Source organism: Gordonia hankookensis, from assembly GCF_014673215.1.
Classification (GTDB): Bacteria; Actinomycetota; Actinomycetes; order Mycobacteriales; family Mycobacteriaceae; genus Gordonia; species Gordonia hankookensis.
Window position 1 is genome coordinate 57,672 of record NZ_JACWMS010000005.1, and the last position, 230,686, is coordinate 288,357.

Consider the following 230,686-nt stretch of genomic DNA (forward strand, 5'->3'; position numbering starts at 1 on the left):
GAGGAAGCGGGTGCTAGATGGGCGAAATGCGAGTCGTGGGCATTCGGGTCGAGCCGCCACAGAGCCAGCCGGTACTGCTGCTGCGCGAGGTCGAAGGCGAACGCTACCTACCGATCTGGATCGGGCAGAGTGAAGCGGCGTCGATTGCCTTGCAGCAGAAGGGCATCGAACCGCCGAGGCCGCTCACGCACGATCTGATCGTCAACCTGATCACCGAATTCGGGCGAACCCTGAAAGAGGTTCGGATCGTCGACATGCAGGAGGGCACGTTCTACGCGGAGATGGTCTTCGCGGACGACCTGAGGGTGTCGGCGCGTCCGTCGGATTCCATCGCCGTGGCGATGCGGGCCGGAGTGCCGATCGTCGCCGAGGAGGATGTGCTGACCGAGGCCGGGTTGCTGATTCCGGACGAGGACGGCACCGAGGGCGAACCGGGCGATGGGAAAGAGGACGAGGTCGAGAAATTCAAGGAATTCCTCGACAACGTCTCACCGGATGATTTCAAGGCGAGCGGCGGCGCCTGAGTCCCATTTGGTCACGGAACGGACACCGTGGGGTCACCGTTTGCTCGATCTCAAGTTGAGGTTGAGGTTGCACCGCGCGTCGCGTTGATTTGCGACTCCCGCCCGACCTACCGTTCACACGTCGCCCGTTTTCGGCGGGGACGGAGGATGATCGTCCGTCAGGCGCGTACTGTTGAAGCAGTCCTCGAGGCCGCTCTTCGAGGTTCGGAGCCTGTCGAGTCGGTCCAGACGTTGCGAGGGAGTCTGCAGTGGGCGATAAGCCGTTCGACGACGGAGTGACGTCACCGACGGATGCGGCACCTGACGGTGCCGCCGAGAACGCCCGTACCCGATCCGCGACGCAGGGCAGTCTGGAAGACATCGCTCCGGGCCTCTTCCCGAACGACACGGTGCCCGACGAATTGGTCGGATACCGGGTGCCGAGTGCGTGCCAGATCGCCGGCATCACCTATCGGCAACTCGACTACTGGGCCCGCACCTCGCTGGTTGTTCCGTCGATCCGGGGGGCCGCCGGTTCGGGTAGTCAGCGTCTGTACTCGTTCAAGGACATCCTGGTCCTGAAGATCGTCAAGCGTCTCCTCGACACCGGGATCTCACTGCAGAACATCCGTGTCGCCGTCGATCATCTCCGCAAGCGTGGCGTCGAGGATCTCGCCCGGATCACCCTCTTCTCCGACGGGACGACCGTCTACGAGTGCACCTCTGCCGAGGAGGTCGTCGATCTGCTTCAGGGCGGTCAGGGTGTCTTCGGGATCGCGGTGAGCGGAGCGATGCGCGAATTGACCGGCACCATCGCCGATTTCCCGGGTGAACGGGCCGACGGCGGTGTGACCGAGACCGCCCCGGAGGACGAATTGGCGGCGCGTCGTAAGAACCGGACCCGCCGCACCGGCTGACCTGCCGACAGCCCCGGCAGCCCCATTGCGGGGTTGAACTGCAGAGCAGCCGCCGGGGTTGAGCTGCAGAGCATTCGCCCACCCGTATACTGGGTGGGCGTCGCTACGTCACGGGAGAGCGCCACCGATCGGGTTGGGGTGGCCGCCGAAGGAGCAACACCTCCTCGTCAAACTCTCAGGCACCCAGGACCGTGGTGTTGACGGCGTCTCTGGAAAGTGACCCGGGGAGACCCGGGCCCGCCCACGGTGAAAGGCCGCTCCGGTGTCCCGGAACGACCGAATCTCTCAGGCGTCTGGCATCCGTGCTGCGGATCCCCGGATATGACAGAGGGGGAGGGCCGCAGACCGCCGAGAGGTTGACCTGTCATGCCCGCCACTTCCGCGTCCGATCCGGTGACCTTCATCGACCGCCATGTCGGTCCCGATCCCGCCGAGACCGACCGCATCCTCGCCGAGATCGGGGTCTCCTCACTCGACGAACTCGCCGAGCGGGTCGTCCCGTCCGTGATCGCCGACGACCCGGGTGCCAACGGTCTGCACGCACTGCCGCCCGCCATCGGTGAACACGATGTGCACGACCGCCTCGCCGAACTCGCGTCGCGCAACGTGGTCGCCCGATCGATGATCGGGCTCGGCTACCACGACACCTTCACCCCGCCGGTCATCCTGCGGAACGTGCTGGAGAACCCGGCCTGGTACACCGCCTACACGCCGTATCAGCCGGAGATCAGCCAGGGACGACTCGAGGCCCTGCTGAACTTCCAGACCATGGTCGCCGACCTCACCGCGATGGAGGTCGCCAACGCGTCGATGCTCGACGAGGCGACCGCCGCCGCCGAGGCGATGACCCTGATGCGTCGTTCGGGCAAGTCCCGCTCACCGCGCCTCGTGGTCGACGCCGATCTGTTCCCGCAGACGCGCGCTCTGCTCGACACACGGGCCGAGCCGCTCGGGATCGAACTGATCGAGGCGTCGTTGCATCCGTCATTGCCCGGATGCGGCCTGCCCGACGGCGACTTCTTCGGCGTTGTGCTCCAGGTTCCGGGCGCATCCGGCCGGATCCTCGACGTCGCGCCGATCATCGCGGCCGCGCACGATCGCGGCGCGTTGGTCTCGGTCGGGGCCGATCTGCTGGCGCTGACGCTGATCACGCCTCCGGGCGAACAGGGGGCCGACGTGTGCTTCGGCACCACTCAGCGCTTCGGCGTGCCGATGGGATTCGGTGGTCCGCACGCCGGCTACCTGGCGGTGCACTCCGCCCACGCGCGACAGTTGCCGGGACGGCTCGTCGGCGTCTCCAAGGACGCCGACGGCAACCTCGCCTATCGGCTGTCACTGCAGACGCGTGAACAGCACATCCGACGGGAGAAGGCCACCAGCAACATCTGCACAGCTCAGGTGCTGCTCGCCGTGATGGCCGCCATGTACGCCTCCTACCACGGCGCGGACGGTCTGCGCGCGATCGCCCGGCGGGTACACGACGGCGCGGTTTTCCTGGCCGACAGCCTGACGGTCGCCGGCTTCTCGATCGCGCACTCCTCGTTCTTCGACACCATCGTGGTGCGCGCACCCGGCCAGGCCGACGCGATCGTCGCGAACGCCAAACGCGACGGCGACATCAACCTGCGGCGGATCGACGCGGACTCGGTGGGCATCGCCTGCGACGAGACGACCACCGACGCCGACCTGGCCGCTGTGCTGCGTGCGTTCAGTGCCGAAGGGGTTCGGCGCCATTCGTTCGCGCAGCCGATCGAGACACGGCAGAGCGACTTCCTCACGCACCCGGCGTTCAACCGCTACCGCACCGAGACGTCGATGTTGAGGTACCTGCGTGCGCTGTCCGACAAGGACATCGCGCTCGACCGGAGCATGATCCCGCTCGGGTCGTGCACGATGAAGCTCAATGCGACCGCGGAGATGGAACCGGTCACCTGGCCCGGGTTCGCACGCCTACATCCGTTTGCGCCGGCCTCCGACACCACCGGGATCCGTGAACTCATCACGACGCTGGAGGACTGGCTGGTCACGATCACCGGCTACGACCGGGTCAGCCTGCAGCCGAACGCCGGCTCCCAGGGCGAGTACGCAGGCCTCCTGGCGATTCGTCGGTACCACCGCAGCCGGGACGAGGCGGACCGCGACGTCTGCCTGATCCCGTCGAGCGCCCACGGCACCAACGCCGCATCTGCGGTGATGGCGGGGATGCGAGTGGTGGTCGTCGGATGCCGCGAGAACGGCGACGTCGACGTCGACGACCTGCGCGTCAAGATCGAGAAGCATCGGGACGCGCTGGCGGCCATCATGATCACGTATCCGTCCACCCATGGTGTTTTCGAGCACGACATCGAGGAGATCTGCGCGGCTGTGCATGACGCAGGTGGCCAGGTCTATGTCGACGGCGCCAACCTCAACGCGCTTGTCGGAGTGGCCCGGCCGGGCCGGTTCGGCGGTGACGTCAGCCACCTGAACCTGCACAAGACGTTCTGCATCCCGCACGGGGGAGGAGGACCAGGGGTCGGGCCGGTTGCCGTGCGCGCGCATCTCGCGCCGTTCCTGCCAGGTCATCCCCTTGCCGACGAACTGCCGTCGGAGGGCACGATCTCGGCCGCCCCCTACGGTTCTGCGTCGATCCTGCCGATCACCTACGCCTACATCGCCATGATGGGGGCGGACGGTCTGCGCCGCGCCACCCTGACGGCGATCGCGTCGGCCAACTACATCGCGCGCCGGCTGCGCGGCCACTTTCCGGTGCTCTACACGGGCCGCGGCAGCGAATCAGCGCGAACCGACGGCGAGGGGTTCGTCGCGCACGAGTGCATCCTGGATCTGCGCCAGCTGACCAAGGCGACCGGAGTGACCGTCGACGACGTGGCAAAACGCCTGGCCGACTACGGCTTCCACGCTCCGACGATGAGTTTCCCGGTCGCCGGGACACTGATGGTCGAGCCGACTGAGAGTGAGAATCTCGACGAACTCGATGCGTTCTGTGAGGCGATGATCGCCATTCGCACCGAGATCGACCGGGTCGGCTCGGGCGAATGGTCCGTCGACGACAACCCGTTGCGGGGAGCTCCGCACACCGCCGAGGCGCTGGTCGGGGACTGGGATCATCCGTATTCGCGAGAACTCGCGGTGTATCCGCTGGTACTTCCGTCGGCAGGCGGACGGGCCAAGGTGTGGCCTGCGGTGCGACGGATCGACAACGCCTTCGGTGACCGGAATCTGGTGTGCAGTTGCCCACCGATCGAGGCGTTCAGCAGCTGAGAGGCGCCCCCGGCGGCCTGAGAACTGCGGGTCAGCTACCGCCGGGCTTGGGGCCGCTGTCGGGCCCATAGACGAGGCGATTGATGGTGACCGTCGCGGCGTCCTCGGGGTTCGGCATCGGGTTGTCGGTGATCGGGAACGTCACCGTTGCGTTCGGCTCGGGCATCGGGGCGTCGCCGCGGAATCCGAGTGCGGTGAGTTTGCCGAGCTGGTCCGGCTTGCTGACGAAGTCGAAGAACTCGGACACCGCATCGGTCTGCTCGGGTGAGACCTGTGAACCCGCCATCCGGACGATCGGATAGTCGGCGATCGGGGTCGGTCCGTCCGGCACCACTTCGGAGAGCCGTGCCGAGGTGTCCGAGCGGGTCAGCTGGAACAGCGACTGTTCCGTGATCGGCACCGCGTGGATCGGAGAGGTCGCCGGGTCGTCGGCGTCGGCGATCGAGCGCGCGGCACCGGCCGCCGACCCGTCCGGCGACTGCGGGGCACCCGTCAGCATCGCGTCGACACTCGAGGCCACGCGAGGTGAGCTCGCGTCCTGCTCGGTGAGCGCACCCGTGGTCCGGGTCACCTGCATCGCGACCGCCTGGGCCGACAGCGCGGTGGCGTCGGACTGCGCACCGGTGGGCATCGCGAGACGGATCGACCCCCAGCTGCCCAGGCCGTAGTCGCCGAGGCTGCTGCTGCGTTTCTGCAGGGTGGGCAATTGCTGCCAGTCGAGTTTGCCGTCGAGGGCCTTGGCCAGCTGGGGTGCGGTGGCGAGCACGACCGGAGACGACACCAACGACGTGGGTTTGCCGTCGATCGCATCGGGCTTGGCCGTGGACAGGTCCGCCGTCCAGATCGATGACTGCGGAACCCAGGCAGCCGGATAGGCGCCGAGCGCCGCGGAATCCCACGTGCCTGCCAGTCCGTCGAGGGTGACCTTGGCATCGGCCGGTCGGACCTCGATGGTCACGCAGTGATCTCGCACCACCGGTCGGGTCTTGGCGTAGTCCTGCGCGAGTGTCTTCAGCGGGCCGGCGATGTCGGGATCGGCGATCACCGGGACCTTGGTCGTACCCTCGACGCAGTTCGCCGCGGCCTGATCACCTTGGCGGTCTATCCGGTCGCCGAGTTGCGCCCAGAGCAGCACCAGGGCGGCGACCAGGATGATCGACAACAGGGAACCGACGAGGCCACGACTGACACCGCGACCGCGTACCCCCGCGCGACCGTCAGTACTTCGATGGTGTGCCAAGCCCCCCTGCCTTCCGCTCATCGGGCCGACGTCCACCCCGGTCCCGTTTGACCGGGGTGACAACGGACGACGATAGCGGAGATCGCGGTGCCGGCACCATGGCGGGGGCTGTGCGAATGCTCGGGAGCCCGCCCGTCAGGCGTTGGCGGCCTTGAACTCGCGCCGCTTGCGATGCAGGATCGGCTCGGTGTAGCCGCTCGGTTGCTTCGCACCTTCGAGGATAAGCTCCTTGGCCGCCTGGAAGGCGATGTTGGAGTCGAAATCGGGTGCCATCGGGCGATATGTGGCGTCGCCTGCGTTCTGTCGGTCGACCACCGGGGCCATCCGTTCGAGCGATGCCACGATGTCGGATTCGGTCACGATGCCGTGATGGAGCCAGTTGGCCAGCAGCTGGCTGGAGATCCGCAGGGTGGCACGGTCTTCCATCAGCGCGATGTCGTGGATGTCAGGCACCTTGGAGCAGCCGACGCCCTGGTCGACCCAGCGGACCACATAGCCGAGGATGGACTGGCAGTTGTTGTCGAGCTCTTCCTTCTTCTCCTCGGCCGACCAGTCGGTCTTCGGCGCGAGCGGGATCGTGAGGATGTCGTCGACCGATGCCGGATCACGCTTGGCGATCTCGTCCTGGCGCTCGAAGACGTCGACGAGGTGGTAGTGCAGCGCATGCAGGGTCGCAGCGGTGGGCGACGGCACCCATGCGGTGGTGGCGCCTGCCTTCGGGTGACCGATCTTCTGCTCGAGCATGTCGTGCATCAGGTCCGGCATCGCCCACATGCCCTTGCCGATCTGCGCCTTGTGCTGCAGCCCGGCGTGCAGTCCGGTGTCGACGTTGAAGTCCTCATACGCCTTGATCCACTTCTGCTGCTTCATGTCGCCCTTGCGGATCATCGCGCCGGCTTCCATGGAGGTGTGGATCTCGTCGCCGGTGCGGTCGAGGAAGCCGGTGTTGATGAACACCACGCGATCCTCGGCGGCCTTGATGCACGCCTTGAGATTGACGGTGGTGCGTCGCTCCTCGTCCATGATGCCGACCTTGAGGGTGTTCTCCGGCAGGCCGAGAACCTTCTCCACCCGATCGAAGAGTTCGACGGTGAACGCGACCTCGTCGGGTCCGTGCATCTTGGGCTTCACGATGTAGATCGACCCGGTCCGGGAGTTCTGCTGTCCCTGCGGGGACATGCCGTGGATGCCGATCAACGACGTGAAGAGTCCGTCGAGGATCCCCTCGGGGACCTCGTTGCCGTCGGCGTCGAGAATCGCACTGTTGGTCATCAGGTGCCCGACGTTGCGCACGAACAGCAGGGAACGTCCATGCAGGTCGAAACCGGAACCGTCGGGTGCGGTGTACTCGCGGTTACCGTTGAGGACGCGGGTGAAGGTCTTGCCGCCCTTGGCGACCTCCTCGCTGAGGTCACCCTTGTTGAGACCCAGCCAGTTCCGGTAGCCGAGCACCTTGTCGTCGGCGTCGACCGCGGCGACCGAATCCTCGAAGTCCATGATGGTGGTGATCGCCGACTCCACGACGACGTCCTTCACCCCGGCCGGATCCGTCGAGCCGATCGGCGACGACGGATCGATCTCGATGTCGAGGTAGAGGCCGTTGTTGCGCAACAGGATCGACGTCGGGGCGGCGGCCTCGCCGCGGTAGCCCGTGAACGCCGACGGATCGGCGAGGGTGGAGGTCGTGCCGTCGGCAAGCGTGACCTGGACGGCGGAGTCGACCACCGCGAACGCGGTCACGTCGGTGTAGCTGCACTGCTCGAGCGGGACGGCCTTGTCCAGGAAGTCCTTCGCGTACGCGATGACCTTGTCGCCGCGCACCTTGTTGTAGGAGGAGCCCTTCTCGGCGCCGCCGGTCTCGGGGATGGCGTCGGTGCCGTACAGGGCGTCGTAGAGCGAGCCCCATCGGGCGTTGGAGGCGTTGAGTGCGAAGCGCGCGTTGAGGATCGGGACCACCAGCTGCGGTCCCGCCGTCTCGGCGATCTCACGGTCGACGTTCTCGGTCCCGATCTGGAAGTCGGCGGGCGGATCGACCAGGTAGCCGATCTCGGTGAGGAACGCCTTGTAGGTGTCGAAGTCCAGATCGCCGGCGGTCGCGGGATGGTCGCGATGCCACTGGTCGATCTTCGCCTGCAGATCGTCGCGCACGGACAGCAGTTCACGGTTGCGGGGCGCCAGGTCGGTGATCACCGAGGCCGCACCCGTCCAGAAGGTGTCGGGGTCTACACCGGTGCCGGGCAACGCCTCGTTGTTGATGAAGTCGTACAGGACGGAAGCGACCTGCAGCCCGTTGACGTTGATCCGGTCAGACATGACAGCCTTTCTCCAGCGGTGAATCGACACGTTCATGCTACTCGTCGGTAATCTGCCCCGACACCGGGTATCCGGGCAGGTCCGAGACGGGCGAGAAGGTCAGTTGACGGAGCTCACAGTCGGTTCGAAAGTGCGAGTAGATCGCTCAGGCGTTGTGACAGTGCCGCCCGCAACTCCCTGCCGTCCTCGGCGATGGCGGACTGTTCGCGCACATACTGCGCGCGTCCTGCCGCGGTCTCGACGGGCACCGGCTCGTAACCCAGCGCCCTGAGGTCGTAGGGGCTAGCCCGCATGTCGAGCTCCCGTGCGCGCAGGGCGGATCGGAAGCAGGCGAGGGTGAGGTCGGAGTCGATCAGCGGCGCGAGTGTGAAGCACGCCCGATAGAGGTCCATCGTCGTGTGCAGACATCCGGGCTGCTCGTCGTGCACCTGCCGGTCCCGGGTCAGCTCGGCCTCGTTTCGCGGCCGTGCCTCCGGCGTGAAGAACCGGAACGCATCGAAATGCGTACAGCGCAGTGGCATCTCCTCGACGACGGCATCGGTCCCGGCCCGTCCGAGACGCAGCGGGACGTCGTGGCGCTTCTCGGCGCTCCGGTAGACCATCGCCCACTCGTGCAGGCCGAAGCACCCGAGGCGCGCGGGGCGTGACGCGGTCGCGTGCAGGAGTGCGGCCGTGGCACCGACGGCACCTACGCGGTCGCGGAGGTATCCGGGATCCACCGTCACCGCGTCGCCGACGCGATGGTAGCCGCGCAGACCGAGGAGTTCGTCGCCGTCCTCGAGGTGGACGCCGAAGCCCGGATGCCATCTCCTCACGTGTGCGGGACGAGACGAGTAGAAGGTGAACAGGAAGTCGATGACGGGATGCTTCGCGCCGTTCTTGCGGGCTCGCAGGTACGGCCCGATCAGGTCGTCGACGCGGGCACGGTGATCGTCGCGCCGAGCGCGCCATTGTGTCGAGGTCAGATGTCGGCTCGTGGCGCGACGCATCTCCGTCGATGTCATCGGTTCACACCCGGTGGGTCTCGTCACGGACATTGCCGACGAACTCCTCGACGAGGTCGGCGAGCGCGACGATGCCGACCGTCCGTCCGGAGTCGTCGACCACCGCACCGATGTGGGCGCTCGTGCGCCGCAATGCCGCGGTCGCCTCGTCGAGCGGGGTGGTCGATGCGATCACCGGTAGCGGACGGATCTTGTCGATGCCGATGATGGTGTCCGGACCGATCCGCTCGTCGAGGATCTCGTCCAGCACGTCTTTGAGGTGGAGATATCCGGTGAACGTCCCGTCGGGACCGCGCACCGGAAAGCGCGAGAACCCGGTGTCGCTGACCGCGTGCTCGACCGCCCCGAGTGTCGGCCCGGTGCCGCCGGTCTCGGAATCGACCTCCACGCCGACGCTGTGCATCTGTTCCAGGGAGATCATCACCTCGCTCACGGTGCGGCCCACCGACTGCAGTGCGCGGGTCAGTCGCTCGTGTTCTTCGGCGTCGATGAGACCTTCCTGCTTCGACTCACCGAGCATCTGCGCGAGTTCGCCGGCGGAGACCGCCGAGTCGAGCTCGTCCTTGGGTTGTACACGCATCAGGCGCAGCGACGAGTTCGCCAGCCAGTTGTAGAAGGCGATCAGGGGGCGCGCCATGCGGATGAACGCGAGATGTGCGGGCACCAGGAGCATGGCGGAGCGCTCGGGGCCGGCCAGCGCGATGTTCTTGGGCACCATCTCGCCGATGAGGATGTGCAGGACCACCACGAGCGACAGGGCGACGGCGAACGAGATCGGGTGCAGCAGGGCTTCCGGCACATGTGCCAGATGCAAGGGTTTCTCGATCAGATGCGCGACCGCGGGCTCGCCGACGCGACCGAGCAGGATCGAGCAGATGGTGATGCCCAGCTGTGCACCGGCCAGCATCAGTGACAGACGTTCGCCTGCCCTGATCACCGTCCGGGCACGCTTCTTGCCACTTTCCTCGAGCGCTTCGAGGCGGTCGCGGCGCGCGGAGATGAGCGAGAACTCGGCACCGACGAAGAATGCGTTGCCGCCGAGCAGCACGATCGTGAGGAGGACGGCCCAGACGTCGTTCACTCCGTGCCCCGATCTATTCCGCTGCGACCGAGGGGCGTGTCGTCGGAGGGGGTGCTGTCGGGTGGGATGTCGTCGAGTCGCACGTCGTCGTGTTGGATGTCGTGCTGGATGTCGCCGTGCCGGATGTCGTCGCGGACGGGGCGTAACGAGACCACATCGATTCGGCGACCGTCCATCTGCGTCACGGTCGCACGCCAGGTGATCTCGGTACCCGGCAGGGGCTCGTCCTCGTCGTCCTCGTCGTCGTCTCCGCCGATCGATCGGGTCGGCAGCTCGACGGCGTCGCCGACCTCGGGTATCCGTCCGAGGCAGAACATCACCAGGCCGCCGAGTGTGTCGTAGGACCCCTCCGGAGCCCGATAGCCGGTGGCGTCGGTCAGTTCGTCGATGCGGAGCAATCCGGAGCACAGGAATCCGTCGCCGTCGACCGCGACATCGGCGCGTTCGTGGTCGTGCTCGTCGGTCACATCGCCGAGGATCTCCTCGATCAGGTCCTCGGTGGTGACGATGCCCGCGGTCCCGCCGTACTCATCGATCACCACGCACAGCTCCATGCCGTCGGCGCGGATTCGTTCCATCAGGGCGTCGCCGTCGAGGCTGGTCGGGACGCGGGGGACCGGCCGCGCGATGGATGCGACCGTCGTGTCGCCGGCGTGTTCGGGCGCGACGGTGAAGGCCTGCTTGATGTGGACGACGCCCACGAGGTCGTCGAGATCGCCGTCGATCACGACCGGGAACCGGGAGTGACCCGTGCGCGACGACGCCATCACCAGATCGCGGATGTTGTCGTCGCGGTCGAGACAGTCGACCGTCACCCGCGGGGTCATCAGGTCCTCGGCGCTGAGCTCACCGAACTTGAGTGAGCGGTCGACGAGCGCCGCGGTGTCCTCGTCGATGGACCCCTGGCGGGCCGAGTTGCGTACCAGCGACACGAGTTCCTGGGGCGACCGGGCAGACCGCAACTCCTCGGCGGGTTCGATGCCCAGTCGGCGGACGATCCAGTTCGCCGAGCCGTTCAGGCCGTTGATCGCCCAGCGGAAGGTCGCCGAGAACACGGTCATCGGACCAGACGTCGCGCGGGCGACGGCGAGCGACTTGGCGATGGCCAGATTCTTCGGGATCAGCTCGCCGAGCACCATCGACAGCGAGGTGGCGATGATCAGTGCGAGCGCCAGCGAGATCCCGGACGCCAGTGAGTCGCTCACGCCCGCCGAGGTCAGTGCCGGGGTGAAGATGCGTGCCAACACCGGCTCGGCGATGTAACCGGTGATCAGCGTGGTGATGGTGATGCCGAGCTGCGCACCGGACAGTTGGAACGACAAGGTCGCGTGCGCCCGCTGGACCAGGCGAGATCGGCGGTCGCCGTTGGTGGCGACGTCGTCGGAGATGGTGGATCGTTCGAGCGCGGTCAGTGAGAACTCCGCGGCGACGAACAGTGCGGTGCCGAGCGTCAGCGCGACGAAGCCGACGAGACCGGCGATGAGGAGGGCTGTCTCCACCCCTCACCACCCGCCGGGAAGCGGACGCCCCTCGGCGAATCCGGCGGCGGACTGGATCCCGAGCACCACCTTCTCGTGTAGCTCGGCGAGCGTCCGGGCACCGGTGTAGGTCGCGGTGCTCCGCACTCCCGAGCAGATGTTGTCGATGAGATCCTCGACACTTGGTCGCTCGGGATCGAGCCGGATCCGGGAGCTCGAGATGCCCTCCTCGAACAGGGACTTGCGCGCCCGGTCGTAGGCGCCGTCCTTGGCCGACCGGGCCGCGACGGCCCGTTTCGAGGCCATCCCGAAACTGACCTTGTACGGCCCGACGGCATCCTCTTGCAGATCGCCCGGCGACTCGTAGGTTCCGGCGAACCATGACCCGATCATCACGTTGGACGCTCCGGCGGCCAGCGCCAGCGCGACGTCACGCGGGTGGCGGACCCCACCGTCGGCCCAGACGTGGGCACCGTGGCGGGTGGCGACCTCGGCACACTCGGCGACTGCCGAGAACTGGGGTCTGCCCACGCCCGTCATCATCCTGGTGGTACACATCGCGCCTGGTCCGACACCGACCTTGATGATCGATGCGCCTGCGTCGATCAGGTCCGTGGCGCCTTGGGCCGACACGACATTGCCTGCGGCGATCGGAACTCCGGGGTCCGCCGTGGCGACCGCCTCGAGTGCGGTGAGCATCTTCTCCTGATGCCCGTGGGCGGTGTCGATCACGAGCAGGTCGGCACCGGCCGCCGCCAGCGCCTTGGCCTTGCCGACCACGTCGCCGTTGATACCGACCGCCGCCGCGATCCGGAGGCGGCCGTTGGCATCGACATTCGGCTGATACACGCCGTGTCGCAGCGCCCCGACCCGGGACAGCACACCCGCGAGCCGCCCCTCGTCGTCGACGAGCACAGCGAGGCCGAGATGCTGGTCGTCGAGCCGGTCGAAGACATCACGGGACGCGGTGTCCACCGGCAGTGTGACGATGTCGGGATCGAGCACCTCGCGCACGCGTGCGAAGCGATCGACGTCGCGGCAGCGCTTCTCGGTGACGACGCCGATGGGTCGGCCGTCCTCGATGACGACCGCCGCTCCGTGCGCCCGCTTGGGGATGAGGGCCAGCGCGTCGGACACCGAGTCGTCGGCCGTCAGCGTCACGGGTGTGTCGGCGACGAGGTGCCGGGATTTGACGTAGGCGATGGACTCGGCGACCACCGGGATCGGCAGATCCTGGGGCAACACCACCAGTCCGCCCCGTCGGGCCACGGTCTCGGCCATCCGCTTGCCGGCGACCGCGGTCATGTTGGCGACCACGATCGGGATCGTCGTACCACTGCCGTCGACGGTCGAGATGTCGACGTCGAATCGCGAAGCGACGTCGGACCGATTCGGGACGATGAACAGGTCGTCGTAGGTCAGGTCGTGTGTGGGCCGATGGCCCTCGACAAATCGCACGGTTGGTTGCGGACTCCTCTCGCCCCCGGCCGATTCTATTCGGTCACTTCGGACCGGTCACCGCTCCACAGTGTGTGGAAGGTGCCCGGCTTGTCGATGCGCTGGTAGGTGTGTGCGCCGAAGAAGTCGCGCAGACCCTGTGTCAGGGCCGCAGGCAGCCGCTCGGCACGCAGCGCGTCGTAGTACGACAGCGAGGACGCGAACGCGGGCACCGGGATGCCCATCAGGGTGGCCGTCGAGACGACCCGTCGCCAGCTGTCCACCGCGTTCTCGACCGCGTTCCGGAAGTACGGTGCGAGGAGCAGGCTCGGCAGGTCCGGGTTCTCGGCGTACGCGTCGCGGATCCGGTTCAGGAACTTGGCGCGGATGATGCAACCGCCGCGCCAGATGGTCGCCAGATCACCCGGGTGGACATTCCAGCCGTATTCGGCACTGCCCGCGGCGATCTGGTCGAAGCCCTGCGCGTATGCGACGACCTTGGAGGCATAGAGCGCCTTGTTGATGTCGTCGATGAAGGTCTTCGTGTCGGTCGGCGCCGCGGCCAGTGTGCCCGGCTCGAGGCCTTGGGCCTGCTTGCGTTGGTCGGTCGCGCTCGAGAGTGCACGCGCGAACACGGCCTCGGCGATACCCGTGGTCGGGATGCCCAGGTCGAGAGCGGATTTGACGGTCCAGCGGCCGGTGCCCTTCTGGCCGGCGGCGTCGACGATGACGTCGACGAGCGGCTTGCCGGTCTCCGCGTCGGTCTGCGAGAGCACCTCCGCGGTGATCTCCACCAGATAGCTGTCGAGGTCTCCGGAGTTCCACTCGCGGAACACGTCGGCGATGTCGGAGACAGGCATGTCGAGCGCCTTTCGCATGAGGTCGTAGGCCTCACCGATGAGCTGCATGTCCGCGTATTCGATGCCGTTGTGGACCATCTTGACGAAGTGGCCGCTGCCGTCCGGGCCGATGTGGGTGCAGCACGGCTCGCCGTCGACCTGCGCGGAGATCGACTCGAGCATCGGGCCGAGCGACTTGTAGGACTCCACCGGACCACCCGGCATGATCGACGGGCCGTTGAGTGCCCCCTCCTCGCCACCGGAGATCCCGGCGCCGACGAAGTTGAGTCCACGCTCGGACATCGCCGACTCGCGGCGGATGGTGTCGGTGTAGAGCGAGTTGCCACCGTCGATGATGATGTCGCCGGGTTCCATGAGGCCGGCGAGCTCCTCGATGACGGCATCGGTGGGGTCACCGGCCTTCACCATGATCAGCACCCGGCGCGGGCGCTCGAGCGCCGCGACGAACTCTTCCATCGTCTCGGTCCGGACGAACGATCCCTCGGAACCGTGTTCGGAGATCAGGGCGTCGGTCTTCGCGATGCTGCGGTTGTGCAGGGCGACCGTGTAGCCGTGGTTGGCGAAGTTGCGGGCGATGTTGGAACCCATGACGGCAAGACCGGTGACACCGATCTGGGCCTTGCCCGAGTCGGTGGAATCGGAGCTGGCGGGCCGATTGGATTCAGCGGCAGTTGTCATGGCCTCAAGCCTATTGCCTTCGCGATCGCACCACGAGCGGGAGGGTGGTGTGACTCACGCGGCCGAGATCAGTCGGCTGAGTTCGGTCAGCCACGGGATCGCCACCGCGAGAGTCGGGACCACCAGGATCGCCGCCGCGGCGGAGTAGGCCGACAGTGCGAGCAGTCGGGTCGGCCGTTCATCGCGGAGCCGGCGGATTCTGGCCAGCGTGGTGGGGCCGCCGACCGCCATCGCGCCGCGCGGGGCCACCGCATCCGCGCAGGCGACGAGTGCGCGGCCGAGGGTGGTGGGAGCGGTGGCCCGGACGGCCTGGTCGTCGGCGAGTGCCTCGACCAGCAGTTCGACCGCACCGAGTGCCGAACTGCTCCGGACGACGCGGGGGAAGGCCTCGTGCACGGCGATGAACGCTTCGAGCACGAGGTCGTGGCGGGCGCGCAGATGGGCGCGCTCATGGGTGAGGACGGCGGTCAGTTCGTCGCGGGAGAGCCGCGCGACGACCCCTTCGCTGACCACGACGCGCTGTCGGAGACCGGGTAGGCAGTAGGCGAGGGGCTGCTCGACATCGATCATGCGGACGTCGCTGGCGAACAGCGGATGCGACGCGTCGCTGCGATCACACCGGTCCAGGATGTCGATCAACTGGCGATGGGCGTAGCGACGGGCGCGGGTGCGCACACCGACCCGGATCACGGTGTACATCAGTCGCGCGCCGACCATCAGGGTCAGGGCGAAGACACCGACGAGCGTCAGCCACAAGGGCAGTCCGAGCCGGTCGATCTCGTCGAACGGGTTCGTGGTCGGGGCGCCGTCGGGTCCCGGGGTCAGCAGATTCGCGGCGATCGCCAGGCCGCAACTGAACGCGGACAGCACACCGGCCAGAGCAATGGCCTGCCACAGCGTCATCGCTGCCCGAGGTGCCTTGACCGGCCAGGATGCGCGGGACAGAGCCTCCGCTGCCGGACCGACGAGCACCAGGGTCAGGATGCCGAAGAAGAGCGCAGTCATCGGAACTGTCCTTGCGTGGGCTGTGTGAAGTCGCTGCTGGCGTCTGGGCCGAATCTATCCTGTTTCCCCGGCTCCCCGGACGGCTTCGAGTTCATCGAGCGCGTGTCGTAGGGCGGCGGCCTCGTCGGCACCGACCCGGCCGACGAAGGAGACCAGAGCGGCATGACGCGATCCGGGCGCCTCGGCCTCCGACAACGCGTCGACCATGAGGCTCGCCACCAGATCCTCCCGAGGGTGGGTGGGCTGGTACTTGTGCGCACGGTCGTCGCGGATCTGCGTGACCAGATTCTTCTTGGCCAACCGCTGGAGCACCGTCATCACCGTGGTGTACGCCAGCGAGCGGTCGCGGGAGAGCGACTCGTGCACCTGCCGCACCGTCTGGGGGGTCGGGCTGGCCCACAGGGTGTCCATGACGGCGCGCTCGAGGTCGCCCAGTCCGTTCATTCTTTTCATTTTACTTCCGCTTCTCCTGTCCGCCCACATGGGACGTCACCCGTGTTTCCATCCCTGGTCACCCTCGTTTTGCACAACCCCTTGACAATATTGGTAAGGCTATCCTACATTTATCCCACGCGGACCGAGTGAGTGTCCTGAGGGCTGCAGAGACCCCCGGTCCACGCCGCGATAGGCCCCACGCTGTAACGCAGCGTGGGGCCTATCGGTTCCTCCGGGTCGGTTTGGTGCACTGTTCGAGGAGTCCTACGACGGGTTCGCGTCCGGGACCTTCCCGAGCCCGCACCGGCGTCTCGTGCCAATCTCTTGGGTATGAGCGTTGAGAACGAACAGTTGATCAAGGACACCTTCGGCCGCGGGTTCGACACCTCGCTGGGCCTTCGGCTCCAGGAGGTCGGGCGGGATCGCGTCGTCGCGGTTCTCGAGCTCGACGACAAGCATCACCAACCGTTCGGGATCGTGCACGGTGGCGTCTACTGCGCAGTGGCCGAGAGCGTCGCGAGCGTCAGCGCCTTCACCTGGCTGCAGGCCACCGGCATCGGTGGCACCGCCGTGGGAGTGAACAACAACACCGACTTCATCAAGTCGGTCAGTGCCGGGACGATCAGCGTCGAATCGTCGCCGATCCACCGTGGACGTCGCCAGCAGCTGTGGCGGGTCACCATGACCGACGATCAGGGTCGGCTCGTCGCGGCCTCGCAGGTACGGCTGCAGAACATCGAACTCCCGGAGGGGGTCGAGGTCCCGGCCATCCCGGCCGGCGCATGACCGATCGAGGGCTGCCGGCAGAGGTGCGGGCGCGTCTCGAGGAGATCCTGCGCCCGGTCGACGACGATCTCGCCGCGCGATATCCCGGTGATCGTCCGACGGCACAACCGGCGCACACCGTCTACGTGAGCGCGGCCGACGCCGACCTCGACACCCCGGCGTCGTGGGGTGAGCGGGCAGGCGAGATCGCCGAGGCTGCGCGCGACGTCGTGATCGAGTTGGCCTCGGGTGACGTGGTGGTCGCCGACCTCGCACGAAAACGTCTGCAGGACAACCCCGTCGAGGACCTCCGGATCGATCTCGAGGACGGCTACGGGTGGCGCGACGACGCGGTCGAGGACGCCGATGCACGACGCGCCGGCGAGATCCTCGCCCGATGGACGCAGATGAGACCGCATGCACCGCGCAGTGCGGGTATCCGCGCGAAGGGGCTCGGTGATCGTGAACGCGGCCGCGGGCTGCGCACATTGGAACTCGTGCTGGACAGTGCGGGGGGCGTCCCGGACGGCTTCGTCTTCACGGTCCCCAAGCTGCGTGACGTTCGGCAGGTCGACGCGGTCACCGTGCTGTGCGAGGCGTTCGAGCGTGCTCACGGTCTCGCCGACGGGACGCTGAGATTCGAGCTGCAGATCGAGATCCCCCAGGCGGTGCTCGGACCAGACGGTCGGGCAACCCTGGCCCAGGCGATTCACCGGGGGATGCCCCGGCTCACCGGACTCCACTACGGGACCTACGACTACAGCGCCGCGTGCGGCATCGTCTCGGCCCAGCAATCGCTGGCACATCCGGTCGCCGACCATGCCAAGGCGGTGATGCAGGCCGCCGCGGCCCAGACCGGCGTGTGGATCAGCGACGGTTCGACCCAGGTGATCCCGGTGGGCACCCCCGATCAGATCCAATCGGCGCTGCGGCGCCATCATGCTCTGGTGCTGCGGTCGGTGGAACGCGGGTTCTATCAGGGGTGGGACATGCATCCAGGGCACCTCGTCACCCGTTGGCTGGCCGTGATCGGCTTCTTCCGGTCTGCGATGCCCACCGCCGCCCGGCGTCTGGACTCGTATTTCGACCGTCGGTCCGGCGACGTTGTGGACGAACCCGCGACGGCTCTGTCGTTGGCGTCGGTCCTGTACCGCGGCGCGGCGGCCGGGGCGTTCACGGCCGACGAGGTCACCGAGATCGCGCCGTCGTGCACGGCGCAACGGTTGTCCGCCCTGCGCGCGGGTGGCGGCGCGCTGCCGTCCTGACGAGGTGATCGTCTGTCGGCGCGCCGTGCGATCCGCGGCGTGGCAGGATGTCATCTACCCCGGCGCCGGCGCACGAACTGTGTGCTGTCCCGGCCGTATTCGTCTCGCCAGGAGAGGGTCCGTTGCGTCTGTCGCCCCATGAGCAGGAGCGGTTGCTCATCTCATACGCCGCCGAGCTGGCACGTCGACGGCAGGGCCGTGGATTGAAGCTCAATCATCCCGAAGCGGTGGCAATCATCACCGACCACGTCCTCGAGGGGGCCCGCGACGGACGCTCGGTCGCCGAACTGATGTCGTCGGGACGGGAGGTGCTCGGACGTGCCGACGTGATGGACGGCATCCCCGAGATGCTCCACGACGTGCAGGTCGAGGCCACCTTTCCCGACGGGACCAAGTTGGTCACCGTGCACGACCCCATCGATTAGCGGCGCGAGAGGACCACGATGTCGCAGACGCAGTCATCCGTTGTGCCAGGCGAGGTGATCACCGCGAACGGCACCATCGAGATGAACGAAGGTGCCGACGTCACGACACTCACCGTCGTCAACTCCGGCGACCGGCCCGTACAGGTCGGAAGTCACGTGCACTTTCCACAGGCCAACCCGGCGCTCGACTTCGACCGCGTCGCCGCCCGGGGGTGCCGCCTCGACATTCCGGCCGGCACCGCCGTGCGGTTCGAACCGGGGATCGAGATGACCGTCTCACTGGTGCCACTGGGCGGTTCCCGCGAGGTCTACGGCATCTCGCTGGACGCACCCGGACCGCTGGGGCCGCAGGAGACGGCCGACGAACGTCACGAGGGGGACGACTGATGGCGACGCTCGGCCGAGACCGCTACGCACAACTCTTCGGGCCCACCGCAGGCGACCGAATCCGATTGGCGGACACCGACCTGATCATCGAGATCACCGAGGATCGGTCCGGTGGGCCGGGACGGGCAGGCGACGAGGCCGTCTTCGGTGGCGGCAAGGTGATCCGCGAGTCGATGGGCCAGAGCCGGGCCACCCGCGCGCAGGGCGCACCGGACACCGTGATCACCGGCGTCGTGATCGTCGACCATTGGGGGATCATCAAGGCCGACCTGGGTATTCGCGATGGTCGGATCACCGCGATGGGAAAGGCCGGCAATCCCGACACGATGGACGGAGTCCACCCGGACCTCGTGATCGGGCCGTCCACCGAGATCATCGCGGGTAACGGAAAGATCCTGACAGCGGGCGGTATCGACTGCCACGTCCACTTCATCTGTCCGCAGATCATGGAGGAGGCGCTGGGCAACGGCATCACGACCCTGATCGGCGGCGGTACCGGCCCGGCCGAGGGCAGCAAGGCCACCACGGTGACACCGGGTGCGTGGCACCTGAAGTCGATTCTCGCGGCCACCGACCACTGGCCGATGAACATCGCCCTGCTGGGCAAGGGCAACACCGTCAGTGCCGATGCCATGCACGAGCAGATCCGTGCGGGTGCCTCCGGTTTCAAGCTCCACGAGGACTGGGGGAGCACCCCCGCCGCGATCGACGCCTGTCTGCGGGTGGCCGACGAGACAGGCGTGCAGGTGGCGCTGCATTCGGACACGCTCAACGAGGCGGGATTCGTCGAACAGACGATCGGTGCGATCGCCGGGCGCAGCATCCACGCCTACCACACCGAGGGTGCGGGCGGCGGTCACGCACCCGACATCATCACGGTCGCAGCGTATCCGAACGTGTTGCCGAGCTCTACCAATCCGACCCGGCCCCACACCGTCAACACCCTCGACGAACATCTCGACATGTTGATGGTCTGCCATCACCTCAATCCGACCGTCCCCGAGGATCTCGCGTTCGCCGAGAGCCGGATCCGGCCGTCGACGATCGCCGCCGAGGACCTGCTCCACGACCTCGGGGCGATCTCGATGATCGGGTCGGATTCGCAGGCGATGGGCCGTATCGGCGAAGTGGTGCTCCGCACCTGGCAGACCGCCCACGTGCTCAGGTCGAAACGCGGATCGCTGCCGGGAGACGGTGCGGCGGACAACAATCGGGTCCGGCGGTACATAGCGAAGTACACGATCTGCCCGGCGATCGCGCACGGTTTCGACGATGAGCTCGGATCGGTGGAGACCGGGAAGCTGGCCGACCTCGTCCTCTGGAATCCGGCATTCTTCGGCGTGAGCCCCGATCTCGTGATCAAGGGCGGCGCCATCGCGTGGGCGGCGATGGGTGACGCCAACGCGAGCATCCCGACCCCGCAGCCGGTGCTGCCGCGACCGATGTTCGGGGCGGCGCCCAAGACCGCCGCGGCCACCTCGGTCAGTTTCGTCGCGCAAGGCGGGCTCGACGCCGGGATCGAGGAGTCCCTCGGCCTCGACCGCAGGCTCGTCGCGGTCCGCGACACCCGCCGAATCGGGAAGGCCGACATGCCGAACAACTCGGCGATGCCGGAGATCTCGGTGGAACCGGACACGTTCACCGTGCGGGTCGACGGCGAGGTGTGGGATTCCGAACCGGTCACCGAATTGCCCATGGCACAGCGATATTTCCTGTTCTGAACGGCGACGACGAAATGATTCCCGGGTCACCCGCATCCCGTTCCCAGCTCGCGATGATGCTGACGCTGGCCGATTCCCGGTTGCCCGTCGGCGGCCACGTGCATTCCGGCGGAGTCGAGCAGGCCGTTGCCGACCGGGTCGTCGTCGATGCGGAGAGCCTCGCGCGGTTCCTCCGCCTGCGCGTCACGACCAGTGGACTGGTGGCTGCCTCGATTGCTGCCGCGGTGACCGATGGCACGCTCGATGTGGTTGCGGCGGAGCAGGAAACGGATGCCCGGACGCCGTCGGCTGCCGCGCGGCGCGCCTCGTTGGCGCAGGGCAGGGGAATGCTGCGGCTGGCACGTCGTATGTGGCCGGAGGAGGACTGGGCCGCCCACGTGCCGCAGACCCATCTCCCGGTGATCTGCGGCGCCATCGGTCGCGTGTCTCGTCTGTCCGGTTTCCACACCGCGCTGATCCTCGCGTACACGACGATGAGCGGCTCGGCGACCGCCGGACAGCGACTCCTGGCGCTCGACCCGGCCGATGTGGCGGTGATCATCGCCGATCTCGGCGCCGAATGCGAGCGGGTCGCGGCGGCCGCGGCCGTCGAACTCGCCGACCTCTCCGACCCGATGCTGGACGTCTTCGCCGAACGTCACGAGCGACGCGAGATGCCGCTGTTCATGTCGTGAGGGTCATGTCGTGAGGGCCGCGCCCGGACTTCGCGACGTCCGTACCGATCACCAGACCCGGACCAGACCCGTACACCGAGACCGACCACCACCGGGACCGACCACCACCGGGACCGACCACCACCGAGAGGAAGTCATGCCACCCCATCTGATCGACGGAGAACCACACGGACACGACCACGCCCGCCCGCGTCGTCATCGCGAACCCGGCGAGGCACTGCGCATCGGAGTGGGCGGACCGGTCGGCTCGGGTAAGACAGCACTCGTCGCCGCGTTGTGCCGGCAACTGCGCGACGAGTTGTCGGTCGCCGTACTGACGAATGACATCTACACCACCGAGGACGCGGACTTCTTGCGGCGCAACGCGGTCCTGCCCGACGAACGGATCACCGCGGTGCAGACCGGCGGATGTCCGCACACCGCGATCCGCGACGACATCACCGCCAACCTCGACGCGATCGACGATCTCATCGAGGCAAACCCGCCGTTGGACCTGATCCTGGTCGAGTCGGGGGGCGACAACCTGACGGCCACGTTCTCCACCGGACTGATCGACGTACAGATCTTCGTGATCGACGTCGCCGGCGGCGACAAGGTACCCCGCAAGGGCGGCCCGGGCGTCACCTTCTCCGATCTGCTGGTGATCAACAAGACAGACTTGGCCGAGCAGGTCCGTTCGGATCTCGAGGTCATGCGGACCGATGCCGAGCGGGTTCGCGAGGGCCGCCCGACCGCGATGATCTCGCTCACCGAAGACCCGGCCGCGACCGACGTCCTGGCGTGGGTCCGCAGGCAGCTCGCCGAGATCGTCGTGGCGGGCTGACCCCGGGTGCACACCGAGATCGAGATCGTGGCCCGACGCGGTCGCTCACCCCGGGTGGCGGCGAGTGGTGGTCTGGCGCTGCGTCGGACCGGACCCGAGTCGGCGCACCTCATCAGCACAGCGGCCACACCTCTCGGTGGGGACACGATCGCAGTCCGCGTGAGCGTCGAGGCCGGTGCGGTCTTGCACCTGCGAACGGTCGCGGCGACCATCGCGCTGCCGTCGGTCGACCGTGTCGATTCGAGTTCGGCATGGACCATCGAGGTCGCCGACGGGGGGCGCCTCTACCTCGATCCGGAACCGATCGTCGTCGCAGGCGGCGCACATCACCGGACGACGACCCGCGTCGTCGCGCAACCGGACGCCACCGTGATCATCGCAGAGCACGCGCAACTCGGCCGTCTCGCCGAACTGCCCGAGCACGTCGTCCGGGCGCGCTGGGAGGGATCGCTGTCTGTGGACATCGGGGGCGGGCCGGTCCTGCGACATCGGCTGGCGCTCGGTGGGACCGGTCATCGAGCGGCGAGCAGCGTCTTCCGCTACCCGGACTCGCGCCCGTCCGAGGTGTCGTCGGATGCCTATGCGGCACGGCTCGAATTGGCGCGACCGCCAGGGGTGAACGGCGCGACACTCACCACCTCACTGGCGCCGACGACCACGCGGGCGCGCACCTTGTGCGACGACCTCGACCTCGCTCCGATGGCCCGCTGAGGAGACCATCGGAAGCGTCGGTGTCAGCTGGCCTCGGCGGTGGGATCGGTGGCGGATTCGCTGTCCTTGGCCGCGGCCACATCCGCGGACTCGGCTTCGACCTCGGGTATCGACTTCTTCTCCAGCTCGGACAACGCACCGAGCGCCGTACGCGCGTAGACCTGTTGTTCGGTCACCGCGAGCTGCGCCCGGCCCCGTGTGCTGAATGCGAAGAACCAGTTGATGAGGGTGTTCAGCCGGTTACGGAAGCCCACCAGGTAGACGAGGTGCAGCGCGAGCCACCCGAGCCAGGCGAAGTAGCCCTCGGTCTCGAACATCTTCTTGGTACCGGGGATGGGCACCTGCATGACCGCGCTGAAGCGAGACACCGTCGCCATCGAGCCCTTGTCGTAATAGCCGAACGGTTTGCGTTGTTCCTGCGTCTGCCCACGCAGGCCCGCCGTGATGGCGTCGGCCGCGTATCGTCCGCCCTGGATGGCGCCCTGTGCTACGCCGGGCACGCCATCGACGGCCATCATGTCGCCGACGACGAACACGTACGGAAATCCGGGGATGGAGAGGTCCGGCAGCACCTTCACCCGGCCCGCGCGGTCGAGTTCGACCCCGGACTGTTCGGCGAGCTGCTTGCCGAGCGGACTCGCCTGCACGCCGGCCGACCACACCTTGCACTGGGATTCGATCCGGCGCGTGGTGCCGTCCTTGTCCTTGACGACCAGACCGTCGTAGTCGACATCGACGACCATCGCGTTGAGCTGGATCTCGACGCCCATCCCCTCCAGCCTGCGGGCCGCCTTCTTGCCGAGCTTCTCGCCGAACGGCGGCAGCACGGCAGGCGCCGCGTCGAGGAGGATCACCCGTGCCTCGGTGGGATCGATGTTGCGGAAGGTGCCCTTCAGGGTCTTGTCACTCATCTCGGAGATCTGACCGGCCAATTCCACACCGGTGGGACCGGCACCGACGACGACGAAGGTGAGCAGGCGAGCCCGTTCTTCGGGATCGTCGGACAGTTCGGCCTGCTCGAATGCGCCCAGGATGCGACCGCGCAACTCGAGCGCGTGATCGATCGTCTTCATACCCGGCGCGTACTCGGCGAAATGATCGTTGCCGAAGTATGACTGGTCGGCGCCTGCCGCGATGATGATGCTGTCGAACGGGGTCACCGTGATCCGCTCCAACAGCCGGGAGGTCACCGTCTTCGCCTCGAGGTTGATGTCGAAGACATCGCCGAGCAGCACCTTGCTGTTCTTCTGCTTACGCAGGATCACACGTGTCGCCGGCGCGATCTCGCCCTCGGACACGATCCCGGTCGCCACCTGGTAGAGCATCGGCTGGAACAGGTGATGGGTGGTCCGGGCGATCAGGGTGACGTCGACATCGGACTTCGCCAGACGTTGGGCCGCGAAGAGTCCGCCGAAGCCGGAGCCGACGATCACCACATGGGGTCGCGCCGAGGTCGGAGTGGGGCTGCTCATCAGAGAACATCTCCTGTCGCTGGGAGGTCGGCTGCTGCCGCGCACCTACAACGGTAGTCAATCTTCGGAGTCCGGTCGCGACGAGGACCCCGGGGCGCGTCGCGCCGTCGCGCAGTCGTCAGGCCGTGAGGTCGGAGACCCCGTCGTGGATGTGAGTCCACCCCGCGGGCACCGCCGGTGACCACGAGCGGTGGGTGGGCTCTGACCAGCGCATCGTCAGCGTTTCCCAGTGACTGCGCAGGAGTTCGTACTCGACCTCGCCGCCACTCGTCGGGAACAGCACCCCGTCCTCGGACATCCGGATGGCGGAGAGCCGCATGCCCACCTTCTCCATGACACGCCGCGACGCGGTGTTCATCGCCATCGTGCTGGCGAAGACCCGCTCGGCGGCGATCTCCTGGAACGACATCGTGACCAGTGCGTGTGCGGCCTCGGTCGCCAGTCCTCGCCCCCAGGAGTCGCGACGCAGGCGGTAGCTCAGTTCGACCTCGGATCGGTTGCTGTGGCGTGGCGTGCGGAGTGCGAACCAGCCCTGAAAGGCCGACGATGTCCGGTCGACCGCGGTCCAGATCCCGGTTCGGTGAGCGCGGTGCTCGGCCTGGGCGCGGGGCAGGACCCAGTCCTCGATCACCTCACGCGGTGTGGGCATACCTCCGCTGACGAAGCGCATCACCGCCGGATCGCTGTCCAGCTCGACCAGCGCATCGACATCGTGCATCGCGACCGGACGTAGCCGTAACCGAACGGTCTCCAGGATCACGATCTCCCCCTTGCCTGCGTTGCCCATCGGTGAGTGTACGGTCCTGCCGCGCCGCGATGGGCGCAGAGCACGGGTGTGTTCGCGGCGTGGATCCTCTGTCCGTCGGCCACACCGTCGGGGGCACCCGTTAGGGTTTGCGATCGTGGCCGACGAATACCTCGAAGTACCCATCCAGCTGCGCTTCGGCGACATGGACATCAACAATCACATCAACAATGTGCAGTTCGCCCGGATCTTCGAGGAGAGCCGGGTGCGGTCGTTCGCGACCTGGCTGCCGGAGCGGCCGAAGGACTTCTCGGTACTGGTCGCACGACAGGAGATCGTGTTCACCGCGGTGCTCGAGTACTCCCACGACCCGGTGACCGTCCGGTCGTGTGTGAGCCGCATCGGGACGACGTCGTTCACGCTGTCACTGACTCTGGTCGACCCGGCCGGGACCACCTGCGGTGTCGCGGAGACCACGATGGTGTCGGTCGACCCCGCGACCGGGCGGCCCACCCCGGTCCCCGACGCGGTGCGGTCGATCCTCGAATCGCAGCTCGTCGTCGGAGCCGGGCTGCCCGTCCGCTCCTGACCGAGACCCGTCCGGAGGCTGGAGGGCGACCCGATGTTCCACCTGCACCGCGCCGAACGCACCGACGCGCTCGCCGACGCGCTCGCCGATCTGTTGCGGACTCCGCTGACGGATCCGATGGCCGCCGAGATCGTGTCGGTACCTGCGCAGGGCGTGGAACGCTGGCTCCAGCAGCACCTCGCCACGCGACTGGGGACCTCGGGAACCGGCAGCGACGGTGTGGCGGCCAACATCGATTTCTCGTCGCCGGCGATGTTGACCGACCGGGCCGTCGGCGACGCGCTGGCGACGGTCGGCACGACGACCGCGGGGGATCGCAGGCGTGGGCGGTCGACCGCAGGCGACCGATGGCGTCCGGCAGCCCTGACCTGGCCGGTACTACGGGTGCTCGACGAGATGATCGACGATCCGCGTCTCGCGGTGCTCGCGCGGCATGTCGGCGCGGACGGCCGCGCCGAGGCCGACGAGCATCGTCGCGGGCGGCGATTCGCGACGGCCCGACAGATCGCCCAGCTGTTCGACGCCTACGGGCGGCAGCGTCCGGCGATGCTGGGTGCCTGGGCCACGGGTGACGACACCGACGGCGTGGGAGCGGAGATACCGGCCGACCTCGCCTGGCAGCCCGATTTCTGGCGGGCGGTGCGGGCAGAAGTCGGCGAGGCTCATCCGTCGGAGGCGCTGGCCGAGGTCTGTGCCGTGTTGCGCGAGCGCGCCGATGCGACCGACCTCCCGGAACGGGTATCGGTGTTCGGACCGACACGGGTGACCGAATCCCTCCTGCAGGTGCTCGGCGCCCTCGGCGTCCATCGCGACGTCCATCTGTTCGTGCCGCACCCCGGCCCGGCGCTGTGGTCGGCGGTCGAGGAGGTGGCCACGCCCTCGACGGGACCTCGACGCGCCGACCATCGGCCGCCGGTACTCGCGCACCCGTTGCTCGCCAGCCTGTCGCGAGACATCCAGGAGCTACAGCGCCGCGTGGCCCCGGTGGCCGATCGTGTCACGCACCATCCGCCGGTCGGTGCCGTCGGTGCCGACACCGTCCTGACCGCACTCCAGGCCGGTATCCGCGACGACCGCCTCGACCACGCGATCGTGCCAGCCGACAGCTCGGTCGAGATCCATTCCTGTCACGGACCGGAACGCCAGGTCGAGGTCATGCGGGACCGGTTGCTCCACCTCTTCGCCGACGATGCCACGCTGCAGCCCCGCGACGTCCTGATCATGTGCCCGGACGTCGATGCCTTCGCGCCGATCATCCGCGGTGCCTTCGGCCAGCCGGGCCTGGGGCACCCCGCCTTCGAGCTGCGGGTGCGGCTCGCCGACCGCGGGCTACGGCACACGAATCCCGTCCTCGATGTGGTGGCGGCGGTGGTCGAGCTCGCGGCCGGGCGCGTCTCGGCGGGCGCCGTGCTGGATCTGCTCGGCCGGCCACCTGTCCGGCAGCGGTTCGCACTCTCCGACGACGATCTCGAGATCATCCGGGAGTGGCTCGTGGGCAGCAATGTCCGCTGGGCGATCGACGACACCCAGCGGTCGCGATTCGGTCTGTCTGGCTTCGGTCAAGGGACCTTCGAGGCCGGGCTGGACCGCATCCTGCTCGGTGCGGTCGCCGAGGAGGCCGACGGCGAGTGGCTCGACACCGCCCTTCCGCTCGCCGGGGTGGAGAGCACCGAGATCGATCTCGCCGGACGGTTCGCGGAGTTCATCACCCGCCTGTCGACGAGCCTGGGCGATCTGACCGGCACCCATCTTCCGGAGCGGTGGACCGAGATCCTGATCGGTATCGCCGACAACCTCGTCGCGACCGCATTCGACGAGGAATGGCAACGTGCACAGGCGATCCGATCGATCACGGCAGCCTTCGACGACCCGAGCGACGATCTGCGGCCGACAACGACGCCGCTGCGCCTCGGTGACGTCCGCGATCTGATGTCCGGTCTGGTGGCCGCCACGCCGACGCGCACCAATTTCCGTACCGGGGAGCTCACCGTCTGCTCGATGGTGCCGATGCGGTCGGTCCCGCACCGGGTGATCGTGTTGCTCGGTGTCGATACCGATGCATTCCCGCGAACCCGACGCACCGACGGCGACGACATCCTGGGCCGGTCGCCCCTGGTGGGGGAGCGGAATCCGCGTGACGAGGACCGCCAGCTGTTCCTGGACGCCATCTGTGCTGCGCAGGAGAATCTCTTGCTCTTCTACACCGGTGCGGATCCCGTTTCCGGACAACGTGTTCCGCCGGCCGTCGTGGTCAGCGAGCTCATCGACTCGGTCCGTGCACTCACCATCACCGCAGACGGAGAACGACCGGCCTGTACCCGCCTGCACACGTTGCACGGATTCGACGAACGCAATTTCGTGCCGGGTGCGATTGCCGGTGTGGAGGGGCCGTTCTCCTACGACCGGGCGCTCCTCGGCGGTGCGCGTGCGCTGGGCGCGGAGCCGGTGCGCCCCCCGCTGATCTCGGAGGTCGCTGTGCCGCCGGAGGAGCCCGAGGACGTCGCTCTCGACGCACTGGTGTCCTTCCTGACCAATCCGGTCGAAGGCTTTGTCCGCCAGCGTCTCGGCGCGCGGGTTCCCGACGAGGAACGTCCGCACGCCGACCAACTCGATGTCGAGCTCGGGGCGCTGGACCGATGGGGGATCGGAGACCGGTTCCTGTCCCGGATGCTCGCCGGGAGCGATCTCGCAGAATGCCAGGCCGCGGAGCTCCGGCGGGGTACGCTGCCGCCGTTCGCATTCGGGACGCGGGAGCTGCAGGTCATCTCCGCGGATGTCGAAGCCGTGTTCGCGGCGGCGTCGGCGGCGAGATCAGGCGCGTCGCAGACAACCGATGTGGTGGTGCCCCTGCCCGACGGTCGTCGCCTGCACGGCACCGTCGGCGACATCTTCGCCGGCACCACCGTCACCGCGACCTATTCGAAACTCCGCGCCAAGCAACGACTCGGCGCCTGGGTGCGGCTCCTCGCCCTCGCTGCCGCGGCGCAGGGAGACGAGTCCGTCTCGCCGATACGTGCGGCGGTGGTGGTGGCACGTCGGACCGGCCGCTCCGGTGGTGTGGCCCGGTCGTTGTTCGCCGTCCCCGACGATCCGCTCGCCATCCTCATCGATCTGATCGCGCTGCGTGACGCGGGACTCCGTCGCGTACTGCCGTTGCCGCTGGATCCGGGCGCTGACTTCGTCGACCATCACCGTCGCACCGGACGCGTCGACCGCGCATTGCCGGCCGCCCGCAAGGCGTTCGAGGGCGATTTCGGTGCCGGACGTGACCGCTATCTGCGGCTGGCATATACAGGCGACGTCACCGGTGCCGTCGGCTTCGACGTGCTGACCGAGGAGGCCATCACCGACGATCGGCGGTTCTGCGGTCTCGAGCTTCCGGGTGAGGCGGGAGATCCGGTGTTCGCCGGACTAGCCCGACTGGTGTGGGAGCCCCTCATGGACCACGAGACGATGACATGACCGACGCACCGACAGCATTCGACGTGACCGGGGAGTTGCCGACCGGTACCACGGTCCTGGAAGCGAGCGCCGGGACCGGGAAGACCTACGCGATCGTCGGACTCGGTGCGCGATTCATCGCGGAGGGAGTCCCGATCGACAAGTTGCTGCTCGTCACCTTCAGCCGGGCGGCAACCGCGGAGCTGCGTGAGCGCATGCGTGACCGGGTGTCCGAACTCGTACTGGCGCTGGGTGATCCGGACCGGTGCCGCACCGATGGCGATCCACTTGTCCGGCACCTGGGGAGTGGCGCCGACGACGAGGTGGCGACACGTCGCGAGCGTCTTGTCCGGGCGCTGTCGGACTTCGACGCCTCCACCATCGCGACCACCCACACCTTCTGCAACCGCATGCTCGACGCCCTGGGTTTCCTCGGCGAGCGCGAACTCGTCCATGAGATCGTCGAGGACGTCGACGATCTCGTGGACGAAGCCGCCCTCGACACCTATATCCGCGGATATGCGGGGGCCGACCGCCCGGAGATCTCGCTGGCCGATGCGACATCGATCGCACGGGATGCGGTTCGCCAGCCGGCGGCGACGCTCGCCCCGACGGCCGATCACCTCGGCGCCACGACCGGAGACGACGCGACGGTCGCGGCCCGGCGCGTGCGGTTCGCGGCCCGGGTCCGGCAGATCATCGAAGATCGCAAGCGGCTGTCACGTCTACGGACCTACGACGACCTCCAGATGATCCTGTTCCGGATCGTCACGGATCCGGTGGTGGGACCGGCCGCCTGCGAACGGATTCGAGCGGTCTTCGACGCCGTGCTGGTCGACGAGTTCCAGGACACGGACCCGCAACAGTGGGAGATCGTCCGACGTTGCTTCCATGGTCATCGGACGTTGGTGCTGGTGGGCGACCCGAAGCAGTCGATCTACGGATTCCGGGGCGCCGAGATCCTGAGTTATCTGCAGGCGGTCCGATCGGCAGGCGCGCTACGCGCACTCGACGTGAACCGCCGCTCCGACGGTGACCTCGTCGACGCACTCGGCACCCTGTATGGCGGAGCCGAACTCGGACACCACGAGATCGTGGTGCGCCCGGTCAGCGCCGACCGTACCGGCAGCCGGATCGACGGAGTGCCGCCGGTCCGTATACGGGCCTTTCCGCGCAAGGCGTTCCCGGTCACCGGTCGTAGCGGGTTCGCGGCGGTCGGGGTGGTGCGAGACCGGGTGATCGCCGACGTCGCCGCGGACATCGCCGGGCTGCTGGCGTCGGGCACGACCATCGAGGTCAACGGTGTCGTGCGCCCGGTCGAACCCGGCGACATCGCGGTGCTGGTCACGCTGAACAAGACGGTCCAGCCCCTGCAGCGACATCTGCAAGGCCATGGGGTCGCCGCGGTGATCGGATCGGGGACCAGTGTCTTCCACACCGCGGCTGCGCGACACTGGCTCGCGGTGATCCGTGCGATCGAGCAACCGGCCCGGGCCGACCTCGTCCGCCTCGCCGCACTGAGCCCGCTGATCGGTCGAGCGCCTGCGAACCTCGCCGCCGACGACGGCCCCGGCACCGCAGCATTGGCCGAGACCCTGCATGCCTTCGGGCGGGTCTTCGACGAGGGCGGATTCGCCGCGATGTCGCAACGACTGATGAGTCGTATGGCGGTCGCCGAACGGGTCCTAGCCGCCCCGGACGGCGAACGTGCGCTGACCGACCTCGTCCAGGTGGCCTCCCTGTGCAACACCGAGGTGATGGAGACCGACTGCGGATTGAGTGCGCTGATCGAATGGCTCGCGGATCGGATCGCGGACACCACCCGGTGGCAACGACACGAGGACCAGACCCGACGGCTCGACCGCGACACCGAGGCGGTGCAGATCATGACGGTGCATCGCAGCAAGGGATTGCAGTTCCCGATCGTGTACGTGCCGTTCGCGTGGGACGGCACGCGGAACTCGAACCGCGCGACCTTCACCTACCACGACGATTCCGGCGACCGCATCCTCGACGTGGGTGGCAAGGAGGCGCCCGGATATCAGGCGCGGTGGCGGCGACACGAGAGCGAGGCCGCAGGCGAAGAATTGCGCCTGCTGTACGTGGCGCTCACCCGTGCACAGTCTCAGGTGGTGATCTGGTGGGCACCTGCGTACTTCACCAAGAACTCGGCACTGCATCGGCTCCTGTTCGGCCGGAAGCCGGGAACCGCACTCGTACCGGAGAGCTTCGACGTCCCCGACGACGACACGTGTGGTCGGGTGCTCACCGGGTACGGGAGCGCCGACGGGCCGATCCGTGTGGAGGTCGCCGGGCGCGACGGTGCCGACTCGGCCACGCCGCGGCCACCCGCCCGCGCGCGGGCCGGATTGTCTGTCGCACAGTTCGACCGTGTCATCGACCAGAATTGGCGCCGCACATCGTATTCGGCGATCGTCGCGGCGGCGGGTCACCATGTCCACCAGCCGCTGCTCGCAACGGGGAGTGAGGCTGTGGACGGACTGATCGTCGACGAGCCCGTCGAGGAGGTGGCCGACACCGCCGGCCCGACGACGGCGGCGATCGGCGGTACGCCGTCGCTGATGAACGGCATGCCCTTCGGCGCGGCCTTCGGCACCCTCGTGCACGAGGTGCTCGAATACGTGGACACCGATTCCACCGACATCACCGAGCACGTGCGGGAGCTCTGCGCCACCGCGATCGACGGTCGGATGGTGGACGTCGACGCCGACCGCCTGTCGACGGCGTTGGTGGGGGTGCTGACCACCCCGTTGGGGTTCGGTGATCTGTGGCAGGTGCGCCCGGGGAACCGACTCGCCGAGCTGGACTTCGAGTTCCCGCTCGCCACGGGATCGCAGTCGACGACCGGGACAGACCCCGCTGCGGTCACGATGGCCTCGATCGCCGATCTCATGGATCGTCACCTTCCTGACGACGATCCGCTCATCGGCTTCGGTACGCGCCTGCGTGAGCTGCCACCTCAACGCATTCGCGGCTACCTCACCGGGAGCATCGACTCGGTGCTGCGGACCCCGGACGGCCGATTCGTGGTGGTCGACTACAAGACCAACCGACTGCGGCCGGGGGATCTGACCGCCGAGGATTTCGACCGCGAGTCGATGGCCGCGGAGATGATCAGCGCCAACTATCCCCTGCAAGCCTTGCTGTATTCGGTTGCGCTACATCGATATCTGCGGTGGCGACTGCCAGGGTACGACGCCACCGAACATCTCGGGCCCGTGCAGTACCACTTCGTCCGGGGGATGGTCGGTCCCGATACCCCGCCCGGCTGCGGCGTCTTCGAATGGCAGGTCCCGTCCGGGCTGGTCGAGGAGCTCTCGGATCTGCTCGGGAAGGGGACATCATGACCACGAACCGCCACGACGGATCCGGCGGGCCGGAAGCGGACGGTTCGCGGACGGCCCGCACCGAATTCGATCCGCGTGCGGTCGTCGCCCACGACGGTGTCCTGGGATTGCTGAACACATCGGGACTGCTCGACGCCGCGGATGTCCACGTGACCCGGCGCCTCGTGCATCTCAGTGGGGGACAGGTGAGCGAGACCGCACAGATCGGGGCTGCGCTGGCCGTGCGGGCGGTGCGACAGGGCTCGACCTGCCTGGCCATCGCGCGAATCCCGGAACTCGTCGCCGACGACGAGGCGGTCTCCGCGGTGATGCCGTCCTCCGCCGAGCTGGAACGGGCGCTTGCGGACAGCGTCCTGGTCCGCGGTGGTGCCACGGGACCGTTGCGGCCGCTGGTTCTCGCCACCTCCGACGACGGACCGTTGCTGTACCTGCGCAAGTATTTTCGTCAGGAAGAGCTGATCCGATCGGTGTTGGGTGAGAGGCGCTCGTCGCGGCCCGATGTGGACGTCACCGACGTCGCGTCGGCAGTCGACGCCGTGTTCGGCCCGGCCGGGCCGGGAGACGCGGATCTGCAGCGCATCGCCGCGCAGATGGCGGCGGTGAGTTGGACATTGGTCGTCGCAGGCGGACCGGGAACGGGCAAGACGTACACGGTGGCCCGGATCCTGGCGGTCCTCGATCGCCTCGCCGGAGGCGGTGCCCGCATCGGGCTGTGCGCTCCGACGGGTCGTGCGGCGGCGCAGTTGCAGGCGGCGGTGTCGGCCGACGACGCCGCACCGCGGTCGGTGCGCGCGGTCACGGTGCATTCGCTGCTGGGTTGGCGGCCCGGTGCAGCACCTCGGTTCGGACAAGGGAACAAGCTCCCGCACGACGTCGTCGTGGTGGACGAGACCTCGATGCTCTCCATGACGGCGATGAGCAAACTCCTCGACGCGGTACGGCCAGATGCCCGGGTGATCCTGGTCGGTGACCCGCATCAACTCGCGTCGGTCGAGGCGGGCGCGGTCCTCGCCGACCTCGTCGACGGCGAGGATGCGACGCCGCCCGCCCCGATCCCGTCCGGACTTCTCGACGACGGCGTCATGTCGACCGTCGCCGACCGCGATGGTGTCGAACGCGGTGTCGTCACGCTTCGCCGGGGGCACCGCTTCGGGGGCGGCATCGCCCGGGTGGCCGCGGCCATCAACCGCGGGGATGCCGATTCCGTCCTCGACCTGGTCGGCGATCCGACGGTGACCGATGTGACGTTGGTGTCGGCCGATGACCTCGACGATGTGCGTTCCGATGTCGCGACCTGGGGATCAGCGCTGCGCGCGGCAGCGGTGGCGGGCGATGCCTCCGCGGCGCTCGACGCGCTCGACGGTCAGCGCGTTCTCTGCGCCCACCGGGAGGGCGTCTGGGGCGTCCAGGGATGGTCGCGCCGCGTCGTCGACTGGCTGGCGGAACTCCCGGATCACCCCCCGAACCTGTCCGTCGACTCGACGTCGCGTCATGCCGGTCAGCCGCTCCTCGTCACCGCAAACGATCGGCAGACCGGGACGTTCAACGGTGACTGCGGTGTCGTCGTCCGCACGGGCCTCGCATCGGACACCCTCGATCCGGAGGGGGATGGATTACGGGTCGTGTTCCGGCGCGGCGAACACCTCTTCGAACTCCATCCCACGCAACTCGCCGACGCGGTCCCGATGTATGCGATGACGATCCACCGGAGTCAGGGCAGCCAGTTCGACGGCGTGACCGTGATCCTGCCGCCGGAGGGCTCGGAACTGCTCACCCGTGAATTGCTCTACACAGCCGTCACCCGCGCCCGGCAGCGGGTCCGCATCGTCGGCTCGCCGGAGGTGCTGGCCGCCGCTGTGGCACGTCGTGTCCAGCGTGCCAGCGGGTTGCGGTCGCCGATCCGCGTCGCGGAGCCGACCTGATCGCTTCGGCAACCATCAGAACCATCAGCCGAGGTCGACGCCGCCGGGCACGAGATCGCGACGGAGGAAGCACTCGGTCCCGAGCAGGCGACTGCGCCGCGCCGCCGGCAAACCCATCAGTGCCTTCATGGTCCGGCTGCGATCGAGTTCGGTTCGGTGACAGACGATCGCATCGGCCTTGCGGTCGCGCCATTCCGCGACGTCGAGCACCAGGTCGACATCGTCCTCGGGGGTCCCCGGCAGATAGTGCGGCGGGAGGTCTGCGAACAGGTCGTGTTGCACGTCGTCGACCATCCACTGGGCGATCGTCACGAAGTACATCGACCGGACCTGCCAGGGTTCGCCGGTCGATCGGTACAAACCGCCGGACGCGGCGGCGTCGGCCGAGACGGTGGCCAGTCGATGTGCATGGACGTGGTCGGGGTGACCGTAGATGCCGACCGCGTCGTAGGTGACGATCGCGTCCGGGCGCAGGCGCCTGATGTGCGCCACCAGCGTGCGTACCGGGTCGTCGAGGGGCGCCGAGCAGAAGCGCATCGCCTCCGGTGCCGACTCGGGTACACGATCGTCGGCATACCCGAGCATGATCGGGGGCCTCGGCAGTCCGAGTGCGCCGGCCGCCTCCACCAGTTCCGCGTGTCTTTCGGTGCCCTCTGCCCAGGTGCACACGACCAGATCGGCCTCGCCGCCACGGGCGACGTGGCGGGCGATGGCGCCGCCGGTCCACAGCGATTCGTCGTCGGGGTGCGCGTGCACGAACAACAGACGAGGAGGAGACATGCACCTGTCTTCCTGTGGCGGAACTTCCGGCGGTGTGCGGACGGCGGGTGAACCGGCCGACCCACTTCAGAGTAGCCAATCGGCGGATCGGTAATATGCGGCTCCGGCAATGACTCTGACGCGGAGGTTATCGTGAGTGGTCAAACAGAGGTTCGCGAGTTCCAGGCCGAGACCCGGCAGTTGCTGGATCTCATGGTTCATTCGGTCTACTCGAACAAGGACAGCTTCCTGCGTGAGCTGATCTCCAACGCATCCGATGCCCTGGACAAGGTGCGGCTCGAATCGCTTCAGGACAAGAGCCTCGAGGTGGATACCTCGGACCTGCACATCCAACTGGACGCCGATCGGGATGCGCGCACCCTGACCGTTCGCGACAACGGCATCGGCATGTCCCGCGACGACGTCGTCGGTCTGATCGGCACGCTCGCGCGGTCCGGAACCGCAGAACTCCGCCGTAAACTCGCGGAGGTCAAGGACGCAGCCGCGTCCGAGGAGCTCATCGGACAGTTCGGTATCGGCTTCTACTCGACCTTCATGGTCGCCGATCGGGTCACCCTCGTCACCCGCCATGCCGCCGACGAGGCGGGCACCCGATGGGAATCGACGGGTGACGGCACCTACACGCTCGACGAGGTGAGCGACGCACCGCAGGGGACGTCCGTGACGCTCGCCCTCAAGCCGGTCGACACCGACGACCACCTGTACGACTACACCGACCCCGCCAAGCTGCGTCAGCTGGTGAAGCGCTACTCGGACTTCATCGCGTGGCCCATCCGGATGGACGTCGAGAAGACGGTCCCGGCACCCGAGACCGACGACACCGATACCGACGACGGCACCGGGGCCGAGCCGACGACCGAGATCGTCAGCGAGACGATCAACTCGCAGAAGGCGTTGTGGGCCAAGTCCTCCGACGAGGTGACCGAGGACGAGTACCACGAGTTCTACCGCCACGTCAGTCACGCGTGGGACGAGCCGCTCGAGGTGATCACACTCAAGGCCGAGGGCACCTTCGAATACCAAGCGCTGCTGTTCATCCCGACGCAGGCGCCGTTCGATCTGTTCATGCGCGAACGCACCTCCGGCGTCCAGCTCTACGTCAAGCGCGTCTTCATCATGGACGACTGCGAAGAGCTCATCCCGGAGTACCTGCGTTTCGTGAAGGGAGTCGTCGATGCAGCCGATCTGTCGCTGAACGTCTCGCGCGAGATCCTGCAACAGGATCGCCAGATCCGGGCCATCCGACGTCGCCTCACCAAACGTGTCATCTCGACGGTCGGGGACATGCGAGCCTCGCGGCCGGACGACTACCGCACGTTCTGGCAGAACTTCGGCCGGGTCTGGAAAGAAGGCCTGGTCAACGACATCGACAATCGCGATGCCCTGCTCAAGGCCTCGTCGTTCGAGTCGACCGACTCCGCCGACGACCTCACCACCCTGGCCGACTACGTCGGACGGATGCGGAGCGGCCAGGACACCGTCTACTACATGACCGGCGAGACCCGTCAGCAGATAGAGAACTCACCCCACATCGAGGCATTCCGTGCGAAGGGCATCGAGGTCCTGCTGCTGACCGATCCGGTGGACGAGATGTGGGTGAGCAGCGGACTGGAGTTCGAGGGCAAGTCCTTCACCTCGATCGCCAAGGGAGCCGTCGACCTCGACGGTGTCGACTCGGAGTCGGCCGACGACGAGACCGACACGGAAAAGGCCAAGGCGGACAAGGAGAAGCGGACCGAGGAGTTCACCGGCCTGCTTGATTGGCTGGCGGAGACCCTCACCGACGACGTCAACGAGGCGCGCCTGTCGTCACGGCTCACCGAGTCGGCGGCGTGCCTGGTCGGCGACACGTTCTCGATGTCACCGCAGCTGGAGAAGCTCTACCGGGCGTCGGGACAGGAGCTACCCAAGACCAAGCGTGCGCTGGAGATCAACGCGGACCACCCGCTGATCGCCGGTCTGAACGACGCCTTCCGGGTTTCCGACGATCACACGTCCCTCGTGGCGACGGCGAAGTTGATCTACGGCATGGCGGTGATCGCAGAGGGCGGCGAACTCGGCGATCCGGCCGAGTTCGCCAAGTTGCTGGCCGGCACGCTCACCGATTCCCTCGCCACCGAGTCCTGAGCGTGCGGATCGGCCGGCACGACCCGCACCCTCACGCGCGGTGAACCTGGTCGGCCAGCGGGTGTTCGGACGGTAGATCGGGCAACAGCCCGACGCCGTCGAGTGGCTCACCGCGGGGGCCCTCGACGATGGCGCCGGGCATCGTGGTGCCGAGCACACCGACGAATCGTTCCCGGATCCGCTCGTTGTGGGTGAGCACCTCGCCCATCCAGCTGACCCGGGCGGTGTCGTCGGGCCGGTGTCCGCTGCGTCGCAGGGCGGCGGCCACCGACGCGGCGAGTTCGGTGGCTGCCCGGTGGTTGATCTCGCTCGCGACGCGATCGCCCGCACGCGCCGCATCGTCGACCTCTCTCGCGAATCCGGCGATGCGACGCACGCGGTCGGGAGCACCCTGCAACACCATGTAGAGCTCGGGCAACGGTCCGAACCGGTCGCGCGCCGCCGACTCGAGTCCGGTGCCGGGACCTCGGCCGTCGAACGACCGCAGGGCGGCCTCGAGGCCTGCCCGCCCGATCCAATAGGCGCTGCCTGCGTCGCCGACCAGATGCCCCCATCCGTCCACCCGCGCAGTGCCCGCGGTGCCGACCCCCAGCGTGACGACCCCCGTACCGACCGCCGCGACGGCACCGAACGCGAGGCGATTGGCCGCGAGATACGCCGACACCGAGTCGTGGGTCAGCGCGACCGAACGGATACCCAGATGGGCAACGGCTTCCCGAAGCTCCGCCGGGCGGGTCGCATCCGGGGTGAGACCCGAGACGCCTGCCGCGAGTTCATCGACCGTGCTGCCCGCTTCGGCGAGGACTTCGCTTGCGGCGCGGGCGATCTGCGGGACCACCGGACGATCGGTGCGGATGGGTCCGGCTTGGTGGTCGCTGCTCGACGACGGACCGACGATACGTACCCGCGTCCCGGTCTGGCCGCCGTCGAGCAGGATGCGTTGCGCCATGACCGTCTGATCTCCCGTCGCCTGCCGCCGGCACGTTGTCGCCGGCGCTCATGGGCCAAGCTACCTGGGCACCCACCCCATTCCAACGGTGTGCAACCGCGTCAGGCGGCCGCGTCGCTGGGAAGCGTGAGTGCGATCAGCTCCACATCGTTCGCGCGGTGGATCGGATGCAGGATCACGCCGTGGCGGCGGGCGTCCGTGGTCAGGATCCGAGCCCAACCGATGTCGTCGTCGGTCACACCGTCGTAGCCGGGTCGCGTCAGCAGCAGGGCGACGGACAGATCGGGGAGCTGTGCGACGGCCTCGCCGAGACGGCTCATCAGGACGTCCGAGATGGATCGATCAGGGCGTGCGGGAATCGGAAGTTGGTTGAGCGCCGGGGTCTGCAGGTGGTCGGCATCGATGAAGGTGAACCACAGGAGGATCTCGGAGAACCCGAGTGGCTCCATCAGCAGGCGCCATCGGCGGTGCAGGTCGGCGGCCGAGTGGATGGGGTCGTGGGCGGTACCGATATCCGGTCTCGGAGAGTTGTCGTATGTCATGCCGCGATGATTCCCTCGATCGCGTGGATGTGAGTTCTGCCATCCACAGGATTCGCGGCCTGTGGATACGGCGGTCGGCGTGCACGCCGAAGTGAAGCCGACGCCACGGGATGTCACACTTGGGTCATGGGCGCCCTCACTCCGCTGGCGATCAAGATCGGTTCGATCAGCTGGATGCCACGATTGCTGCCACAGATCGTCGTCGTCGACAGTGCGGTACAGCGGGTCACCGGTCAGAAGTACGGGCTGCTGGATATCGGTGGGTTGCCGAACATCACCCTGCGAGTTGCCGGACGACGCAGTGGGGTCGTGCGATCGACCCGTCTTCTCGCGGTACCGACGGAGAAGGGCTGGCTGATCGCGGGATCGTACTTCGGCGGCCCGCGCATGCCGCAGTGGGTTTTCAATCTCCGTGCCGCCGACACCGCAGAGGTCGGTCACCACGGGCAGTACGAGACGGTCACGTGGCGTGAGCTCGACGGCGAGGAACGCGGTGAGGCGTGGGCCAGGATGGTCGACGTGTGGCCGAACTTCGACCTGTATGTCTCCCGCACCGAACGTCAGATCCCGGTGTTCCTGCTCGAGCCGATCGCCCTGATCTGAGATCGCCCGATCTGATACCGCCCCGATCCGATACCGCCCCGATCTGAGAACGGCCGCGGAATGGCCCGCGCGGGTGGCGAGACCCGCGCGGACGACCGTTCGGATCAGGCCCCGCGGAACTCCGGCGCACGCTTCTCGAACACGGCGCTGATGGCCTCGGTGAGGTCATCACTCGGCAGGAAAGCGGAGTTCCACGCAGCGACGTAGCGCAGACTGTCGTCGACGTCCGGACGGCGACTGTGGTCGAGCACCGACTTGACACCCTGCACCACCAGCGGCGGGTTCGCGGCGATCTCGGCGGCCGTGGCGCGGGCGGCGGCCAGCACGCCGTCACGGTCCGGCAGGACGTCGTTGACCAGACCTATCCGCAGGGCGTGTTCGGCGTCGATGTCCTTGCCGGTCAGCGCGAGTTCGCGCAGATGGCCGTCGCCGATGATCCGGGGCAGGCGGGCAAGGCTGCCGACGTCGGCGACCATCGCCACCTTGACCTCGCGCACGCTGAATTTGGCGTCGGCGGCGGCAAAACGGATGTCGGCGGCGCTGATCAGGTCGACGCCGCCACCGATGCACCAACCGGACACCGCCGCGACAATCGGTTTGCGACAGTCGGCCACCGCCGAGATGGCACCCTGCATACGACGCACCATGTCGTGGAATTCGGTACGCGGACGCGCCTTCGCGCCTTCGGCCAGGACCGTCCCGAGGTCGCCCGCCATCGCCGGCAGGTCGAGCCCGTAGGAGAAATGAGATCCCGAGCCGGTCAACACGATCGCGCGCACATCGTCGTCGCGGTCGAGCTGTGCGCAGATCTCGGGGAGTTCACGCCAGAAGTCGGGTCCCATCGCGTTGCCCTTGCCCGGGCCGGTGAGGGTCACCTCGGCGACGAAATCGGAGATCGAGACCTCGAACGCATTCCACTGTTGATCGCTCATGGTGGTGAGGCTACCGGGCGGGTCGCCCGGGCAGCCCGGCGGTTCAGATCGACAGGCGGCAGGCCTGACCCACGTCGAGGACGCGAAGGGCACGGCCCTGACCCAGCCACAACGCGCACGACACCGCCAGGTCGACGACGAGTTCGTCGGACAGGGCGGCGCGACACCTCTCCCAGTACTCGTCGTCCTCACGCAAGCCGATGTGATCGGTGGCGAATCGATGGGCGAACTCCGCGGCGACGCGTTCACCGTCGGAATAGCCGGGCCAGGTGGCCCAGTCGTCGACGTGGAGGTAGAACTCTTCGTCGAGGCCGCTCGCCTGCGCCCGCGTGTTACGGCAGACGGCACATTCGTTGTGACCTGCGATCACCATCCGGGCCAGCTCGCGGGTGCGCGGGTCGAGGCGGCTCTTGGTGTATACGGCGTCGGCGTAGTTGCCGAGAGCGCCGCCGAGCGTCGGTGAGAGGCCGAGCCACCCGACGATGTCGTCATCCGCGAAGCCGCCGATTCGTGCCATGGGGCAAGCCTAGCAAGAACGAGAACGTGTTCTCGTTTGTTCGCGATGTTCGTCGCCGAACCGGTGACCTGATTCTCCGGTGGGATAGCGTGGTCGTTCGGGCGTTTCGACAGTGTGAGGTGAGCTATGAGCGGGTACATCACCGAGGAGATCCCGGCCGAGGAGCTGACGCGGCAGATCGAGCAGGCGAGGGAGCTCGGCGACAGCGTGCGTCGCCTGGTCACGGCCACGGTGGTGACCGACGTGGGCGAGGAGGAGCTGGCCGAGGCTCGAGCGCACATCGACGCGGCCGCCGAGATCCTCGAGCGCAGCCGGATCGACTCGTCGTTCGGTCTGCGTTTCAATTCCGATGGGCGGCTGCGGAACTGGGGAAATGCGGTCGAGGGAATCCGCAATCCCCTCGCCCCTCCGGTCGAGTTCCACGCCGAGGCCGATCATGTCTGGGCCGAGTTCGACCTCGGGCCGCAATACGAGGGTCCGCCCGGGCTGGTGCACGGTGGCGTCATCGGGCTCATCCTCGATCAGGTCCTGGGAAACGCGGCGGTCAATGCCGGGTCGCCCGGTATGACCGGGACGTTGACGATCAGATATCGGCAGGGGACGGCTCTGGGGCCGATCCGCGTCGAGGGCCGACTCGACCGCACCGAAGGTCACAAGTCATTTGCCAGCGGGACGATCTCGACCGCCGACGGTCTGTGTGCCGAGGCGGAGGGCATCTTCATCATGCCGCGCTGGGCTCGCGGTCTCGACGCCAGCCGACAGTTGGGCGTCGGCGACGCGTGACGACACGCAGAGTAGTCCCGAGTTGCCCTGTCCCGCTGGTCGAGTAGTCCCGAGCCGCCCTGCCCCGCTGGTCGAGTAGTCCCGGGTTACCCTGTCCCGCTGGTCGAGTAGTCCCGAGCCGTCCCGCCCGCTGGTCGAGTAGTCCCGGGTTGCCCTGCCCCGCTGGTTGAGTGGTCCCGAGTGCCCTGCCCCGCTGGTCGAGTAGTCCCGAGTGCCTGCCCGCTGGTCGAGTAGTCCCGAGCCGCCAGGCGAGGGACGTATCGAGACCACCGCACCCACCCGCAGAACCGGTCATCACCGAGCCGGCTCACGCGGTCCCACCACGCGGTAACGCGCACACACGAACGCTCGATTGCGTTCCACCGTCTGCAGTTCCAGGTCGAACCGGCGCGGGAACAGCGGCCGCCCGGCGCCGAGGGTCACCGGGGCGATGGACACCAAGACCTCGTCGAGCAGCCCCGCTTCGGCGAACTGCGCCGCCAGATCACCGCCCCCGACAATCCAGATGTCCTTTCCGGCCGCGGCATCGACGAGCGTCGAATGATGTTCTCCCGGTGTGCCGGAGACGATTCGGATCGATTCGGCGACGGGAGTGGGATCGCGGTGGGTGAACACGAAGCACGGCATGTCGTAAGGCCAGGGCTTCCCGTCGACGACCTCGTGATCGAGTAGCCATCGGTAGGTGGTCGCTCCCATCACCACGCACCCGACCTCTGAGATGAACGCTCCGTAGTTCATTGCGCCGTCGTCGTCGATCGGCTGTGTGAGAAGCCAATCGAGGGAGTCGTTCTCGTCTGCGAGATAGCCGTCGAGGGTGGTCGCGGTGTAGTAGCGGAATCTGGGACTGGTGTTCATGTGAATCCTCCGGATCGCTGTCGATGCCACATGATGGGGTCGGGGTCGATCGACCGCACATCGATCCCTGCGTCGGTGAGCATCCACCGGACGAGTTGGCGGCGATGCGCGGAGAAGGTCAGCACGTGCGACCAGATTTGTGACAGCAGAAAGGATTCCGGTGGATCGCAGATCGCGTCGACGATGCGGTCGGGCCACGCGCCACGTCTGTCGATGTCGCGCGTCAACGCGAGCCAGCGTGGTGCGATCTCCTCGTGCATCTCGATCAGTGCCCGCACGTCGTGTGGGCCGTCGAGATCGGGTTCGTCGGTGCCGTCGATGCTGGCCATCCACGGGGCCTTGTCGACAACGAGGTGGGTGAGGACGTCGGCGATGGTCTCGTCGGGACCGGCCCAGGGCAGCACGCGGTGTCCCGGCAGGCGAACCCTCGCACCGGACTCGTCGTCGATGTCCTTGGCTGCGGTCAGCAAAGCGGCGATGTCGTCGAGGTCGTGTCGCACCATCAGTGCCACCACGTCGCCCGCGGACTCCTCGGACGTGCCGCCGCTGTCGATGTAGAGAACAGTCGGGGAGTGGAAGTGGATGCCGTTGGGTGACGGCAGCCAATGTCCGTGCTCGGTGCGCGAACCCGAACGACTCGGTGGGTGGCCGAACGCACGTGTGAAGGCGCGTGCGAAGCCCTCGACCGATTCGTACCCCGATGCGAACGCAGTGTCGGTGACGGATTCGCCGCGCTGGAGGTGCCACGCCGCACGTTCGAGCATCACGCGACGTCTCAGGGCCACCGGTGATTCGCCGGTGTGGCGCGCGAGCTGGCGACTGAAGTGAAACGCCGACGCGTGCGCGCCCGTCGCCATGTCGTCGAGGGTGTGGTGATCGTCGGCGAGTACGGCATCGAGCAGTTCGCGGATCCGGTCGCGGCCGGTGTCGGTCATGTCTCCAGTATCCGTCGCCTGCCGGTCGTCGCGCCCGACCGTTCTTGCTCAGCCTGCCGCCGGCGATCGACGACGACGGGAGTTGGTCGGGTGTACAGAATTGAGAATTTGTCTACTCAATCGTTGACATCGATTCCGGACCCTGTCTCTAATGGTCGAGTGACTTACGACACAATCATCCGCAACGGCCTCTGGTTCGACGGCACCGGCGCGCCCGCGGCGATCCGCACGCTCGGCATCCGGGACGGCCAGGTGGCCGTCGTCTCCGAGGAGCCCATCGACGACTCCGGGTGTCCCGAGGTGATCGATGCCGACGGGATGTGGGTGATGCCGGGCATGGTGGACATCCACACCCATTACGACGTGGAGGTGCTCGCCGAGCCGTCGCTCTCGGAGTCGTTGCGCCACGGGGTCACGACCGTGCTGCTCGGGTCCTGTTCGTTGTCGACCATCCACGTCGACGGGACCGATGCAGGCGATCTGTTCGGGCGAGTGGAGGCGATCCCCCGTGAGCACGTGATCGGCACGGTCGACCGGCACAAGACCTGGTCGGGCCCGAAGGAATACATCGACGCCCTCGAGTTCCGGGCGCTCGGCCCGAATGTCGCGGCATTCATCGGCCACTCGGACATGCGGTCGGCGGTCATGGGACTCGACCGGGCAACCCAGAAATCGACGCGGCCGACCGGCTCTGAGCAGGCCCAGATGGAGCGATGGCTCGCCGATGCGCTCGAGGTGGGGTTCGTCGGGATGTCCTCGCAGCAGCTCCTCTTCGACAAGCTCGACGGTGAGACCTGCCGTTCGCGCACGTTGCCGTCGACCTATGCCAAGCCGCGCGAACTCCGCAGGCTCAAGGCTCTGTTGCGGAGATCTCGCCGCGTGCTGCAGGCCGGACCCGACATAGCGAACCCCGTGAATGTCGCGTCGCAGGCGCTCACGTCGCTCGGCATCGGTCGTCCGCATCTCAAGACCAGCCTCCTGTCGGCGGCCGACATCAAGGCCAATCCGTATGCGATCAAGATCATGGGTCCGCTTGCCGCGCTGGTCAACCGGCTCGGCGGTGACTTCCGGTGGCAGCATCTGCCCGTGCCGTTCGAGGTCTATGCCGACGGGATCGATCTGGTGATCTTCGAGGAGTTCGGTTCCGGGGCCGCCGCATTGCACCTCAAAGAAGCGTTGGCACGTGACGAGTTGCTGCGCGACGAGGAGTATCGGCGACGGTTCCGTAAGGACTACGAATCCAAATATGGTGTGCGTGTGTGGCATCGGGACTTCTTTGATGCCCAGATCGTCGGTTGTCCGGATGATTCGGTGGTCGGGAAGTCGTTCGGACAGGTCGGATTGGACCGGGGCGGTCTGCATCCGGTGGACGCGTTCCTGGATCTCGTCCTCGAGCACGGAACCGAACTACGTTGGCGGACAACGATATCCAACCATCGCCCGGAGGTGCTCAAGCAGATGGCCCGGGAACCGGGCATCCAGCTGGGGTTCTCGGATGCCGGCGCCCACCTGCGGAACATGGCGTTCTACAACTTCGGCCTGCGGCTGCTGAGGCATGTCCGCTCCGCGGAGCTGGCCGGTGAGCCCTTCCTCGACACCGCCGCCGCGGTGCACCGGATGACCGGCGAACTCGCGGACTGGTACGGGATCGACGCGGGCCACCTGCGCGAGGGCGACCGTGCGGATCTGATGATCGTGGATCCAGAGCATCTCGACGAGTCGCTCGAGGAGTACGCGGAGGCGCCGGTGGAGGCCTATGGTGGGCTCTCGCGCATGGTGAACCGCAACGACGACACCGTCGTCGCGGTTTTCGTCAGTGGTCGAAAGGTCGTCGACCACGGGGTTCCTACGGACATCGTCGGCGTCTCGCGGACCGGACAGTTCCTCCGACACGGACTCCGCGCGCCTGCGGTGCCTGATCAGACGGTGCCCGCAACCGATTCGAGGCTCGCCGATGTCCAGTGAGACCGTCACCGAGCGCGACTCGGCAGCCATCGTCCGGGGGCTGTGGTCTGCTCTCGCACAACGAGATTGGGATGCGGCGATGAACTTCCTCGCGGATGAGTGCATCTACGTCGACATGCCGTATGGTCCCACCTTGGCGGCCCGTGGTCCGCATGACATCGTCAAGCGGATCAAGGTCGGTTTCGAGCCGTTGGCGGCGTACACCAACCATGACGGAGTGCTGGTGGCGCACGGCGACGACGTGATCTACGAGCATTCCGAGCGGTGGGAATGGGCGAGTGGCGAGGTCGCGGTCCTCCCGTTCGTCACCGTGCACCGGGTCGTCGACGGCAAGGTGACGTTGTGGAAGGACTATTGGGACGCCGCCACCCTGATCAACTCGGCCCCGGCCACGTGGATGGACGACCTGGCGAAGGCGGACACGAGTTGGGTGTTCGATGCCACGGGACTGTTCTGACAGTCCGATCGGCCGTCGACAGGGCCCGCGGTCAGTCGCGGTTCAGGCGCGGCAGCAAGGCCTCGGTCTTGACGTCGGTCCATCCCGGCGGATCCAGCATCGCCGCCCAGGCGTAGGGGATCGCCGACATGTAGTCGTGACCGTGCCCGTCGGGGACGTTGACCGCCACGGCCATGTCCGCCGACACCTGAAGGAAGGTCACGAACGGAATCCACCGCGTCGACGACAGGACGTCGCGGCCCCGGGGCTCGGCGAGCCAGTCCGGTTCGTTGAGGATCAGGTTGGGATTCCACCAGGTGATCGGATCACTGGCGTGCTGCAGGTAGACGATGCGCGACGGTTTCCATGGCGCGTCGGGATGACCCAGATCCTGTTGGTCGGCAATGAAGCGGACCTGGGAACCGTTGTCGTAGACAGGCTGCCACTGCGGCGACCCGGCATCGCGGTCGGCGGTGGTGTCTTTCCACAGGGTGTTGTTGAAGGTCGGACCGCTGAACAGCGCACCATCCGTGCGCGCCGCGAGAGCGGGGATGGTGCCGAACGCGGCTTCACCGGCGAATGAGCCGAGACTCTCGCCGAAGACCACCAGCTTGGGCCGGTCGGCTTCCGGGATGGCGCTGACACGTTCGGAGACCGCCTCGAACAGTGCCCGACCGGCCTGCCGGGCCCGTTCCTTGTCGACGAGGAACGACAGCCAGCTGGGTAGATACGAGTACTGCATGCTCACGGTCGCGATGTCGCCGTTGTACATGTACTCGAGTGAGTCCACGGTCGCCTTGTTCACCCATCCGCTGCCGGTCGTCGACGCGACCGCGATGATCTTGCGCTGCAACCCTCCGGTGCGCACCAGTTCGTCGGCCGCCAATTCGGCGTTCTCCCGGATACTGTCGCCGGACTCCAGGCCCGCGTACACCCGGATGGGTTCGGTTGCCGGAGACCCGTTGAACTGCGACAACGCGCCCACATCCGGTCCCCGGGAGACGAACACACGACCCTCGCGGCCCAACGAATCCCAGGTCACCAAGGATCCCGGGCCACCGGAGCGCAGCGCGGAGGTCGGCGGGGAGTTGTCGGCCTTCGTCTCCTCGTTCGCTGCGGCGAAACTCGCGTTGAGCCACTGCATCGAGTACTTGGCGACCACGCCGTTGAGGACGAAGACCGTCAGGACGACCACCAGCCCCGCCCCGATCACCGCCGAGATTCGTGGGGGAGCGATGCGATTGAGCTGTCGAACCGACCATCCGACGGCAAAGGCGAAGGCCTGTCCGAGGGACATCAGCACGACGAAGACGATCACGGCGAGGACCGCGATCGTCGGGAACGCCGTCCAGGCGAGCTGCCCGACCCCCATCAGGTCGCGGATGTCGGACTGCCACTGGGAGAACCAGATGAGCATCGCCACCGTCCCGACGATCGCCACGCCGGCCAGGATGAGCCACGACCGGCGGCTCGCGCTCCGCCACGGCTCGTCGCGCGAGATCATGAAGCGCACCAGCCATGCGAGGAACACCCCGATGCAGTAACCCACTGCCGCCGACGCGCCGCTCACCAGCCCCTGGAACAGGGCGCCTCGCGGCAGCAGCGAGGGCGTCATCGACAACCAGACGAAGACGAGTGCCACGGCCATCCCGGTGAACGCGTAGCGTTCACGGTGCCTGCGCCACCACCCCCGGGCCGGGGCGGGGTCGGGGATGGTCTCGGCGGGCTGGTCCTGTCCGGAGTCCGCGTCCGTCGCCGTCTCGTGCTCGAGTGTCACCGGATGTGCTCCTGCAGGTCGTCGGAGCAGTAACAGTATCAGCGCGGACCGCGCCCGGGACCCACCTCAGCTCAGGCGATTCCCCGTTTCCGGATCGAAGAGGTGCACGGCGTGATCGGACTGGTACAGGCGCACCGCATCGCCGAGCTTCGCCGGAGCCCGGTGCGGTGATCGCGCGACGAGGGTGACCGGGTCGCCCTCGAGCGTGGCGATCGACGGATCGTCGACCTTGGCATAGAGGTAACTCTCGCTCCCGAGTTCTTCGAGGAGTGCCACGTCCGCGGTGATGCCGCGATCGCCGCCGATCGCGAGATGCTCGGGACGGATTCCGACGATGACCTTCGACAGTCCGGACTTGCGCAGCAGACCCTGCGCTTCGTTGTCGAGGTCGACGGTTGCGCCGGAGATCGTGATGGAGCCGTCGGTGACGGGCGCCGTGAACAGATTCATCGCCGGGGAACCGATGAAGCCGGCGACGAATGCATTGACCGGACGGTCGTAGAGGTCGGCCGGGGTGGCGAACTGCTGCAGGACACCGTTGCGCAGGACGGCGACCCGGTCCCCCATGGTCATGGCCTCCACCTGGTCGTGGGTGACGTAGACGGTGGTGGTACCGAGACGCCGTTGCAGCGCAGCGATCTGCGTGCGGGTCTGTACCCGGAGTTTGGCATCGAGATTGGACAGCGGTTCGTCCATGCAGAAGACCTGCGGTTCACGGACGATGGCACGGCCCATCGCGACGCGTTGGCGTTGCCCGCCGGACAGTTTGGCCGGTTTGCGGTCCAGGTAGTCGGTGAGGTCGAGGAGTTTCGCGGCTTCGGCGACCTTCTTCTTGCGTTCGTCGGTGGGGATGCCGCGCATCTTGAGCGCGAATCCCATGTTCTCCCCGACGGTCTTGTTGGGGTAGAGCGCATAGTTCTGGAAGACCATGGCGATGTCGCGGTCTTTGGGTGCCACGCCGACCATGTTCTGTCCACCGATGCGGATGGCGCCGGAGTCGATCTCCTCGAGACCGGCGAGCATGCGCAGTGCGGTCGATTTGCCGGAGCCGGACGGGCCGACGAGGACGACGAACTCGCCGTCGGCGATGTCGAGGTTGAGGCGGTCGACGGCGAGTTTGTCGGCGCCGGGGTAGACGCAGCACGCGTCGTCGTAGCTGATGGAAGCCATGGTGGGTCTCCTGGTTTCTGGGAGTGGGTGGGACGGTCTACTTGATGGCGCCGAACGAGAGTCCGCGGACGAGTTTGTTCTGGGCGATCCAGCCGCAGATCACCACCGGGAGCGCGGCGAGGACCGATGCGGCCGACAGTTGCGCCCAGTAGAGGCCTTGCCCGGACATGAACCCGGTGAGGAACACCGGCATCGTCTGCGCGTTGACCGCGGTCATGTTGACGGCGAAGAAGAATTCGTTCCACGAGAAGATCACGCAGATCAACGCGGTCGCTGCGATGCCGGGTGAGATGAGCGGGAGGATCACCTCGCGCACCGACGTCCACAGGCTCGCGCCGTCGATGCTGGCGGCTTCGAGGAGTTCGCCGGGGACCTCGAGGAAGAACGAACGCATCATCCAGACGGCGATCGGCAGGTTCATCGCGGTGTACAGGATGATCAGCGTCCAGATGTTGTCGAGCATGCCGATGCGGCCGACGATCACATACAGCGGGATGATCGCCGCCACGATGGGCAGCATCTTGGTGCTGATGAAGAAGAACAGTGCGTCCTGGGTCTTGCGCACCGGTCGAAGCGACAGGGCGAAGGCGGCCGGAACACCCAGTGCCAGAACCAGAATGGTCGAGATGATGGTGGCGAACAAGGAGTTCATCAGAGGGGTGCCGATGCCGGCGTCGAACACCTCTTTGAACTGTTCGAGCGTCGGGGTGAAGATGAAGGTCGGCGGGTTGGTGGCCGCGTCGCTCTCTTTCTTGAACGCCGTCAACACCATCCAGAGCACCGGGAAGAAGAACCCCAGCGCCAGGATCCAGGTGAAGACCGTGAGCAGGACCCCACGTGGATTCCGCCTGCGGGCGATCTCCACGCCGTCGATGGTCGTCGACGACGCGCGAGACTCGGTTGCGGTACTCATCAGGCTGCCTCCTCGTTCCCGGTGAAGCTCTTGAAGATCAGTCGTAGCGCCAGTGAAGCGACGACGATCGTGCCGATCACGGTGACCACGCCCATCGCTGCGGCCTGCCCGATGTCGAAGCCGAGGAAGGCGCGCTGATAGATGTAGAACGGCAGGTTGGCGCTCGAGACCCCGGGGCCGCCGGAGGTCATCATGTACACGGCATCGAACGTGTTCACCAGGTAGATGGCACCCAGTACCGCGCCGAGTTCGATGAACCGACGAAGGTGGGGAAGCGTCAACTCGCGGAACAGCCGGAAGCTCGTCGCGCCGTCGACCTTGGCCGCTTCGGTGATGTCGTTCGGCATCGACTGCAGGCCGGCGAGGATCAGCAGCATCATGAACGGTGTCCACTGCCAGACCAATTCGGCGATCACGCTCATGAGGGGGTACTGGCTGAGCCAGTCCGTGTGGACACCGAACGGGCTCAACGCCCAATTGACCAGACCGTTGGTGGGGGAGAGCAGGCTGGTCTTCCACAGCAATGCCGCGGCGACCGGCGTGACCAGGAACGGGGTGATCAGCAGGGTGCGAACGATGCCCCGGCCCAGGAATTTCCGGTCGAGCAGCAGCGCGAAGATCAGACCCAGGATCACCGACGCGATCACCGTGCCCACGATCAGCAGGATCGTGTTGAGGGTGACCCGCCAGAACTGCGCGTCGGTGAACACCTCCACGTAGTTGTCGAGCCCGACGAAACTCCGTGAGCCCGGACGCACCAGGTTCCAGGACTGCGTGGAGTAGAAGAGGGTGAAGACGAAGGGGATCTGCGTCACCACGAGCATGAAGATCAGGGCAGGCAGCAACGGCCCCCGTCGACGCCATCCCTCGGCGCGTGAGATGTGATCTCGCCGTGAGCTGATCGGCAGATCGGACCGTGGTTGCGGATCAGCCCCGGGTTGGGCGAGTGTGGTGGTCACGTCTCACCTCTCCTTCTGATAGGTCTTGCCGACCGTCTCGGCATACTTCTGGCTCTGTTCCAGTGCCTGGTCGACACTGATCTGTCCGGCGATCGCCGCCGAGATCTGTTGGCTGACGCGGGTGCCGAGATCCTGGAACTCGGGGATCGAGAGGAACTGGATGCCGGTGTACGGGACCGGCTTCAGCGTCGGCTTGAGTTGATCGGCCGTGGTCATCGCCGACAACGTCGCGTCCGCGAACGGCTTGGAGATGGCCTGATAGGCGGGGAGCTGGTAGGTCGACATCCGGCTCCCGGGCGGGATGTGACTGGCGCCAAGGGTGTCGGCGACGTGCTGGATGTAGGCGCGGTTGGTCATCCAGTCGATGAACTTCCATGCGTCGTCGCGCTTCTTGCTGCTGGTCGGGATGCCCAGCGACCAGGTGTAGAGCCACCCGTTGTCGGACTTGGCCATCGACGGCGCCGGGAGGTATCCGACGTTCCCGGCGATCGTCGACGTGTCCGGGCTCTCGAGGACCGAGACCGCCGAGGTGGCGTCGTACCACATCGCCGTCTGGCCCTGGGACAGCAGGTTGCCGCACTCCTGGAAGCCCGACGACGCGGCACCGGGCTCGCCGGACTTCCGGACCGTGTCGACGTAGAACTTCACTGCCGCTTCGACTTCCGGGCTGGTCAGCTGAGCATTCCAGTTCTCGTCGTACCAGCGACCGCCGAATGCGTTGATGACCGTGTTCAACGGAGCCAGCAGCTCGCCCCAGCCGGGCTTGCCGCGCAGGCAGATCCCGGACACATCACCCTTGGTGAGCTTGGCCGCGGCGTCGGCGACCTGTGGCCAGGTGGGCTTCGCCGGCAGGGACACCCCCGCGTCGGCGAACATCTTCTTGTTGTACATGAGGAACGACGACTCCCCGTAGAACGGCGCCGAATACATCGAACCCTTGTATGAGAGTGCCGTCTTGAGCGTCGGGACGAAGTCGTCCGCGGCATACGACGGGTCGGCGTCCATGTACGGGGTGAGGTTCACCAGCCACCCGTTCTCCGCCCACATCGGTGTCTCGTAGTTGCTGATCATCACCACGTCGAACTCGCCGCCACCGGTGGACACCGATGCGGTGATCTTGGCGCGAGCCTCGTTCTCCGACAGCGTGACGAACTTCAGCTTGGTGCCCGGGTTCTGCTGTTCGAACTGGCTGGACAGCTTGACGGCATCCTGCATCTGCGAGTTCGAGACCATGGCGATGGTGAGGGCGTCGCTGCCGCCGTCGGTCAGCGAACCGGCGCCGGAGCACGCCGTCGTCACCATGGCGAGCGCGGCAGCGATACACACCGCGTATGTCCGGGCACGGTGCGTGACGCGGCCGATGCGCCGGGGTGGCATCGGTTCTTCGGCCATCAGTGATCACCTTTCTTCTGTGCGACAAGCCATTCGGCGGTCGAGAGGTCGGTCACGAGAATCGTCGCGTAGCCACCGCGGAGTGCGCCGAGGATGGAGTCGCGTCGATGCTCGCCACCGGAGACGAGGATGGAGGTGGGGCAGGCGCGCACGGAGTCGAGGGGGACGGAGACGGTCCGGTCGACGAGAGTCGAGGCCACGGCAACGCCGTACGCGTCGTAGAACCGACCGCCGATCTCACCGACTGCACCGAGTTCCTCGAGTTCGTCGAGGACGATCGCATCGATGAACGCGCCCTCGAACAGGGTCGTCGAGGTGGAGACCGAGCCAACTCCGAAAAGCATCACGTTCGCCGATCTCGCCGCCGACAACGACTGCGAGAGAATGGAATCCCGTTGAAGCGCAGAGACCGTGTCGGAGTCGGCGTAGAGCGGCGCGACGAGCCGCATCGGCTGTGCGTGCAGGCGGTCGGACAGGCGCGCGAGGGCATGGTCGACGCCGGTGTGGTACTCGACGGAGGTCATCGATCCGTCCATCTGCACCACCTGTCGGCACGACGAACTGGCCTGCATCGCGTCGGCGACCGCGACCTGCTCGGGTCCCCACGTGAAACCGAGGACATCGGTCGCCTGGACGCGTCTGGCCAACACCGAGGCACCGGCACGGCCGAGGGCCGCGTTGCCCGACGTGGTCCCGTCGGCTCGTTCGTCGATGACGAGGACCTCGTCGAGTCCGAACGCCTCCTCGACGGTGCGTTCGGTTTCGGTGTGGATCGAAGCACTGAGATGTGCGGGGGCGGCCACCGTGACCTGGACCAGACCCTGGGCCCGCGCTCGGGCGACCAGGCGGCCGGCGGTCGGGCGAGAGACGCCCAGCCGGGTGGCGATCTCCGCCTGGGTGAGGCCCTCCAGGTGGTACATGGTTGCCGCACGCACCAGAAGACGCAGGTCGTGCCCTGCGTCGGGGGTCGTCCTCGCGGGAGTTGTCATCAACAATGCCTCACGGTCGCTGGTGAGCATCTGCTCACTAGCCGGAAATATGCTCAATACGCTAACATCGCTCGTGTGATGTACGCAACAACCGGCGCCGAGAGTGATCCGGCGATCAGCGCTATGCGCGCGAGTGTCCTGTACCCGGGTGGCGAGATGGCCGTCGAGGAGCGCCCCGTCCCCGATCCCGGGCCCGGCGACGTGCTGATCCGGGTCAGCGCCGTGGGAGTCTGCGGGTCCGACGCCCACTACGTGCGCCACGGACGCATCGGGAACCACGTCGTCGACGCGCCGTTGATCCTCGGGCACGAGGCGGCCGGGACGATCGTCGCGGTGGGACCGGGGATCGCGCAGTCCCGGATCGGCAGGCGGGTCTCGATCGAGCCGCAGACGCCCGATCCGACGAGCTCGGAGTCGCGGCGGGGTCTCTACAACCTCTGTCCGCACATGCGATTCTTCGCGACTCCACCGATCGATGGAGCGCTCTGTGAATACGTCACCATAGGCGCCTCCTTCGCGCACGATGTGCCCGACACGGTCAGTGACGATGCGGCTGCGCTGTGTGAGCCACTGTCGGTGGGGATCGCGGCCATTCGTAAAGCCGCTGTCGGTATGGGGGATTCGGTGCTGATCGCCGGAGCGGGCCCGATAGGTCTGATGTGTGCGCAGGTCGCCCGTGCGGCGGGGGTGACGAGGATCGTCATCAGCGAGCCCGACCCTGCCCGGCGCGCGGCGGCCGGCCAGTTCGGGGCCACCGAGATCATCGAACCCGGCGCTCCCGTGTCGTCGGTCGACGCGTTCGTCGACGCCAGCGGTGTCGAGGCCGCCGTGGTGGCGGGGATCTCGGCGCTGCGACCGGCAGGCCGGGCGGTACTGGTCGGGATGGGGGCGGACGCGATGACCTTGCCCGTGACGGTCATCCAGAACCGCGAGATCGTGCTCACCGGAGTCTTCCGCTACGCGAACACCTGGCCGACCGCGATCTCGCTGATCACCTCGGGACGTGTGGATCTCGACGCAATGGTCACCGGGAGGTTCGGTCTCGACGACGCGCGGGCCGCCCTCGACGCGGACCGCACTCCCGGCAGCATCAAGGCGGTCATCTACCCGGGCCTGTCCCGGTCCGTATCGTCGTCGGCGGACCGGCCGGCATCCGACACAGAGAAGGGACGTGACACGTGAGCGGGTCTCGTGAGTTGAGTCAATCGCAGCTGCCGGGCATCGAAGGGACGCCGACGCCGCACTACGACCGGACGCGATTGCGAACGGGTGTGGTGCATTTCGGTGTGGGTGGATTCCATCGGGCGCATCAGGCCATGTACCTCGACCGTCTGCTCGCCACCGGTGGCGACGACGCGCTCGCCTGGGGGATCTGCGGTGTCGGTGTCCGGCCGTCCGACGCGGCGATGCGTGATGCGCTCGTCCCGCAGGACGGCCTGTACAGCCTGACACTCAAACACCCGGACGGCAACGTCGAGACGTCCGTGATCGGGTCGCTCTGCGACTATCTCTTCGCACCCGACGACCCCGAACGCGTCATCGAGCGGCTTGCCTCGCCCGACACCGAGATCGTCTCGCTGACGGTGACCGAAGGTGGCTACAATTTCTCGCCGTCGACCGGCGAGTTCGACACAGAGAACCCGGAGATCGTCGCAGACCTCGTCGAGAATTCCATTCCGCGAACTGTTTTCGGGTTGGTGACCGAGGCCCTGCGGCGCAGGCGTGCGCGCGGTATCCCGTCGTTCACCGTCATGTCGTGTGACAACATCCAGGGCAACGGTGATGTGGCGAAGTCGACCTTCCTCGCCTTCGCGCGTCTCAAGGATCCGGAGCTCGCGGGCTGGATGGCCGAACACACCTGTTTCCCGAACTCCATGGTCGACCGGATCACGCCCGCGACGCCGCCGGACCTGCGTGCCGAGGTGCTGTCCCGGACCGGTGTCGACGACCGCTGGCCGGTGGTCGCCGAACCGTTCACGCAGTGGGTACTCGAGGACGACTTCTCCATGGGGCGGCCGCGATTGGAAGATGTCGGCGTGCAGGTGGTTCATGACGTCACTCCGTACGAGCTGATGAAGCTCCGCCTGCTCAATGCCGGCCACCAGACCCTCTGCTACTTCGGCTACCTCCTCGACTACCGATACGTCCACGACGCCACGTCAGACCCGCTGATCGCAACGTTGTTGCGCCGCTACATGTCCGAGGAGGGCCGGCCGACCTTGCGGGCGGTACCCGGTGTCGATCTCGACGACTACACCGAGACCCTGATCACGCGGTTCTCCAATCCGGCGATCGCCGACACGATCTCGCGGCTCTGCCAGGACTCGTCCGATCGGATCCCCAAGTGGTTGGTACCGGTCATCCGTGAGCGACTTGCCGCGGGCGGCGACGTCACGCTCGCCGCCGCCGTGGTGGCCGGCTGGACACGGTATGCGGAGGGCATCGACGAACACGGAGAGGTGATCGAGGTGGCCGATCCGCTGGCCGACCGACTGGTACCGCTTGCGCGCGAATCGCGCACCGAGCCGCTGGCGTTTGTCGCCGACACAGAACTGTTCGGCGATCTCGCGCTCGACGAGCGATTCACGAAACCATATCTGGCGGCGCTGGAGTCGCTGCGATCCCGCGGCGCACGGGCCACGCTGGAAGGGTTGCTCGCATGACCCTGGTGGCCGGGGTCGATTCGTCGACCCAGTCGTGCAAGGTCGTGGTGTGCGACGCCGACACCGGAATGATCGTGCGCGAGGGCAAGGCGGCACATCCCGCGGGTACCGAGGTGAACCCGGAGCACTGGTGGACTGCACTCGAGGATGCCGTCCGAGCAGCGGGTGGGCTCGACGATGTCGACGCGATGTCGGTTTCGGGGCAGCAGCACGGCCTGATCTGTCTCGACCGGAACGGTCAGGTGATCCGGGACGCGCTGCTGTGGAACGACACCCGATCGGCCGCGAGTGCCGCGGCCCTGGTCGACGAACTCGGCGCCGACGAGTGGGCGTCGCGGGTCGGTGTGGTCCCGGTCGCCTCCATCACCGCGGCCAAGCTGCGGTGGGTGGCCGACAACGAGCCCGATGTCGCCGACGCGACCGCCGCTGTCTGTCTTCCGCACGACTGGCTGACCTGGCGTCTACGCGGTGCTGATGGAATCGACACGCTGACGACCGACCGCAGCGACGCCTCCGGTACCGGATACTTCGCGGCGGCCGACGGGTCGTATCAGCGCGATCTCCTCGAGTTGGCCTTCCGTGGCCGCCTGCCCGTGCTGCCTCGTGTGCTGGAGCCGGATGCGTCGGCGGGGCGCACCGGCAGTGGCCGCCTGCTCGGCGTCGGCGCCGGAGACAACGCTTCCGCGGCGCTGGGGTTGGCCGCCGGTCTCGGTGATTGCGTTGTGTCCCTGGGTACTTCGGGTGTGGTGAGTGCAGTCACCGACACACCCCCGCGTGACGGGTCAGGGCTCGTCGCCGGATTCGCAGATGCCACCGGCAGGCAATTGCCGCTCGTGTGCACACTCAACGGGGCGCCCGTACTGGCGTCGACGGCGGGGATGCTCGGGGTCGATCTGGACGGGTTCGGCCGGCTGGCGCTCACCGCGGAGCCCGGCGCGGGAGGCCTGGTCATGGTGCCGTACCTGTCCGGAGAGCGCTCTCCCAACATCCCGGACGCCACCGGGTCGATCCTCGGGATCACCGTCGACAACTGGACTCCCGCCAATGTCGCACGGGCATCGGTGGAAGGTCTCCTGTGTTCCCTCGCCTACTGCCTCGATCTGATCGGCGAGCAGGGGATCGGGATCGACCGGATCGTGATGGTCGGCGGAGGCGCCCGGTCGGCCGCGGTACTCGCGATCGCGCCCGGACTCTTCGGCCGCGCGGTGACCGTCCCCGCGCCAGGCGAATACGTGGCGCGCGGTGCGGCGCGACAGGCCGCCTGGGCGCTCACGGGGGAACTGCCCGCCTGGGATGTCGCTGCCGAGCACCACGACAGCACACCCACCGATGCCGGTGTCGGAGCCGACGTCTACCGCCGCTACCTGTCCGCGACCGGATTGGTCCTCGAGCGCTGAGGTGAATCCGGCCGCGCACAGGTGGACCGGTCAGGGCGCGACGGTTCCCGCCGCGGTCACCAACGGCAGGTCGAGCGTGGTCCGGATTCCCGGCGGGCCGTCGATGACATTGGGGATGGAGTTGACGATCCGTCCCGCCGCGGCGACGATCGCCGCGTGGTTGTGGTCGCCGTGTTCGCTTGTCGGACAGATGTCGACCCGATACGACGGCTCGCCGACGATCTCGACCCGGTAGCAGCCGCCAGGTTGCGCCGGGCGTGCCCAGGCGTCGCCCACGTCGTCCCGGAGCCTGGTGACGTGTTCGATGACGATGAAGGGTTCGCCACCGACCATCCCGATGATCTCGAAGCGGACCGCGGCGCGTGTCCCCATCGCGATGTGTCCTGATGCGATGTCGAAATCGTCGGGGGCGGGCAGGTCTTCGTATCGCTCGACGATGTCGTCGACCTCCACGCCCAAACCGGAGGCGAGCTGGCGAATCGTCGTGCCCCAGGCGAGCCCGAGAACGCCGGGGAGAAACAGCATCGGCGTCTCGTCCATCGGTTTGCCGAATCCCATGACGTCGAACATCACCGTCGCGCCGTCGTACGTCGCGTAGTCGGCGATCTCCATGCATCGGACCTGCTCGATGTGCTGGCACGTCCCGGCGAAGGCCAGTGGGATCAGGTCGTTCGCGAATCCCGGGTCGACGCCGGTGATGAAGATGCTCGATCTGTTCGCCTCGGCGGCCGACTCGACCTTGGCGATGGCCTTCGAAGGCATCGCGCCCCAGGGGAATTGCAGGGTCCCCGGTGCGGACCCGACCACATCGATGCCTGCCGACAGCAGTCGCACGCAGTCGTCGAGTGACTCGACCGGGCGGGTGTCGCCCATTGCGCAGTAGACCGCGCAGTCGGGCGCAGCCGCGATGATCGCGTCCAGATCGTCGGTGGCGACCACGCCCGTCGGCGCGTGGTCCAGCCCGGCCAGCTCGGCGGCATCCTTGCCCACCTTCTCCGGCGACGACACGGCCAGCCCCACGAGTTCGAATCGAGGGTCGTCGATCAGTTGGCGAAGGGCCAGTCGGCCGACATTTCCGGTTCCTACGTGAGCCACGCGGATCGGCATGGAATGCTCCTTGTCCTGGTCAGGTGAACAATTGTCCGGACTACTGTCCATATCAGTAGATCACGTCGGAAGACGAGTCGGTAGAACCTGTTCTCATTTGGTGCTTGGCCAGGTAACCTGGCTCGCCATGGGACGTGTAGATGACAAGGTCGCGCTGATCAGCGGTGGTTCACGAGGAATGGGGGCGTCGCATGCGCGCATGCTCGTCGACGAGGGCGCCAAGGTGGTCATCGGAGACATCCTCGACGATGAGGGCAAGGCGCTCGCCGACGAGCTCGGCGACGCCGCGCGGTATGTACACCTGGACGTGACGTCGCCGGACGACTGGGCGGCGGCGGTCGCGACGGCCGTCGACGACTTCGGCAAACTGAACGTGCTCGTGAACAATGCGGGCATCGTGAACGGGAGTTCTCTGGAGAAGTTCCGTCTCGACAAGTGGAAGCAGATCATCGACGTCAACCTGACCGGGACCTTCCTCGGCATGCAGGTGGCGGTCGAGCCGATGATCGCCGCGGGTGGCGGGTCCATCATCAATGTGTCGTCGGTCGAGGGGCTGCGCGGCAGCCCGTGGGCGCACGGTTACGTCGCGTCCAAGTGGGGCGTCCGTGGACTCGCGAAGTCCGCCGCACTCGAACTCGCCCCACACAACATTCGTGTCAACTCGATCCATCCCGGTCTGATCCGTACGCCGATGACCGAAGGGCTGCCGGACGACATCATCAAGACCCCGTTGGGCCGGCCGGCCGAATCCAGCGAGGTGTCGACCTTCATCATCTTCCTGGCGAGCGACGAGTCGTCGTACGCGACCGGCACCGAGTTCGTGATGGACGGCGGACTGACCGCCGACGTCCCGCACAACTGACGTCGACCATCACCGAGTGGTCCTCGGAATGATCGCGACGAGCGCGACCATTCCGAGGACCTCGACGAGTGTCTGGGTGACCACCGCCGAGGCGGCGAGCTCGAGGCTCGGCGGCAGCGACAGGGCGAGTGGCAGCACGACGAGCGAGTTGCGGGTGGCCCCGGAGAACGCGATCGCCCGTCGACCCGCCAGATCGATCCGCGCGAGCCGGGCGATCAGCAGCCCCAAGATGGCCATCACCGCCAAGAACATCGCATACACGGGTATCAGTCGGGCGACCTCGCGCCCGTGGTCGTCGAGAGTGTGGATCTGTGACGCAACCACGACCGCGAGGACAACGGTCATCAGGGGCACCATCGCGACGTCGATCCCGCCTCGGAACCGTTGCGCCGGTGCTGATCGCACCGCGAGCATCTGGGTGCCCCAGGCCAGCGCCAACGGGACGACGATCAGCACGACGAACGATGTGACGAACGGCGAGATGTCCACCAGATCGGCCACTTCGGCGCCCATGAATGCCGTGAGAAACACTGGTAGCAGCGCCATCTGAAGGATCAGCAACACCGGTGTCGCGGCGAGTAGCCGACGATTGTCCCCGCCTGCCAGCCCGCTGAAGACGATCACGTAGTCGACGCACGGACACAGCAGGACGAGCAGGACGCCGGCACGGATGGCCCGATCCCCCGGCAACAGAGGGTAGAGCACGGCGACGACCGCCGGGACCACCAGGAAATTCACCCCGAACAGCACCGCCATGAACCGCGTGTCCCGGAGTGCGGTGCCCACATTCGCGACGGGGACCTGGAGAAACGTCACGTACAGCAGTGCGGCGATTGTCAGGTTGATCGTGTGTTCCAGGACCGCCGCGGCAGTGGGTGTGGCGAGTCCGACCAGTGCTCCGACGCCCATTCCACCGACATAGACCGGCACCTGGCGCCGCTCCAGCATCTGTGTGACGGTGCCGTGGTCGGACATCCGACCATTGTCTGTCATCGGGTGGACACGATCGCGACCTGGCCGGGAAACAATTCATCGCTTGTTGACCTGGCGCGCGCGGCGTGCTTATCATTCGACATGCGCGCCATGATTCTCAAAGAATTTCGCGAACTCCGGCGGGACCCCCGCACACTGGCCATGTTGATCGTCCTGCCGCTGCTGTTGCTGGTGATCTTCGGCTATGCAGCCAACTTCTACGTCTCGTCGGTGCAGACCGCCGTCGTCGGCCCGACCACTCAGCAGATCAGCCAGGCGCTGCCGTCGTACTTCGACGTCACCGAGTCCCATCCCGGCGACACCGCGACCCAGGCCCAGGACATGGTGCGGGAGAACAAGGTCGATGTGGCCATCGTGGCCGGCCCACCCGGGCAGAAACCGATCGCCTACGTGGACGGGTCGAACCTGTTCGCCGCACAGTCGGCGGTCGGCATCCTGAACAAGATGGGCGGACAGATCGAGACCGACGTGCTGTTCAACCCCGACTTGAAGACGTCGTGGGTGATGGTGCCTGCGATCATCGGCCTGATCCTCACCTTCATCGGCACGATCATCACGAGTATCGGGTTGGTCCGTGAACGAGAAGCCGGAACCCTGGAACAACTCGCTGTCATGCCGATCCGGCCGAGTCAGGTGATCCTGGGAAAGATCGTGCCGTACTTCCTGCTCGCTGCTGTGGACATGATCATCGTGACGGTCCTCGGGATGCTCCTGTTCGGCGTGCCGTTCAACGGGAACGTGCTGATCTTCGCGCTCGGGGCGGCCATCTTCCTGTTCGTCGTCCTCGGACTCGGGGTGCTGATCTCGACGATCTCCCAGACGACCGGCCAGGCGATCCAGACCGCGTTCATGTTCTTGCTCCCGCAGATCCTGTTGTCCGGCATGATCTTCCCGCTGGACGCGATGGCAGCGGGGGTCCGATGGATCGGCTACCTGCTCCCACTGACGTACTTCACCATGATCTCGCAGGGCGTGATGCTGCGCGGCGCGCCGATCTCGTCGCTATGGCTGCCGTTGCTGATCCTGACGGTGATGGCCGTGGTCGTGTTCACCGGCGCGACACTCCGATTCCGTCGCGACCTCGCACCCGACGTGTCGAAGCAGAAGACGCAGGCCCCGGCGACGGATTCGACCCGCGCGGACGTCGGATGATCGCGCGAGCGCGCTCGGTCACGGTGCGGTTCGGTGCACGAACCGCACTGGACGACGTGAGCGTCGACGTACCGGCCGGACAGGTGGTCGCGCTGGTCGGCGGCGACGGCGCAGGCAAATCCACTCTCCTGCGGACATTCGTGGGTGCGGTGATCCCGGACAGCGGCACGGTCGCCGCGCCCGGCAAACACGAGATCGGGTTCCTGTCGGCGGGTCCGGGGAGCTGGGCCGCGTTGACCGTGCGGCAGAACCTCGACTTCGTGGGCGGGATCTACGGTCTCGCGGGTGCCGAACTGGAGGACCGACGCGAGCGGCTCATCGACGGATCCGGATTACGCGTCGCCGCCGATCGACTGGCCTCGGCGCTGTCGGGCGGGATGCGCCGCAAGCTCGGCGCAGCCATGGCGATGATCCACCGTCCGTCCCTGCTGATCCTCGACGAGCCCAGTACCGGCGTGGACCCGGTCAGCCGCATCGATCTGTGGCGGATGATCTCGGAGGCGGCCGCGGACGGCGCCGCGGTGCTCATGTCGACGACCTATCTGGACGAGGCCGAGCGCGCCGCCGATCTCGTGGTCCTCGACGGCGGCCGGATCCTGACCCAGGGCTCCTATGACGACGTGCGGGCGGGATTCACCGGCGTCATCACCGCTGCCGCGTCGCCGACACGGCCACAGTGGTCGTGGCGACGTGGTCGGCAACGACACGAGTACTGGCCCGACGGTCGCCCCGACGTGGATGCACCCACCGTCACCCCGGACCTCGAGGACATCGTGATCGCGCTGAGCATGACACGCAGGCAGGAGGCCACGGCATGACCTCCGACGTGGTACTCGGTGCGCGTGACGTCACCCGCCGCTTCGGCGACTTCACCGCCGTCGACTCGGTGTCGATGACAGTCGGGCCGGGTGAGGTGGTCGGTCTGCTCGGCGCCAACGGCGCCGGAAAGACCACGTTGATCCGCATGTTGCTCGGACTGCTCGCCGCGACGGAGGGGGTGGTCGAACTCCTCGGCGGACCACCCGACCAGACCCGCAGGGCCCGAATGGGTTACGTGCCGCAGAACCTCGGACTGTACCGAGATCTGACCGTGGCCGAGAACCTGTCGTTCAGCGCCGGGGCCTACGGCGTACCCGTGCCCGACATCCCGGCGGACCTCCATGGTGTGCGCACCACACTCGTCGGTGACCTCGCCCTCGGAGCCCAGCGTCAGGTGGCGTTCCTCGTCGCCCTCGCCCACGCACCCGAGGTGCTGGTCCTCGACGAGCCGACCTCCGGTGTGGATGCCTTGTCGCGCGCCGAACTCTGGGACACGATCCGCCACCAGGCCGACAACGGGGTCGGTGTGCTGGTCACCACCCATTACATGGAGGAGGCGCAGCAGTGTGATCGACTGCTGCTCATGGCAAGTGGACAACTGGTCGGCTCGGGCAGCGAGGACGACATCATCGGCGACACCCGCGCGGTCGCGGTCCGGACATCGGACTGGTCACAGGCGTTCGCCGCATTGAACGACGCAGGCGTCCCGGTCATCCTGGCGGGCCGGGCGATCCGGGTGCCGGACACCGATCCCGCGGACATCGACGCCGTTCTCGGCGCCGCCGGCATCACGGCGGACATCACACCGGTCCGGGCCACCATCGAGGAACGCATGTTGGTCCTGGCTCGGGAACACGCGGCGCAGTCGTAGGGAACGTCGAGGTGACGCCGCAGCAACGGAGCGGTCGGGGACGAGGGCGCCCGAGGACGGCGGAGACCGGGTCCGACAATCGGGAGTCGATCCTCGGCGCGGCTCGGGAGTTGTTCTCGGACCGTGGTTTCGAGCGATCCACGATGCGAGAGATCGGCAGGCGGGCGGGCGTCGATCCGGCCCTGATCCATCACTACTTCGGCACCAAGGACGCATTGCTGGTCGCAGCACTGCGGCCGGAGATCGATGTCGTCGAGATGTTCGCGGGGATCACCGCCGACACCGAGAGTCCGGGAACCGAGTTCCTCCGGCGCATCCTCGGCTTCTGGGAGTCGAATCCCCAGCAGCGGACTCGTGCCATCGCCCTTCTTCGTGTGGCCGTCACCCACGCCGAGGTGGCCGGCGGGCTGCGCGAGTTCTTCCTCGGGGTCGCCCGTACCGCGCTCGCCGACGTCATGGCCGCCGATCATCGTGAGGAGCGGATCGGGCTGATGATCAGTCAGATCGCCGGACTCGTGATGGCGCGATATGTGCTCGATGTCCCTGCGGTCGCGGGGGCGACCCCGGAGGAGCTCGCTCAGCGCGTGGGGCCGAACATCGACCGCTATCTGACCGGTGACATGACCGTCGACTCCTGGCACAGCTGACTCGCTCTCGCCGAGCGTGCTCACGATCCCGGCGACCGTGCCCAGAGATTCTCGAGTGGGTGCAGCGTCGGGCGGCGTGGCAGTCGTCACTCGCCGCCGAAGGGTGATGTGCCCGGATCGCCGACGATTCCGGGTACGTTCATGCAGAACGGTGAACCCGACACGAGGATGCGCGATGGCCCGATTGCGGTGGATCTCCGCCGGCGCGCATTCCGATGCCGCGGTACGGCGGGCGCGTTCGGTGTGGATGCTGGTCGCGGTTGTCGGATTCCTGGTGGCCGCCAACCTCGTCGCGCATTTCACCGGGCGGTGGACCGGGATGCTCGCGGTGCCGGTGGCAGCCGTGCTGCTCGTCACCGGCACCCGATTGGCGGGCCTCCAGTGGCGTGAGATGGGTCTGAGTCGTTCGGAACTGCGGTCCGGGGTCCCGTACGCGGTGGCCGCAGTGGTGGTCGTGTTCGCCGTCGTGTCGGTGGCCGTGGCGATCCCGGCGACTCGGCAGTTCTTCTTGTCCGATCGCTACGACAGCGCATCAGAGGCGGCACTGGCCGCACTCGTGGTGATTCCGCTGCAGACGGTGTTACCCGAGGAGTTGCTGTTCCGCGGTGTCCTACAGGGATCACTGAGCCGCCTGTTCGGGGTGCGCGCCACGCTGGGCCTGGGTGCCGTCGCCTTCGGGTTCTGGCACATCAGTTCGTCGCTCGGGTTGACGTCGGGGAATGCCGGTCTCAGCGGAGTTCTCGGCTCGGGCACGCTCGGTCAGATCGCGGGCATTCTCGGTGCGGTCGTGGCGACGGGGCTGGCCGGACTCGTGCTGGGCTGGTTACGGTATCGCGCCAACAGCCTGCTGGCCCCGATCGCGCTGCACTGGGCGCTCAATGCGATCGGCGCGGTGGGTGCGGCCGTTGCCTGGCATCTGCCGTCCTGAGTCACGAAAGGTTGCCGGTGGAAGCGGTTGGCGCGTCCATCGGCAACCGGGCGGGCATCGTCATGTCGTACCGAAGATCCGGTCGCCTGCATCGCCGATGCCCGGCACGATGTATCCGTGGTCGTCGAGTCCTCGGTCGACGGCGGCGGTGAAGATGGGGACGTCGGGATGGGCGGAGTGCAGCGCGGCGATGCCCTCCGGACAGGTCAGCAGACAGACGAATTTGATCGATCGCGGTGAGTACTCCTTGATCCGATCCACGGCGGCGACCGCCGAGTGTCCCGTGGCCAGCATGGGATCGGCGATCACCACGTCGCGTTCGGTGAGTTCGCCGGGCATCTTGAAGTAGTACTCGACGGCAACCCGCGTCTTCGGGTCCCGGTAGAGGCCGATGTGGCCGACGCGTGCGCCGGGCACCACGGTCAGCATCCCGTCGACGATCCCGGTGCCCGCGCGCAGGATCGAGGCGAACACCACTTTCTTGCCGTCGATGACATTCGCGGTCATCGTTTCCAGAGGTGTCTCGATCGTGATCGGCTGCATCGGCATGTCGTGCAGGATCTCGTATGCCATGAGGGTGGAGATCTCGTTGAGCAACCGTCGGAAATCGTTGGTGGAGGTGTCCTTGCGGCGCATCAGGGTCAATTTGTGTTGCACCAGTGGGTGTTCGATGAGAACGATGTCGTCCATCTGAGTCCTTCGTGCTAGAAGACGGTGCCGTCGCTTGCGACGGTCAGTGGCGGCAGGCCGTTGCGGAGCCGACCGGCCAGTACGCGTCCGGCGGCCCAGGTCCCTCCCTCGAGGACACACGCGAGCGGCAGTTTCTCCCGGTCGCCCCCGAGGGCGTCGCGGACCAGCGGTGCGAGTTCGTCGATCAGACCGACCGTGAGCGCGCGCCATTCCACGATGAGTTCGTCGCCGGGTGACCAGATCTCGTGTGCGAGGTCCTGGTCGCGTAGTTCGATGACGCCGGTGTCGAGCAGCAGTCCGCCGTTGCGGTATTCGGGGAGCGGAGTCAGTTCGTCGATACCGGTGACGTCGACGCCTGCCCACGCCAGTGGCTCGAGCAACGAGAAGGTCAACCATTGCGAGAGCTTGTGGAACGGCATCCACCCGTCGGTCGCACCAGGTCCGGTCACCGCATCGTGGCGCCAGCAGTCGCCGAGAGGGTGGCCGTCGATGCTGTTGCCGGACAGCCAGATACCAGACAACGACCGGAGCAACGCGGCGAGGATGTCGGTCGCGGCCACCGATCGTCGGGGCGACGAGGTGGCGAAGTCGAGGAGGTGCCCGGGCCTGCCGGGTGTGCCGAACACGTGCGGCCGCGTCGTCAGGGCGGCGCCGAGTCGACGGAGCAACTCGACGCGCCCGTCCACTCCGACCAGAGGGTTGGTCGCGCTCGCCTGGAAGGCCGCGCCGAGTGACTCGGGGGTCAGCTGCTGCAGGGCGGTCGCGTCGACCTGCAGCGGTCGTCGCGGATCGCTGGAGAACAGGCCGGCCACGAATGCATGCCAACTTGCGACCGCGAGACCTTCCGATCGCGCGATCCGGAGTCCGGTGACCGTTTCGTGGAAGGTCCAGTCGGGGCCAGCTCCGGCGTCGAGCAGCACGCTGATCACCGCGAGGTCGGTCAGTGAACGAACGCGCTCGGCCGGGTCGCTGGGAAGTCGGTCGTCGATCGCTGCCAGGCGGTCGACGCCGCCGGTTTCGAAATGCCGCCACCGACTGTGAAACGGGATGTCCAGATCCGGGTAGCGCTGCCGGGTGACCGAGGCGACCTCGTCTGCGGCGGCCGCGCGTGCGTCGTCGTCCACCGTGAACCACCTCGACCCGCCGCCTCTGGCCCGCTCCACGAGCGCAGCGGCGCGTTCCCGGATGGCCGTGGTCGTTCGGAGCAGTGCCACACCGTCATCGACGTCGCCGGTGTCGTGCCGTGGGGCACTCCCGGCGGTGTCGGCGATCATCCGTCCAGCCCCCGACCCTTGGCCTTACCGAGTTCGGCGGCATCCGGAACCGGGCCCGGCGTGAAGTAGCCGGCTGCCATCTTGGCGTCGATCTCCACCTGTGCGTCCTCGGGAACCAGGTACTCGGGAATGTTGACCCGCTCGCCCACCTCGATCCCGGATCCGGTGATGGCGTCGTACTTCATGTTGCTCATCGAGACGAGCCGGTGGATCTTGCGTACGCCGAGCCAGTGCAGGACGTCGGGCATGAGCTCCTGGAATCGCATGTCCTGCACGCCGGCAACACATTCGGTTCTCGCGAAGTACTGGTCCGCGGTGTCGCCGCCGACTTGGCGCTTGCGTGCGTTGTACACGAGGAACTTCGTCACCTCTCCGAGCGCACGTCCCTCCTTGCGCGAGTACGCGACCAGACCGACACCCCCGCGTTGCGCGCCCCGGATGCACTCCTCGATGGCGTGTGTCAGGTAGGGGCGGCAGGTGCAGATGTCGGACCCGAAGACGTCGGAGCCGTTGCACTCATCGTGGACGCGGGCTGTGAGTTCGACCTCGGGATCGGCGAGATCGCCTGCGCTGCCGAAGATGTAGACGGTCTGACCACCGATGGGCGGCAGGAACACCTCGAGATCGGAGCGGGTGACCAGTTCCGGATACATGCCGCCGGTCTCCTCGAACAGCACGCGTCGGAGCTCGGCCTCAGTGCACCCGAAACGCTGTGCGACGCTGGGCAGATGCCACACCGGTTCGATCGCGGCCTTGGTGACCGACGCAGCACCCGACGGCAGGAGATACCGGCCGTCCGGGTGCAGTCGGCCGTTGGCGATGGCGTCGGCGATCTCGGGCACCACCACGTGTGCTTTGGTGATCGCGATGGTGGGACGGATGTCGTGGCCTGCGGCCAGTTCGGTGCCGAACGCCTCGGCCGTCATCGCACCCCACGGATCCAGGCTGACGATCGCTCCCGGCTCCGACCACTGTGGATAGGGGCCGACCACGTCGGTGGGGGCGGTGTCGGTGAGATCGGCGCGATGCTCGCGAGAGAGAGCTCCGGCTGCCACGGCGAGTGCCCGATAGACACTGTAGGACCCACTGTGGGTGCCGATGACGTTGCGATGCGCACGTCGTGACGTGGTGCCGACGACGGGGCCGCGTTCGGCGGCGGTCGGTGCTCCCCACCTGATGGGTAGGGCATCCGAGCCGCCGCTGTGTGACGTCAGCCGGATGTGACCGACGGCCCCGGGTGTGGCCGGTGGCACGGAGTTCGCGTTCAGATCTGCGGTCATCGTCGCTCCTGTCGATCACCGGCGAGCGGGTGGTCGCCCTGGCCGTTCGAGGAAACCGCCAGCATAACGATCACCTCCAGCCTATGCCGGGTGACGAGATCCGGCGAGAACCCCGATCGGCGCCTGATCTCAGCCCGTGCGCCGGTGTGCCGACACCGCGTAGTCACCGCCGTCGAACGGCAGGCGATCCCAGGTGGCCCATCGGCCGAACTGTGCGAGCCCCGCCGACGACGCGCACCGGTCGTACTCCTCGAGTGAGATCCGATCCGGTCGGAGGGCGAACCCGGCGACGAGCAGCCCGCCGGGCCGTAGTCGTCGCGCCAGCTGAGCGATCACCGATTCCTCGGTGCCGGGATGAACGAAGATCATCACGTTTCCGGCCATTGCCACGACATCGAAGACGTCGTCGAACAGGTGTGATCCGAGATCGGCGAGATCGGCGTGTATCCACTCGTTGTCGGGGTCGTTGCGTCGGGCCGTGTCCAGCATCGTCGTGTCGGCGTCGACGCCGACCGTCTCGAAGCCACGGCGACGGAGTTCGATCGCCACCCGGCCCGTCCCACATCCGGCATCGAGCACACGAGTTCCGCCGATCTGTTCGAGTAGCGAACCCACGAGATCGGCCTCGCCGTGGATGTCCTGCCCGGCGGCAGCCATCTGCGACCACCTGGCATCGTAGGCATCGCCCTTCGGTGCGTCGGCCTGTTCCCATCGAGTGCCCATGGTTCATCCTGGCACGCGATCGGATGGGCTCGGCGCGGCGGAGTTCGCGAATGGTTGGGTAAGTGAACGGCACGATGGGGGAAGCTCGATGAACGTCTACGAGGCGATCGGTGCTCGACGAGACGTCCGGAACGAATTCAGCGGCGACGTGGTCGACGACGCTCGATTGTCGCGGGTTCTCGAGGCGGCCCACGCCGCTCCGAGTGTCGGCAACACCCAGCCGTGGGATTTCGTCGTGGTCCAGGATCCCGACACGCTGACCAGATTCGCCGAGCACGTGGCCGGCTGCCGCGCCGATTTCGCGCGGTCGCTGCCGGCCGATCGAGCGGCGACCTTCGGGCCGATCGTGGTCGAGGGAATCGAGCAATCAGGAACCGGAATCGTGGTCACCTACGACCCCGGCCGAGGCGGCAGACACATCCTCGGCCGACACACGATCGACTCGACCGGTCGGCTCTCGGTGGGGCTGGCGATCGAGAACCTGTGGCTCGCGGCAACCGCCGAAGGACTCGGCGTCGGCTGGGTCTCGTTCTATCAGGACCCGTTTCTGCGCGAGCTCGTCGGGGTACCCACATCGGTGGAGGTGATCGCCTGGCTGTGTGTCGGGCCGGTCACGCAGCTGCAGACCGTGCCCGATCTCGAGCGTTTCGGATGGCGCGCGCGACGGTCGTTGGCGGATGCGGTGCACCGGGAGACCTTCGGGTCGCCTCGTCCGACCGGTGTGCGGACGCAGACCCGATGAGTGACCGACGTCGCCCTCGGTGACCACCGTCATGCTCCCGGAACACGGGTGGTTTGCCGGAATGGCGCAACGGGAACGGCGCCCCTCCCGCGGTGAGCAGGAGAGGCGCCGTCGCCCTGCGGCCCGGATGGGCCGTCGTGCTGTGTCAGGACAGATCGAACCGGTCGAGATTCATGACCTTGTCCCACGCGGCGACGAAGTCCTTGACGAACTTCTCCTTCGCGTCATCCTCGCCGTAGACCTCGGCGAGCGCGCGGAGTTGCGAGTTCGATCCGAAGACGAGGTCGGCTCGACTGCTCGTCCACTTCTGGGCGCCGGAGTCGCGGTCCTTGCCGACGTAGGTGCCGTCGTCGGCCGGTGACGGCGTCCACTCGGTGCCCATGTCGAGCAGATTGACGAAGAAGTCGTTCGTCAACTGTCCTGGCTTGTCGGTCAGGACGCCGAGGGCGGAATCCTTGTGATTCGCACCGAGGACCCGCAGCCCGCCGACGAGGACGGTCATCTCCGGGGCCGACAGGGTGAGCAGGTTGGCCTTGTCGAGAAGCCGGTATTCGGCAGGCAACTCACTGCTCTTGCCCTCGTAGTTGCGGAAGCCGTCCGCCTTGGGCTCCAGGTACGCGAAGGACTCGACATCGGTCGATTCCTGCGTCGCGTCGGTCCGGCCCGCGGTGAAGGGCACGGTGATGTCGAAACCGGCGTCCTTGGCGGCCTTCTCCACTGCGGCGACACCACCGAGCACGACGAGATCGGCGAACGACACCTTCGCTCCGGACCCACCGTTGAACGATTCCTGGATCTGCTCCAGCTTGCTGATGACCTGGGCGAGTTCGTCGGGTTCGTTGACCTCCCAGCCGGCCTGCGGCTGGAGCCGGATGCGGCCGCCGTTGGCGCCGCCACGCTTGTCGCTGCCGCGGAAGGACGACGCTGCCGCCCATGCAGTGGAAACAAGTTGTCCGACAGTCAATCCCGACTCGAGGAGCTGCGACTTGAGTGAATCGACGTCCGCATCGGAGACGACCGGCCCTTCCTGCGGGGGCACATTGTCCTGCCACAGATAGGTCTCGGACGGTGCCAGCGGACCGCGATAGCGGATCGCCGGACCCATGTCACGGTGCAGCAGCTTGAACCAGGCCTTGGCGAACTCGTCGGCGAGTTCTTCCGGATGGTCGAGCCAGCGGCGGGTGATCTCGCCGTAGACCGGGTCCATCCGCATCGACAGATCGGTGGTCAGCATCGACGGGTGCGTCTTGCCGGACCCGTGCGCCTCGGGCACCGAGCTCGCCCAGCCGCCGTCCTTCGGCTGCCACTGATTCGCGCCTGCGGGGCTCTTCGTCAGCTCCCACTCGTTGCCGTACAGGATCTCCAGGAAGCTGTTGTCCCACTTGGTGGGTGTGTGCGTCCAGATGACCTCGAGTCCACTGGTGATCGCGTCCGCTCCCACACCGGTGCCCTGCGGATTGAGCCAGCCCAGCCCCTGCTGCTCGATGGGTGAGGCCTCGGGCTCGGGCCCGACGAGCTCGGCGTCGCCGTTGCCATGGGTCTTGCCGAACGTGTGTCCGCCCACGATGAGTGCGGCGGTCTCCACGTCGTTCATCGCCATCCGTCCGAACGTCTCCCGGATGTCGGTGGCCGCCGCGATCGGGTCCGGATTGCCGTTCGGGCCTTCCGGATTCACGTAGATCAGGCCCATTTGAACGGCTGCGAGCGGGTTGGTGAGGTCGCGCTCCCCGCTGTAGCGGTTGTCGCCGAGCCATTCGGCCTCGGGGCCCCAGTAGACCTCTTCCGGCTCCCATTCGTCGACGCGGCCGAACGCGAAGCCCGCGGTCTTGAAGCCCATCGATTCGAGGGCGACGTTGCCGGCCAGGACCAGCAGGTCGGCCCAGGAGAGTGCCTTGCCGTACTTCTTCTTGACCGGCCACAGCAGACGACGCGCCTTGTCGAGGCTTGCGTTGTCGGGCCAGCTGTTCAACGGTGCGAAGCGCTGCATTCCGGAACCCGCTCCGCCACGGCCGTCTTCGACGCGGTAGGTGCCTGCGGCGTGCCATGACATCCGGATGAAGAGAGGTCCGTAGTGCCCGAAGTCGGCAGGCCACCACGCCTGGCTGTTCGTCATCACGTCGGTGAGATCGGACTTCAGGGCGTCGACATCAAGACCCTCGAGGGCGGCGTCGTAGTCGAAGTCGGCGTCAACCGGATTGGCGACATCCGGATTGTGTGCCAGCAGTTTGAGATTCAGCTGGTTGGGCCACCAGTCGCGGTTACCGCCGCCCTCCACGGGCGGCTTGATCCGCATGGGGCAGGCCTTGTCGTCCGCATCGGTGTTGGCCTCCGCTATCGGCGGGTGCTCCGTTGCGTTGGCCGGGTTTTCCTCAGTCACGACAATCCTTTCGGGAGTGGGTGATTCGGGCTGTGATCACGGGCGTGATCCCGAAGTGGGAGAGGCTGCGCACTCTGCGCACAGGCCCCAATAGATGACTTCGGCCTCGTCCAGGACGAAGCCTTGGTGGTCCGACGGGACGAGGCAGGGTGCCTCCCCGACGGCGCAGTCGACATCGGCGATGATCCCGCAGGAGCGGCATACGACGTGGTGGTGATTGTCGCCGACCCTGGACTCGTAACGAGCGACGTGGCCGGACGGCTGAATGCGCCGTACCAGGCCCGAGGCGGTCAGGGCACGGAGAATGTCGTAGACCGCCTGACGCGAGACGTCGGGCAGGGCTCTACGAACCGCGCCGACGATGGTGTCGGTGTCGGCATGGGGACTTGCGCACACAGCTTCGAGTACGGCCACCCGGGGCCGGGTGACTCGTAGATCGGCGTCACGCAACTGGCTCGCGTACTCCGAGTGTGACTGCACGCACACAAATATGGCGCCTTTTCTGGACTGAGTCAAGTCTTCGGCGAAAAGTGCATGCCGCCCGGTGTGTTCAGTCGAGCGAGTCGTTCGCCTCGATGCGGAAACCGACCTTCACGGTGACCTGGGTGTGGGCTATCGCTCCGTCGACGAGGTGACCACGGGTCCCGACGACCTCGAACCATTCGAGATTGCGGGTGGTCTCCGAGACGCGGGCGATCGCGTTGGCGATCGCGGCGTCGATACCGTTCGGCGAGGAGCCGACGACTTCGATGACTCGATAGGTGTGCTCGCTCATGCAGCCGATACTCCCATGGGCGTGCGGAGGGCGGGTCGCTTTGATCAGAACGATGTCGACCACCGCGACGGACCAGGCCGTGCCGGCCCACTGCGCGTCCACCTCCGGATGAATTCACCGCCGTCGGTCGTGATGACCTGATCATGTGCGACGAGACGATCCAGGTGGAGTTGCGCGGTACGGCGTTCGACCGCGTCGACGAACGGCAGCTCGACGTGTGGCCGATAGACGAGGCGGTGCGCGACGATGTCGGGAATCGCGCGTGGCCGATCGAGGAACTCGAGGAGTCGTTCCTCTCGACGAAGGATCACCGCGGTGTAGTCGTCGAGCCGGCGTCGGAACTCCGCCGCTCCGTCGATGACCCCTTTCTGATGGAACGTGCCGTACCAGCGGGCGTCGATGGTGCGCACTCTCTCGATCGACGTCAGGAAATCGTCGACGCTGCTGCCGACGTCGCCGTACATCGGGCCGAACGAGGTGAGGTCGATGTCGGCGACGTACAGGAAGCCCGCCGGTTCGATCAGGACCCCGCAGTGTCCGGCGGTGTGGCCGGGCAGGTGGATCACGGTCGCGCTCGCGTCGCCGAGGTCGAACACATGACCGTCACCGACGCCGATGGCTTCCGGAAAGCCGTCGGGGAGCGCGAACTGTTCGCTGATCTGCGCGTCGACGGCGTCGAGCTCCTCGGAGGTCAGCCCGTATCCGTCGAGGAGGACCTGCAGGGAGCGGACACCGTCCACATCGCGATGGTGGGCGTACTTGTCGCAGGCGAAGTGCTTGAGCCCGGCGATGTGGTCCTCGTGTGCGTGACTGATCATCACCGCATCGGCACCGACCGGATCGTGGTCGACTTCGAGCGACGGATCGATCACCAACCGCGCTTGTGAACCGTTCACCACCACGGTGTTGCCGTACGGGAACGCACCCCCGTGGCCCGACATCAACACGGTCACGCCGTCGAAGCGGGTTTCACGAATATTCGACGACGTGCCCATTCCGTCTGGGTACTCGGAGGACCGCATCGTGTCAATCGTCGGACGGTCGGCGGCTCCGCGACCGGTCGACCTCCCGACGCTCGGGATCAGGCCGTCGCGAGCAGCACGCCGACGCCGACGAACAGCAGACCGAATGTGCGGTTGAGGTTCCGCTGTCCGCGTTCGCTGGTCGTCACCCGACGGAAGCTTCGCGCGATGAGCGCGAAGAACAGCCACATCACCACGATGTCGACGGCGACGATCGTGGCCGCGATGACCGCATACTGTCCGGCCAGGGACTGATCCGTGTGCACGAACCCGGGGATGAAGGCCAGCAGGAAGACGATCGCCTTGGGGTTGAGCAGGTTGACCCACAGACCGCGCAGAAACATCGACCACCCTGATTCCTGCACAGATGTCGGGGCCGGCGCGGGCGCCGAGTCGGGGCGTCGGAGGAACTGGCGAATGCCGAGGTAGACGAGATAGGCGGCGCCGGCGTAGCGGATCACCGCAAAGGTTGCCGGTGATCGGGAGACGACCACGCCCAGTCCGGCTGCGACCACGAGGAGCTGGATGACGAGCGCCGCCTGTTGGCCGAGCACGCCCCAGATCGCCCGGCGGAATCCGACGTTGAGCGAATTGCTCATCGTGTTGATCGCACCGGCACCCGGTGTGAAGCTGATGAGCAGGCACGCCGTCAGGAGTGCGAGCCAGGTCGAGATCTGCACCGCCCGAGGGTAGTGGGGCGGCCGCGGGAGAACTCGCCGCGGGGTCTCCGACACCGGCGTCGATGGGAAGATGACTGCGACTGTCTCGGCGACCGCCGCGGCCAGTGAGGAGACCGGACATGGCCAGACCGAGCTACTCGGCGACCGCTTCTCTCGTCGGTTCCATCGCAGGACCGGGCGGCGGCCACTGATGGACCTCGACGAGATCGTCGACGAACTCTATGGACTCCCGCCTGCCGAGTTCGTGGCACGCCGGAACGCGCTGGCGAAGGAGGCCAAGGGCGCAGGCCGCACGACGCTTGCTGCCGAGGTCGCCGCCCTTCGGCGCCCGACCAGGGTCGCGTGGGCGGTGAACCAGTGGGCGAGACACGACCCCGACGGGGTCGGCGCCATCCTCGATCTCGCCGCGGAGCTCGCAGCCGCTCAGCGACGAGCGGCGGCGGATCGTTTGCGGGACCTCTCCACCCGGCGTCAGCAACTGATCGCCGAAACGGTTGTGGCGGTGGCCGAGCGAGCGCGGGAACTGGATGGGGCACTCTCCGCCAACGCGATCCGCGAGGTCGGACAGTCTCTACGAGCCGCCCTCGCCGATCCCGAGGTGGGTGCAGAGCTGCAGCGCGGTCGGCTCGTCGCTGCAGCAGAGTACAGCGGTTTCGGGCCGACCGGGGTGTTCGCGGTGCCGGAGCCGGTGGCCGACGAGAGCGACCAGGATCCCGATGATCATGGGGCTGCCGATCGGGCTGCCAAGGCCCACACGCCTGACGATCTCGACGAGCGGATCGCGGCGGCCAGGGCGACGCTCACAGCCTCGGAGGGCGACGAACATCGTGCGCGCGCGGACCTCGCGCAGCATGCGGATCAGCGCGCGGAGGCGGCGCGCCGCGTGGATGAACTGACCGAGCAGGCCGAACGGTTGCGCGCGGAACTCGCCCATTGCGACGCCGAACTACGCTTCGCTCGACGGCAGCTGACGGTTGCCGACGATGAGAGTGAGAGCGCTGCAGAGGCTTTGAGCGAGATTCAGAATCGGGTCGTCGAGGTTCGACGGATGCTGGCCGGGCTCGAGGGACGGTGACAGGCGCAACCTGTCCGCTCGTCTGACGTCATCAGTGAGCGGACAGGACCTTGATCGCGAACACCAGCGTGTCGCCCTTCTGGATTCCCGCGTCGGGCATGCCGTCTGGGTATCCGTCGGCGGGCGCCATGGCAACTGCCACCGTCGAACCGACCTTCTGGCCGGCGATCGCCTTTTTGAAACCGGGCACGACTCCGTCGAGTGGGAAGTCGGCGGGTGTGCCGCGCTCGTAGCTGCTGTCGAAGACCTTTCCGTCTCGACCATCGACGCCCATGTAGCAGACGGACACCGATGCCGTGTCGGGAACAACCGGGCCGTCACCGGCGGTCAATGTGTGGACCTGGGTCTGGGTGACGGCGAAGGGGGTCTGGACGTCGATCCGCGGGGCGGCCGTGTCGGTGGACCCGACCACCTCGACGCTGCCGGTGGATCCCTGGAGGGTCCATTGGGGGGCGACCGAGCCCTGGGGTGCGGTGGAGGGGCACGTCGCGGCAGCTGCTGCGCCGGCCGGCGCGCTGTCGGTGGTGTCTGTGGTGGGCTCGGTGCCCGAGGAGCACGCGGTCAGCGTCAATGCGAGAGCTGTGACCGACAAGAGGGCGCCGCGACGGATCTTCATGCGGGTAACGCTACCGAAAGGGATTCGATCCGAGGTAACGGACCGAACCTGTCCGCATCACCTGGCACTGTGACGGTATCGGCACTCGTGATCGAGAGGAGACAGTGATGGCGCGCGACTTCCAGGTGACCTTCGACTGTGGCGACCCGGCAGCACTCGCCGGGTTCTGGGCGGAGGTTCTCGGCTATCGGATACAGGATCCGCCACCAGGTTTCGACAGTTGGGAGGCCGCTCTCGAAGCGATGGGCATCCCACCGGAGAATCGAAACGACGCGTCGGCGTTGATCGACCCGGACGGGGTGGGCCCGCGAGTGTTCTTTCAACGGGTGCCGGAGGGCAAGTCCGCAAAGAATCGGGTGCATCTCGACGTCCGGTCGGCTCCGGGGCTCACCGGCGATGAGCGGATGGTGGCTCTCGAAGTGGAATGCACCAGGACGGTCGGACTCGGCGCGAATCGCGTGGCACGCCATGAACCTGCGCCGCCACTCGAGGGCGGGCACATCGTGATGACGGATCCCGAAGGAAACGAGTTCTGCCTGGACTGAGTCGACCTGGACTGAGTCGACAGGGCGGTGCGCTGATGGCCCGGCCTACCGCACCGGCAAGGAGTCGTCGCGCGACAGGACGAAGAAGTACGGCTGACCCGAACCTTTCATGTCCATCGCTCCGAGGACCGATCGGTCGGACAACCGACGGAACACATCGTTGATCGGTAGCTGGTCATACAGCATCGTGGCCGTGTCGGTGCCTCGGTATCGGGTCGTTCGCAGGCGTGCTTTGGCGCTGTGGGCCCGTACGACCGGACTGAGCGCCGCGATCGGTGTCGCGAACGACCGCTGCTTCACCATCGGGAACCTGGCCAGCCCGACGCCGCGAAAGGCGTGGACCGGATTCATCGGCCAGAGTGATGATCCGTCACGTGCGGGGAAGAGCAAGGGGTGCACCGTCTCGGTGTCGACGAACTGTTTTCCCCACCAGCCACTTGCGGCGAGTAAGCCGTCCATCGGGTGGCCGGTGGGCAGTTCGGCGCCGCGCCAGGTGCCGAGCATTGCCTGGGGCTCAACCGGTTCGGAGGCGTCGAACAGTTCCAGTGCCGCCGCGGTCGTGGTCGGCACAATCGTCATCAGGTCCTCGAGGCGCATGCGGCGATGATAGCCGCCGGGGTTGTCAGCCGGCCCGGATCGGGCCGTGGGTGGACAGGCATCGGACGATCGTCGCGCGGGTGTCGGCGGGATCTATCACCGAATCGATCTCGAACACGCTTGCCACATTGAGTGCCTTGCCGTGTTCGTAATGCATCGCGACGAGTTCGTCGTAGCGAGCCTGCCGTGCGGCGGAGTCCTCGATGGCCTCCAGTTGGTCGCGGTACCCGAGGCGAACGGCACCTTCGAGTCCCATGCCGCCGAATTCGCCGGTCGGCCATGAGAGTGTCGCCACCGGAGCGTGGAGGTCGCCGCCGGCCATTGCCATGGCACCGAGGCCGTAGGCCTTGCGGAGGACCACCATGACGAGCGGAACCGTCAGTCGCGCCCCGGCTCGGAACATATCGCTGAAGCGCCGGACCGTGGCGGTCCGTTCGGCCTCCGGACCGACCATGAATCCCGGTGTGTCGCAGAGGGACACGATCGGCAGCCGGTGGGTATCGCAGAGTTCGAAGAAGCGTACGGCCTTGTCGGCGGCGTCGCCGTCCAGTGCACCCCCGAGATGCTGTGAATTGTTGGCGATGATGCCGATGGCGACCCCGTCGAGACGCGCGAGTGCCGTCACGATGCCGTGGCCGAACCCGGCGCGGAGTTCGAACACCGAGCCGGTGTCACACAGCGCGTCGAGGACCGGTCGGATCGGATATGCGCGTAGTCGGTTCTCGGGCACGAGGTGGCGCAGCCGTCGCTGGTCCCCGGCGGCCGGGCGATCGGACTCCGCAGCCGGACCCACCGACGACGGCCGGAAATAGGAGAGATACCGCCGGACGTCGGCAAGCGCCGCGGAGTCGTCGGGGACCAGGCGGTCGACCACGCCGTTGGTCCATTGCACATCCATCGGACCGACCTCGCCCGGCGCGACCCGACCGAGCCCGCCGCCCTCGATCATTGCCGGTCCGCCCATCCCAAGACTCGATCCCTCGGTGGCGACGATGATGTCGCAACTGCCGGCCAGCGCCGCATTCCCGGCGAAGCAATACCCCGCGACCACGGCGACGGTCGGAACCTTGCCGTTGAGCTGGGCCATCAGCCGGAAGGTGGTGACGTCGAGTTGGGCCACCGCGGACGAGTCGGTGTCGCCTGGCCGCCCGCCGCCTCCTTCGGCGAACAACACGAGCGGAAGATCACGGCGGTGGGCAAGCTCCAGCAGACGGTCGGTCTTCTGATGGTTGTGCAGCCCCTGTGTGCCTGCGAGCACGGTGTAGTCGTAGGACATGACGGCGACGGGCATGCCGTCGACACGGCCCGTCCCGGTGATCAGTCCGTCGGCCGGGGTTCGGTCGATGAGTTCGTCGACGCTGCGTCGGCGACGTTGCGCGGCGATGGTCAGCGCGCCGTACTCGACGAAGCTGCCGTCATCGAGGAGGGCTTCGAGCCCTTCGCGGGCGGTCATCCGCTGCTTCGCGTGACGCTTGCGGACTGCCTCGGCGCGACCCTCGTCGTGGGTCTTGTGATGACGTGCGAGCACTTCGGCGAGATCGGGTCGAATGTGCTCGAGGTCGATCTCGGTGGTGGCGTCGTCGGCCGCGCCGTCGCTGTCGCCGGTCAGGACGAACGCAACTGCGTCGTCCAGGTCGACGGCGTCACCGACGCGGACGTTGAGTGCGGAGATCTGCCCGGCAACCGGGCTGTGGACGACGTGCTCCATCTTCATCGATTCGAGCACGACGATCTCGGTTCGGGTGGTGACGACATCGCCTACCGCGGCGGGAAGCGCCACCACGACCCCACGGAACGGGCTCGGGACCGCACACGCTCCCGCGGGGGGCGGTGACACTGTGCGCGGTGGACTGGCCCCCTCCGTCTCGACTTCGGCGGCGGCCCTGTCTCCCGGTGCGATCGAATGCCCCGGGGCGGTGACGAGTTCGGCGATCTCACGGTCGACGAAGGTGGTGTCGATGCGCCCGTCCGCGAGCTCCGGTCGCGCCAGGATGGCTTGCAGCAGAGAGGTGTTGACCGGAACTCCGGAGATGTCGAAGGCAGCCAGGGCCCGGTTGCAGTCGCGCGCGGCGGATTCGGTGTCGACGCCGCGCACGATCACCTTGGCGAGTAGGGAATCGTAGCGAGGACCGACCTCGTAACCCGCGTATCCATGGGTGTCCACCCGGATGTTGCGTCCGCTGGGCGGTTGATATCGGCGTAGCCGCCCCGTACCCGAGGCCACGTCGCCGTCGACGCCGACGGTCTCGGTGTTGACCCGTGCCTCGATGGCGACCCCCCGCGGTGGTGGACAGGCGGTGAGGCCCAGTTCGGCGAGGGTCACGCCGGTCGCGACGCGCAGTGCCAACTCGACGAGGTCGAGGCCGGTGGTCTCCTCGGTCACGGTGTGCTCCACCTGGATGCGAGGGTTGACCTCGAGAAACGCGAACGTCTCTCGGCCTACGAGGAATTCGACCGTGGCGAGTCCGCGGTACCCCGACATGAGCTTCTCCGCGGCGCGGTGAAGCTCCTCCCGTACCTCGGCATCGAGCGTAGGTGCCGGTGCGATCTCCACGAGCTTCTGACGCCGCCGCTGGGCCGAACAATCGCGATCGCCGAGGACGACGACATCTGAACCGTCACCGAGTACCTGCACTTCGACGTGACGCGCGTCGACGAGCACTTCTTCGACGTAGACCGACGGGTCGCCGAACGCCGCGAGGGCCTCGGACGCGCAGCGCTCGAGCGCTGAACCGAGGTCATCACGGTCGGATACGTGGCGCATCCCGCGTCCGCCGCCACCCGCCACGGCTTTCACCATCACCGTGGCCCCGACGCCGAGCCGGTCCCAGAGTGATTGCGCCGCAGTCAGATCGGCGGGGGAGTTGGTGGCTGCGATCGTCGGCACCCCACACCGGGCCGCATGGTCACGCGCAGCCGTCTTGTTCCCGAACTTCTCCAGATGTTCGGGTGTCGGCCCGACGAACGTGATCGCGGCATCGGCGCAGGCGCGGGCCAGGGCAGGGCTCTCCGCGAGGAATCCGTAACCGGGATGGAGCAACGTGGCGCCCGTGTCGCGAGCAGCATCGACGATCGCGGCGATGTCGAGATAACCGGTGACTCCGGCGCCCGCCAGTGTGACCGCTTCGTCGGCTCGGTTGACGTGGGCGCAGGTGACGTCGTCCTCGGGGTGGATCGCCACCGTTGGGATCCCCATGGAAGCCGCGGTCGCCAGAATCCGGACGGCGATCTCACCACGATTGGCGACCAGCAATTTCATCGGTGCGCCCCTGCGTGAGGTCCTATCTGCACACCGCTCCCTCGGAAGCCGAGGTGACGAGTTTCGAGTACTTCGCGAGGACGCCGCGCGTGTAGCGCGGCGGCAGGGGAGCGAATCCCTGTGCGCGCTTGTCGAGCTCGTTCTCGTCGACGAGCAGGTCGAGAGTTCCGGTTCCGACGTCGAGGCGTATCCGGTCGCCGTCCTCGACGAGCGCGATGGGGCCGCCGTCCACGGCCTCCGGCGCGACGTGCCCCACACACAGTCCGGTGGTCCCGCCGGAGAACCGGCCGTCGGTCATCAGGAGTACGTCCTTGCCCAGTCCGGCACCCTTGATGGCACCGGTGATCGCCAACATCTCACGCATACCCGGGCCGCCCTTCGGGCCCTCGTAGCGGATCACCACGACGTCCCCGGCGGTGATGGTGCCGTCTTCGAGCGCGTCCATCGCCGCCCGCTCGCGATCGAAGACCCGCGCAACGCCCTCGAAGACGTCGGAATCGAAGCCGGCCGACTTCACGACGGCCCCCGCAGGCGCGAGTGAGCCCTTCAGGATGGTGATCCCGCCGGTCGGGTGGATCGGCCTCGTGGTGGCTCTCAGGACGAGACCGTCGGGATCGGGCGGCGCGATGTCGGACAGGTTCTCGGCCACCGTCTTCCCGGTGACCGTGAGGCAATCACCGTGCATCAGCCCGGCGTCGAGGAGAGCCTTCATGACGACCGGGACACCGCCGATCCGGTCGACGTCGGTCATCACGTGCTTGCCGAACGGCTTGACGTCGGCGAGATGCGGTACCCGCGAACCGATCCGGGCGAAGTCGTCGAGCGACAACTCGACCTCCGCCTCGTTCGCGATCGCGAGGAGATGCAGGACCGCGTTGGTGGAGCCGCCGAAGGCCATCACGACGGCGATCGCGTTCTCGAATGCCTCCCGGGTCATGATGTCGCGCGCGGTGATGCCGCGTCGCAGGAGTTCGACCACCGCCTCGCCGCTCTCCCGGGCGTACCGGTCGCGTCGCCGGTCGGGTGCCGGTGGCGCCGCACTGCCCGGCAACGACATGCCGATCGCCTCGGCGGCGCTGGCCATGGTGTTGGCGGTGTACATGCCACCGCACGCTCCTTCGCCGGGGCAGATCGCGCGCTCGATGGTGTCGACGTCCTCACGACTCATCAATCCGCGTGAGCAGGCACCGACCGCCTCGAAGGCATCGATGATCGTCACCTGCCGTTCCGAACCGTCCGAGAGAGTCGCGTACCCCGGCAGGGTGGAGCCGGCATAGAGGAAGACATTGGCGAGGTCGAGGCGGGCGGCTGCCATCAGCATTCCGGGCAGCGACTTGTCGCAACCGGCGAGAAGCACTGAGCCGTCAAGGCGTTCGGCGCTCATCACGGTCTCGACGCTGTCGGCGATCACCTCGCGCGAGACCAGCGAGAAATGCATGCCCTCGTGTCCCATCGAGATGCCGTCGGACACCGAGATGGTGCCGAACTCCAGGGGATATCCCCCTGCGGAGTGGATCCCCTCCTTGACGGCTTTCGCGAGGCGGTCCAACGACAGGTTGCAGGGGGTGATCTCGTTCCACGACGAGCCGACGCCGATTTGTGGTTTCACCCAGTCGTCGTCGCCCATGCCGACAGCGCGCAGCATGCCGCGTGCTGCCGTCTTCTCGAGACCATCGGTGACGTCTCGACTTCTCGGCTTGATGTCGACGTCGGTGGCTGGAGAGTCCGGTGTTCGATTGGCCATATCCGTCACGATAGATGTGTCGGCGGCTTCGTGATGACAGTTGCGGCTCCGAACGCCCCGATTCGCACGAGACCGACAAGGTGGCCCATGGCCTTTTCTCGAGTCCGTAGCATCGGGTCATGAGTGCTTATGTGACGACCAACCCGACGACCGGTAGGACTGAGCACGAATACCCAGGCCTGCGGGACGACCAGATCGACGACATCGCCGAAAGATCTGCGAACGGATACGAGACCTGGCGGTATGCATCGGTGGCCGAACGTGCCGAGGCGCTGGCCGCAACGGCGGATCTGTACGAGAAACGCTCGACGGAACTGGCGCAGGCCATCACCACGGAGATGGGCAAGCCGACCAAGCAGGCCGCAGGTGAGGTGCAACTGGCCGCGGACATCTACCGCTGGTACGCCGAACACGGTCCCGAACTCCTGGTCACCGAGACCCTCGATCCCCAGGGCGCTGCGGAATCACTCGTCCAGACCCTGCCGATCGGACCGCTGGTCGGAGTGATGCCGTGGAACTATCCCTACTATCAGGTGGCTCGATTCGTAGCGCCGAACCTGTTGGTGGGCAACACGATCATCCTCAAGCATGCATCCATCTGCGCTGCGTCGTCCGCACTGATGGCTGATGCGTTGCACGACGCGTCGGTGCCTGAGGATGTGTACATCAACGCATACGCGAGCGCCGGTCAGGTCGCCGAACTGCTCCGGCATCCGGCCGTTCGCGGGGTGTCTCTCACCGGCAGTGAGGCTGCGGGTGCGGCGGTGGCCGAGGAGGCGGCGAAGAATCTCAAGAAATCCGTCCTCGAACTCGGGGGCTCGGATCCGTTCGTGCTGCTCGACACCGACGATATGGCGCGGACGGCGCGGATCGCCGCGCGCGCCCGCATCTCCAACGCCGGTCAGGCGTGCAACTCCCCGAAACGCTTCATCGTGGTGGACGATCTCTTCGATGACTTCGTCGAAGGACTGGTCGGCGAGTTCGACCGGGCCGTGGTGGGCGATCCGACCGACCCGGACACCGATGTCGGACCGTTGTCGTCGGTGTCCGCGCGCGACACGGTCGTCGAGCAGGTCGCGACGGCAGTGAACCAGGGAGCGACGCTGCACACGGGTGGCGCACCGGTGGACGGCGACGGCGCCTTCATGAGACCCGCCGTCCTCACCGGGATCACCCCGGACATGGACGCTTATGCCGAGGAGATCTTCGGTCCGGTCGCGATGGTCTACCGGGTGCAGTCCGCCGATGATGCGGTGGCCCTGGCGAATGACGTCGCCTTCGGCCTGAGCGGATCGGTGTGGAGTACCGACATCGCTCGTGCCGCAGAGGTGGCCGACCGCCTCGATGTCGGGATGGCCTACATCAACGAGCACGGAACGACTTTGCCCGGCTTGCCATTCGGCGGTGTGAAACGCTCCGGCTACGGACGCGAACTGGGCCGATGGGGAATGGGTGAGTTCGTGAACACCAAACTCCGTCGTACCGCGACGCGCTGAGTTGTTCGAGGCGCATCACGCCGAGAGCGAGCTGATCCAGCTGTCGGTGTCGGTGACCGTCGCCTGGCGCGGGAACACCGCGTCCATCAAAACGCGGTGCACGGTGTCGTCGGTGTCCGCGCACGCGTCTTCGAGAACGAAGATGCGGTAATCGAGATCGGCGGCCTGTCGCAGCGTCGACAGGACGACTCCGCTGGTGGAGATCCCGCTCAGGATCAACGTGTCGACGCCCGCGCCGCGGAGGAGGACGTCGAGGTCGCTGCCGGTGAATGCACTGATCCGGCGTTTGGTGATGATCGGCTCGCCTGCCTGCGGTGTGAGCGAGTCGTGGATCTGCGTGCCATGCCCGGTTTCGACCATCGTGTCGCCTGCGTGCTGCTTGGCAGCGGCGAACCCTTGATTGGTGTCGGCAACCTCCGGATATCCGGCCCGGAATGCCACCCGGACGAAGAAGACGGGGACGTCGGCGGTGCGGGCCGCCGCGACGGCACGGCCAGCGGGTGCGAGAACATCCGGCGAGCTGAGGCGATCGACGATGCCGTTCTGGAAATCCATCGCGAGTAGGACTGATCGTGAGTGGGTCATGCGGCACACAGTAGACAGTCCAGACTGTTGATTACAAACTGTTCAGTCTAGACTGTCGATTATGTCCGAAAACAGCTCCGAAGCGATCTCGCCGCCCGCTCCGTCGGCGCTCCAGGTTGCACTCGACACCAGAGTGGCGATCGGTCGGCTGATCCGTCGTCTCCGTGAGGTCTCCGACGGCCAGGAATTGTCTGCAGCACAGGCGTCGGTGCTGGCGAGGGTCGGCAAAGGGGAGGCCTCGTCGGCGTCGGCACTCGCCGCATTGGAGGGCGTCCGGCCGCAGTCGATGGCCGTGACGATCTCGGCGCTCGAAGACCTCGGTCTCGTCAGCCGGACGCAGGATCCCACCGACCGTCGCCGCCAGCTCGTCGTCCTGACCGATGCGGGCCGGGATGCCGAGATGGGAAACCGCGATGCCCGCCACGAATGGCTCGCGCGCACGATCGAGGAGGCTCTCACCGAACAGGAACTCGACGTCCTGCATCGCGCTGCCGAGATCATCGAGAACCTGGCGCGCCGATGACCGCGCCCACCACCGTCCCGAACGTCCGGTCCGAGCGGTTCGATCGACGCCTCCTGGCGCCGATGATGCTCGGATCGATCCTCAACCCGATCAATTCCTCGATCATCGCGGTTGCGCTCGTACCCATCGCGGTGGCGTTCGGTGCGCCGGCGTCCGAGACCGCCTGGCTGGTTGCCGCGTTGTATCTCGCGACGTCGATCGGCCAGCCGCTGTTCGGCCGACTGGTCGACATCTTCGGCCCCAGACCGCTGTATCTGATCGGTGCGGTGCTCACTGGGATCGCGGGCTTGTTGGGTACGTTCGCGCCCGGACTCTGGATGCTCATCGTCGCCCGTGTCGTGCTCGGATTCGGCACGTGCGCAGCGTATCCGGCCTCGATGTACCTGATCCGCAGCGAGGAGAAACGGACCGGCGTATCCAGTCCGGCGGGCGTGCTGACCGCGCTGTCGGTGACCACCCAGACCATCGCTGTGGTCGGCCCGACGCTCGGTGGGCTCCTCATCGGAATCGGCGGCTGGCGAGCGGTATTCGCCATCAACATCCCGCTGTCGGTGGCGTGCCTGATCCTCGGACTGCTCGTCCTCCCGCGCCGGGCGCGCGCGGCGCGGACCGATACCGACGCCAGGTTCGATGTGGTGGGAGTGATCCTGTTCTCCGGCATGATGATCTCCGTTCTCGTCCTGCTGATGGACTTCCGCATCGATCGACTGTGGCTGGTCGCGGTGGCCGTCGTCGCCGCGGGCGCCTTCGCGATCCGTGAACTACGTGCCCGCGATCCGTTCATCGACGTGCGTGTCCTCGGTGGCAATGTGCCGTTGGTCGTCACCTATCTGCGTTCGGTCCTCGGGGCGACGGTGACGTACGCGTTCCTGTACGGATTCACGCAATGGCTCGAAGGTGGGCGTGGGCTGTCGGCTTCGCAGGCCGGACTCGTCCTCATGCCCGCATTCGCAACCGGCATCGTGGTGGCGGTGGTGACCGGCCGACGTCCGCAGATCCGCGGGAAGTTGCTCGTCGGTGCGTCGACCATGGTGGTGGCCTGCGTGCTGATGCTGTTCGTGCACGAGACCTCGGCGGTGTGGTTCCTGGTCGTGATCGCTGTGATCGTCGGTGTTCCACAGGGATTGATCAATCTCGCGATTCAGAACACCCTCTATCACCAGGCAGATCCGGAGCGGATGGGTGCGTCGTCCGGTCTCCTCCGCACCTTCATGTACCTCGGCGCGATGCTCGCGTCGAGCGCGAGCGGCGCCTTCTTCGGCGCGCAGGCGACGGATGGCGGTCTGCACGAGCTGGCCGCCTTCATGTTGATCGCTGCCGTGTTGTTGGTGCTGATAACGGTGCTCGACAGGTCGCTGATCAAGGTCGACCGAGCGGCGGGCGAGGGGCAGCGGGCGAAGGTGTCGTCGGACCGGTAGCGGTCGTCAGGTCGATTCGGTTGGTGCCTGCGCCGGCCGCGACAGGATCGGGGTGGCGCGCAGTTCGGCGCGGTTGACCACGACCAGCCATGCCGCGAGCGTCGCGAAGAGCATCGGTATGAGCAGATCCAACTGCGGCACCACCGCCAATGCCAGGAACAGGCTCATCCATCCGTTGCGTGTGGCGGCCACCACGATTCCGGCAGTGGCAGCGGCCACGGTCACCGTCACCGGCAAGTCAGGCCACAAGGCGTGGACGGCGAAACCCAATGCGGCGCCGACGAAGACGGCCGGAAAGATTCGCCCGCCCCGGAAACCCGCCGCGCTGGCGATCAGCAGTGCGACCAGCTTGATGCCGGCCATCGCAAGAAAACCGAGTGCGGTGGTCGTCGCCATCCGGTCGGGCAGTTCCTTCATCTGATCGAGGCCTTTGAAGAGGGTGATCGTGCCACCTGCCACGCCGAGCAGACCGAGGGCCAGACCTGCCGCGGTGAGCAGGAGGATCGGGTTCCCGATCCGGTGGAGGAGCTTGTGCAAGGGGTTGAACACACGTGCGGCGACGACTCCGACCGCCGCGGCGACCATCGCGACCCCGATGGCGACGAAGACCTCCGCGACTCCGCCGAAGTCGTCGGCGGGCAGACCGAGCGACATGTCGAGGTCGGTGAAGTGTGTGATGACAAACGAGCCCGTCGCCGCGGCGACCAGCGGTATGTAGAGGCGGTTCCAGAGCGGCACGCGCTGGTCACCCTCGTTCACCTCGGACAGCATGAGGGCGGCCGCGACGGGCGTCCCGAACAGTGCACCGATCGTGGCCGATGTCGACAGCCCCACCCAGTCGTGTGTGGTCACCTTCGGGACGAATCGGGCTCCGATGGCCACCACCAGCGCCGCATTGATCGCCATGATCGGATTCTCGGGTCCCAGGCTGATGCCGCCGGCGAGGCCGAGGATCGCGGCCACCGCGAGACCGGGAACCACACTGGGCGCGAGTGGCTTGGCGACCAGTTCTGTGGTGGCCGGATCGTCCCCGGCATGCCCCGGCACATACCGGACCACGAGTCCCACGAGCAGGCCGGTCACGGTCAGGACGAGCACCATCCACCACCAGGTGTCCGAAGAGATCCCCAGTGCGTCGGTGAGATCATCCCAGATCAGATGCTCGATCAGCCCGGCCAGAGCCGAAATGCCCCAGAGGAGCAGGGCGCAGACCACGCCTACCACCATTCCGACGGGAGTCATGGCGATCAGTCGGCCCACCGGGACGCGGAACTCCTCCGCCGGTTGGGGATTGCTGTCTTCGGGGCTCATCGTGGCGGCTCCTCACCTCCCTCGACGCATCGGACGGCCCATTGTCTCATCAGCCGGTCACCTGACCCGCAGATTCAGATCAGCCGATCGCGTGTCGGAAACCGGGTGGATGCGGCGCTTTCCGGATCGCCGGTGCCGTCGGGGCCCTATCGCCGGTCGGCATGGTCCGCGAGCTGGGCGGTGAGTTCGCGCGCGTAGTCGAGCTGGCGGGCCAGTTGTGCGCAGGCCTGCTCGGCCCGCTCGTGGAACTCCGCGAGAGTCGCCGCCGCCGCGATCGCCTGCGCCCGACCGTCCGATCCGGAGAGCGCGTCCTGGGCGGCGAGCAGTTGCCGCATGTCGTCGAGGGTGAAACCGAGGGGCTTCATGCGCCGGATCACCAGGAGTCGGTCGATGTCGCCGCGGGTGTAGAGCCTGAATCCGCCGGCCGACCGGGCCGACGGGACCACGAGACCGACGTCGTCGTAATGGCGAATGGTCTTGATCGACAACTCGGTTTCGGCCGCGACCTCGCCGATCTGTCTATGCCTGTGGTCGCTGTCGTCGGGGGTGTTCACGTGACGTGTCCTTCCGAGCATCGGGTCAGTGGTCGGCGACGAGGTGCCCGCTCAGGCGTTCGTGGCGGGCGGCGCTGCTGTCGTCGAGGCCGACGATCGTCGCCGTCTTGCCCTTGGCCGCGTATTTGGTGGTGATCGCGTCGAGTGCAGCCACGGTCGAGGCATCCCAGATGTGCGACTCGCTCATGTCGATGACCACGTGTTGCGGGTCGTTGACGTAGTCGAATTGGTAGACGAGGTCGTTGCTGGAGGCGAAGAACAGTTCGCCTCGCACCGCGTACACGCGCGTGTCGTCGTCGGGGTGGGCGACCTCGACGACCTCGGTCATGTGGGCCACGCGGCGGGCGAAGAGGATCATCGCGGCGACCACGCCGACGATGACGCCGTAGGCGAGGTTGTGGGTGGCGACCGTGACGGCGACCGTCGCCAGCATGACGGTGGTCTCGCTCTTGGGCATGCGCCGCAACGTCTTCGGATTGATGCTGTGCCAGTCCATCGTGCCGACCGAGACCATGATCATCACGGCGACCAGCGCTGCCATCGGGATCAGTGCCACCACGTCGCCGAGACCGACCACCAGGATCAGCAGGAACACCCCGGCGAGGAAGGTGGAGATGCGGGTGCGGGCCCCCGACACCCTGACGTTGATCATCGTCTGGCCGATCATGGCGCACCCGCCCATGCCGCCGAAGAATCCGGTGACGATATTGGCGACGCCCTGGCCGACGGATTCCCGGGACTTGTTGGAGTGCGTGTCTGTCAGGTCGTCCACGAACTTCGCCGTCATCAAGGATTCCAGCAGCCCGACCAGTGCCATGGTCACGGCGTAGGGAGCGATCACGGTGAGGGTGTGCCACGTGAAGGGGACGTCGGGGATCAGGAACGATGGCAGGCTGTCCGGCAGCTCACCCTCGTCACCCACATCGGGAACGGAGAGTCCGCACACGATGGTGGCGGCGGTCAGCACGACGATCGCGACCAGGGGTGCGGGAACGATCGTGGTCAGTCTCGGCAGCCCGACGATGATCAGGATGCCGATCGCGACCATCGGATAGACCAGCCACGGGACACCGATCAGATGCGGGAGTTGTGCGGTGAAGATGAGAATGGCAAGTGCATTGACGAAGCCGGTCATCACGCTGCGCGGCACGAACCGCATCAGCTTCGCGAGTCCGATGCCGCCCAGGATCATCTGGAACACTCCGGCGAGGATCACGGCGGCGATCAGATAGTTCAGACCATGGCTCTTGACCAGCGGCGCGACCACCAGCGCGACCGCGCCGGTGGCGGCGGAGATCATCGCGGGGCGTCCACCGACGATGGCGATGGTCACGGCCATGGTGAACGAGGCGAACAGTCCGACCCGGGGATCGACACCGGCGATGATCGAGAACGAGATCGCCTCCGGGATCAGGGCCAGCGCGACGACGACGCCGGCGAGAACCTCGGTGCGCAGCCGTCGGGGCGAGCGCAACGCGGCGAGCACCGATTGTTCGCGTTCGGGGGAGACCACTGTGGCGGTCGAGGACATGCGAATACTCCTTCAGCCCAGACGCGACGAGCAGGTGACGGGGTCACGGGCCAGGGTGGCGTGTGGGCGTCAGGCGCGAGCGGTGACTCTACCCTCACGGGAGGGTAGAAACCCAATGCGGAATGCTGACCCGGTCCACCGGGTTGGCATGAGAATGAGCGACGAACAGTTCGATCCACGAGCCCTGATCGCCGACAGCAAGCTCGGCATCCTCGCCACCATCAAGTCGAACGGTCTCCCGCAGCTGTCCCCGGTGACATCGGTCTATGACCGCGACACCGACACCATTTACGTGTCCATGACCGAGGGGCGGGCCAAGACGGCAAACCTTCGGCGGGATCCGCGCGCGGCGATCGAATACACCAGCGCCGACGGTTACACATGGGCGACCGCCGAGGGTGACGTGACGCTGATCGGACCGGGAACCGATCCGAACGGACCGGAGGTCGATGCCCTCGTGGACTACTACCGGCAAGGCGCCGGCGAGCACCCTGACTGGGCAGAGTATCGAGGCGTGATGGTTGCCGACCGTCGTGTGCTGATGGTGCTTCATGTCGGTCGCGCCTACGGGGCCAAGCTGCGCTGATCATGCGCGTTCGCTCGAGAGGATAGGTGACCGATGGTTGAAGGCGACGGCTCGGTGTACGCACTGAACCTGTTCGACCTGGCCGACAACGATGACTATCGCGCGTATTCGCGGCGGTCGGTGGCGGAGGTGCAGTCACACGGTGGGCGCGTCATCTCGTTGGGTGCGTTCCGGCGTGCCGAGGTCGGTGACGTCGCTCCTCGGCAGGTCATGGTGCTGGTCGAGTGGGATTCGATCGAGGCGTTCGAGAGCTATCGAGATGATCCGGCACTCGCCGATCTCCACCCGCTCCGTGAGAACGGAACGACCGGCTACGTCTGGCATCTGTTCGACAAGCTCGACGACTTGCGGCCGATTCTGCGGCGCTCCTGACGGGTCGCGTCCCGCGCGCCGTTCAATCGGTGAACTCGCGGGCGGCCGACTCGACGACGTCACGTCCGGTTCCCTTCTGCAAGAACCACTCTCGCCGCCTGGTGGCACCATTGCCCGCAATCCGGAGGCGAGCGAGGGCGGCGTCCACCAATTCGGTCTCTCCGAGGGCGTCGAGTGCGGCGCGGATGTCGGTCACGACCGACTCCATCTGTGTGATGGCCGAAACCGATTGTTGCGTCACCACATCGATGCCATCTCCGTCGATGCCATCGTGGGCGGCCTTCCACATGGCTGCGGCCAGCACAGCGGAATCGACGATCGGCGGTGCGACGCCGGACGCGATGTCGTCCAGCGCGGTGATCACCAGGGCGCGGACGAGCGTTGCGACGACGACGGTCTCGTCGGCTCGAGACTGGACGTCGCCGACCCGGATCTCGACGGTGGGCAGGTGATCGGATGGGCGGATGTCCCAATAGACCATGTGGTCGTCGAGGATCGCGCCACTGGCCACGAACATCGACACCAATCGCTCGAAGTGTTCCCGGGAGCGCAGATACGGCGGCGGTCCCGACGCCGGCCACCGGGACCAGAGCACCGAGCGCCAGCTGGCGTGCCCCGTGTCGGCACCGCGGTAGATCGGCGAATTGGCACACAGCGCAAGCAAGATCGGCAAACGATGTCGTAGGTGATTGCTGACCGCCACCGCGGTGTCCCGATCGGGAACACCGACGTGGATATGACATCCGGAGATACCCTGCTCGTGCGCCAGCATGCCGAAACTCTGCCCGATGTGCCGGTATCGGTCGGTGTCGGTGATGGGGAAGTGGTCGGGCACCGTGGGAGGTACCCCGGCGGCGATCACGGCGACGCCCACGTCGTCGGCGGCCTCGGCGACCACGGTGCGAAGCCTGCGGAGCTCGGCGAGGACCTCATGCCCGCTTGCGCAGGCCGACGTGGCGATCTCCACCTGGCAGGACGTCAGCTCCAGGTCCAGATCGACGCCGCGCCGTGCCGCCGCCGCAGCGACGTCCCGGTTTCGGCCGACCGGATGCCCGGTCAGCTGGTCGACCAGGATGAATTCTTCCTCGACGCCGACCGTGGGTAGCTGCACGGCAGGGTTGCCCGTGATCGACGAGTCGCCGTACGTCACCTTCTCATCGTACGGTCGGCAGGGTCATGGGGCGCCCACTCTGCCGACGGCTGGACTCAGTGGCACCTCGAGCGCGTCGTACAGGCCGGGTTCGGCGGCGACCAGCCACGGGATGGCATTGACCAGGCGACCGACGGCCGTTGCATTGCCTCCGGCCGCGCGGTTGCCGTCGTCATCGGTGGCCTCGACGGTTATCTCGATGCGCGGGCTGCCCTCGATGATGACGCGATGTGATCCGTCGCCACCGTCGGGAGGCGACGGCCACTCGGGAGCGCAGTCGGCGTGAATCCGGGTGATGTGTTCGATCACGATCGGGATCGACTCACCCGCGATGCCCTGAACCTCGAACCGGACAGCTCCCTGCGTGCCTGACCCGAAGACACCCATCGCCGGTGTGCTGACATCCGCGTCGAGAGACCTGCGCTCGAGAACCTCCCGGATCTCATCGATCTCGATGCCGAGACCCCTTGCGATCAAACGGATCTGACCGCCCCACACCATCGAAGGCACGCCTCCGGTCAGCATCGGCGGCTCGTAGTCCATCGGCTGTCCCATGCCGACCAGGTAGCGCACCGAGTCGGGCTGGTCGTAGGTGGTGTAGTCGAAGATCTCCTGGCACCGGATGGCGTCGATCCGCGAACCGAGGCCGCTCGCGAGCAGCGGGAGGATGTCGTTGCCCCATCCGGGATCGATGCCGGAGACGAAGAGCGAACCCTTGCCGCTCGCGATAGCGTCGACGACCGGATCCCTGATCTCGGCCGGCGCCGACCGTGGGTCGTAGAGCGCATACAGCGACGGTGTGACGACAACGGCACCCGCCGCGACTGCCCGCACGATGTCGGCCAGGGCGTCGTCGGGGCGGATGTCGCCGGACGCCGCATAGACGACGGCGTCCGTGTCGGCCTTCAGGTCGTCGAAGCTGCCGGTGGCGACGATTCCGGCCTCGACGTCCATGCCGGCCAGGGCTCCGGCGTCACGGCCGACCTTGTCCGGAGAATGCACGATCACCCCGCTCAAGACGAGATCCGGGTGGGCGAGAACGGAGCGGATGGCGGCCTGGCCGACATTGCCCGTGCCCCAGACGATTGTGCGGTGCTTCTCGGCCATGCCGGTGAGCATAGGGATTCGGCTCCGGGGGCGGACACGAAACGGACATCTGGGTCCGCACGCCGCCCGTCATGTCAGATCGGGGAATCCCGTCGAAAGACCCCCGCGACGATTCCGCGGATCAGATCGGCCTCCTGCTCGGCGTCGGACGGTGGCCAGATGAGAATCGTCAAGATCGTGCGCACCGCGAACGCTGCGACCGCGTTGTCGTCCCGATCGATCCCGATCAGTTCCGAGGCCAGATCGGTGACGGTTGCCGAGGCGATCACAGTGCCGGCCGCGCCGATCAGATGACGCGATCGAAGGAACTGTCGGGCCACCGGGTCCGCGCGGATCGCTTCGAGGGCGACCGTGATGGCGGTGATCGCGCGGTGCTCTCCGGACAGGTCGATGATCGCCGCCCGTACTTCGGTGATGATGTCGGTCGACGTGGAGGCGAGCACCGCCTCGACGATCTCGCCCTTGCCGCCGGCGTGCCGGTAGACAGTCGCGCGTGAGCAGTGCGCGCGCCCGGCGAGTTCGTTGATGTCGAACGCATCGACCCCACGCTGCGCGATGAGGTCGGTGGCGACGGCATACAGACGGTCCCGGGCCGAGTCGGAGCGGCTTCCCCCGATCAGCCAGTCGTTCGTCATATCTCAGTGTGAGACGAACTGATGATCTATCTCAAGTCGCGCCGCAGGTCGCAGCGTTCGGATGAGACGACCGGGCCAGGTGCGGTGGTGTCAGCCGTGTCGACTTGCGGCGGCCCGGTTGTGTCGCGGACCCGACCTCGTCGAGGCTGGTCACATGCATGATCTCGGCAACCCGTATCCCTATTTCGAATCGCTTCGCCTGCAGGGGGCGGTGACGCGGCTCGCCGGCTCGTCGTTCTACCTGGTCGGCTCGTGGGATCTGGTGGCCGAGGCGGTGGGGCGTCCCGAGGACTTCTCGTCGAATCTCACGGCGACGATGGTGTGGAACGACGACGGGACGGTGTCGGAGTTCCCGATCGCAGAGCTGGGCTCGCCGCTGCACGTGTTGGCGACCGCCGATGAACCGCTGCACCGTATACACCGCACCATGGTGATGCCGTCGATGGTCGCCAAGCGAGTGCGTGGACTCGAACCGTTCATCGCGCAGCAACTGCTGCGCTTGTGGGACGACGGTCTAGACGGTTCTGACATCGACTGGGTCCACGTGATCGCCCAGCGATTGCCGATGGCCGTCGTCGCGGAACTGGTCGGGTTCCCGACATACGATATCGACGACCTGGTGCGCTGGGCCTTCTCGAGCACCGTTCTCCTCGACGGGGTGGTCACCGCAGAACAGCTCGCCGACGCGACACAGGCCGTGGGGGAGCTCACCGCATATCTCGCGGAGGCTTTCGAACATGCGGTTGCCGCCCCCGGCGAGAACGTGATGGGTGACCTCGCGCGCCTTGTCGCCGCGGACCGGCTCGATCACGACAGTGCGGTGATGATCCTGATCCAACTCGTCGCGGCGGGGTCGGAATCGACCGTCAGCCTGCTGGGCAGCGCTGTTTGGTTGCTCGGCATGCACCCCGGGATCGAGGCAGACCTGCGCTCCCACCCCGACTTGGTGCCGCTGTTCATCGAGGAGGCATTACGATTGGAATCGCCGTTCCGTGGCCACTATCGCCACGTCGTCGCGGACACCGCCCTCGGTGACACCGATCTACCCGCGGGATCACACCTGTATCTGCTGTGGAGTTCGGCCAACCGCGATCCGGCCGCTGTCGACAATCCAGCACAGATCTGCCTGGACCCGGGAAAGCGTCGCCCGCACATGGCATTCGGCAAAGGTCTGCACATGTGCGTCGGCGCTCCGCTCGCCCGGCTCGAGGCCAGGCTCGCGATCGAGTTCCTCCTCGACTCCACCACGGCGTTCGACGTCGAGACTGCCGATCCGCAGTGGGAGCGCAGCCTGATGGTGCGGCGCCTGCGTACCCTGCCGGTTACGGTTCAGTCATGACCGACCACGCCGACCACGACGCGATCTGCACGCTGCTCTATCGATACGCCGAACTGCTGGACGGCGGTGACTTCGCGGCGGTCGGTGAGTTGTTCGCAGATGCCGACATCGCACTGCGCGGCGAGGTCACCGGACGCGGTGCCGCGCATGTCCGTGCGATGTTCGAGGCCATGGTGATCGTTCATCCGGACGGCACGCCGCGCACCCGACACCTGATCACGAACCCGATCATCGAGTTCGACGGGCCCGATCACGCGCATGTCCGATCCTGCTACACGGTGCTCCAGCAGCGCGACGGTCGCATCGAGATCGTCGCATCGGGCCGGCATCTCGACACCGTGACCCGACGCGCCGAAGGCTGGATCTTCAGTTCACGTGACTACGGGTACCTGGACTTCGTCGGTGACACCTCGGATCACCTGCGCGCATCCGGATAGTGTCGGCGCGGGAGAGCCGGGTCAGACCGAGGCTCGGACCCGTCCGAAATAGGACCGCAGACCGAATGCGGCTGCCGTCGCACTGACGCCGAAGACTCCCCAGAACTCTGCGCTGCGCAGGCGGGTGCGCTGTGTGTACACCATCGCACCGGCCACGCCGGCGTTCATCGACGCCCAGACGATGTTCTGGGCCGGTGACGAGTCGCCGACCCCGGGTGGATCGGAGAACGGCGTGGGAAAGGGCCTACCTGCGAGTCCATGCGCGAGGTGTGGGACCACGTTGGTCGCGACAGCGCCTGCGCTCGCGGTGACAAGATGGTGTGGCCAAGCGGGTTTCATGACATCCCCCAGTCAGTGTTGTGCATTTCGTCGTCACAGACACGGTATCTGCCCCGTGGAACCGGGCGCTTCCGATGAGATACGCACGCCGGTGGGGTCTACATCGGTGATCGGTTCGCAGGATCCCACACCGGAACGGCAGGCAAGCATGCTCATCGTCGCAGGACACATCACGGTCGATCCCGACCAGCGCGAGACCTACCTGGCGGGCTGCGTCCGCGTCGTCGAACAAGCGCGTCGCACGTCCGGCTGCCACGACTTCACCATAGATCCCGATCTGCTCGACGCCGGGCGCATCAACATCTTCGAGCGCTGGGAGTCACAGGCGGACGTCGAAGCGTTCCGTGGCGGGGGCCCGAGTGACGATCAGGGTGCCGCGATACGGTCGGCCTCGGTCACCGAGTACGAGATCGGTGAGGTGCGGTCCTTGTCGGGATAGGGCGAATACTGCATTGTCCAGTGGCTCATCGTGGTTGCGAAGCGAGTGACGACGCAGCACGAACTCCCTCATGGACACGCTTGGATCCGGAGTTCGTGGCGATCCGCGACCCTCCTCAGACGAGATAGATCACGAACACCGCGATGAACAACACGGCCAGCCATGAGTCGGTCGCCATCCTGAGCCAGCGAGGTGCGGTGCGCACTTCCATGAAATACCCGATGATCAAACGCGATTTGATGAACGTGATCACCAGGACGGCCGTCGTGATGACGACACTCGGCTGCAATCCCGCTGCGTGATGGGCGGGCGCGAGCCACCAGGAGCCGATGGTGATCGCGACCAGAATCAACCATACCCACGTCACTGTGCGTCCGGACGTCGAGCGGATGGTGGAGTCCGTCGGGTTCGTCATCGGGTCACCTCACAACGTAGAGCAGGCCGAAGATGATCACCCACAGGAGATCGACCATGTGCCAATAGATTGCGCCGGACTCGACCATCGAGGCGCGTCGGCGGGTCGGGTTCCGCAGTTCCCGGACAACCACACTCAACACGATGAGTCCGATCAGGACGTGGACCAGATGCACGCCGGTGAGCACGTAGTAGAACGAGAAGAACATCTCGCTGTTCGTGTGGCCGGTGCTGATCTCGGTGTACCACTCGTATCCTTTGAGGAGCATGAACAGCAGACCGCCTGCGCCGGCGGCATACGTCAGGCGTATCGCCTGTTCGTGGCGTTCGGAGCGGGTTGCGAGGACAGCGCGGGCGATGAACCATGAACTGGTCAGCAGGATCACGGTGTTGATGGCGCCGATGGTGATGTCCAGGTGTTGCTGCTCCTGAAGGAATCCCTCCGGGTCCATGGTCCGGTAGATCATGAAGACGACGAAGTACCCACCGAAGATGATCAGGTCGCCGATCACCATCACCCACATGTGGCCATCGCCGGGGAGGTGGCGATCATGTTGGCGGGCAGATGCTTTGGAGTCCGGTGGTTGCGCTCCGGGTGACGACAGTGGCGGTCGCGGTTGCGCTTGTGACATCAATGGTTCCTTGCGTCGGTTCAGTCCGGTGGCGGAGAGTCTGCGGGTTCGTGTGTCGCGGCTTGTCGGAGCAGGACAATCAGCGCTCCGAGCCAGACAGAGAAGATCACCACCGCCCACCAGAGGGCGATCGACCCGTTCCACGCGAACGGTCCCGAATGGAACAGAAACATCTGGGAGGCGATGACTTCGGTGATGATCTGCCAGATGGTCACGTAGGCAAACCATTTGGGGAAAATCTCGTTCTTGTCATACAGGATGGCGATCGCCAGCACCAGGTAGGCCGCCGTGAAGCAGCCCAGCGAACCGTTGTAGGAGAGCATGCCGACGTCATAGAGCAGACCGATGAGTGAGGGGTCGCGATCGGGCCGGAACGTCGCGGTCAGGAAGCAGACGGCGACCAGCAGGAAACCGGGCAGCGCACCGACTCCCATGCCGGCGATGTACCCGTAGGCGAACGTCGACCCGACTGACATCCGCTTCATGTGGTATAAGATCAGCCCATTGGTCACGGCTGCACCGCCGAGCAGGACCATCAGCAGACTGAATCCGATCTGGATCGTCAGCCCGTGCTCGGTGAAGAACGCGACCTTGCCGGCATCGGTGACGTCCGGCCGTGGTGGTGGCGTGACCCGGGTCAGCACGCAGATGATCACGCCGAAGAGTCCGTACCAGATCGGGAAGAACCAGGTGACGAGCCGGACATCGGGTTTACCTGGGGGATGCTCGGTCATGTCCGCGGCCCGGCTGCGCGTCAGCATGCTCACGAGACCACCACTTCGTCGGAGACGGCCTGACCGATGACGGCCCGTCGCAGGACGAAGAACATGACCACGACGAAGAGGGCGAACGCGCCGTAACGCAGCCAGAACGTGAGGAAGCCGTCCCAGGCCAGGGGTCCGGTCCGGAAGACGCCGGCGGCCGCTGCGGGAAGCATTGCGACCGCGGTGGCCATCGAGTAATGGCCGACCCATCGGGGGAACACCGCGTCCGGACCGTCATCGAAGTAGACGGACAGGCCCAGGAGGACGAACTGCATGACCATCATTCCAACCGGGGCCACCAGCACGATCCACGCGAGATCGTTGAGCAGCATGACCAGCTCCGGGTCGCGTTCTGGGCGAAAAGCGGCTGCCAGGAACAGGATGTTCGACAGCGCGAAGATGGTGGCACTGCTGACGATTGCGGTGAGGTAGCAGTAGGCGAAGACGTGGCTCTGCGTGGTCATACGTTTCATCTGGACCACGATCACCATGAAAAACGGCAGCACCAGAATCCCACACAGGTTGAACGTGACCTGGCTGAACTGGATCCATGCGGTGTGGTCGGCGTAGAACGCTCCGACCTGGTCCGCGGACATCGTCGGGGACATCGGTGGCCGGAAGCCCGGGAACGCCAGCGCGGCCACCAACAGGACCATCCCGACGGCCGGACCTGTCCACAGACTCACCCACTGTGCCTTGATGTTTCCTGCGCTGGGCAGGTCTTGGGCTTGCTCCACGATCTGCACGTCACCCTTCCGATAACTGATAACAGTCAGTTTGTGCTTCGGCCGTATGACCGGCGGTGCTTCTCATTGTCTTCGAATCCATTCGCACAGCGGATGTTTCCCCGGGAAGCGTAACGCGGCCAGTAACCCGGAGGTGGCGATTTACTGATCTGAGTCAGTTTTGTTTTGGGGTAGGATCGCCGACAGAGATGCAGACTGGTTCGACGAGGGCAAGGGGTGGACCGCTGAAAGCGAAGCCGCAGGAGCGCCGCTCGAAAGGCCTCCAGACGCGAGAGCGATTGCTGGGAGCAGCGATTGCGGAGTTCAAACGCACCGGAATGGCGGCTGCCGACACAGGTGCGGTCGTGGCGGCGGCCGGCGTGGCCCACGGCACCTTCTTCTTCCATTTTCCCACCAAAGAACACGTGCTGATCGAGTTGGAGGAGCGCGAACAGGTTCAGATGGCGGCCGAACTGACACGATTCTTCGGACAGGACCATGACGTGCGCGAGACCCTGGCCGAATCCGTCCGTGTCTTGCTGAAACTCGAGCGTCGCCTCGGCCGCCTGTTGTTCAAAGACTTTTTGGCACTGCACTTCTCAACGACCCGGCCACCGTCGGAGGAGTGGGACAAGTATCCGGTTGTCGGTGCCGTCGTCGAAGAACTTCAGCGCGCCCGAGAGCGCGGCGAGATCCCCGACGAGGTTGACGTGGTGCACAACGGCGTGTCGTTCCTGGTCGGGCTCTACGCACTGCTCATCACGATTCCGGAATCCGAGGACATCCGTGGCCCGGTGATCGAGGAGTACCTGACGACGTACATGTACGGCCTTCGGGCGTGGCCACCACCGCAGGGTGTGCCCTCGTGACGTGGTCGGCTGACCAGTTGGGCGCGGTCGACTCCGCCGATGAATTGGAGATCGCGGTGCGAAGGGCAGGAGGAGATCTGCGCGGCTGGGTGCCGATCTGGGTCGTGCGCGTCGATGATCAGGTGTTTGTCCGGACCTGGTACCGGCGACCGACGGGATGGTTCGGGCACGTTCTCGATACGGGTCGTGCCCGCGTACGCGTTCGCGGGATGGAGGCCGACGTCACCGTCGAGGATGTCGGGGTCGGTTCGTCCGAGTTGCGCGCCGACGTCGATGCGGCCTATCGCCACAAGTACGGCCGGTACGGCGTCACGACCGTCGACAGGATGGTGTCGGACTCTGCGGCCCGAGCGACCCTGAGGCTGACGCCTGAGTGATCGTGTCAGCCGGCAGTCGTCACGCCGGCGAGGAACAGGTCGATACCGGCAAGGAATTGCTCGCGGTCGTCGTGCTCGGGGAGTTGGGTCGCCACCTGTTGAAGGAAGGGATGATTGGCGGGATCGCCCTGCATCCACCGCTCGGTGACCGTGGCGAGAAAGGCCGACCGATCGGTCTCGCGCGCGAGAAGCCTCGCGCCCGCCGAGTATTGCGCCGCGAGACCGAGGACATAGCTCACCAGAGCGGACGCCGAATTGAACTGTGCCCGTTCGGGAATGCCGAGAGTCTGCAACTGTTGGCCGATGCCCTCGAAGATCTGCATGATCGCGGACTGCCACGGCTCGCGGGAGAGTTGAGTCCCCACCCAGGGATGGGCATCGATTGCATCGAACACCCCGGAGGCGATACCGCGGATTGCCTCTCGGGGGTCCGTCTCCTCGGCGACGTCGGTGACCGCTCGGGCGATGACGTCGTCGGTCGCCGCGACGAGTAGTTCGTTCTTGTTCGCGACGTGGTGGTAGATCGCACCACTGCCGGTGGCCAGGCGAGCCGTGAGCGCGCGGAACGTCAACGCACTCTCGCCGTCGGCGTCGAGGATCTCGATCGCGGCCTCGACGATCCGCTCCTTCGACAGCGCGTCTGAGCGCCGTTCATTCCGCTGCGTCTTGGTGGCCATGGCGACCATCTTGACATAGTTGGAATGATGTTCCAACATAGAGACATGGAACGACGTTCCAACTTACTTGTGAAAGGAGCATTCCCATGAAGACACCAGTCACGATCATCGGTGCGGGCCTCGGGGGCCTCACCCTCGCTCGCGTCCTGCACGTCCACGGCATCCCTGCAACGATCTACGAGGCCGATCCTTCGGCCGCGGCCCGAACACAGGGCGGCCAACTCGATATCCATGAGGACGATGGCCAGCGCGCGCTCAACGCGGCCGGTCTCACCGAGGAGTTCCGCAAGATCATCCACGTGGGCGGCGACGCGACCCGCATGCTCGATGAGAGGGGAGAGGTCCTGCTCGACGACCCCGCCGACGACGGAACGGGGCGTCCCGAGGTACTCCGTGGAGACCTTCGTCAGATCCTGCTCGACTCGTTGCCCGCAGACACGGTCCGGTGGGGAAAGAAGCTCGCCGGCGTCTCCGCGGTGGGCGATGGGAGCCACGAGCTGACCTTCGCCGACGGATCGACGGTTCACGCGGAACTCCTCGTCGGCGCCGACGGGGCCTGGTCGAAGGTCCGGCCGTTGCTGTCCGGTGCGACGCCCGAATACGTGGGCACGACCTTCATCGAGACATACCTGTATGACGCCGACGAGCGCCATGCGGCAACGGCCGACGCCGTCGGGGAGGGCGCGATGTATGCGCTCACGCCTGGGACGGGTATCACGGCGCATCGTGAGGTGGGGAGTGTCCTGCACACGTATGTCCAGCTGAAGCGACCAGCCGAGTGGATTGCCGACATCGACTTCACCGACTCGGGTGCGGCTGCTCGCATCGCGGCCGAATTCGACGGATGGGCACCGGAACTCACCGCTCTGATCACCGACGGCGAGACGGCGCCGGTGCCACGCATGATCTACGCGCTCCCGAACGACCATCGATGGGATCGCGTGCCCGGGGTGACCTTGCTCGGGGATGCCGCACACCTGATGCCGCCGTCCGGCGACGGCGCGAACCTGGCGATGTTCGATGGTGCTGAGCTCGGCAATGCGATCGCCGCGCACCCCGACGACATCGACTCGGCGCTCACGGCGTACGAGACCGCGATGTTCCACCGAAGCGCGGCCACCGCCGTGGACGCATGGGAGATCCTGGACCTGTGCCTCGGCGGCAACGCGCCCCACGGGCTCGTCGACTTCCTGTCAGGAACCGTCGAGCAGGCGCGGAACTGATCCGCTGTGGCGCACATTTTCGGGTCGCACCAGACGCGCCGGGGGCGCCGGTCTGGGACGATATGCATGTGATCCTCCCCAAGGAGCGCGATCCTCGTTTCATCACCATCCGGCGCGGGGGAACGCTCACCGACGCCGATCATCGACTCCTGGCGATGTGGGCAGCGGCATGTGCCGAGCACGTCCTCGGCATCTTCGAGAAGGCGCGGCCCGACGATCCGCGTCCACGCCAGGCCATCGAACACGCCCGCGCATGGGTCCGTGGCGAGGTCAAGATGATGGATGCTCGCGCAGCGGGCGGACACGCGATGGGGGCGGCGAGGGAGCTGCGCGGAGCACCTCGTCACGCGGCGTATGCCGCCGGACAGGCCGGGGCGGTGGCCCACGTTGCCGCCCACGACCTGGGTGCGGCCGCCTACGCGATCAAGGCAGCGCGTGCGGCAGCGCCGGAAGGTCGAGGTGAGGCCGCCGGATTGCTCGAGTGTCGTTGGCAGCGTGAGCAACTCCCGGACGCGATTCGTGATCTGGTGCTCGACGACCAGCGATTGCGGAACGACATCTGCTGGTCGGTGTTCGAGATCTGAGTCGATGCGTCCGAAACTGCTTGCAGTTGGGGCGGACCTGGAACCGAGTTCACGGCCGGCGACGCTGCAACCACGAAAGTATCAACGCACGCGCAGACTGCTTGTTTCGCCACTCTCACCATATCGCGTGGTCCGGGGCTTGCGGCAAGACCCCGGTGATGGTGCAGACTCGTCTGCTGCGAGCAAACACACGTCGTGCGCGGCGAAGGGATCTGTATGAGTGACGTCATCATCGTCGGCGCCGGGCCGACCGGCTTGATGCTGGCCGGCGAGCTCCGGCTGCAGGGCATCGAGGTCGTCGTCCTCGACAAGGACGACGAGCCCACGGCGATGGTCCGTGCGCTCGGCATCCACGTACGCACGATCGAGATCATGGAGCAGCGCGGCCTGTTGGACAGATTTCTCGCGCGCGGACGAAAGTATCCGCTCGGTGGCTTCTTCGCGGGTATCGCCAAGCCGGCGCCAACGCATCTGGACACCGCCCATGGCTACGTGCTGGGCATACCCCAGCCCGAGATCGACAGGATCCTCGCCGAGCATGCCACCGAAGTCGGTGCGGAGATCCGTCGTGGGAAGAGTGTCGTCGACGTCCATCAGGACGAGGATGGGGTCACCGTCGAATTATCTGATGGCACAACACTTCGTGCGCGCTATGTGATCGGTTGCGACGGTGGGCGCAGCACCGTCCGCAAGCTGATCGGCGTAGCGTTCCCCGGCGAGCCGTCGAGGGCGGACACGTTGATCGGCGAAGTGGACGTCGCCATGCCGGACGAGGAGCTGACCGCCAGGGTCGCCGAAGTCCGTGAAACGCAGAAGCGCTTCGGGATCGGCCCCTCTCCGTCGGGGAACGGCCGTTATCGCCTCGTGGTGCCGGCAGCCGAGGTCGTCGAGGATCGCGCGGTCCCGCCGACCCTCGACGACATCAAGCGACAGCTGCGGGCGATCGCCGGCACCGACTTCGGCGTCCACTCGCCGCAGTGGCTGTCACGTTTTGGTGATGCCACCAGGTTGGCCGAGCACTACCGCCGCGGCCGGGTGTTCCTCGCCGGCGACGCCGCACACATTCACCCCCCGATGGGAGGGCAGGGCCTCAATCTCGGGGTCCAGGACGCGTTCAACCTCGGGTGGAAGCTCGCCGCCGCCATCAATGGGTGGGCACCGCACGATCTGCTCGACAGCTACGAAGCCGAACGGCGGCCGGTGGCCGCCGACGTACTCGACAACACGCGTGCACAGGCGGTCTTGGTCTCCACCGAGGCCGGACCACAAGCGGTGCGGCGGTTGATCTCTGAGCTCATGGATTTCGATGAGGTCTCGCGGTACCTGACCGAGAAGATCACGGCGATCTCGGTCCGGTATGACTTCGGTCCCGGTGACGATCTGCTGGGCAGGCGTGTGCGCAACATCGGCGTGAGCCGCGGGGGCCTCTACGATCTGATGCATGCCGGCCGTGGGCTGTTGCTCGATCAGACGGCCCGGCTATCGGTCGAAGGGTGGGATGATCGAGTCGACCACGTTGTCGACACCAGCACCGAGCTCGACGTCCCGGCCGTGCTGCTCCGTCCGGACGGGCATGTGGCGTGGGTAGGGGACACGCAGTCGGAGTTGAACACGGGCCTGGCCAGGTGGTTCGGCAGCGGCCCTGAGTAGCTCGGTTCGCCCTGAGTAACTCGCCCGCGCGGGTGGTCAGTCCACCATCATCGTCATGAACGTGCTGTTCGGATCGTCGGCGGGATATGCACCGAAGGCGCCGCATTCGACGAATCCTGCTCGGAGGTACAGCGTTCGAGCGGGCGCGAAATGAGCCATGCTGCCGGTCTCCAGGGACACGCGATGCACTCCGCGGCCTTTGGCGTCGGCCAACGCATGGTCGAGGAGAGCTCGTCCTATCCCGCTGCCGCGTCGATGGGGGGCGGTCCTCATGCTCTTCAATTCCTCGTGACCTTCCGTCACCGGCCCGAGCCCGACCGTGCCCACGAGCTCGTCGTCGAGATGCGCGACCCATAACCTGAATCCCGGAGACACTCTCATCTCGTCGATGGTCAGCGCATGTTGACTGCCGCTCGGCGCGGTGGGCGCGATGTCATCGAGATGTGCCCGCAAGAACGCCTGGAGGGCGGGGTCGTCGTAGTTCGCCCGTGCGATCAGCATTGTCGCGGAGTCACCCCATTCTCATACGCGTCTGCGAACGGCTACCCGGCGATCGTGTGCATTCCGACGTTGATCACGTTTCCGCTGCTGTCACGATAGAAGAATCTCGTGACACCCCACGGCTCGTCCGTGCGGGGGTGCACCACCTCGAGGCCTTGTTCCTGCACCTTCCGGAGAGCGTCATCGACGTCATCGACAAAGACCGAGACTGCTGGGTTTGCCGGACCGGTCGCGTCGCGGGTCATGAGGCTGAGCTGGTGCCCGTCCTCATCTCCGAGAGTCACAATCCAGCCGTGGTCCATCAACACCGTGAGCCCGAGCGCGGCTTGGTGTTCGGCTACGGCCTCGCGGAGGTCCGACACGACGAGGTTGGGTACGACTCGGTTGACTGCGGCCATGTTCGGCCTTTCGTCGGAGGTGTGTTGTCGGACTGTCACAGTGGTGGGCAGACGTTATCAAGTCGGCGGGTACCCGGGCGGCCATGTGCACAACTCTGGTCGGGCACTGTGCGGCGGAAGCAGGTCACTCCGTCGATCCGGCATTCTTGCGCCGGCCTGCATTGAAGCGCGCCTTCTTCTGACGATTCCCGCACGTGTTCATGTCACACCATCTGCGGGTGCGACTCTGACTGGTGTCGAAGAAAGCCGCTCGGCAGGTCGGTGACGCGCACAACGCCAGCCTGCCGGTCCGTTCGCCCGCGATGATGCTGATCGCGTCGTCGGCGATCACGCTGAGGGCATCGTCGACGCAGGACGCGGAGCTCAGCCGCCATTGACGGTTGCCCTCGGGTGTCAGGATGGCCGCGGCCCGACCTCGCATGCTGCAGGCGTTGATGATTCGGACGGCAGACGCCGGGGGAGAGGCTCCCATTGCGGTCGCTGTCGCGGCGGCGTGAATGGATTCCCTGAGTTCCCGGGCGTGTTCGATCTGGGCCGTGGTGCAGGACTCGACGGCGAGGCCGTGTACTGCCAGCCAGTCGACGAGTCGTTGGGGCGTCGGAATGCGCTCGACGGCGTCGCCCTGTCGCTCGGTCAGTGTTGCCGTGAAGCTGGTCGCCAACTCGGTACCGAGGCGAAAGTCTGGAAACTCGGCTCGCATGGAACCACCTTAGCTGGTTGCGAGGAGGCGCGATGACGGTATGCTGGAACCGTCTTAGCCGGTTCCGATTCATCTGACCGGTTCCGCGATGATTCGGAGGTATCGATCTCATGGCCCGTCCGAGCACAGACGTGCAGGCATATGAAGCCCGCGCAAGTGACGCTGACCTCGACGATCTGCGCGCGCGACTGGGCGCGGCCCGGTTGCCGGAGGCCGAGACGGTCTATCGCGCCGCGCCCGACCCACGTCGATGGGAACAAGGCGTTCCGCTCGCCGACCTCATCGAGATCGTTGACTACTGGCGCACCGAGTACGACTGGCGCTCCTTCGAGGAGCGGCTCAACCAGATCGGGCAGTACCGCACCACAATCGATGGCCTGGGAATCCACTTCCTGCACCGGCGATCTGCGCGAGCAGACGCAACTCCGCTGATCCTGACGCACGGTTGGCCGGGCAGCATTGCCGAGTTCATCGACGTGGTAGAGGAACTGGCGGATCCGGACGACGGGGACGCGCCTGCGTTCCATGTCGTGGTCCCCTCGCTACCCGGATTTGGTTACAGCGACAAACCGACCACAACCGGTTGGGGGACCGAAAAGATCGCGGCCGCGTGGGTAGAACTGATGGGCCGGCTCGGCTACCGCAGGTTCGCGGCCCACGGCGGCGATTGGGGAGGCAATATCACCACGGTCCTCGGTGGCCGGTTCCCAACGCATGTCATCGGTATCCACACACTGTTCGCCGAGGCGCCGCCCGGGTTGACGACGGAAGGGCTGACGGCGGCCGAGCGCGAGTGGACCGAGGACACCCGTGATTTCTGGCGCCACCACGCGGCGTATGCGAAACAGCAGGCGACCCGACCGCAGACCATCGGCTACTCGCTCGTTGATTCGCCGGTCGGGCTCCTGGCCTGGCTCCTCGACAAGTTCGCTGAATGGTCCGACACGAAAGACAGTCCGTTCGAGACGATTTCCAGAGATCGCGTCCTCGACGACGTCACGCTGTACTGGCTGACCCGGAGCGGGGCATCTGCGGCACGCATCTACTACGAGAGCCACAACTCGGTCGACCCCGATCTCCGGGTCGATGTTCCGTCGGCGATCACGATGTATCCCCGTGACATCGAGAAGTGCCCGCGGCCGTGGGCCGCCGAGAGGTATCGAAACATCGTCCGATGGAACTCGCCTGAGAACGGGGGACACTTTCCGTCGCTGGAGGTCCCCGAGTATTTTGTCGAGGATCTGCGAGAAGGCCTCGCGGTGGTACTGGCCGCTGGACGATGAACGCGATGACGGTACCGGGTGCAGGATGGGCCGAGGGCCGAGGACGGCAGAGGAACGGCGTAGGCGTTGCCACTCCCCAACATCTCGATCAGCCAGACCCGCGGCGGCCTCGCGTCGGAACTGGCAGTCTTTGTGGTGAAGCGGAGTCGCGACCCCAACTCAATGCAGCTGAGCAGGACCTCGCCGGACAGAAAGGCAGTCGATATGGCATACGCCGTGGATTTCAAGGACGTCTCAGTCGTCGGACTCGAGTCATCGCCGGTGCCCGAGGCATTGGCGGGGCTGCGGGCCAATGAGGCGCGATACTTCAAGAACAAGTACGACCATGTCTTCACCGTCGAGCCGGCGGACGAGGCGACGTCCACCGTCGACTGGGTACATCGGATCCTCAAGGAGGAGCGAGGCCTCGTCATCGGATCTCGCCCTCTGGAGGCAACCGAGTTCGAGGTCGACGGCATCCGGATGGCCTACGTCTTCTACGAGAGCGGTCTCTCGATCAACGTGATGTATGCGCTCGACGACGGCGGGAAGCGGGCGGTCGGCTTCAAACTCTCCGACGGCATGGAGATCCCCGAGGAACTCGCCTCGACGTTCAAGTTCGCGCGGCAGAAGTCGAAGCTCGCAGGCACCATCCGCGGGTCCTACTTCGTCATCAAGAACACGTACTGAGATCTTCAGTGCTGTCGCGTTCTCTCGTGACGGCCCACTGGATTTCGTCACCGCCGAGGTGGACTGTTCATTTGCACAAATGATTCGATGTACGTCAATATTGATGAATGTCGAAGCACAACCTGTTGGCCTCGGACCCGCGCCCGGGTCTGAGCGCCGCAGAGGCGAAGGGACTCGCGCCGGCGTTGAAGGCACTCGCTGATCCGGTGCGACTGCGGTTGTTGTCGGAGGTGGCGGCGCATCCAGGTGGCGAGGCGTGCGTATGTGACATCTCGGGGCCATTCGATGTGTCGCAGCCGACGATCTCGCATCATCTGAAGGTGCTGCGTCAGGCGGGTTTGGTGACCAGTGAACGCCGGGCGACGTGGGTGTATTACCGGGTGAACACGGATGCTCTGGCCGAGTTGGCCGATCTGCTCGGTGGACTCGCGTCGGTGGTGGGGGTGTCGCGGTCGTGTGAGGTGCCCGAATGAGTACCTCGTCGGATACCGCTGTGGCGGGTAAGCTTTCGGGTCTCGACCGGTTCCTGCCGGTGTGGATCGGTGCGGCGATGGGGGTCGGTTTGCTCCTGGGGCGTGGTGTGCCCGGCCTGGGTGACGGGCTGGCGGCGGTCGAGGTGGACGGAATCTCGTTGCCGATCGCGCTGGGCTTGTTGGTCATGATGTATCCGGTGCTGGCGAAGGTGCGCTATGACCGGCTGGACTCGGTGACCGGTGACCGACGGTTGTTGTCTGGGTCGTTGCTGTTGAACTGGGTTGTCGGGCCGGCGTTGATGTTCACCCTGGCATGGCTGCTGCTGCCGGACCTGCCGGAGTATCGGACCGGGCTGATCATCGTGGGTTTGGCTCGGTGTATCGCGATGGTGATCATCTGGAACGACCTCGCGTGCGGTGATCGGGAGGCCGCTGCGGTGCTCGTCGCGTTGAACTCGGTGTTCCAGGTGGTCATGTTCGCCGCGCTGGGCTGGTTCTATCTGTCGGTGTTGCCGGGCTGGCTCGACCTGGAGCAGACCGCCATTGATACCTCGCCGTGGCAGATCGCGAAGTCAGTGCTGATCTTCCTCGGCATCCCCCTCGTTGCGGGCTATCTGACCCGACGGTTGGGGGAGCGTGCGAAGGGGCGCGAGTGGTATGAGACGTCGTTCCTGCCCCGGTTGGGACCGTGGGCGCTGTATGGCCTGTTGTTCACCATCGTCATCCTGTTCGCGCTACAGGGCGAACAGATCACCTCACAGCCGTGGGATGTCGTGCGGATCGCGCTGCCGTTGTTGATCTACTTCGCCGTCATGTGGGGCGGCGGATTCGCCCTCGGTGCGGTGATGGGGTTGGGATATGCACGCACCACAACGTTGGCGTTCACGGCTGCGGGCAACAACTTCGAACTCGCCATCGCGGTCGCGATCGCTACCTACGGCGCCACGTCGGGTCAAGCTCTCGCAGGCGTGATCGGTCCACTGATCGAGGTCCCGGTCCTGGTCGGACTGGTGTATGTCTCGTTGTCGTTGCGCCGCAGGTTCGCCCTACCTGCCGATCCGATGGTGGGCGTCCGTGATGTCTGAACCCACCAAGGCGTTGTTCGTATGCGTCAGCAACCGGGGCAAATCGGTGATGGCCGAACGCCTTACGCCGACGGTCACCGACCGCGTCGTCGCATCCTCGGCCGGCACCAGCGCCAAGACCGGTGCTCAGATGAATGAGCTGTCAGCTCACGTGCTTGCCGAGGTCGGTGTCGATACCGGCCATCATCAGCCTCGCCGACTGACCGAGGAACTCATGCTGGCGGCTGATCTGGTGATCGTTGTTGGGACCGCAGAAGTCGCCGCACCAGTCGGGGTTGATCTGCAAGTGTGGAACATCGATGAACCGGCGCGACGTGGCATCGACGGAATCGACCGGATGCGGTTGGTGCGCGACGACATCACCGCCCGAATCCGGGCTCTCGCCGCCGACTTGGAATAGTTCGCGAAGTATCGCGGTGTGGCCGGCTCAGCAGCACGCCGTACGGGAATCAGCGGAGTCGGGAGTGCTTCCACCGCAGCATGTCGAACTCTCGTCCGTGTCATCAGTTATGTTCTGTTGCAGCAGTTTCGGGCTTGTGCCGAAAGTCTCGGAATCGGCGAGCACAGCGTAGACCTCCCACTGTTCGCTTGACGGGCCGGTCACCCACACCTTGTCCTGGGTCGCGAAGCAACAGGTGGAGTTGATCTCGTCCCGGGTGAACAAGCCCTCGGCGGCGAGCCGGGTGATCTCGGCGTGCACCTCGTCGCTGGATTCGACCTCGATGCCGAGATGGTTGATCGTGCCGCTCTCTCCGGGATTCTCCAGCAGCACCAATTTCATGGGCGGCTCGGCGACCGCGAAGTTCGCATACCCCGGCTTGCGTTTGGCCGGCTTGGTGTTGAACAGCTTCGAATAGAACTCGACCGCAACATCAAGATCATCGACATTGAGTGCGAGCTGCATGCGGGACATGACCATCACCTTCACCTGTGAGACATATATCGAACTATTGGATACAAGCAGCGTGCACGCCTTTTCGACATATGTCAACAGGGTGAGTAGGGTCGGAGTATGCCGAAGACGTTGCCGATGATCGACATCAGCGCACCCATTTGTTGCGCCCCGGTGTCGGCTGCGCCGCTCGACGATGAAGCGGCACTCGAGATCGCGCTGCGACTCAAGGCCTTGGGCGACCCCGTCCGGATCCGATTGCTGTCGATGTTGCTCACCGATGAGCAAGGTGCGGGGATCTGCACATGCGATCTCGCGGCAGCGGTCGGACTGACCGAGGCCACCACGAGCCACCATCTGGGTCAGTTGCGTAGGGCCGGGATGGTCGCACCCGAGCGGCGCGGGATGAATGTGTACTACCGGGCGCGGCCCGAATCGCTGCAGGCACTGTGTGGTGTTCTGAGCGCGGACACCGGTTGTTGTTGAGCGCTGCGAGGCTCGCTGTGAAGGTCTTCTGATACCGGCACGTTGGTGAACCCGCGACGGTGCGCCTCGACGCCCCGATACCGATAGGGTCGAACAGGATGTCCGGTTCCGGATCGCGTTGGGCGGAATCGGTGATGTGTCGAGTCGAAAGGAACACATGAGGCAGATCGCTTCCCGCCGCATTGAATTCGTCGCCGGCCTGATTGCGGTCATCGTGGTCGCCGCTGCCTGCGGCGGCGACGCCACGAGCGACGACACCGCGTCACAGGTCTCGTCGGCGGCTCCTGCGGTGTCGGAGTCGGCGGCAGCGACCAGCGGCGATGCGACCACCGGTACGGCTGTGGAGACGACGCCCGAGGCCCAACCCGCCGCAGTGAAAATCGCGGGGGAGCGTGACGAAGTGGTGACACTGGCCGGTCCGATCGCCGTGAAGTACACGTCGGCCACCGACGCTCAGAAGGATGCTCTCGGTCAGCCGCTGACCGGCGATCACAACGCTGGGACCCGCGAGAATGGCGTGGTGTTCCAACAGTTCCAGGGTGGTGTGATCATCGCGAAGAACGACGCCTCGGGGACGCCTGCGTACATCATCACGTCGGGCAAGATCAGGGACGCTTGGAACACCGAGCGGGCTCTTGACGGCACCCCGTCGCTCACCGGAAAGAACGGCTCGCCCGGACCGCTGGGAGTTCCCACCAGCGACGTGACCACTGATGGTGCAGTGCAAGAGGCGAGTTTTGAGCACGGCAAGGTGACCGAGAACACCCAGACCGGCGAGGTCACTGTGACGGTCAACGGCCGGACTGTGCCATCCGGTCTGAAGTAGACCAGCCGAACTGGTCGGCCACGTGACGAGTCGAGGGGGCTTACGGCGCGATGCTGAATGCAGTCGGACCTCGTCGCACAGGCCGATGCTGATGGGGTGAGCAAGACCCTCAAACGGGCAGACCCACTCTGCAGAGCGCTGTCACGACGCCAAGCCGGTTGGCGCTCAGACGAGGGTGCCAACCCCAGCGTGTCTGGCCCGGTCTGCTCCACAACCACGATCTCATCGACGACATTGGTGCCAAACTCGCAACCCGCTGGGATATCTGACACGTCCCTGTGTGCTTGGCTGAAGCCTATTAGTGATCGAGGAGTCCTCCAAGAGGGTACTGCGACAATGAATGGAAGGGCCCGTTCTGCGTATCGGCTAACGGACTGCTCACCGGGTCCACCGCTCTGATCCCCATTGGAGAACGCGATGCATGTGCCAGTAACTCTGGCCAGCTGGATGATCGGCGACGGCGCGGCGGCTTTTCCAGCCCACGGCGACCCGGTCGACATCGTCCTTGGGCTTGTCCCAGCACAAGACAACGACCTACCAGCGATGTGCATCACCGCCACCGCTGAGGTAGAGCAGCTCGGCGGTGGCGGGGCAGCCACGCCAGATGCCGCACTCGTGCACTTTTCGGCCTTCGCTGCGGTTGCCCATAACGCAACGTCGCTGCACCACGGCGAATCGACAGTGCACGGCCGATTGCATGTGGAATACGAGATGACGGCTGTCCGTGTTCCCCGCGTGAGAGGGACGGTACTGCGGCGCAGGCTGATCACCGAAGTTCGATCACCCGGAGAACACTGGCGGCCACCTACCTATGAACTCAGCGACATCATCACTCGGCGAACAGAATTCGAAGATTCGGCCATGACTGCGATCGGTGAGGTCGACTCCGGACAGCGCGGTCCAAGACCACACGACACCTGGCGGCACGATACCGGGCTCCTGCTGGACATCGAGATCGACTAATCCGATCTGTTGCCGCCGGTGTGACCTGCAGGCAACCAAATCACCCAGCAGCAGTTCCCTAGAGATTCACGGGGTAGCTGCCGCCGACTGAGACATGGTGTCGGAATGGAAATGCATGCCCTGTGTCCGGCACCCTGATCCTGCCACGATGGACATGTGGTCCATTGGCGCGTTGACCCCGACACCATCAACTCGAAGATTCCGTTCTCGGCACACGAGATGCCGACCGACCTCCCAAAGCAATGGGCAAAGGCGGTCCAAGCGGTGACTCACGACCTGCATCATCTGAGACCAGGACCGCCGATTGTCCTTGATCGCCTCATTCCAGGCGTGACTGCGCCGCCAACCCACTAGGGTCGGCACAGGTTGCTGAGTCGTTGAGGAGGTCCAACTCGCTATGAGTGCAGGTGCTTACGAGTCCGCAGCTGGAGGCGGGGGCGCAATTGGCCGCCGCCTGCGGCTTAGTGGTCCGGAGCAGTTCTGGTATGTCCTTGAGTGCATCGGATTTGGTATGGGATATCTGACGAAGGTCCCAACAAAGAAGGCGCTGTCGGAGGCATCGCTCACCGCACTCACCGGTGGGGAGCGGTTTTGGTATGTCGTCGAGTGCATTGCTTTCGGCGCAGGATACTTTGCCAAGATCCCCGCGAAGAAAGCTCTCAGCGAGGCCGGATTGGTCACTCGCACTGGGGCGGAGAGTTTCTGGTACGTCCTCCAGAATATCGCATTCGGGTCCGGATACTTCGCGAAAGTGCCCATACGTAAGGCGCTTTCGGATGCGTCACTTCTACCGATGACTGACGCGGCACAGTTCTGGTACGTGCTTCAGTGCATCGCTTTTGGCTCAGGATATTTCGCCAAAGTCCCCCAGAAGAAGGCGCTGAGCGAACTCGACAATATCGACCTGCGGCGGAGGGCAACCACCGGTTCTGTGAACTGAACCAACGACGTTGCGGACCCGGATCGCGGCGGAAAGCCCTGATACACAGGGACATTTGAGTTGAGACTTGTGCCACGTAGTTGATACTCCCTGCCTGGCCCAATTTTGACTACCTCATCCGAACTGGTGACAGATGATTTGAGACATTGCTTCGTGGTCGTCAACTCGGATCCCTCCGACACGCAGTCGAGACTTGCTTGATCCGGGTCCGACGCTGATAACGGAAGCGACCAGGAGGGCGGCTTAACCGGTGTTCACCAAACGGGCTCAACCCAGTGTCTGTGGCGTCGTCACCTGAAACGGCTAGTTGCGTACGGCTCCATCAATTGCTCGATCGACTCCGTAGACACCGAGTTCGAGCAGGCGATCAAGGATATCGAGTAGCGCCGTGATGCGCTCTGGGGCGCGAGTCTGCGCCAACCCACGGACCACCAAATCCGAGATGTAATGAGCTTCCCCGGCAGCACCCGTCCTGAGGTCGGCCACGTCTTCGCCATGGATGTCGAGAAAGTGGTGCGCAGCAAGGTCGACGAGATCGTCGACCTTGTCCGGCGCTTCCTGCAGCGTGATGAGCAGTTGTGGGATGGCGTGTACGTAGCTTGGCGACGCGATCAAGTCAGCGAGGAATTCGGCGTAAGGTCGCAGGTCGTCTCCACGCAGGTGACCGGCCAGGTCACCAACCTTCTTCCGAACCTCATCGGCCTCGTCATGCATCAGGCGGCGCAAAGTGGACAGCACGAGTTCTGAATCGGCGGACCGATCAACCCTTGCGGCGCAGACCTCAGCCAGGCCGCCTCGAACTTCCACGTCGCTGGCCAGGGCTCGCTCCACTAGCGCTGGACGCCCCCATTGCAGCGCGGCGAATGCCGCCATGCGCCCCCCTGCCCTCCGAACCTCGGCAGCTGTCGAGCTGAGCATGCGATCGATAACCGGATCGACAACATCTGGATCGGCGTTGCCGATGTAGATCATCAGGTCGTCCAACTTGTCTGAGGCGAGCAAGAGATCGTCGGCGTCGATAAGACGTTCGAAGGCTGCATAGGCAGTTGTCCGCGCGTACCGTAGGCAGGCCGCGACTGTATAGGCCACACAAGCGCGGACGCTCAATACTGGATCGCTCGCCAGTTCGGCGAGGTGCGGGGCTATGAGTTCGGTGCGCGTGCCATCAGAGTCGTGGACCAGTAGGTCGCCGAGCGACTCGGCCAGACTTCCTCGCGAGGTGTTGAATCCGTTCTGGAACAAGTCATGTCCCGGTTGGTGGTCGTCTCGCCGTACGAAGATCGGCGAGTTATCGACAGGGTCGGAAGCGTGCAGCGCCCGGTTTAGGACCATCTCAACAATGTCGAAGGGTATCTCGTCATAGAGGCGTCGGACCGCCCAGCCAAGCCAGCGATCACACGTTTCGAGGCCGAGACTCATGACGTGACGGATCGCGTCGAAGACAGCGTGCTGGGCTTCCTCTGGAATAGCTGATCCTCCGAAACCCCGCAGGATCGCAGCGGGATAGGCCGCCTTGGTCTCGGGCGTCAACTGCATAGCCAATCCAGCGAATCGAAGAGGGTCATCGGCCGTTCGCGTCTCCAGCTGCTGGGCTAACTCGCGAGCACCGCCTATCTCGCTGCCGAAGTCGCGGTCGTCGTTGTCGTGCTTTGCCATCGCCTGCAGCCACTGCGCGTTGCTCATCTTGCCTGTGGCGGGGCCACCAATCGGCGACCCGACGGTGTAGGTGGTGATGCCGGTGGGTGGCTCGGGCAAATCGCAGTCGAACTTGCGCTGATACTCCTGTAGCCGTCGAAGTCCCCACGGTGATAGCCGCCTGCGGTCGAGCGCTGATAGAAACGTGAAGGCGGTGTAGCCGAACGACCGAAGCCTGTAATGGAGGTCGGAAGATTGGTATGTCGCTGGAAGGTCTCGGAGCTGCTCTTCGAGCTGCAGGTGAACCTCATCGCTGACAATCGGCGCGATGGCCTCAACGACCTCGCGTGAGATCCAGTGCGAATCGGATAGGTAGTCTGCTTTAAGGCGGTTGCCGCCTTGGAGAATCAGCTCAGCTGCCCACGGGGCAAAGGTCCCGGCCCCAGCAATGAGAGCGCGATACAACAACGACTGCGCCGCGTCGTGCTCGTTGACGGCCAAGCGCCGCAGTACCGGCTCGATGGTCTCCGGCGATGTCTGCGCCCAGTCTCCGAGCGCGTCCGCCACGCCGTTGTACAAAGCGTCATCGACGTCGCCGTACCCCGACTCCTCACGAAGTCTCAGGCTGAAGTGCCGGTCTTGAAGTAGATGTTGCTCGTGGCGGTCGTAGTGGGTGGCGTTCATGACCGCGAGCAAATGCGGCACGAATGCCTCCGCGAACGCTTGCGGCTCGGCTTTGCATGCTGCCTCGATCATCTGAGTAGCGCTGTACTCATGAATGCCAAGGAGAGTTACCTTGCCATCGTTACCGAGCGCCAGAGCAGATGGACTCTCAACAAAGCAGGCCTTGAGCATCTCGATTGCCCAGAGTGGCTGGTGTTCCGCAAGCCCGTGTGCCGAGAGCCAGATATTCTGATCGGCTGGGTTGATCTCGCCGGCACGGACTGCGTCTAGCAACAACTCGAGAAGCTGCCGGTGATGGTGCAGGTCGGCGCGCCAGGTCACCGAACGGAGCCACGCAACGTAGTCGGGTGACTGCTTCCGCGCCGTCAAGAGATCAGCCACCTCGGCGCAATGCTCGGCGCCGGCGTTGCCCATCCAGTTGATGCTCCTGCCGCGTAGCGCGGCGTCGTCACTGTCGAGCCACCGTTCGATGTGACCCTGGGCGTAGAACTGGCCGAACCAGGTAGGGCGTGCGAGTTGCAGCCACAGCCGTTTCGTGAGCGTAGATTCGCTCTCGGCAAGGCGCAGCACAAGTTCGACATCCTCGAGCGTCGGAGCGCTGACGTTCACGAATACGGCGACCACCGTCTCCTTAATGTGGAAGCGAACATCTGCGCTGCTAAGGACCGACTCGACCTCTGTCCGGAACCGATCGGGATCTCGCTCTCGAAGAAGCTCGAGGAACCGCCGCACCTGCGCGCGTCGGAACAGTTCTTGCTCCTGGGCGCAAAGGAATTCGATCATCGACTGCTGTCGTGACAGCCACTGGCGGGCGAACGTGAAGTCGAAGAAAGTCTCGTGAAAGAAGGAGACCCGGTCATCTTCGATCGCGATGACCTGTTCGGAGGCGAGAACCCGCGCGTGCTTGATGAAGTCGCCAGGACCGAGAATCTCGACGGGGACGGACAACGTCTGGTTGTCGCTCGCAGTGTTGGCGATCCGGGCCAACACGTCGTTGAACAAGGTTCCGGGTCGTCGTTCCTCGGAGGTCTGTTCTTTGCGCTGCCAGAATGCTTCGAAGAGCGATCCTCGGGAGGTGAAGTTCAGGGCACCTGGCTGGTCGGCGATCGTCTCGAGCAGGACGAGGTTGAGCGGTGACCTGAGGAGTGCACGTTGCGTAGCAGTGAGCAAGTCGGGATCGAGACCCATGGCTGAGACAGCGTTCGCCGAGGCTTCGTCAGGTAGCGGCTCAACGGTCAGGCGCTCGACATCGTTCCGCGCATCGAGTTTGCGGATGCGGTGGTCGTTCTCGACGTCGAATAGTCGGCAGGCCAAGATGACGCGCACCCCGTCAACCGCCGTTGCTTCTTGAATGAGATCGGCAATGACGTCGTAGCGCTCCGAGAGGCGACCGGACGCTAACGACACGGCGTCGAGTTGGTCGATAATCAGGAAGGCCTCGCGGCCGTCGGCCGCCCGTCGCAGCGCCGCAACCGGCGAGGTCGAGAGACCCAGCTGAGTGCCCAGTTCCATCGTCGAACCGAAGGCGCCACGGCGGTCAAGCCGGAACGCCAATACCTCGGCGCCCTGTACCTCCAAGTCTCGCGCAGCCTGGTAAAGCACAGAACTCTTGCCGCCACCGCCAGCCCCGACGACAAGGGCAAGTCGGGTCGTAGTCATGAGGTCGACGAGATCTGCAGCTTCCTGTCTCTCGATCGGCGGCGCGAGCAGTTCGCGTTCGATAGTGCCGCGCCAACTCTGGGTCGTTGCCATGACCTGCTCATGGGACGTTCGCCGTGCCACGGCGTCTCGCGGTGTAATGCCGTAGCGGTCGAGAGCGTCGAGCAGTTCACGTCGCGTCACGCGCGTGCGCAGGTTGTCGAGCAGCACTGCACCAATGGCAACCGCCATGAGGTCGCCGGTCGCTCCCTCCAAGCTCACTTCGGCGAGCATGGCGTTGGTCATGACCAGTTGCTCTTCAACTTCAACCTCGATCCACATACCGCGCAGGGTCTGCCAGGCCCTCTCAGAGCTTCCGAAGACATTCGCCGCAGTCAGCTCATCGAAGGTTTCTCCCAACTTCTGTGTTAGCTGATGCTTGACGAACTGCTGTGCGTCCGCCGATTGCCTCGACCGCTCAGCCATGACCCGAAGTGCCCCGCTCGGAGTCATCGAACTAAAGTGGAACTCACGCCCAACGGCAACATGGCGAGCAGCAGCCGCCAGAACTCCGCGACCTCTGAGGGCTGCGATCGTCCAGTGATCAGTGATGTTGTTCTGGCGCTTGACCTGAGTCACCGAGGTATCGCCGTGCTCGTTCACGTAGGTGAACTCCGAGCCGTCAGCCAGCTCAGGGTCGATCTCTTCGAGCGTGAGACTGCGGCGCTCGTCCTGGATGCAGAGCAGAGCGTGACGGATCGCCCAGGCCAACTCGTACTTGTTGCCCAGCTTGTCCGCGACGCCACCACCGGCACCGGCCATTCGGGGTGGTGCCGGATGCTGTGGCGTGGGAGTGGCTGCGCTGATCGGCTGATCGGGTTCTTCGTTATCCAGATCAGAGAGACAGGAAGGAGGGATACCGGTCACAGAACCAGGTTAGGTGATGCGAAGTAACAGCCGGCTTGCCATGAGGTCGCGTTCGGGGTGCCTGGCCAGGATGGGCTGAAATGCGCGGTGTGGTCTGTTGGACTCGCTGCGGCGGTGACTGGCCGTCTTCGTCAGACCGGCTGCATCGAGGAGGGGAGTGAGCCATCGACGCAAGGTGCGGTCGCTCGGCCAGGCGATCTCGGCATTCGGATTGTCCTGGCGGACTCGCTGCTTGGTCTTGTCGAGGAAGTAGAGCACGTCACGCGATGTAGCTCCGATGTGGTCCGCGGTCACCCTCTGCGCAGCTGTCTCGATCTCGACGGGCACTCGTCGGTGCTCTTGGCGCCGCAGGTGCCTGCGATCCACAAGTCCGGCGACTCCGTGCTGTCGGTACGCTGTGACCTTACGGAACAGACTCGCGCGCGATGTCTTCATACCCACGGTCTCGAGCTCAGACAGCTTACGCTGCAAACGGTCTTCCTGGGTTCGATGTCACTAAGTCTCTACTAGGGTGTCAAAGTCTCAGATAGCTTGTCACCCGACAGGGTGGTGGGGCGCTTGAGTCCTGTTGCTGCGCACCGTGATATGCACCGGTCTACTTGACATAATGTATCTTATCGGCGCGGTTGCGTTCACAGACCGCTGATGGCAAATGTGAACGGTCAGCGAAATTGGCGAGTTTTCCCGATTTGGCGAATCCGAAGGCTGTTCTGGCGAGGTTTGATGACACTTCGGGCCCTGCGTGACCGCGACGTCGAGTGTTTGCGCATGATCCATCGGAACGAATCGGCCGAGATCTGGTTGCCCGCCTTGAGGATTGCGAGCCGAATGGCCAAAGCGCGCCATGGTGGATATCCCCTTTCGGCCGCCCGCCGGACTCCGGACTTATGTCACAGTGACGTAAGTTCAACCGCAGCCTGCGGAACGCGCACTCAACCGGCTCTACTGGCGTGCCCCCCGTGAACCGGTGTCATGGGTGAAGGCGATGCCGTCAACGATTCTCCTGGTCAGAGTGGTGAAGAAACATTCGCCAGCCGTTATGAACAGGATCGATCCGAACCTACCAATTTCACCCAATATGGCGAGCCACAGTTCAGAGCCCTGCGGTTGGCCACGATCCTTGCTCGCTCACATCCAATGTTAACCGTCATCGAGATCGGTGAACCGTCATCCACGGTGCCCTGATTTATCTCGAGCGAAATGGGCCGCTTCGGCCAGCAAGTCGCCGCCGGCCTGAGCCAGCAGTAATAGTCCGATCCACAGCTCAGTATTGGTTTGCGCAACAGATGAGAGATTCTCGCTGCTACGCAGTGCGATGTTGCACACAGTACCGATCCGGCAAGTAGTCAGCATGCAACGATCGGTCAGGTGTTACCTGTTCGCCAGAGCGTCATTGCGGCAATCGAGGGCTCCGCCCTCCAGGCCGGTATCGTTCTGAACGCTGAACAGAGGCGCCTTGCTGAACGACTCGCCATGCTCGATCAGCCCGCCGGTCGTCGACGGCGGGCCCGCCGAAACCAAAGCTCACGTGGACTCTATGTACACGGGCCAGCCGGTCGCGGAAAATCTTGGCTGGCTCAAGCATTCTTCGATGCAGCGCCAGTGCCGAAAACCCGGGTGCACTTCCACAACTTCTTCGACGAGTTGCACCTTCGCGTTCACGACTCCCGCGATGATCCGAGAGCGCTGGAGTCCGCACTGAGTGAACTTCTCGGGTCAAGCCGTCTGCTGTTTTTCGACGAGTTTCATGTCCACGATTCCGGCGATGCTCGCCTTCTCACACGCCTTCTCGAGTTCGTGTTCGCTCACCACTTCACGGTGCTGGTCACCTCGAACTATTCGCCGAAGTCGCTGCTGCCCAATCCCATCTGGCACCACACCTTTGAGGCAGGTATCGCGATGATCCAGAACCATCTCGACGTCTACCACCTCGACGGTCCTACCGACTACCGGACGCAGTCACCACACCACACCACGGGCTTCGCGTCTGGCAAGTGGCTGACCGCCTCGCCACCCGGTGACTTTCCATCAAACGACGAGAGGGTGACGCTCACCGTTCGGGGTCGAGAATTCCCTGTCTTGGCGGTCCGCAACGACCAGCTGTGGATCTCGTTTGCGCAACTCTGCGACTCACCACTATCGACGATCGAGTATCTCTACTGGGCGGACGCGTTCGGTGATTGGGTAATAACCGACATCCCACTGTTCGACGAGGCAAGCCGCGAAGCGCAGCAGCGGTTTGTCAATGTCATCGACATTCTGGCCGACACCGACACCCCCACAACATTCATCGCAACACATACGGTCGCCGACTTCCTCGCGACTGAAACCACGCGCCCAGACGCCTTCCGCATGGCAAGCCGACTCCAGCTGCTTCACAGCTAACCAGCGAGAAACAACTCGTCCTCCATCAACACGTTTCGCCAGTTTCATCTAGGTGGTTCGGCTCGCCCTAGCCGAGCGAGGTCGCCGGCTTGCGTCACTCGTTGCGGAAATCGGATCACCGATGCTGTCAGGTGTCACAGTGGGCAGCGCGTCATAGAGTACGTCGGGCCCGCACCAACTCACGCGCACAAACCAGCTGAGACTGCGTCATGCCGGCGCGCCGACATCGTCTGATTGACTCCGCGGCATCCCTCACACAGGGATATACCTTTCTTGGTATATCCGTTCCGGCTGTTGGATCCCGCCGCGGGTCTGCCCTCAGATCGCTGATGCGACCAACCCCCGCTTTTGGTGTGAAAAGCTTTGTGTCGTAGGCTCTTCACCCGTGCCCAACCTCGCTGCCCGTGCTTCCGTGACCGACGCCACGCTGAGGGAATGTGTATGGTGCTCGTCCGACGAGGAGGTTGTTGACCTCCGTAACGAACCGCGGTGCGGGCGCTGCCGCGCCGCGGAGCAGACCATCGCCGAGGCCCGCGAGTTCATCGCGTTCTATGCTCTTCGCCCATTGGGCGGGTCCCTGGAGTCCGACGATGAGGAGGAGCGCGAGCATCGGGTCGCAGCTCGTGAGGCGAGTGCGGTGCTGACCAATACTCGTACACACACTCCGCCTCGTCGCACGTCTCAGACGGGAAGGAGTGCCGCCCTAGCCCGACCCGGTGCTACCGCCACAAGGGCAGATGCGCGGGGCGCGGCTGGAACAGGACGATCCGCCAAGCCGGACACCGCTCGACGCCCAGACGTTTCCCGGCCCGACCACGCCGAACTCGCGAGCCGAGCCGAAGGATTGCTTGCGCAGCTCACCGAACTCGAGGAACGCCTCGCCGTCGCGAAACGTGACTCCGGTCTCAGCGGCAAGGCCAAGGTGTCAGATCTGACCGCGAAACGCGAGTCCGTGTTGCGGACGCTGGCCGCATTGGAGAAGGCCAAGCGGGCGCTGGAGTCAGTCTGACTTTCGCACGTCGTTACGGCCTGGCGGCGCCGATCGGCTCAGTGGCGAAAGCCCTCATTCACTACCAGATAGCGGTAAGGACTCGCTCGCGAATATTGCCACTGTGGATAGCCGACTGACCTGTGGATTTCTACCACGGTCCGGATGCCCGATTCCCCTATCGTTGGCGACATGTCGAGGCAAAACCAGTCATCGAGATCGGGCCGACGAGGTCGCACACAAGGCAGGCGCGGGGTTGATCGCGCACGTCCCTGGCTGTCCGATGGTCTGCCCCGAATACACCGGGAGCTGACCCAGGCATATCGCGATCTGTCGGTCGAATGGATCGCATACGTCGACATGGTCAGTGCACGCGACGCCGAATACGACACCGAGTTGGACGCACTCGCCGCCGACGGCCACGGTCCAGGTGATGCCGATTTCGACGCGGTGGTCACACAGAAACTCGACAATATCGCTCTCCACCGCATGCTCTGCGGGAACGTGATGCACTCGGTGACGGCTGTTGAGGTGCTGGATGACCTGACTCCGGTGTGGGTCCCGGAGGCGGTCAACGATGCGCTCGCATCGATCGAAGTCCCGACAGGCGACGCGCGAAGCCTCACGGGGATAGGCGCGTCCGGACTGTTCGTCTTCGGCAAATCCCCCGTGCGCGCTCGCGAGAGCCTTCCGGGTGGGCAGACAATGCCTGAGGTCGACGTCGACGGCGTGCTGTGGTGGACGAAGACGGCAGTGCACGATGGTGCGTCCTCTGCCCTCACGGAGGGCGTGCCTCGCAGACTGATGCTGGCTCCGCTGACGCGCAGTCGTGATCTGCAGTGGCTGCGCGGCGACGGATGGCGAACGTCTACGCTCACCGAGGTGACCTGTTTGGACGTCACCACAGTCCGAGGTGTCGATGTACCAGAAGCGCTCTGGCCTTGTGTCGAGCTGCTGACGAGAATCGGAACCGCGCTGCAGCACAAGAGTCTTCGCCGTATCGGCGGATCGATCGCGACGCTGGACGCTGCCTGAGACACGTCCTGGATCTGGCGAGAGCCGCCGAAGACGTCGTCTTCGATGTAGCGGCGCAGAGCGTCGGCTGCTTGCATTCACCTCTACGGTTGCAACGCCTTGCTGACCACCCGCATCACCTTTCGGCGCGCCGCACCCCGAACGCTGCGCGGCGCCGGCGGCGGACCGGTTTCGGTGCCGAATCGTGGGAACAGTCGTGCAGCGTTGGACCATTCGATGGCGTCACGCTGTTGCGTGCTGAGGTCGGCGTAGTTCTCCAGGTTGGCAGCGAAGTAGGAACCAGCGGTCAGTGGGGCAAACGGCCAGTCGGAGCCGAAGGTGATGTGCCCGGGCTGAGCGAACGCGAGAAGGCTTGGCAACGATGCGGCACTGGCGGTCAATGCGAGGTCGAAGTAGAAGGTGCGGAACTCGTCGAGGACGTCGAGAATGCTGCGACCTGTGTCGCCTGCGATGGCAATGGCCATTCGATGGGCGGCGTACGGCACGAATCCGCCGCCGTGGCTGAGGAGGAAACGGACATCGGGATATTGCTCCCGGATCTTGTTGCGCACGAGGAGGTATGCGGCGCGAGTGGTGTCCAGGAGGAAGTCTGCGGCGAACGGCGGGATCCCGGGAACCGCCGGGCTCGGTAGTTCGGCGGGATGAATGAACGCGACGGCTTTGCGAGCGTTGAGTTCGGACCACAACGGCTCGAGACCAGGCTCGCCCAGATATCGGCCGGCCGAGTTGGCCAGCAGCACCACGCCATCGGCGTGCAAGTCGTCGAGCGCGCGGATCGCTTCGGCGGTCGCGAGTTCTGCGTGAGGGGTGGGAAGTGTTGCGAAGAAGCCGAAGCGCTGTGGCCTGTCCCGGACAAGGTCTGCGCAGTAGTCGTTGATTTCACTCGCAAGACGCACGGCGGCCGCTGCGTCGTCGAGGAAAGTCGTCCCCGGGGTGGACACCGACAGGATGGCGGTGTGCACGGCCAACGCGTCCATCGTCTCGATCGATGTGTCCGGACTCCAGTCCGGCAGGTCGCGTCCTCCGGCTGCTTCGATTCCCGCCGACGCCAAGGCTGCCCGGTACGACGGCGGGATGAGGTGATGGTGGGTGTCGATGCGCAACGTCATTGTCTACTCAATCTGTGGTCGGGTGGTCAGTTGTCCGGGATGCCGACGCCTGCGAGCGCAGGTACGGAGTCCTCGTCGTGGCGCAGCGAGGTCACCCCGCGGCGAAACTGATCGAGCTTGTCGACGATGGTCTGCCCCTCAGGCGTGTGTCCCCAGATACTGATACCGCGGTGAGTGCTTGGTTCCCAGGTCTTCTCGTCGACGGTGAGCGGGTTCCACCCGACCTCCCACTCGAAGCCTGACGGTGTCTGAGCATAGAAGGACAGCTCCTTGTCGTTGGTGTGCTGCCCGACCGACAACGCCATGCCGAAACCCAACTGCTTGACTCGCTGGTAGGCCTGGGTCATGTCGTCGAGCGAGGCGACCTCGATGTTCAGGTGCTGTACCCGGGTGCGGATCGGATTGATCGGCAGCGTGCGAACATTGGCGATGGCGATCGAGTGATGGCGTTCGTTGACGCGCAGGAACCGGATCTTGAGCTTGGCTCCGCTGATCGTCTCGTCGATGTAGTCGGTGAGGCGGGCGTCGAACACGGTGTTGTAGTAGCCACGCATCTGGTGAGGCTTACTCGAGGTGATCGCCACATGTCCCATTCCGGCTGTGCCGGTGACGAATCCCCCGCGGTTGGTCATCGCGAGTGGTTCATCGGTGAGGTGTGCGCGAGTGAAGATCTCCTGGGCCAAGCGGTTGGGGCCGGGAAAGCGGATCAGCCGTTCCACCCCGCGGATGGCGGCATCGTCGTCGGTGCCGGCCACTGTGGGTACGCCGCGATTGGTCACCCGGCTGACGATCTGATCGAACGACTCGTGGTCGTCGAGTTCCCAACCCAGGGCAACGACGTCCTCGGCTGGGCCGCGCACGACGATGAATCGCGCTTGGTGGTCGTCGAGGCGAAACCGGATCACCTCTGGTGACACTTCGTCGAGATGCATTCCGATGGCATCTTTTCCGAATCGTCGCCACTCGCTGAATCGTAGGCTTTCGATGACGATGTACCCCAGGTGCACGTTGCCGAACACCGAGGGCGCGTCGGTGATGGAGGTGTTCATCGTCGGATCCTTCATGCGTACGTGCCGTCGAGGAAGTCCGCGACGACGCGGTTGAAGAGGTCGGCCCGTTCCCACTGAACCCAGTGGCCGGTCCGTGCCGGCATCATCAGATCGGCGTTGGGCATCAGGTCGACCAGCATCTGACCACCCGCCGGACGATTGACCTTGTCGTTCTGGCCCCAGATGACCAGGGTGCGGGTTGTGAGCGCGCGCAAGCGTGGGTCGCGGGTGAAGTCCATGCGCCACAGGGTCTTCAGCGCGCCGAGACCGGATGGACGCCGCAGGGGTGGGTTGGCAACGACGTCCGGGTCGATCGACGAGCGGTAGCGCTCCTCGATCGCCGCCTCCGGCACGGCTTCTGCGTCGTAAACCAGGTATGTGCGGATGAAGTCTTCGAGCTTGTCACGACTGGGGCCTGAGCCGGTGTAGTAGCCGAGAAGCGCGTTGAGGCCCTTGGTGGGGGCACCGCGTGTGGTGCCGATTCCGCCTGGTCCCATCAAGACCAGACGGTCGACGCGGTGCGGTGTGTCCAGGGCCAGTCGCAACGCGCAGGCACCGCCGTAGGAATTGCCCACCAGGTGGGCGGTATCGAGTCCGAGGTGATCGAGCAGCGCACGGATTGCGTCGGCGAGGGCGCCGAACGGATCGGTCTGATCGAGATTCTTGCTGCTGCGCCCGTAGCCGGGCAGGTCGGGCACGATCACGCGGAAACGGGTGGCCAGGGCGTCGATGTTGCGAACGTAGTTCGACATGCCCGAGGCGCCTGGTCCGCCGCCGTGCAGGAGCACGACCGGCGTGCCGGTGCCACTCTCGGTGTAGAAGATCTCGGTGTCGCCGTTGACTGTGATGGTGTGGGAGGCGCTGTCGGAGGCCAACATCAGGTTTCCTTCATCGTGAGGTGGCGGTCGCCGCACGCAATCCTGCGGGCGGTGCTGGGAGGGTTTGGCCGGAATGGGCCGCGCCATAGACGAAGCCGTCGGGGCGCAGAACAACTGTCGACGCACGATGCTTGCCGAACCACGTCCGGAGTATGCCGTCGGTGTCGACGACGGCGCCCGGTTCCGGAGCCGACACCGCCGGCAGCACTCTGACCTGTTCCACGCCACAGGAGTGCCACGCAGGGTGGTGACGACCGTCGAGACTGAGCAGTCGCCAGCGCCCGCTCAGTACGTGGTCGAGGCGTACGCGTGATCCGTGCTCGTCGAGCACCCACGGCTGTGGAATCTGCCATCCGTGGGCCGGGTGGGTCTGGTCGCTGAACAGTCCGTCGGCATAGTGGGCATCCGGGATCCACTTGGTGTCCACCATCCACCGTGGGAACGGGGAGAACCTCGAGACCATCCGAAACGCGTGATTGCGCAACATCGCCGCCCAGGGGCGACGTTCGGTGATCACCTTGCCGGCGAACACAGCGTGTGCAGTGGTCTCGCGCACGTGAGGTTCTCGTTCGAGCTGGTAGCTGTCGAGCGCGGACTCCGGGAGGCTTCCGTCGATGACCGCAGCGAGTTTCCAGCACAGGTTGGCGGCGTCGCGGACACCTGACGCCATCCCCTGCCCGATCCACGGCGGCATCGCGTGCGCCGCGTCGCCGGCGAGGAACACCCGGCCGACTCGCCAACGATCGGCCACTCGCACGTGATGGCTGTACACCACCGCGCGCAGGATCTCGACGTTGTCCTCGGTGATTCCCTGGCTGTGCAGGATGGACCAGATGGCTTGGTGGGTGACGAGGTGGTTCTCGTCTTCGCCATCGCGGACCGGGAACTCCCAACGGTGATGACCGAGCGGCGTCGGACAGTCCACCGTGGGACGTGCCGGGTCGCAGTGAAAACGCAGTCGTGAGCTGCCGTCCCAATCGCAGAGCACCTTCGTGTCGATGACGACCCAGCGTTCGGTGTACGTCTTGCCTTGATATCCGATCCCCAGCTGCCCCCGTGTTGCCGAGGATCCGCCGTCAGCGGCGATGACGTACGACGCGTGGATCCGGACGAAGCTGTCCTCGGCCAGATCGGCCGCCAGTATCTCGGCGTGCTCGGTGCCGGTGAGCACCTTGAGGCACTCGTGTCGGGTCAGCACGGTCACATTGGGAAACCGCTCCACCCCGGCACGCAAGGTCTTGTCGACGGCGGGTTGGTAGATGAACTGCTGGGGCGGGTGGCCGGCGCCTCGCGACGTCGGCTGCACCTCCGCGAACGGCCTGCCCTCGGAGTCGACGAATGCGACGACACCGCCGGGAAGCATGTCCAGCTGCAGGCGATCGGCCAGGCCGACCTGCTGCCAGATACGCATGACCTCTTCGTCTGTCGATATCGCGCGGGCACGACCGTAGACGTCCGGATCACGTTCGAGAACAACCACATTCAAACCTTGCTGGCCAAGGAGGTTGGCCGCGGTGACCCCGGTGGGTCCATAGCCGATGATCGCGACGTCACAGTGCGGAGTGTCGGACACAGAAGTCTCCTCGAACCAGACCTCGCTGCCAGGGTGAGATGCCAGATAAACGAACTGTAGTGATCACTACGGTAAGTCCTTGACCCGGGGCCGTCAAGGACTTACTGTAGCGACCACTACGGCAATTTGCCGGACGCTCCCGGACGATTCCAGAAGGGTGGACCAATGGCAGACACATCCCGGCGACGCCGCGCCAACGGCGAGGCGTCGAGAGCCAAGATCCTTGATGCAGCAACCGAAATCGCCAGTGAACGCGGATACGAGGGAACGAGTATCAACCTGGTCAGCAAGCGGTGTGGTCTGCCGGCGAGTTCGATCTACTGGCACTTCGCCGACAAAGACGACCTCATTGCAGCCGTGATCGAGCGCAGTTTCGGTCGTTGGTTGTCGGCGTGGAGCATGCCGGACGACGGGACGCCCCGTGACCGGGTCGCCGAGATGACGATGCAGGTGGCCAAGGCGCTGCTGGAGTCACCCGATTTTCTGCGGCTCGGGCTGATGCTCGCGTTGGAACGCCGACCGGTCGAACCGCGCGCCCGCGAGATGTATCTACAAGTGCGTGCCCAAGCCCAGGCCCAGTTACGCGAAGCTGCCCAGGACCTGTCCCCGGACCTCGACGAGGCGGCGCTCGATCAACTCGCCACGTACGCCATGGCCGGTGCCGACGGCCTTTTCATCGCCAAGGAGATCGGCGGTGACTCAGTGGATTTGCCGGCCATGTTCGAACTCCACGGTCGCATGGTCATCGATGCCGCACTCCGGCTTGCCGAATCAACCCGAGACGAGTACTCATGAGCTCTCCCCTACCCGCCGCCGACCTGGATACCTGGGCGGACCGGTTGCACAGCGCGTTGGTCGACAGTGCGCCGATCCTTCCGTTGAGCGACAGCATTCCCGACCTCGACGTGGCCGGCGCCTATGCGATCCAACAGCGTAATCTCACTCGCCTGCTGGGCGAGGGCGCTCGGCTGGTCGGCCGAAAGATCGGTCTGACGTCCGCGCCGATGCAGCAATTGCTCGGAGTCGACGAGCCGGATTACGGATTCGTTCTCGACACCATGGTGTTCCCCGACGGTGGCTCCATTCCGCTGTCGTCGCTGTGCGCGCCACGGGTCGAGCCGGAGATCGCATTCCGGCTCAACCGTCCGCTGCGGGGGCCAGGTGTCGGCGTCGCCGATGTCCTCGATGCGACCGACGCTGTCGCGGCTGCCCTCGAGATCGTCGACAGCCGGATCGCCGATTGGCGAATCACCCTGTGCGACACCGTTGCCGACAACGCCAGCTCCGCCGCAGTGGTCCTCGGTCCCTGGCTGCCGATCAACGACGCACCCGACCTCGACGACATCACCGCATCCCTGTACGTCAATGACGAACAGGTCGACCAGGGGGTCGCCACCGCGGTTCTCGGTCACCCAGCCGAAGCGGTGGCGTGGCTGGTGAACGCCCTGGCCGCGTTCGACACCGGACTGCAGGCCGGGGAGTTCGTCATGTCCGGATCGATCACCGCGGCCGTGTTCGTCCACGCCGGTGACACAGCGTCCGCGGACTTGTCCGGCCTGGGCCGCGTCTCCATCGACTTCACCTGAAAGAGCCCACCGATGACCAAAACACAGCGCTACCCGGTTGCCATCATCGGGTCGGGAAACATCGGCACCGATCTGATGATCAAGATCCTCCGAAGCGACGGCCCCCTCGAGGTGGTCGCCATGGTGGGGATCGACCCGAACTCCGACGGCTTGGCGCGTGCCGAGCGCTTGGGCGTCGCCACCACCGCCGAGGGGATCGACGGGTTGCTCGCCATGGACGAATTCGCAGATGTCCGGCTGGTTTTCGACGCCACCTCTGCCGGTGCGCACCGCGCCAACTGGCTCACACTCGAGGCCACCAAGGTCCGGGTGCTCGATCTCACGCCCGCGTCGATCGGTCCGTTTTGCGTGCCGGTGGTCAATCTCGATGAGCACCTCGATGCGCCGAACCTGAACATGGTGACGTGTGGCGGGCAGGCGACCGTGCCGATCGTCGCCGCCGTCGGCGCAATCGCGCCGGTGTCGTACGCCGAGATCATCTCCTCGATCTCCTCCAGATCGGCAGGGCCGGGAACGCGCGCGAACATCGACGAGTTCACCGAGACCACCGCCACCGCACTGCGCGAGGTGGGGGGCGCGCAGCGCGGCAAGGCAGTGATGATCCTCAACCCGGCCGACCCGCCTATCCTCATGCGCAACACCGTGTACTGCCTGGTCGACGGCGACACCGACCACTCGGCTATCGAAGCGTCGATCACCGAGATGGTCGAACGGGTCAACGGCTATGTGCCCGGCTACCGACTCAAGCAACGCGTGCAGTTCGAGACGTTCACCGCGGACAACCCGCTCTACATCCCCGAGACCGGCACGTTCAGCGGTACACGGGTCACCACGATGCTCGAAGTGACCGGCGCAGCTCACTATTTGCCCGCCTACGCCGGCAATCTCGACATCATGACCTCGGCCGCCAAAGCCACTGCCGAACACATCGCCGTTCACGCCACCCAGGCCACAGGAGTCCCATCATGACCGCGGTGTACCTCAGCGACGTCACGCTGCGGGACGGCATGCACGCGATCCGGCACCAGTACACGACCGAGCAGGCGGTTGCCATCGCGACTGCACTCGACACCGCAGGAGTGGATTCGATCGAGGTCGCGCACGGTGATGGACTTGCCGGTTCGAGCTGTATCTACGGCTTCGGCGCCCACACCGATCTGGAATGGATCGAAGCCGTTGCCGGCGCGGTCGAGCGCGCCACGGTGGCGACGCTGCTGTTGCCCGGGATCGGTACCGTGCACCACCTCAAAGACGCTTACCGCGCCGGCGCGCGCACAGTGCGTGTCGCGACACACTGCACCGAAGCGGACATCTCCGCCCAACACATCGCGGCTGCCCGCGAACTCGACATGGACACCGTCGGCTTTCTGATGATGAGTCACATGGCCACCCCGCAGGAGTTGGCCCGTCAAGCCGCCTTGATGGAGTCCTACGGCGCCACGTGTGTGTATGTCGTCGATTCGGGCGGTGCGATGACCATGCGTGACATCGCCGAGCGCTGCGACGCCTTGCGTGGAGTTCTGCACGGCGACACCGAGATCGGCATCCATGCCCACCACAACCTCTCACTCGGTGTGGCCAACTCTCTGGTGGCCGTCGAGCATGGCGCGACCCGTGTCGACGCGTCGCTGGCCGGTATGGGCGCCGGCGCAGGTAACGCCCCGCTGGAGGTGTTCGTGGCAGCCGCCTCGCGTCTCGGTATCGACCACCCCTGCGATCTCCATGCGCTCGAGGACGCCGCCGACGACATCGTCCGTCCATTGCAGGACCGTCCCGTGCGCGTCGATCGCGAAACCCTGACCCTGGGCTACGCGGGGGTGTATTCCAGCTTCCTGCGTCACGCCGAGACCATCGCCGAACGCTACGACATCGATGCACGCAGCGTGCTGGTGGAAGCGGGTCGCCGGGGCATGGTCGGTGGTCAAGAAGACATGCTCGTCGACATCGCGCTGGATCTGCTTGCCGATGGTCAATCGCAGACTCCCGCGGTCGACGATGACTCGATGGCCGATGTCTGAGACGTCCTCCTCCGCGGGGGTATGTCGGCGTCGATGATCTCGGTTGCGGTCGTCCTGTTCGTCGCTGCGATCGGATGCGCCCTCAAAGCTCCTCGACAACAACCCGACAGCGACGCCACCGATAACCGGTGAGTCACACCTGGCCACCTGATATCCGAGTCCAGCCGAGATCGTCGATCTCGACGTAGTCACCAGTTCATTCCCCGAAAGGCCCATAGCCGATGACCTCCACCCCGAATCCGTCCTCGCGCAGTAACATTGAGGCCCCGTCTGCAGTGAGTCGTCGATCGCTGCTCATCGGTGCCGGCGCGGTGGCTGCCGGAGCCGCGGTTGCGACCAGCGCTGCACCAGCGGCGGCTGCACCTGCTCCTTCGGGGCGCTACCGGATCGACCTCCACGCCCATTTCCTCCCACCGGAGTACCGTGCCGCCCTGCTCGAACACGGGCACTTCACCATCGGGGGCTACCCCACCCCACAATGGTCGCCGGAATCAGCGATCGACTTCATGGACCGATGGGGCATTCAATCCCAGGCACTGTCGGTGTCCGACCCGGGCGTGTCCTTTCTGCGTGGCAAGGAAGCCCGCGATCTTGCCCGCTACTGCAACACATACGCCGCCCGACTCTTCCGAACCCACCGCACCCGCTTCGGCGCATTTGCCGTGCTGCCCATGCCCGATGTCGCGGCCTCGATCGCCGAACTCGAGTACGCACTCGACACCCTCCACCTCGATGGCGTGGTGTTGTTGTCCGCGTACGACGGCGTCTATCTCGGCGATCCGCGGTTCGAGCCACTCATGGCGGCGCTCAACCGCCGCAAGGCGTTCGTGTTCGTCCACCCCGCCGCCATCCCCGACAACGCCAAACCCTCACTCCCACTACCGGACTTCCTCGAAGAATTCACCTTCGACACAACCCGTGCAGCAACCCTGATGCTCGCCGGCGGCACTCTGCGCCGCTACCCCGGCATCCGGTTTCAACTCGCCCACGCCGGCGGGACGTTGCCATTCCTGTCATGGCGCGTCGGCGTCCTTGCCGAAACACCCGTCGGCAACCATTGGCCCGCCGGCGCTCCCCGTCCTTCGGCCCTTGACGTGCAACAACTGATCCGCACGTTCTACTTCGACACCGCCCTGAGCGCGTCCGAAGCTGCGATGCGGTCGGTGCTGGCGGTCGCACCGCGTTCCCATATCGTCTTCGGCTCCGACTGGCCCTTCAGCCAAACCGTGTTCCTCGAGGGCGGCGGCGACCCGGCTCGCGGACTGAGCGACGTTTTCAACGCCGGCCAACGCTACGAGATCGAGCGCATCAACCCGTTGCAGCAACTGCCCCGGTTGCGCGCTGCCGTGAGCTGAAAGATCAAAGAGGTCGAGTATCAAAGGTACGGACGCGTGGTGACCTCTGAAAGTGCTTGCGCGAACGACGCGGTCCGACCGAGGTGGACAGCGAAGGTCTGTTCACATTCGCTGCGCTGTGCGACATCCTCGAATGCACACCCAACGGTTGTTCGAACAGGCCGAGCGGACAGAACCCATCACTACTACTACGAACCGCACTTTGGTACCACGCACTGAGTCGGACTCACCGTAAGCTGGGTCAATGGCGGCCACCTCCACCACAACGCGTGCAGGCAAGGTCCAGGTCGCCGCCGCCGCTACCGTCGGCTTCGTAGTCGCCATATTTGTCGTGATCCCGCTCGCCCATCTGACACGGAGTCGGCTGGGATTGCCGGAACCCACCGCCGCGCCGCTGGATGCACCAGTGGACAGGCCGATCATCGCCACGTACTGGGTTCCGTGGTTGCTGGCGTGGGCGGTGCTACTCGTTCCCGGGATCGCGTTCATGCTCCCGGTACGCACCCGCCGGGCCGGCTGGGCGTACTCGCTGGCGGTTGGGGCAACGGCCGGAGTGATCGCGCTATTTGGGGCGTGGATCGATTGGGGCCTCGGATAGGCCTTGTCGATCAGGCCGCGTTTCTCGCAACTCGTCCAACGTCAATGACGAACGATGCGACCCGTCACCCCGGAAGCGTGCTCTATGCCGGCGTATGTTTCATCCTTGCCGCGCTGATCGTTGCCGCGGTGGCGACAGGAACACCCAGAACGTTCGACCCGAGCATCAACAACCAGATTTCAACGGAGCGTCGTCACCGAGCAGTGAGGGTTCGTCAGGCAGTGCGAATGGCGTGTCCTCACCCGGTCTCGGCGATCCGCTCCCAGTGCGCGGCTCGTTCGGCAACCCATTCCGCAGGGATCTCTGACGGGGCATCGTCAGTCGAATCCTGGAGGCTGTCGGTGGCCAATTCCTCTGGACTGTAGACAAACAACGTATGTGCAACAGGAACATTGGGATCGGTGTCGACGGGGCCGAACGCGATGACGATGCAATCGGCACAGTCAAAAGCGTTCGACAGGCCCATGATCTTCACTCCTCGGACACGATGGCCTTCGAATTCGATCTTCACAGTCTTCTCGTCTTTGCCGCCGGTCTCCCAACCCACGACACCGGTTTGCTGGCCGGTGTTGTTCTCGAAGCCGATCCCGTGAATGACATCCGCGTATCGCACCAACGCTCGGACCGGATAGTTTGTCGATGTGGGCGAAGTCTCGAATTGCCAATTGTGCTGATGCTGCCAGTCCACGTAACGCCCCATGAGCGGAGTTCCGTTGGACTGCGGTGACTGTTTGGTATCGCGCGGAGCGGTTGTGTCGTACCAGACTTGGACGCCGTTGACGAACCGATCCGCCCACACGGCGATGCAGCCGGGATACTCGGGCGTGGGGACCTCCGGAACCGTGACACCGTGCCCGTCTGCGGTCCCATAGGGATCTGAGTAGATCGTGTACTGCGGCAACGACTGGCCGGGTGCACCATTCACAAAGTATTGCCACAGATCGACGAAGCTCAGCAGTTTGAGCTGTGCGTACCTGTCGAATTGATTCATGGTGCGCCAGCCCGCAATACGGTGGTCGCGTACGTGTCCGTCCATGCGATGGCGCTCGACGGCGTCGGCCTCGTCCTTTGCCGCTTGTGGTTTGCGGTGCTCTCGCGCGACTGCGATGGAAGCCCGCACTTCTTCGGACATCTCCGCGACGTACGCATCGGCTTCGTCTCTGCGATCCTGTAAGTAGGATTGGTAGTGCTTGTCCTCCATCGTTTTGTGGTCACGGCATATGTAGTAATAGTCCCGTTGAAGCGTCATGACCATTGTCCCCAGGAGCACGCTGTGAGGCAGAGTCAACCGTCGGCGAGTCTCATCCGACGTTCCCTGTGCCAGAAGCCAAACGCGCTCCGAATGGAGATGGTCCCGGGTGGTCACCAAGGAAATGATGGCGGACTGCCATTGCTCTGGAGTGTCGTATCGAACCGCATATTGCACCTCCCGGAGGTACGACTTCATCCGATCCTCGATCACGCGTATCCGCACGTTCGCCTCGTCGAGGAAGTGTGTGTCGAAGTTTTCTCGAATGAGGTTCTCGACCTCGGACTTGACCTGATCCCAGGCCGACAGATCTTTCCCGTCATCGCGTGGCCACAGAGCATCGAGAAGCGCAGAGGCGATCGTCCCCACGTAGGGCAGGTAGCTTGCACCGAGTATCGCCGCGTTGCGAACCAACATGTACCAGTCTTGTTGGGACCCGTCATCGTTATCCGCCATGGCCCTGCTCTCGCGATAGTTGAACGTGAGTTCCGACAGATCGATCTTCGACGACATCGGTGTATTGAATCGGAACTTCGAGATATTTGATTCCGATTCGTCAGTTCGTGGAGCTTTCCGGGTCGATACGGTGACGACGTTGTTCTGACCACGTTCACGGGCCAGACCGGCGGCGCCTGCGTTGATTGCCTATGCCTGTTCGAGAACGGCAAGAAGCTGAGCCGGAGCGTCCTCTTGCAGGAGGTGGCCCGCGTTCTCGATCCAGGTCATGGACTCATGACGGATGTGGTCCCGTAGCCACTCTCCGTGGCGGGGTGGCAGGATGCGGTCGTCACACCCCCAGAGGAGACGCACTGGGATGTCGACGTCGCCGAGTAGAGAGGAGTAGTCGTCGGTATCGGCTTCTGAGAGTTGCCGGTACTGGCGGTAGAAGGCCGCTTGGCCTGCCTCGCCCAACCACGGCGCCAGGTAGGCGTCCAGGACGCCTGGCCGGAATCCGGCATACGTTGCGTGGCGAAGATGACTGGCCACCAGCGCCCGGTGTGCGTAGCCGGGAAGTTGTGCGAACACCTCAGGATTCTGGCGAATCTGACCGAACAGGCCGCCCTCCCATTGCCCGCCGCTGACACAGTCGAACAGGGTCATGTCGCTGAAGCGAACGCCTTCGACGAGCAAGGCCCGCAGAGTGATGGCACCGCCGATGTCGTTCGCGGCCACGCGTGGCCGTTCCACTCCGAGATACGAGAGGAGCGCTGCGAATCGCCTGGCCTGCGCAGCCAGCGTCAGGTCTTGCATCTCCGACTTGTCCGATTGTCCGTAGCCGAGGTGATCGAAAACGATCACGCGTCGTGTCCGCGCGAGCGCTGGGGCGATGTCTCGCCACAAGAAGGACGAGTACGGGGTGCCGTGCACCAGAACGATCGGTGGACCTTGTTCGCCGAACTGACGCCAGCGGATGTCCCCGTCGGCGTGGCGAAAGACGTGATCAAGATTCCATGTCGGGGTGGTAGGGGGCATCGTCGACTGGGCTACCGAGTCCATGGTTCGACCGTACGTTTTCGGCCGGCCGTTCCGGAGTCGAGCCGGGGGTACTCACCTCGGATAGGTGGTCAGTTGTCGTCCGGTTGTCGGGTTGGTCCAGGTGATGCTGCGGTCGAGATGCATCGTGGGCAGCCACAAAGCCAGGTGTTTGCGTTGATGATCTGGGCGGCACAGGGGCGCGATGTTCTCGGGCAGCGTCCAGCCGCCGACCAGGGGGTCGGCATGGTCGAACTTCACCAGATGGTCGAGGTCGCATTCATGGGCAGGTCGGCTGCACCACGGATAACGGCACGTCAGGTCGGACTGCTGAATCTCGTCCCGTAGCCGGCGAGACGGCGTGTAGGTCAGGGCGCCAGGTGGTGGCAGGGCGTGCCCGCCGTGTCCGGTCGGGTCGACCGGCGGGGCGGCGGCGCGGTCGGTGACCACGAGGCGACCCCAAGGACCGCGCTCGACGTTGTTGCGCAGCAGTATCTCGATCGATCGATCGTGCAGGTGTTCGGCGTGGGCAGGGTCGATGGCACCGTATCCGTGCAGCCGAGGAACGGCGGTACCCGCCGGGTCGAGCACGAGGGTCCACGGCGCCGCAGGGGTGAGCGCGGTGTCGGACGTGGGTTCGGTGTCTGCCCTGTCCCTTTCATCGGCCTGTCTGTCAGGTTGGGTGAGGGGTACGGCCGGAGCACCGTTCGGTGGTTGCGTGGTGTCACGCTCCCCGTTGGGATGGCAGTTCTCGTCGCCGCACTGACATACGAGGTCAGCACCTGGCGTGCCCATCAACGCAGCCATTGCCACTACGCGTTGTTGCCCGAGGGTGCGTGGATCGCGGCGGCAGATCCTGGCAGCGATCAGTGCGGCAATCCGATCGCGCAGGTAGACACCGAACTCGGCGGGTACGCATGCGTCGATGTTGATGTGTCCGGAACTGTCATTGCTGATCGCTACGTTCTCCCAGGCCCGACCGAACTCCTCACGTGCTTCGGTGGCATCGTCGGGGTCGAGGCTGATCACCAACTCCTCGAGCGCATCGCGCAATACGGTGTCTGTTGTCGGACGCTCCGCGAGGTCCAGCGCTATGTCCTCGAAGTCGGTTTCAGGAGTGTCGGTCTCAGGCGAATCGACGTCAGGAGAATCGACGTCGGGGGCTTCCGGTTCCGTAGGAGCGCCGGGCGCTATGTCCGACGCAGCTTCTGCGGCATGGATCAGTACCGACATGCGGTGGGTACTGAGATCGCCCGCGAGATAAGCCATTCGGATCTTCGGGAACTGTTGCAGCGCGATGCCGAGTTGGTACCAAGTGCCGGCCTTCGTGCGGGACAGTCCGAGTTGGAGTGAGATCTCGCCGACGGCAGCCTTCTCCGCGTGCTTGCGAACCATCATCTGCCGACCGGGACTGAGGAAGACGAGCATGTCGTCGTACGCGGCTTCACCGATGCGATGAGCCATGAGCAAGGCGCGAGCTTCGGCTTGGCGGCTCAACCGTAGTGCGTCGCGTGCAGGCTCCCCGATACCGCTCGAACCCAACGACGACAGCACAGCGTCATCGCCGATGGGATCGGTATAGGAGAACACGTGCGCACCTCTGAGGCAGGGACCGACAGGACCAGTCATCATCAGCTCGTCATCAAAGAGATCGCGCCCGCGTACGAAATTGAACTGAGTACAGACTATCGGCGACCACCGACAGGATTGGCCGCCACAACGGGTCTCGAGTGATCGCCGGACACACCTCTGCGCATGGGAGGTTCTCCGCTCACCAAACCACGCACGGCCACGCCAGGTTTCTGGCAGGCTCCACTGGTGACGACTGAGAGATTTGAAGTGGCCCGACAGATCGCGGCGCCGCCCTCGGCGGTGTTCGACATCCTGACTCGGCCCGACGGGCATGTCCAGATCGACAGCTCGGGGATGTTGCAGTCGGCCGAAGGCGATCCGGTCCGTGCCGTCGGCGACACCTTCGTCGTCCACATGGACCGTGAGTCGCTCAACGATCTGCCCATGGGCAAGTACGACGTCACCGTCATCATCACCGAGTTCGAGCAGGATTCGGTGATCGAGTGGACGATCTCCGGCGAGATCCAACCCCCCATCAAGCACCTCTACGGATACCGCTTGCAGCCGAGTGACACCGGAACCGAGGTCGTCTCCTACTACGACTGGAGCGAGATCGAGGGTCGCTACCGCGACATGGACATCTTCCCCATCATCCCCGAGTCGGCGCTGCGAGCCACGCTGGGCATCCTCGCGAGGACGGTCGCGCAGCGTCCGAGCTGAGCGGGCAAGCCCACCACGGCGGAACCTCGTATGGTCGAACTCATCGAACAGGTGGTACCGGCGTCCTCCAGTCGGGGGGACTGACCTACCGAAGGAGCTGTCATGGCCAGTAACACCGGTGCCGCGCAGCCGGAGAAGCTCGACCGCAGTGTCATCGTGACCGGACTGGTCATCGTGTCCGGCATGATCATGGTGGTCCTCGACACCACGATCGTGAACGTCGCGCTGGACTCTTTGAGCACGGACCTCGGTGCGTCCTTGTCGACTACTCAATGGGTGGTCACGGGATACCTCCTCGCGGTGGCCCTGGTCATCCCGATCACCGGTTGGGCAATGGACCGCTTCGGCCCGAAAGCCACCTGGATCACGGCCGTCACGATGTTCACGGCCGGCTCCGCGCTCTGTGCGTGCGCCTGGAACATCGAGAGCCTCATCATCTTTCGTATCATCCAGGGGCTCGGTGGCGGCATGCTGCTACCCGGCGGACAGGCGATCATCACGAAGGCCGCCGGCCCCGAACGCCTGGGTCGTGCGATGAGCATCATCGGCGTGCCGATGCTGCTCGGTCCGGTCTTCGGCCCGGTCATCGGCGGTGCGCTCGTCGAATACGCCAGTTGGCACTGGATCTTCCTGGTGAATGTGCCCGTCGGCATCCTCGCCGTCGCACTGGCCGTATGGAAGCTGCCCTCCGGGGACACGCTCGACGATGTCGAGCGTCTGGACTATCTCGGTCTGGCGGTGCTCTCGGGCAGTCTTGTGTGCCTCCTGTACGGGTTGTCGCGCGCCAGCACTCAGGGTGGTTTCGGTGATTGGAGCGTGCTGGGGTGGCTCATCGCCGGCGTGGTGGGTCTCGGTCTCTACACCTGGCACAGCTTGTCCAAGGGAGCGGCGTCGATCATCGACGTCCGGCTCCTCAAGGATCGACTCTTCGCGAGCGGGACGATCGCGATCTTCCTGGTCGCCATCGGACTGTTCGGCGGCATGCTGCTTCTGCCGCTGTACTACCAGACCGCTCGCGGCGAAGGGGCGCTGGCGGCCGGCCTGCTGCTCGCGCCGCAAGGATTGGGCGCGATCGTCGCGATGGTGGTCGGCGGGCGCCTGACCGACCGTATCGGTGCCGGCTGGGTCGTCCCGGTCGGCGTGATCATCGCGCTGATCGGCACGATTCCGTTCACCCATGTCCATGCCGACACGTCATACGTGTGGTTGAGCGTGGCTCTGTTCGTACGTGGCATGGGGCTGGGCGCGGTGATGATGCCGACAATCGCGGGCGCGTACTCCAACCTTTCCGTGGAGTCGGTGTCACGGGCCGCCCCGACGTTGTCGGCCATCCAGCAGGTCGGTGCCTCGCTCGGCAGCGCGCTGCTGGTGACCGCGCTCACGCAGCGTTTCACCCATGAACTCACCAGCCACGGGATCCCGGCGACCGGCGGTGGTACCGATCAGATCAGTTCGGCACCACCCGAGGTGATGTCGAAGGTCAGCCCACTGCTGTCCGAAGCGTTCGGATTCGCGTTCTGGGTGGCGTTCGCCCTCACTGCTGTCATCCTCATTCCTGCGATGTTTCTCCCACGACATGGCAGAGATCGCGGGCAGGCGGCATCGGCAACACCGCCGATCTGACGGTCACGGTGACGGGTGCGTGTTGCCGGTGACACGTCCGGCACGGTGACACGTCCGGCCCGGCGAGCCCCGAACGATTCGGCCGACCCGCGTCGCCGGAACTCCGCTACATGACGACACTTTCGGTGCTGATTCCGTCTGCGGAGATCGCCAAATCTCCGCAAATCGCCGGATCGGGACCTACCGGCAACGAATCGGAGTTCAGAATCGCTCCCGGGCAATGTGATCTGTGTTACATCTTGATGCGTGAACTTGCGAGCATCTGCACTGACTTTCGGGGCCTCGATCCTCACTGCCGCGGCCATCGCGCTATCGATACCGGCGGGGTCGGTGTCGGCGGCACCGCGGGTGCCCGGACCGACGCTTGACTATGTGAATCTCGGCGACAGCTACTCGGCCGGGTCCGGTGTCCTGCCTACTGCGCCGGGCACACTCCCGCAGTGCGCGCAGTCGAGCATCAACTACGCGCATCTCGTCGCCGGCCAGACGGGTGCGCGACTGACCGACGTGAGTTGCGGCGGAGCCAAGACAACCGACTTCTTCGGGTCCCAGTATCCCGGTCTCCGCCCGCAACTCGATGCGCTGAGCCTGCGAACACGGTTGGTCACTTTCATGATCGGCGGCAACGATGGCGATGTGTTCGGCTCCACTGTTGCCAAATGTGTTGCCGCCGCAGCTACTACGGCCGGACAAGGATCACCGTGTCGTGCCATGTACGGCGATTCCATCGCCTCCGAGGTCCGTCGGCAGACATTCCCCAAGCTGTTCCGTGCCTTCTCCGCAGTCCGTGCTCGGGCTCCCCTGGCCCGAACGGCCGTTGTTGCCTATCCATGGATCCTGCCCAACACGGTGCAGCAGTGCGCCGGATTCCCCATCGCACCCGGTGACATTCCGTACATGCACGGTATCCAGGCGACTCTCAACGACGCCATCCGTCGGGCCGCCTTGCTGACCGGGATCACCTATGTGGACGCCGCCACCGCCTCGGTCGGCCATGACAGCTGCAAACCGCAGGGTGTGCGCTGGATCGAGCCACTGATCACCGACGTCCAGACGGTCCCCGTGCATCCCAACGCTCTCGGTGAGCGCCAGATGGCACAGGTGACCCTGCGGGCGTTGCGACTGTAGACCGAGCTGACTCCCGTGCGGGCGGCAGGATCAGAACCCTGTCGCGCTCCACGGTGCGAACGCCCATCCCACGAGGTGCCAATGACCCAGGTTCGCCGACGGCAGGATCTGGTTGTTGGTGCCGTCGCCCCAGCCAGGCCCGAAGCCCTGTACACCACCGCTCATGTACTGGCCGTTACCCATGGAGATGTCGACATGATCGCCGTCCTCACCTTGTGAGAACACCAGCGCCCCCAGCGGAGCGGGAAGCCGGCTGTGTCCCTCCCCGCGCGCGGCGAGGCGGTGATAGAACGCCATAGCACCGTCGTGCGGTATCCCGTTGGCGGTCGTTCGGCCGTACGCGGCGTCCACGAAGTCTTCACACCCATATCGACCGAACGTGTTGGTGTGAAGCAACGTGGAGCCTCGTGCGACGGCGACCGCCCCATTGGCGATCTTGACAGCGTCTGGCGGGCCTGCAGCATGTGCGGGTGCCGCGACCACGCAGGCGATCGCGGTGACCGATCCGAGTACCGACAACAGTCGTTTCATTGATTCCCCTACGCGGTGGATGGACGTTTACCCATGGTGCCAGGCGAGATGCGGTGTGGTGCGACTCCCGATGGTCGGTTCGGCGGCCGCGACGGGCGATGGTGATCGACGTGGCGGTCAGTTCCCCCGTTCCTGGCCCTCGAGATGAGCCAATGCAGCTCGCGCTGTTTCCAGTTCGTGGCTGAGTTCGTCGATTCGCTTCTTGGCCGCCGCACGAGCCGACTCGATCACCCCGTCGACCGCCGTGATCGCGGCGTCGTCTCCGAGCTCGTGCATCGCTCGCGCCACCCGATCTGCGGTCACTTCGGTCGGTCTCCCCTGCTTCTTGGCCCCGTGGGAAATCGATACCGTCCACGCGCTTTCGCCTGTGGAGGTGATGGTGACACTGACGGCTGCGGTCGACGCCTTTGGCCGTCGCGGCGCCTTGGCCGGGGCGGGTCTCGGCTGCGCTGGAATCGTTGTCGCGGATTTGGCTTCGGGGATGGCCTCGGATTCCGACTTCGGTTCCGTGGCAACGGTTCTCGATGAACCCGCCGGACGTGACGGAGCCGGCGCCGCCTTGCCCGGTGGTCGGCGCGTCGGTGTGGCGGTTGTCGGTGTCACACGGGTCTTCTGCAGTTCGTCGGCCTCGAAGGGCAATTGATCGTCGACACCCTTCGGGCTCACCGTCAGCGTGGAGCCGTCGATGGACACCACCCGTGCCGACGTTCCGGCGTCGAGGTTCAGCGATGGCATCGGATCGCGGAGGTAGACGGTGACCCGCTTGCCGGCGGCGAGTCCCGCGGACAGGGATTCGAGGTCGTCGGGAGTCAATCCGGGGGTTTTGCGCGACGTCACGCCGACCATGTTCGCACACTTGTGCGAGTGACTGCATCAGCCTTCCGTGAATCCTGGTGTTGACGTTGCTTACATCCTTCCCTACCGTGATGTGAGCAATGCTTACACTAGTTGTCGAAACGGTTCATGCCGGTTTCGGTTCCGGCTCGGCAGCGGATGATCAGACGCACGGAAGGAGTTCGCATGAACGCACCTGCCATACCCGCGACCATGACCGCGATCGTCGTCGACGACGACAAGAACCTTCTCCTCGACGAAGTGCCCACGCCGGTCCCGGCCTCCGGTGAGGTGCTCGTCGAGGTCGCGGCGGCGGGTGTCAACCGTGCGGACCTGATGCAGCGACAGGGCTTGTATCCACCGCCGCCCGGTATCACCGATGTGATGGGTATGGAGGTGTCGGGCACGATCGTCGGGCTCGGCGACGGCGTCGACGGTGTCGAACCAGGGAAACCTGTGTGCGCGTTGATCGCCGGCGGCGGTTATGCCATGTACGTCGTTGTCCCGGTGGATCAGCTGCTCCCGATCCCTGCCGGTGTGTCCCTGGTCGAGGCGGCGGCACTGCCAGAGGTGGCGAGCACGGTCTGGTCCACCATCGTGATGGACGCCGGACTCCGAGCAGGCGAGACATTGCTCGTCCACGGCGGCGGCAGCGGTATCGGGACTCATGCCATCCAGGTCGGCAAGGCGCTCGGCGCGAAGGTCGTCGTGACCGTCGGCTCCGAGGAGAAGGGGCAACGCTGCGGGGATCTGGGCGCCGACATCGTCATCAATTATCGGGAGCAGGACTTTGCGACCGAACTCGCCGGACAGATCGATGTGGTCCTGGACATCATGGGTGGTAGTCACTTGTCCCGCAATGTCGATGTGCTCGCGGTGGGCGGCAGGCTGGTGGTCATCGGCATGCAGGGCGGGTTCACCGGTGAGGTCAATGTCGCGGCGCTCATCGGCAAACGAGCACGCGTGATCGGACTGAACGTGCGGAACCGTCCGCTCGTCGGTCCGGGCTCCAAGGCCGAGATCGTCGCCGCCGTCGCGAGCGACGAATGGCCGCTCGTCGAACAGGGGCTGATTCGCCCGGTCATCTCGGCAATCCTGCCCCTTGCCGACGCCGAACGCGGTCAGGCGATGCTGGACTCCCCCGCTTCGGTGGGCAAGGTCCTGCTGATTCCTGCCGAACCGACGCCAGGGGTCACCACGCCATGACATCCGAAACCCGTTACCACCACGGTGATCTGCCGAGTGCACTGGTCCAGGCTGCCGTCGAGGAACTCGAGGAGAATGGTGCACCGGCGTTGTCGCTGAGAGCCGCCGCACGTCGCGCCGGGGTGTCCAGCGCGGCACCCTACCGCCACTTCCCCGACCGCAACGCCTTGTTGTCGGCTGTTGCAGCGGTGGGCTACGGCGAACTCGCGCAGGACTTGGTCGAGGTCAGCCCGGCGCCCACCACGCCTGCGGACCTGGCGAAGGTTGCGGTTGCCTATGTGGACTTCGCGTTGCGTCGGCCGGGACTGTTCCGGGTGATGTTCGCCGAAGGGTGCGACACCACCAGCCCCGATCGGGTTGCCGCTGTGGCGGCAATCCACGACTACCTCGGCTCGATCGTGACATCGGCGTTGCCCGATGCGCCGGCCGAGCCGATGGCGATCGCGGTCTGGTCACTCGTCCACGGGTTGGCCTTCCTGCATATGGACGGCAAGCTCAACACATCATCCGACATGGCTGTGGCCGAGCAGGTTTCGTCTGCGGTGTACGCCGTACTCGGGCATTCGCGACATGGCTGACCGAAGCGCCCTGCCATTGGCAAAGGAGACAGTGAAGTCCGTGTCGGCACTCGTGGGGTAGGCGCCGCCCCCGGATCCTTCGCATGCGCGAAGAGATCAACGAAGGCGGTGCGGCCTCGGGATGGCCCACCCGGGGGGAGGCGGACCATCCGTTCGGCGATCTTCACAATACGCACGAACCGTAACCACCCCATAGGGCCGAAAGTCCCCCCGTGTTCGGCCGAGCGACTCCGGCAGTCAAATGTCACGACTGGGCTCTCAGGCGCGGGTGGTATCACTGTCATGGTGCGACGACCAGTGCCTGTCCTCTCAGGGAGGCGGTTGTGCAACGCATACGCATCAACCAGTGAGGAACGACCATGGCCCGGATCTCCCGACGACTCCGTCGCACCGCAGCCGCCACGATGGCGCTGTCGATCGGTATCGGCGCAGCCCCGCTCACCGGAAGCGCCACGGCAGCACCGCTGCCCACCCTGCCGATCGGAGCGCTGAAGTACACCGTTGACGTGAACGCGGGCGCCACACCCGGCTACGTCTACTACAGCAGCGGCATCAGCGCGGCGGCGCTCGTGCCCGGTGTCAGCAAGGCGGTCTCGGGTATTCCGGCTGCCACATCGGCCAACATCGTCGTCGACAAGGCCGGGCGTGAGGTCTGGCGCTACGACCCGCCGGCCGGTCAGGACGTCTCCAACTTCCGCACCCAGACCTACCACGGCAAACGGGTGTTGACCTGGTGGCAGGGCGAAACCGTCGGCGGGCACGGCTCCGGCGCCGACTACATCGCCGACGAGCACGGCCGAGTCATCGAAAAGCTCGATGCCGGCGGCGCTCCCACCGATGTGCACGAGTTCCGGCTCACCCCTGATGGCCGGGCACTGGTCACCTCTTACCACAAGGTCGACGCCGATCTCACCGCGATCGGTGGCCCGAAGAACGGCACGATGTACGACGCCGTCGCCTCGGTCGTCGATGTGGCCACCAAACGCGTGCTCATGCGCTGGAGCGCTGCCCGGCATGTACCGCTGACCGACGCCACCGCCACCGACAAACTTCCCGGCAGCGACGCCTACGACCCCTTCCACATCAACTCGATCGCCCTCGATCCCGACGGGGACCTGGTGATCTCGATGCGGGACACGTCCACGGTCTACGACGTCGACATCCGGACCGGCGCGATCAAGTGGCGCCTCGGCGGCAAGCACTCGACCTTCACATTGGGGCGCGGTGTGCAGTTCGCATTCCAGCACGACGCCGAATTCGCAAGCTCGAACACGATTCGGCTGTTCAACAACAACTCGAGCGGTTTCGAGACCGACGGCCTGTCGAGTGTGCAATGGATCCGCCTCGACCACGCGACCCACCGAGCCACCCTGGTACGCAACCAGACCCACCCCGACAACCTGGTGGCTTTCGCGATGGGAGACGCGCAGCCGATCCCGAACGGGAACACACTCGTGGGCTGGGGCATGGCGCCACACATCTCCGAGTTCACACCCTCCGGAAAAATGGTGTACGACGCCCGACTGCCGTTCGGCACCTATCGGGCGTATCCCGCCGACTGGGCGCCGACTCACTGATAGCCGAGGCGCAATGGTCTCCGCGGCCATGCGACACCACATCTGAACGTGCCGGCAACGCTCGGTAACGCGCTGGAGCGCGCGGGCGATCTCGGTGGAGACGATGATGGTGGCTGACGGCGTGTACGCGCAGAAGCCTCGACGGAGGAACGGTGTGCGTGAACTGTGTCGAAAGCCCTGGCGGGCGAATGACGGCTCAGGTGCAGGAAGGTCGGGGCGGGAGGTCCGGTTGGACCGCCGTCATGACATCGCGTTCGGGAGGTGAGGGCGGATGCCCTATCTCGGACTGATCTACCTGGTCATTCTGGTGATCGCGCTGGTCGACATTCTGAGCACTGACAGCGTGATGGTGCGCGGTATGCCGAAACCGGCATGGGCATTGCTGGTTGTGATCGTGCCCCTGATCGGCGCGCTTCTCTGGCTGGCGTTCGGCCGACCGACTGCTGACGACCTCCCCCGTCGTGACCGTCCCGGTGCGGCCGGCGAGTTTCCCGAATACGACCGGCCCGGACGCTACATCCCCGAAGACCCCGACGCCGATCGCGAGTTCCTGCAACGACTACGCGATCGAGCCGAACAGCAACGCCAAGCGGCCCGTGAGCAACGCCGCGCAGAAGAGCAACGGGACACTGACCCAGGCGAGGAACCACCGACGGTGGGCGCGTGAGAACCATGGCCGCGCTCGGTGGGCGGCACCGTCTACGTCAACCCGCAGGGGAACCGGTCACGAAGTGGTCAGTCGTACCTTGCTGCAACGGAATTGGCGCGTAGCCCGTCGACGACGGCGCGGACTCCTCGACGTCGCGGGCCGGTAGAGCCGGATGTCGAAGTGGATCCCCACATCGCGAACCGACCATGTCGGCGGCGGGAGGTACGAACTGCGATCCACGAACCGACTTGGTGGACAACATCGTTCAGCTTCTGGACGGGAACGAGAAACGTTGCACGGATGGGGAACGGCGAAATCGCTGCCAATCGTGCGCATCACCGGTAAGGTCACTGGCACTATCGATGTGGGCGTCATGACCATCGGGTCAGGGATTCGCCGGGCATTGTTGGGAGTCTGCGGTGGCACGAAGACGACATCTGCTGGTGGCTGCGCTCGTGCTGGCTCTTGTGGTGAACGCGGTCTGGGCGTGCGCGGACGCCACCCCGTCGCCGCCGTCGGTCCCCTCCCCGCGTTGGATCCTGGTTTCGGGATCGGTACCCGGACTGGTCGATGCCGGGCTGCCCAAGTCGGAGCTCGACAATCTGGACAGTCCGTCGACGCTGATGCTGGTGCGGAATGTCGACGCCCACAGCGATCTGAACGACGCGACTCCGACCCTCAACTTTCGCAGCGCGACCGACCTGGCGACGGCGCTGAGCACTGGGCAGGTACCCGATTCCATGCACTGGTTGCTGCTGGACCTGGAGGCATGGTCGTTGACGCCGATACCGGAGCAGCGCGACCCGATCGGCGCGTTGCGTCGTGCCGAGGATGTGGCCCACCGATACGGCAAGAGCGTGATCTTCGCGCCCGCCATCAGTTTGATGAACGTGCTCGCACCCGGGTTGTCCGGGGATGCGCTGTACCAGGCATTCATCGACCGGTTGGTCACCCCCGGCGCCGCGATCGCCGACGGTTTCGAGATCCAGGCGCAGCGCACGGAGGCGACCGAGTATGCGACCTCCTTCGTCACGGCTGCCGTGGCGGCCGCGCATACCGCCAATCCCGGCAGCGCACCGGTGCTGGTCGGGGTGAGTACGAATCCGAACGGCCGGCAGGTCACCGCCGACGACATGGTCGAGGTCTACAACGCCGCGAAGATCGCCGGGGCCACCGGGTACTGGCTCAACATCCCCGGCAGCGGGGCCGAATGCCCCAACTGCGGCGAGCCGCGCTACCGGGTCGCTGTCGAGTTCCTGCAGAAGATCTCGTCGTCGCCGAGCTGAGGTCGGCAGGGGCCCGAGGAGTAGTTTCGTGATCATGGATCACGTGCAGCCCAGCCGGACGGCGCTCGCGACCGCCTATGCTCGCGCCTACCACCAGATCGCGGACCGGCCACCGATCCTCACCGATCCACTCGCGGCGCGCCTCGTCGGTGTGACCGCCGACGAACTGTCCGATCTTGCTGAGCCCACCGAGGATCGTCCGGGCAGCGGCGCCACCTTTCGACCTCGTCGCCTGTTCTTTGCCGCTCGTGCTCGATTTGCCGAAGACCGCGTGGGCGCAGCCGTCGCGGCGGGTGTGCGGCAGGTCGTGATCCTGGGCGCGGGTCTGGACACGTTCGCGTATCGCAACCCACATCCGGGCGTGCGCATCTTCGAGGTCGACCATCCGGCAACCCAGGTGTGGAAACGTGATCGCCTCGTCGCGGCCGGAATCGGGGTTCCCGAGACCCTGACCTTCGTCCCGGTTGACTTCGAAACCGATCTACTGTCAACAGAATTGGAGTCCGGCGGATTCAGCAGGTCCGCCCCGGCCGAGTTCGTGTGGCTCGGCGTCGTGTTCTATCTGACCTCAGATGCGGTGCGCACCACGCTCGATTACATCTCCGGTCAGACCCCGCCGACCGAAGTCATCTTCGACTACCTGGTGCCGGCCGACACCGACGAGGATCGAGCGCAGTTGCAGGACCGTGCCAATCGCGTGGCCGCGGCAGGCGAGCCCTGGTTCAGCTACTTCACTCCCGCCGACATCGCCGCCGACCTGCGTGCCCGTGGCTTCACCGACATCGAGGACCATTCCGCCGCCGAGCTGATCGACAGCTATCTCGACGGGTCAGCGGAATTCGGAACCGACCCGCCGCATGCATTGCGCGCGAGCCGCATCCTGCGGGCAGGGCGCTGATCTCGTGCCCTGAGGCTCTCGATGTGGTGTCCTCGTGGGAGCGTCATTCTTCGGTGGCACGCGAATTGGTCAGCGTGAGAGCGCCAACCGCGGTGACCAGTCCCACGACGATGGCCAAGATGGCGTAGGTGATCCGTTCGCCGTGGAAGAAGGACTCGACAAGATCACTGCTCCAGATGCCTGCGGGTAGCTGGGTGGTCACCAGCGCAGCGATGAGCGTGCCGACGATGGCGGTGCCCAGACTGGTACCGACTTCCTGCGCTGTGTCGTTGAGGGCAGTGCCGATCGACGTGCGGTTGGCCGGCATCGCGTTGACCAGCGCAACGGCGCAGATGGTCATCACGGTGCGCAGGCCGATGGTCATCACGACCATCGAGGCCGCGATGGCGGCATAGCCGTGTTCGACGCCCCAGGCGAGACCGCCCATCGAGCCGGCAAGGCAGAGGGCGCCGATCAGGCAGGCGATGCGATGACCGAAACGTGCGGCGAGCCACTCCGAGAGCGGGGACGCGACGAGCATCGTGATGATGATCGGCAGGTTCGCCAGGCCGGCCTTGACCGGGCTCCAGCCGTAGGCGTACTGGAAGTGCAAGATGAGTCCGAACATGGTGGCGGCCATCGCGATCGCAGTGCCCGCCTGAGCGATGGTGGCACCGCGGACCGTGCCGTTGCGGAACAGTCGCACGTCCAGCATCGGCGATGCGGTCCGCAACTCGTGCCACACGAAGACCGCGCCGGCGATGGCGGCGCCGACGATGGAGCCGATGGTGAGCGGAGACAGCCAGCCATGCTCGACGCCGCTGGTCATCGACCAGCACGCGAGTCCGATCGTGGTGATGCTGAGGAGCGCACCGGGAAGGTCGAGCGCATCCTTGGTGAGGCCGTCGGGTCGGTCGGCGGCCACACCCAATCGAACGCCGACCGCGGCGATCAGTGCGATTGGGGCGTTCACGACCAGAAGCCACTCCCACCGCACGTGTGCCAGCGCGGTGCCTCCGAGCAGCGGACCGAGGACGAAGCCTGCCATGCCCACGACGATCATCACCGTCATCGCACGCATCCGTAGCTTCTCGTCATCGAAGAGGCGGAACACCAGTGAGTTCGTGATCGGGGCCATCGCGGCGGCGGCGATACCGAGTGCGGCGCGCAGCGCAATGAGCTCGCCCGTGGTGGACACGGCCACGACGAGCAGGCTCAGAATTCCGAATGCGGCGAGCCCGGCCAGTAGCACCCGCCGACGTCCGAATCGGTCGGCGATCGACCCTGCAGTCAGTAGCAGGCCACCGAAAGTCAGTGAGTATGCACCGGTCACCCACTGCAATGCCGTGGTGCTACCGCCCAGGTCGCGCCCGATGGTCGGCAACGCAATCGACAACAGGGTGTTGTCGACCATCTCGACGAAGAAGGCCAGGCAGAGGGCGGCGAGCGGAATCCACGCTGCGGCGAGTGAGGTATAGGTGCGCGACGGCGTCGACGGCGCGGTGTGTGTTGTGGTGGTCATCGGGATCTCCTTCCCGGGGCGGGGTAGCGGAATTGATGCCAACGCTAGGGACCGGTTCTGTCGTGGTGCTGCCACGCGCTGACGCCCGGCTGTCATGCCCTGTCGTGGTCGGGGAAACCTGATGACCAGGCAGAACCGGGCCGCAGCCGACGGAACGGCGAGAATGTTGTCGCGGTCCTGTCATGCCTGATCACGCATGTGCAGACGCCTCGACTGCCGCGAACCATAGAATGGCCGAGCACGCGACGTGACACTTGCGACAGGGCTTGACGGGATCAACATGAGGAGAATCGGCGATGGGCGAACATCGGGTTCGCGTCGACGTCAGCGATGACGGCGTCGCAACAGTGACCTTGGATCGTGGCGAGAAACACAACGCGCTGGATCCCGCGATGTTCGATGCGATTCTGGAGACGACCGAAAGTCTCGCAGTTGATCGTCGAGTCCGTGCCGTCGTACTCCACGGTGCGGGTAAGAGCTTCTGCTCTGGGTTGGATATCTCGGCGCTCGGCCAGGGCGGCGGATCAGCGTCATTGCTGACCCGGGAGGCCGGTCATCTGGCCAACCATGCACAGCGCGTCTCGACCGACTGGGCGCGAGTACCCGCGCCCGTCATCGCTGCGATCACCGGCAACTGCTTCGGGGGCGGATTGCAGATCGCCCTCGGCGCAGATATCCGCTATGTGACGCCAGATGCACGGCTGTCGATCATGGAGGTCAAGTGGGGGCTGGTGCCGGACATGGGCATCACGCAGACGCTCCCCCGTCTGGTTGCTGCCGATGTCGCCAAGGAGCTCACCTTCACCGGCCGCATCATCTCGGGCACCGAGGCCCGCACGTTGGGGCTCGCCACCCGCGTCGTCGACGACCCCCGTGCGGCGGCACTCGAGCTGGCTCACGAGATCGCCCGCAAATCGCCGCATGCGATACGCGCGGCCAAACGACTCTACGACGAGACATGGAGCGGTGCGGACACGGCAGCCGCACTGATGCTCGAGAGCGAGCTGCAGGTCGGACTCATGGGTTCGCCCAACCAACTCGAGGCGGTCGCTGCCGGCATGGAGCGTCGAGACGCCCGCTACGCCGATCCGGACTGAGACACGAGGCCACGGGCATGGGCACCGCGCGCGACTAGTCGAAGGACGGAAGCCACAGGCGCTGACCAACATTGATGAGATCTGCGTTGGCGAGGAAATTGGTGGCTGCCACCATCTCGATCAGGGTGCGTGTTCGCTCGTCTCCCCCTTCACCATAATTGTGTTCGACGATCCGCCACAGAGTGTCCCCGCCGGCGACGGTGCGGCGACGATTCAGGCGGGGCCGGATGACGACCTGGCCGTGCTGGGGTTCCCCGTTGAGCTGGTGATTGGCGATGGCGAGCATCGTCCACAGCTGAGCGTCGCCGTACCATCGTTCGGCCAGGGTTTCCCATCGCTCCCCCAGGACAACTGTGTGGTGCCCGACGTCGGCGAGGTCCGGGATCACCAGCCACTCGCCGAGGATCAGATCACGCTGCGCAGCCCCGTTGGGGATCTCGAAGACCTCGCTCAATGTCTCGTCGTGGTAGAACCGCTGCGCGAGAATGCGTTTGGTGTCCGCGGCGGAGACCTGGTGGCGGAAGGTGACATACGGGATCTCCAACGTCTGTCCGACCGAGATCTGATCCGGATTCGTGATCTTGTTGATCGAGCTGATCACGCGGAACAGTCGTCCATCGCCGTAGAAGTGCCGGGCGATCGCCGACAACGTGTCGCCTGCGACGACCTGATGCTTCGTCATGATGCTGCCTCTCGTCGGTGTCGTGCCGGTGCACGACGGAACTCAAGGCTGAACTGCTCGACCACCGACGTCATGAGTAATCGACTACCCGAATCGTTCGTCATCACGCGTGAATGACCGAAGGCATCGGATTCGCCGTGGCCCTAGACCCGCATCAGGACTCCGTCGAAGACCGTCGCGGCGGCGTCGTCGAACAACTGCATCGTGTCCACCACGAAGCTTCGGCGGGTGACCCCGCACGCGCGGAGTGCGGGACCGTGGTCCACTGCGACCACCACCACGACGCCCAGTGCGAGTGTGCGCCATGCGTTCTTGACAAAAATCCTGGCCGGTGCCCGGATTCCGTCGAAGGCCAGGTTGAGCCGACGGCACTGGAACGGGACGTGGTGCCGCTCGTCGTCGAGGATCCGCTCGGACACATCTGTCAGCAGGTCATCACCTCCCCCGTCGGCCAGTGCACGGTAGTACCGCAGTGCGACGATCTCGGCGATGGCCAGGACCATCAGCTCGAGCTTCAAGCCCATGAGTCGGCGAAGGTGAACGAAGACGGTATCGGACCAATGCGCCCCCTTCGTCTGGGCTCCGGCGGACCGAAGTATCCCGGCGAGCATTCGTGCGTGGTTTTGTTCCTCGGCGACAAACAGTCGGATGGCGGTTTCGTAATCTCGATCGCCCACGGTCGCGGCGTTGGCGATCAGGTGAGCGCCGTCGCCGCTCTCTCCGACCTGAAACTTCTGTACGCTCCGCACCACCGCGGGGTGCAATCGCGATACATGCGTCCAGTCGGGCTCGGGCTCGGCCGTCCGGCGCGCGGCTCTGGCCGTGAACTCCGCCGACCATTCATGCGGTTCAGTCATGTGACAACGGTAGTCGGGGCTGTCCGGGTGTGGTTGTGGCTGATTTCCCGCGCGACATTTCCCGGAGTGTCGCTGTCGAAAACCTGTTCGGCGGGTCGCTGCGGGCGCCTACATCCTCCCGAGGGATAGCGGTTGCCGGGGCCGACGCGCCGTGTCCTGGCCGCCGGGCCTCGTCGGTTCCCGTTCACATGGGACGCTGGGTAGATGACGGACACGGTCGAGGTCGGCGGAAACGACGCCGAAGGGCAGACCACGACGCGCGGTCGCAAAGCCCGGGCAACGACGGAACTGCTCCTGGACACAGCGGAACGGCTGTTTGCCGAGCGTGGAATTTACGCGGTGTCGAACCGACAGATAGCCGACGCGGCCGGCCAGGGCAATCCGGCGGTGGTCGGCTATTACTTCGACAGCCGACTCGATCTGGTTCGCGCCTTGGTCGAGAGGTTCAACCTGCGCATCGAGGTCGAGCGCGAGGCGATGGTCGATCGAATGGATCGCCACGCAGGTATCCGCCAGTGGATCGAATGCCAGGTGCTCCCCTTCACCGGTGGGTTCGACGAGCTCGGGGCGACATCCTATTTCGCCAGATTCTGTGCCCAACTCATTGCTGACCCCGAGCTGCGCAGCATCCTGCTCGACGAATCGCTGGTGTCGTCGCCGACCAACCTGCTCACCTATCAGGGACTGGTGGAGACGTTGCCGTTTCTGCCGCCACAGCTGCGTGCCGAGCGCGCGGAGTGTGCCTTCTTCCTCACTGTCGGGATGTGCGCGGACTTCGAACGCGCACGGGCCGCCGGAACCCCCACAGCCCGAACCACCTGGGACCAGCTCGCCCTCGGCCTCGTCGACTTGCTGGTGGGCGTCTGGACCGCACCCGTGTCACCAGGGTGACACGGGTCCCGGGCGAGATTGCCCCAACGGGCGTCTGCGGCGGGCCACCGGCGTGTACTGCGCGTTCAGCGAGGCAAACCCCGTAGACTCGGCGCCGCCACGGCCCCGATTGCCCGGCGCCTGCCAGACGGCTGCGGCGGTGATCGCGTTGGGTTCGACGGAAAGGTGGCGCGGGTGTCGCTGTCAGACCGCATCGACAATTTCCAGCGCAGGTACCCGAAGTCCGGTTTTCCGTTGGCCGTCGCCTACAAGTTCTTCGACGACCAGGGCGGCTATCTTGCCGCGCTCATCACCTATTACGGATTCATCTCGCTGTTTCCACTGCTGCTGGTCCTCACCTCGGTGCTCGGCTTTGTGCTCGAGGACAACCCAGACCTCCAGGAACGGATCGTCGACTCGGCACTCTCCCAGATCCCGGTCGTGGGCGAGCAGTTGGGCGAATCAGGACAATTGAGCGGCAGTTCCGCCGCGGTGACCATCGGCGTGGTGAGCGCGATATACGGCGCCCTCGGCGTCTCCGTGGCGATTCAGAACGCGATGAACATCGTATGGGCCGTCCCGCGCAACGAGCGGCCGAATCCGATCCGGGTACGGATCAAGGGCTCGATGCTGCTGTCGACGGTGGGTTTGGCCGTCATCGGTCTGACGGTGCTCAACGGCGTCACCGCCGCCATCGACCTCGGAGGCGACGGTCGAGTGCTCGCGATGCTCGGGTCGTTGATCCTCTATACCGCCGTGTTCGTCGTCGGGTTCCGGTTCGGCACCGCTCGCCCTGTGAGCATCCGGGACGTGTTCCCCGGAGCATTGGCCGCAGCTGTCGGATGGCAGGTGTTGCAGACGTTCGGCAGTGTCTTCGTCCAGCGCGTCATCGCCAATGCCAGTGCGACCAACGGTGTTTTCGCAGTCGTGCTCGGTCTGCTCGCATTCCTCTATCTGGCCGCGGTGATGGTGGTGATCTGCCTCGAGTTCAACGCAGTGCGGGTCGACGGGCTCTATCCGAGATCGCTGCTGACCCCGTTCACCGACAACGTCGTCCTCATGCCCGGAGACGAGGCAGCCTACTCGGCGCAAGCGCAGGCCCAGCGCAGCAAGGGATTCCAGGAGATCGACGTGAGCTTCGACAATCCTGCCTCCGGAACGACGCCCGAACATCGGGACCCCGAGGACGACCGAACCGACGTCGACGGAAGCGACGATCAGCACTAGGCGGTGCCCATGCCGCGTGAACACGAACACAGGCGCTGAGCACACAGTGCTGTGCCATGCTGGGATTCGTGACGTCACCAGATGATCTCGACGGCGTGCGATTCGGCTCGGTCCACGGGCTCGATGCGATCCTCGTTGCCACCCCGCATGCCACGGCTGCCATCTCGGTGTTCGGCGGTCAGGTGCTGTCGTTCATCCCGGCGGGCACGGCCGACGACGTGCTCTGGGTGTCTCCGCTCGTCGCTCCCCCGCCGACGGCCATTCGCGGCGGAACGCCGGTGTGTTGGCCGTATTTCGCGCGTGAAGGGCAGACCGGTGACGTGCCCTCGCACGGCTACGCGCGCACCGCGCGATGGTCGTTGATCGCCGGACACACGATCGAATCCGGCGGTACAGAACTCGAACTGGCACCCGAGGGTCTGGGACACCTGCCTCTGACGCTGCGCATGACGGTCCGTGTCGGTGTCACGTTGGAGCAGGGACTGCACACCCACAACCCAGGTGACGCGACAGTCGCGATGACCGAGGCGTTCCACAATTACTTCCGTGTGTCCGACGTGGGACGTGTCCGTGTCGAAGGTCTCGACGGACTGACCTACCTGGACAAGTTCGATGACCTGCGATCCCACACCCAGCGTGGCGATTGGGTTCTCCCGCACGATGACCCACGCAGCGACCGGATATACCCAGGCGCCGCAGGCCACTATCGGCTCGTCGATCCGGGGCTGCGACGGTCGATCGAGGTGTCGGTGCGGGGCGGGCAGACCGCCGTGGTGTGGAATCCCGGTGAGGAAGTCGCGTCGGGAATGGCCGACGTCGGGCACCATTGGCGGGGGTTCGTCTGCGTGGAGGCCGCCAACGCGGGACCAGATGTGGTCGAGGTGCCTGCCGGCGGTGACCATTCACTGTGGCAGATGATCTCGGTGTCGGCGTTCGAGTGACTGCGAATCGCACGTTTGGGCTGACGGTTCCGTCTGGCGGCAGCGCCACGTTCTGGCCGCACTTGTGGCTCGAAGCCGGAACCCGAAGGTCCGGCTGGAATACGTCTGCGTCCGTTATGTCTCTATTGTCGGGTTAGGGGTGGTCTAACCGACTGCGGCGCAACGCCATCGAGCCGATAGACTCGCGACGCTCGCATGCGACGGAAGGCGGCCATGTTCCCGAAGTACGGTGTCCCCGACAGCGCCAACACGGCATGGATGCTCACGGCGTTCGCGCTCGTGCTGCTCATGACCCCTGCCCTCGCCTTGTTCTACGGCGGCATGGTCAGATCCAAGAGCGTCCTGAACATGATGATGATGTGTCTGTCGGCGATCCCGATCGTGTGGATCATCTGGGTCGTCGTGGGCTACTCCCTCGCGTTCGGCGACGATCACGCCGGGCTGATCGGTGGCTTCGGCTCCTTCCCCGGCCTCCATCACACCTACGGCCACGACCCCGCGCACCCGACCGGTATACCCCTCGTCGGGACCATCCCGGCGATCCTCTTCGTCGCATTCCAGGCCGGCTTCGCGATGGTGACGGTCGCGCTGATCGCGGGTGCTGTGGCTGACCGTATGCGTTTCATCTCGTGGGTGATCTTCGCTGCGGTCTGGTCGTTGGTCGTCTACGTCCCGATTGCCCACTGGGTGTTCAGTGCGCCCGGCCTGACCGAGGAGAGCGGCGGCTGGATCGTCTCCCACCTCAAGGCGATCGACTTCGCCGGTGGAACGGCGGTCGAGATCAATTCAGGCGCCTCGGCGCTGATCCTGGCACTGTTCCTGGGGCGCCGCCGCGGCTGGCCCAAGGATCCGATGCGACCGCACAACCTCCCGTTCGTCATGCTCGGTGCCGGTCTCCTGTGGTTCGGATGGTTCGGCTTCAATGCGGGTTCTGCGCTGGAGGCGAACGGTTCGGCCGCGATGATCGCGGTCAACACGCTGGGCGCGGGCGCCGCATCGATGGTCGCGTGGCTCGTCGTCGAGCAGGTACGCCACGGCCGTCCGACATCATTCGGCGCGGCATCGGGAGTGATCGCAGGCCTCGTCGCGATCACCCCCTCCTGCTCGGCGGTGACTCCCGTGGGCGCACTGGCAGTCGGTGCGGCGGCGGGTGCGGTCAGTTCGTACGCCATCGAATTGAAGTTCCGCTGGCGCTACGACGACTCGCTCGACGTCGTCGGCGTGCATTTCGTCAGCGGCGTGGTCGGCATGCTGATGATCGGGCTCGTCGCCTCACATTCGGCACCGGCCGGCGTCGACGGACTCTTCTACGGTGGCGGTATCGATCAACTGTGGCGGCAGGCCGTCGCGGTGATCGCCGTACTCGCGTACGCCGCCGCGGTCACGAGTGTCATCGCGCTGGCCCTCAGGTACACGATCGGGCTGCGGGCCGACCGCGAGCACGAAATCGACGGAATCGACGACGGCCAGCATGCCGAGTCCGCCTACGACTTCCAACCGTCCGGCGGCGGCTAGCAGGTCTTACGAACCTGTCGGTGCGGCAGGGGTATTCAACGAATCGCTGCCGACGACCACGTGTCGGAGGCTGCTCGTCGCCACTCTCGCTCGGCACTCGCCTGGCACGAGCCTCAGAATTCTTTCTGGCAAACCCTGTATTTGCCGACGTTGTTCTCGTTACCGTCGTCCAGGGTGCGCCTCGTGCGTCTACCCGCCAGGTAAGTGCTCTGAGAAACCGAAAGGGACATCATGAAGCAGACCACTCGACGGGTTGTCGCCATTGCTGCGGCTGCCTCGATCGCCACGCTCGGTGTGGCAGCTTGTAGCGACGACAGCAACAGTGATTCATCGACATCGTCAGCGGCATCGTCGGCGGTGATGGGTTCGGAGTCGGGTGCATCGGGCTCCGCTGAGGCGTCCGGCGAGGCCTCCGGTGCGAACGGCTCCGTCGAACTGACAGCTGCCGACGGCACCAAGGTGACGCTGTCCGGCCCGATCGCCGCGAAATATCAGACGGCAACGGAGAAACAGAAGACCGACCTCGGTGCTCCGAAGACCGGTGCGGATGCCTCGGGCACCGGGGACAACGGTGTGGTGTTCCAGCAGTTCGACGGCGGGGTCATCACCGCCAAGAACGCTGACGCCGGTACACCTGCGTACGTCACGTGGGGCAAGATCCGTGACGCGTGGAACGTTCCGCGCGATGAGACGGGCAAGCCTGCGCCCGATGGCAAGGGCGGGTCGCAAGGACCGCTCGGCGTCGCCACCAGCGACGAAACCGATGCGGATGGCGTCAAGACGTCGACGTTCGAACACGGCAAGATCACCTGGACCGAATCGACCGATCAGGTCGAGGTCACCGTCAACGGCACGGTGGTGCCGGCTCAGTAGCTGCTGACCTCAGGCCGTCTGCGCCCCATCCGCATCTGACGCGGATGGGGCGCATCCGTCTTTCGCCTCGCGACAACGAACTCCCCGTAATCGTCTGCGAGAGTGCGAGATGCCGCTGCTTCCGGCCCGGTGAAGCCAATCTCTCGTGTTGGTCCTCCTGGTGGCCAGAACCAGGCTAAAGTCCGCACTACGTAGTCGCGCCAGGACGGGTGAGCACCCGACCGCCCGCTCTATGCCTGGTCGCCGCGACACTCGGGCGGCCAACCGAACAACCACCTTCGACGGCGGAGATGAGATGGACCTCGGTCTTGCTGGACGGCTCGCAGTTGTCACCGGAGCGAGCAAGGGCATCGGGCTGGCGGTGACAACAGCGTTGACCGACGAGGGAGTTCACGTCGTGGCGGGTTCACGAAGCCGGGGACCCGAACTGGCGACACTGGAGGACGCAGGTCTCGTCACCCATGTGGCGGCCGATCTGTCGACGCCAGAGGGCCCGATCGCGCTGATCAACCGCGCCGAAGAGCTCGGTGGTGTCGACATCCTCGTCAACAATGCCGGCGCGGTGACACCCCGTCCCGATGGGTTCATCAGTGTCACAGACGAACAGTGGCTGGCGTCCTGGACTCTCGGTGTGATGGCGACGGTGCGAACCACCAGGGCTGCGATACCGCAGATGATCAGGCGCGGTGGCGGATCCGTGGTCACGGTCGGTTCGGTCAACGCGTTCCTGCCGGATCCCGGCGTGATCGACTACAGCGCCGTCAAGGCCGCGGTGACCAACCTCTGCAAATCCCTGTCGAAAGAGTACGGCGCGCAGAACATCCGGGTGAACACGATCAGCCCGGGGCCTGTCGCGACGTCGCTCTGGCTCGGCAAGGATGGGGTGGCCGAGTCGATCGCACGTGCCGCAGGCGGATCGGCCGACGACGTGGCGCAGCACGCGGCGGCAGAGTCCGTGACGGGGCGTTTCACCACCCCGCAGGAAGTGGCCGACCTCGTCGTGTACCTGACGAGCGACAGGTCGGCGAACGTGACCGGCGCCGACTTCACGATCGACGGCGGGTTGATCACCACGCTGTGATCGACCGGATCACAAGACTCTTCACCACTTCGCCCAACCCATCGACGATCGGACCGAACTCATGAGTGCAGACGTCAACAAGAGCAACCCGATTCTGTTCATCCACGGCCTGTGGATCCACGCGAGCGCCTGGGATCCCTGGATCGATTACGTCGGCCGGCACGGCTACACCGCCACGGCGCCCGGATGGCCGGGCGACCGCGAGACGGTTGCGCTGACCCGCGCCAACCCCGACGACATGAACGACGTTGGCATACAGCAGATATGTGAGCACTATGCAGACTTGATCGGAACACCGGATGTCAAGCCGATCGCAATCGGGCACTCCTTCGGCGGGCTGATCGCGCAGGAATTGCTCGCCAACGACCTCGTGGCAGCGGCGGTCGCGATCGATCCCGCGCCCATCAAGGGTGTCAAGGCCCTCCCCTTCTCCCAGCTGAAGTCGGCGTTCCCGGTGTTGTCGAATCCGAATAACCGAAAGAAGGCTGTGTCATTGACGGCCAAGCAGTTCCACTACGGCTTCGGGAACACCCTCAGCGAGGAGGAGTCGGACGAGCTGTTCGAGAAGTGGACGATCCCGGGACCTGGCCGCCCGCTGTTCGAGGACGCCACCGCAAACTTTCACCGTTCATCTCCGGCTGCCGTGGAGACGCACGATGCGGTTCGGGGACCCCTGCTGTTGACCTCGGGCTCCGAGGATCACACCGTTCCGGCAAAGGTCACTCGCGAGGTGTTCGCCAAGTACTCCGGCGGCGTATCGGTCACCGAGTATCAGGAGTTCGAAGGTCGCGGACACTCACTCACGATCGACGACGGATGGGAAGACGTCGCCAGTGCCGCGCTGACGTGGCTCGGTGACAAGGGGTTCTGATCTCGGCGAACCATCGGCTTGCCGATGGTTCGCCAGTCCGGTGATCAACAGATGAAGACCGAACTCGAACTCGCTCTCGAGTGTCTGTTGTGGGAGATGTTCTGCGACGGCAACCGTCGCAGGTAACGCGGCACCGTCGAGGTCTCGGTAGAGCGAGGTCAGCCGGTCCGCCTCACGTTCTCGAGCGCCGCTGTGCCCGTCGAGTTGGGCGGCGAAGCCGATGACGTATCGGGCGAGCGTGGCGTAGGCCATCGAGGCCTCTGCAGGTGTGAACCCATGGTCGAGCAGCCTGGCGAGGATTCGTTCACGCATCAGCAGGGCATGTGGACCGATGGGTACTCGTTCGATGAGCAAAGGCGCCACGCCGCGATGTCGGCTGAGCACGGCAAACATGGCCTGTGCCGAGATGAGGCAGTCGGTCTGCCACGTGGCGCCGTCATCGAAATCGACGTGGATCTCGGCCAGTGTGTGGTCGACGACGTGTTCGATGAGCTCGGCCCGACCGGCAACCGCTCGGTAGAGCACGGTCGGACTGGTGTTCAACTGGCCGGCAAGTGACCGCATGGTCAGAGCGGAAACACCGTCGGCGTCGACGATCTCACGCGCAGTCGCGACGATTCGCTCGAATGGCAGTCGCGGCCGGCCGGGCTGTCGTCGTGTCGAATGCGCATCCTCGTCGGCCACGTCCATGAGTCCAGTGTCCGGCATGCCGATGACCGAATGCAATTACGGTCACGTCGTTACCGGAGCGCCCTTGTCAACGCGCCTCATTTAGGTAACGATGTAACCGTTATGGTCATATCGAAGACGCGGCCCGCCGACTACATTGCCGACGACTCCCGGTTCGCCGTGGTGGACGATCTCCATGTCCACTACAAACGGGCGGGACATGGAGTCCCGGTATTGCTGCTGCACGGCAGCGGATCCTCGCTGCAGTCGTTTGACCGAACTGCGAACAACCTGACGGAGGCGTTCGACATCATCCGTCCGGATCTGCCGGGCTTCGGACTGACCGGCCCCCGGTCGGATCGGGACTACCGGATCTCGGCGCTCACTGCGACGGTTGCCGGTTTCATCGATGCGCTGGGTCTGGCGAAACCCGTCGTGGTCGGGAACTCACTGGGTGGAAACATCGCGTGGAACCTCGCTGTAGACCACCCGGATCGTGTGAGGGGGCTGGTGCTGGTCAACGCGACCGGCTATCCCGGCAAGTCGCTTCCGCTCGCGCTTCGGTTGGCGCGCAATCCGATCGGCCGCGCGTTGCTGACCCACGCGAACTCGACCGGTGCTGTTGCCCGACATCTGCGGTCGATCGTCGGTCCGGGGTCGACGCAGGTTGTCGACGCCGCGATGGTCCAGCGGGTGCATGCCATGATGACCCGGCCCGGTAATCAGCAGGCATTCATCGATTTCGCGTGCACTGACCAGGTCGACCGCACCACGGAGCTCCCTGGGATTCGCATGCCGACACTCGTCCTCCGCAGCGCCGACATCGACGGGCAACACTTCGCTCGAGACATCCCGGATGCCAGGGAAGCGGTGAATTCGCAGACCGGACACCTGATCCCGGATGAGGATCCCGACTGGCTCAGCGACCGGATCCGAGACTTCGCCACCCGGACACTGCTCGCCGACGATACGGACAACTGATGCGATATTTCACCACTCGCGCCGAAGGTGCCGCCCTCGACGATGCTCTGCGCGATGAGGTCCGGGGTGAATTCGTCACCACCGGTGCGGGATTGACTCACTACGAATTGCGTGGCCCCGCCCGAGGGGAACTGGTGTTGCTCGTCGGCGGTCTCACGGTTCCGTTGTACTACTGGGATCGGTTCGCGATCCAACTGCACGCGCACGGTTATCGGACCCTCGCCTTCAGTCTCTACGGTCGCGGCTATTCCGATCGGGTCGCCACCACCTACGACGAGGCCCTACTGGTCGGGCAGATCGCCGGTTTGTGCGCTGCCTTGGACGTGCAGCCCCGTCATGTGGTCGGGTCCTCGTTGGGTGCGCTCGTCGCGATGTCGTATGTCCGTGACCACTCCCCTGCGGTCGACTCGGTCAGCTTGGTCGGTCCCGCCGGCATGGAACGGCGGTTACCCCGTGGCGCAGGTCTGTTGCGGTATGGCAGCCTCGGTTGGCTGCTGGGCAAAGTGGTCGGCGATCGCATGCTCGAACAGCATCTGGGCCACAACGTCGAGCAGGAGGCCCTGGCGGCGCAACTCTCCGAGATGGTGCGTACGTGCTATCGCGTCGACGGATCGCTGTACTCCCTCTGCTCGACAGTCGCCGACTACCCTCTCGTCGATCGGCACGACCTGTACCGTGACCACCGGTCGTCGGGTGTCCCCACTCTGCTGGTCTGGGGCGCCGAGGATGATGTGACGCCCATCGGCCGACTGCCCGAAGTAGAGACACTCCTCGGGCCCTCGCACACCCACGTCATAGGCAACTGCGGACACATGGCTTCCTTCGAGCGGCCCGCCGACGTCGCTGCCGTCTTCACCACCTTCCTCACCTCACTCTCGGAGCGCTGAATCCTGATGACCTCCACTGAAGCCGTCGATGTCCTGATCGTCGGTGCAGGGCCGACCGGAACCACGCTCGCGATCGACCTCGTCCGCCGCGGGCATTCAGTCCGGATCATCGATCGAGCCCCCGGCGGCTTCGAAGGCTCGCGCGCCAAGGGAATTCAGCCGCGCACCCTCGAGGTCTTTGCCGACCTCGGCGTCATCGACGAGATCGAAGCCGGGGGCAGTACCTACCCGCCCATGGGTATCCACCTCGGCCCACTCACCATTCCGAAGCGAATGGTGACCGTCGAGGACCCGAGCACCGAGGTGCCATACCCGAGTACCTGGCTCATTCCCCAGCACAGCACCGTCGCTGCCCTTCATGCACGACTCGGCACCCTCGGTACCACGGTCGCTTATCGGACCGAACTGATCGACCTCGATCAGAACGATGAGTCGGTGACGGCCACCATCGTCGACGCCGATGGGACCACAGAGACCTGCGCACGGTTCGTCGTGGGCGCGGACGGCGGCGGTAGCAGTGTCCGGAAATCGCAAGCGATCCCGTTCGAGGGGACCACCGATGACGCGGACCGGATGATCATCCTCGACGCCGTCACACATGGACTGAGGCGCGACCGCTGGCATATCTGGCCCGCTCTGGGAGGCAGGTTCACCGGCGCATGCCCACTCCCGAATTCCGAGCAGTTCCAATGGATGATCCGCATCCGCGACGACGACATCGTCGATCTGGCCGACGACGCACTCACCGATCTCATCCGCACCCGCACCCGCAACGGTCGGATGCAGCTTGGTGCGATCTCCTGGAAATCGGTGTTTCGCCCCAATATCCGGCTCGCGCAACGCTATCGCGACCGTCGGGTCTTTGTCGCAGGCGACGCCGCCCACGTCCACACCCCGGCCGGGGCACAAGGCCTCAATACCGGTGTGCAAGATGCGTACAACCTCGGCTGGAAACTCTCCCAGGTACTCGCCGGGGCACCGGAACGCCTGCTGGATACCTATGAGGCCGAACGGCAACCGATCGCCGCACATGTTCTCGGACTGTCCACGAAGAACTACGACAAGCTCACCAAGCTCGATCCGTCCGCACTCAAGCGAGGCGACGACGAACGCCAGCTGAGCATCACCTACCGGGGCGGGCCATTGGCCCCGGTGGACGCAGAATCCACCCGCACCCTGCAGGTGGGCGATCGCGCCCCTGATGCCCGGCTGCTGAAAGCCGACGGAGGCGGTCCGATGCGCCTCTTCGAGCTCTACGCGGGCCCGCATTTCACAGTGGTCGGCCACGGACCCACCGCGGCCGCGCATCTCAGCCACGTCACATGGCCCAGCGTCGGTGCGCGACTGCGCACCGTGGCCGTCAATTCAGCACAGGCCGAACTCGATGCCTCGACGGTGGTCCTCGCGGACATCGCCGGTGATTTCGCGACGACCTATGGGATCACCTCGGACACGATGTTTCTGATCCGTCCGGACGGCTACATCGGTGCCATCGCTCACGATCTCGATGCCATGCTCGCCGCTGTCTCCGGACTGACCCCTGGTTGAGGGCCGGTACGGTTGAGCCACGGATGGTTCGACGACCGGGGCGAGATCGGAGCGAGCGATGAAGGCGGCACGTTTCAGCAGGTTCGGCGGTCCCGAGGTCCTGGAGATCGCGGATCTTCCGGACCCCCACGCGGGACCGGGCCAGATCCGGATCGCCGTGCACGCTGCCGGCGTGAACGCCAGTGATTGGAAGAAGCGCAGCGGTCTGATGGACCCCGATCTGCCGCAGACCATCGGTTATGAGGCAGCGGGCGTCGTCGACGAGATCGGTGACGGCGTCAGCGACGTGGCCATCGGGGATCGCGTATTCGGGTTCTCCGACGACGGTGCAGGCCAAGCGGAACTGGCCGTGCTGTCGCACTATGCCCCCATCCCGTCAACGCTCGGTTTTGCCGGGGCGGCAGCCCTGCCCGCAGCCGTCGAGACAGCCACCCGATCGCTCGACCAACTCGGTGTCTGCAGCGGTGGCACTGTGCTCATCAGTGGTGCCTCTGGCAGTGTCGGGAGTGCCGCGGTTCAGCTCTCGGTGGCCCGCGGCGCGCGTGTGATCGGGACCGCGAGTCCGGCCAATCATGAGTATCTGCGGACGTTGGGGGCGGAGCCCCTCGCCTACGGTGACGGACTTGTCGAGCGGGTGCGCGAGATGTCACCCGGCGGTGTCGACCTCGCGCTCGACGTGGCCGGAAGCGGTGTCCTGCCCGAACTCATCGAGCTCGCCGGTGGTGCGGACCACGTCGTGACCCTCGCCGATTTCGCCGGCGCACAGGACCATGGCGTGCGATTCAGCCGCGGCGACTCCGGGCGCGCCCTCCATGCGCTCGCCGGGATCGCCGACCTGGTCGATTCCGGACACTTCACACTTCCTGTGGCACAGGCGTTCCCGTTGACAGAGGTCGCCGAGGCGCACCGCTTCGGGGAGGAAGGGCACATCCGAGGAAAGATCGTGCTGCTGGTCGACTGACCTTCGCGAACATCAGGCGCGGGTCGGCCCGCCCTCTTCGAGATACACGAGGGTGTTGCCGTCGCCGTCGGCGAAGGCGAACATCGGCGGGACGCCCTCCCACCGAAGGGGTTCGTCATTGTGCATGGTGGCTCCGGCTGCGGTGAGGCGGGCATGCGCCTCATCCGCATCGGTCGTGCCGAGCCGCACGGCCACCGGGATCTCGCTGTCCGGTGGGAGGAGGAGCAGCGACACGCTCGAGCCGGGTGGCCGGACCTCCACCAGTCTGGCGCCCGGCCACAGCTCCACGTCGGTGACCAATTCACACCCCAAGGTCTGGGTGTAGAACTCGATCGCCTTGTCCTGATCCCGCACCGGGACGGAAACGCTGATCACTCGAGTGGTCGCGGTCATGGTGAGCTCCTGACGGTTGTCGGTCTGTAGAAGACAGACCGATCGGCGGCACCGAACTCATCGCGACCGTGGTCAGTACGAGGATCTATCCCGCGAGCAGGGCATCGATCTGATTGATCGCTCCGGACGCGCCTTCGACGATGCCCATGTCGAGCACCTTCTGCAATGCCTCGGCGGTGTCGTATGCGCTGACGTAGGTCGCGACCGTGACCCCTGCACGTTCTTCGAATGCGTAGGTGTTCGTCGACACCGGCATGGACTCGATCGGCTTGAAGTCGTCGTCGGCGAAGCCGTCTTCGAAGCTGAACCCGTTCGGCTCGTCGATGGTCTCGAGCACCCAGTAGCCGCCGAACTTCTCCCCTTCGGGGCTCGTCATGTAGTACGTGACGCGACCGCCCGGGGTGAAGTCGTGCTCGACCACAGTCGCAGGATATGTCGGTGGGCCCCAGATCTTTTCGAGCTGGCGCGGATCGGCGTACAGCTGCCAGATGCGTGCCGGAGGCGCGGCGAACTCGGCGGTGATGGTGAGCGTGCGGGAGTCGATGTCGTGGGTGACATTGGTGACAGGCATTGATCAGTCCTCCTGTGGTGATTCCATTGCGATGAGTTCGTCGATGCGCGCGATCCGACCTCGCCAGACCGCCTCGAGCTCGGTGAGCATGGTCGCGACCGCACGTACCGCGGCGACCTCGCCGGTCGCGAGTTGCTCACGACCGTTGCGACGTTTGGTGAGCAGGCCGGCGCGTTCGAGCACGGCGACATGCTTCTGTACGGCGGCAAAGCTCATGTCGTACTCGGCCGCCAGTACCGAGACCGAGTGCTCGCCGGTCAATACCCGACGCATGATGTCGCGTCGTGTGCGATCGGAGAGCGCGTGGAAGAGGGCGTCTGCTCTGTCCTCGTCCGTATCGGTCACTTCTCAAACATACAACCATTTGGTTGTATGTCAACCCCTGTCACTGATCGGACGACGTGCGGTGAGCGGCGTAGGCTCGCGGCCAGACGCCAGCCGAACCCGTGAGGACACACCGAGGCAGCACTGATGCGATTCACACGAGACCGTCGACCACCCGGGGGTATGAAGGTCGGAAACGTCACCGGACCAGGCGTGTCGACCCAGTTCGGTGTCGGCGCAGCCGATCTCGGGGCGATGGTGGAGGGACCCAACGGCGACATCGTCGCCGTCTTCGGTGACACGTATCGCAAAGCGCGGGCCGGATCGTCGGACTGGCGTTCGCCGGTGGTGTTGATCGGAAACCGGAACCCCGAGGGTCGGCTGGTCTGGGAACGCGCGGGCGGGCCGGATCCGGCCTATGCCCGCCAGCTGTGGCCCTACATCCACGACTCTCCCCCGTGGCACCGCGGTGGGTTCTCCACGGTGATCCCGAGCGATCTGCTTCGTGTGGGAGATGATCTCTACCTGCACGCCATCGTCGTACGAGGTTTCCCCACCGTGCATTGGACGGAGATCTGGCGATCGTCGGACAACGGTGTCACGTGGGGACACATGGGCCCCCACGCCACGTTCGCAGCAGACCTGCACGACGGCTTGGCGCAGTCGTGGACCTGGGATTTCGATCCGGACGACGGATGGGTCTACGTGATCTCCACCGCGTTCCAATCAGGCTCGGGAATGATCCTGCGTGCTGTTCGGCCGGCCGACATCGGCAACCGCAGCGCGTACATCGGATGGGGCTACCGTGACGGCGCGTGGGCGTGGGGCAACCCTCCGACGGTGATCACCCCGGACGGTGAGGTCTGGCGTGAGACGACCTTCCGGCGCCTGGGAAACGGCCGCGACGTCGGCTGGGTGCTCGGCGGATTCTGCATGTCCGACCGAGGGCTGTCCTACCGGGTGCTCGACGGCCCGACCGACAACGTCGGTCGACGCGTGAAGACGACGCCGATCGCCGAGATCGCCGACTGGTCGGCCGAGGATCATCCGTCCGGCAGGGTCGCTCAGGCGTACGGTGGGTACGTCATGCCAGGCTCCGCTCTCGATACTCCGGGAGGAATCGATCTTGCTGTGTCGCAATGGAATACCAGAACCCATTGGCCGTATCACGTGATGCAGTTCGCGACCACTCTGAGCTCGGTCGCCGCGGCATCGCCTGATCGCGCCGTTCTCGCGCAGCGGATCCCGGACTGGCTGGCCACCCTCGAATCCGTCCGTGGCGAATCCGGCATCGCCGACGAGGTCACCGCCGCCGAGAACGCTCTCGATGCGCTGCGACGTCGCTGTCTGTGAGTCGTCGGGAGTCGTGCCGGTGTCGCCGTCACGCCGGTGTCGTCACGCCGGTGTCGTCGTCACACCGAAGTATGCGAGTTCAACGCCCGGGAAAGCTCATTCGCGGTCTCACCGGTCATGGTGAGGCCACCTCGGTGCCGGATGAGGACTCCGGAACCGGCCGGTTCACGATCGAACGGGAGCGGGCCGATCGGATCCAGATCGGGTCGGACCCGCGCCGCCACGTAGGTCAGGGACCCGGGCAGTATCGGCGGTGTCGGGTCCTCGGACTCGTCGGGCGGCTCGATCGAGAACGGCTCTCCTTCGTAGAGAGCAGCACCGTGGGCCACGGACGCCACGTCGGGATCGAGGCCGACGATGATCGCCCCGAGCACGTCTTCGAGCAGACTCTCGGACGTCGCGCCATCAGCGGCGGCGATCTGATCCGGCCGTTCCACATTGACCACGATGTGGAGCCGATCGACCAGTGGCCCACTGGTGTCGAGGTCGATGAGGATCTCGACAAGGCCCGCGTCGGCCGCGCCGGTGTGGCCGTTGATCACGCGCAGCGACCTCTGCCACGTCTCGATCGTGCCGTCGATCGCGTACGCGGGATTGACACACCGGAAGGCGGCCTCGACGTCGTCGGCGGACGTCATCCCGATCGCGGGTAGTGACGCGCGATCGGCGGTCACGGGGAGCCAGCCGTTGTGACGCCACAGTGCGTGCGCGACAGACAGTTCGGCGAACACCGACGCGACCGCCCGATACGCCTCGGTCGCCGGGATACCCGGGGTGGATCGGATGGCGTCCACGACGTACCGTCCTTGGGATTGGGGCGGCATCTCGCGTTCGTACATGTGGAACAACGCCCGTTCGCGATTCCAGCGCAACTCTTCCAGCGCATCGTGCGGCGGTGGCGCGGGTTCGTTGCCGCTGAGGTACCCCTCGAGCCAGCCCCGGGCAAATTCGGTGGCCTCGCTGATCTGCGATGGTCGCACCGACATGTTCTGCCCGGTGGCGAGATCGTTGATCGCGAGGAGGCCACGGAAGGTGTGGGGGTTCCCCACGATCGCGAAGAGGGTATCGCTCTGCCCGCTGATCCGGACGACCAGCCTCGAATCGACCCAATCCGGAAGGTGGCGGGGGTCCACGCCTGTCAGAAGTTCCATCATCCGTTCCTGTCTCACCTAACCGCGGACATGGCCGTTGGGATACACGTTCACATGGTGACCGCTGCGATCCACCACGTCCCAGTGTTCCCCACCGTGACGGGACTTGTCCCAGGTCCAGGTGCGGCCCTTGTTGTCGATGAATCCGCCGTTCCGGACCGACTTGGGTCGGCCGTGCGCACTCTTCGGCGGAACGTAGGGCGTACTTCCCGACTTGGGAAGCTGATTCGCATGACCTGCGGCGGGCCACTCCGGCCGTGGGACAGCCGCCTCACGACCCCTCTCCTGCGCCTGTTGGCCCGCCCGCCGGCCGCACTCTGCCCGTTCCGCCTCCAGCGCCCGCTGCCGGGCGTTGACCTGTGCCTTCTGCGCCTCGTACTGGGCGACCTGCGCCGACGTGCCACCACCCGATGCGTTCACCGACTGTGCATAGGCGGAGAGTTGTGCGACCTCCTGATTGTGCGTGGCGATCCGGGCAGGCAACGACGAGCAATCCACCGGGCCTGCGGATGCCGGAGCCGCTGTCGACAGACCCAAACCCATCAGCAGCGCGGTCATGGTCAGAGCCGCGACCACCAGCTTGCGTAACCGTTCCGGTGGGTGCCTGCGTACGGCGCGCGGATCGTCGGTGCGATCAGTTTCGGTGCTCGGCGTGTCGATCATGCTGGTGCTTGTCATCTTCTTGTCCCTCGCGTCGTTACCGGTTGGTGTGAACACTGGGTTGGATGCGGCCATGCGGTGAAAAGTTCCGCGGTCGGGCCGCCAGTTGCCCGATCCGATCGAGACGCGCCGGGCCGAGCCCGTTAGGTTGTCATCAGAGTGCGTCGACGGCGTAGAGCCATCGACCTGCGATATCCGATCTCGACACGGGAGGCTTTACACGTGACACACCTGGGAGTAGTAGGCGGCGGGACGATGGGCGCCGGGATCGCCGAGGTGGCCGCACGCGCGGGTGACGAGGTTCTGGTTCTCGAGCGTGACCAGGATGCGGCCGACGCCGCGCGCGCCCGGATCGAGAAGTCGCTGGCACGTGGAGCCAAGGCAGGAAAGATCACCGAGGAACAGGCCACGGAGTCGCTCGCCCGGCTGCGGACGACCACGTCCATCGCCGACTTCGGTGATCGGGAACTGGTGATCGAGGCGCTGCCGGAGATCGAGTCCCTCAAGGTCGACTTCTTCTCGGAGCTCGATCAGGTGACTGCTGCAGACGCGATTCTCGCGACCAACACCTCGTCCATCCCGATCATCCGCGTCGCGAAGAATGTGGCCGATCCCTCCCGGGTGGTGGGTGTGCACTTCTTCAATCCGGTGCCGGTGATGCCGCTCGTCGAGATCATCGCGAGTCTCGCCAGCTCGACCGAGGCGATCGACACGGTCACCACGTATGCCCGCGACCACCTCGGCAAGCGGACCATCCAGGCCGGTGACCGCGGCGGATTCGTGGTCAACGCCTTGCTCATCCCCTATCTCGTCAGCGCGATTCGGATGTACGAAAGCGGTTATGCGACAAAGGAAGACATCGACGCCGGCATGATCAATGGCTGTGCCCACCCGATGGGACCGCTCACGCTGAGCGACACCGTCGGCCTCGACGTGGTCCTCGACGTCGCCGAATCGCTGTATCAGGAGTTCCGCGAACCCCACCTCGCTCCGCCGCCGTTGCTGCAGCGGATGGTCGATGCCGGGTATCTCGGCAAGAAGGCAGGCAAGGGGTTCTACGACTATTCGAAGTAGCGGATTCGGTGACGGGATGCGGTCCTTCGAGACGCTTGTCGCGGAGGCCGCATCCGCCGACGTGAGTGGGTGGGGCTTCGATTCGCTGAACGGCCGCGCAATCGAGCAACGTCCACCGTGGGGGTTCTCGCGGCAGTTGGCCGACCGCCTCGGCCGGGCACGGTCGGCGTTGGACATCGACACCGGCGGTGGCGAAGTGGTGGCGCAAGCGCCCGTTCTCCCACCCACGATGGTGGTGACCGAGGGCTGGCCGCGCAACGCACGACGAGCTCGTGACTCGCTGGGCCCGCGCGGAGTTCGGGTGGTCGAGACGACCGACGGTGGTCGGTTGCCGTTTCCCGACGGGTCATTCGAGTTGGTGACAGCACGCCATCCGGTCCGGCCGGACTGGGCGGAGATCCGCCGGGTGCTGGAACCCGGCGGACACTACTTCGCCCAGCATGTGGGGCCGGCATCGGCGTTCGAACTCATCGAGTTCTTTCTCGGTCCCCTGCCAGAGCAGCGTCGCGGACGTGACCCCGAACGTGAGGTCGCCGCAGCTGAACAGGCCGGGCTCCAGGTCGTGAATCTGCAGCGAGCGCGCTGCCGAATGGAGTTCTTCGATGTGGGTGCGGTCGTGTGGATTCTCCGCAAATGCGTGTGGTGGGTTCCCGACTTCTCGATTGACACCTATGAGGACGAATTGCGCGAGATGGACGCGCACCTGCGTGCCGGCCGTTCCTTCGTCGCTCATTCGACCCGCCACCTGATCGACGCCCGCCGCTGACTCACACGCCGTTGGCGATCAGTCGGCCAGCCCGGCGTCCTTGCTGCCATACGCTTCGCGCAGCCTGGGTTTCACCACCTTGCCGCCCGCGTTTCGCGGCAGTTCGTCGAGGATGACGAGATCCTTCGGATGCTTGAAGCGTGCCAAATTCTCGTTGAGGTAGGGCTCGAGTTCGGCGAGGGTGAGATCGTCGACGCCGTCGGCGAGGACGACGATCCCCACCGGCACCTCTCCCCACCTGTCATCCGCGCGGCCGATGATGGCTGCCTCGGCGATCTTGGGATGGCCGTACAGCACGTTCTCGACCTCGGCGCAGTAGATGTTCTCGCCGCCGGAGATGATCATGTCCTTGGCGCGATCCACCACGTAGAGGAAACCCTCGTCGTCCTGGCGCACCAGATCGCCGGAGTGAAACCATCCGCCTCGGAACGCATCGGCGGTGGCCTGCGGATTCTGCCAGTAGCCCTTCATCATGTTCGGGCCGCGGTAGACGATCTCGCCGACCTCCCCGGGTTTCACGTCGTTCATCATCGGATCGACGATGCGGGCGGTCACCGCCGGGACGACCTTGCCGATCGAACCGATCTTGCGTAACGCATCCTTGCCTTCGAGGATGCATGTGACAGGAGACATCTCGGTTTGTCCGAAGGCTGTCATGTTGAGTGCGGCGGGGAAGTTCTCGTTCATCGCGTTCAAGACGGTGTCCGATGCCGGAGCAGCTCCCCAGCTGATCGTCCGGAGCTTGAGATCGCGGGGACGTGCCTGTTGCGCGGCGCACACGGCCTGCCATTGGGCCGGGACCATGAACACCGACGTGGTGCCCTCGCGCTCGAGTGTGTCGAGCATCGCCTCGGGATCGAACGCGCCGAGCGGATGTATCACCGACCGGATACCCCGATAGAACACCGGCGCAAATGCCGCGAGGCCTGCGATGTGGAAGATGGGTGGTACCACCGAGGCGACGTCGTCGTCGGTACTCCCCTGCGACGCGCTGATCGTGGTCACCGCCTGCGCCTGCAGATTTGTGTGGGTCAGCATGGCACCCTTGGGTTTTCCGGTTGTTCCCGAGGTGTACATGATCACGGCGACGGTGTCCTCCGGGACATCGATCTCCGGCAGATCCGTCGGATCCTCGGCGACGAGGGTCTCGTAGTCGAGGTGCGTGCCACCGTCGCCGCCATCGACGACGATCGTGGTGTCGATGGCGCCCGTCGACGTTCTGACCGCCTCCGCCACCGGTGCGAGCAGCTTCTCGGTGACGATCACCCTGGCACCGCTGTCGGTGACGAGATAGGCGACCTCGGCCGGGCTCATCCGGATGTTCACCGGAACCGGGATGGCGCCGATCAGGTTGGCGCCCAGCACCGCCTCGATGTACTCGGTGCGATTGAGCAGCGCCATCAGGACACGATCGCCGAATCGCACACCGCGGCGGTGCAATGCTGCGGCGAACGCGCGCGACCGCTCGTCGAGCTCTCGCCACGTGATCGCCGTGTCGAGGTACGTCACCGCGGTGCGGTCGGGTGTCATGAACGCATGCCGGCGCACCTGGTTGTTCCAGTGGTTACGGCGCGAACGCATCGGCTCGGCCACGAGGTCACTGGTCGACTCGGTGGTGACGGTCATGTTCGATCTCCTGGTGGTCGGCAGCGGTTCGGAGGTCCTCCCGTTGTCGCGAGGTGGCCTCGACTACACGGTAGGACGCGACGAGGCTCGGCGTGGTCGGTCGTCGAATCTGGTAGGAACTCAGAATCTGTTCGGAACGACCGAGAAAGCACCGACGGATCCACTGGCTCCGTCGATCAGGATCCCTGACGACCCGGCACCGACGACATGGACAGATGCCACGCTCCGTCTACCGGAACGTGGCATCTGTCCACAAAGGCTTGGTCTACGAAACGCCCACCTGGGCACCCTGTCCCGACCACGCGGCACTCGCCTCGATCGCCCCGATGATCTGGGGACGCAGCTCGGCGGCACGGATCACCGCGTCGACGGAGCCGACCTCGACCGCACGCGCGATGCTGTGGACGGCGTCGAACTCGGCGGCGACCTCACCGATCTTCTCGGCCCGGACCGACTGCCGCATCTCCGCGAGCTCGGCACTCAACGTCGAGCGGTCGGTGCCGGTGGCGTCTGCCACACGCATCTCGAGTTCGCGAATGCGGGAGTCGGCAGAGGTGCGTTTGCCCACCTCGCCGGCGAACACCACCGCCGCGGCCGGGGCGCCACCGAGTACCGACGCGTACGAGCCTTCGATGGCCAGCACGGTCATGTTCGGGTTCAGCGCCTTGGAGAACACCACGAAGGCGCCGCCGTGGTACCGCGAGATCACGCAGAACACAATGGGCCCTTGGAAGTTCACGATCGCGCGACCGATCTCCGCGCCGTATTCCAGCTGCAGCTTTCGCAGCGACTCGGGAGAACCGTCGAAACCGGACAGGTTGGCGAGCACCACCAGCGGCCGGTTGCCGCTGGCAACGTTGATCGCCCGCGCGGCCTTCTTCGACGACTGCGGGAACAGCGTGCCCGCGGTGTAGGTGTCCGGGCCGTCGGTCGGCTTGTAGCCGCGTCGCTGCACCTCCCGCGACTCGATCCCGAGCAGGCACACCGGGATACCGCCGAGGTGGACGTCGCAGACCACGGCGGTCTCGGCGTCGGCCATACCCGCCCAGCGTTCGAGCACCACGTGGTCCTGGTCGGCCAGTGCGCGCATCACCGTCCGAATGTCGAAGGGCTTCTTGCGATCCGGGTTGGTCTCGGCCGAGAAGATGTGTCCGACGGTGGTGAAGTCGCTGCCCGCAAGAACGTGCGGGTAGTCGGAGATGTCCCGATCGGCCGGGTCGCTGGTCAGTGACCGCCGCGGCGTCTGTTCGCCGGGTACGACATAGGTGTGGTCGTAGTGGCTCATCAGCAGATCCTTGGCCGCACCCAGGTTCGGCACCCAGTACTGTGCCTGTCCGTTGGGACCCATCACCCGGTCGTATCCGCCGATGCCGAAATTGTCCTCGGCCGACACGCCCCCGGAGAAGTCGAGCGACTGCTTGCCGGTGAGCACCATTGCCGAATCCGGGGTCATCACCAGAATGCCCTTGGTGTGCATCAGCATCGTGGCCTCGGCGTTCCAGTACGGCTGCGCACCGACGTTGATACCGGCCACGACGATGTTGATCTCGCCGCCGGCCTGGGTGAACTCGACGACGCGCTTGAGTGCGCGCGCCACCCAGTCCATGTTCTCGGTTCCCGAGTCCATGGAGATCCGGGCACCCGACGACAGCGCAAACCACTCGACCGGAACCTGCATCCGCTCGGCGAGGTCCAGCGCTCCGATCACCCGACTGCATTCCGGCTCCGACAGCGCACCAAGTGATTTCGTCGGATCTCCGAGCAACACCACGCGGGTCACGCCCTGCGGATACTTGTCGGTCGGTGTGGTGACCACGCCGACCACCATGGCGGCCGTGTTACTGCCCTTCGGACGATCGACGGGCACCAGTACCTGCTCGGCATTCAGGTCGTACTCGGAGAACTCGCCGAGCAGGCCGGCGAGCTCGTACGGATAGACGGTGTTGCGCTTCGCCGCGCGCAACACTTTCTGGCGGTACCCGTCGACGGGTTCGATCGGGTCGTCGGAAGGCTCGCCGACGCTGACGTCGAAGCCACCCGTGGCGTTGATCGAGAATCGCACGGCGACCTTCGACAGGATCCCGGTGTCATGGTCGCGTCGACGCGCGATCAGCTGGACCTCCTCGAGACCGACGCCGGCAGCGATGGCACGGATGTATCCGGCGATCGCTGCGAGTTCCTCGGCGGTGACGTCCATCGGCGGCCAGATGTACATGATGATGCGGTTGGTGTCGGCGGTCCGGCCCGACGGGCGTTGCGCCCGTCGGATCGAGTCGACACACGATGCCAGGATTGTCTCGGCGGTCGGCAGAGCCAGGAGTCGGCCGTCGTGTTCGCGTACCGCAGTGAGGTCGCGCACCTGTGCGAATGCGATGAGCCGGTCGTCGGACGGGTTGTCGCGGGCGACGCACCGGAAGAGGTAGACCTCCTCGTCGTCCGAGGAGCTCAGTCGGGTGAGATCGAATTTGTGCAGTCGCTCCATCTGCATGCGCTGCGCAATGTGGGGATGCAGCCCACGGATCAGACGCTCTTCTGCCATACCGGTCGCGGACGGCCGGAAGGTGAAGTGGTGATGCATCAGCGCATCACCACTGCCGGCAACCGTGGTGGTGATGCGGTGTACCTGGCTGGGCATCGGGGTCGACGCGATGACCTCGTGCAGAGCCGACGCCATCGCATCGAAATCCTCGGGTTGTTGTTCCCAGCTCAGGTAGATGTCGGCATCGATGGACGGGGTGTCGCGGGCCAGTTCGGCCAGACCGGCCAGCGCAGGTCCCAGATTGTCGAAGCTCACCGCCGCCGACGCCAGCTTCGCGCCCTCCCGCACTGCGACCACGAAACGGGCGCCGCCCGCCTGCTGGATCCGCACATCGGTCAGTCCCTTGTTCCCGTAGTAGCGGCGGGTCAGGACCTCGAGCATCACGGTGTTGTCGGCCTTGCCGTGGATCACCTGCTGCGCGAGGAGCCGGACCAGTGGCTCGGTGCTGCGGACCATCTCCGAGATTCGTTCGGCGCGGTCCGTGGCATCGGGGTTGTCGTCGAGATAGCGCAGATGATCGCGGACGTTGTCGTAGACCCGTGCGCGATTGCGGCGCAGCAACTCCTGGCCGTACCACGCGTAGATGAGCCCACGCGCGAGATCGGCGATGACCGGGAAGCGCACCTGAGTGGCAGCCACAAGCCGATCGAGTGCGGTGCCGACGGAATCCCTCAGCTCCTCGCGCGGGGTCGGTTCCCCGAGCCACTCGCGCAGCAGGGTGGTGAGCACGGTGACCGAGTCGCCGGGGTTCTGCAAGGCCAGGAAGATCCGGAAGACCGCGGCCTCGAGTTCGGGGGTGCGATCGAGATCGGTCACACCGTAATGGGCGAGTGCCCGTCCGAGTTGTGCGTGGAACGCCTCCGGCAGACCGTCGCGCTCGACGTCGAGGCTCTGCAGATAGGTGTGGAAACTCTCGCGTGAGCTGTGCACGCGCTCGTCGCCGATGGCCTCCCCCGACGGCCGGTTCTGACTCAGCTTGGCAAGATCGGCGAACACGGTGATCAGTTCGAGTTCGTCGGCCAGCGGGCGACGACCGCTCTCGATCGCCACGCGGCGGGTTGCGAGGTAGTCGTCGAGCAGTCGGGTGCGGTCGTGTGGGTCGACGTCGTACCCGAGCAGCAGGCTGCGCAGATCCTCGAGGCTGCGGCCGGTGCGCTCCTGCGGTGACACGTCGACGGGCTCGTCGGGCAGTTCGATGTCGACGCCGTCGGTCGCGTCGTCGGGTGTCTCCGCCTCGTCGTCGTCGCTGAGCGGTTCCAGGCGTAGCAACGGCACACCGGTCTCCACCTGGGTGCCGACCGACACCAGGCTCTCCTTCAACCGACTCCGGACCGGCGCACGCAGCACCGTCTCCATCTTCATGCTCTCCAGCACCAGCACGGGTGCGCCTGCCTCGACCTCGGCGCCCACCTCCAGCGGAGTGGCGACGACCAGTGCAGGGGCCGGTGAGCGCACGACGCCACCTTCGTCGCGACTGACCCGATGAGTCACCCCGTCGACGTCGACGAGGTGGATCGGTCCGTGGGTGTCGGTCACCAGTCGGTAGCGGACGCCGTTGAGGACGATCTGAGCGGTGTGCTCGTCGAAGCGTTCGAGGTCGACGTCGGCGGTGCGCGTGTGGTCACCGGCTTCGATGCCGATGCGGAAACGGTGCGCGCCGATGCGTGCGACGCGGACACGGTAACCGATCCCGCGCAGTTTCAGATCGAGCGGACGACCGCTGTCGTGCTGCACCTGTGGCCGACCACCCGACGCGGTGGACAGCAGCCGATGGCGCTCCACCGACTCGCCCTCTTCATAGGCGTCGATGGCCGCAGCGGCCAGCGCGACCGCCGAGTGACGATGGGCGACGAGTCGACCCTCCTCGCGCACTCGATCGATCCAGCCGGTGTCGGCACTGCCGTCGATGACCTCGGGCTGGTTGAGCAACTCGAGGACGAAGCTCTTGTTGGTTGCGCCGCCTTCGATGATCACCCGCGTCTGGACCATCGCCCGGCGCAGACGGCCGAGCGCCTCGTCGCGGTCGCGGCCGTAGGCGATGATCTTGGCGATCATCGAGTCGAAGTCGGCGGGAATGGTGTCGCCCTCGCTGACGCCGGTGTCGACACGGATGCCCGGGCCGGCGGGCAGTTCGAGGCGCGCGATGCGGCCGGGGGACGGCGCGAAGTCGCGGTCGGGGTCCTCGGCGTTGAGTCGGGCCTCGATCGCGTGACCGCGTTCCACCGGTGGTTCACCTTCGAGACGTCCACCCGAGGCCACGTGCAATTGAGCGCGGACCAGATCGAAGCCGGTGGTCGCCTCGGTGATGGGGTGCTCGACCTGCAGACGAGTGTTGACCTCGAGGAACGCGAACAGTTGCTCGCCGGGGTGATAGAGGAACTCGACGGTGGCCGCGCCCCGGTAGCCCACCGCCACGGCCAATCGTTCGGCCGACGTCTTGAGTTCGGCGACCTGCGCCTCGGAGAGGACCGGCGATGCGGACTCCTCGATGACCTTCTGATTTCGTCGCTGGACCGAGCAGTCACGTACGCCCAGTGCCCAGGCGGTGCCCTGACCATCGGCGATCACCTGCACCTCGACGTGGCGGGCGCCGGTGACGAGGCGTTCGAGGAACACGACGCCGCTGCCGAAGGCTCGGGCCGCCTCATCGCGGGTCCGTTCGTAGGCCTCGCGGAGATCGCCGTCGTTCGTCACGACCCGGATACCCCGGCCGCCACCGCCCGCAGTGGCCTTGAGCATCAACGGGTAACCGATCTCGGCCGACGCCGCCACGGCCTCGTCGATGCTCTCCACGGCTCCACGGCTCCAGGGCGCCACCGGGACGCCGACCTCTTCGGCGATCAGCTTGGCGCCGATCTTGTCGCCCAGTTTGCGCATCGCCTCCGGCGACGGCCCGACGAATGTGACGCCGATGCGCTCGCACAGTTCGGCGAAGAGTGGATCCTCCGCGACGAAGCCCCAGCCGACCCATGCCGCGTCGACACCGGTCGCGAGGAGTGCGCGCTCGAGGACCTCGAGGTTCAGATAGGGCCGGGTGGCGGCGGGCCCGAGGTCGTAGGCGAGGTCGGCCTCACGCACAAATGTCGCGTTGCGGTCCGCGTCGGTGTAGAGCGCGACGACCTCGATCGGCTGTCCGGTCTCGGCGGACAGGCCGCGGACGGCATGGATGAGTCGCATGGCGGACTCGCCGCGGTTCACGATGGCAATGCGTGTGAACATCACCGACTCCAATCTCTTCGATTCGTACGTGTCGGCCGCGGAGGTCGCGGCGCCCGTCTCGACGGCTACGCCCGAGTACGGGGTCGGTGTGCTCCGTGCCGGCGCTGGATGCCGGCGGCGCACCTCGCATGATTGTGGCGAATCGTTTCCCTACGCGCGAGTACGGGCTTTGTGACGTTGTCGTCCGGAGCGTGGCACATGCACCCTGACCTGCACGTCGGGGCCGTTCGGGTGCGGGTCCGCACGGTGAGCCGCCGAGCGCGCACCTAGGCTGTACCGATGGCTCTCGTTCTCGGTCCGATCTTGCGTCACGTAGGCGAGACCACCGCAACCATCTGGGTACAGACCGACAACCGCGCCGACGTCGAGGTGCTGGGCTGTCGCTCGTCGACGTTCGAGGTCGAGGGCTGCCACTACGCGCTGGTCGTGGTCGACGGCCTGACGCCGGGCTCGACCACCGAGTACCGACTCCACGTCGACGGGACACAGGAGTGGCCGCCTCCGGAGTCCCGGTACCCACCGAGCGTCATCCGGACGCGGGGAGCCGACCGCGACGGGAGTCTTCGGGTGGTCTTCGGGTCGTGTCGCTACCCCAAGACCGGCGATGCTGCCCTGGACGACAAGCTCGGTGTGGATGCACTGGACTGCTACGCCACACGACTGACCGGGCAACCCGTGTCGGCGTTGCCCGACGTCGTCATCCTGCTCGGCGACCAGGTCTACGCCGACGAGCTGACGCCGGAGGCGCGGCGTCACCTGGCCGGCCGCCGCAGCGGCTCGGTGCGTACCAAACGTCCACCCGGCGAGGTCGTGACCTTCACCGAGTACGAGGGGCTCTATCGGCATACGTGGGGCGATCCGGAGATCCGCTGGCTCATGTCCACCGTGCCCATCGCGATGATCTTCGACGACCACGACATCCGCGACGACTGGAACACCTCCGCTGCGTGGCGTGCCTCGATGAACTCCGTGCCGTGGTGGCGGGACCGGATCCGGGCGGGACTCGCGTCCTACTGGGTGTATCAGCATCTGGGCAATCTCAGTCCCACCGAACTCGCCGCCGACGACGATTATCGAAAGGTCGTCGATTCCACCGGCGACTGCTGGCCGCTGCTGGTCGATCTCGCCGACCGTGCCGACGACGACGCCGACGGAGAGAAGGGTCTTCGGTTCAGTTACCGGTGGGATCTGGGTACGGCCAGACTTGTCATGATCGACTCGCGCAACGGTCGAATCCTGTCCGGGGGCTCTCGAAAGATGTTGAGTGATCGGGAGTTCGCCTGGCTCGAGGAGCAGATGACAGACGGTGTCGACCGCGTCGACCACGTGATCCTGGGGTCGTCGCTGCCCTGGCTGTTACCACCTGCGCTCGGTGACCTGCAGACGATCAACGAGATCGCGGCCAACCGGAGCGGCTTCCGCGGGCGGCTTGCCGAAAAGATCCGGCAGGCGACCGATTTCGAACATTGGCCCGCGTTCATGGAATCGTTCCGAAGGCTCAGTGACCTGATCATCGGTGTGGCCACGCGGCCCGGTCGTGCGCCCGCCACCGTCTCCGTGCTCTCCGGCGATGTCCATCACAGCTATGTGGCGCGGGCCGACCACCCGGGTACGACGGCGACCGCAGTTCATCAGCTGGTGTGCTCGCCCGTTCACAATCATGTCCCCTGGTACGTCAAGCCAGTACTGGAGTATGCATGGTCGCCGCGGGCCGCTCGCGTGACCCGCGCGTGGGCCCGGCATCTGGGGTCTCCCCCGCTGCCGATGAACTGGTCCGACGTCGGCGGTCCGTTGTTCGGCAACACCATCGCCACTCTGATGACCAACTGGCGCACCGCCCGCGTCGTCTTCGAACAACCACGCGACGACCGCGCACTGTCCGAGGTCACCCGGGTATCCCTCACCGACTGAGGTCTGTCGGTCATTCCGTCAGCACAACGCCCTTGCCGAGGAGAGTGCCGTCTTCCATGTCGCGATGCGCCGAGGCGATCTCGTCGAAGTGATAGACCCGACCGATCGGGACAGTGGCATTGCCGGCCGAGACATCGTCGAGAAACTGCTGCAGGACTCGCGGCGGCAGATCGCTGGATCCACCCGAGTACGCGGTCAGTCGGACTCCGTTGGGCAGATAGTCCATCGGATAGAACTCGGCAATGGTCCATTGGTCGGACAACATACCGGTGAAGCACACGGTCCCCTTGGCGCGCGTGGCACGCAGGGTGTCCGGGAGTGTGTTGACACCGACCAGTTCGACGGCTCCGTGCACTCCGTCCGGCACGATCTCGCGGACCACCTCGCTGATCGCGCCGTCGTCGACGACGACGTGATCGGCGAACTCACGGAGGAAGCCCACCCGCGCGTCGTCGCGCGTCGTCGACACGACCACGCAACCGGCGCGCCGTGCCAGGACGGCCAGGGCCAGGCCGACCGATGAGGTGCCCCCGCGGATGAGCAACGTCTCGCCTGCGGCAACACCGGCGCCGATCGTGAGCGAGCCGTGAGCGGTCTGCACCATCTCCGGCACCGCGCCCAACACGTCCCACGGCAGGTCGCTGGCGAAGGACACCACCGAAGACACCGGAATGCACGCGAACTGCGCGTACCCGCCGTCGATGGTGCGGCCCATGCCGCCCATCAACGCCGCCACCTGAGTGTCGGGCGCAAACTCGCCACCGGGGCATTCGACAACCACCCCCACTGCCTCGAGCCCGGGAATGCGGGGGAAGGATCCGAACGATCCCATTCCCCGCCGGAAATGCAATTCCGAACGGTTCAGGCCAAATGCCTTGACCTGTATGAGAACCCACCCGACAGTGGGTGTGGGCGTCGGAACCGAGCGGATGGTCATGGATTCCGGCGGTCCCGGAGCATCGAGTACGACGGCGCGCATCATGATCCGAGACTACGCGGGCGGAAGGGGCGGCGATGCCGACGATGGTTCGCACCGAGAACCGTCGCTAAGGTGCGATGCGTGAACACGTCAGCGCATCGATTCATCGCCGGCGACAGGGTCGCCATCTCCTATCGCATGTTCGGCGACCCTCCTGCGGGCAACTCTTCTGGCGGGAACGGTCCGGGTCGACCACCGGTCGTCTTGCAGCACGGCTTCGCGTCAAGTGGCGCACAGAACTGGATGGCAGCCGGGTTGGTGGATGCTCTTGTCGCGCAGGGTCGTCAGGTGATCGTGATCGATGCGCGCGGGCATGGGGAATCGGACAAACCGCACGATCCCGGCCGTTATGGGGAGGGCCGTATGGCGTGGGACCTCGTGGAGTTGTTCGACTCGCTGGACATCGCCGCAGTGGATCTGGTGGGGTACTCGATGGGTGCGATCGTCGCGTTGCTGACCGCGGTGCAGGACAATCGGATTCGTCGGCTCGTCGTCGGCGGTGTCGGTGCCGGCGTGGTGGACCTCGGTGGTGTCGACACCCGGGTGATCGACCAGCGCGCCCTGGCCGAGGCCCTGCGTGCCGACGACCCGACGTCCGTGACCGACCCGGCCGCCCGCCGATTCCGGCTGTTCGCCGACGCATCCGACAACGACCGGCTCGCGTTGGCGGCGCAGGCCGAGGCGGTGAACACCGAGGCGATCGCATTCGAACAGATCTCCGTCGAGGTCGCCGTGGTCATCGCCGGTGTCGACGACGATCTCGCACACCGGCCCGAGGTCCTCGCGAAAGAGTTGTCGGCCACACTGATCCGAGTGCCTGGGAACCACCTGGGTGCGGTCGGGACGCCGGAGTTCCGGACCGCGCTGCTCGACACCCTCCGGTGACCTCTCGTCGTGGTCAGTTGTGGTGCAGCTCCGCGAGTTCGCGTTGGATCATCGTTTCGTGGGCACGTGCGTCCTCCCGGGCCCGTCGTGGATTCCATCGACCGCTCAGCACAAAGATGAACGGCACGAACAGGATCTGGGCGACGACGCAGATCCACCACCAGATCTGCCACTGACCCGGGTTGTCCGACTGCGCCTGCTCGACATCGGCCGCATGGTCGGCAAGGAACGCCTGATCCCCCGGCGGAATCGGATCGGTGCTCAACTGTTGCAGCCGAGCCGCTGCCTCCCGCGGGGTCGCCGCGAGGCCCGCACCAATCAACTGCCCCACGGCGTCCATGCCGGCCCGCGCATCGCGCGGATTCGCGGCGAGCGCGTTCAGGGTCGCCGGCTCGACAGCACTCGCGGTCGCGACCTGTTCGGGATACTCGGCGACGATGTGGGAAACGCGCGTGCCCTGGTCGACCAGGGTCGAGGTGGCCGGCACGACGAATGTCAGCACGATGAGTGCCAGCGTCACCGTGATGCGGACAGTCCACCCCCAGATCGCCAGACCGGTCGCGGTTGCGGCCGGATTATGGCGCTCGACGGTCTCGGTGAAACTGGCCATCCATGCGCAGTAGGCGATGCCGCCACCCACAGCGATGACCACGAGCACCAGCGCGAAGGTGTAGTAGCCCGTATCGGGACGGGTGCTGAGCATCGCGAAGATCGCGGTGCCGATCACGGAGATCACGGTCCCGATGGCCATGAGTGGCTTGCGGACCCGGATCTTGTCGGAGACCACACCGGCGACGATGAGGGCGATCGCGTTGGCGATCCAGTACCAATTCGCCAACGCGTTGGCACGAGCCTCCGAGTAGCCGAATGTGGTGGCGAAGTAGACGACGAAGAACCCGACCGCGATGTAATAGAACATGAGGAACAGGCTGATCGCGATGGCAGGTCCGACGATGTCGAACCTCATCATCTGGCGCCAATGCCCGTGCAGGGCGGTCTCGGTGTCGAGACCGCCGGCCCGCGCCTCGATCAGCGCCCGTTCGTTCAGACTGACCATCAGTTGGTCACGAAGCCCTGGCGACAATTCGCGGAGACCGACCAGTGCGATGACCGCGACGACCAGACCCGCGATCCCGCAGACATAGAACTGGAACCGCCAATCCGGGTGGTTGTCGAGTGTATTGCTCGACACCATGGTCACGACGAGGCTGCCGAGCACGGGGCCCATCGTCCAGAAACCCATCGCCTGAGCACGTCCGACCTGTGGCGAGAAGTCACGGATCAACGCAGGTGTAGCCACCAGGATCATGCCCTCGACAATGCTCAGGACTGCGAAGAAGATGATGTACCACAAGGTGTTCGGCGCATGCGGGAGCGCGAACAGCACCAGCAGGCCGGTGATGAACAGGCCGATGACCACCAGGTTGGCGCGGCCCCATCGGTCCGCCAGCCCGGCCGCCAGCGATGCGAAGGCGCCCAGGAGGTTCCCGACGATCGACACCACGACGAACTGGGTGAAGGTCATGCCGAACGACGTGATGATCTTTGTCGCCACGGCGCCCTGGATATAGAGCTGGTAGTACAAGATGACCGTCGCCAGCACCGTGATGGCCAGGTATCGGTATCGGGCCGCAGGCAGTGGATAGTGATCGAGCTTGCGGTCCCGGAGCGAGTGAAGACGGCCTGTCGGCGAGCCTGCGATTCGTGCCCCGTCTGGTTCTGCATTGGTCTGTGTCACGCGTTTCCCGTCTGCAAGGGTCGAATTGGGGTCGGCTTATCCGACAGATTCGCGAAAGCTGTTCTCCGGATGTCGTTGTAGGGATGCCGGAGTCCGGATGTCGTTGTCGGGATGGTCGAGTCGGTGCGACTCATGCGGTCATCGGGTGCCGCTCATTCCTCCGTCGACGGGTATGACCACGCCGGTGAGGTAGGCCCCGGCCCGTGACGACAAGAAGATCGCCGTACCTGCGATGTCGTCGGGCGTTCCGACCCGTCCGAGTGGGACTCCGGCTTCCACCCGGGATCGCATGTCCGGGTCGTCGAGCATGAACGCCGTCATCTTCGACGGGAACGGTCCTGGCGCAATCGCGTTGACGGTGATCTGCTCCGGCGCCAGTGTGGCCGCCAGCTTGCGGGTGAGCATGTGCACGGCCGCCTTCGACGCTCCGTAGGAGAAGTTGTCGGTGTGGGAGACGACAATGCCGTCGATGGAGCCGATGTTGATCACCCGCGCCGGACCGTCCGAAGCGGCGGCGCGGAGCATCGGCAGTAGTGCCTGCGTCACCTCGAACACGGACGTGATGTTGAGATTGAGGATCTTGTCGAAACCCGATTGTGGGAATTCGTCGACTGGTGCTCCCCAGGTGGCGCCCGCATTGTTGACGAGCACGTCGACACGATCGAATTCGTCTGCCACGAACCGGGACAACGTTTCCACCCCGCCCGCGGTGGACAGATCGGCGGCCACTGCCGACACATCGCCCGAGTCGGACAATGCGTCGCGCGCCCGCTCGCAGGCTTGCGCCTTGCGGGAGGAGATGATCACGCGCGCGCCTGCCTGCAGGAAGCCCCGCGCGATCATCAGCCCGATGCCGCGCGTTCCGCCGGTGACGACGACAGACTTCCCGGCGACGTCGAAGAGCGGCACGGCCGGCCCAGGCTCCTGGGGCGGGGTCACCTCGACACTCCGTCACGAGTCGTCACATGGTCGAGGGCTCGACGGTGCGGTCGTGCACCGGGCCGGGAACAGCTCACGTGGGACACCACTTTCGTTGATGAGCGCGTCGCGACCATCCACCGTGATCGATGTGACGCAATGCGGAGGAATCAGTGACTGTGATCTGAGTCCTATCGAGATATAGTTGAAGTCGGCTTCATCTTCAAGTCTTTCGCACGATCGGCGATGGTGATTCCGCCCGGGATCGGACCCCATCGACCAGTAGGGTCGGGTACGTGAATCTCAACGGGGTAGGTATCTGGAGTTCGCCATTGCGCTACGGAGATCCGGCCGAGGCCGCAGACGCTGCATCGGAACTGGACGAACTGGGCTTCACTGCCCTGTGGATCCCCGATGTGGGCGGACCGGTGCTGGACTCGGTTGCCAATCTGCTCGGTGCGACGTCGAATGTCGTGGTCGCGACCGGGATTCTCAACATGTGGATGCATGAGCCGCACGATGTGGCTGAGGCGCACGCGCGACTGACGGCCGAGTACGGTCCCCGATTCCTGCTCGGACTCGGGATCAGTCACGCTCCCCTGATCGACGCACAGGAAGCCGGACGCTACCGAAAGCCGTTGGCGACAACCAAGGCCTTCCTCGACGGACTCGACGGCGCGGAGAAGCCGGTCCCGGAAGACAGTCGGGTGCTGGCGGCGCTCGGCCCGAAGATGCTGGCCCTGTCGGCCGAACGCAGCCGTGGCGCGCACCCGTACCTGGTGACACCGGAGCACACCGCAGTCGCCAGATCTGCCCTCGGTGACGGTCCGCTGCTCGCGCCGGAACAGACGGTGGTGATGACCGCCGATCGGGACGAGGCTCGCTCGATCGGCACCCCATGGCTGCGCGGCTACCTGGCAATGCCGAACTACGCGAACAACTTACGCCGCCTCGGGTTCTCCGACGACGATCTGGACTCCGTCAGCGACCGGCTCTTCGATGCGATCATCGCGTGGGGAGACGAGTCGGACGTGCTCGCGCGGATCGACCAGCACCGGGCTGCGGGCGCCGACCACGTCTGCCTGCAGGTCCTGCAGGCAGACCAGCGTGCGGTCCCGCGCGCCCAGTGGCGGCGGATCGCCGACGCGTTGCGGTAGCCCCCCACTCACTCACCCCCACTCACCCACCACCCCCACCCAGCCGCGACGGTTCCCGTCATCCGCGACGGCATTTTGGGGGCGCGGATGACGGGAACCGTCGCGGCTGGGGTCGGGGTGGCTGGGTGGGGTGAGTGAGTGGGTGGGGTGGTCAGAGTCGACGGCCCAGGACGCCTGCGGTCATCTTGTTGCGCAGCGCGCGCCGATCCGGTTTCCCGGTCGGGAACAACGGGAGCTCGTCCAGACGCGCGGTGAACCACGTGGTCGGCACCTTGTACCGGGACAGTTGGTCGCGCGTGCGGCGATCGAGGTCGGCGGCATCGACGTCGCCGCCCGCAGGCACCACGACGGCGACCACCTCCTCGCCCCGGGTCGGATGGTCGATCCCGACGACCAGACAATGAGCCACATCCGGGAACTCCTCGATGACGGCCTCGACTTCCCGAGGTGACACGTTCGAACCTGCCGCCTTGATCATCTCGGTGTCGCGTCCCACGTAGAACAGCCGTGGATCGTCGGGCAGTTCGTAGACCTGATCACCGGTGTGGAACCACCCGTCGGGATCGAAGACCTCCGACCGCTCGCGCTTGTTGTATCCGGCCATGACGCCGGTGCCACGAATCCAGAGTTCGCCGATCTCGCCCACGGGCACGACAGCACCGTCGCCGTCGACGATCCGCTTCTCGGTGGCCGCCCACCCGCCTGCCGTCTCGGTCATGGTGCGGTGGATCGGATGGCCGAGGGGCGAGTCGATCATGGCGATGTCGGCCGGGCCGTCGCGCAGGAGCGGGGCGCGCGACAGGTCACGCTCGCCGAACGACGGATCGCCCCGCAATTGCTGGATGAACGCAGGCCACCCGACGTACCCGGTGGCGCGTTCACGCTCGATGAGGTCGAGTGCCGGGCCGGGATCGTGACGCGGAACGGTGAGCACCGTCGCAGGGGCGTGCAGTGCGCCCGCGGCGGCCAGGATGCCGCCGATCCAGAACACCGGCATCGCGCACAACACCACCGGCATCGCTGCACCGCCATTGCTCGCCTGCAACATCTGGACCCACTGCGAGGTCTGTCGGACCACGGTGCCGTGAGTGTGCACCACTCCTTTGGGCAGGGCGGTGGAGCCCGATGTGTGGATCATCAGCGCGACGTCGGCGGGCGAGACCTCGCTCTCGACGGCGTCGAGGAGCGCCTGGTCGACCGGCGACGTGTCCTCGCGTTGCCAACGAGTCGCCCAGGACCGTTCGGACGGACCGGTGAGGACGATGTCACGCAGGAAGGGAGTGGCGGTGAGCTGGATCAGAGCGCGACTCTGATGGTCGAGGCCGGGCAGTGCTGCCTCGAGCTTGTCGGGGATGTCGACGCCGAGGATCTCGGGCGGCGCGACCAGCACCTGCACATCCGCGAGGCGGAGCACCCGCGCCAACTCGGCAGGTGGATACAGCGTGCTCAGCGGCACCGCGACTGCGCCGATCCGGCTCACGGCCAGCCACCAGACGGTCCATTCGACGCCGCTGGTGAAGAACAGACCGACGGGGCACCCCTTGCCGACATGCTGGGTGAGCAGCCACCGGGCGACCAGCGCGGAGCGCTCCTCTGCCTCGGCATAGGTCATGCGGTCACTGGGCGAGACGGTGTAGGTGACGTCCCCGAACTCCCGCGCGGCCCGCTTGAGTAGCTCCGCGATCGTCGCGCGGTTCACCTCGTCATCACGCGCCATTGTTCCCCCGGGTGTCGAAGCGATTGTCGGTTCTTGTAAGACCGTAGGTGATCTATCACCGAGCGATGACCGCCATCGCTCTCATTGGTGGGCACCCAGCCTTCTCCGGCGTGATACTGGTAAAGCTGAGGCAAGCAGACCGATGTGTTGCGTGACCGAAACTGAAGACGAAGGCAGGATTATGAGCGCGGAGCAGCCGACCATCATCTACACACTGACCGACGAGGCGCCGATGCTCGCGACGCAGGCCTTTCTGCCGGTCATCCGCGCATTCGCCGATGCGGCCGACATCAACGTCGAGACCAGTGACATCTCGGTGGCGGCCCGGATCCTCGCCGAGTTCTCCGACTACCTGACCGAGGACCAACGTGTCCCCGACAACCTGGGTGAATTGGGACGGCTGACCCAACTGTCCGATACCAACATCATCAAGTTGCCCAACATCAGTGCCTCCGTCCCACAGCTGCTCGCCGCCATCAAGGAACTCAAGGAGAAGGGCTACGACCTTCCCGACTTCCCGGGCAGCCCGAAGACCGACGAGGAGGAGGCGATCCGGGAGCGTTACACCAAGTGCCTGGGCAGCGCGGTCAATCCGGTGCTCCGCGAGGGTAATTCCGACCGTCGGGCGCCGAGGGCGGTCAAGGAGTACGCCCGCAAACATCCGCACAGCATGGGCAAATGGTCGATGGCCTCGCGCACTCACGTCGCGCACATGACCGAGGGCGACTTCTACCACGGCGAGAAGTCGATGACGGTCGACGGCGACCGCGAGGTCAAGATGGAGCTGATCACCGAGAGCGGCGAAACCCTCGTACTCAAACCAAAGGTGACACTCACCGACGGCGATGTCATCGACAGCATGTTCATGAGCAAGAAGGCGCTGGTCGAGTTCTACGAAGAGCAGATCGAGGACGCCTACGAAACCGGCGTGATGTTCTCCCTGCACGTCAAGGCCACCATGATGCGGGTCAGCCACCCGATCGTCTTCGGTCACGCCGTCAAGGTCTTCTACAAGGACGCGTTTGCCAAGCACGGTGAACTGTTCGACGAGCTGGGCGTGAACGTCAACAACGGTCTGTCAGACCTCTACGCGAAGATCGAGTCGCTGCCGAGCGCGCAGCGTGAGGAGATCATCGACGACCTTCACAAGTGCCACGAGCACCGTCCGGAGCTGGCGATGGTCGACTCGGCGCGGGGCATCTCGAACTTCCACTCCCCCAGTGATGTCATCGTCGACGCATCGATGCCGGCGATGATCCGTGCGGGCGGAAAGATGTACGGCGCGGACGGCCGGATGAAGGACACCAAGGCGGTCAATCCCGAGTCGACCTTCTCGCGCATCTATCAAGAGATGATCAACTTCTGTAAGACCAATGGTGCGTTCGACCCGACCACCATGGGTACCGTGCCCAACGTTGGGCTCATGGCGCAGAAGGCCGAGGAGTACGGCTCGCACGACAAGACGTTCGAGGTCCCGCAGACGGGCGTCGCGAACATCACCGACATCGCGACCGGTGAGGTCCTGCTGACGCAGAACGTCGAGGAGGGCGACATCTGGCGGTTGTGCATCGTCAAGGATGCGCCCATCCGTGACTGGGTCAAACTCGCTGTCACGCGTGCCCGGGATTCGGGTATGCCGGTGCTGTTCTGGCTCGACCCCTACCGCCCGCACGAGAACGAGCTGATCACGAAGGTCAACACGTATCTGAAGGATCACGACACCGATGGTCTCGACATCCAGATCATGTCGCAGGTCCGAGCGATGCGGTACACACTCGAACGAGTGATCCGCGGGATGGACACCATCGCCGCGACGGGAAACATCCTGCGCGACTACCTGACTGACCTGTTCCCGATCCTGGAGCTGGGCACCAGCGCCAAGATGCTCTCGATCGTGCCGCTGATGGCCGGCGGCGGTCTGTACGAGACCGGAGCGGGTGGTTCGGCGCCCAAGCACGTCAAGCAGCTCATCGAGGAGAACCACCTGCGCTGGGATTCGCTCGGCGAGTTCCTCGCATTGGCCGTCAGTCTGGAAGATCTGGGGAAGAAGACCGGGGACAAGCGTGCCGAGATCCTGGCGAAGACGCTGGACGCGGCGACCGGCAAGCTGTTGGAGAACGACAAGGGACCGTCGCGCACCTCCGGTGAACTCGACAATCGCGGGAGCCAGTACTACCTGGCGATGTACTGGGCGCAGGAGTTGGCCGCGCAGACCGACGATGACGAACTGCGTCAGCGCTTCGGCCCGCTGGCCGAGACGCTGGCCGAGAACGAGGACGCGATCGTCGGGGAACTGAATGAGGTGCAGGGCACCGCAGTGGACATCGGGGGCTACTACGCGCCCGACCCCGAGATGACCGCTGCGGTGATGCGACCGAGCAAGACGTTCAACGAGGCGCTGGAGTCGGCGCGCGGCTGATGTTCGTACCTGTGGGCCATCGCGATCGCGACGGCCCACAGGTCACGGGTCTCGGGGGCGTGATCGGTCGATGATCCGCCTCAGGGTGCGGCGATGCGATCGAGAGCGGCATACGCTGCTGCCGTGGTTCGTGCGGTATCGCCGGTTGCCAACAGATCCAGCAGGGCGCCCCGTAGCACGGCGAGGACGCCCGTCCGTCGATTCGCCGCCTCGCGGGTGCCGGGGACCGGCTGTGCCGATGCGAGCACGGTGAGCCAGTCGTCGACGGTGTCCGCGGCGAATCGGGCCCAGGGCCCGTCGGGATCGATCAGTGATCGCGCATACGCCTCCACCCAGAGCGCCAGCACAGGGCGATGCTCAGGGGCGGCGAGCCAGGACCAGATCTGGCGGGCGACTTCTGTGAGGGTCTCATCGGTGGGTTCGAGATCGTGGAGTCCGGTGAGGAGTTGGAGTTCGTCGCGGCGGGCACGCGTGAGGATCGCCCGGATGAGGCCGTCTTTGCTCTCGAAGAGATAGAGCAGTACTCGGGGGCTGGAGCCGATGGCGGCGGCGAGCGGGCGAAGCGAGAAGTCGGTCAGTCCGTGCCGAAGGACGTATTCGTATGCCGCTTCGAGAAGCTCGGACTCGCGAGCCGACGGCGTGGCGTCGGTGGGCAAGTCAGAGGTCCCGTGCCCAGTTCTGGCCCAGTAGGTCGTGACCGAAACTGTGGTGTTGCTCCTCGTCGACGAGGGTGAAACCTGCGGCCTGGTATATGCGGCGAGCCGATGTCAGGACGTCGTTGGTCCACAACGTGATTCGACGGTATCCGGCTGCGCGTGCGAAATCGAGGCAGGTGTCGACGAGTCGAGTTCCCAGTGCGTGTCCGCGAGCGGCAGGATCCACGAGGAGCACGCGCAACTGTGCGGTGCCTGCGGTGTCACCGGCCACACAGAAGACACAGCCGACGCGCCTGCCCTCGAGTTCGGCGATCCAGGCGGCTTCGCGTCGTGGGTCGTGCCCGATCGCGTAGTCGGCGGCGATCGTGGCGACGAGGGCTTCGAAGCTGGCATCCCAGCCGTACTCCCGTGCGTAGACCTCACCGTGAGTCTGAATCACCCAACCGAGGTCCCCGGGGCGATCCATCGGTCGGATCGTGACTGCGTCGGCCGAAACGCTCGTGGCCTGTCCCGATTGTGTGTCACTCATCGTCGCCCTTTCTGAACCGGAGCGGACGTGCGCATCGCCGCTACTGAAACGAGTGTTTCAGTAGGCTACCACGGCTCGCGGACTCCACCCGCCGAGCAAGCATGGGCCGTAGGCTCGAGGACACCAGACCTTCGACAGGAGATTGTGGGCATGAGCGAATACGACGACTGGAACACCCAGATAATCAACGAGTTCCGCGCGAACGAAGGCAAGGTCGGCGGCAATTTCGAGGGAGCTCCGATGCTGTTGCTGCACCACGTCGGCCGCAAGTCGGGTCGTGAGAGCGTGACGCCGATGATGTACTTGCCCGACGAGAAGGACGACGCCACCATGTACGTCTTCGCATCCAAGGCGGGTGCGCCGAGCAACCCGGCCTGGTACTACAACGCCACCACGGCAGGACAGGCCCAGATCGAGATCGGGACCGAGACCCAGACGGTCACGGTGAGCGAGGTGACCGGCGACGACCGCGATCGCATCTACGGCGAGCAGGCCCGGCGCTACCCGGGATTTGCCGACTACGAGAAGAAGACCGCCGGGATCCGGACCATTCCGGTCCTCGCATTTCGTCGTAGCTGAGGCGGGAATCCTGCCAGTGTGAATCGTGTCGAGGTGAATCAGGTCGAGGTGAATCGTGTCAGGGTGAATGCCCTCAGCGGACTCCGGAGGTGTCGGCCGACCGCGCCCGGGGTGACAGGGCGACATCGGCGGAGCGTCGGATCAGCACGGCGGGAGTGGCGAGCAGGGCGACTCCCGCCACCACCAAGGCCGTGCGCGGAGTGGTGATGGCCGCGAGAAGGCCGCAGGCGGCAGTGAGTGCCGCGATGCACAGGCTTGTGCTGATCGACCAGGCCGCGATGACCCGAGAGAGTTGCTCTGTCTCGATGAGTTGCTGTCGGTAGGTCACGTAGACGGGATTGAACACGCTGCAGCAGAAGATCAAGCCCAGCTCGATGACCATGACGACCGCCAGGCCGCCGATGCCGGGTCCTACCAGCGCCAGGCCGATCGGCCAGCATGCGCGCGACACCCCGGTGACGAGTAGCGCCGTGGATTGGCCCAGCCGGTGGACGACGGCGCCTGCCAGTCGCGAACCGATGAGTCCGCCGACGCACGGCAACGAGAATGCCAAGCCGTATTGCCATGCCGGGAAACCCAGCCGGCCGAGCATCAGAACCGCGAGGACGGGTTCCCCGGCCATGATGAGACCGTTGACCAGCACGGTGTTGGCGAACAGCCGTCGCAGGGTGCGGTGGCCGATGACGATGCGCCAGCCGTCGACGAGATCGGACAACCGTGGCGGGCTGGCCCTTCTGCGCGGTGTCTCCGACGCGCCCATGGCAGAGACTCCCAGCGCGGAGAGCAGATAGCTCGTCGCGTCGACACAGATGGTCACGAACGGACCGAACAGCCCGATCAGTGCGCCACCGAGTGTGGGGCCGACGACGGTCGCCGACCACCTGGTCGACTCGAACCGGCTGTTCGCGGTCAGCAGATCGTCGGGATGGACAAGCGTCTTGACCAGAGGTGCGCTCGCCGCGTCGAAGGCGATTCGCGACGCCGTCGCGACCACGGAGACCACGATCAGCTGGCCGATCGTCAACACGTCGAGCGCGTATGCGAGCGGCAGCGACGCGAATGCGCACAACCGGATCAGATCCGCGGCGATCATCACGGGCCGCTTGCGGCGAAACTCCACCCAGGGTCCCAGGGGCACGGCGACCACCGCGCCCACCGCCAGGCCCGCAGCGGACAGCGCCGCCACCTCGGCCGGTCCCGCGTCCAGCACCGTGATGGCGACAACCGACAGCGCGCCGAATCCGATCCAGGTGCCGAAGGTGCTCACCGCATAGGCCGCCCACAGCCACTCGAACTGTCGCCCGAGAGCGCGCCTGACGCCCACGCTGCCCCCTTTCACTTCCAACCGGGTTCGAACCTCGACTGATGAAACGCCCATGCCGACGGACGCACAAACAACTGGCCGAGCGGCACGGCACAACCATCGGTTGTTCATTACGGTGGGTCGCATGGACCTTGACGGGGTGCGCACCTTCGTCGCGATCGTCGACGCCGGACAGTTCCAGGCGGCCGCCGATCGACTCTCCATCACCCAGCAGGCGGTGTCCAAACGCCTGGCAGCCCTCGAGCGCACCCTGGGAGTGCAACTGCTCACGCGCAACGCCCGCGGTGTCGGCCTCAGCGTCGACGGACAAGCCCTGCTCCCCCACGCCCGTGAGTTGCTTCGAGCCGAGGACCGTGCCCTGGCGTCGGTGACGCCGCAGCGGCGTCCTCTGCGCATCGACGTGATCAACCGACGCATCGCATCGGCCGTTCGGGTGCACGCCTTCTATCGGCAGCATCCCGATCTCACGCTCGATGTGGTCGCCCTTCCGGACATCGACACCGACGCCGCCTTCGAGGCTGTTGCCAACGGAGCCGTGGACGCCACGTTCCGAACCGTGCGGAACACGAAGCGATTGCCACGGGCGCTCCGTTCGGCTCACGTCATCGACGATGCCCATCAATTGCTCGTCGGGCCCCGACATACGTTGGCCGACAACGACGTCATCGCGTTGGCCGAGCTGCAGCGGCATCCGGTCTGGATGCCCGGACTGCCCTCGACGACGGACTGGGGTGCGTACTACGCAGAACTCGCGACCACTTTCGGCCTGCGCATCGACGTGCTCGGCCCGAACTTCGGCGGAGAGGTGCTCCTCGCCGAGATCTCCGAATCGGCAGATATCGCCACCTTCGTCGGTGAAGGGTCACGCTACCTCTGGCCGGCACACTATGACCTCCGGCGAATTCCCATCGTCGATCCCACACCTGTGTATCCGATGTCGATCGTCTGGGCGCGCGACAATCCCAATGTGTCGCTGGATGCACTCGTCACCCATCTGCAGACTGTTCACGCCGACCATCCGGTCCACAATGCCTGGGTGCCGCCTCGATGGGCGGAAACGCTCTGAGCGCCGTTTCCGGCTCGGCGGTCAGCGTCTGCGTCCAGCGGCATCGGGCCACATCGGTGGGCAGTGCGTGCCCGGCACCGTGGCCACCTCGAAATGCCACCACTCGTTGACGAACGTGCGGCACGCGGGCTGCCGTGGGTGGCGATCCCGTTGCGCCAGAGCCGCTCCTGCTCACCGACAGTCCGCCTGCCCGAGGTTATCGACAGCAGAATGCCCTGCGTGTGGGCGAATCCGCCGCGGAGGGTGTACAGCCCATACGCGCGAAGCAGGCGCAGAACATCTCCTGGTGTCGTGCTGGTCGGACCGGACACACTGCGACGAGACGCGGGTTCACGACGGCTTCGTCGTGACGAGCACGCGGTGTCTGCGAAGGTAGCGAGGCCGGCCATGGTCGCTGTCGATTCCGTCGCATCGTGATCCCAGCCCGTTCCATGCGATCGAGGTGGCGATGCTCGAGTTCCACCCGGCGGAACGGTCGTCGACAGCCGGATGCTCGAGTCCATCTCACTGATCGTCGCGCGTGAGTAGTCGAAGGTGTTGGGAGACAGCAGTCTACTGATGGGCGGCTGGTCTGCCGGCTCACCGTCCGATACGCAGGCACACGGCGAGGATGTCCCAGTGGTCGGCCATCGGTCCGCTCGTCTCCACGAACGGTAAGTATCCGCATACCACTCCTTCGAGTCCGGGTGCGGCGAACCCGCAGACGTGCCGGTCAGAACGCCGTAGCATCCAACAGCATGATCAAACGCTCGCTCCTGGTACTCCTCGGCGTGGCCATCGTCGGCGCCGCGACCCTGACAGCACAGGCCCCGCGAGCCGAGGCCCAGACGTGTCCCGACGTGGAGGTGGTGTTCGCGCGCGGTACCGCCGAACCCGCGCCGCCGGTCGGGTTGACGGGTCTTGCCTTCGACGCGGCCCTGCGGACCCAGCTCGCGGGCAAATCGGTCGCCGTATACGGGGTGAACTACCCGGCGAGCAGCAACTTCAACAATCGACTCGCGTTCGCGCAGACGGTCGTGAACGGGGTGAACAACGCGCAGGCACGCGTCAAGTACATGGCGTCACGGTGCCCCCGAACCAAGATCGTGCTCGGCGGCTATTCGCAGGGCGCGGTGGTGGCCGGCTACGCGGCCAATGCAGGTATCTCGCTGCCGGCGCGATATGCCCAGTACACGTCCAAGATCCCGCCGCCCTTGCCCGCAGCGGCTGCGAGCAAGGTGGCGGCGATCGTCATGTTCGGACCGCCGTCGGATCGTTTCCTCCGCGATGTCGGGGCGCCTCCGATCAAGATCGATCCGCGACTCGCGACGCGGACGGTCCGGTACTGCATCCCGGGCGACACCATCTGCAACGGTGCCCCCGTCGGGCAGCCGAACGGCCTCCATGTTCTCTACACGGTCAACGGCATGACCTTCGACGCCGCGCGATACGTCGCCGCTCGCTTGTAGAAGCTCACACCGGTAGCTGTGCTCCGGTCGATCTGCGCAGGTCCGAGAACGCCTGAATAGACGTCGACATGGCGGTGGCGACGGGTCGGGCGCCTGCCCCCTCGGTCTTGGACACCATGATCACGTTGTCGATGTAGGGCTGAATGGTGCTGGTGTTCTGCACTGTTGCGACGATGATCAGCTGGAAACCGAACTTGCGGAACGCCGACAGTGCCTGCTGCGCGAACTGCGGATCCGACTTGGAGAAGGCCTCGTCGAGCATGAGTTGAGCGAAGATCGGTCGGTTGTCGTCGCCCTGCGGGCTCGCGAGATTGAAGCTGAGGGCGCCGGCAAGGCAGAAGGCCATCAGCTTCTCCTGCTCACCGCCGGAATTGTCGCCGGCATTGCTGTAGGTGCGGATCGTCTCCCCGGTGAGCGCGTCGTGTTCTTCGCAGTAGAAGTCGAAGCGGTTGCGCACGTCGAGCGCGTCGCGAGTCCATTGCCGATCCTCGGGAGTGGTGCCTCCCAGTCGTTCGCGCAGCAGCAGGATGTCGGCGTACTGCTCGAGGATCGCCTGCTCGTCGCCGAAGCTGACGGCTGTGGTCCGCTGTGAGATCTGCCGCGCCTTCTCGGTGAGGTCCGCGACCGCGGCGAGGTTCTTTCGTCCGGGATGGAGCCGAAGCCGGGTGCCCCGGTTGAACGCCACCGCGGCCAGACCGGTGTTGACCCGCTCGATCTGGTCGACGATGCGTCGTTCCTCTGCGTCGGCGGTCATGTGCAGGTTGAGGATCGCCCCGGGCGCCTGCTCGGTGATCAGTCGTCGCATGCGTTCGTAGGCGGCGGGGAGTTCGCGTTCATCGATCCGGCGGCTCAACGCGACGTAGTCGTGCACGCGCTCATCGAAGTCGTCGCTGTCGTTCGGGATCGCGTCGGGGAACTCTTCGTCGTAGCTGTCGAGGATCCGGCCGAGTTCGTCTCGTGAACGGCGGGCGTCCGACCGCATCCGGTCGCGATCCTTCACGACTGCCTTCATCAGTTCCTGGCGGAACGCTTCAGGTGCGAGCACATCGAGTGCGGCCGGGGACTCCTCACGGAATCCGTCGAGGGTCTTCTCAGCTTGTGCGGGAACATCTTCGGGTTTGAGTCGGTCGACGAGGTCGAGCAGCTGGGTGCGGCGGCGATCATGCGTGGCGATCTTGTCCCGCACCAGGGCGGCCTGCGAGATCGCCGATCGCACCTGCTCCCAGATGTCCTCGGCCTTGCGTTGCAGCGCCTCGATGTCGGGGTGTTCCTCCATCAGCAGTTCGTACTGCTCGGTGAGCTGGTCGACTCTATCGTCGGCGGAATCGGTGTCGATCTCGTTCCACTGGGTGAACTGTTCACACACCCGGCGATAGTCGTCACGACGTTGCTGGCGCGCAGTGCGGTCGCGATCGTGCTCGGCGCTGGCTTCCCGCGCCGCGTCGTAGGCAGCCTGCTCGTGATCGAACTCATCGCGCAGAGCCGCGATCTTGGATCCGACGTTTCCGACGAAGATGTGCTGCGACGGCCGCAGGGCCTGACGATCATCCTTGATGGCCAGTTTCGCCGAATCCTTCCGCAGACCTTGGTCGGTCACGGCCTTGGCGTGATCGGCGAAGTCGGTGGGCGAATCGACGCAGACGTAGTTCCCCAGCCGGGCCAGGATGGACAACGCCTCGGCCGAGCACGGGTGATCGGGATCGACGGCACGTAGTTTGGCGCCCAGGGTGGCAGGTTCGGCGGTGGGCGCCGCACGGTTCTCGGCGTGATGGAGCTGAATCCGGCCCCGCATGTCGTGGCTGTTCACAAAACGAAGTGCGGCTCGAAAATGCTTGTCGGGAACCAGAAGTCGTAGGCCTGCGTTACGGAGGACCTTTTCCACCGCGGATCGCCAGCGCTCCTCGTCGGGATGCAGCTCCACCATCTCGGCGACATAGCGCAGTTCGGATTCGTCGATCTGCAGCGAGTTGGCGATGGCGCGGCGCATCTCGTGTTCGGCACGTGGGAGCGCCGAACCCGCCTGCTCCACACGACTCAGCTCCTCCTGCGCGGCATCACGCTGGGTGCGCGCCGCGACCTCGCGGGCCAGTGTCTCCGCGAAATGGGCCTTGCCCGCGTCGAGTTGCCCGTCGATCTGGGTGGCCTCGTCCAGCAGGCTCGCGCGTAGGGACCAGAAATCCTCGGCGTCGTCGGGGATGTCGGCGCCGAGGGCCGAGATCTTGTTCTCGTAGCTGGTGCGCCGCATGGAGGCCTCGTTGCTGACCTTCTGGGCGGTAGCGAGCTGCTCCTGCAACGGGGCGAGATCGCCTGTCGAGGTGGCGATCCGCGACAACAGGTGACTGTGATCCTGCCGGAGCTGATCATGCTGGCCGGTCAGGGCGGCGAGATCGGCGTCGAGGCGGGCGATCTGATCATCGAGATCGGCCACCTCCGGCTCGGCATTGCGCAGACGCAAGTTGTTCAGGTAGGCGCGCACCGTGGTGGTGTCGATGGTGTCGAGGACGGTGAACGTGGCAGCCTCGGCCGCGTACCTCTCCTGAAGAGTTTCGATGGTGCCCAGGATCGTGCGCTTGCGTCGTGCCACGTCGAGAAGTTCGCGCGCTTCGACGAGCGGATCGATCTGCTCGAGCGCATCCTTGATCCCGGCGGTACTGGTGGGTTCGTCCAGCATGAATTCGCGGACGAACTGGGCCAGGCCACCGACGCTCTTGAGCGACTTGGCCTTGCCGAGGAGCTGCTGGGCGGCCTCGGAGCCACGGATTCCGATCAGCGAGTACAGGGTCGCCAGATATTTGCCTTCTCCCGGCCCACCCCGCCAGCCCTGTTCGCGGAACTTGGCCGAGTTGTAGTTGTTTCCTGCCCACGCATTACAGACATCGACGATGTCGACGTCGCCGTCATGAACGAAGTACGAGCTGTGCGCGTCGGTCATCTTGCCCGCCGCAAGCCATTTCAGCACGAGACCGGTGATCGAGGAGCCGGAACTCGAGGTATACGTGACGGCGATGGCGGCCCAGGCAGGCCCGGTTCCACGCAGGTACATGATCTCGCGATGGGCGTTGGTCCCGTCACGTCGTTCGCCCCAGGCGCCGCGCACGTACTTCCCCACGGTGCGTTTGCCACTCGACGATCCGGCCGCGGTCGCATCGCCGGAGGCATTGAAGTTGCGTCGGTGATCCGGGAGAAAAGCCAGTGAGATCGCGTCCAGCAAAGAGGATTTCCCGCTTCCCGACGATCCCGTGATCAGTGATCCGGAGGTACTGAACGGGATCGAATGGTAGCCGTCGAAGACTCCCCAGTTGATCAGTTGCAGTCGGGACAGGTGATATTGGTCGACCGGCCCGCTCACCAATCATCTCCTTCGTCGTCGTCGCTGTCGTCGCTGTCGCCGTTGTCGTCGTCGTGGTCGTCGTGGTCGTCGAGATCGACGCCCGCCGGCCGGGTCGCGTCGGCCGGCGGAGTGTCGTCGCCGGTCTCCCCCGATCCGATGAACTGCTCGAACTGCCTTTGCAGGTCGGTGATCACGGAGGCGGTCATCACCGCCGAGATGACCGGGCTGACCGTGAAGGTGTCCGGGTCATCCCGATGTCTCCGCAGGAACTCCAACTCGTCCATCTTGTCGATGGCATGCTCGATGCGCTTGTCGAACAGTGCCAGGTCGCGGTCGATGGTGTTGGTGACACCGGCGAACAACTCGTGGATCTCCTCCCGCGTGATCAGCACCCGTTCGTCGCGGGATGCGCGCAGGTATTTGGCGAGGTGCAACGCCAGGATCGCATCGTAGGTGTGAATCGCCTCTCGCTTGAGTATCCTTCTGCCCCAGCGAGACTCGTAGCCCGCCTGCTCCACGAAGGCGACCTCGAGTTCATCGACGATACGCAGGCGCAGGTCCAGCTCGGACAGCCGGACCCGGAGTTGGTCCTGGTACTCGGCGACCCAGGCCCACAGCTGCGGCTGACGATCGCCACCGACGAAGCGGCGGGTCAGGAGATTCTGGAGGGCCCAGCAGGCACGGTCGGGCAGCGCACTGACGTCGCCATCGAAGCGCGGGGCCCCGGCGCTGTCGTCGCGGCCGGCGCGCTGCACCGCCGGGAGATCGTCGTAGCCGGCGAACTCGTCGGGCACTCCCCCGCCGCTCTGCCCGTCCGTGACGTCGAGGTTGCTGGTCATAGTGCGTCGACCTCCGCGGTCGGAATCGGTTCGGTGAACATCAGGGCCGGGACCTCGATGATGCGGTCCTCCCCTTCGAGGGACCGGAATCGGACGAAGACCGATTCCGGCTCAGCGGTGCCGGACTGTTTGAGGGCCCATGACCACAACACGATGACGTGGGCGAGGTAGGGCTCGTCGACCCGCGCGATCACATCCGACAGGGAGATGGGGCCGTCGTCGACAGCCGCGTTCACGACTTCGGTGAGTTCGACGGTGTCGACCTGACCGGACAGTGACGCGAACGTGGTGAGATCGCCTGTGCCGGTCGCAGGCAGGGCAGGCGCCGGCGGGGCCGGGTCGCGGATCTCGAACGCCAGACGACCTGCCGACGTGACCGATGGTGTCGCCAAGGGCAATTCGTAACCGATCCGGCGGTCTGCCAGAGAGGTCTTCAACAGATCGTTCGCCGTTGCCAGTGCGTCGTTGAGTTGTCGCGCGATCCCCCGGCTCTGCTCGAGTGTTCCCGAGGCGACGAATCGGCGGATGCGTCGCGCGCAGCGCTGACGAGTACGGCCGACCTCTGCCATCTGCTGGGTGACGAGGACGAAGAAGTCGTCCATCACCGATCGGAGTCCATGGTCGATGCCGGGGAGTTGCCTTGTCACCGTGGTGATGTCGGCGACGAGCCGGGACCGTTGCTGCGGGTCCTGGATCATGTGGGTGAAGGCGTGATAGGAGGCACTCTGGGACGATTCGAGCAGAGCCTCGTAGTCGTCGAACATCTGTCGTTGACGATCCCGGTACGCCAGATCCGAGTCGTGCGGATCGTCGAGCAGCGCGGTCGTGATCCGATCCAGCATGCTGCCGTACTGGCCGATGTCGGAGATGATCTGTTCCATCTGGTACGCGATCGCCCGCGCCTCGTCCTCGGCGACACGGAGGTCCGGTTCCGGACGTCGTCCCGCATCGAGGTCGGCGAGTTCGGCGTCGAGTTCGGAGATCTGATACTCGATCTCCTCACGAATCTGACGTGGATCGTTCGTGACCTGTCCGGCGACGCGATGCAGTCCGGCTGCGATGCCGTTGATCGAGCCGCCGGTAGCGACACTGTCCTCGCGCCTCAGACGCCGGACGTAATCGATGACCGAGCGTGCCTCCGAGGTCAGATAACAGAGATTCTGGGCTGTCCGGGCACTCGCATCGGTGACCCGGTGCAGCCACCCCTGCCTGGCCCACAATTTGACCAGCTCGAGACCGCTCGGTTGGTCGGTGACACCGAGCGTGGCGATGTCGCGTTCGAGTCGCACGGCCAGATCGGTCTCGGACAACCTCGTACCGAAGTCCAGGTGACGCTCCATCAACGTCACGTAGAGAGCCGAGTTGTTCGCCGCGAAGAGTCGGACAGCTGCGGACCTCTGGATCCGTCGATTGGCATCCCACGCGTCAGCCACTGTCGGCTGCTCAGCACTCTCCATCGCCGCCTCACGGGTTCACAGGGACTGGTGGACCCGAGGTAGTGTGCCACGTTTGATGGTCGTCGCTGATGCTGCGGGGTGGTGGACGGGTGCGGTGCGGAATCTGCGCAGGTCGGAAGTGCGACCCACCCCTGCACCGTGTGATCGGCGACGGTCCCGCGCGGTGCGGTGATCGTCGCCATTCAGTGGGTCAGGGCTCGTTGTGGCGCCTCGGTCACGGATTGTCTGCGCCGGCCTTCTCCGCCACCAACTGGACCAGGTTCCCGCAGGTGTCGTCGAAGACGGCGATGACGGCGGTGCCGATGTCCGTCGGCGGCTGCGTGAACACCACTCCCGCGGCGGTGAGTCGTGCATGTTCGGCCTCGACATCGTCGACGGCGAACTGGACGAGCGGGATTCCGTCCTCCACCAATGCATTCCGATAAGGCTGCACGGCGGGGTGACCGCACGGTTCCAACAGCAACTCGGGCCCGTCCGGGGACTCGGGCGAGACCACGGTGAGCCACGAGTTGTCGCCGCCCAGCGGGATGTCGTGGTGCTTCGTGAAGCCGAGCACGTCGGTGTAGAACGCGAGAGCCGCTCGCTGGTCATCGACGAACACACTGGTCAGATTGATTCTCATCGTTCATGCCCTTCTGTGGTGGGCCACCGATGCGTGATCTGCGCGAGTGGCTCCGGGGTGAAGTAGTGGAACTTGGATCGTCCGCGTCGCTCGGTGGCGACCAGCCCCGCGGACTCCAGAACCGCGAGATGTTGCGAGATCGCCTGCCGGGTGAGCCCGCGCGCGTGTCGCGTCGTCATCACGGCGCAGATCTCGAACAGCGTCTGGCCGTCGCTCGCGGCGAGTTCATCGAGGATGAGACGTCTGGTCTCGTCGTCGAGGGCTCGGAACACGTCGGCCATGCCCGTCACTATAGGCAAGTCGCCACTTGCCTATCAAGCCCGTCCGGCATGTCGTCCACGGCAGTCGACCAGATGCGGCCACTAGCATGGGCGTCATGGTGATGGCTGATCGTCCGGAAGTGCAGACGGCGTCAGGACCGGTGACCGCTCTGACCGTGATGGGACTCGCCGAGAGCATGCTCAACGGGCTGGCGCGGGTGCCGTTCCGGCGACCCTGGCACGGCCCGGGCGGGTTGCTCGACAATGTGGGCCAGTCGGTCACGCGCCAGGTCGTGAGGTCGTTCATGGGCTACTCGATGGGGCTGCCCATCGAGGAGTTCCGGTCGATGGAGAAGATCCTCGACGACATCTGCCTGGCGGTGATCCCACCCTTCGTCGGCGTCATCGACGGCGTGGAGATCACCGACGACACGATCAGTGGCGTGCCGGGGATCTGGTGTCGTGCGAAGGCAAGCTCGGACGCATTCGTCGATGACACCGACGACAAGGAGACGATCGGCGCCACCATCCTCTACCTGCACGGTGGTGGCTACATCGGCACCTCGCCGATCATGTATTCCGCATTCGCTGCGTCTCTCGTCGGGATCACGGGATACGAGGTCTTCATCGCCGACTATCGGATGGCGCCGGAATTCCCGTTCCCCGCGGGGGTGCTCGACGCCGCGGATGTCTACCAGGGCCTGCTCGACCGCGGAGTCGACCCAGAGCACCTCGTCATCGCGGGCGACTCGGGAGGCGGCGGACTGGCGACGTCGTTGGTGTCCTACTTGCACAACCAGTCCAAGCCCAGGCCTGCAGCGCTGACGCTCTTCTCGCCGGAGGTCGATCTCGATCTGGACCATCCGTCGATCACCGAGAACGCTCAATTCGACATCCTTCCGTGGAACGTTCCGGTGACGCCGTACCTCCATGGCGTCCAGCCGAACGACGAACGTGTCTCAGCGGTGCACGCGGCACCCGATCCCGAGTGGTTTCCCCCGACGTTCGTCTGCTGGGGTGCCGACGAGATGTTCCGGGACGGGATTCGTGAGTTCGCCGAGGGCTTGCAGGCCGCCGGGGTGAGGGTGCATGCGATGGAGGAGCGTGGGATGTTCCACGTGTTCCCCATCCTCATGCCATGGGCGGAGTCGTCGAGACGCGTGTTCCGTGCGCTGCGTGAACTGGCCGGCCGCTACGTCGCCCCCGACCCCGACGCGGAACAGACGCACTGACATGACCGACGCCGGCGGGCCGACAGCTCGGACTTCCATGGGACCGGTTGTGGCCGTGGCGATTCTCGCGTCCTTCGTCGCGTTTCTCGACGGATCCGTGGTCAATCTGGCGCTACCGGCGATCTCGGGCGATCTCGGCGGCGGTCTGGCCACACAGCAATGGGTCGTGGACGCGTACCTGCTGTCTCTGGGCGCCCTGATCCTGGTCGCCGGGTCCATCTCCGACGCGTTCGGCCGGTTACCTGTTCTACGAGCCGGATTGGTGATCTTCGGCGTGGCGTCGGTGGTGTGTGCGCTTGCTCCGACCGACCTGATCCTGATCATCGGCCGTGGCGTTCAAGGCGCAGGCGCGGCACTGCTGGTTCCCAGCTCGCTGGCCCTGATCAATTCGGCCTTCTCCCCCGACGACCAGCCCAAGGCGATCGGGACCTGGACCGCATGGACGGGCACCGCGTTCGTGGTCGGACCGCTGCTCGGTGGCGTCCTCGTCGACGCGTTGAACTGGCGCTGGATCTTTGCCGTGAACATTCTCCCCGTGGTCGTCACCTTGGTGCTGTCGACACGGCTCACCGAAGCACCGCGGCCATCGGTACGCACCAAGATCGACGTGCCAGGGGCGGTGCTGACAGCGGCCGGTCTCGCCGGGACCGTGTATGCGCTGATCGAGGAGCAACGTCTGGGATTGTCGAATCCCGCTGTGGCGGTGTCGCTCGTCGTCGGTGTGCTGTGTCTGGCAGGCCTCGGCTGGCGGGAAATGCACACGGACCATCCGATGATCCCGCTCCGGATGTTCCGGGTGCGCAACTTCGGAGTCGGCAACCTCGCAACGACCTTCATGTACGCAGGCCTGTCGATGGGTTCACTGATCACCGCGCTCTTCCTGCAGGAGGTCGCCGGGTTCTCGGCGCTCGCAGCGGGACTCGCGACATTGCCCGTCCCGGTGCTGTCGTTCTTCATCGCCCGCCCCGTCGGCGCTCTCTCGGCACGATACGGTCCCCGCTTCTTCATGGCGTCCGGTCCGATCCTCGCCGGGTGCGGCTACCTGCTGATGCTCACCACCGACGACGATTTCAATTTCTGGTGGCAGATGTTGCCAGGGCTCGTACTCTTCGGTCTCGGGCTGTCGGTGACCGTGACGCCGTTGACGTCCGCGGTCCTCGCCGCCGTCAATCGGGAGCAGAGTGGGATCGGTTCGGCGATCAACAACGCCATCTCGCGCGTTTCCGGGCTGGTGGCCGTCGCGTGCACCGGCATCATCGTGGGCGGAGTACTCGACACCGCCGGGTTTCACCGCACCGTTCTCATCACGGCCGTGCTGTTCATCGCCGGCGGTGTCGTATCGGCCCTCGGGATCCGCAACAGCGAGCACCGCGAAGGCCGCGTTCCCCTACACGCCGCGGCCGGCTGCTATGACCGCGCGACTGCTCCGCCGAGCGTGCACGTGGACAGCGTCGGAATCGGTCACCTTGACAATCCTTGATCGCCACCTTCAGACTAACTGAAGCTGCCGTCGTGCGACGGCGTCCGATCAACGGCGACTGAGGCGCGGAAGAGGTTTCCACCCATGGGTATTCGTCACTACGTGCGACACGCCCCGGCCGTCACCGCGGCGGACGCGATCGGTTTGGTGGCAGACGGCGCACTGATCGTCGACGTGCGCCGTCATTTCGAGTGGAACCGCAACCACATCCCCGGGTCTGTCCACATTCCGCTCGAAGAACTGACCGATCGATGCCTGGAATTGCCCGACGACCGACTCCTGATCACCTTCTGCACAGGCGGACTCCGGTCGGCCGGCGCCGCGAACATGTTGATCGAGTTGGGCTTCGAGGCAAAGAACATGACCAAAGGACTCATCGACTGGCGAAGCGCCGGTGGACCACTACAGGGGACGAAGCACCCACCATCCTGAGCCTGCGCCGGTCACCCGTGCGATGCTGCCGGGCTCTCGTCGGTCGCGACGACACCCCGGAGTCCGTCGGCCCCGAACAGCGGCTCGAGCATGGAGCTGAAATCCGGTCCGCGACGTAGCATCTGGCCGCCGTCGACGTTGATCACCTGGCCGGTGATCCACGTGGAACCCTCGCCCAACAGGAAAGCTGCAAGGTGGCCGATGTCCTGGACCTCGCCGATCCGGGGTATCGGAGTGGATGCTCGATAGTCCTCGGTCAGCTGCGGATCATCCAGCACCGCGGTCACCAGATCCGTCCGGATCAGGCCTGGCCGGATGCCGTTGACCCGCACCCGGCTCGGCCCGAGTTCGTCTGCCGCGAGCGCGACCATGTGATCGACCGCCGATTTGGTCACGCCGTAGGCACCGAACCAGCGGTGCGTGTTGCTGGCCGCGATCGAGGAGATCGCGACAAACGATCCCCCACCGGCCCGCACCAGCTCGCGTGCCGAGTGCTTGAGCGTGAACATGGTCCCGTTGACGTTGAGATCGACGGTACGTTTCCAGGCCTCGCTGTCCATCTGCGTCAGCGGACCGATCGTCTCGCTGCCGCCTGCGCACGCCACCACGCCGTCGAGGCCGCCGCCGAACCGGGTCGCCGCGGCCACCGCGGCGACGACCTGATCCTCATCGGTGACGTCGGCGGCGTGCGCGTGCGCACCTGCGCCCGCCGGTGCATCCAGGTTGAGCCGTTCCTGCACCGCTGTCAGACGGTCGGCGGTCCGGCCGACGATCGTCACCTTGGCGCCAAGGCCGACGAGAACGGTGGCGATGCCCTCGCCGATTCCGCTGCCGCCACCGGTTATGAGTACAGATTTCCCTGTCATCGTCACGCCCCAAGGCTAGAACACGTTCTAGTCTTGGGGTCTGGCGGGGCCGTCCCTACCTGCGCTCAGCGTGCCTGCCGGACTCGGATCGGCAACGACGCCCACGACCTCAACGTGTTGTTGAGGTGACGACGAGTAGGCCCGGCGAGCTCGATGCTCTCGACCCGGCGGACCAGCGCCGTGAGGAGGGCCTCGGACTCCAGGCGTGCAACGTGCTGGCCGACGCACTGGTGGAGCCCCATTCCGTATCCGACGTGACCGGATGGATCGCGATCGAGATCGAACGAATCGGGATGTTCCCAACGTCGCGGATCACGGTTCGCGGCCCCGAGGAACATCAGGATCTTCGACCCGTCCGGGATCGTCACGCCTGCGAAGTCAACGGCACGCGTCGTGGTACGGAAGAACGTCTGCACCGGGGACTCCCAGCGCACGGCCTCGTCGAAGGCGTTGCGCATCGACGCCGGATCGGAGCGAAGTCGCTGCCATTGCGCCGGGTTGGTGGCGAACGCATAGAGGACTGCAGCCAGACCGTTGACGGTGGTGTCCACGCCCGCGGTCAGCAGCGACCGCACCACCAGCGGGGCCTGCTCGGCGGTGATGTCGCCACGGTCGCTCGCCGCCCAGATCTGTGCTCCGAAGCCGTTGTCGGTCAGCGCCTCCCGCGTGCACTGGGTGCCCACCCACGCGGACAGGCCGGCGACGTGGGGCGCGCCGTCGGCCACCAGGCTGTTCGACGGGCCGAAGGCGTTGAACGCGTGGTTGCCGTACGGGAGCAGATTCTCCCGACCGGTCCTCGAGATCCCCACCGCATCCGGGAAGACGCGCAGCGGAAAGGCCTGGGCGAGTTCGATTGCCGCGTCGAACTCGGTCGAGCGGGACAGGACCGACGCGACGAGGTCGTCGGCGTCGGCCATCCATTCATCACGTAATCGACGCAACGCGCGCGGTCCGAGGATCTTGCTCAGTACCGACCGCGGGGCATCGTGATGCGGAGGGTCGGCCTCGAGGAGCACGCTGGGCGGGCGCCACGGCTTCTCGTGACGGAAGTTGCTCAGTCCCACCCCGGCCGACGACTGGAAGGACTGCCAGTCTGTCAGGGCGGCATGCACCTGCTCGTAGCGGGCCATTCCGTAGATGCCGTACCTCTCGAGGACGACAACCGGTCCGATGTCGCGTAACTCCTGTTGACCCGGCAGCGGGTCGGCGAGCACATCGAGCGCGAACGGGTCGAGGTCCGACGCGGCGATCGCGGTGCGCGGCGAGCTCGGGGCTGTCATGATTCGTCTCCTTGGATGGGGATCACAGGTCGAGGACCAGGCGATCGGAACGCGAGCGGGACACGCAGACGAACATGCAGTCACCGACCGCACGCTCGTCGTCGTCGAGGAGGCAATCGCGATGGTCGGGTTCGCCGGCGAGCACAGTGGTTTCGCATGTGCCACACAGCCCCTCCCGGCACGACGAGAGGACGGTGATCCCGACATCGGACAGGGCGTCGAGGACGCTGCGCTCCGGCCGGACCGTCACTGTGCGTCGGGAGCGCGCGAGATGTAGTTCGAACGGCGCCGTACGCGCAGGTGTCACCGGCGACGCGGAGAAGCGTTCGACGCGTAGCCGTCCGGGCGGCCAGTGAGATGTCGAGGCCGTCAGGTCATCCAGCAGGGTCCGTGGTCCGCATGCGTAGACCTGCGTGTCGGGTTCCAGGGTGCCCAGTTGGCCGGTCACGTCGAGCCGGGCGCCCTCGTCACGCGCGGACACGGTGACGTGTTCAGGGTGCGCGGCGAGGGCGTCGAGGAATGGCATCGCTGAACGGCTACGCCCCAGATAGAGCAGATGCCATGCCGCACCGACCATCTCGGCTTGCACGATCATCGGGACGATCGGTGTGATACCGATCCCGCCCGCGACGAACAGATAGCTCGATGCGGGTGCCATCGCGAAGTTGTTGCGTGGTCCGCCGATCTGGACGTGCTCGCCCACCTGCAGCGAGTCGTGGATGTACGCCGAACCCCCTGAGCCGCCCCTGTCGCGTCGGATCGCGACTCGATACGTGTGCGCGTCCCAACGGTCGCCGCAGAGCGAGTACTGGCGGGTGAGACCGCCCGGCAACATCACGTCGATATGTGCACCCGGCGTCCAGTCCGGAAGTCGTCGTCCGTCCGGATGCTCGAGGGTGAGGACGACGACGCCGTCTGCCACGACTTCTTTGGTGCGGACCCGCAAGACGTGTGCCGGGTGTGCCTCCTGAACCATGTCCACTCTCCTCGTGTGAAACGTGGATCAAGGGTCGCGCTGCGGGCTACGCCTGGCCCAGTGGCTTCTCAATGATTGAGAGAAGATTCGTGTCGTGGATCACTGACGCGGTCCGCGAACGTGGGTCATCACCCTCGATATCCCGCGTGCTGCGGCCTGGACTGCGGGAATCTTGCTGTAGGCAGCGGTGTCGTTGGGTGCGATGATCCCGAGGGCCGCGACCACCGTTCCCCGTCCGTCACGTATCGGCGCGGCGATGCCGGTGGTGTCCGGATAGATGTGCCCCGCACAGAGCGCGTAACCCTCGCGGCGGATGTGGGCGAGCATCGCGCGCAGCTCGGCACCCGTCTGGATCGTCTGGTCGGTATACCCCTTCATCGGGGCGTCCATCACCGACTGCTGGACATCATGTGCGGCGTGTGCGAGCAGGACGAGGCCCGACGATGACGCGTGTACCGGCAACCGGCCGGCGATTCGGGAGTAGTTGACGACCGGCCCTGGTGACCACAGGCGTTCCAGGAACAACACCTCGGTTCCGTCGAGAACCGCCAACTGTGTGTCGTTCCCGATGACCTGGTGCAGATCCTCCATGAACGGCAGTGCGGCGGCGCGTAGTCCCATCACGGGCGATGCGCGAGTCGACAACTCCCACAACCGTATCCCGATTCGGACCTCGCGACCGGAACGCTCGAGCCAGCCCGCCTGTACCAGTTCCTCGACCATGCGTGATGCCGTCGCCACGTGCAACCCCGCCCGTCGTGCGATCTCGCCGATCGTGAGTGAGGGGTCGTCGAGGCCGAAGGCCTCCACGATGCGTACGGCACGCGCGATGACGGATTCTCCGGTGGCCACACGCGACATGCCTCGATCCTGTCATGGGCGGTCCGCGGCGTGACGCGATCGAGCACACCGCGCTCGTCGACCCGCCTGGCTACACTGGCGTCATCGATCAGGAGCCGAGATGTCGCCGACCCGCCGCGTGTTGATAGCAGATGTGACAGTGCCTTTCGGGGCGCCTCCGACGACGACATTCGATTATCTGGTCGATCCGGAGAACCGTCCGCACTGGCAATCGAGTCTGCGCCGGATCGAGGATTTGGCACCGGTGGGCGACCGTGCCGGAGGCACCGGTACGTCATGGAGGGACATCACCCTCGTACCGTGGGTACGGCCTCGTCTCGAGGTCATCGAGTGCGTGGCCCCGCTGCGCTGGCGCGAGATCGGTCGATGGTGGTTCGTCGACGCGAGCCTGAGCCTTGCGGTCTCTGCGCTACCGGATGGCCGCACCGAAGTGCGAGCTCGCGCGTACCTCACTGTCCCGCTGATCCTGTCCGCGTCGACCCTGGTATTGACAATGCTGGCGCCGTTCGCATTACGTGCCGATCTGGATTCGGCGGCGTCGATCGTGGGAGGCTACTGAGTCGACGAGACACCGGGGGCCGGAGACCCGCCGCCGGACACGTCGACGCCGGCGTGGCCGATGAACCAATCGGTCCATTCGCCGGGCGTCCAGCCGCGTTCGTCGATCAGCCGGAGCCAATTGCGTCGGGCCGCCAGCAACCAGACCGCGTCGACGATCGCGTCGGTGGGTCGAGCGCCGGTGATCACGGTCAGCGCCCATTGAACCTCGTCCCATCGATTGGCCTCACGCACCCCGAGGCGCTGCGCGGCAGCGGGATCGGTGACCGCAGCTTCATCCAGCACGTTCTGAATGGCCGCCGACCTGATGTGTGCGGCACACAGCCACCGTGCACCCGCGGCGAGGCGCTCCTCGGGCGATCCGTTCCCCATCGCCCGGTACTCGGCGAGTTCGCGGACCGGGATCCCCTCCCCCGCGGACAGCGCGTGATCGATGCATGCATCGAGCAGCGCCAGCTTGTTGGGGAACTGCTGATAGACCGTCTGCCGTGTGACGCCCGCGTCGGTCGCGACGTCGGCCACCGTGGTGGAAACCCACCCGCGGCTGCAGAACATCTCGGTGGCGACCGCGAGTACCCGCTCTCGGTTCTGCTGCGCGCGTCGCGCGCGGAGTTCGGAACTGTAGGTGCGTGCCACGGATTCAGTCTAGACAGAATTGAGTTTACGCGGTGTAATGTCAATCAGAACCCCACCGAGGAGACCTGATGCGTGAGCACACTGTGAACACCGATCTCGGCAAGCTGCATGCCACCATCGTCGGCGAAGGCCCGGTGACCGTTCTGTGGCACAGCATGTTCGTCGATGCGCGATCGTGGCAGCGGGTGGTGCCTGCGCTCGCCGAACATCGAACGCTGGTCATCGTCGACGGGCCGTCGTCCGGGCGCAGCGACCGTCTCGATCGCGCCGTCGACATCGCTGCCTGTGCCGGTGCTGCCGCCGAGCTCGTGACAGACCTGTGCGCCGGATTGGACCAGGAAGCAGACGTCGACCAGTCCGGTGTCGACTGGGTCGGCTGCGCCTGGGGTGGTCACGTCGGTCTTCACCTGGCGGCCACGCAGCCCTCGATGGTCCGCAGCCTCGTCGCGATCAGTGCGCCGACGTTTCCGATCGATGCCGCTCTGCGCCGCCAGGTCGGGATGTTGTTGCCGCTCTACCGCGTCATCGGCCCACGGGGGCCCGTCCGCACAGCGATCGAGACAGCGGTCTTCACCGACGCCACCCGTGCCCACGATGCCGAAGCTCTCGGACTCCTGAACGACTCGTTACGCACATCTGGTCGTTCGATGATCGCGGCGATCCGCACAGGAATCCTCAATCGCACCGATCTCGAATGGGCAGCCTTGCGCACCGCATGCCCGACACTGTTCGTGAGTACCGACGACAGGGGCGAGTGGACGCCGGGCGAGGCGCGTGCGATGGCATCGAGAATGCCTGACGCTCATGAGGTCACGGTGCACGACGCGCGCGTGATACCGGCTCTCGAACAACCGGGCGCGACGGCGTCGGCGATCATCGCCTTCTGGAGCCGGTCGGCCCTGGCCTGCGATCAGCGGCGGGTGTGACCGTACGCTCGTGCGTCGTCCGGGCGACCATCCGAGTACGAGATCCGGACCGGGCGGAGAATGGCCCGGTGGGTCGATCCGTCGTCGGCGAGGACCGACGCGGTGGCGGCGATGTGGCCCGCCCCGACGAGGTGTGCGGTCACGAAGAGCGTGACCGAGTGGTCGACGAGATACACCGGACGCACGAATCGCGTGTCACAGCCGGTGATCCGACCGCCGCGGCCGCGTACCCAATCGTCGGCATGGCGGACCACGATTCCCAGGATGAGCAGGCCGTGGGCCACCGGCGCGGACAACCCTGCCTCGGCGGCGGCGACGGCGTCGAGGTGAATGGCATTGGTGTCTCCGGACACTTGTGCATAGCGTCGGACGCGGTCCATGGTGATCTCCTCGGTCGCGACCCAGAGCTGTCGGCCGGGATCAACCGGTTCGACGGGCGTGGGGACCTCGGGCATCGTCGCTCGCCACCTAGCTCCTGAAGGTGAGAGTGGACGTCGTCACCGCGATCGGCGACGTGTCACCGTCGGCCACGATGTCGCTGCGGACCAGGAGCTGGGTCGCGCCCCCACGTCGATGGATCCGCTCCACTGTCAACAACCCGCTCAGGTGGTCGCCGAGCCGGGGTTCGCGGCGCAGATGCAGCGATTCCGATGTGTGGACGATGCCGTCGCTTGGCACCGTCCCGGAATCCATTGCCTGATGGGCCAACTCGGTCGTGACGCGGAACACGACCGGCAAACCGAAGTCGTCCGACTGCGAGCCGAGGACTTCGGCGAAGTCTGCCAAGAGCCGACCGTCGACGACTATCACGTCGGGGGTCGTGAAGGTCATGCCTTCTACCAGCTCTCTGGCCATGATTCACGCTAGCGAACCGACGACGACTTGCCAATCGTCAGGACAGACGAACACTCGACGTCTGTGCTCGCCGGGCGCCCGGCGGTGCCGGCCACTCGACGAGATCGGCGACGGTGACCGCATCGGCGGCCGGTCATCGCGGATCGTCGTCGGGCACGATGTCCGGAAGGCCGTCGCCCGCCGGATCGAGCACCGCTCGTATCCGGGTCCCCCATCGCTCATGGGCAGCCTGACGTGTCATCCCGGCGGCCCGCCCGATCGTCGCCCACGTCGCGCCCTGGGTCCGCAACACGAGCACCGTCTCGAGTCCGTCCAGACCGGCGCCGAGCTGAATCCGAAGACTCACCAGGTGCCACGCGAGGACGCGCTGGCGGGGAACGGCCGTCCCCTGCTCGGCCTCCCACTCGTCGGTCCCCGGTAGCGGACCCGTGCCGATGATCTCGTCGGCATGGCGGCCCGCCTCGGTCGCGGCTGCGGTCACCACCTGCCGTGCTGCGTCGTCGACCGCGACGGTGTATGCCCGTTCGATGAGCGTCATGGCGCCTCCTTGTCAGGTTGAGCCTGACACTGAGGCCGACAATCTGTCAAGCTCTGCCTGACGAACTTCCCTGGTTGCCGAAGGGCGTCACGAGCGAGTTCTCGAAGGCGTAGATGATCGCCGCCGCCCGGTCCCGCAGGTCGAGTTTGGTGAAGATGTGATTCACGTGGCTCTTGACGGTCACCTCGGAGATGAACAGACTGGAGCCGATCTCGGCGTTGGTGAGTCCACGCGCCATCAGGCGCAGGACATCGAGTTCGCGTTCGGTCAGTCCGCTGCCGGCGGGTTCACGCGGTTCGGGTGTCGCGCGGCGGAATCCGCGGAGTACCCGCTCGGTGACTGCCGGGTCGAGAAATGCTCCGTCGCGGACCACCGCCCGTACGGCCCAGATCAACGCTTCGGCAGGCGAATCCTTCAGGATGAATCCGGCCGCGCCCGCGCGCAGGGCGCCCGACAGCAGCTGGTCGTCGTCGAAAGTGGTCAGCACGAGCACGGGCGGAGGGTCACGTAGCGTCCGCACGGTGGCGGTGGCGGTGATGCCGTCGATGTGGCGCATTCGCAGATCCATCAGGATGATGTCCGGCGCGCACGAGGCGACCTTCTCGACAACCTCGTCGCCATCGCCGCACTCGCCGACGATGTCGAATCCGTCCCGGGCGCGCAGAATCCGACGTAGCCCGGTCCGCACGAGCTCCTGGTCGTCGACGAGCAGCACGCGGATACCGAACGGGCTCACCGGAACCGATCGCGTCGACGTCATCAGCCCGCCCGCCGAACGGCGTCGGCGTTGCCGGGAAAGGCCGCCCGGACCACCCATGAGCTCTGCTGGCCACCGGCTTCGACGAACCCGCCGAGCAACTGCGCCCGCTGTTTCATCCCGTCGATCCCCGAACCGTCCGTTGATGGACGGCCCGTCACCGGAGGACACGGGTTGCGGACGCACAGGACGAGGTCGGAATCCGCGGTCAGGGTGACTGTCGCGGTGGGGTTGCGTGAATGCTTCACCACGTTGGTCAGGGACTCCTGGGTGATTCGATAGAGTGCCGCCCCGAGGGGAGCCGGAATCGTCTCGAGGTCGACGTCCACATCGAAGCTCACTGCGACGCCTGCCTTTCGGTAATCGTCGACCAGGCGATCGATGTCGCGGGCACCGGGCGTCGGTGCCGCCGAATCATCAGACGAACCCAGGACTTTCACGATGTAACGGATCTCGGTCATGGCCTGGCGACCAAGGCGCTCGGCATCTTCGAGTGCCTCGAGAGCCTCGTCGTGTGCACCCTCCTGGAGTGCGCGCCGCGCGCCCGTGACATTCAACATCGTGATCGACAGCGAGTGTGCGATGACGTCGTGGACCTCGCGGGCGATGCGGCGGCGCTCCTCGCTGGCGGCCCGTTCAGATCGAGCCTGCTGATCACGTAATTCGTTCTGGGACAGCAGCTTCTGGTACAGAATCATGTAGCCGACGAGCCATCCGCACAGGATCGCGAGGACGTAGACCACCGGAGATTGCAGATGCCCGGACTGGCTTCCCGTCAGGACGACCGCCACCGACAGCGCCGCGACGGCCAGGCCGCGGCGCAGTGACTCCATCGCCGCCGCTATCGCGGTCGTGAGCGCGAGCAACAGTGGGGCCACGTCGACCGGAACCGGATCCATCAGCATCAGCGCCACGGCTCCCGCGGCCAGGACGGCACAGGCCACCTTGCTCGGAATCCAGAGATCCACGACCAGAGACAAACTGGCGAGTGCGGCCCCGAGGAGCGCCCACCAGGGTGGTTCCAGGGGCAGCCGTTGCACGACGGCACCGATGGTCAACCCGGCCGAGCCGGCGAGGGTCACGGCCGGGTAGAGCGGCGGGTAATCATCGCCCGCCATCTCGATCCGGCGGCGGACAACCGCGGCCATCGACGTCACCGACACAACCAAAAGGATAGGCCGCCGGAGCGTGCAGTCATCTGTCTGTGGGCGGAATTGCGGCTCCACCCACGGATGGAGGACAGGTCCGCCTGCGGCATGCCGAACCCGCGGGCTCTGATCTCTACCGTCAAATGCAGAGGTCAGAGCAGGTCCGAGACGACAAGAGGTGAGAGCCGTGACCATATCTGAGATCTTCCACCCGCACCAGGCGCGCACTGCGACGGCAATCGACCGGCTGCCCGTGCGCGGCCCGATCGTCGTCGGCTACACCGGTTCCCCGGTGTCGACCCGTGCGTTGGAGACCGTGCTGCGCGCGGCCGATGCACACGTCCGAATATCGTTGGTCTGCGCGGTCACGCCGATCCGCCCGCCACGATCGACGTCGTTCATGCACGACGCCCTGAAATCCGAGGCGTATCTGCTCTCGGACCGGGCATCCATCGACGAGCAACTCCGACGCGGCGTCGAGGCGCTGCACGCACATTCATTGGAACCGGAAACCGCGGTCGCGATAGAGGGCGATCCGGTGAGAGTCCTCTCCCGGGCCGCACGAGAGTTGGAGGCGGCGCAGGTGGTGGTCGGAATGCGAGACGATCGGCCGACAGGCCAGGTACGTCGGATCGCGAGGGCTCTTCCGGACGACGTCGCGCTGTTCGCGACCTCCGGAGACGCCCATCTCCGACTGGTGCACACCCGGCGGATCCGTCGCGGTGTGCGAACGCTCGCACCGGAACCCATCGGTCGGGCCGTCGGTGCGTGACCATTCCGGGTTCGCCGGCGCGTGATCGTGCCGGCTCAGCGGTGGATCCGTCGCCAGTCCCGCGGGCTGAGCTGGAACCTGTCGCGGAAGCGGTGCGTGAAATGTGTGGGATCGGCGAACCCGTGGTGTCGGGCGACCGCGGCGATCGTCAGGTGTGGCTGGTCGAGAAGTGAGTCGCGCGCCCGGTCGAGACGCAGGCCCATGATGTAGTCCTGCAGGCCTGTATCCGTCATCTGCCAGGCTTTGTACAGTCCTCGGACCGAGATGTTGTGGGCGATCGCGATGGACCCCGCCGAGAGCTCGGGGTCGGTGATGTTCCGTTCGATGTACGCCTTGACCCTGCGCACGATGTCGGGAGTGTCGTCGCCGGCGCTGCCGGAGGTGTCGGCGGCGGCGTCGAGGATCAGTGCATGGGTGAGGAGGGTCGTTGTCGCATGCAGCTCGGACAACACCTGCGGGTTCGACTCCGCGACCTCCTGCAACTCGCCCAGGAATGACAGGTAGAGCTGATAGAGGCGGCTGGACGGCCGGAGTCTCTGGATGGCCCGGCGTACCGCGGACGGCGGAAGGTCGAGCAGGTTGGTGTCGACGTGGACGATGGTCGACGCTCCACGGTCGGCTCGGCGGAAGTCGTAGGGGGCGGCTTGATCGACCATCAACAGCGTGGACTCCCGGGAGTCTGTGTGCGTGACGACGCCATGTTGACGGTGGCTCCACGACCCGGGCGAGACCGCGACGAGCGCCACGCGGTCGGCCATTGCCGTCCTCAGTCGGGAACTGCTGATCGACAGGGTGATCGGATCCGATTCGACATGCATGAGCGATGTGCCCTCGCCGATGGTCCAGCCGCTGACCCGCGCCCGGAACGCATGGTGCGGAACCAACGGGGTGACGGTCAGCCCCGGAGCCGTTCCGGCCACCCGGAAAGCGTTGTGCAGCTCCGCGATGACCGCGTGTGAATCGATGGTGGTGGTGTCGAGGAGGAGCGCCATGCTGCGGTCTGCTGCTACCCGTCCGGACCGGGAGCCGGGACAACCGAACTCATCTGCCGCCAGGCACGGGGCGACAGGCCGTACATCATCCGAAATCGTCGGCTGAAGTGCGAATCGTTGGTGAAGCCCCAGCGGTGCGCGATCGCCGACACCGTGGTCGATCGTGATTCGGGTCTGGCCAGGTCCTCGCGTGCCCGCGCGAGGCGCTCGGCGATGATCCACTGTTCGAGGCTGAATTCCGCAGAGGCGCACAACTTGAAGAGGTGTCGTGGCGAGATCCCGTGTGCGGCCGCGATGGATTGCGGGCAGAGCTGTGGATCGGCGAGATGCCGTTTGACATAGGACCTGATGCGAGGCAGGAGCATCTCGGCCATCGCTCCCCGTGCATAGTCGATGTCGTAGGCGGACGCGATCAGGGTCCGGACGAGCTCGATACTCGCCTCCCCCAGCGATCGGGCCGCCACGCTCGAGGTCAATGCCTCGGCCTGCACCGTCAGCTGCGAGATGTGGTTGACCATCATCGCCGCCACGGGACTGGCGTGCAATCGGAGGGCCGCCGATTTCACCACCTCGTACGGCAATCCGACGGCGTCGATCGGGACATGGAGGCATCGGGAAGCGCCGACCCCGCTGAGTCGATAGTCGTACGGGGAGTTGAGGTCCATCAGCATCAACTCGTTGGGGCGCATCGAGCGTTGGGTCCCGTATTGCTCCTGCTTCCCGACACAGCCTTCGTGAATCGCGATCGCCAGCATCTCGCCCGGACCGGAGTCGATCTGCTTCTGGGTGCGGATGAGTCGGAATCCGGTCATCTCGGCGCGAAAGATGCTGGCGTCCCCGTACGTCCAGACGTCCATGTGAGACCGCACCCCGATCGCGTTTTCCAGCCGGACGGTCGAGGGCACAGATTGTTCCTGCATGGCCACGCAGGTCGCTTCCACGCGATCGGCCGGGGCAAGCCCCTCTGTGCTGAACACAACTGTCATGGCTGCCCCGAATCGTTTCCTGATCAGTCGTCCGCGCCGCGCCGGTCGGCCGTGACCTGTAACCATTCCTGCGGCGAGAGCCCGTATGCGGCGGAGAACTCTTCGGCGAAATGTGCCCGATCCGCGAACCCCAGCGATCGGGACTGGTCGGCACGCATCTGACATCCTTGCCGGGCGATGACGTGCCGGGCCAGCCGGAGGCGCTCGGCCAGCATCCATCGGTCGAGGTCGAACTGCTCGGAGGTGGCGAGTTGCCGTAACTCGGTGACCGACACCCCCAGATTATCCGCGATCATGCCGGCCGACAGGCCGGGATCAGTCAGATGACTGCGGACGAAATCCGCGACCATCGTCATCAAGGCATCCGATCGAATCTGATCCGCGGGATCGCGCACGGTCGCGAACAATCCGTGGACCAGAGCCGAACCTGCCGCTCCCACCAGCCCTCGTGTCCGCCGATCCGCCGGGGAATCGGTATCACAGAGCTCCCAGATGTGCCGCGCGACGATTCCGTGCAGAGGACTCGCCCGGATACGTCTTATCAGTTCTGGGAGCTCACCGGGATGGACTCCGGCATCCTGCATCGGTACCCGGATGCTGCGCGCGGCCCCGGTGCCGTCCCAGCCTGCGACATATGGGGCGTCGAGATCGACCACCATCAGGTCGCCCGGACGAAAACTCTCCTCGGCGCCGTGTTGTTCGAGATGTCCGACACCCGTCTCCTGTACCGCGATCGCGAGTGTGGCCGTCGGTCCTCGCCGAATATGCGTCGACGTCCGCGACAAGCGATGGCCGGTTGTTCGTGCGCGGAACACACTCACGGTGCCGTACCGCCACAGCTCCATCACCGCTGTGATGTCGTCGCAGGGGTCGAAGGTGACGCGGGCCGGAAATGACTGCAGTTGGAATTGCGCGATCGTGGCATCCATCCGCTCGGCGGGAACGATGTCGGCGGTATCGAAGACGACGACCATGGCCATCCCTCTCGGCTGGGCCTGCTCCGCGAGTCGTCGATCGAACCGCGGAGCAGGCTCATCGTGTTCACCGTTGCGAAGCGCGAGCCGCCTTGAGTACGACGGCGGCCACGGCGCCCGGACGTGACACCAGAGAGGCGTGACTCGCATCCACCTCACTGGTGCGGCCCTTGGCGGCACGGGAGGCCATGAATCGTTGCAGCGCCGGCGGGATGACACGGTCCTGCCGGGACACCAGGTACCAACTGGGGACGGTGCGCCACGACGGATCGCCCGACGGTTCGAGGTTCGCGACGAGCGCGGCCGACTTCTGATGGGCGAACATGTCCGCGGCCGTCGCGACACTCACGTCCTGCGCGAAGATGTCGCGGAAGTAGGGCTGCGCGATGTAACCGTCGAGGTTCTTGCCACCCGGACCGGTCGGATCGTCGACGACCTTCAATTGCAGTGCAGGCGGGAGCAATCGGCTGCCCGGGAAGGTCACCGGGTTGAGCAGTCCCTGGACGAACTCGCCTCGCGCGGGCGCGAATGCGGCGATGTACACGTTGGCAACCACGTCGGGATCATGCGTGTTGGTGATGACCGCGCCACCGTAGGAGTGCCCAACCAGGACGACCGGCCCCTTGATGCCCGCGAGTTGCTTCTCGAGGAGCGCCGAATCATGGGCGGGCCCACGCAGCGGATTGTCGAAGGTCTGGACGGGGTAGCCCTGACCCCTCAGCGTCGCCGCGACGTCGCGCCAGCCGGTGGCATCGGCGAATGCGCCGTGCACCAGTACGATCGTCGGCTTCGGCGGGGGCGCCGCGCCCGCAGGGCCGGCCGACAGTCCGAGAATGCCGAGGACGATGATCACGGCGGCGGCGACCCTGGTGAGGAGCGCACGTTGCGACCGACCGGAAAGAACGGTGGAAGGCATGACCTGAGTACCTTTCGTGATGGGCGAACCTGACTCTCCGGACCGGGACACGCCGGAGCAGTGACGCGCAGTCTCATTGTGAGTGCCGCTGCCCGAGTTCGCTTGCTGTTGCGCCGACCGATCGCCACGCGTTCCCGCAGGGCACAGAACTGTGCACGATCGGCCAGGTTGCCGGGGCGGGACGGCGATATCATGACGGTCGCGTGGCCGGCGATCGTCCAATCCCTCACTCGGCGAACATCTTCGGAGAACACTATGACCTCATCGTCCTCTCCCGACACAGTTGTCCTGATCCACGGTCTGTGGATGACACCGCGGAGCTGGGAACACTGGGTGACCTATTACGAGAACAAGGGACTGCGGGTGCTGACCCCGGCCTATCCCGGCTTCGAGATCGAGGTCGAGGCGCTGCGGGAGAACCCGGAGGTGATCGCATCCCTCACTGTCGACGACACGATCGACCATCTGGCTGGAGTCATCGAATCGCTACCCACGGCGCCGATCCTCATCGGACACTCGTTCGGCGGCACCATGACCCAGCTCCTGGTCGATCGAGGGCTCGGTGCCGCTGCGGTGGTGATCGACTCCGCGCCGACCGAGGGCGTTTTCGTGAACCCGCTCTCGCAGCTCAAGTCGTTGTTCCCGTTCCTCAAGCGTCCATCCAGCCGCCACAAGGCCGCGGGTTTCACGCACGAGGAGTTCCAGTACGCGTTCACCAACACCGTGAGCGACGAAGAGTCGCGAGCGGCCTACGACCGCTATGCGATCCCCGCCCCCGGAGCATGGGTGTGGCGATACGGGGTCTTCGCGAACCTGACGCCGCGACATCTCGAGACCGCGGTGGACTATTCGCGGGACGATCGCGCGCCGCTGCTGTTCATCGCAGGCGGGGCCGACCACATCATGCCGCCCTCGGTGAACAAGTCCAACGCCCGCCACTATCGGAAGTCGTCGGCCGTGACCGACTACCACGAGTTCCCGGGTCGCTCGCACTGGACATGCGCCGAGCCGGGATGGGAGGCGGTCGCCGACCACGCGATCGCCTGGGCGCGCTCACAACTGGGCGAGCAGACCCCGTCCTCGACGGGTCAGGCCTGAGTCGGACCGACCCCTTTGGGCGCGCCCGCCGACATGAAACCGAACAGGTATCCGGCGACCCGGCGCATCTGGATCTCGTCGGCGCCCTCGGTGATGCGATACCGGCGGTGATGGCGGTAGATGTGTTCGAAGGGTTCGTGACGTGAGTACCCACGCCCACCGAAGGTCTGCATGGCCTGGTCGGCTGCATCGCAACACAACCGGTTGGCCTGGTAGTTGCACATGGAGACCTCCTGTGACGCCGCGAAGGGCCCCTCGGTGTCCATCTTCCACGCCGTTTCGCGAACCAGCGCCCGCAGCATCGCGGCACGGGTGTGCAGGTCGACGAGGGGGAACTGGATCGCCTGATTGGTGGAGAGTTTCCGGCCGAAAGGCGAGCGCTCGTTGGCGTACGCGACGGCTCGGTTGATGCAATATTGTGCGGCACCGAGACTCGAGGCCGCCTGGCGAATCCGATTCTCGTTGAAGAAATGCTGAACGATCTGCAGTCCGCGCCCCTCCTCGCCGAGGATGGCCGAGTGCGGCACCCGCACGTCCTGCAGTCTGATGTGGGCGTGGTCCGTCGGCATGTTGAAGGTCCACAGATACTCCTCGACCGTGAATCCGTCGGACGTCGGGTCCACCAGAAACGCCGTGATGCCGCGCGCGTCACCGGCATCGCCGCTCGTCCGGGCGAAGACGATGTCCCGATGGGCGGCGTGGATGCCGGTGTTCCACGTCTTCTCGCCGCTGATCAGCCACGTATCGCCGTCGCGGACCGCAGTGGTCTCCATGTGCGTGGCGTCCGAGCCGTGGTCGGGTTCGGTGATACCGAAGGCGAAGAACTTCTGTCCGGCCGCCAGGTCTTCCACCCACTCCTCGCGTTGCCCGGGTGAGCCGTACTCCAGCATCAGCAGCAGTCCGATGTTGTTACCCACGATGCTGTGCTCGTTCTGGAGGTCGCAATGCAGGCCGAGCCCCTTGGCTGCGAGATGCTCCCGGATGACCGCCATGGCCAGGTTGGAGCCATCACGTCCGCCGAACTCCGGGGGGAACGGGTAGCGAAAATGGCCCGCGGCGTCGGCGCGCCGACGTACTTCGCCGAGGAGCGCCTCCCAGTCGGCGCTCGGGAGTCCGTCCCGGTCCCAATCCGTTCTCGAGTGCTCGCGTCGATGATCGAAGAACCGGACGTTGTCGTCGGCCTGTTCCAAGGGCACTATCTCGTCGTCGATGAACGCATCGAGTTCGGCCAGGTAGTCGGTCAATGATTCGGGCAGCGCGAAATCCATGCGTGCATCCTCCGGGTGGACTGCGTGGGTCAGCGACTCACCCGACGTCGCATGTCGATCGGCAGGCCGTCGGCGGGCGTCGGGCCGGTGCCGTAGGTGAGGTCGAGCCGATAGTCGGCGGGAACCGACCATTCGAAACGCTGCAGCATCTGGTGCATGATCGACTTGACCTCCATCCCACCGAAGTAGAGGCCGATGCATTTGTGTGCGCCTCCGCCGAACGGCGCCCACGCGAAACGGTGCACCTTGTCCTCACGACGATCGGGTGCGAACCGGTCGGGGTCCCAGTGCGTTGGGTTCGGCCACCACTCCTCGCGCAGCATCGAGGCCCAGGGGTGGATGGCGACGAGCGTGTCCTTGGGTACGTAGTGACCGAGGATGTCGGTGTCGGCGATGGTCTTCCGGAAGAGCATGCCAACCGGCGCGTTGATTCTCAGCGTCTCCTTGAACGCGAGGTCGAGGCTCGGCAACGAATCGATGTCGTCGTAGTCGAGCGTCGACTTCCCCAACGCGAGGGATTCCTCCCGGAGCCTGTCCTGCCACTGCGGATACCGACCGAGGAAGTACGTGAGCATGGACAACGCGATGGTGCTGGTGTCATGCGCGGCCATCATCACGAAGATCATGTGATTGACGACGTCCTCGTCGCTGAAGGTGTTACCGTCCTCGTCCTCGCTGTGGCAGAGGACGCTGAAGAGATCATCGCCGTCGCCGGCCCGCCGAGCGGCGATCTCCGATCGGAAGTAGTGCTGCAGGTCCTCGCGCCCGCGCAGGCCGCGCGCCCAGGTCCAGTCCCGTACGTCAGCACGCACGAGGGCCTGGCCGCCGCGGACGGCCGCCTCGAACGCACTCTCGAGTCGGTGCGCCTCGACCTCGGTCAGTGACGCACCGACGAAGACCTCGGTGGCGAGCGACAAGGTCAGGTCCTTGGTGCGGGAGTACATCGGGAAGGCTGTGCCGACCTGCCAGTTGGACAGCGTCTTCTCGATGTGGGGCGTCATGATGTCGAGGTAGCCGTTGAGCCGCGGACGCGTGAACGCCTGCTGCAGGATTCGGCGGTGATGCATGTGCTCGTCGAAATCCATCAACATGATGCCCCGGCGGAAGAACGGGCCGATCATGGGTTCCCAGCCGTCTTCGCTCGAGAAGGCCTTCTGCCGGTTCATCCAGGCGCATTCGATCGCCTCCGGCCCGACCAGCGTCACGATGTTCATGTTCAGCGAGCCCGACCAGGAGACGGGGCCGAACCGGTCGTACCGCGCCATGGCACTGCCGAGCGGATCGGCCAGCGCTTCCAGGGTGTTGCCCAGGAACGGCATGCCTGCGTCGCCCATCACGGGCTTCAGATCCGACCCGGCCGGCGGCTCGGCCAATGCTCTCGGTGTGCTCGGGTATGCCTTGGACAATGTGCCGAGGCCGGCCTGGAACCTCTTCTTCACGGATTGCACCGACGTCCACTCCCTCGTCTGATCGACGTCGACACGGACGATGGGCTGCCCGTGCACTCTTGGAACGGATTCTTGCATCTGTTCCAACCGGAGTCCAGGACCTCAGACGATCCCATGTCCCGGGAATCGCGTGTGCCGCGCGTCGGATCAGGAAGGCGCTCCCACATAGTCGGCGAGATGGCGCGCGGTGAGTGTGGACCGACCGTCGACCAGGTCACGCGGTGTCCCCTCGAAGACCACGCGGCCTCCGTCGTGACCGGCGCCCGGACCGAGGTCGATGATCCAGTCGGCATGTGCCATGACGGCCTGATGGTGCTCGATCACGATGACGGATTTTCCGGCGTCGACCAGACGGTCGAGAAGTTCCAGCAGCTGCTCGACGTCGGCGAGGTGAAGTCCGGTGGTCGGCTCGTCGAGCACATAGACGTCGCCTTTGTCGCCCATCTGTGACGCGAGCTTCAGACGCTGACGTTCTCCGCCGGACAACGTGGTGAGGGGCTGCCCGATGGTGAGGTAGCCGAGCCCCACGTCCCGCAACCTGACCAGGATCTTGTGCGCCGCAGGTATTTTCCCGTCGCCGGAACCGAAGAACTCCTCGGCCTGGGCCACCGACATCGTGAGGACGTCACTGATGTCACGGCCGCCGAAGGTGTACTCGAGCACTTCCGCGGAGAAGCGTTTGCCCTCGCAGACCTCACACGCGGTGGCGACACCTGCCATCATCGCGAGATCGGAGTAGATGACCCCTGCCCCCTTGCAGTTGGGGCATGCACCCTCTGAATTCGCGCTGAACAGAGCAGGTTTCACACCGTTCGCCTTGGCGAACGCTTTCCGGATCGGATCGAGCAGACCGGTGTAGGTGGCAGGGTTGCTGCGCCGGGAGCCCTTGATCGCCGCCTGATCGATCGACACGACGTCGTCGCGTTTGGCCACCGAGCCGTCGATCAGGGAACTCTTCCCCGAGCCGGCGACGCCGGTCACGACGACGAGGACGCCGAGGGGGATGTCGACATTCACGTCCCGCAGATTGTGGGTCGACGCACCACGGATCTCCAGTGCGTCCGTGGATGTACGCACCGAGTCCTTCAGTGCGGCCCGGTCGTCGAGATGCTTGCCGGTGAGGGTGCTGCTCTTCCGGAGCTCGGCCACGGTGCCCTCGAAGACCACCTCACCTCCGTCCCGTCCGGCCCGAGGGCCGAGGTCGACGACGTGATCGGCGATGGTGATCGCCTCCGGTTTGTGTTCGACGACCAGCACCGTGTTGCCCTTGTCCCGGAGCTGTAGCAGCAGGTCGTTCATCCGGTCGATGTCATGCGGGTGAAGGCCGATCGTGGGCTCGTCGAACACATACGTGACGTCGGTGAGCGACGAACCGAGATGACGGATCAGCTTGGTGCGCTGCGCTTCCCCACCGGACAGTGTGCCTGCCGGACGCTCGAGGGACAGGTAGCCGAGCCCGATGTCGACGAACGAGTCGAGGGTCTCCCCCAGACTTGTCAGCAACGGTCCCACCGATGGCTCGTCGAGGTCGCGAACCCAGTCGGCGAGGTCGCTGATCTGCATCGCGCAGAGGTCGGCGATGTTCTTGCCCTTGATCTTCGACGAGCGTGCGCTCTCTGCGAGGCGTGTTCCGTCGCAGTCGGGACAGGTCGTGAACGTGATCGCGCGATCGACGAAGGCCCGGATGTGGGGCTGCATCGCCTCACGATCCTTGGACAGGAAGGATTTCTGGATCTGCGGGATCAGTCCGAGGTAGGTCAGGTTGATCCCCTCGACCTTGATCTTCGTCGACTCCTTGTAGAGCAGGTCATTGAGTTCGCGCTTGGTGAACTTCTTGATCGGCTTGTCCGGATCGAACCATCCGCAGCCCCGGTAGATTCGGCCGTACCAGCCCTCCATGCTGTAGCCGGGGATGGTGAGGGCTCCCTCGTTGAGCGACTTGGATTCGTCGTAGAGCGCCGTCAGATCGAAGTCCGAAACCGCACCGCGGCCCTCGCATCTCGGGCACATGCCGCCGGTGATCGAGAAGCTGCGGCGCTCCTTCACCGTGCGACCGGCCTTCTCGATGCTCACCGCGCCCGCACCGCTGATGGACGCCACGTTGAACGAGAATGCCTGCGGCGAACCGATGTAGGGCTTGCCGAGCCGGCTGAACAGAATGCGCAACATCGCGTTGGCGTCGGTGGCGGTACCGACCGTCGAGCGCGGATTGGCGCCCATCCGCTCCTGATCGACGATGATCGCCGTCGTCAGTCCCTCGAGGACGTCGACGTCGGGGCGGCCGAGGTTCGGCATGAAGCCCTGCACGAATGCGCTGTAGGTCTCGTTGATCATCCGCTGCGACTCGGCGGCGATCGTGCTGAACACCAACGAGCTCTTTCCCGAGCCGGACACCCCGGTGAACACGGTCAGCCTGCGCTTGGGGATGTCGAGACTGACATCTTTGAGGTTGTTCTCACGCGCCCCGTGAACCCGGATCAGGTCGTGGGTGTCGGCGAGGTGTTCAGCAGGCGACCTGTTCTTCGCCTTCGTGGCCGTGCTCATCGTGCCTCCATCTGGTCGCTGCGGTCTGGGCATCTGCCGAAGACGGGTTCGGCGTCGATCCAACCATGCCGGAGCGCTTTGTCGGGTATGTCGGGACAACTGTCCTGAATTCGTCGACGGTCAGGCGTCCCTCGCGGAATCTGCACATCGGGTCACCGCTGATCAGCTGACCTCGTCGATCCTGATCAGATTGCCGGATGGATCTCGGAATGCGCAGTCACGCACACCGTATGGCTGCTGCGTCGGTTCCTGGATGACCTCGGCGCCGCTGGCCTCGAGCCGCTCGAACAGTCCGTCGAGATCGTCGGTGGCCAACGTGACCGCGCCATAGCTGCCCTTGGCGATCAGTTCCAGGATCGTCTGGCGCTCCTCGTCGGTGATGCCCGGGTCCGCGGCAGGCGGATGGAGAACGATCGACGTACCCGGCTGATGCGGTGGCCCGACGGTGAGCCACCGCATCCCCTCGTAGCCGACATCCTTACGGAGTTCGAAGCCGAGTGTGTCCCGATAGAACGCGAGCGTCGCGTCGGGATCGGTCTGGGGCAGGAAGGTGTACTGAATGGTGATGTTCATGGATTTCACCGTAGGCGCGACCGGGTCCCCTGCGCTTCTCGATTCCTGACCGGTCTCGTGACCTGTTTTGCCAGGCACGCCGGTATGCCGTCGACGGTGTCGCCATCGTGACGCTTGTAGGCGCTCGGCGACATCCCCACGAGTTCGGTGAAGCGCGTGCTGAAGGTTCCGAGCGAGGAACATCCGACCGCGAAGCAGATCTCGGTGACACTGAGGTCACCGCGGCGCAGCAGCGCCATCGCTCGTTCGATCCGCCGGGTCATCAGGTACGAGTAGGGGGACTCGCCGTACACCCGGCGGAACTCTCGGCTGAGGTGACCCGCAGACATATGCGCTCCGCGTGCGAGCGATTCCACGTTCAACGGCTGCGCAAACTCCCGATCGATGCGATCGCGGACCCGGCGGAGTCGGGCGAGGTCGTGCAATCGCTGAGCATCAGAGGACGTGCTGGTCACGTATGCGATCGTGCCACGTCGGGCCGCGATTGCCCAGTACGGGCGGTCTGCGCGATCCGATGCCGTCGGCGCGGGCCGGGCCCGGCCGACGTTCGGGTGCCTGCAGCCACGCGCCTCGTGAATAGCGCTGTGCACCAACACTTATGTGTCATCAACAGGCACATCGCAAGGATATGCGCTCCGCCGAAGGGCCGACCGGCGTAAACTCACCGCCGGACCTGAAGCAGCTCGGGTGCCACAGCCCACAACCGGATCGACCTTTTCGGAGGCGACATGTCCGACAAAAATTCCGTGTACACAACGCGTGATTCGGGGGCGCCGGCCGGGAGCGACGAGCATTCGCTCACCGTCGGGGCAGGCGGTCCCATAGTCTTGCACGATCACTATCTGATCGAGCAGATGGCACAGTTCAACCGGGAGAGGATCCCGGAACGGCAGCCACATGCCAAGGGTAGTGGCGGCTTCGGCACGTTCGAGACCACCGCAGATGTCTCGGAGTTCACCAGTGCCGCGTTGTTCCAACCGGGCGCAAAGACGGAGATGATGGCGCGCTTCTCCACCGTGGCCGGTGAACGGGGCAGCCCGGACACCTGGCGCGACCCCCGTGGATTCGCCCTGAAGTTCTACACCGACGAGGGCATCTACGACATGGTCGGCAACAACACGCCGGTCTTCTTCATCAAGGACCCGATGAAGTTCCAGCACTTCATCCGTTCGCAGAAACGGCGTGCCGACAACAACCTTCGTGACCACGACATGCAGTGGGACTTCTGGACCCTCTCACCGGAGAGTGCCCACCAGGTCACCTGGCTGATGGGCGATCGCGGAATCCCGAAGACGTGGCGGCACATGAACGGCTACACCTCGCACACGTATCTCTGGGTCAATGCCCAGGGCGTCAGACATTGGGTGAAGTACCACTTCATCACCGATCAGGGCATCGAGTGCTTCACGCAGCACGAAGCCGATCAGATGGCGGCGGCCGACACCGATTTCCACACCCGCGACCTCTTCGAGTCGATCGCGGGCGGCAATCACCCGAGCTGGACGCTCAAGGTGCAACTCATGCCGTATGACGACGCGGTCGGTTATCGGTTCAATCCGTTCGATCTGACCAAGGTGTGGCCGCACGGCGACTATCCGCTGCATGAGGTCGGGAAGATGACCCTGCACACCAATCCGACCGACAATCATGCGCAGATCGAGCAGGCGGCGTTCGAACCCAACAACGTGGTCCCCGGCATCGGGTTCAGCCCGGACCGGATGCTGCTCGGACGGGTGTTCTCCTACGCGGACGCCCATCGGGCGCGGCTGGGTGTGAACTACAAGCAGATCCCGGTGAACGCGCCGCACAACGAGGTGCACAGCTACTCCAAGGACGGCCACATGCGGATCAATCCGGTGACCGACCCGGTGTACGCGCCGAACTCCAAGGGTGGCCCGGCCGCCGTGTACGCGGGGCAGGCCGAACCCCAGTGGGCTGCCGACGGCGAGATCGTCCGGAGCGCATATGTCGACCACCCGGAGGACGACGACTGGGGTCAGGCGGGAACGATGGTCCGTGAGGTGTTCGACGACGCAGCCCGCGAGCGGTTTGTCGACAACGTGGTCGGGCATCTGCTCAACGGGGTCTCTGAACCTGTCTTGGCGCGGGCGTTCGAGTACTGGTCGCGGGTCGACCCCGACATCGGTGCGCGGATCAAGTCGGGCGTCACCGAGAAGCGCGACGAGCCGGACCCCAAGGTCGACGAGCAGGGCAATCCGGCCCGCACATCGATGCAGGAGAAGGTGCGCGCAGGCTGATCGAACGGCCGACCGAACACGCGCCGGGACACGCGTCACGCACCGCTGAGGCCGGCCAGCACCCGCTCGGTCTTCACCTCGGTATCGGCCAGGTGAAGGCCGCGGCTGCGGATCGCGTGCTCCAGCGCCTGTTGTCGCGCGGCGGCTCGGGCTTCGAACATGGCGAGGCTCTCCCCGTCCCGCGGATGGATCTGTTCGCACAACTCGAGGAGATCGACGTCGCCGACGGTCCACCGTTCGATGTCGACCTCGACCCGATCGATGGTGATGTCCGACCAGGTGGTCGACGAGATCGGGCCCAATGCCCGCAGATGGTCGATGGGCACCCCGACGGGCGTACAGGTGACGACGAATTGGCGCTGAGCAGGGTCGAGCACCGACAACGGGTCCGTTCCGACGGCCATCTCGGCGGCGAGGGATCCCGGCGGCCGTCCGCAGACCGCCGAGGCCGCGAGCACGCGGTGGGTTCCGCTCCAGTCCCAGCCCAGGCGGTAGCTCACCGCGTCGGTGTCGAAGGGGTGGGTCCAGGGTTCGGCGAGCTGACCCTGACGGCACGGCCGTAGCTTCACGGTCAGGTCATCGACGTCGCCGCTGCGGATGCGGATGATCACGTGGTTGCTGAGCAGCGGAAACGGCGAGTCGGCGCTCACCGGTAGGACCTCGGCGAACCAGATCTCGCGATGCCGGCCCTGGTGATATGTGAGGCCCAGCGCGGACAGGGCCCGGGATGGGTCGTCGAGGTTCACCTTGATGTCGATCGGTGCGATCACACCTGCCGCCTTTCTCTGCCAGAGGCGCGACGGGTATTGGTCGACCTGGGCACGTCACCATCCTGTCGGCCGTGATCGCGCTCGACGCGAGTAGGCGACTACCTCATTTGCGCTCCGAATCGACCACCTCACCGTGGTGTCCCATTCCCCGCGGCGCCGCATCGTCGGCAACGAGTAGTCGATTACTCATGCCGAGTTCGTGATCGGACCACATACTGGTCGCAGAACATTCCGAGTGTTCGGATGTCGTCGCGACGCGAAGCGGAGGTTGGCGTGCCCCGGTGGGTGTGGTTGGCGCTGTTGATGGCGCCGAGTGGAATAGCTCGCGAACCGTCACCGGACCGGCGAGGACCGATCACCCGAAACCTCGCCCGCGCCGCCGAAGTGGTGGATCGGGCCGTCGGCTGGCCGACCCTGTGGCGCCCGGTGGGCCTGGCCGTCCTCGTCGGCCTCCGCAGCCAACTGCGTGCCCTGAACCTCTATGACAGCGGCCGTGATCCCGACGAGCGGGCACCGCACTGGGATTCCCGAGCGCTGCGGGCCCGCCTACCGAGCGGGACCCACAACGACCTCGACGCACCCCTGATGGGTGCGGCGTCGAGCAGATTCGGGCGCAACGTTCCCCCGGCGAACTCGTCTCCAGACGCCGCGCGACTCCTGGAACCGAATCCGCGGGAGATCAGTCGGCGCCTGTTCACCCGCGACGAGTTCCGACCGGTTGATTCGCTGAACCTCCTTGCCGCGGCATGGATTCAGTTCGAGGTGCACGACTGGTTCAGCCACCCGGACGACGAGGAGACACCCGGCCGGGAGATCCCGCTGCCCGCCTCGGATGACTGGCCCGAAGAGCACCGTCCCATGCGCGTCCACCGGTCGGCGCTCGCTCCCGGTGCGGATCCCGATGCCCCACCGTCCTTTGCGAATCGCGACACCCACTGGTGGGACGGCTCGCAGATCTACGGAAGCCAACAGGACTATGCGGATGCGATCCGATCAGGCGATCGGGGTCAGATCGTCCTGGCGGAGAACGGACTCCCGCCCGCCGAGGCCGACACCCTGCTCGATCCCAACGGGCCGGTGGCGAACTTCTGGGTCGGCCTGGCCCTCCTGCATTCGTTGTTCCTGCGCGAACACAACGCGATCTGCCGGCGGCTGGCCGCTGCCTATCCGTTCATGACCGATCAGCAGCTCTACGACACTGCGCGGCTGGTCAACACGGCCCTGATGGCCAAGATCCACACCATCGACTGGACTCCCGCGATCATCGCGCACCCGACCACCGTTTCCGCGATGCGCGGCAACTGGTTCGGCCTGCTCGGCGAGCGGTTCGCCCGCAGGTTCGGCAGGGTGGCCGCGAGCGAGGTGCTGTGCGGTATCCCCGGCAGCACGACCAACCACCACGGCGTCCCCTACTCGTTGACCGAGGAGTTCGTCGCGGTCTACCGCATGCACTCACTGCTTCCCGACGAGCTGAAGATCCGCGACATCGACGGCAACCGCCCGCAAGCGGTGCACACGTTGGACCAACTGCTCGCCGATCATGTCCGCGATCGCCTGGCCGAGAACTCGATGCCGGATCTCTTCTACTCCTTCGGCCGTGCGAAAGCCGGTGAACTCACCCTGCACAACTACCCTGCTGCGCTCCAGGAGCTCGCCCGGCCGGATGGACGGCCGATCGACCTGGCGACCGTCGACATCCTGCGCGATCGAGAACGAGGAGTGCCACGCTACAACGAGTTCCGCCGTCTGT

General features: G+C 65.7%; 214 protein-coding genes and 1 riboswitch (1 of these 215 running past the window's edge). Of the genes, 104 read left to right on the plus strand and 110 right to left on the minus strand.

Annotation, left to right across the window (positions count from 1 at the left end):
* Positions 1–17: 17 nt before the first annotated feature.
* The 3 genes from IDF66_RS20765 (at position 18) to gcvP (ending at position 4,684) form a co-directional block, all read left to right on the plus strand.
* Positions 18–524, plus strand: a complete 507-nt coding sequence (locus tag IDF66_RS20765) for a bifunctional nuclease family protein (protein WP_190268438.1) — start codon at positions 18–20, stop codon at positions 522–524.
* A gap of 248 nt (positions 525–772) precedes the next feature.
* Positions 773–1,420: a MerR family transcriptional regulator gene (locus tag IDF66_RS20770; protein WP_164309898.1), complete on the plus strand. Its 648-nt coding sequence runs from the start codon at positions 773–775 to the stop codon at positions 1,418–1,420.
* Between the two features lie 101 nt (positions 1,421–1,521).
* Positions 1,522–1,622, plus strand: a riboswitch (glycine riboswitch).
* A 164-nt stretch (positions 1,623–1,786) separates the two neighbouring features.
* Positions 1,787–4,684, plus strand: a complete 2,898-nt coding sequence (gene gcvP / locus IDF66_RS20775) for an aminomethyl-transferring glycine dehydrogenase (RefSeq protein WP_190268439.1) — start codon at positions 1,787–1,789, stop codon at positions 4,682–4,684.
* Between the two features lie 31 nt (positions 4,685–4,715).
* Here the strand turns inward: gcvP and IDF66_RS20780 are convergent, their stop codons facing one another.
* From IDF66_RS20780 to IDF66_RS20820, 9 genes are all read right to left on the minus strand, one after another.
* Entirely contained in the window at positions 4,716–5,924 is a 1,209-nt protein-coding gene (locus IDF66_RS20780) for a hypothetical protein (protein ID WP_190268656.1), read from the minus strand.
* A gap of 135 nt (positions 5,925–6,059) precedes the next feature.
* Complete coding sequence (locus tag IDF66_RS20785) at positions 6,060–8,237, minus strand: malate synthase G (RefSeq protein WP_164309895.1); 2,178 nt, start codon at positions 8,235–8,237, stop codon at positions 6,060–6,062.
* A 113-nt stretch (positions 8,238–8,350) separates the two neighbouring features.
* On the minus strand, positions 8,351–9,241 hold the full coding sequence (locus tag IDF66_RS20790) for a 3-methyladenine DNA glycosylase (RefSeq protein ID WP_190268440.1): 891 nt from the start codon (positions 9,239–9,241) through the stop codon (positions 8,351–8,353).
* 4 nt (positions 9,242–9,245) lie between these two features.
* On the minus strand, positions 9,246–10,322 hold the full coding sequence (locus IDF66_RS20795; protein WP_190268441.1) for a hemolysin family protein: 1,077 nt from the start codon (positions 10,320–10,322) through the stop codon (positions 9,246–9,248).
* On the minus strand, positions 10,319–11,821 hold the full coding sequence (locus IDF66_RS20800; RefSeq protein ID WP_190268442.1) for a hemolysin family protein: 1,503 nt from the start codon (positions 11,819–11,821) through the stop codon (positions 10,319–10,321). The genes IDF66_RS20795 and IDF66_RS20800 overlap by 4 nt, the downstream gene beginning before the upstream one ends.
* A gap of 3 nt (positions 11,822–11,824) precedes the next feature.
* A complete protein-coding gene (gene guaB1, locus IDF66_RS20805) occupies positions 11,825–13,258 on the minus strand; it encodes a GMP reductase (protein ID WP_164309891.1) in 1,434 nt (477 codons plus the stop codon).
* A 35-nt stretch (positions 13,259–13,293) separates the two neighbouring features.
* Entirely contained in the window at positions 13,294–14,775 is a 1,482-nt protein-coding gene (gene gndA / locus IDF66_RS20810; protein WP_164309890.1) for an NADP-dependent phosphogluconate dehydrogenase, read from the minus strand.
* Positions 14,776–14,829: 54 nt separating this feature from the next.
* Positions 14,830–15,780, minus strand: coding sequence for a M56 family metallopeptidase (locus IDF66_RS20815; protein WP_190268443.1), 951 nt, complete (start codon positions 15,778–15,780; stop codon positions 14,830–14,832).
* A gap of 54 nt (positions 15,781–15,834) precedes the next feature.
* Positions 15,835–16,233 (minus strand): BlaI/MecI/CopY family transcriptional regulator, encoded by a 399-nt coding sequence (locus tag IDF66_RS20820; RefSeq protein ID WP_190268444.1) that lies wholly within the window; start codon positions 16,231–16,233, stop codon positions 15,835–15,837.
* 312 nt (positions 16,234–16,545) lie between these two features.
* On the opposite strand from IDF66_RS20820, the gene IDF66_RS20825 reads away from it, so the two are divergent.
* From IDF66_RS20825 to IDF66_RS20860, 8 genes are all read left to right on the plus strand, one after another.
* A complete protein-coding gene (locus tag IDF66_RS20825) occupies positions 16,546–17,001 on the plus strand; it encodes a PaaI family thioesterase (RefSeq protein ID WP_164309887.1) in 456 nt (151 codons plus the stop codon).
* The gene (locus IDF66_RS20830; RefSeq protein WP_190268445.1) at positions 16,998–18,245 is read left to right on the plus strand and encodes a DUF6986 family protein; all 1,248 of its coding nucleotides are present in this window, start codon (positions 16,998–17,000) and stop codon (positions 18,243–18,245) included. Before IDF66_RS20825 ends, IDF66_RS20830 begins: the two co-directional genes overlap by 4 nt.
* A 122-nt stretch (positions 18,246–18,367) precedes the next feature.
* Entirely contained in the window at positions 18,368–18,670 is a 303-nt protein-coding gene (locus IDF66_RS20835; RefSeq protein ID WP_164309885.1) for an urease subunit gamma, read from the plus strand.
* 18 nt (positions 18,671–18,688) lie between these two features.
* Complete coding sequence (locus IDF66_RS20840; protein ID WP_190268446.1) at positions 18,689–19,057, plus strand: urease subunit beta; 369 nt, start codon at positions 18,689–18,691, stop codon at positions 19,055–19,057.
* Positions 19,057–20,778: an urease subunit alpha gene (locus IDF66_RS20845; protein WP_164309883.1), complete on the plus strand. Its 1,722-nt coding sequence runs from the start codon at positions 19,057–19,059 to the stop codon at positions 20,776–20,778. Before IDF66_RS20840 ends, IDF66_RS20845 begins: the two co-directional genes overlap by 1 nt.
* 14 nt (positions 20,779–20,792) lie before the next feature.
* Positions 20,793–21,452 carry an urease accessory protein UreF gene (locus IDF66_RS20850; protein WP_190268447.1) on the plus strand — a complete coding sequence of 220 codons (660 nt, stop codon included), beginning with the start codon at positions 20,793–20,795 and terminating at the stop codon, positions 21,450–21,452.
* A 136-nt stretch (positions 21,453–21,588) separates the two neighbouring features.
* On the plus strand, positions 21,589–22,275 hold the full coding sequence (ureG, locus tag IDF66_RS20855) for an urease accessory protein UreG (RefSeq protein ID WP_190268448.1): 687 nt from the start codon (positions 21,589–21,591) through the stop codon (positions 22,273–22,275).
* Between the two features lie 6 nt (positions 22,276–22,281).
* Positions 22,282–22,986, plus strand: coding sequence for an urease accessory protein UreD (locus IDF66_RS20860; RefSeq protein WP_190268449.1), 705 nt, complete (start codon positions 22,282–22,284; stop codon positions 22,984–22,986).
* 23 nt (positions 22,987–23,009) lie between these two features.
* On the opposite strand, the gene IDF66_RS20865 is transcribed toward IDF66_RS20860, so the two are convergent.
* Positions 23,010–24,458, minus strand: a complete 1,449-nt coding sequence (locus IDF66_RS20865) for an NAD(P)/FAD-dependent oxidoreductase (protein ID WP_164309879.1) — start codon at positions 24,456–24,458, stop codon at positions 23,010–23,012.
* 118 nt (positions 24,459–24,576) lie between these two features.
* The gene (locus IDF66_RS20870) at positions 24,577–25,218 is read right to left on the minus strand and encodes a GNAT family N-acetyltransferase (protein ID WP_190268657.1); all 642 of its coding nucleotides are present in this window, start codon (positions 25,216–25,218) and stop codon (positions 24,577–24,579) included.
* Positions 25,219–25,360: 142 nt separating this feature from the next.
* Here IDF66_RS20870 and IDF66_RS20875 point away from each other — a divergent pair, with 142 nt between their 5' ends.
* Genes IDF66_RS20875 through recD form a run of 4 tightly spaced genes read left to right on the plus strand, consistent with a single transcriptional unit; the run spans position 25,361 to position 34,523 of the window.
* The gene (locus tag IDF66_RS20875; RefSeq protein ID WP_317628793.1) at positions 25,361–25,792 is read left to right on the plus strand and encodes an acyl-CoA thioesterase; all 432 of its coding nucleotides are present in this window, start codon (positions 25,361–25,363) and stop codon (positions 25,790–25,792) included.
* A 33-nt stretch (positions 25,793–25,825) separates the two neighbouring features.
* On the plus strand, positions 25,826–29,254 hold the full coding sequence (recC, locus tag IDF66_RS20880; RefSeq protein WP_190268450.1) for an exodeoxyribonuclease V subunit gamma: 3,429 nt from the start codon (positions 25,826–25,828) through the stop codon (positions 29,252–29,254).
* A complete protein-coding gene (locus tag IDF66_RS20885; RefSeq protein ID WP_190268451.1) occupies positions 29,251–32,601 on the plus strand; it encodes a UvrD-helicase domain-containing protein in 3,351 nt (1,116 codons plus the stop codon). The genes recC and IDF66_RS20885 overlap by 4 nt, the downstream gene beginning before the upstream one ends.
* Positions 32,598–34,523, plus strand: a complete 1,926-nt coding sequence (recD, locus tag IDF66_RS20890; protein ID WP_190268452.1) for an exodeoxyribonuclease V subunit alpha — start codon at positions 32,598–32,600, stop codon at positions 34,521–34,523. The genes IDF66_RS20885 and recD overlap by 4 nt, the downstream gene beginning before the upstream one ends.
* Positions 34,524–34,547: 24 nt before the next feature.
* On the opposite strand, the gene IDF66_RS20895 is transcribed toward recD, so the two are convergent.
* Positions 34,548–35,303 (minus strand): PIG-L family deacetylase, encoded by a 756-nt coding sequence (locus IDF66_RS20895; protein ID WP_190268453.1) that lies wholly within the window; start codon positions 35,301–35,303, stop codon positions 34,548–34,550.
* A gap of 132 nt (positions 35,304–35,435) precedes the next feature.
* Between IDF66_RS20895 and htpG the strand changes: the two genes are divergently transcribed.
* Positions 35,436–37,430, plus strand: a complete 1,995-nt coding sequence (gene htpG, locus IDF66_RS20900; protein ID WP_190268454.1) for a molecular chaperone HtpG — start codon at positions 35,436–35,438, stop codon at positions 37,428–37,430.
* A 31-nt stretch (positions 37,431–37,461) separates the two neighbouring features.
* Here htpG and IDF66_RS20905 read toward each other — a convergent pair whose 3' ends face one another.
* Both IDF66_RS20905 and IDF66_RS20910 read right to left on the minus strand, forming a co-directional pair.
* Positions 37,462–38,379, minus strand: coding sequence for an N-acetylglucosamine kinase (locus IDF66_RS20905; protein ID WP_190268455.1), 918 nt, complete (start codon positions 38,377–38,379; stop codon positions 37,462–37,464).
* Positions 38,380–38,480: 101 nt separating this feature from the next.
* Positions 38,481–38,921 (minus strand): hypothetical protein, encoded by a 441-nt coding sequence (locus IDF66_RS20910; protein WP_190268456.1) that lies wholly within the window; start codon positions 38,919–38,921, stop codon positions 38,481–38,483.
* Positions 38,922–39,047: 126 nt separating this feature from the next.
* Between IDF66_RS20910 and IDF66_RS20915 the strand changes: the two genes are divergently transcribed.
* Positions 39,048–39,524: a nitroreductase family deazaflavin-dependent oxidoreductase gene (locus tag IDF66_RS20915; protein ID WP_164309872.1), complete on the plus strand. Its 477-nt coding sequence runs from the start codon at positions 39,048–39,050 to the stop codon at positions 39,522–39,524.
* Positions 39,525–39,628: 104 nt separating this feature from the next.
* Here the strand turns inward: IDF66_RS20915 and IDF66_RS20920 are convergent, their stop codons facing one another.
* Both IDF66_RS20920 and IDF66_RS20925 read right to left on the minus strand, forming a co-directional pair.
* Entirely contained in the window at positions 39,629–40,456 is an 828-nt protein-coding gene (locus IDF66_RS20920; RefSeq protein ID WP_190268457.1) for a crotonase/enoyl-CoA hydratase family protein, read from the minus strand.
* A 43-nt stretch (positions 40,457–40,499) separates the two neighbouring features.
* On the minus strand, positions 40,500–40,973 hold the full coding sequence (locus IDF66_RS20925) for a carboxymuconolactone decarboxylase family protein (protein ID WP_190268458.1): 474 nt from the start codon (positions 40,971–40,973) through the stop codon (positions 40,500–40,502).
* Between the two features lie 126 nt (positions 40,974–41,099).
* Here IDF66_RS20925 and IDF66_RS20930 point away from each other — a divergent pair, with 126 nt between their 5' ends.
* Positions 41,100–41,756 (plus strand): PaaI family thioesterase, encoded by a 657-nt coding sequence (locus IDF66_RS20930; protein ID WP_164309869.1) that lies wholly within the window; start codon positions 41,100–41,102, stop codon positions 41,754–41,756.
* A 294-nt stretch (positions 41,757–42,050) separates the two neighbouring features.
* Here IDF66_RS20930 and IDF66_RS20935 read toward each other — a convergent pair whose 3' ends face one another.
* A complete protein-coding gene (locus IDF66_RS20935) occupies positions 42,051–42,611 on the minus strand; it encodes a dihydrofolate reductase family protein (protein WP_190268459.1) in 561 nt (186 codons plus the stop codon).
* Positions 42,608–43,546, minus strand: a complete 939-nt coding sequence (locus tag IDF66_RS20940) for a helix-turn-helix domain-containing protein (RefSeq protein WP_190268460.1) — start codon at positions 43,544–43,546, stop codon at positions 42,608–42,610. The genes IDF66_RS20935 and IDF66_RS20940 overlap by 4 nt, the downstream gene beginning before the upstream one ends.
* A gap of 159 nt (positions 43,547–43,705) precedes the next feature.
* Here IDF66_RS20940 and IDF66_RS20945 point away from each other — a divergent pair, with 159 nt between their 5' ends.
* Both IDF66_RS20945 and IDF66_RS20950 read left to right on the plus strand, forming a co-directional pair.
* A complete protein-coding gene (locus IDF66_RS20945) occupies positions 43,706–45,511 on the plus strand; it encodes an N-acyl-D-amino-acid deacylase family protein (protein WP_190268461.1) in 1,806 nt (601 codons plus the stop codon).
* A complete protein-coding gene (locus IDF66_RS20950) occupies positions 45,501–45,968 on the plus strand; it encodes a nuclear transport factor 2 family protein (protein WP_190268462.1) in 468 nt (155 codons plus the stop codon). Before IDF66_RS20945 ends, IDF66_RS20950 begins: the two co-directional genes overlap by 11 nt.
* Positions 45,969–45,999: 31 nt before the next feature.
* Here the strand turns inward: IDF66_RS20950 and IDF66_RS20955 are convergent, their stop codons facing one another.
* The 6 genes from IDF66_RS20955 to IDF66_RS20980 form a co-directional block, all read right to left on the minus strand.
* Positions 46,000–47,724, minus strand: coding sequence for an alpha/beta hydrolase (locus IDF66_RS20955; protein WP_317628794.1), 1,725 nt, complete (start codon positions 47,722–47,724; stop codon positions 46,000–46,002).
* A gap of 66 nt (positions 47,725–47,790) precedes the next feature.
* Positions 47,791–48,894: an ABC transporter ATP-binding protein gene (locus IDF66_RS20960; RefSeq protein ID WP_190268463.1), complete on the minus strand. Its 1,104-nt coding sequence runs from the start codon at positions 48,892–48,894 to the stop codon at positions 47,791–47,793.
* A gap of 37 nt (positions 48,895–48,931) precedes the next feature.
* Positions 48,932–49,807: a carbohydrate ABC transporter permease gene (locus tag IDF66_RS20965; protein ID WP_190268464.1), complete on the minus strand. Its 876-nt coding sequence runs from the start codon at positions 49,805–49,807 to the stop codon at positions 48,932–48,934.
* Positions 49,807–50,715, minus strand: a complete 909-nt coding sequence (locus IDF66_RS20970) for a carbohydrate ABC transporter permease (RefSeq protein WP_223309981.1) — start codon at positions 50,713–50,715, stop codon at positions 49,807–49,809. The genes IDF66_RS20965 and IDF66_RS20970 overlap by 1 nt, the downstream gene beginning before the upstream one ends.
* Before the next feature lie 54 nt (positions 50,716–50,769).
* On the minus strand, positions 50,770–52,068 hold the full coding sequence (locus IDF66_RS20975; protein ID WP_223309982.1) for an ABC transporter substrate-binding protein: 1,299 nt from the start codon (positions 52,066–52,068) through the stop codon (positions 50,770–50,772).
* 89 nt (positions 52,069–52,157) lie between these two features.
* A complete protein-coding gene (locus IDF66_RS20980; protein ID WP_164309861.1) occupies positions 52,158–53,177 on the minus strand; it encodes a sugar-binding transcriptional regulator in 1,020 nt (339 codons plus the stop codon).
* Positions 53,178–53,225: 48 nt separating this feature from the next.
* Here IDF66_RS20980 and IDF66_RS20985 point away from each other — a divergent pair, with 48 nt between their 5' ends.
* The 3 genes from IDF66_RS20985 to IDF66_RS20995 are packed head-to-tail and all read left to right on the plus strand — an operon-like array spanning position 53,226 to position 57,207.
* Positions 53,226–54,329 (plus strand): NAD(P)-dependent alcohol dehydrogenase, encoded by a 1,104-nt coding sequence (locus IDF66_RS20985; RefSeq protein WP_223309983.1) that lies wholly within the window; start codon positions 53,226–53,228, stop codon positions 54,327–54,329.
* Entirely contained in the window at positions 54,326–55,810 is a 1,485-nt protein-coding gene (locus tag IDF66_RS20990) for a mannitol dehydrogenase family protein (RefSeq protein ID WP_190268466.1), read from the plus strand. The genes IDF66_RS20985 and IDF66_RS20990 overlap by 4 nt, the downstream gene beginning before the upstream one ends.
* Positions 55,807–57,207, plus strand: coding sequence for a xylulokinase (locus tag IDF66_RS20995; protein ID WP_190268467.1), 1,401 nt, complete (start codon positions 55,807–55,809; stop codon positions 57,205–57,207). The genes IDF66_RS20990 and IDF66_RS20995 overlap by 4 nt, the downstream gene beginning before the upstream one ends.
* Positions 57,208–57,237: 30 nt before the next feature.
* On the opposite strand, the gene IDF66_RS21000 is transcribed toward IDF66_RS20995, so the two are convergent.
* Entirely contained in the window at positions 57,238–58,314 is a 1,077-nt protein-coding gene (locus tag IDF66_RS21000) for an NAD(P)H-dependent amine dehydrogenase family protein (protein WP_190268468.1), read from the minus strand.
* A gap of 127 nt (positions 58,315–58,441) precedes the next feature.
* On the opposite strand from IDF66_RS21000, the gene IDF66_RS21005 reads away from it, so the two are divergent.
* Complete coding sequence (locus IDF66_RS21005) at positions 58,442–59,176, plus strand: glucose 1-dehydrogenase (protein ID WP_164309857.1); 735 nt, start codon at positions 58,442–58,444, stop codon at positions 59,174–59,176.
* 9 nt (positions 59,177–59,185) lie between these two features.
* On the opposite strand, the gene IDF66_RS21010 is transcribed toward IDF66_RS21005, so the two are convergent.
* Positions 59,186–60,151 carry an arsenic resistance protein gene (locus IDF66_RS21010; RefSeq protein ID WP_190268469.1) on the minus strand — a complete coding sequence of 322 codons (966 nt, stop codon included), beginning with the start codon at positions 60,149–60,151 and terminating at the stop codon, positions 59,186–59,188.
* Positions 60,152–60,250: 99 nt separating this feature from the next.
* Here IDF66_RS21010 and IDF66_RS21015 point away from each other — a divergent pair, with 99 nt between their 5' ends.
* The 5 genes from IDF66_RS21015 to IDF66_RS21035 all read left to right on the plus strand — a co-directional run bounded on the left by IDF66_RS21015 (position 60,251) and on the right by IDF66_RS21035 (position 64,586).
* The gene (locus IDF66_RS21015; RefSeq protein ID WP_190268470.1) at positions 60,251–61,321 is read left to right on the plus strand and encodes an ABC transporter permease; all 1,071 of its coding nucleotides are present in this window, start codon (positions 60,251–60,253) and stop codon (positions 61,319–61,321) included.
* Positions 61,318–62,139, plus strand: coding sequence for an ABC transporter ATP-binding protein (locus tag IDF66_RS21020; RefSeq protein WP_190268471.1), 822 nt, complete (start codon positions 61,318–61,320; stop codon positions 62,137–62,139). The genes IDF66_RS21015 and IDF66_RS21020 overlap by 4 nt, the downstream gene beginning before the upstream one ends.
* Positions 62,136–63,011, plus strand: coding sequence for an ABC transporter ATP-binding protein (locus IDF66_RS21025; protein WP_190268472.1), 876 nt, complete (start codon positions 62,136–62,138; stop codon positions 63,009–63,011). The genes IDF66_RS21020 and IDF66_RS21025 overlap by 4 nt, the downstream gene beginning before the upstream one ends.
* 11 nt (positions 63,012–63,022) lie before the next feature.
* A complete protein-coding gene (locus IDF66_RS24085; protein ID WP_190268473.1) occupies positions 63,023–63,658 on the plus strand; it encodes a TetR/AcrR family transcriptional regulator in 636 nt (211 codons plus the stop codon).
* 175 nt (positions 63,659–63,833) lie between these two features.
* Positions 63,834–64,586 carry a CPBP family intramembrane glutamic endopeptidase gene (locus IDF66_RS21035; RefSeq protein WP_190268474.1) on the plus strand — a complete coding sequence of 251 codons (753 nt, stop codon included), beginning with the start codon at positions 63,834–63,836 and terminating at the stop codon, positions 64,584–64,586.
* Between the two features lie 60 nt (positions 64,587–64,646).
* Here the strand turns inward: IDF66_RS21035 and upp are convergent, their stop codons facing one another.
* The 4 genes from upp to IDF66_RS21055 all read right to left on the minus strand — a co-directional run bounded on the left by upp (position 64,647) and on the right by IDF66_RS21055 (position 68,553).
* Positions 64,647–65,276, minus strand: coding sequence for a uracil phosphoribosyltransferase (gene upp, locus IDF66_RS21040; protein WP_190268475.1), 630 nt, complete (start codon positions 65,274–65,276; stop codon positions 64,647–64,649).
* A 14-nt stretch (positions 65,277–65,290) separates the two neighbouring features.
* Positions 65,291–66,550 carry a URC4/urg3 family protein gene (locus tag IDF66_RS21045; RefSeq protein WP_190268476.1) on the minus strand — a complete coding sequence of 420 codons (1,260 nt, stop codon included), beginning with the start codon at positions 66,548–66,550 and terminating at the stop codon, positions 65,291–65,293.
* The gene (locus tag IDF66_RS21050; protein ID WP_190268477.1) at positions 66,547–67,830 is read right to left on the minus strand and encodes a GTP cyclohydrolase II; all 1,284 of its coding nucleotides are present in this window, start codon (positions 67,828–67,830) and stop codon (positions 66,547–66,549) included. Before IDF66_RS21050 ends, IDF66_RS21045 begins: the two co-directional genes overlap by 4 nt.
* 129 nt (positions 67,831–67,959) lie before the next feature.
* Positions 67,960–68,553, minus strand: a complete 594-nt coding sequence (locus IDF66_RS21055) for a class I SAM-dependent DNA methyltransferase (protein ID WP_190268478.1) — start codon at positions 68,551–68,553, stop codon at positions 67,960–67,962.
* Positions 68,554–68,641: 88 nt separating this feature from the next.
* Here IDF66_RS21055 and bluB point away from each other — a divergent pair, with 88 nt between their 5' ends.
* Positions 68,642–69,295, plus strand: coding sequence for a 5,6-dimethylbenzimidazole synthase (gene bluB, locus IDF66_RS21060; RefSeq protein ID WP_190268479.1), 654 nt, complete (start codon positions 68,642–68,644; stop codon positions 69,293–69,295).
* 145 nt (positions 69,296–69,440) lie between these two features.
* Here bluB and katG read toward each other — a convergent pair whose 3' ends face one another.
* The 5 genes from katG to IDF66_RS21085 all read right to left on the minus strand — a co-directional run bounded on the left by katG (position 69,441) and on the right by IDF66_RS21085 (position 74,149).
* Complete coding sequence (gene katG, locus IDF66_RS21065; RefSeq protein ID WP_223309986.1) at positions 69,441–71,588, minus strand: catalase/peroxidase HPI; 2,148 nt, start codon at positions 71,586–71,588, stop codon at positions 69,441–69,443.
* Between the two features lie 120 nt (positions 71,589–71,708).
* Positions 71,709–72,152, minus strand: coding sequence for a Fur family transcriptional regulator (locus IDF66_RS21070; RefSeq protein ID WP_190268481.1), 444 nt, complete (start codon positions 72,150–72,152; stop codon positions 71,709–71,711).
* Positions 72,153–72,222: 70 nt separating this feature from the next.
* Positions 72,223–72,447, minus strand: coding sequence for a dodecin (locus IDF66_RS21075; RefSeq protein ID WP_164309844.1), 225 nt, complete (start codon positions 72,445–72,447; stop codon positions 72,223–72,225).
* Positions 72,448–72,491: 44 nt separating this feature from the next.
* Positions 72,492–73,442 carry an MBL fold metallo-hydrolase gene (locus IDF66_RS21080; protein ID WP_190268663.1) on the minus strand — a complete coding sequence of 317 codons (951 nt, stop codon included), beginning with the start codon at positions 73,440–73,442 and terminating at the stop codon, positions 72,492–72,494.
* 86 nt (positions 73,443–73,528) lie between these two features.
* Positions 73,529–74,149, minus strand: coding sequence for a LysE family transporter (locus IDF66_RS21085; RefSeq protein ID WP_190268482.1), 621 nt, complete (start codon positions 74,147–74,149; stop codon positions 73,529–73,531).
* Positions 74,150–74,219: 70 nt separating this feature from the next.
* On the opposite strand from IDF66_RS21085, the gene IDF66_RS21090 reads away from it, so the two are divergent.
* Positions 74,220–75,224, plus strand: coding sequence for a hypothetical protein (locus tag IDF66_RS21090; RefSeq protein WP_190268483.1), 1,005 nt, complete (start codon positions 74,220–74,222; stop codon positions 75,222–75,224).
* 31 nt (positions 75,225–75,255) lie between these two features.
* On the opposite strand, the gene IDF66_RS21095 is transcribed toward IDF66_RS21090, so the two are convergent.
* Positions 75,256–75,840: an FKBP-type peptidyl-prolyl cis-trans isomerase gene (locus tag IDF66_RS21095; protein ID WP_190268484.1), complete on the minus strand. Its 585-nt coding sequence runs from the start codon at positions 75,838–75,840 to the stop codon at positions 75,256–75,258.
* Between the two features lie 107 nt (positions 75,841–75,947).
* Here IDF66_RS21095 and IDF66_RS21100 point away from each other — a divergent pair, with 107 nt between their 5' ends.
* The gene (locus tag IDF66_RS21100; protein ID WP_190268485.1) at positions 75,948–76,385 is read left to right on the plus strand and encodes a VOC family protein; all 438 of its coding nucleotides are present in this window, start codon (positions 75,948–75,950) and stop codon (positions 76,383–76,385) included.
* A 45-nt stretch (positions 76,386–76,430) separates the two neighbouring features.
* Here IDF66_RS21100 and IDF66_RS21105 read toward each other — a convergent pair whose 3' ends face one another.
* The 3 genes from IDF66_RS21105 to ilvD are packed head-to-tail and all read right to left on the minus strand — an operon-like array spanning position 76,431 to position 81,985.
* Positions 76,431–76,982: a DUF4334 domain-containing protein gene (locus IDF66_RS21105; protein ID WP_190268486.1), complete on the minus strand. Its 552-nt coding sequence runs from the start codon at positions 76,980–76,982 to the stop codon at positions 76,431–76,433.
* Between the two features lie 25 nt (positions 76,983–77,007).
* The gene (locus tag IDF66_RS21110; protein ID WP_190268487.1) at positions 77,008–80,241 is read right to left on the minus strand and encodes an acetyl-CoA carboxylase family protein; all 3,234 of its coding nucleotides are present in this window, start codon (positions 80,239–80,241) and stop codon (positions 77,008–77,010) included.
* Between the two features lie 22 nt (positions 80,242–80,263).
* Positions 80,264–81,985, minus strand: coding sequence for a dihydroxy-acid dehydratase (ilvD, locus tag IDF66_RS21115; protein WP_190268488.1), 1,722 nt, complete (start codon positions 81,983–81,985; stop codon positions 80,264–80,266).
* Positions 81,986–82,104: 119 nt separating this feature from the next.
* Here ilvD and IDF66_RS21120 point away from each other — a divergent pair, with 119 nt between their 5' ends.
* A complete protein-coding gene (locus IDF66_RS21120; RefSeq protein WP_190268489.1) occupies positions 82,105–83,481 on the plus strand; it encodes an NAD-dependent succinate-semialdehyde dehydrogenase in 1,377 nt (458 codons plus the stop codon).
* Positions 83,482–83,496: 15 nt separating this feature from the next.
* Here IDF66_RS21120 and IDF66_RS21125 read toward each other — a convergent pair whose 3' ends face one another.
* Positions 83,497–84,066, minus strand: a complete 570-nt coding sequence (locus tag IDF66_RS21125) for a cysteine hydrolase family protein (protein ID WP_190268490.1) — start codon at positions 84,064–84,066, stop codon at positions 83,497–83,499.
* Positions 84,067–84,127: 61 nt separating this feature from the next.
* Between IDF66_RS21125 and IDF66_RS21130 the strand changes: the two genes are divergently transcribed.
* Entirely contained in the window at positions 84,128–84,589 is a 462-nt protein-coding gene (locus tag IDF66_RS21130; RefSeq protein WP_190268491.1) for a MarR family winged helix-turn-helix transcriptional regulator, read from the plus strand.
* The gene (locus tag IDF66_RS21135; protein ID WP_223309951.1) at positions 84,586–86,007 is read left to right on the plus strand and encodes an MFS transporter; all 1,422 of its coding nucleotides are present in this window, start codon (positions 84,586–84,588) and stop codon (positions 86,005–86,007) included. Before IDF66_RS21130 ends, IDF66_RS21135 begins: the two co-directional genes overlap by 4 nt.
* Before the next feature lie 6 nt (positions 86,008–86,013).
* Here the strand turns inward: IDF66_RS21135 and IDF66_RS21140 are convergent, their stop codons facing one another.
* The 3 genes from IDF66_RS21140 to IDF66_RS21150 all read right to left on the minus strand — a co-directional run bounded on the left by IDF66_RS21140 (position 86,014) and on the right by IDF66_RS21150 (position 89,403).
* Positions 86,014–87,318 carry an ion channel protein gene (locus IDF66_RS21140; RefSeq protein ID WP_190268492.1) on the minus strand — a complete coding sequence of 435 codons (1,305 nt, stop codon included), beginning with the start codon at positions 87,316–87,318 and terminating at the stop codon, positions 86,014–86,016.
* Between the two features lie 146 nt (positions 87,319–87,464).
* Positions 87,465–87,872: a MerR family transcriptional regulator gene (locus tag IDF66_RS21145; RefSeq protein WP_317628795.1), complete on the minus strand. Its 408-nt coding sequence runs from the start codon at positions 87,870–87,872 to the stop codon at positions 87,465–87,467.
* Between the two features lie 25 nt (positions 87,873–87,897).
* Positions 87,898–89,403, minus strand: a complete 1,506-nt coding sequence (locus IDF66_RS21150; protein ID WP_190268494.1) for a SulP family inorganic anion transporter — start codon at positions 89,401–89,403, stop codon at positions 87,898–87,900.
* A 154-nt stretch (positions 89,404–89,557) separates the two neighbouring features.
* Between IDF66_RS21150 and IDF66_RS21155 the strand changes: the two genes are divergently transcribed.
* Positions 89,558–89,989, plus strand: coding sequence for a PPOX class F420-dependent oxidoreductase (locus IDF66_RS21155; RefSeq protein WP_190268495.1), 432 nt, complete (start codon positions 89,558–89,560; stop codon positions 89,987–89,989).
* 33 nt (positions 89,990–90,022) lie between these two features.
* Complete coding sequence (locus IDF66_RS21160; protein ID WP_190268496.1) at positions 90,023–90,361, plus strand: DUF1330 domain-containing protein; 339 nt, start codon at positions 90,023–90,025, stop codon at positions 90,359–90,361.
* A gap of 22 nt (positions 90,362–90,383) precedes the next feature.
* Here IDF66_RS21160 and IDF66_RS21165 read toward each other — a convergent pair whose 3' ends face one another.
* The 3 genes from IDF66_RS21165 to IDF66_RS21175 form a co-directional block, all read right to left on the minus strand.
* Entirely contained in the window at positions 90,384–91,511 is a 1,128-nt protein-coding gene (locus tag IDF66_RS21165; protein WP_317628796.1) for a carboxylate-amine ligase, read from the minus strand.
* 24 nt (positions 91,512–91,535) lie between these two features.
* Entirely contained in the window at positions 91,536–92,618 is a 1,083-nt protein-coding gene (locus IDF66_RS21170) for an NAD(P)H-dependent amine dehydrogenase family protein (protein ID WP_190268497.1), read from the minus strand.
* Between the two features lie 74 nt (positions 92,619–92,692).
* On the minus strand, positions 92,693–93,253 hold the full coding sequence (locus IDF66_RS21175; protein WP_190268498.1) for a TetR/AcrR family transcriptional regulator: 561 nt from the start codon (positions 93,251–93,253) through the stop codon (positions 92,693–92,695).
* Between the two features lie 154 nt (positions 93,254–93,407).
* Between IDF66_RS21175 and IDF66_RS21180 the strand changes: the two genes are divergently transcribed.
* Positions 93,408–94,592 (plus strand): cytochrome P450, encoded by a 1,185-nt coding sequence (locus IDF66_RS21180; protein ID WP_190268499.1) that lies wholly within the window; start codon positions 93,408–93,410, stop codon positions 94,590–94,592.
* On the plus strand, positions 94,589–95,029 hold the full coding sequence (locus IDF66_RS21185; RefSeq protein WP_164309827.1) for a nuclear transport factor 2 family protein: 441 nt from the start codon (positions 94,589–94,591) through the stop codon (positions 95,027–95,029). Before IDF66_RS21180 ends, IDF66_RS21185 begins: the two co-directional genes overlap by 4 nt.
* A 21-nt stretch (positions 95,030–95,050) precedes the next feature.
* On the opposite strand, the gene IDF66_RS21190 is transcribed toward IDF66_RS21185, so the two are convergent.
* Complete coding sequence (locus IDF66_RS21190; RefSeq protein WP_190268500.1) at positions 95,051–95,368, minus strand: hypothetical protein; 318 nt, start codon at positions 95,366–95,368, stop codon at positions 95,051–95,053.
* A 148-nt stretch (positions 95,369–95,516) separates the two neighbouring features.
* On the opposite strand from IDF66_RS21190, the gene IDF66_RS21195 reads away from it, so the two are divergent.
* Positions 95,517–95,807 (plus strand): putative quinol monooxygenase, encoded by a 291-nt coding sequence (locus IDF66_RS21195; protein WP_190268665.1) that lies wholly within the window; start codon positions 95,517–95,519, stop codon positions 95,805–95,807.
* A gap of 115 nt (positions 95,808–95,922) precedes the next feature.
* Here IDF66_RS21195 and IDF66_RS21200 read toward each other — a convergent pair whose 3' ends face one another.
* The 4 genes from IDF66_RS21200 to IDF66_RS21215 form a co-directional block, all read right to left on the minus strand.
* On the minus strand, positions 95,923–96,222 hold the full coding sequence (locus tag IDF66_RS21200; RefSeq protein ID WP_164309825.1) for a cytochrome C oxidase subunit IV family protein: 300 nt from the start codon (positions 96,220–96,222) through the stop codon (positions 95,923–95,925).
* A gap of 4 nt (positions 96,223–96,226) precedes the next feature.
* Entirely contained in the window at positions 96,227–96,745 is a 519-nt protein-coding gene (locus IDF66_RS21205) for a cytochrome c oxidase subunit 3 (protein WP_190268666.1), read from the minus strand.
* A 128-nt stretch (positions 96,746–96,873) separates the two neighbouring features.
* Entirely contained in the window at positions 96,874–97,614 is a 741-nt protein-coding gene (locus tag IDF66_RS21210; RefSeq protein ID WP_190268667.1) for a hypothetical protein, read from the minus strand.
* Positions 97,615–97,616: 2 nt separating this feature from the next.
* Positions 97,617–98,363 (minus strand): hypothetical protein, encoded by a 747-nt coding sequence (locus IDF66_RS21215; protein ID WP_190268501.1) that lies wholly within the window; start codon positions 98,361–98,363, stop codon positions 97,617–97,619.
* A 188-nt stretch (positions 98,364–98,551) separates the two neighbouring features.
* Here IDF66_RS21215 and IDF66_RS21220 point away from each other — a divergent pair, with 188 nt between their 5' ends.
* Together IDF66_RS21220 and IDF66_RS21225 are read left to right on the plus strand one after the other, a co-directional pair.
* Entirely contained in the window at positions 98,552–99,211 is a 660-nt protein-coding gene (locus tag IDF66_RS21220) for a TetR/AcrR family transcriptional regulator (protein ID WP_190268502.1), read from the plus strand.
* Positions 99,208–99,588, plus strand: a complete 381-nt coding sequence (locus tag IDF66_RS21225; RefSeq protein WP_190268503.1) for a DUF2255 family protein — start codon at positions 99,208–99,210, stop codon at positions 99,586–99,588. Before IDF66_RS21220 ends, IDF66_RS21225 begins: the two co-directional genes overlap by 4 nt.
* A 5-nt stretch (positions 99,589–99,593) precedes the next feature.
* On the opposite strand, the gene IDF66_RS21230 is transcribed toward IDF66_RS21225, so the two are convergent.
* Positions 99,594–100,304 carry a TetR/AcrR family transcriptional regulator gene (locus IDF66_RS21230; RefSeq protein ID WP_223309952.1) on the minus strand — a complete coding sequence of 237 codons (711 nt, stop codon included), beginning with the start codon at positions 100,302–100,304 and terminating at the stop codon, positions 99,594–99,596.
* Between the two features lie 47 nt (positions 100,305–100,351).
* On the opposite strand from IDF66_RS21230, the gene IDF66_RS21235 reads away from it, so the two are divergent.
* The 3 genes from IDF66_RS21235 (at position 100,352) to rox (ending at position 103,722) form a co-directional block, all read left to right on the plus strand.
* The gene (locus IDF66_RS21235) at positions 100,352–101,488 is read left to right on the plus strand and encodes an FAD-dependent oxidoreductase (protein WP_190268504.1); all 1,137 of its coding nucleotides are present in this window, start codon (positions 100,352–100,354) and stop codon (positions 101,486–101,488) included.
* 68 nt (positions 101,489–101,556) lie between these two features.
* Entirely contained in the window at positions 101,557–102,072 is a 516-nt protein-coding gene (locus tag IDF66_RS21240; protein WP_164309822.1) for a putative immunity protein, read from the plus strand.
* 216 nt (positions 102,073–102,288) lie between these two features.
* Positions 102,289–103,722: a rifampin monooxygenase gene (gene rox, locus IDF66_RS21245; protein ID WP_190268505.1), complete on the plus strand. Its 1,434-nt coding sequence runs from the start codon at positions 102,289–102,291 to the stop codon at positions 103,720–103,722.
* Positions 103,723–103,758: 36 nt separating this feature from the next.
* Here rox and IDF66_RS21250 read toward each other — a convergent pair whose 3' ends face one another.
* From IDF66_RS21250 to IDF66_RS21260, 3 genes are all read right to left on the minus strand, one after another.
* The gene (locus IDF66_RS21250; protein ID WP_190268506.1) at positions 103,759–104,223 is read right to left on the minus strand and encodes a GNAT family N-acetyltransferase; all 465 of its coding nucleotides are present in this window, start codon (positions 104,221–104,223) and stop codon (positions 103,759–103,761) included.
* A 41-nt stretch (positions 104,224–104,264) separates the two neighbouring features.
* Positions 104,265–104,621 (minus strand): VOC family protein, encoded by a 357-nt coding sequence (locus IDF66_RS21255; RefSeq protein ID WP_190268507.1) that lies wholly within the window; start codon positions 104,619–104,621, stop codon positions 104,265–104,267.
* Between the two features lie 124 nt (positions 104,622–104,745).
* Positions 104,746–105,321, minus strand: a complete 576-nt coding sequence (locus IDF66_RS21260) for a CGNR zinc finger domain-containing protein (protein WP_190268508.1) — start codon at positions 105,319–105,321, stop codon at positions 104,746–104,748.
* A gap of 110 nt (positions 105,322–105,431) precedes the next feature.
* Between IDF66_RS21260 and IDF66_RS21265 the strand changes: the two genes are divergently transcribed.
* The 5 genes from IDF66_RS21265 (at position 105,432) to IDF66_RS21285 (ending at position 109,231) form a co-directional block, all read left to right on the plus strand.
* The gene (locus IDF66_RS21265) at positions 105,432–106,604 is read left to right on the plus strand and encodes an epoxide hydrolase family protein (protein WP_190268509.1); all 1,173 of its coding nucleotides are present in this window, start codon (positions 105,432–105,434) and stop codon (positions 106,602–106,604) included.
* Positions 106,605–106,808: 204 nt separating this feature from the next.
* Positions 106,809–107,273, plus strand: a complete 465-nt coding sequence (locus IDF66_RS21270) for a phage tail protein (RefSeq protein WP_190268510.1) — start codon at positions 106,809–106,811, stop codon at positions 107,271–107,273.
* Positions 107,274–107,380: 107 nt separating this feature from the next.
* Entirely contained in the window at positions 107,381–107,746 is a 366-nt protein-coding gene (locus IDF66_RS21275) for an ArsR/SmtB family transcription factor (protein WP_164309813.1), read from the plus strand.
* Positions 107,743–108,831: an ACR3 family arsenite efflux transporter gene (arsB, locus tag IDF66_RS21280; RefSeq protein WP_190268511.1), complete on the plus strand. Its 1,089-nt coding sequence runs from the start codon at positions 107,743–107,745 to the stop codon at positions 108,829–108,831. Before IDF66_RS21275 ends, arsB begins: the two co-directional genes overlap by 4 nt.
* Positions 108,824–109,231: an arsenate-mycothiol transferase ArsC gene (locus IDF66_RS21285; RefSeq protein ID WP_190268512.1), complete on the plus strand. Its 408-nt coding sequence runs from the start codon at positions 108,824–108,826 to the stop codon at positions 109,229–109,231. Before arsB ends, IDF66_RS21285 begins: the two co-directional genes overlap by 8 nt.
* 27 nt (positions 109,232–109,258) lie before the next feature.
* Here IDF66_RS21285 and IDF66_RS21290 read toward each other — a convergent pair whose 3' ends face one another.
* Complete coding sequence (locus IDF66_RS21290; protein ID WP_190268669.1) at positions 109,259–109,744, minus strand: ArsI/CadI family heavy metal resistance metalloenzyme; 486 nt, start codon at positions 109,742–109,744, stop codon at positions 109,259–109,261.
* 99 nt (positions 109,745–109,843) lie between these two features.
* Between IDF66_RS21290 and IDF66_RS21295 the strand changes: the two genes are divergently transcribed.
* The 4 genes from IDF66_RS21295 (at position 109,844) to IDF66_RS21310 (ending at position 112,938) form a co-directional block, all read left to right on the plus strand.
* Positions 109,844–110,209, plus strand: coding sequence for an Rv2640c family ArsR-like transcriptional regulator (locus IDF66_RS21295; RefSeq protein WP_190268513.1), 366 nt, complete (start codon positions 109,844–109,846; stop codon positions 110,207–110,209).
* 157 nt (positions 110,210–110,366) lie between these two features.
* Positions 110,367–111,035: an LGFP repeat-containing protein gene (locus tag IDF66_RS21300; protein ID WP_190268514.1), complete on the plus strand. Its 669-nt coding sequence runs from the start codon at positions 110,367–110,369 to the stop codon at positions 111,033–111,035.
* 417 nt (positions 111,036–111,452) lie between these two features.
* Positions 111,453–111,998, plus strand: coding sequence for a hypothetical protein (locus tag IDF66_RS21305; protein ID WP_190268515.1), 546 nt, complete (start codon positions 111,453–111,455; stop codon positions 111,996–111,998).
* Between the two features lie 397 nt (positions 111,999–112,395).
* Positions 112,396–112,938, plus strand: a complete 543-nt coding sequence (locus tag IDF66_RS21310) for a hypothetical protein (RefSeq protein ID WP_190268516.1) — start codon at positions 112,396–112,398, stop codon at positions 112,936–112,938.
* Between the two features lie 303 nt (positions 112,939–113,241).
* Here the strand turns inward: IDF66_RS21310 and IDF66_RS21315 are convergent, their stop codons facing one another.
* Both IDF66_RS21315 and IDF66_RS21320 read right to left on the minus strand, forming a co-directional pair.
* On the minus strand, positions 113,242–117,822 hold the full coding sequence (locus IDF66_RS21315; RefSeq protein WP_223309953.1) for an NACHT domain-containing protein: 4,581 nt from the start codon (positions 117,820–117,822) through the stop codon (positions 113,242–113,244).
* Between the two features lie 9 nt (positions 117,823–117,831).
* Positions 117,832–118,149 (minus strand): hypothetical protein, encoded by a 318-nt coding sequence (locus IDF66_RS21320; RefSeq protein ID WP_190268517.1) that lies wholly within the window; start codon positions 118,147–118,149, stop codon positions 117,832–117,834.
* 645 nt (positions 118,150–118,794) lie between these two features.
* Between IDF66_RS21320 and IDF66_RS21325 the strand changes: the two genes are divergently transcribed.
* The 4 genes from IDF66_RS21325 to IDF66_RS21340 all read left to right on the plus strand — a co-directional run bounded on the left by IDF66_RS21325 (position 118,795) and on the right by IDF66_RS21340 (position 122,230).
* Entirely contained in the window at positions 118,795–119,007 is a 213-nt protein-coding gene (locus IDF66_RS21325) for a hypothetical protein (RefSeq protein WP_190268518.1), read from the plus strand.
* A gap of 183 nt (positions 119,008–119,190) precedes the next feature.
* Complete coding sequence (gene zapE, locus IDF66_RS21330; RefSeq protein WP_190268519.1) at positions 119,191–120,207, plus strand: cell division protein ZapE; 1,017 nt, start codon at positions 119,191–119,193, stop codon at positions 120,205–120,207.
* Between the two features lie 412 nt (positions 120,208–120,619).
* Positions 120,620–121,216 carry a hypothetical protein gene (locus tag IDF66_RS21335; protein WP_190268671.1) on the plus strand — a complete coding sequence of 199 codons (597 nt, stop codon included), beginning with the start codon at positions 120,620–120,622 and terminating at the stop codon, positions 121,214–121,216.
* Between the two features lie 339 nt (positions 121,217–121,555).
* Complete coding sequence (locus IDF66_RS21340) at positions 121,556–122,230, plus strand: hypothetical protein (RefSeq protein ID WP_190268520.1); 675 nt, start codon at positions 121,556–121,558, stop codon at positions 122,228–122,230.
* A gap of 83 nt (positions 122,231–122,313) precedes the next feature.
* On the opposite strand, the gene IDF66_RS21345 is transcribed toward IDF66_RS21340, so the two are convergent.
* The 4 genes from IDF66_RS21345 to IDF66_RS21360 are packed head-to-tail and all read right to left on the minus strand — an operon-like array spanning position 122,314 to position 126,839.
* Positions 122,314–123,339 (minus strand): amidohydrolase family protein, encoded by a 1,026-nt coding sequence (locus tag IDF66_RS21345; protein ID WP_190268521.1) that lies wholly within the window; start codon positions 123,337–123,339, stop codon positions 122,314–122,316.
* A gap of 26 nt (positions 123,340–123,365) precedes the next feature.
* Positions 123,366–124,388, minus strand: coding sequence for a VOC family protein (locus tag IDF66_RS21350; protein WP_190268522.1), 1,023 nt, complete (start codon positions 124,386–124,388; stop codon positions 123,366–123,368).
* 11 nt (positions 124,389–124,399) lie between these two features.
* Positions 124,400–125,266, minus strand: coding sequence for an alpha/beta fold hydrolase (locus IDF66_RS21355; protein ID WP_190268523.1), 867 nt, complete (start codon positions 125,264–125,266; stop codon positions 124,400–124,402).
* Between the two features lie 10 nt (positions 125,267–125,276).
* Positions 125,277–126,839 carry a bifunctional 3-(3-hydroxy-phenyl)propionate/3-hydroxycinnamic acid hydroxylase gene (locus IDF66_RS21360; protein WP_190268524.1) on the minus strand — a complete coding sequence of 521 codons (1,563 nt, stop codon included), beginning with the start codon at positions 126,837–126,839 and terminating at the stop codon, positions 125,277–125,279.
* Between the two features lie 165 nt (positions 126,840–127,004).
* Here IDF66_RS21360 and IDF66_RS21365 point away from each other — a divergent pair, with 165 nt between their 5' ends.
* The 6 genes from IDF66_RS21365 (at position 127,005) to IDF66_RS21390 (ending at position 132,396) form a co-directional block, all read left to right on the plus strand.
* The gene (locus IDF66_RS21365; protein ID WP_164309791.1) at positions 127,005–127,634 is read left to right on the plus strand and encodes a TetR/AcrR family transcriptional regulator; all 630 of its coding nucleotides are present in this window, start codon (positions 127,005–127,007) and stop codon (positions 127,632–127,634) included.
* The gene (locus IDF66_RS21370) at positions 127,631–128,425 is read left to right on the plus strand and encodes a 2-keto-4-pentenoate hydratase (RefSeq protein ID WP_190268525.1); all 795 of its coding nucleotides are present in this window, start codon (positions 127,631–127,633) and stop codon (positions 128,423–128,425) included. The genes IDF66_RS21365 and IDF66_RS21370 overlap by 4 nt, the downstream gene beginning before the upstream one ends.
* 12 nt (positions 128,426–128,437) lie before the next feature.
* Positions 128,438–129,394, plus strand: coding sequence for an acetaldehyde dehydrogenase (acetylating) (locus IDF66_RS21375; protein ID WP_190268526.1), 957 nt, complete (start codon positions 128,438–128,440; stop codon positions 129,392–129,394).
* On the plus strand, positions 129,391–130,443 hold the full coding sequence (gene dmpG / locus IDF66_RS21380; protein ID WP_190268527.1) for a 4-hydroxy-2-oxovalerate aldolase: 1,053 nt from the start codon (positions 129,391–129,393) through the stop codon (positions 130,441–130,443). The genes IDF66_RS21375 and dmpG overlap by 4 nt, the downstream gene beginning before the upstream one ends.
* Positions 130,444–130,718: 275 nt before the next feature.
* Positions 130,719–131,798: an amidohydrolase family protein gene (locus IDF66_RS21385; RefSeq protein WP_317628797.1), complete on the plus strand. Its 1,080-nt coding sequence runs from the start codon at positions 130,719–130,721 to the stop codon at positions 131,796–131,798.
* A gap of 244 nt (positions 131,799–132,042) precedes the next feature.
* Complete coding sequence (locus tag IDF66_RS21390; protein WP_190268529.1) at positions 132,043–132,396, plus strand: hypothetical protein; 354 nt, start codon at positions 132,043–132,045, stop codon at positions 132,394–132,396.
* A gap of 238 nt (positions 132,397–132,634) precedes the next feature.
* Here the strand turns inward: IDF66_RS21390 and IDF66_RS21395 are convergent, their stop codons facing one another.
* The 3 genes from IDF66_RS21395 to IDF66_RS21405 all read right to left on the minus strand — a co-directional run bounded on the left by IDF66_RS21395 (position 132,635) and on the right by IDF66_RS21405 (position 136,708).
* Positions 132,635–134,158, minus strand: a complete 1,524-nt coding sequence (locus IDF66_RS21395) for a hypothetical protein (RefSeq protein WP_190268530.1) — start codon at positions 134,156–134,158, stop codon at positions 132,635–132,637.
* A 132-nt stretch (positions 134,159–134,290) separates the two neighbouring features.
* Positions 134,291–135,142, minus strand: coding sequence for an alpha/beta fold hydrolase (locus IDF66_RS21400; protein ID WP_223309954.1), 852 nt, complete (start codon positions 135,140–135,142; stop codon positions 134,291–134,293).
* Between the two features lie 51 nt (positions 135,143–135,193).
* Positions 135,194–136,708: an HNH endonuclease signature motif containing protein gene (locus IDF66_RS21405; RefSeq protein ID WP_190268531.1), complete on the minus strand. Its 1,515-nt coding sequence runs from the start codon at positions 136,706–136,708 to the stop codon at positions 135,194–135,196.
* Positions 136,709–136,936: 228 nt separating this feature from the next.
* On the opposite strand from IDF66_RS21405, the gene IDF66_RS21410 reads away from it, so the two are divergent.
* From IDF66_RS21410 to IDF66_RS21420, 3 genes are all read left to right on the plus strand, one after another.
* Positions 136,937–137,410, plus strand: a complete 474-nt coding sequence (locus tag IDF66_RS21410; protein ID WP_317628798.1) for an SRPBCC family protein — start codon at positions 136,937–136,939, stop codon at positions 137,408–137,410.
* A 102-nt stretch (positions 137,411–137,512) separates the two neighbouring features.
* Positions 137,513–139,033 (plus strand): MDR family MFS transporter, encoded by a 1,521-nt coding sequence (locus IDF66_RS21415; protein ID WP_190268532.1) that lies wholly within the window; start codon positions 137,513–137,515, stop codon positions 139,031–139,033.
* Positions 139,034–139,279: 246 nt separating this feature from the next.
* Positions 139,280–140,161: an SGNH/GDSL hydrolase family protein gene (locus IDF66_RS21420; protein ID WP_317628799.1), complete on the plus strand. Its 882-nt coding sequence runs from the start codon at positions 139,280–139,282 to the stop codon at positions 140,159–140,161.
* Positions 140,162–140,191: 30 nt separating this feature from the next.
* Here the strand turns inward: IDF66_RS21420 and IDF66_RS21425 are convergent, their stop codons facing one another.
* Both IDF66_RS21425 and IDF66_RS21430 read right to left on the minus strand, forming a co-directional pair.
* Positions 140,192–140,692, minus strand: coding sequence for a C40 family peptidase (locus IDF66_RS21425; protein ID WP_190268533.1), 501 nt, complete (start codon positions 140,690–140,692; stop codon positions 140,192–140,194).
* 117 nt (positions 140,693–140,809) lie between these two features.
* On the minus strand, positions 140,810–141,538 hold the full coding sequence (locus tag IDF66_RS21430) for a DUF6319 family protein (protein WP_190268534.1): 729 nt from the start codon (positions 141,536–141,538) through the stop codon (positions 140,810–140,812).
* Between the two features lie 201 nt (positions 141,539–141,739).
* Here IDF66_RS21430 and IDF66_RS21435 point away from each other — a divergent pair, with 201 nt between their 5' ends.
* The 6 genes from IDF66_RS21435 (at position 141,740) to IDF66_RS21460 (ending at position 147,720) form a co-directional block, all read left to right on the plus strand.
* Complete coding sequence (locus tag IDF66_RS21435) at positions 141,740–142,732, plus strand: NAD(P)H-quinone oxidoreductase (RefSeq protein WP_190268674.1); 993 nt, start codon at positions 141,740–141,742, stop codon at positions 142,730–142,732.
* Entirely contained in the window at positions 142,729–143,310 is a 582-nt protein-coding gene (locus IDF66_RS21440; protein ID WP_190268535.1) for a TetR/AcrR family transcriptional regulator, read from the plus strand. The genes IDF66_RS21435 and IDF66_RS21440 overlap by 4 nt, the downstream gene beginning before the upstream one ends.
* 359 nt (positions 143,311–143,669) lie before the next feature.
* Positions 143,670–144,887, plus strand: a complete 1,218-nt coding sequence (locus IDF66_RS21445; RefSeq protein WP_223309955.1) for an arylsulfotransferase family protein — start codon at positions 143,670–143,672, stop codon at positions 144,885–144,887.
* 271 nt (positions 144,888–145,158) lie between these two features.
* Positions 145,159–145,554 (plus strand): PLD nuclease N-terminal domain-containing protein, encoded by a 396-nt coding sequence (locus tag IDF66_RS21450; protein ID WP_190268536.1) that lies wholly within the window; start codon positions 145,159–145,161, stop codon positions 145,552–145,554.
* 401 nt (positions 145,555–145,955) lie between these two features.
* Positions 145,956–146,822, plus strand: a complete 867-nt coding sequence (locus IDF66_RS21455; protein ID WP_190268537.1) for a hypothetical protein — start codon at positions 145,956–145,958, stop codon at positions 146,820–146,822.
* Between the two features lie 34 nt (positions 146,823–146,856).
* Complete coding sequence (locus IDF66_RS21460; RefSeq protein ID WP_190268538.1) at positions 146,857–147,720, plus strand: class I SAM-dependent methyltransferase; 864 nt, start codon at positions 146,857–146,859, stop codon at positions 147,718–147,720.
* A gap of 43 nt (positions 147,721–147,763) precedes the next feature.
* On the opposite strand, the gene IDF66_RS21465 is transcribed toward IDF66_RS21460, so the two are convergent.
* The gene (locus IDF66_RS21465) at positions 147,764–149,221 is read right to left on the minus strand and encodes an MFS transporter (protein WP_190268539.1); all 1,458 of its coding nucleotides are present in this window, start codon (positions 149,219–149,221) and stop codon (positions 147,764–147,766) included.
* A gap of 296 nt (positions 149,222–149,517) precedes the next feature.
* Here IDF66_RS21465 and IDF66_RS21470 point away from each other — a divergent pair, with 296 nt between their 5' ends.
* A complete protein-coding gene (locus IDF66_RS21470; protein ID WP_190268540.1) occupies positions 149,518–150,318 on the plus strand; it encodes a crotonase/enoyl-CoA hydratase family protein in 801 nt (266 codons plus the stop codon).
* Between the two features lie 34 nt (positions 150,319–150,352).
* Here IDF66_RS21470 and IDF66_RS21475 read toward each other — a convergent pair whose 3' ends face one another.
* The gene (locus IDF66_RS21475; RefSeq protein ID WP_190268541.1) at positions 150,353–151,000 is read right to left on the minus strand and encodes a LysM peptidoglycan-binding domain-containing protein; all 648 of its coding nucleotides are present in this window, start codon (positions 150,998–151,000) and stop codon (positions 150,353–150,355) included.
* 143 nt (positions 151,001–151,143) lie between these two features.
* A complete protein-coding gene (locus tag IDF66_RS21480; RefSeq protein ID WP_190268542.1) occupies positions 151,144–151,857 on the minus strand; it encodes a ferritin-like domain-containing protein in 714 nt (237 codons plus the stop codon).
* Between the two features lie 204 nt (positions 151,858–152,061).
* Between IDF66_RS21480 and IDF66_RS21485 the strand changes: the two genes are divergently transcribed.
* The 7 genes from IDF66_RS21485 to IDF66_RS21515 all read left to right on the plus strand — a co-directional run bounded on the left by IDF66_RS21485 (position 152,062) and on the right by IDF66_RS21515 (position 159,235).
* Positions 152,062–152,748 carry a TetR/AcrR family transcriptional regulator gene (locus IDF66_RS21485; protein ID WP_164309770.1) on the plus strand — a complete coding sequence of 229 codons (687 nt, stop codon included), beginning with the start codon at positions 152,062–152,064 and terminating at the stop codon, positions 152,746–152,748.
* A 174-nt stretch (positions 152,749–152,922) separates the two neighbouring features.
* Positions 152,923–153,954 (plus strand): YihY/virulence factor BrkB family protein, encoded by a 1,032-nt coding sequence (locus IDF66_RS21490; RefSeq protein ID WP_190268543.1) that lies wholly within the window; start codon positions 152,923–152,925, stop codon positions 153,952–153,954.
* A gap of 68 nt (positions 153,955–154,022) precedes the next feature.
* Entirely contained in the window at positions 154,023–154,895 is an 873-nt protein-coding gene (locus tag IDF66_RS21495) for a D-hexose-6-phosphate mutarotase (protein WP_317628800.1), read from the plus strand.
* A 213-nt stretch (positions 154,896–155,108) separates the two neighbouring features.
* Positions 155,109–156,410, plus strand: a complete 1,302-nt coding sequence (locus IDF66_RS21500; protein ID WP_190268676.1) for an ammonium transporter — start codon at positions 155,109–155,111, stop codon at positions 156,408–156,410.
* Between the two features lie 231 nt (positions 156,411–156,641).
* Positions 156,642–157,283, plus strand: coding sequence for an LGFP repeat-containing protein (locus IDF66_RS21505; RefSeq protein ID WP_164309761.1), 642 nt, complete (start codon positions 156,642–156,644; stop codon positions 157,281–157,283).
* Between the two features lie 295 nt (positions 157,284–157,578).
* Positions 157,579–158,364: an SDR family NAD(P)-dependent oxidoreductase gene (locus IDF66_RS21510; protein WP_190268545.1), complete on the plus strand. Its 786-nt coding sequence runs from the start codon at positions 157,579–157,581 to the stop codon at positions 158,362–158,364.
* A gap of 61 nt (positions 158,365–158,425) precedes the next feature.
* A complete protein-coding gene (locus tag IDF66_RS21515; RefSeq protein WP_190268546.1) occupies positions 158,426–159,235 on the plus strand; it encodes an alpha/beta hydrolase in 810 nt (269 codons plus the stop codon).
* Here IDF66_RS21515 and IDF66_RS21520 read toward each other — a convergent pair.
* Positions 159,161–159,943, minus strand: coding sequence for a TetR/AcrR family transcriptional regulator (locus IDF66_RS21520; RefSeq protein WP_223309956.1), 783 nt, complete (start codon positions 159,941–159,943; stop codon positions 159,161–159,163). The two genes, IDF66_RS21515 and IDF66_RS21520, sit on opposite strands and share 75 nt — an antisense overlap.
* Positions 159,944–160,027: 84 nt before the next feature.
* Here IDF66_RS21520 and IDF66_RS21525 point away from each other — a divergent pair, with 84 nt between their 5' ends.
* The 4 genes from IDF66_RS21525 to IDF66_RS21540 are packed head-to-tail and all read left to right on the plus strand — an operon-like array spanning position 160,028 to position 164,281.
* Positions 160,028–160,885, plus strand: a complete 858-nt coding sequence (locus IDF66_RS21525) for an alpha/beta fold hydrolase (RefSeq protein WP_190268547.1) — start codon at positions 160,028–160,030, stop codon at positions 160,883–160,885.
* On the plus strand, positions 160,885–161,772 hold the full coding sequence (locus IDF66_RS21530) for an alpha/beta fold hydrolase (protein WP_190268548.1): 888 nt from the start codon (positions 160,885–160,887) through the stop codon (positions 161,770–161,772). Before IDF66_RS21525 ends, IDF66_RS21530 begins: the two co-directional genes overlap by 1 nt.
* A gap of 6 nt (positions 161,773–161,778) precedes the next feature.
* Complete coding sequence (locus tag IDF66_RS21535; protein ID WP_190268549.1) at positions 161,779–163,320, plus strand: FAD-dependent monooxygenase; 1,542 nt, start codon at positions 161,779–161,781, stop codon at positions 163,318–163,320.
* A gap of 58 nt (positions 163,321–163,378) precedes the next feature.
* Positions 163,379–164,281, plus strand: a complete 903-nt coding sequence (locus IDF66_RS21540) for an NADP-dependent oxidoreductase (RefSeq protein WP_190268550.1) — start codon at positions 163,379–163,381, stop codon at positions 164,279–164,281.
* 12 nt (positions 164,282–164,293) lie between these two features.
* Here IDF66_RS21540 and IDF66_RS21545 read toward each other — a convergent pair whose 3' ends face one another.
* From IDF66_RS21545 to IDF66_RS21555, 3 genes are all read right to left on the minus strand, one after another.
* Positions 164,294–164,674 (minus strand): VOC family protein, encoded by a 381-nt coding sequence (locus IDF66_RS21545; RefSeq protein WP_190268551.1) that lies wholly within the window; start codon positions 164,672–164,674, stop codon positions 164,294–164,296.
* A gap of 85 nt (positions 164,675–164,759) precedes the next feature.
* Complete coding sequence (locus IDF66_RS21550) at positions 164,760–165,245, minus strand: SRPBCC family protein (protein WP_190268552.1); 486 nt, start codon at positions 165,243–165,245, stop codon at positions 164,760–164,762.
* 3 nt (positions 165,246–165,248) lie between these two features.
* Positions 165,249–165,590 (minus strand): ArsR/SmtB family transcription factor, encoded by a 342-nt coding sequence (locus tag IDF66_RS21555; RefSeq protein WP_190268553.1) that lies wholly within the window; start codon positions 165,588–165,590, stop codon positions 165,249–165,251.
* A gap of 126 nt (positions 165,591–165,716) precedes the next feature.
* Between IDF66_RS21555 and IDF66_RS21560 the strand changes: the two genes are divergently transcribed.
* A complete protein-coding gene (locus IDF66_RS21560) occupies positions 165,717–166,922 on the plus strand; it encodes a DUF4185 domain-containing protein (protein ID WP_190268554.1) in 1,206 nt (401 codons plus the stop codon).
* A 59-nt stretch (positions 166,923–166,981) separates the two neighbouring features.
* Here the strand turns inward: IDF66_RS21560 and IDF66_RS21565 are convergent, their stop codons facing one another.
* Positions 166,982–168,073 (minus strand): hypothetical protein, encoded by a 1,092-nt coding sequence (locus IDF66_RS21565; protein WP_190268555.1) that lies wholly within the window; start codon positions 168,071–168,073, stop codon positions 166,982–166,984.
* An 18-nt stretch (positions 168,074–168,091) separates the two neighbouring features.
* Positions 168,092–168,751, minus strand: a complete 660-nt coding sequence (locus IDF66_RS21570; RefSeq protein ID WP_190268556.1) for a polymorphic toxin type 37 domain-containing protein — start codon at positions 168,749–168,751, stop codon at positions 168,092–168,094.
* Positions 168,752–168,955: 204 nt separating this feature from the next.
* Here IDF66_RS21570 and IDF66_RS21575 point away from each other — a divergent pair, with 204 nt between their 5' ends.
* On the plus strand, positions 168,956–169,807 hold the full coding sequence (locus tag IDF66_RS21575; RefSeq protein ID WP_164309749.1) for a 3-hydroxybutyryl-CoA dehydrogenase: 852 nt from the start codon (positions 168,956–168,958) through the stop codon (positions 169,805–169,807).
* 16 nt (positions 169,808–169,823) lie between these two features.
* Positions 169,824–170,573 (plus strand): class I SAM-dependent methyltransferase, encoded by a 750-nt coding sequence (locus tag IDF66_RS21580; RefSeq protein ID WP_190268557.1) that lies wholly within the window; start codon positions 169,824–169,826, stop codon positions 170,571–170,573.
* Between the two features lie 18 nt (positions 170,574–170,591).
* Here IDF66_RS21580 and fadD5 read toward each other — a convergent pair whose 3' ends face one another.
* The gene (gene fadD5 / locus IDF66_RS21585; protein ID WP_190268558.1) at positions 170,592–172,199 is read right to left on the minus strand and encodes a fatty-acid--CoA ligase FadD5; all 1,608 of its coding nucleotides are present in this window, start codon (positions 172,197–172,199) and stop codon (positions 170,592–170,594) included.
* A gap of 265 nt (positions 172,200–172,464) precedes the next feature.
* The gene (locus IDF66_RS21590; protein ID WP_190268559.1) at positions 172,465–177,957 is read right to left on the minus strand and encodes an ATP-binding protein; all 5,493 of its coding nucleotides are present in this window, start codon (positions 177,955–177,957) and stop codon (positions 172,465–172,467) included.
* 279 nt (positions 177,958–178,236) lie between these two features.
* Here IDF66_RS21590 and IDF66_RS21595 point away from each other — a divergent pair, with 279 nt between their 5' ends.
* Positions 178,237–179,868 carry an alkaline phosphatase D family protein gene (locus IDF66_RS21595; protein WP_190268560.1) on the plus strand — a complete coding sequence of 544 codons (1,632 nt, stop codon included), beginning with the start codon at positions 178,237–178,239 and terminating at the stop codon, positions 179,866–179,868.
* Positions 179,869–179,878: 10 nt separating this feature from the next.
* Here the strand turns inward: IDF66_RS21595 and IDF66_RS21600 are convergent, their stop codons facing one another.
* Entirely contained in the window at positions 179,879–180,850 is a 972-nt protein-coding gene (locus IDF66_RS21600) for a zinc-binding dehydrogenase (protein ID WP_317628801.1), read from the minus strand.
* 78 nt (positions 180,851–180,928) lie between these two features.
* Between IDF66_RS21600 and IDF66_RS21605 the strand changes: the two genes are divergently transcribed.
* A complete protein-coding gene (locus IDF66_RS21605) occupies positions 180,929–181,732 on the plus strand; it encodes an alpha/beta fold hydrolase (protein WP_317628802.1) in 804 nt (267 codons plus the stop codon).
* A gap of 13 nt (positions 181,733–181,745) precedes the next feature.
* Here the strand turns inward: IDF66_RS21605 and IDF66_RS21610 are convergent, their stop codons facing one another.
* Both IDF66_RS21610 and IDF66_RS21615 read right to left on the minus strand, forming a co-directional pair.
* On the minus strand, positions 181,746–183,470 hold the full coding sequence (locus tag IDF66_RS21610) for an MFS transporter (RefSeq protein WP_317628803.1): 1,725 nt from the start codon (positions 183,468–183,470) through the stop codon (positions 181,746–181,748).
* Between the two features lie 138 nt (positions 183,471–183,608).
* Positions 183,609–184,409 carry an SDR family oxidoreductase gene (locus IDF66_RS21615; RefSeq protein ID WP_190268561.1) on the minus strand — a complete coding sequence of 267 codons (801 nt, stop codon included), beginning with the start codon at positions 184,407–184,409 and terminating at the stop codon, positions 183,609–183,611.
* 275 nt (positions 184,410–184,684) lie between these two features.
* On the opposite strand from IDF66_RS21615, the gene IDF66_RS21620 reads away from it, so the two are divergent.
* Positions 184,685–185,545: an LLM class F420-dependent oxidoreductase gene (locus IDF66_RS21620; protein WP_190268562.1), complete on the plus strand. Its 861-nt coding sequence runs from the start codon at positions 184,685–184,687 to the stop codon at positions 185,543–185,545.
* 151 nt (positions 185,546–185,696) lie between these two features.
* Here the strand turns inward: IDF66_RS21620 and IDF66_RS21625 are convergent, their stop codons facing one another.
* On the minus strand, positions 185,697–187,262 hold the full coding sequence (locus IDF66_RS21625) for a class I adenylate-forming enzyme family protein (RefSeq protein WP_190268563.1): 1,566 nt from the start codon (positions 187,260–187,262) through the stop codon (positions 185,697–185,699).
* 181 nt (positions 187,263–187,443) lie between these two features.
* Here IDF66_RS21625 and IDF66_RS21630 point away from each other — a divergent pair, with 181 nt between their 5' ends.
* Positions 187,444–189,681 (plus strand): NADP-dependent isocitrate dehydrogenase, encoded by a 2,238-nt coding sequence (locus IDF66_RS21630; protein ID WP_164309741.1) that lies wholly within the window; start codon positions 187,444–187,446, stop codon positions 189,679–189,681.
* Positions 189,682–189,761: 80 nt separating this feature from the next.
* On the opposite strand, the gene IDF66_RS21635 is transcribed toward IDF66_RS21630, so the two are convergent.
* Together IDF66_RS21635 and IDF66_RS21640 are read right to left on the minus strand one after the other, a co-directional pair.
* Positions 189,762–190,337 carry a TetR/AcrR family transcriptional regulator gene (locus tag IDF66_RS21635; protein WP_190268564.1) on the minus strand — a complete coding sequence of 192 codons (576 nt, stop codon included), beginning with the start codon at positions 190,335–190,337 and terminating at the stop codon, positions 189,762–189,764.
* A 1-nt stretch (position 190,338) separates the two neighbouring features.
* Positions 190,339–190,803 carry a GNAT family N-acetyltransferase gene (locus tag IDF66_RS21640; RefSeq protein WP_223309957.1) on the minus strand — a complete coding sequence of 155 codons (465 nt, stop codon included), beginning with the start codon at positions 190,801–190,803 and terminating at the stop codon, positions 190,339–190,341.
* A gap of 213 nt (positions 190,804–191,016) precedes the next feature.
* On the opposite strand from IDF66_RS21640, the gene IDF66_RS21645 reads away from it, so the two are divergent.
* On the plus strand, positions 191,017–191,445 hold the full coding sequence (locus tag IDF66_RS21645; protein WP_190268566.1) for a nitroreductase/quinone reductase family protein: 429 nt from the start codon (positions 191,017–191,019) through the stop codon (positions 191,443–191,445).
* Positions 191,446–191,518: 73 nt separating this feature from the next.
* On the opposite strand, the gene IDF66_RS21650 is transcribed toward IDF66_RS21645, so the two are convergent.
* Positions 191,519–192,769 carry an MFS transporter gene (locus tag IDF66_RS21650; protein ID WP_317628804.1) on the minus strand — a complete coding sequence of 417 codons (1,251 nt, stop codon included), beginning with the start codon at positions 192,767–192,769 and terminating at the stop codon, positions 191,519–191,521.
* A gap of 124 nt (positions 192,770–192,893) precedes the next feature.
* On the opposite strand from IDF66_RS21650, the gene IDF66_RS21655 reads away from it, so the two are divergent.
* Both IDF66_RS21655 and IDF66_RS21660 read left to right on the plus strand, forming a co-directional pair.
* Complete coding sequence (locus tag IDF66_RS21655) at positions 192,894–193,835, plus strand: LysR family transcriptional regulator (RefSeq protein WP_190268568.1); 942 nt, start codon at positions 192,894–192,896, stop codon at positions 193,833–193,835.
* Between the two features lie 737 nt (positions 193,836–194,572).
* Positions 194,573–195,283, plus strand: coding sequence for a cutinase family protein (locus tag IDF66_RS21660; protein WP_164309734.1), 711 nt, complete (start codon positions 194,573–194,575; stop codon positions 195,281–195,283).
* Between the two features lie 4 nt (positions 195,284–195,287).
* Here IDF66_RS21660 and IDF66_RS21665 read toward each other — a convergent pair whose 3' ends face one another.
* The 5 genes from IDF66_RS21665 to IDF66_RS21685 form a co-directional block, all read right to left on the minus strand.
* On the minus strand, positions 195,288–198,632 hold the full coding sequence (locus IDF66_RS21665) for an ATP-binding protein (protein ID WP_190268569.1): 3,345 nt from the start codon (positions 198,630–198,632) through the stop codon (positions 195,288–195,290).
* Positions 198,629–199,453, minus strand: a complete 825-nt coding sequence (locus IDF66_RS21670) for a DUF4194 domain-containing protein (RefSeq protein ID WP_190268570.1) — start codon at positions 199,451–199,453, stop codon at positions 198,629–198,631. The genes IDF66_RS21665 and IDF66_RS21670 overlap by 4 nt, the downstream gene beginning before the upstream one ends.
* Positions 199,450–200,910 carry a DUF3375 domain-containing protein gene (locus IDF66_RS21675; protein WP_190268571.1) on the minus strand — a complete coding sequence of 487 codons (1,461 nt, stop codon included), beginning with the start codon at positions 200,908–200,910 and terminating at the stop codon, positions 199,450–199,452. Before IDF66_RS21675 ends, IDF66_RS21670 begins: the two co-directional genes overlap by 4 nt.
* A 214-nt stretch (positions 200,911–201,124) precedes the next feature.
* A complete protein-coding gene (locus tag IDF66_RS21680) occupies positions 201,125–201,532 on the minus strand; it encodes a VOC family protein (RefSeq protein WP_190268572.1) in 408 nt (135 codons plus the stop codon).
* Complete coding sequence (locus tag IDF66_RS21685) at positions 201,529–201,813, minus strand: ArsR/SmtB family transcription factor (RefSeq protein ID WP_190268573.1); 285 nt, start codon at positions 201,811–201,813, stop codon at positions 201,529–201,531. The genes IDF66_RS21680 and IDF66_RS21685 overlap by 4 nt, the downstream gene beginning before the upstream one ends.
* A 95-nt stretch (positions 201,814–201,908) precedes the next feature.
* Between IDF66_RS21685 and IDF66_RS21690 the strand changes: the two genes are divergently transcribed.
* The 3 genes from IDF66_RS21690 (at position 201,909) to IDF66_RS21700 (ending at position 204,936) form a co-directional block, all read left to right on the plus strand.
* The gene (locus IDF66_RS21690) at positions 201,909–203,024 is read left to right on the plus strand and encodes an alpha/beta hydrolase (RefSeq protein ID WP_190268574.1); all 1,116 of its coding nucleotides are present in this window, start codon (positions 201,909–201,911) and stop codon (positions 203,022–203,024) included.
* Positions 203,025–203,061: 37 nt separating this feature from the next.
* Complete coding sequence (locus tag IDF66_RS21695; protein ID WP_190268575.1) at positions 203,062–204,504, plus strand: MFS transporter; 1,443 nt, start codon at positions 203,062–203,064, stop codon at positions 204,502–204,504.
* A gap of 84 nt (positions 204,505–204,588) precedes the next feature.
* Complete coding sequence (locus tag IDF66_RS21700) at positions 204,589–204,936, plus strand: rhodanese-like domain-containing protein (protein WP_190268576.1); 348 nt, start codon at positions 204,589–204,591, stop codon at positions 204,934–204,936.
* An 11-nt stretch (positions 204,937–204,947) separates the two neighbouring features.
* Here IDF66_RS21700 and IDF66_RS21705 read toward each other — a convergent pair whose 3' ends face one another.
* The 4 genes from IDF66_RS21705 to IDF66_RS21720 form a co-directional block, all read right to left on the minus strand.
* A complete protein-coding gene (locus IDF66_RS21705; protein ID WP_190268681.1) occupies positions 204,948–205,802 on the minus strand; it encodes an SDR family oxidoreductase in 855 nt (284 codons plus the stop codon).
* Between the two features lie 65 nt (positions 205,803–205,867).
* Positions 205,868–207,082 (minus strand): cytochrome P450, encoded by a 1,215-nt coding sequence (locus tag IDF66_RS21710; RefSeq protein WP_190268577.1) that lies wholly within the window; start codon positions 207,080–207,082, stop codon positions 205,868–205,870.
* 22 nt (positions 207,083–207,104) lie between these two features.
* Complete coding sequence (locus IDF66_RS21715; protein WP_190268578.1) at positions 207,105–208,058, minus strand: PDR/VanB family oxidoreductase; 954 nt, start codon at positions 208,056–208,058, stop codon at positions 207,105–207,107.
* 99 nt (positions 208,059–208,157) lie between these two features.
* Entirely contained in the window at positions 208,158–208,919 is a 762-nt protein-coding gene (locus IDF66_RS21720; RefSeq protein ID WP_190268579.1) for an IclR family transcriptional regulator, read from the minus strand.
* Positions 208,920–209,019: 100 nt separating this feature from the next.
* Here IDF66_RS21720 and IDF66_RS21725 point away from each other — a divergent pair, with 100 nt between their 5' ends.
* A complete protein-coding gene (locus IDF66_RS21725) occupies positions 209,020–209,478 on the plus strand; it encodes an SRPBCC family protein (protein WP_190268580.1) in 459 nt (152 codons plus the stop codon).
* Here IDF66_RS21725 and IDF66_RS21730 read toward each other — a convergent pair.
* Positions 209,472–210,113 (minus strand): TetR/AcrR family transcriptional regulator, encoded by a 642-nt coding sequence (locus IDF66_RS21730; protein WP_190268581.1) that lies wholly within the window; start codon positions 210,111–210,113, stop codon positions 209,472–209,474. The two genes, IDF66_RS21725 and IDF66_RS21730, sit on opposite strands and share 7 nt — an antisense overlap.
* A gap of 68 nt (positions 210,114–210,181) precedes the next feature.
* Between IDF66_RS21730 and IDF66_RS21735 the strand changes: the two genes are divergently transcribed.
* Positions 210,182–211,039, plus strand: coding sequence for an alpha/beta fold hydrolase (locus IDF66_RS21735; protein WP_190268582.1), 858 nt, complete (start codon positions 210,182–210,184; stop codon positions 211,037–211,039).
* On the opposite strand, the gene IDF66_RS21740 is transcribed toward IDF66_RS21735, so the two are convergent.
* The 5 genes from IDF66_RS21740 to IDF66_RS21760 all read right to left on the minus strand — a co-directional run bounded on the left by IDF66_RS21740 (position 211,024) and on the right by IDF66_RS21760 (position 214,352).
* Positions 211,024–211,494 (minus strand): MaoC family dehydratase, encoded by a 471-nt coding sequence (locus IDF66_RS21740; RefSeq protein WP_190268583.1) that lies wholly within the window; start codon positions 211,492–211,494, stop codon positions 211,024–211,026. The two genes, IDF66_RS21735 and IDF66_RS21740, sit on opposite strands and share 16 nt — an antisense overlap.
* Positions 211,495–211,507: 13 nt before the next feature.
* Complete coding sequence (locus tag IDF66_RS21745; RefSeq protein ID WP_164309721.1) at positions 211,508–211,870, minus strand: MaoC family dehydratase N-terminal domain-containing protein; 363 nt, start codon at positions 211,868–211,870, stop codon at positions 211,508–211,510.
* A 157-nt stretch (positions 211,871–212,027) separates the two neighbouring features.
* Positions 212,028–212,432 (minus strand): hypothetical protein, encoded by a 405-nt coding sequence (locus IDF66_RS21750; protein ID WP_190268584.1) that lies wholly within the window; start codon positions 212,430–212,432, stop codon positions 212,028–212,030.
* 46 nt (positions 212,433–212,478) lie between these two features.
* A complete protein-coding gene (locus IDF66_RS21755) occupies positions 212,479–213,192 on the minus strand; it encodes a response regulator (protein ID WP_190268585.1) in 714 nt (237 codons plus the stop codon).
* On the minus strand, positions 213,192–214,352 hold the full coding sequence (locus IDF66_RS21760) for a sensor histidine kinase (protein WP_317628805.1): 1,161 nt from the start codon (positions 214,350–214,352) through the stop codon (positions 213,192–213,194). The genes IDF66_RS21755 and IDF66_RS21760 overlap by 1 nt, the downstream gene beginning before the upstream one ends.
* 172 nt (positions 214,353–214,524) lie before the next feature.
* Between IDF66_RS21760 and IDF66_RS21765 the strand changes: the two genes are divergently transcribed.
* Entirely contained in the window at positions 214,525–215,109 is a 585-nt protein-coding gene (locus tag IDF66_RS21765; RefSeq protein ID WP_190268586.1) for a universal stress protein, read from the plus strand.
* Positions 215,110–215,144: 35 nt separating this feature from the next.
* Here IDF66_RS21765 and IDF66_RS21770 read toward each other — a convergent pair whose 3' ends face one another.
* The 4 genes from IDF66_RS21770 to IDF66_RS21785 form a co-directional block, all read right to left on the minus strand.
* Positions 215,145–216,101, minus strand: coding sequence for a helix-turn-helix domain-containing protein (locus IDF66_RS21770; protein WP_190268587.1), 957 nt, complete (start codon positions 216,099–216,101; stop codon positions 215,145–215,147).
* 14 nt (positions 216,102–216,115) lie between these two features.
* A complete protein-coding gene (locus IDF66_RS21775; protein WP_344870246.1) occupies positions 216,116–216,958 on the minus strand; it encodes a helix-turn-helix domain-containing protein in 843 nt (280 codons plus the stop codon).
* 152 nt (positions 216,959–217,110) lie between these two features.
* The gene (locus IDF66_RS21780) at positions 217,111–218,061 is read right to left on the minus strand and encodes an AraC-like ligand-binding domain-containing protein (protein ID WP_190268589.1); all 951 of its coding nucleotides are present in this window, start codon (positions 218,059–218,061) and stop codon (positions 217,111–217,113) included.
* Positions 218,062–218,128: 67 nt separating this feature from the next.
* Positions 218,129–218,977, minus strand: coding sequence for an alpha/beta hydrolase (locus IDF66_RS21785; protein WP_164309714.1), 849 nt, complete (start codon positions 218,975–218,977; stop codon positions 218,129–218,131).
* A gap of 255 nt (positions 218,978–219,232) precedes the next feature.
* Between IDF66_RS21785 and IDF66_RS21790 the strand changes: the two genes are divergently transcribed.
* Positions 219,233–220,075: an alpha/beta hydrolase gene (locus IDF66_RS21790; protein ID WP_190268590.1), complete on the plus strand. Its 843-nt coding sequence runs from the start codon at positions 219,233–219,235 to the stop codon at positions 220,073–220,075.
* Here the strand turns inward: IDF66_RS21790 and IDF66_RS21795 are convergent.
* The 5 genes from IDF66_RS21795 to IDF66_RS21815 all read right to left on the minus strand — a co-directional run bounded on the left by IDF66_RS21795 (position 220,066) and on the right by IDF66_RS21815 (position 226,363).
* Complete coding sequence (locus tag IDF66_RS21795; protein ID WP_190268591.1) at positions 220,066–221,343, minus strand: acyl-CoA dehydrogenase family protein; 1,278 nt, start codon at positions 221,341–221,343, stop codon at positions 220,066–220,068. The genes IDF66_RS21790 and IDF66_RS21795 overlap by 10 nt on opposite strands.
* Positions 221,344–221,372: 29 nt before the next feature.
* Positions 221,373–222,782: a cytochrome P450 gene (locus tag IDF66_RS21800; RefSeq protein ID WP_164309711.1), complete on the minus strand. Its 1,410-nt coding sequence runs from the start codon at positions 222,780–222,782 to the stop codon at positions 221,373–221,375.
* 156 nt (positions 222,783–222,938) lie between these two features.
* Positions 222,939–225,335: an ATP-binding cassette domain-containing protein gene (locus IDF66_RS21805; protein WP_190268593.1), complete on the minus strand. Its 2,397-nt coding sequence runs from the start codon at positions 225,333–225,335 to the stop codon at positions 222,939–222,941.
* Between the two features lie 162 nt (positions 225,336–225,497).
* Complete coding sequence (locus tag IDF66_RS21810; protein ID WP_190268594.1) at positions 225,498–225,908, minus strand: VOC family protein; 411 nt, start codon at positions 225,906–225,908, stop codon at positions 225,498–225,500.
* 5 nt (positions 225,909–225,913) lie between these two features.
* Positions 225,914–226,363, minus strand: coding sequence for a helix-turn-helix transcriptional regulator (locus IDF66_RS21815; RefSeq protein WP_190268595.1), 450 nt, complete (start codon positions 226,361–226,363; stop codon positions 225,914–225,916).
* Positions 226,364–226,636: 273 nt separating this feature from the next.
* Here IDF66_RS21815 and IDF66_RS21820 point away from each other — a divergent pair, with 273 nt between their 5' ends.
* Positions 226,637–228,166, plus strand: coding sequence for a catalase (locus tag IDF66_RS21820; RefSeq protein ID WP_190268596.1), 1,530 nt, complete (start codon positions 226,637–226,639; stop codon positions 228,164–228,166).
* Between the two features lie 35 nt (positions 228,167–228,201).
* Here the strand turns inward: IDF66_RS21820 and IDF66_RS21825 are convergent, their stop codons facing one another.
* Positions 228,202–228,936, minus strand: coding sequence for a hypothetical protein (locus IDF66_RS21825; RefSeq protein ID WP_190268597.1), 735 nt, complete (start codon positions 228,934–228,936; stop codon positions 228,202–228,204).
* Positions 228,937–229,239: 303 nt separating this feature from the next.
* Between IDF66_RS21825 and IDF66_RS21830 the strand changes: the two genes are divergently transcribed.
* On the plus strand, positions 229,240–230,686 hold the 5' portion of the coding sequence (locus IDF66_RS21830; RefSeq protein ID WP_190268683.1) for a peroxidase family protein. The gene runs 365 nt beyond the window's last position; 1,447 of the gene's 1,812 nt are visible here — the first part of the coding sequence; it begins with the start codon at positions 229,240–229,242; its stop codon lies off the right edge, out of view.

Bases quoted from the DNA above. Each gene is read 5' to 3' on its own strand.
- IDF66_RS20765 (WP_190268438.1), top strand. From the start codon at position 18: ATGGGCGAAATGCGAGTCGTGGGCATTCGGGTCGAGCCGCCACAGAGC.
- gcvP (WP_190268439.1), top strand. From the start codon at position 1,787: ATGCCCGCCACTTCCGCGTCCGATCCGGTGACCTTCATCGACCGCCAT.
- IDF66_RS20785 (WP_164309895.1), bottom strand. From the start codon at position 8,237: ATGTCTGACCGGATCAACGTCAACGGGCTGCAGGTCGCTTCCGTCCTG.
- IDF66_RS20790 (WP_190268440.1), bottom strand. From the start codon at position 9,241: ATGACATCGACGGAGATGCGTCGCGCCACGAGCCGACATCTGACCTCG.
- gndA (WP_164309890.1), bottom strand. From the start codon at position 14,775: ATGACAACTGCCGCTGAATCCAATCGGCCCGCCAGCTCCGATTCCACC.
- IDF66_RS20815 (WP_190268443.1), bottom strand. From the start codon at position 15,780: ATGACTGCGCTCTTCTTCGGCATCCTGACCCTGGTGCTCGTCGGTCCG.
- IDF66_RS20820 (WP_190268444.1), bottom strand. From the start codon at position 16,233: ATGAAAAGAATGAACGGACTGGGCGACCTCGAGCGCGCCGTCATGGAC.
- IDF66_RS20825 (WP_164309887.1), top strand. From the start codon at position 16,546: ATGAGCGTTGAGAACGAACAGTTGATCAAGGACACCTTCGGCCGCGGG.
- IDF66_RS20830 (WP_190268445.1), top strand. From the start codon at position 16,998: ATGACCGATCGAGGGCTGCCGGCAGAGGTGCGGGCGCGTCTCGAGGAG.
- IDF66_RS20840 (WP_190268446.1), top strand. From the start codon at position 18,689: ATGTCGCAGACGCAGTCATCCGTTGTGCCAGGCGAGGTGATCACCGCG.
- IDF66_RS20845 (WP_164309883.1), top strand. From the start codon at position 19,057: ATGGCGACGCTCGGCCGAGACCGCTACGCACAACTCTTCGGGCCCACC.
- IDF66_RS20850 (WP_190268447.1), top strand. From the start codon at position 20,793: ATGATTCCCGGGTCACCCGCATCCCGTTCCCAGCTCGCGATGATGCTG.
- ureG (WP_190268448.1), top strand. From the start codon at position 21,589: ATGCCACCCCATCTGATCGACGGAGAACCACACGGACACGACCACGCC.
- IDF66_RS20865 (WP_164309879.1), bottom strand. From the start codon at position 24,458: ATGAGCAGCCCCACTCCGACCTCGGCGCGACCCCATGTGGTGATCGTC.
- recC (WP_190268450.1), top strand. From the start codon at position 25,826: ATGTTCCACCTGCACCGCGCCGAACGCACCGACGCGCTCGCCGACGCG.
- IDF66_RS20885 (WP_190268451.1), top strand. From the start codon at position 29,251: ATGACCGACGCACCGACAGCATTCGACGTGACCGGGGAGTTGCCGACC.
- recD (WP_190268452.1), top strand. From the start codon at position 32,598: ATGACCACGAACCGCCACGACGGATCCGGCGGGCCGGAAGCGGACGGT.
- IDF66_RS20895 (WP_190268453.1), bottom strand. From the start codon at position 35,303: ATGTCTCCTCCTCGTCTGTTGTTCGTGCACGCGCACCCCGACGACGAA.
- IDF66_RS20905 (WP_190268455.1), bottom strand. From the start codon at position 38,379: ATGGCGCAACGCATCCTGCTCGACGGCGGCCAGACCGGGACGCGGGTA.
- IDF66_RS20910 (WP_190268456.1), bottom strand. From the start codon at position 38,921: ATGACATACGACAACTCTCCGAGACCGGATATCGGTACCGCCCACGAC.
- IDF66_RS20915 (WP_164309872.1), top strand. From the start codon at position 39,048: ATGGGCGCCCTCACTCCGCTGGCGATCAAGATCGGTTCGATCAGCTGG.
- IDF66_RS20920 (WP_190268457.1), bottom strand. From the start codon at position 40,456: ATGAGCGATCAACAGTGGAATGCGTTCGAGGTCTCGATCTCCGATTTC.
- IDF66_RS20925 (WP_190268458.1), bottom strand. From the start codon at position 40,973: ATGGCACGAATCGGCGGCTTCGCGGATGACGACATCGTCGGGTGGCTC.
- IDF66_RS20930 (WP_164309869.1), top strand. From the start codon at position 41,100: ATGAGCGGGTACATCACCGAGGAGATCCCGGCCGAGGAGCTGACGCGG.
- IDF66_RS20935 (WP_190268459.1), bottom strand. From the start codon at position 42,611: ATGAACACCAGTCCCAGATTCCGCTACTACACCGCGACCACCCTCGAC.
- IDF66_RS20940 (WP_190268460.1), bottom strand. From the start codon at position 43,546: ATGACCGACACCGGCCGCGACCGGATCCGCGAACTGCTCGATGCCGTA.
- IDF66_RS20950 (WP_190268462.1), top strand. From the start codon at position 45,501: ATGTCCAGTGAGACCGTCACCGAGCGCGACTCGGCAGCCATCGTCCGG.
- IDF66_RS20960 (WP_190268463.1), bottom strand. From the start codon at position 48,894: ATGGCTTCCATCAGCTACGACGACGCGTGCTGCGTCTACCCCGGCGCC.
- IDF66_RS20965 (WP_190268464.1), bottom strand. From the start codon at position 49,807: ATGAGTACCGCAACCGAGTCTCGCGCGTCGTCGACGACCATCGACGGC.
- IDF66_RS20975 (WP_223309982.1), bottom strand. From the start codon at position 52,068: ATGGTGACGACGGCGTGCTCCGGCGCCGGTTCGCTGACCGACGGCGGC.
- IDF66_RS20980 (WP_164309861.1), bottom strand. From the start codon at position 53,177: ATGCTCACCAGCGACCGTGAGGCATTGTTGATGACAACTCCCGCGAGG.
- IDF66_RS20985 (WP_223309983.1), top strand. From the start codon at position 53,226: ATGTACGCAACAACCGGCGCCGAGAGTGATCCGGCGATCAGCGCTATG.
- IDF66_RS20995 (WP_190268467.1), top strand. From the start codon at position 55,807: ATGACCCTGGTGGCCGGGGTCGATTCGTCGACCCAGTCGTGCAAGGTC.
- IDF66_RS21000 (WP_190268468.1), bottom strand. From the start codon at position 58,314: ATGCCGATCCGCGTGGCTCACGTAGGAACCGGAAATGTCGGCCGACTG.
- IDF66_RS21005 (WP_164309857.1), top strand. From the start codon at position 58,442: ATGGGACGTGTAGATGACAAGGTCGCGCTGATCAGCGGTGGTTCACGA.
- IDF66_RS21010 (WP_190268469.1), bottom strand. From the start codon at position 60,151: ATGTCCGACCACGGCACCGTCACACAGATGCTGGAGCGGCGCCAGGTG.
- IDF66_RS21015 (WP_190268470.1), top strand. From the start codon at position 60,251: ATGCGCGCCATGATTCTCAAAGAATTTCGCGAACTCCGGCGGGACCCC.
- IDF66_RS21020 (WP_190268471.1), top strand. From the start codon at position 61,318: ATGATCGCGCGAGCGCGCTCGGTCACGGTGCGGTTCGGTGCACGAACC.
- IDF66_RS21025 (WP_190268472.1), top strand. From the start codon at position 62,136: ATGACCTCCGACGTGGTACTCGGTGCGCGTGACGTCACCCGCCGCTTC.
- IDF66_RS21035 (WP_190268474.1), top strand. From the start codon at position 63,834: ATGGCCCGATTGCGGTGGATCTCCGCCGGCGCGCATTCCGATGCCGCG.
- upp (WP_190268475.1), bottom strand. From the start codon at position 65,276: ATGGACGACATCGTTCTCATCGAACACCCACTGGTGCAACACAAATTG.
- IDF66_RS21045 (WP_190268476.1), bottom strand. From the start codon at position 66,550: ATGATCGCCGACACCGCCGGGAGTGCCCCACGGCACGACACCGGCGAC.
- IDF66_RS21050 (WP_190268477.1), bottom strand. From the start codon at position 67,830: ATGACCGCAGATCTGAACGCGAACTCCGTGCCACCGGCCACACCCGGG.
- IDF66_RS21055 (WP_190268478.1), bottom strand. From the start codon at position 68,553: ATGGGCACTCGATGGGAACAGGCCGACGCACCGAAGGGCGATGCCTAC.
- bluB (WP_190268479.1), top strand. From the start codon at position 68,642: ATGAACGTCTACGAGGCGATCGGTGCTCGACGAGACGTCCGGAACGAA.
- katG (WP_223309986.1), bottom strand. From the start codon at position 71,588: ATGCGGATCAAGCCGCCCGTGGAGGGCGGCGGTAACCGCGACTGGTGG.
- IDF66_RS21075 (WP_164309844.1), bottom strand. From the start codon at position 72,447: ATGAGCGAGCACACCTATCGAGTCATCGAAGTCGTCGGCTCCTCGCCG.
- IDF66_RS21080 (WP_190268663.1), bottom strand. From the start codon at position 73,442: ATGGGCACGTCGTCGAATATTCGTGAAACCCGCTTCGACGGCGTGACC.
- IDF66_RS21090 (WP_190268483.1), top strand. From the start codon at position 74,220: ATGACTGCGACTGTCTCGGCGACCGCCGCGGCCAGTGAGGAGACCGGA.
- IDF66_RS21095 (WP_190268484.1), bottom strand. From the start codon at position 75,840: ATGAAGATCCGTCGCGGCGCCCTCTTGTCGGTCACAGCTCTCGCATTG.
- IDF66_RS21100 (WP_190268485.1), top strand. From the start codon at position 75,948: ATGGCGCGCGACTTCCAGGTGACCTTCGACTGTGGCGACCCGGCAGCA.
- IDF66_RS21105 (WP_190268486.1), bottom strand. From the start codon at position 76,982: ATGCGCCTCGAGGACCTGATGACGATTGTGCCGACCACGACCGCGGCG.
- IDF66_RS21110 (WP_190268487.1), bottom strand. From the start codon at position 80,241: ATGAAATTGCTGGTCGCCAATCGTGGTGAGATCGCCGTCCGGATTCTG.
- ilvD (WP_190268488.1), bottom strand. From the start codon at position 81,985: ATGGCCAATCGAACACCGGACTCTCCAGCCACCGACGTCGACATCAAG.
- IDF66_RS21120 (WP_190268489.1), top strand. From the start codon at position 82,105: ATGAGTGCTTATGTGACGACCAACCCGACGACCGGTAGGACTGAGCAC.
- IDF66_RS21125 (WP_190268490.1), bottom strand. From the start codon at position 84,066: ATGACCCACTCACGATCAGTCCTACTCGCGATGGATTTCCAGAACGGC.
- IDF66_RS21130 (WP_190268491.1), top strand. From the start codon at position 84,128: ATGTCCGAAAACAGCTCCGAAGCGATCTCGCCGCCCGCTCCGTCGGCG.
- IDF66_RS21135 (WP_223309951.1), top strand. From the start codon at position 84,586: ATGACCGCGCCCACCACCGTCCCGAACGTCCGGTCCGAGCGGTTCGAT.
- IDF66_RS21140 (WP_190268492.1), bottom strand. From the start codon at position 87,318: ATGAGCCCCGAAGACAGCAATCCCCAACCGGCGGAGGAGTTCCGCGTC.
- IDF66_RS21150 (WP_190268494.1), bottom strand. From the start codon at position 89,403: ATGTCCTCGACCGCCACAGTGGTCTCCCCCGAACGCGAACAATCGGTG.
- IDF66_RS21155 (WP_190268495.1), top strand. From the start codon at position 89,558: ATGAGCGACGAACAGTTCGATCCACGAGCCCTGATCGCCGACAGCAAG.
- IDF66_RS21160 (WP_190268496.1), top strand. From the start codon at position 90,023: ATGGTTGAAGGCGACGGCTCGGTGTACGCACTGAACCTGTTCGACCTG.
- IDF66_RS21170 (WP_190268497.1), bottom strand. From the start codon at position 92,618: ATGGCCGAGAAGCACCGCACAATCGTCTGGGGCACGGGCAATGTCGGC.
- IDF66_RS21175 (WP_190268498.1), bottom strand. From the start codon at position 93,253: ATGACGAACGACTGGCTGATCGGGGGAAGCCGCTCCGACTCGGCCCGG.
- IDF66_RS21180 (WP_190268499.1), top strand. From the start codon at position 93,408: ATGCATGATCTCGGCAACCCGTATCCCTATTTCGAATCGCTTCGCCTG.
- IDF66_RS21185 (WP_164309827.1), top strand. From the start codon at position 94,589: ATGACCGACCACGCCGACCACGACGCGATCTGCACGCTGCTCTATCGA.
- IDF66_RS21190 (WP_190268500.1), bottom strand. From the start codon at position 95,368: ATGAAACCCGCTTGGCCACACCATCTTGTCACCGCGAGCGCAGGCGCT.
- IDF66_RS21195 (WP_190268665.1), top strand. From the start codon at position 95,517: ATGCTCATCGTCGCAGGACACATCACGGTCGATCCCGACCAGCGCGAG.
- IDF66_RS21200 (WP_164309825.1), bottom strand. From the start codon at position 96,222: ATGACGAACCCGACGGACTCCACCATCCGCTCGACGTCCGGACGCACA.
- IDF66_RS21205 (WP_190268666.1), bottom strand. From the start codon at position 96,745: ATGTGGGTGATGGTGATCGGCGACCTGATCATCTTCGGTGGGTACTTC.
- IDF66_RS21210 (WP_190268667.1), bottom strand. From the start codon at position 97,614: ATGCTGACGCGCAGCCGGGCCGCGGACATGACCGAGCATCCCCCAGGT.
- IDF66_RS21220 (WP_190268502.1), top strand. From the start codon at position 98,552: ATGCAGACTGGTTCGACGAGGGCAAGGGGTGGACCGCTGAAAGCGAAG.
- IDF66_RS21230 (WP_223309952.1), bottom strand. From the start codon at position 100,304: ATGTTGGAACATCATTCCAACTATGTCAAGATGGTCGCCATGGCCACC.
- IDF66_RS21235 (WP_190268504.1), top strand. From the start codon at position 100,352: ATGAAGACACCAGTCACGATCATCGGTGCGGGCCTCGGGGGCCTCACC.
- rox (WP_190268505.1), top strand. From the start codon at position 102,289: ATGAGTGACGTCATCATCGTCGGCGCCGGGCCGACCGGCTTGATGCTG.
- IDF66_RS21250 (WP_190268506.1), bottom strand. From the start codon at position 104,223: ATGCTGATCGCACGGGCGAACTACGACGACCCCGCCCTCCAGGCGTTC.
- IDF66_RS21255 (WP_190268507.1), bottom strand. From the start codon at position 104,621: ATGGCCGCAGTCAACCGAGTCGTACCCAACCTCGTCGTGTCGGACCTC.
- IDF66_RS21260 (WP_190268508.1), bottom strand. From the start codon at position 105,321: ATGCGAGCCGAGTTTCCAGACTTTCGCCTCGGTACCGAGTTGGCGACC.
- IDF66_RS21265 (WP_190268509.1), top strand. From the start codon at position 105,432: ATGGCCCGTCCGAGCACAGACGTGCAGGCATATGAAGCCCGCGCAAGT.
- IDF66_RS21270 (WP_190268510.1), top strand. From the start codon at position 106,809: ATGGCATACGCCGTGGATTTCAAGGACGTCTCAGTCGTCGGACTCGAG.
- IDF66_RS21275 (WP_164309813.1), top strand. From the start codon at position 107,381: ATGTCGAAGCACAACCTGTTGGCCTCGGACCCGCGCCCGGGTCTGAGC.
- arsB (WP_190268511.1), top strand. From the start codon at position 107,743: ATGAGTACCTCGTCGGATACCGCTGTGGCGGGTAAGCTTTCGGGTCTC.
- IDF66_RS21285 (WP_190268512.1), top strand. From the start codon at position 108,824: ATGTCTGAACCCACCAAGGCGTTGTTCGTATGCGTCAGCAACCGGGGC.
- IDF66_RS21290 (WP_190268669.1), bottom strand. From the start codon at position 109,744: ATGTCCCGCATGCAGCTCGCACTCAATGTCGATGATCTTGATGTTGCG.
- IDF66_RS21295 (WP_190268513.1), top strand. From the start codon at position 109,844: ATGCCGAAGACGTTGCCGATGATCGACATCAGCGCACCCATTTGTTGC.
- IDF66_RS21300 (WP_190268514.1), top strand. From the start codon at position 110,367: ATGAGGCAGATCGCTTCCCGCCGCATTGAATTCGTCGCCGGCCTGATT.
- IDF66_RS21305 (WP_190268515.1), top strand. From the start codon at position 111,453: ATGCATGTGCCAGTAACTCTGGCCAGCTGGATGATCGGCGACGGCGCG.
- IDF66_RS21310 (WP_190268516.1), top strand. From the start codon at position 112,396: ATGAGTGCAGGTGCTTACGAGTCCGCAGCTGGAGGCGGGGGCGCAATT.
- IDF66_RS21325 (WP_190268518.1), top strand. From the start codon at position 118,795: ATGGGTGAAGGCGATGCCGTCAACGATTCTCCTGGTCAGAGTGGTGAA.
- IDF66_RS21340 (WP_190268520.1), top strand. From the start codon at position 121,556: ATGGTCAGTGCACGCGACGCCGAATACGACACCGAGTTGGACGCACTC.
- IDF66_RS21345 (WP_190268521.1), bottom strand. From the start codon at position 123,339: ATGACGTTGCGCATCGACACCCACCATCACCTCATCCCGCCGTCGTAC.
- IDF66_RS21350 (WP_190268522.1), bottom strand. From the start codon at position 124,388: ATGAACACCTCCATCACCGACGCGCCCTCGGTGTTCGGCAACGTGCAC.
- IDF66_RS21355 (WP_190268523.1), bottom strand. From the start codon at position 125,266: ATGTTGGCCTCCGACAGCGCCTCCCACACCATCACAGTCAACGGCGAC.
- IDF66_RS21365 (WP_164309791.1), top strand. From the start codon at position 127,005: ATGGCAGACACATCCCGGCGACGCCGCGCCAACGGCGAGGCGTCGAGA.
- IDF66_RS21370 (WP_190268525.1), top strand. From the start codon at position 127,631: ATGAGCTCTCCCCTACCCGCCGCCGACCTGGATACCTGGGCGGACCGG.
- IDF66_RS21375 (WP_190268526.1), top strand. From the start codon at position 128,438: ATGACCAAAACACAGCGCTACCCGGTTGCCATCATCGGGTCGGGAAAC.
- dmpG (WP_190268527.1), top strand. From the start codon at position 129,391: ATGACCGCGGTGTACCTCAGCGACGTCACGCTGCGGGACGGCATGCAC.
- IDF66_RS21390 (WP_190268529.1), top strand. From the start codon at position 132,043: ATGGCGGCCACCTCCACCACAACGCGTGCAGGCAAGGTCCAGGTCGCC.
- IDF66_RS21395 (WP_190268530.1), bottom strand. From the start codon at position 134,158: ATGTCGTCGAAGATCGATCTGTCGGAACTCACGTTCAACTATCGCGAG.
- IDF66_RS21400 (WP_223309954.1), bottom strand. From the start codon at position 135,142: ATGGACTCGGTAGCCCAGTCGACGATGCCCCCTACCACCCCGACATGG.
- IDF66_RS21415 (WP_190268532.1), top strand. From the start codon at position 137,513: ATGGCCAGTAACACCGGTGCCGCGCAGCCGGAGAAGCTCGACCGCAGT.
- IDF66_RS21425 (WP_190268533.1), bottom strand. From the start codon at position 140,692: ATGAAACGACTGTTGTCGGTACTCGGATCGGTCACCGCGATCGCCTGC.
- IDF66_RS21430 (WP_190268534.1), bottom strand. From the start codon at position 141,538: ATGGTCGGCGTGACGTCGCGCAAAACCCCCGGATTGACTCCCGACGAC.
- IDF66_RS21435 (WP_190268674.1), top strand. From the start codon at position 141,740: ATGACCGCGATCGTCGTCGACGACGACAAGAACCTTCTCCTCGACGAA.
- IDF66_RS21440 (WP_190268535.1), top strand. From the start codon at position 142,729: ATGACATCCGAAACCCGTTACCACCACGGTGATCTGCCGAGTGCACTG.
- IDF66_RS21445 (WP_223309955.1), top strand. From the start codon at position 143,670: ATGGCCCGGATCTCCCGACGACTCCGTCGCACCGCAGCCGCCACGATG.
- IDF66_RS21450 (WP_190268536.1), top strand. From the start codon at position 145,159: ATGCCCTATCTCGGACTGATCTACCTGGTCATTCTGGTGATCGCGCTG.
- IDF66_RS21460 (WP_190268538.1), top strand. From the start codon at position 146,857: ATGGATCACGTGCAGCCCAGCCGGACGGCGCTCGCGACCGCCTATGCT.
- IDF66_RS21465 (WP_190268539.1), bottom strand. From the start codon at position 149,221: ATGACCACCACAACACACACCGCGCCGTCGACGCCGTCGCGCACCTAT.
- IDF66_RS21470 (WP_190268540.1), top strand. From the start codon at position 149,518: ATGGGCGAACATCGGGTTCGCGTCGACGTCAGCGATGACGGCGTCGCA.
- IDF66_RS21475 (WP_190268541.1), bottom strand. From the start codon at position 151,000: ATGACGAAGCATCAGGTCGTCGCAGGCGACACGTTGTCGGCGATCGCC.
- IDF66_RS21480 (WP_190268542.1), bottom strand. From the start codon at position 151,857: ATGACTGAACCGCATGAATGGTCGGCGGAGTTCACGGCCAGAGCCGCG.
- IDF66_RS21485 (WP_164309770.1), top strand. From the start codon at position 152,062: ATGACGGACACGGTCGAGGTCGGCGGAAACGACGCCGAAGGGCAGACC.
- IDF66_RS21500 (WP_190268676.1), top strand. From the start codon at position 155,109: ATGTTCCCGAAGTACGGTGTCCCCGACAGCGCCAACACGGCATGGATG.
- IDF66_RS21505 (WP_164309761.1), top strand. From the start codon at position 156,642: ATGAAGCAGACCACTCGACGGGTTGTCGCCATTGCTGCGGCTGCCTCG.
- IDF66_RS21510 (WP_190268545.1), top strand. From the start codon at position 157,579: ATGGACCTCGGTCTTGCTGGACGGCTCGCAGTTGTCACCGGAGCGAGC.
- IDF66_RS21515 (WP_190268546.1), top strand. From the start codon at position 158,426: ATGAGTGCAGACGTCAACAAGAGCAACCCGATTCTGTTCATCCACGGC.
- IDF66_RS21520 (WP_223309956.1), bottom strand. From the start codon at position 159,943: ATGCCGGACACTGGACTCATGGACGTGGCCGACGAGGATGCGCATTCG.
- IDF66_RS21525 (WP_190268547.1), top strand. From the start codon at position 160,028: ATGGTCATATCGAAGACGCGGCCCGCCGACTACATTGCCGACGACTCC.
- IDF66_RS21530 (WP_190268548.1), top strand. From the start codon at position 160,885: ATGCGATATTTCACCACTCGCGCCGAAGGTGCCGCCCTCGACGATGCT.
- IDF66_RS21535 (WP_190268549.1), top strand. From the start codon at position 161,779: ATGACCTCCACTGAAGCCGTCGATGTCCTGATCGTCGGTGCAGGGCCG.
- IDF66_RS21540 (WP_190268550.1), top strand. From the start codon at position 163,379: ATGAAGGCGGCACGTTTCAGCAGGTTCGGCGGTCCCGAGGTCCTGGAG.
- IDF66_RS21545 (WP_190268551.1), bottom strand. From the start codon at position 164,674: ATGACCGCGACCACTCGAGTGATCAGCGTTTCCGTCCCGGTGCGGGAT.
- IDF66_RS21550 (WP_190268552.1), bottom strand. From the start codon at position 165,245: ATGCCTGTCACCAATGTCACCCACGACATCGACTCCCGCACGCTCACC.
- IDF66_RS21560 (WP_190268554.1), top strand. From the start codon at position 165,717: ATGCGATTCACACGAGACCGTCGACCACCCGGGGGTATGAAGGTCGGA.
- IDF66_RS21565 (WP_190268555.1), bottom strand. From the start codon at position 168,073: ATGGAACTTCTGACAGGCGTGGACCCCCGCCACCTTCCGGATTGGGTC.
- IDF66_RS21570 (WP_190268556.1), bottom strand. From the start codon at position 168,751: ATGACAAGCACCAGCATGATCGACACGCCGAGCACCGAAACTGATCGC.
- IDF66_RS21580 (WP_190268557.1), top strand. From the start codon at position 169,824: ATGCGGTCCTTCGAGACGCTTGTCGCGGAGGCCGCATCCGCCGACGTG.
- fadD5 (WP_190268558.1), bottom strand. From the start codon at position 172,199: ATGACCGTCACCACCGAGTCGACCAGTGACCTCGTGGCCGAGCCGATG.
- IDF66_RS21590 (WP_190268559.1), bottom strand. From the start codon at position 177,957: ATGTTCACACGCATTGCCATCGTGAACCGCGGCGAGTCCGCCATGCGA.
- IDF66_RS21595 (WP_190268560.1), top strand. From the start codon at position 178,237: ATGGCTCTCGTTCTCGGTCCGATCTTGCGTCACGTAGGCGAGACCACC.
- IDF66_RS21600 (WP_317628801.1), bottom strand. From the start codon at position 180,850: ATGATGCGCGCCGTCGTACTCGATGCTCCGGGACCGCCGGAATCCATG.
- IDF66_RS21625 (WP_190268563.1), bottom strand. From the start codon at position 187,262: ATGGCGCGTGATGACGAGGTGAACCGCGCGACGATCGCGGAGCTACTC.
- IDF66_RS21630 (WP_164309741.1), top strand. From the start codon at position 187,444: ATGAGCGCGGAGCAGCCGACCATCATCTACACACTGACCGACGAGGCG.
- IDF66_RS21640 (WP_223309957.1), bottom strand. From the start codon at position 190,803: ATGGATCGCCCCGGGGACCTCGGTTGGGTGATTCAGACTCACGGTGAG.
- IDF66_RS21645 (WP_190268566.1), top strand. From the start codon at position 191,017: ATGAGCGAATACGACGACTGGAACACCCAGATAATCAACGAGTTCCGC.
- IDF66_RS21655 (WP_190268568.1), top strand. From the start codon at position 192,894: ATGGACCTTGACGGGGTGCGCACCTTCGTCGCGATCGTCGACGCCGGA.
- IDF66_RS21660 (WP_164309734.1), top strand. From the start codon at position 194,573: ATGATCAAACGCTCGCTCCTGGTACTCCTCGGCGTGGCCATCGTCGGC.
- IDF66_RS21670 (WP_190268570.1), bottom strand. From the start codon at position 199,453: ATGACCAGCAACCTCGACGTCACGGACGGGCAGAGCGGCGGGGGAGTG.
- IDF66_RS21675 (WP_190268571.1), bottom strand. From the start codon at position 200,910: ATGGAGAGTGCTGAGCAGCCGACAGTGGCTGACGCGTGGGATGCCAAT.
- IDF66_RS21680 (WP_190268572.1), bottom strand. From the start codon at position 201,532: ATGAGAATCAATCTGACCAGTGTGTTCGTCGATGACCAGCGAGCGGCT.
- IDF66_RS21685 (WP_190268573.1), bottom strand. From the start codon at position 201,813: ATGGCCGACGTGTTCCGAGCCCTCGACGACGAGACCAGACGTCTCATC.
- IDF66_RS21690 (WP_190268574.1), top strand. From the start codon at position 201,909: ATGGTGATGGCTGATCGTCCGGAAGTGCAGACGGCGTCAGGACCGGTG.
- IDF66_RS21695 (WP_190268575.1), top strand. From the start codon at position 203,062: ATGGGACCGGTTGTGGCCGTGGCGATTCTCGCGTCCTTCGTCGCGTTT.
- IDF66_RS21700 (WP_190268576.1), top strand. From the start codon at position 204,589: ATGGGTATTCGTCACTACGTGCGACACGCCCCGGCCGTCACCGCGGCG.
- IDF66_RS21705 (WP_190268681.1), bottom strand. From the start codon at position 205,802: ATGACAGGGAAATCTGTACTCATAACCGGTGGCGGCAGCGGAATCGGC.
- IDF66_RS21710 (WP_190268577.1), bottom strand. From the start codon at position 207,082: ATGACAGCCCCGAGCTCGCCGCGCACCGCGATCGCCGCGTCGGACCTC.
- IDF66_RS21715 (WP_190268578.1), bottom strand. From the start codon at position 208,058: ATGGTTCAGGAGGCACACCCGGCACACGTCTTGCGGGTCCGCACCAAA.
- IDF66_RS21720 (WP_190268579.1), bottom strand. From the start codon at position 208,919: ATGTCGCGTGTGGCCACCGGAGAATCCGTCATCGCGCGTGCCGTACGC.
- IDF66_RS21725 (WP_190268580.1), top strand. From the start codon at position 209,020: ATGTCGCCGACCCGCCGCGTGTTGATAGCAGATGTGACAGTGCCTTTC.
- IDF66_RS21735 (WP_190268582.1), top strand. From the start codon at position 210,182: ATGCGTGAGCACACTGTGAACACCGATCTCGGCAAGCTGCATGCCACC.
- IDF66_RS21740 (WP_190268583.1), bottom strand. From the start codon at position 211,494: ATGCCCGAGGTCCCCACGCCCGTCGAACCGGTTGATCCCGGCCGACAG.
- IDF66_RS21745 (WP_164309721.1), bottom strand. From the start codon at position 211,870: ATGACCTTCACGACCCCCGACGTGATAGTCGTCGACGGTCGGCTCTTG.
- IDF66_RS21750 (WP_190268584.1), bottom strand. From the start codon at position 212,432: ATGACGCTCATCGAACGGGCATACACCGTCGCGGTCGACGACGCAGCA.
- IDF66_RS21755 (WP_190268585.1), bottom strand. From the start codon at position 213,192: ATGACGTCGACGCGATCGGTTCCGGTGAGCCCGTTCGGTATCCGCGTG.
- IDF66_RS21770 (WP_190268587.1), bottom strand. From the start codon at position 216,101: ATGGCGCTCCTCCTCGACACCACCACCATCGATTCACACGCGGTCATC.
- IDF66_RS21775 (WP_344870246.1), bottom strand. From the start codon at position 216,958: ATGGACGTCTGGACGTACGGGGACGCCAGCATCTTTCGCGCCGAGATG.
- IDF66_RS21780 (WP_190268589.1), bottom strand. From the start codon at position 218,061: ATGGTCGTCGTCTTCGATACCGCCGACATCGTTCCCGCCGAGCGGATG.
- IDF66_RS21785 (WP_164309714.1), bottom strand. From the start codon at position 218,977: ATGCCTTCCACCGTTCTTTCCGGTCGGTCGCAACGTGCGCTCCTCACC.
- IDF66_RS21790 (WP_190268590.1), top strand. From the start codon at position 219,233: ATGACCTCATCGTCCTCTCCCGACACAGTTGTCCTGATCCACGGTCTG.
- IDF66_RS21795 (WP_190268591.1), bottom strand. From the start codon at position 221,343: ATGGATTTCGCGCTGCCCGAATCATTGACCGACTACCTGGCCGAACTC.
- IDF66_RS21805 (WP_190268593.1), bottom strand. From the start codon at position 225,335: ATGAGCACGGCCACGAAGGCGAAGAACAGGTCGCCTGCTGAACACCTC.
- IDF66_RS21810 (WP_190268594.1), bottom strand. From the start codon at position 225,908: ATGAACATCACCATTCAGTACACCTTCCTGCCCCAGACCGATCCCGAC.
- IDF66_RS21820 (WP_190268596.1), top strand. From the start codon at position 226,637: ATGTCCGACAAAAATTCCGTGTACACAACGCGTGATTCGGGGGCGCCG.